At 34.7% G+C, this 230,686-nt stretch carries 190 protein-coding genes, 8 tRNA genes, 3 rRNA genes, 2 pseudogenes and 2 riboswitches (1 of these 205 running past the window's edge); of the genes and pseudogenes, 63 read left to right on the top strand and 140 right to left on the bottom strand.

Translation table 11 applies throughout. The features are described from left to right. Positions 1 to 130 precede the first annotated feature (130 nt). The 23 genes from OZP07_RS02575 to OZP07_RS02465 form a co-directional block, all read right to left on the bottom strand. Positions 131 to 1,132 carry a PDDEXK nuclease domain-containing protein gene (locus tag OZP07_RS02575; RefSeq protein ID WP_281637173.1) on the bottom strand — a complete coding sequence of 334 codons (1,002 nt, stop codon included), beginning with the start codon at positions 1,130 to 1,132 and terminating at the stop codon, positions 131 to 133. A 221-nt stretch (positions 1,133 to 1,353) separates the two neighbouring features. Further along, entirely contained in the window at positions 1,354 to 2,355 is a 1,002-nt protein-coding gene (locus OZP07_RS02570; protein ID WP_281637172.1) for a homocysteine S-methyltransferase family protein, read from the bottom strand. 354 nt (positions 2,356 to 2,709) lie between these two features. Continuing rightward, positions 2,710 to 2,817: riboswitch (SAM riboswitch) on the bottom strand. A gap of 201 nt (positions 2,818 to 3,018) precedes the next feature. Beyond that, positions 3,019 to 4,071 (bottom strand): NAD(P)/FAD-dependent oxidoreductase, encoded by a 1,053-nt coding sequence (locus tag OZP07_RS02565; RefSeq protein ID WP_281637171.1) that lies wholly within the window; start codon positions 4,069 to 4,071, stop codon positions 3,019 to 3,021. A gap of 162 nt (positions 4,072 to 4,233) precedes the next feature. Next, entirely contained in the window at positions 4,234 to 4,821 is a 588-nt protein-coding gene (locus OZP07_RS02560; protein WP_281637170.1) for a precorrin-2 dehydrogenase/sirohydrochlorin ferrochelatase family protein, read from the bottom strand. Further along, a complete protein-coding gene (gene cobA / locus OZP07_RS02555; RefSeq protein ID WP_281637169.1) occupies positions 4,821 to 5,597 on the bottom strand; it encodes a uroporphyrinogen-III C-methyltransferase in 777 nt (258 codons plus the stop codon). Before cobA ends, OZP07_RS02560 begins: the two co-directional genes overlap by 1 nt. Beyond that, the gene (locus OZP07_RS02550) at positions 5,590 to 7,680 is read right to left on the bottom strand and encodes a HEPN domain-containing protein (protein ID WP_281637168.1); all 2,091 of its coding nucleotides are present in this window, start codon (positions 7,678 to 7,680) and stop codon (positions 5,590 to 5,592) included. The genes cobA and OZP07_RS02550 overlap by 8 nt, the downstream gene beginning before the upstream one ends. Before the next feature lie 77 nt (positions 7,681 to 7,757). Continuing rightward, positions 7,758 to 9,002 (bottom strand): sulfate adenylyltransferase subunit 1, encoded by a 1,245-nt coding sequence (locus tag OZP07_RS02545; RefSeq protein WP_281637167.1) that lies wholly within the window; start codon positions 9,000 to 9,002, stop codon positions 7,758 to 7,760. Positions 9,003 to 9,164: 162 nt separating this feature from the next. Continuing rightward, positions 9,165 to 10,064 (bottom strand): sulfate adenylyltransferase subunit CysD, encoded by a 900-nt coding sequence (cysD, locus tag OZP07_RS02540; RefSeq protein WP_281637166.1) that lies wholly within the window; start codon positions 10,062 to 10,064, stop codon positions 9,165 to 9,167. A 128-nt stretch (positions 10,065 to 10,192) separates the two neighbouring features. After that, positions 10,193 to 10,894 (bottom strand): phosphoadenylyl-sulfate reductase, encoded by a 702-nt coding sequence (locus OZP07_RS02535; RefSeq protein WP_281637165.1) that lies wholly within the window; start codon positions 10,892 to 10,894, stop codon positions 10,193 to 10,195. A gap of 160 nt (positions 10,895 to 11,054) precedes the next feature. Continuing rightward, entirely contained in the window at positions 11,055 to 11,465 is a 411-nt protein-coding gene (locus OZP07_RS02530; RefSeq protein WP_194641159.1) for an RrF2 family transcriptional regulator, read from the bottom strand. Positions 11,466 to 11,587: 122 nt separating this feature from the next. Continuing rightward, entirely contained in the window at positions 11,588 to 12,106 is a 519-nt protein-coding gene (locus OZP07_RS02525) for an alpha/beta hydrolase (RefSeq protein WP_281637164.1), read from the bottom strand. Positions 12,107 to 12,181: 75 nt separating this feature from the next. Continuing rightward, complete coding sequence (locus OZP07_RS02520) at positions 12,182 to 12,682, bottom strand: RDD family protein (protein WP_281637163.1); 501 nt, start codon at positions 12,680 to 12,682, stop codon at positions 12,182 to 12,184. Between the two features lie 98 nt (positions 12,683 to 12,780). Further along, positions 12,781 to 13,953 (bottom strand): trans-sulfuration enzyme family protein, encoded by a 1,173-nt coding sequence (locus tag OZP07_RS02515; RefSeq protein ID WP_281637162.1) that lies wholly within the window; start codon positions 13,951 to 13,953, stop codon positions 12,781 to 12,783. 38 nt (positions 13,954 to 13,991) lie between these two features. Continuing rightward, on the bottom strand, positions 13,992 to 14,426 hold the full coding sequence (locus OZP07_RS02510) for an OsmC family protein (RefSeq protein WP_281637161.1): 435 nt from the start codon (positions 14,424 to 14,426) through the stop codon (positions 13,992 to 13,994). A 72-nt stretch (positions 14,427 to 14,498) separates the two neighbouring features. Continuing rightward, positions 14,499 to 14,741 carry a putative signal transducing protein gene (locus OZP07_RS02505; RefSeq protein WP_281637160.1) on the bottom strand — a complete coding sequence of 81 codons (243 nt, stop codon included), beginning with the start codon at positions 14,739 to 14,741 and terminating at the stop codon, positions 14,499 to 14,501. Between the two features lie 105 nt (positions 14,742 to 14,846). Further along, the gene (gene thrA, locus OZP07_RS02500; RefSeq protein WP_281637159.1) at positions 14,847 to 17,261 is read right to left on the bottom strand and encodes a bifunctional aspartate kinase/homoserine dehydrogenase I; all 2,415 of its coding nucleotides are present in this window, start codon (positions 17,259 to 17,261) and stop codon (positions 14,847 to 14,849) included. 238 nt (positions 17,262 to 17,499) lie between these two features. Continuing rightward, entirely contained in the window at positions 17,500 to 18,462 is a 963-nt protein-coding gene (locus OZP07_RS02495; RefSeq protein WP_349293651.1) for an alpha/beta fold hydrolase, read from the bottom strand. A gap of 79 nt (positions 18,463 to 18,541) precedes the next feature. Beyond that, a riboswitch (SAM riboswitch) is annotated at positions 18,542 to 18,650 on the bottom strand. Positions 18,651 to 18,884: 234 nt separating this feature from the next. After that, on the bottom strand, positions 18,885 to 19,094 hold the full coding sequence (locus tag OZP07_RS02490) for a hypothetical protein (protein ID WP_194641166.1): 210 nt from the start codon (positions 19,092 to 19,094) through the stop codon (positions 18,885 to 18,887). A gap of 789 nt (positions 19,095 to 19,883) precedes the next feature. Beyond that, positions 19,884 to 21,098, bottom strand: coding sequence for a sterol desaturase family protein (locus OZP07_RS02485; RefSeq protein ID WP_281637158.1), 1,215 nt, complete (start codon positions 21,096 to 21,098; stop codon positions 19,884 to 19,886). Positions 21,099 to 21,246: 148 nt separating this feature from the next. Beyond that, positions 21,247 to 22,353: a homoserine dehydrogenase family protein gene (locus tag OZP07_RS02480; RefSeq protein ID WP_281637157.1), complete on the bottom strand. Its 1,107-nt coding sequence runs from the start codon at positions 22,351 to 22,353 to the stop codon at positions 21,247 to 21,249. Continuing rightward, entirely contained in the window at positions 22,340 to 23,341 is a 1,002-nt protein-coding gene (locus tag OZP07_RS02475; protein ID WP_281637156.1) for an alpha/beta fold hydrolase, read from the bottom strand. The genes OZP07_RS02480 and OZP07_RS02475 overlap by 14 nt, the downstream gene beginning before the upstream one ends. An 88-nt stretch (positions 23,342 to 23,429) precedes the next feature. Continuing rightward, positions 23,430 to 24,722, bottom strand: a complete 1,293-nt coding sequence (locus OZP07_RS02470; protein ID WP_281637155.1) for an O-acetylhomoserine aminocarboxypropyltransferase/cysteine synthase family protein — start codon at positions 24,720 to 24,722, stop codon at positions 23,430 to 23,432. Between the two features lie 58 nt (positions 24,723 to 24,780). Beyond that, positions 24,781 to 24,930, bottom strand: a complete 150-nt coding sequence (locus OZP07_RS02465; protein ID WP_281637154.1) for a hypothetical protein — start codon at positions 24,928 to 24,930, stop codon at positions 24,781 to 24,783. 992 nt (positions 24,931 to 25,922) lie between these two features. Between OZP07_RS02465 and metK the strand changes: the two genes are divergently transcribed. Next, a complete protein-coding gene (metK, locus tag OZP07_RS02460) occupies positions 25,923 to 27,173 on the top strand; it encodes a methionine adenosyltransferase (RefSeq protein WP_194641172.1) in 1,251 nt (416 codons plus the stop codon). A 178-nt stretch (positions 27,174 to 27,351) separates the two neighbouring features. Beyond that, a complete protein-coding gene (locus tag OZP07_RS02455) occupies positions 27,352 to 27,966 on the top strand; it encodes a deoxynucleoside kinase (RefSeq protein ID WP_194641173.1) in 615 nt (204 codons plus the stop codon). Between the two features lie 74 nt (positions 27,967 to 28,040). Here OZP07_RS02455 and OZP07_RS02450 read toward each other — a convergent pair whose 3' ends face one another. The 5 genes from OZP07_RS02450 to OZP07_RS02430 form a co-directional block, all read right to left on the bottom strand. Beyond that, positions 28,041 to 30,620 (bottom strand): sodium-translocating pyrophosphatase, encoded by a 2,580-nt coding sequence (locus tag OZP07_RS02450; protein WP_281637153.1) that lies wholly within the window; start codon positions 30,618 to 30,620, stop codon positions 28,041 to 28,043. 114 nt (positions 30,621 to 30,734) lie between these two features. Beyond that, a complete protein-coding gene (locus OZP07_RS02445) occupies positions 30,735 to 31,265 on the bottom strand; it encodes an inorganic diphosphatase (protein ID WP_194641175.1) in 531 nt (176 codons plus the stop codon). 111 nt (positions 31,266 to 31,376) lie between these two features. Then, positions 31,377 to 31,976, bottom strand: coding sequence for a DNA-3-methyladenine glycosylase family protein (locus tag OZP07_RS02440; RefSeq protein WP_194641176.1), 600 nt, complete (start codon positions 31,974 to 31,976; stop codon positions 31,377 to 31,379). Between the two features lie 190 nt (positions 31,977 to 32,166). Next, a complete protein-coding gene (locus OZP07_RS02435; protein ID WP_194641177.1) occupies positions 32,167 to 34,665 on the bottom strand; it encodes a DUF5686 and carboxypeptidase-like regulatory domain-containing protein in 2,499 nt (832 codons plus the stop codon). A 65-nt stretch (positions 34,666 to 34,730) separates the two neighbouring features. Beyond that, positions 34,731 to 35,708: a pyruvate dehydrogenase complex E1 component subunit beta gene (locus OZP07_RS02430; protein WP_281637152.1), complete on the bottom strand. Its 978-nt coding sequence runs from the start codon at positions 35,706 to 35,708 to the stop codon at positions 34,731 to 34,733. A 444-nt stretch (positions 35,709 to 36,152) separates the two neighbouring features. On the opposite strand from OZP07_RS02430, the gene OZP07_RS02425 reads away from it, so the two are divergent. The 4 genes from OZP07_RS02425 (at position 36,153) to OZP07_RS02410 (ending at position 39,791) form a co-directional block, all read left to right on the top strand. Next, positions 36,153 to 36,899: an electron transfer flavoprotein subunit beta/FixA family protein gene (locus tag OZP07_RS02425; protein ID WP_281637151.1), complete on the top strand. Its 747-nt coding sequence runs from the start codon at positions 36,153 to 36,155 to the stop codon at positions 36,897 to 36,899. Between the two features lie 122 nt (positions 36,900 to 37,021). Further along, complete coding sequence (locus OZP07_RS02420) at positions 37,022 to 37,990, top strand: electron transfer flavoprotein subunit alpha/FixB family protein (RefSeq protein ID WP_281637150.1); 969 nt, start codon at positions 37,022 to 37,024, stop codon at positions 37,988 to 37,990. Positions 37,991 to 38,247: 257 nt separating this feature from the next. After that, positions 38,248 to 38,865, top strand: a complete 618-nt coding sequence (locus OZP07_RS02415; protein ID WP_194641181.1) for a bifunctional nuclease family protein — start codon at positions 38,248 to 38,250, stop codon at positions 38,863 to 38,865. A 74-nt stretch (positions 38,866 to 38,939) separates the two neighbouring features. Further along, complete coding sequence (locus tag OZP07_RS02410) at positions 38,940 to 39,791, top strand: thymidylate synthase (RefSeq protein WP_194641182.1); 852 nt, start codon at positions 38,940 to 38,942, stop codon at positions 39,789 to 39,791. 35 nt (positions 39,792 to 39,826) lie between these two features. Here OZP07_RS02410 and OZP07_RS02405 read toward each other — a convergent pair whose 3' ends face one another. Continuing rightward, positions 39,827 to 40,123, bottom strand: coding sequence for an isoamylase early set domain-containing protein (locus OZP07_RS02405; protein WP_194641183.1), 297 nt, complete (start codon positions 40,121 to 40,123; stop codon positions 39,827 to 39,829). A 234-nt stretch (positions 40,124 to 40,357) separates the two neighbouring features. On the opposite strand from OZP07_RS02405, the gene OZP07_RS02400 reads away from it, so the two are divergent. Next, the gene (locus tag OZP07_RS02400; protein WP_194641184.1) at positions 40,358 to 40,690 is read left to right on the top strand and encodes a 2TM domain-containing protein; all 333 of its coding nucleotides are present in this window, start codon (positions 40,358 to 40,360) and stop codon (positions 40,688 to 40,690) included. Between the two features lie 11 nt (positions 40,691 to 40,701). Next, on the top strand, positions 40,702 to 41,184 hold the full coding sequence (locus tag OZP07_RS02395) for a dihydrofolate reductase (RefSeq protein ID WP_281637149.1): 483 nt from the start codon (positions 40,702 to 40,704) through the stop codon (positions 41,182 to 41,184). A gap of 89 nt (positions 41,185 to 41,273) precedes the next feature. On the opposite strand, the gene rodA is transcribed toward OZP07_RS02395, so the two are convergent. From rodA to purH, 6 genes are read right to left on the bottom strand one after another with little or no spacing between them, the layout of a single operon-like run. Further along, positions 41,274 to 42,509 (bottom strand): rod shape-determining protein RodA, encoded by a 1,236-nt coding sequence (gene rodA / locus OZP07_RS02390; protein WP_281637148.1) that lies wholly within the window; start codon positions 42,507 to 42,509, stop codon positions 41,274 to 41,276. Between the two features lie 14 nt (positions 42,510 to 42,523). Further along, entirely contained in the window at positions 42,524 to 44,461 is a 1,938-nt protein-coding gene (gene mrdA / locus OZP07_RS02385; RefSeq protein WP_281637147.1) for a penicillin-binding protein 2, read from the bottom strand. After that, complete coding sequence (locus OZP07_RS02380) at positions 44,458 to 44,964, bottom strand: rod shape-determining protein MreD (protein WP_281637146.1); 507 nt, start codon at positions 44,962 to 44,964, stop codon at positions 44,458 to 44,460. The genes mrdA and OZP07_RS02380 overlap by 4 nt, the downstream gene beginning before the upstream one ends. Further along, a complete protein-coding gene (gene mreC / locus OZP07_RS02375; protein WP_281637145.1) occupies positions 44,957 to 45,787 on the bottom strand; it encodes a rod shape-determining protein MreC in 831 nt (276 codons plus the stop codon). The genes OZP07_RS02380 and mreC overlap by 8 nt, the downstream gene beginning before the upstream one ends. 57 nt (positions 45,788 to 45,844) lie before the next feature. After that, entirely contained in the window at positions 45,845 to 46,873 is a 1,029-nt protein-coding gene (locus OZP07_RS02370) for a rod shape-determining protein (RefSeq protein ID WP_115814184.1), read from the bottom strand. A 54-nt stretch (positions 46,874 to 46,927) separates the two neighbouring features. Beyond that, the gene (purH, locus tag OZP07_RS02365; protein ID WP_281637144.1) at positions 46,928 to 48,454 is read right to left on the bottom strand and encodes a bifunctional phosphoribosylaminoimidazolecarboxamide formyltransferase/IMP cyclohydrolase; all 1,527 of its coding nucleotides are present in this window, start codon (positions 48,452 to 48,454) and stop codon (positions 46,928 to 46,930) included. 244 nt (positions 48,455 to 48,698) lie between these two features. Between purH and OZP07_RS02360 the strand changes: the two genes are divergently transcribed. Together OZP07_RS02360 and OZP07_RS02355 are read left to right on the top strand one after the other, a co-directional pair. Beyond that, on the top strand, positions 48,699 to 49,946 hold the full coding sequence (locus OZP07_RS02360) for an ABC transporter permease (protein ID WP_281637143.1): 1,248 nt from the start codon (positions 48,699 to 48,701) through the stop codon (positions 49,944 to 49,946). Between the two features lie 105 nt (positions 49,947 to 50,051). After that, positions 50,052 to 50,933 carry a cupin-like domain-containing protein gene (locus OZP07_RS02355; RefSeq protein ID WP_281637142.1) on the top strand — a complete coding sequence of 294 codons (882 nt, stop codon included), beginning with the start codon at positions 50,052 to 50,054 and terminating at the stop codon, positions 50,931 to 50,933. Between the two features lie 39 nt (positions 50,934 to 50,972). On the opposite strand, the gene OZP07_RS02350 is transcribed toward OZP07_RS02355, so the two are convergent. The 4 genes from OZP07_RS02350 to tamL form a co-directional block, all read right to left on the bottom strand. After that, complete coding sequence (locus tag OZP07_RS02350) at positions 50,973 to 51,557, bottom strand: hypothetical protein (protein ID WP_281637141.1); 585 nt, start codon at positions 51,555 to 51,557, stop codon at positions 50,973 to 50,975. A gap of 82 nt (positions 51,558 to 51,639) precedes the next feature. Beyond that, the gene (gene accD / locus OZP07_RS02345) at positions 51,640 to 52,494 is read right to left on the bottom strand and encodes an acetyl-CoA carboxylase, carboxyltransferase subunit beta (RefSeq protein WP_194641193.1); all 855 of its coding nucleotides are present in this window, start codon (positions 52,492 to 52,494) and stop codon (positions 51,640 to 51,642) included. An 80-nt stretch (positions 52,495 to 52,574) separates the two neighbouring features. Next, on the bottom strand, positions 52,575 to 53,642 hold the full coding sequence (gene fbaA / locus OZP07_RS02340) for a class II fructose-bisphosphate aldolase (protein ID WP_194641194.1): 1,068 nt from the start codon (positions 53,640 to 53,642) through the stop codon (positions 52,575 to 52,577). Between the two features lie 69 nt (positions 53,643 to 53,711). Then, positions 53,712 to 56,336, bottom strand: coding sequence for a translocation and assembly module lipoprotein TamL (tamL, locus tag OZP07_RS02335; protein WP_281637140.1), 2,625 nt, complete (start codon positions 56,334 to 56,336; stop codon positions 53,712 to 53,714). A 46-nt stretch (positions 56,337 to 56,382) separates the two neighbouring features. Between tamL and OZP07_RS02330 the strand changes: the two genes are divergently transcribed. Next, on the top strand, positions 56,383 to 57,117 hold the full coding sequence (locus OZP07_RS02330) for a TrmH family RNA methyltransferase (RefSeq protein ID WP_194641196.1): 735 nt from the start codon (positions 56,383 to 56,385) through the stop codon (positions 57,115 to 57,117). A 129-nt stretch (positions 57,118 to 57,246) separates the two neighbouring features. Here the strand turns inward: OZP07_RS02330 and porT are convergent, their stop codons facing one another. From porT to OZP07_RS02310, 4 genes are all read right to left on the bottom strand, one after another. Next, on the bottom strand, positions 57,247 to 57,960 hold the full coding sequence (gene porT, locus OZP07_RS02325) for a type IX secretion/gliding motility protein PorT/SprT (RefSeq protein WP_281637139.1): 714 nt from the start codon (positions 57,958 to 57,960) through the stop codon (positions 57,247 to 57,249). Between the two features lie 35 nt (positions 57,961 to 57,995). Next, complete coding sequence (gene ubiE, locus OZP07_RS02320; protein WP_194641198.1) at positions 57,996 to 58,727, bottom strand: bifunctional demethylmenaquinone methyltransferase/2-methoxy-6-polyprenyl-1,4-benzoquinol methylase UbiE; 732 nt, start codon at positions 58,725 to 58,727, stop codon at positions 57,996 to 57,998. Positions 58,728 to 59,377: 650 nt separating this feature from the next. After that, entirely contained in the window at positions 59,378 to 61,543 is a 2,166-nt protein-coding gene (locus OZP07_RS02315) for a carboxy terminal-processing peptidase (protein WP_281637138.1), read from the bottom strand. Between the two features lie 323 nt (positions 61,544 to 61,866). Continuing rightward, positions 61,867 to 64,041: a carboxy terminal-processing peptidase gene (locus OZP07_RS02310; protein ID WP_281637137.1), complete on the bottom strand. Its 2,175-nt coding sequence runs from the start codon at positions 64,039 to 64,041 to the stop codon at positions 61,867 to 61,869. 212 nt (positions 64,042 to 64,253) lie between these two features. On the opposite strand from OZP07_RS02310, the gene surE reads away from it, so the two are divergent. The 3 genes from surE to lpxB all read left to right on the top strand — a co-directional run bounded on the left by surE (position 64,254) and on the right by lpxB (position 66,528). Continuing rightward, positions 64,254 to 65,033 (top strand): 5'/3'-nucleotidase SurE, encoded by a 780-nt coding sequence (gene surE, locus OZP07_RS02305; RefSeq protein WP_281637136.1) that lies wholly within the window; start codon positions 64,254 to 64,256, stop codon positions 65,031 to 65,033. A gap of 11 nt (positions 65,034 to 65,044) precedes the next feature. Then, positions 65,045 to 65,317 carry a hypothetical protein gene (locus OZP07_RS02300; RefSeq protein WP_194641202.1) on the top strand — a complete coding sequence of 91 codons (273 nt, stop codon included), beginning with the start codon at positions 65,045 to 65,047 and terminating at the stop codon, positions 65,315 to 65,317. Positions 65,318 to 65,415: 98 nt separating this feature from the next. After that, positions 65,416 to 66,528, top strand: coding sequence for a lipid-A-disaccharide synthase (gene lpxB / locus OZP07_RS02295; protein WP_281637135.1), 1,113 nt, complete (start codon positions 65,416 to 65,418; stop codon positions 66,526 to 66,528). 114 nt (positions 66,529 to 66,642) lie between these two features. Here lpxB and OZP07_RS02290 read toward each other — a convergent pair whose 3' ends face one another. Together OZP07_RS02290 and OZP07_RS02285 are read right to left on the bottom strand one after the other, a co-directional pair. Then, entirely contained in the window at positions 66,643 to 67,095 is a 453-nt protein-coding gene (locus OZP07_RS02290; RefSeq protein ID WP_281637134.1) for a hypothetical protein, read from the bottom strand. A gap of 156 nt (positions 67,096 to 67,251) precedes the next feature. Then, positions 67,252 to 67,968 carry a hypothetical protein gene (locus OZP07_RS02285; RefSeq protein ID WP_281637133.1) on the bottom strand — a complete coding sequence of 239 codons (717 nt, stop codon included), beginning with the start codon at positions 67,966 to 67,968 and terminating at the stop codon, positions 67,252 to 67,254. 216 nt (positions 67,969 to 68,184) lie between these two features. On the opposite strand from OZP07_RS02285, the gene OZP07_RS02280 reads away from it, so the two are divergent. Then, a complete protein-coding gene (locus tag OZP07_RS02280) occupies positions 68,185 to 70,221 on the top strand; it encodes a ComEC/Rec2 family competence protein (RefSeq protein ID WP_281637132.1) in 2,037 nt (678 codons plus the stop codon). A gap of 10 nt (positions 70,222 to 70,231) precedes the next feature. Here the strand turns inward: OZP07_RS02280 and OZP07_RS02275 are convergent, their stop codons facing one another. The 4 genes from OZP07_RS02275 to OZP07_RS02260 form a co-directional block, all read right to left on the bottom strand. Beyond that, positions 70,232 to 70,747 carry a thioredoxin family protein gene (locus OZP07_RS02275; protein ID WP_194643310.1) on the bottom strand — a complete coding sequence of 172 codons (516 nt, stop codon included), beginning with the start codon at positions 70,745 to 70,747 and terminating at the stop codon, positions 70,232 to 70,234. A gap of 55 nt (positions 70,748 to 70,802) precedes the next feature. Further along, the gene (locus OZP07_RS02270; RefSeq protein ID WP_281637131.1) at positions 70,803 to 72,287 is read right to left on the bottom strand and encodes a peptide MFS transporter; all 1,485 of its coding nucleotides are present in this window, start codon (positions 72,285 to 72,287) and stop codon (positions 70,803 to 70,805) included. Between the two features lie 90 nt (positions 72,288 to 72,377). Beyond that, complete coding sequence (locus tag OZP07_RS02265; RefSeq protein WP_194643314.1) at positions 72,378 to 74,069, bottom strand: peptide MFS transporter; 1,692 nt, start codon at positions 74,067 to 74,069, stop codon at positions 72,378 to 72,380. 26 nt (positions 74,070 to 74,095) lie between these two features. After that, positions 74,096 to 76,273, bottom strand: a complete 2,178-nt coding sequence (locus OZP07_RS02260; RefSeq protein WP_194643316.1) for a S9 family peptidase — start codon at positions 76,271 to 76,273, stop codon at positions 74,096 to 74,098. Between the two features lie 426 nt (positions 76,274 to 76,699). Between OZP07_RS02260 and OZP07_RS02255 the strand changes: the two genes are divergently transcribed. Continuing rightward, positions 76,700 to 78,016: a hydroxymethylglutaryl-CoA reductase, degradative gene (locus OZP07_RS02255; RefSeq protein WP_194643318.1), complete on the top strand. Its 1,317-nt coding sequence runs from the start codon at positions 76,700 to 76,702 to the stop codon at positions 78,014 to 78,016. 13 nt (positions 78,017 to 78,029) lie between these two features. Continuing rightward, on the top strand, positions 78,030 to 78,956 hold the full coding sequence (locus tag OZP07_RS02250) for a GYDIA family GHMP kinase (protein WP_281637130.1): 927 nt from the start codon (positions 78,030 to 78,032) through the stop codon (positions 78,954 to 78,956). Positions 78,957 to 78,986: 30 nt separating this feature from the next. Here the strand turns inward: OZP07_RS02250 and OZP07_RS02245 are convergent, their stop codons facing one another. From OZP07_RS02245 to OZP07_RS02215, 7 genes are all read right to left on the bottom strand, one after another. Then, positions 78,987 to 79,421: a hypothetical protein gene (locus OZP07_RS02245; RefSeq protein WP_228520953.1), complete on the bottom strand. Its 435-nt coding sequence runs from the start codon at positions 79,419 to 79,421 to the stop codon at positions 78,987 to 78,989. Positions 79,422 to 79,771: 350 nt separating this feature from the next. Then, a complete protein-coding gene (locus OZP07_RS02240; RefSeq protein WP_194643323.1) occupies positions 79,772 to 81,871 on the bottom strand; it encodes a peptidylprolyl isomerase in 2,100 nt (699 codons plus the stop codon). 110 nt (positions 81,872 to 81,981) lie between these two features. Continuing rightward, entirely contained in the window at positions 81,982 to 83,241 is a 1,260-nt protein-coding gene (locus tag OZP07_RS02235) for a hemolysin family protein (protein ID WP_281637129.1), read from the bottom strand. Positions 83,242 to 83,247: 6 nt separating this feature from the next. Beyond that, on the bottom strand, positions 83,248 to 83,442 hold the full coding sequence (locus OZP07_RS02230; RefSeq protein WP_194643327.1) for a hypothetical protein: 195 nt from the start codon (positions 83,440 to 83,442) through the stop codon (positions 83,248 to 83,250). Between the two features lie 14 nt (positions 83,443 to 83,456). After that, entirely contained in the window at positions 83,457 to 84,011 is a 555-nt protein-coding gene (gene lptC, locus OZP07_RS02225; protein WP_194643329.1) for an LPS export ABC transporter periplasmic protein LptC, read from the bottom strand. Positions 84,012 to 84,057: 46 nt separating this feature from the next. Next, entirely contained in the window at positions 84,058 to 85,308 is a 1,251-nt protein-coding gene (bamG, locus tag OZP07_RS02220) for a BamG family beta-barrel-assembly machinery protein (RefSeq protein ID WP_194643331.1), read from the bottom strand. Further along, positions 85,301 to 86,035, bottom strand: coding sequence for a type III pantothenate kinase (locus OZP07_RS02215; RefSeq protein WP_194643333.1), 735 nt, complete (start codon positions 86,033 to 86,035; stop codon positions 85,301 to 85,303). The genes bamG and OZP07_RS02215 overlap by 8 nt, the downstream gene beginning before the upstream one ends. A 98-nt stretch (positions 86,036 to 86,133) precedes the next feature. On the opposite strand from OZP07_RS02215, the gene OZP07_RS02210 reads away from it, so the two are divergent. Then, positions 86,134 to 86,206 (top strand) — tRNA-Phe (locus tag OZP07_RS02210). Between the two features lie 392 nt (positions 86,207 to 86,598). Then, entirely contained in the window at positions 86,599 to 87,150 is a 552-nt protein-coding gene (locus OZP07_RS02205; protein WP_281637128.1) for a hypothetical protein, read from the top strand. Positions 87,151 to 87,221: 71 nt separating this feature from the next. On the opposite strand, the gene OZP07_RS02200 is transcribed toward OZP07_RS02205, so the two are convergent. The 8 genes from OZP07_RS02200 to OZP07_RS02165 form a co-directional block, all read right to left on the bottom strand. Continuing rightward, complete coding sequence (locus OZP07_RS02200; protein ID WP_281637127.1) at positions 87,222 to 88,982, bottom strand: DUF885 domain-containing protein; 1,761 nt, start codon at positions 88,980 to 88,982, stop codon at positions 87,222 to 87,224. A gap of 206 nt (positions 88,983 to 89,188) precedes the next feature. Next, a complete protein-coding gene (locus OZP07_RS02195; RefSeq protein WP_281637126.1) occupies positions 89,189 to 90,097 on the bottom strand; it encodes a pseudouridine synthase in 909 nt (302 codons plus the stop codon). A 256-nt stretch (positions 90,098 to 90,353) separates the two neighbouring features. Next, positions 90,354 to 91,310 (bottom strand): geranylgeranylglycerol-phosphate geranylgeranyltransferase, encoded by a 957-nt coding sequence (locus OZP07_RS02190; protein WP_281637125.1) that lies wholly within the window; start codon positions 91,308 to 91,310, stop codon positions 90,354 to 90,356. 53 nt (positions 91,311 to 91,363) lie between these two features. Further along, a complete protein-coding gene (locus tag OZP07_RS02185; protein WP_194643342.1) occupies positions 91,364 to 92,302 on the bottom strand; it encodes a mevalonate kinase family protein in 939 nt (312 codons plus the stop codon). 8 nt (positions 92,303 to 92,310) lie between these two features. Further along, the gene (locus OZP07_RS02180; RefSeq protein WP_194643344.1) at positions 92,311 to 92,610 is read right to left on the bottom strand and encodes a type II toxin-antitoxin system RelE/ParE family toxin; all 300 of its coding nucleotides are present in this window, start codon (positions 92,608 to 92,610) and stop codon (positions 92,311 to 92,313) included. A gap of 2 nt (positions 92,611 to 92,612) precedes the next feature. Further along, on the bottom strand, positions 92,613 to 92,834 hold the full coding sequence (locus OZP07_RS02175; protein ID WP_194643346.1) for a hypothetical protein: 222 nt from the start codon (positions 92,832 to 92,834) through the stop codon (positions 92,613 to 92,615). A gap of 34 nt (positions 92,835 to 92,868) precedes the next feature. Beyond that, entirely contained in the window at positions 92,869 to 93,063 is a 195-nt protein-coding gene (locus OZP07_RS02170; protein WP_194643348.1) for a hypothetical protein, read from the bottom strand. 38 nt (positions 93,064 to 93,101) lie between these two features. Then, the gene (locus tag OZP07_RS02165; RefSeq protein ID WP_281637124.1) at positions 93,102 to 94,184 is read right to left on the bottom strand and encodes a diphosphomevalonate decarboxylase; all 1,083 of its coding nucleotides are present in this window, start codon (positions 94,182 to 94,184) and stop codon (positions 93,102 to 93,104) included. 129 nt (positions 94,185 to 94,313) lie between these two features. Here OZP07_RS02165 and OZP07_RS02160 point away from each other — a divergent pair, with 129 nt between their 5' ends. Further along, on the top strand, positions 94,314 to 94,790 hold the full coding sequence (locus OZP07_RS02160) for a TspO/MBR family protein (protein WP_281637123.1): 477 nt from the start codon (positions 94,314 to 94,316) through the stop codon (positions 94,788 to 94,790). Positions 94,791 to 94,794: 4 nt separating this feature from the next. On the opposite strand, the gene OZP07_RS02155 is transcribed toward OZP07_RS02160, so the two are convergent. Next, positions 94,795 to 95,538 carry a hypothetical protein gene (locus OZP07_RS02155; RefSeq protein WP_281637122.1) on the bottom strand — a complete coding sequence of 248 codons (744 nt, stop codon included), beginning with the start codon at positions 95,536 to 95,538 and terminating at the stop codon, positions 94,795 to 94,797. Between the two features lie 141 nt (positions 95,539 to 95,679). Between OZP07_RS02155 and OZP07_RS02150 the strand changes: the two genes are divergently transcribed. After that, on the top strand, positions 95,680 to 96,987 hold the full coding sequence (locus tag OZP07_RS02150) for a TlpA family protein disulfide reductase (RefSeq protein WP_281637121.1): 1,308 nt from the start codon (positions 95,680 to 95,682) through the stop codon (positions 96,985 to 96,987). 20 nt (positions 96,988 to 97,007) lie between these two features. On the opposite strand, the gene OZP07_RS02145 is transcribed toward OZP07_RS02150, so the two are convergent. From OZP07_RS02145 to OZP07_RS02105, 9 genes are all read right to left on the bottom strand, one after another. Beyond that, positions 97,008 to 98,216, bottom strand: coding sequence for a BaiN/RdsA family NAD(P)/FAD-dependent oxidoreductase (locus OZP07_RS02145; protein WP_281637120.1), 1,209 nt, complete (start codon positions 98,214 to 98,216; stop codon positions 97,008 to 97,010). Between the two features lie 177 nt (positions 98,217 to 98,393). Beyond that, the gene (locus OZP07_RS02140) at positions 98,394 to 99,071 is read right to left on the bottom strand and encodes a glycerophosphodiester phosphodiesterase (RefSeq protein ID WP_281637119.1); all 678 of its coding nucleotides are present in this window, start codon (positions 99,069 to 99,071) and stop codon (positions 98,394 to 98,396) included. Between the two features lie 131 nt (positions 99,072 to 99,202). Next, on the bottom strand, positions 99,203 to 100,867 hold the full coding sequence (locus OZP07_RS02135) for an alpha-amylase family glycosyl hydrolase (protein WP_281637118.1): 1,665 nt from the start codon (positions 100,865 to 100,867) through the stop codon (positions 99,203 to 99,205). A gap of 1 nt (position 100,868) precedes the next feature. Beyond that, positions 100,869 to 103,256 carry a glycoside hydrolase family 31 protein gene (locus OZP07_RS02130; RefSeq protein WP_281637117.1) on the bottom strand — a complete coding sequence of 796 codons (2,388 nt, stop codon included), beginning with the start codon at positions 103,254 to 103,256 and terminating at the stop codon, positions 100,869 to 100,871. Between the two features lie 85 nt (positions 103,257 to 103,341). After that, complete coding sequence (locus OZP07_RS02125; protein ID WP_281637116.1) at positions 103,342 to 105,180, bottom strand: glycoside hydrolase family 13 protein; 1,839 nt, start codon at positions 105,178 to 105,180, stop codon at positions 103,342 to 103,344. A 64-nt stretch (positions 105,181 to 105,244) separates the two neighbouring features. Next, positions 105,245 to 107,539 (bottom strand): glycoside hydrolase family 65 protein, encoded by a 2,295-nt coding sequence (locus tag OZP07_RS02120; RefSeq protein ID WP_281637115.1) that lies wholly within the window; start codon positions 107,537 to 107,539, stop codon positions 105,245 to 105,247. A 75-nt stretch (positions 107,540 to 107,614) separates the two neighbouring features. Further along, positions 107,615 to 108,274 (bottom strand): beta-phosphoglucomutase, encoded by a 660-nt coding sequence (gene pgmB / locus OZP07_RS02115; protein ID WP_281637114.1) that lies wholly within the window; start codon positions 108,272 to 108,274, stop codon positions 107,615 to 107,617. Positions 108,275 to 108,295: 21 nt separating this feature from the next. After that, positions 108,296 to 109,621: an MFS transporter gene (locus tag OZP07_RS02110; RefSeq protein WP_281637113.1), complete on the bottom strand. Its 1,326-nt coding sequence runs from the start codon at positions 109,619 to 109,621 to the stop codon at positions 108,296 to 108,298. 696 nt (positions 109,622 to 110,317) lie between these two features. Next, positions 110,318 to 111,340 (bottom strand): LacI family DNA-binding transcriptional regulator, encoded by a 1,023-nt coding sequence (locus OZP07_RS02105; RefSeq protein WP_194643369.1) that lies wholly within the window; start codon positions 111,338 to 111,340, stop codon positions 110,318 to 110,320. A gap of 245 nt (positions 111,341 to 111,585) precedes the next feature. Here OZP07_RS02105 and OZP07_RS02100 point away from each other — a divergent pair, with 245 nt between their 5' ends. The 4 genes from OZP07_RS02100 to OZP07_RS02085 all read left to right on the top strand — a co-directional run bounded on the left by OZP07_RS02100 (position 111,586) and on the right by OZP07_RS02085 (position 120,428). Next, positions 111,586 to 114,648 carry a SusC/RagA family TonB-linked outer membrane protein gene (locus OZP07_RS02100; RefSeq protein ID WP_281637112.1) on the top strand — a complete coding sequence of 1,021 codons (3,063 nt, stop codon included), beginning with the start codon at positions 111,586 to 111,588 and terminating at the stop codon, positions 114,646 to 114,648. A 13-nt stretch (positions 114,649 to 114,661) separates the two neighbouring features. Further along, positions 114,662 to 116,218, top strand: a complete 1,557-nt coding sequence (locus OZP07_RS02095; protein ID WP_281637111.1) for a RagB/SusD family nutrient uptake outer membrane protein — start codon at positions 114,662 to 114,664, stop codon at positions 116,216 to 116,218. Positions 116,219 to 116,272: 54 nt separating this feature from the next. Then, positions 116,273 to 117,439 (top strand): SusE domain-containing protein, encoded by a 1,167-nt coding sequence (locus tag OZP07_RS02090; RefSeq protein WP_281637110.1) that lies wholly within the window; start codon positions 116,273 to 116,275, stop codon positions 117,437 to 117,439. Between the two features lie 97 nt (positions 117,440 to 117,536). Beyond that, positions 117,537 to 120,428: an alpha-amylase family glycosyl hydrolase gene (locus OZP07_RS02085; RefSeq protein ID WP_281637109.1), complete on the top strand. Its 2,892-nt coding sequence runs from the start codon at positions 117,537 to 117,539 to the stop codon at positions 120,426 to 120,428. A gap of 287 nt (positions 120,429 to 120,715) precedes the next feature. On the opposite strand, the gene OZP07_RS02080 is transcribed toward OZP07_RS02085, so the two are convergent. From OZP07_RS02080 to OZP07_RS02060, 5 genes are all read right to left on the bottom strand, one after another. Beyond that, the gene (locus OZP07_RS02080) at positions 120,716 to 121,120 is read right to left on the bottom strand and encodes a T9SS type A sorting domain-containing protein (protein WP_194643378.1); all 405 of its coding nucleotides are present in this window, start codon (positions 121,118 to 121,120) and stop codon (positions 120,716 to 120,718) included. Positions 121,121 to 121,356: 236 nt separating this feature from the next. After that, entirely contained in the window at positions 121,357 to 122,667 is a 1,311-nt protein-coding gene (locus tag OZP07_RS02075) for a TolC family protein (protein ID WP_281637108.1), read from the bottom strand. After that, positions 122,660 to 125,089 (bottom strand): ABC transporter permease, encoded by a 2,430-nt coding sequence (locus tag OZP07_RS02070; protein ID WP_281637107.1) that lies wholly within the window; start codon positions 125,087 to 125,089, stop codon positions 122,660 to 122,662. The genes OZP07_RS02075 and OZP07_RS02070 overlap by 8 nt, the downstream gene beginning before the upstream one ends. Before the next feature lie 103 nt (positions 125,090 to 125,192). After that, on the bottom strand, positions 125,193 to 125,894 hold the full coding sequence (locus OZP07_RS02065; protein ID WP_194643384.1) for an ABC transporter ATP-binding protein: 702 nt from the start codon (positions 125,892 to 125,894) through the stop codon (positions 125,193 to 125,195). 247 nt (positions 125,895 to 126,141) lie between these two features. Further along, entirely contained in the window at positions 126,142 to 127,380 is a 1,239-nt protein-coding gene (locus OZP07_RS02060; RefSeq protein ID WP_281637106.1) for an efflux RND transporter periplasmic adaptor subunit, read from the bottom strand. 141 nt (positions 127,381 to 127,521) lie between these two features. Between OZP07_RS02060 and OZP07_RS02055 the strand changes: the two genes are divergently transcribed. The 4 genes from OZP07_RS02055 to OZP07_RS02040 all read left to right on the top strand — a co-directional run bounded on the left by OZP07_RS02055 (position 127,522) and on the right by OZP07_RS02040 (position 131,606). Further along, the gene (locus OZP07_RS02055; RefSeq protein ID WP_281637105.1) at positions 127,522 to 128,871 is read left to right on the top strand and encodes a sigma-54-dependent transcriptional regulator; all 1,350 of its coding nucleotides are present in this window, start codon (positions 127,522 to 127,524) and stop codon (positions 128,869 to 128,871) included. Next, complete coding sequence (locus OZP07_RS02050) at positions 128,871 to 130,208, top strand: sensor histidine kinase (RefSeq protein WP_281637104.1); 1,338 nt, start codon at positions 128,871 to 128,873, stop codon at positions 130,206 to 130,208. Before OZP07_RS02055 ends, OZP07_RS02050 begins: the two co-directional genes overlap by 1 nt. Before the next feature lie 74 nt (positions 130,209 to 130,282). Further along, positions 130,283 to 130,630 (top strand): ISAon1 family transposase N-terminal region protein, encoded by a 348-nt coding sequence (locus OZP07_RS02045; RefSeq protein WP_281635552.1) that lies wholly within the window; start codon positions 130,283 to 130,285, stop codon positions 130,628 to 130,630. After that, positions 130,623 to 131,606: an ISAon1 family transposase gene (locus OZP07_RS02040; RefSeq protein ID WP_432419557.1), complete on the top strand. Its 984-nt coding sequence runs from the start codon at positions 130,623 to 130,625 to the stop codon at positions 131,604 to 131,606. Before OZP07_RS02045 ends, OZP07_RS02040 begins: the two co-directional genes overlap by 8 nt. Before the next feature lie 102 nt (positions 131,607 to 131,708). Here OZP07_RS02040 and OZP07_RS02035 read toward each other — a convergent pair. From OZP07_RS02035 to OZP07_RS02005, 7 genes are all read right to left on the bottom strand, one after another. After that, a tRNA-Leu gene (locus OZP07_RS02035) sits at positions 131,709 to 131,794 on the bottom strand. Positions 131,795 to 131,802: 8 nt separating this feature from the next. After that, a tRNA-Phe gene (locus OZP07_RS02030) sits at positions 131,803 to 131,875 on the bottom strand. 66 nt (positions 131,876 to 131,941) lie between these two features. Beyond that, positions 131,942 to 132,051 (bottom strand): 5S ribosomal RNA (gene rrf / locus OZP07_RS02025). A 168-nt stretch (positions 132,052 to 132,219) separates the two neighbouring features. Then, positions 132,220 to 135,101, bottom strand: a 23S ribosomal RNA gene (locus OZP07_RS02020). A 195-nt stretch (positions 135,102 to 135,296) separates the two neighbouring features. Next, a tRNA-Ala gene (locus tag OZP07_RS02015) sits at positions 135,297 to 135,370 on the bottom strand. An 89-nt stretch (positions 135,371 to 135,459) separates the two neighbouring features. Beyond that, positions 135,460 to 135,533: transfer RNA gene (locus OZP07_RS02010), tRNA-Ile, on the bottom strand. Positions 135,534 to 135,662: 129 nt separating this feature from the next. Continuing rightward, positions 135,663 to 137,176, bottom strand: a 16S ribosomal RNA gene (locus OZP07_RS02005). Together the 16S, 23S and 5S rRNA genes with 4 tRNA genes alongside form the textbook arrangement of a ribosomal RNA operon. 836 nt (positions 137,177 to 138,012) lie before the next feature. On the opposite strand from OZP07_RS02005, the pseudogene OZP07_RS22205 reads away from it, so the two are divergent. Together OZP07_RS22205 and OZP07_RS02000 are read left to right on the top strand one after the other, a co-directional pair. Then, positions 138,013 to 138,114: pseudogene (locus OZP07_RS22205) on the top strand (hypothetical protein); the annotation flags it as partial. Positions 138,115 to 138,198: 84 nt separating this feature from the next. Then, a complete protein-coding gene (locus tag OZP07_RS02000; protein WP_281636464.1) occupies positions 138,199 to 139,404 on the top strand; it encodes an IS4 family transposase in 1,206 nt (401 codons plus the stop codon). Here the strand turns inward: OZP07_RS02000 and OZP07_RS01995 are convergent. The 5 genes from OZP07_RS01995 to OZP07_RS01975 all read right to left on the bottom strand — a co-directional run bounded on the left by OZP07_RS01995 (position 139,384) and on the right by OZP07_RS01975 (position 141,639). Beyond that, positions 139,384 to 139,704: a glycoside hydrolase family 130 protein gene (locus OZP07_RS01995; RefSeq protein WP_281638501.1), complete on the bottom strand. Its 321-nt coding sequence runs from the start codon at positions 139,702 to 139,704 to the stop codon at positions 139,384 to 139,386. The genes OZP07_RS02000 and OZP07_RS01995 overlap by 21 nt on opposite strands. Further along, positions 139,640 to 140,113, bottom strand: coding sequence for a glycoside hydrolase family 130 protein (locus tag OZP07_RS01990; protein ID WP_281637103.1), 474 nt, complete (start codon positions 140,111 to 140,113; stop codon positions 139,640 to 139,642). The genes OZP07_RS01995 and OZP07_RS01990 overlap by 65 nt, the downstream gene beginning before the upstream one ends. A 55-nt stretch (positions 140,114 to 140,168) precedes the next feature. Further along, positions 140,169 to 140,927 carry an IS5 family transposase gene (locus OZP07_RS01985; RefSeq protein WP_281636298.1) on the bottom strand — a complete coding sequence of 253 codons (759 nt, stop codon included), beginning with the start codon at positions 140,925 to 140,927 and terminating at the stop codon, positions 140,169 to 140,171. A 243-nt stretch (positions 140,928 to 141,170) separates the two neighbouring features. Then, positions 141,171 to 141,392, bottom strand: a complete 222-nt coding sequence (locus OZP07_RS01980) for a hypothetical protein (protein ID WP_281637102.1) — start codon at positions 141,390 to 141,392, stop codon at positions 141,171 to 141,173. 165 nt (positions 141,393 to 141,557) lie between these two features. Further along, positions 141,558 to 141,639: transfer RNA gene (locus tag OZP07_RS01975), tRNA-Leu, on the bottom strand. Positions 141,640 to 141,748: 109 nt separating this feature from the next. Between OZP07_RS01975 and OZP07_RS01970 the strand changes: the two genes are divergently transcribed. Beyond that, a complete protein-coding gene (locus OZP07_RS01970; protein WP_281637101.1) occupies positions 141,749 to 143,137 on the top strand; it encodes a dipeptidase in 1,389 nt (462 codons plus the stop codon). Positions 143,138 to 143,154: 17 nt separating this feature from the next. Here OZP07_RS01970 and OZP07_RS01965 read toward each other — a convergent pair whose 3' ends face one another. The 4 genes from OZP07_RS01965 to OZP07_RS01950 form a co-directional block, all read right to left on the bottom strand. Next, positions 143,155 to 143,772, bottom strand: a complete 618-nt coding sequence (locus OZP07_RS01965; protein WP_281638500.1) for an IS630 family transposase — start codon at positions 143,770 to 143,772, stop codon at positions 143,155 to 143,157. Continuing rightward, a complete protein-coding gene (locus tag OZP07_RS01960) occupies positions 143,772 to 144,047 on the bottom strand; it encodes a hypothetical protein (protein WP_281637100.1) in 276 nt (91 codons plus the stop codon). Before OZP07_RS01960 ends, OZP07_RS01965 begins: the two co-directional genes overlap by 1 nt. Before the next feature lie 6 nt (positions 144,048 to 144,053). Further along, a complete protein-coding gene (locus tag OZP07_RS01955) occupies positions 144,054 to 144,272 on the bottom strand; it encodes a hypothetical protein (protein ID WP_281637099.1) in 219 nt (72 codons plus the stop codon). Between the two features lie 245 nt (positions 144,273 to 144,517). Further along, positions 144,518 to 145,018, bottom strand: a complete 501-nt coding sequence (locus OZP07_RS01950; RefSeq protein ID WP_281637098.1) for a DUF456 domain-containing protein — start codon at positions 145,016 to 145,018, stop codon at positions 144,518 to 144,520. 112 nt (positions 145,019 to 145,130) lie between these two features. On the opposite strand from OZP07_RS01950, the gene OZP07_RS01945 reads away from it, so the two are divergent. After that, entirely contained in the window at positions 145,131 to 145,607 is a 477-nt protein-coding gene (locus OZP07_RS01945) for a hypothetical protein (RefSeq protein WP_281637097.1), read from the top strand. A 197-nt stretch (positions 145,608 to 145,804) separates the two neighbouring features. Here the strand turns inward: OZP07_RS01945 and OZP07_RS01940 are convergent, their stop codons facing one another. Together OZP07_RS01940 and OZP07_RS01935 are read right to left on the bottom strand one after the other, a co-directional pair. Further along, on the bottom strand, positions 145,805 to 146,902 hold the full coding sequence (locus OZP07_RS01940; RefSeq protein WP_281637096.1) for a glycosyltransferase family 2 protein: 1,098 nt from the start codon (positions 146,900 to 146,902) through the stop codon (positions 145,805 to 145,807). Further along, the gene (locus tag OZP07_RS01935; protein WP_281637095.1) at positions 146,899 to 147,843 is read right to left on the bottom strand and encodes a lysylphosphatidylglycerol synthase transmembrane domain-containing protein; all 945 of its coding nucleotides are present in this window, start codon (positions 147,841 to 147,843) and stop codon (positions 146,899 to 146,901) included. The genes OZP07_RS01940 and OZP07_RS01935 overlap by 4 nt, the downstream gene beginning before the upstream one ends. Positions 147,844 to 147,922: 79 nt before the next feature. Here OZP07_RS01935 and OZP07_RS01930 point away from each other — a divergent pair, with 79 nt between their 5' ends. The 11 genes from OZP07_RS01930 to OZP07_RS01880 all read left to right on the top strand — a co-directional run bounded on the left by OZP07_RS01930 (position 147,923) and on the right by OZP07_RS01880 (position 155,463). Then, a complete protein-coding gene (locus OZP07_RS01930; RefSeq protein WP_281637094.1) occupies positions 147,923 to 148,345 on the top strand; it encodes a DUF1003 domain-containing protein in 423 nt (140 codons plus the stop codon). 8 nt (positions 148,346 to 148,353) lie between these two features. Then, on the top strand, positions 148,354 to 148,908 hold the full coding sequence (gene ruvC, locus OZP07_RS01925) for a crossover junction endodeoxyribonuclease RuvC (protein ID WP_281637093.1): 555 nt from the start codon (positions 148,354 to 148,356) through the stop codon (positions 148,906 to 148,908). A gap of 36 nt (positions 148,909 to 148,944) precedes the next feature. Continuing rightward, the gene (locus OZP07_RS01920; protein ID WP_281637092.1) at positions 148,945 to 149,835 is read left to right on the top strand and encodes a DUF6252 domain-containing protein; all 891 of its coding nucleotides are present in this window, start codon (positions 148,945 to 148,947) and stop codon (positions 149,833 to 149,835) included. A gap of 118 nt (positions 149,836 to 149,953) precedes the next feature. Next, the gene (gene hemW / locus OZP07_RS01915; protein ID WP_281637091.1) at positions 149,954 to 151,084 is read left to right on the top strand and encodes a radical SAM family heme chaperone HemW; all 1,131 of its coding nucleotides are present in this window, start codon (positions 149,954 to 149,956) and stop codon (positions 151,082 to 151,084) included. A 180-nt stretch (positions 151,085 to 151,264) separates the two neighbouring features. After that, positions 151,265 to 151,642, top strand: coding sequence for a GxxExxY protein (locus tag OZP07_RS01910; protein WP_281637090.1), 378 nt, complete (start codon positions 151,265 to 151,267; stop codon positions 151,640 to 151,642). A gap of 57 nt (positions 151,643 to 151,699) precedes the next feature. Next, the gene (locus tag OZP07_RS01905) at positions 151,700 to 152,467 is read left to right on the top strand and encodes a cyclase family protein (RefSeq protein WP_281637089.1); all 768 of its coding nucleotides are present in this window, start codon (positions 151,700 to 151,702) and stop codon (positions 152,465 to 152,467) included. A 10-nt stretch (positions 152,468 to 152,477) separates the two neighbouring features. After that, complete coding sequence (locus OZP07_RS01900; RefSeq protein WP_194640374.1) at positions 152,478 to 153,530, top strand: DUF4421 family protein; 1,053 nt, start codon at positions 152,478 to 152,480, stop codon at positions 153,528 to 153,530. A gap of 14 nt (positions 153,531 to 153,544) precedes the next feature. After that, the gene (locus tag OZP07_RS01895) at positions 153,545 to 153,955 is read left to right on the top strand and encodes a GNAT family N-acetyltransferase (protein WP_194640373.1); all 411 of its coding nucleotides are present in this window, start codon (positions 153,545 to 153,547) and stop codon (positions 153,953 to 153,955) included. After that, the gene (locus OZP07_RS01890; RefSeq protein WP_194640372.1) at positions 153,952 to 154,302 is read left to right on the top strand and encodes a DUF4260 domain-containing protein; all 351 of its coding nucleotides are present in this window, start codon (positions 153,952 to 153,954) and stop codon (positions 154,300 to 154,302) included. Before OZP07_RS01895 ends, OZP07_RS01890 begins: the two co-directional genes overlap by 4 nt. Continuing rightward, on the top strand, positions 154,303 to 154,671 hold the full coding sequence (locus OZP07_RS01885) for an MmcQ/YjbR family DNA-binding protein (protein WP_281637088.1): 369 nt from the start codon (positions 154,303 to 154,305) through the stop codon (positions 154,669 to 154,671). Positions 154,672 to 154,755: 84 nt separating this feature from the next. Further along, positions 154,756 to 155,463, top strand: a complete 708-nt coding sequence (locus OZP07_RS01880) for a PH domain-containing protein (RefSeq protein ID WP_281637087.1) — start codon at positions 154,756 to 154,758, stop codon at positions 155,461 to 155,463. An 82-nt stretch (positions 155,464 to 155,545) separates the two neighbouring features. Here the strand turns inward: OZP07_RS01880 and OZP07_RS01875 are convergent, their stop codons facing one another. From OZP07_RS01875 to OZP07_RS01850, 6 genes are all read right to left on the bottom strand, one after another. Further along, complete coding sequence (locus OZP07_RS01875) at positions 155,546 to 156,646, bottom strand: DUF4407 domain-containing protein (RefSeq protein WP_194640369.1); 1,101 nt, start codon at positions 156,644 to 156,646, stop codon at positions 155,546 to 155,548. 198 nt (positions 156,647 to 156,844) lie between these two features. Beyond that, positions 156,845 to 157,927 carry a phytase gene (locus OZP07_RS01870; protein WP_281637086.1) on the bottom strand — a complete coding sequence of 361 codons (1,083 nt, stop codon included), beginning with the start codon at positions 157,925 to 157,927 and terminating at the stop codon, positions 156,845 to 156,847. A gap of 31 nt (positions 157,928 to 157,958) precedes the next feature. Further along, positions 157,959 to 159,227 carry a right-handed parallel beta-helix repeat-containing protein gene (locus OZP07_RS01865; protein ID WP_281637085.1) on the bottom strand — a complete coding sequence of 423 codons (1,269 nt, stop codon included), beginning with the start codon at positions 159,225 to 159,227 and terminating at the stop codon, positions 157,959 to 157,961. A gap of 25 nt (positions 159,228 to 159,252) precedes the next feature. Further along, on the bottom strand, positions 159,253 to 162,021 hold the full coding sequence (locus OZP07_RS01860) for a TonB-dependent receptor (protein WP_281637084.1): 2,769 nt from the start codon (positions 162,019 to 162,021) through the stop codon (positions 159,253 to 159,255). 266 nt (positions 162,022 to 162,287) lie between these two features. After that, on the bottom strand, positions 162,288 to 163,892 hold the full coding sequence (pckA, locus tag OZP07_RS01855; RefSeq protein ID WP_281637083.1) for a phosphoenolpyruvate carboxykinase (ATP): 1,605 nt from the start codon (positions 163,890 to 163,892) through the stop codon (positions 162,288 to 162,290). Positions 163,893 to 163,957: 65 nt separating this feature from the next. Further along, the gene (locus tag OZP07_RS01850) at positions 163,958 to 164,359 is read right to left on the bottom strand and encodes a DUF423 domain-containing protein (protein WP_194640362.1); all 402 of its coding nucleotides are present in this window, start codon (positions 164,357 to 164,359) and stop codon (positions 163,958 to 163,960) included. A 288-nt stretch (positions 164,360 to 164,647) separates the two neighbouring features. Here OZP07_RS01850 and OZP07_RS01845 point away from each other — a divergent pair, with 288 nt between their 5' ends. Then, positions 164,648 to 166,018, top strand: a complete 1,371-nt coding sequence (locus OZP07_RS01845) for a saccharopine dehydrogenase family protein (protein ID WP_281637082.1) — start codon at positions 164,648 to 164,650, stop codon at positions 166,016 to 166,018. Positions 166,019 to 166,087: 69 nt separating this feature from the next. Here OZP07_RS01845 and OZP07_RS01840 read toward each other — a convergent pair whose 3' ends face one another. Genes OZP07_RS01840 through OZP07_RS01830 form a run of 3 tightly spaced genes read right to left on the bottom strand, consistent with a single transcriptional unit; the run spans position 166,088 to position 168,165 of the window. After that, positions 166,088 to 167,353, bottom strand: coding sequence for a M56 family metallopeptidase (locus OZP07_RS01840; RefSeq protein WP_281637081.1), 1,266 nt, complete (start codon positions 167,351 to 167,353; stop codon positions 166,088 to 166,090). After that, positions 167,350 to 167,721, bottom strand: coding sequence for a BlaI/MecI/CopY family transcriptional regulator (locus OZP07_RS01835; RefSeq protein ID WP_281637080.1), 372 nt, complete (start codon positions 167,719 to 167,721; stop codon positions 167,350 to 167,352). The genes OZP07_RS01840 and OZP07_RS01835 overlap by 4 nt, the downstream gene beginning before the upstream one ends. 3 nt (positions 167,722 to 167,724) lie before the next feature. Then, entirely contained in the window at positions 167,725 to 168,165 is a 441-nt protein-coding gene (locus OZP07_RS01830; protein WP_281637079.1) for a hypothetical protein, read from the bottom strand. A 224-nt stretch (positions 168,166 to 168,389) separates the two neighbouring features. On the opposite strand from OZP07_RS01830, the gene OZP07_RS22200 reads away from it, so the two are divergent. The 4 genes from OZP07_RS22200 (at position 168,390) to OZP07_RS01815 (ending at position 171,008) form a co-directional block, all read left to right on the top strand. After that, positions 168,390 to 168,743 (top strand): transposase DNA-binding-containing protein, encoded by a 354-nt coding sequence (locus tag OZP07_RS22200; RefSeq protein ID WP_432419543.1) that lies wholly within the window; start codon positions 168,390 to 168,392, stop codon positions 168,741 to 168,743. Next, positions 168,700 to 169,782, top strand: a complete 1,083-nt coding sequence (locus OZP07_RS01825; protein ID WP_281637078.1) for an IS4 family transposase — start codon at positions 168,700 to 168,702, stop codon at positions 169,780 to 169,782. Before OZP07_RS22200 ends, OZP07_RS01825 begins: the two co-directional genes overlap by 44 nt. 177 nt (positions 169,783 to 169,959) lie before the next feature. Beyond that, positions 169,960 to 170,460: a helix-turn-helix domain-containing protein gene (locus OZP07_RS01820; protein WP_281637077.1), complete on the top strand. Its 501-nt coding sequence runs from the start codon at positions 169,960 to 169,962 to the stop codon at positions 170,458 to 170,460. Positions 170,461 to 170,516: 56 nt separating this feature from the next. Then, positions 170,517 to 171,008, top strand: a complete 492-nt coding sequence (locus tag OZP07_RS01815) for an IS630 family transposase (RefSeq protein ID WP_281637076.1) — start codon at positions 170,517 to 170,519, stop codon at positions 171,006 to 171,008. A gap of 142 nt (positions 171,009 to 171,150) precedes the next feature. Here the strand turns inward: OZP07_RS01815 and OZP07_RS01810 are convergent. From OZP07_RS01810 to dnaE, 6 genes are all read right to left on the bottom strand, one after another. Further along, positions 171,151 to 171,224: transfer RNA gene (locus tag OZP07_RS01810), tRNA-Asp, on the bottom strand. Positions 171,225 to 171,472: 248 nt separating this feature from the next. After that, a tRNA-Asp gene (locus OZP07_RS01805) sits at positions 171,473 to 171,546 on the bottom strand. Positions 171,547 to 171,632: 86 nt separating this feature from the next. Beyond that, positions 171,633 to 172,559 carry a DUF58 domain-containing protein gene (locus tag OZP07_RS01800; RefSeq protein ID WP_281637075.1) on the bottom strand — a complete coding sequence of 309 codons (927 nt, stop codon included), beginning with the start codon at positions 172,557 to 172,559 and terminating at the stop codon, positions 171,633 to 171,635. Between the two features lie 173 nt (positions 172,560 to 172,732). Beyond that, entirely contained in the window at positions 172,733 to 173,050 is a 318-nt protein-coding gene (gene trxA, locus OZP07_RS01795) for a thioredoxin (RefSeq protein ID WP_007805142.1), read from the bottom strand. 310 nt (positions 173,051 to 173,360) lie between these two features. After that, entirely contained in the window at positions 173,361 to 174,302 is a 942-nt protein-coding gene (locus OZP07_RS01790) for an outer membrane beta-barrel protein (RefSeq protein ID WP_281637074.1), read from the bottom strand. 280 nt (positions 174,303 to 174,582) lie between these two features. After that, a complete protein-coding gene (dnaE, locus tag OZP07_RS01785; protein ID WP_281637073.1) occupies positions 174,583 to 179,106 on the bottom strand; it encodes a DNA polymerase III subunit alpha in 4,524 nt (1,507 codons plus the stop codon). Between the two features lie 698 nt (positions 179,107 to 179,804). On the opposite strand from dnaE, the gene leuC reads away from it, so the two are divergent. From leuC to OZP07_RS01735, 10 genes and pseudogenes are all read left to right on the top strand, one after another. Beyond that, positions 179,805 to 181,199 carry a 3-isopropylmalate dehydratase large subunit gene (leuC, locus tag OZP07_RS01780; RefSeq protein ID WP_281637072.1) on the top strand — a complete coding sequence of 465 codons (1,395 nt, stop codon included), beginning with the start codon at positions 179,805 to 179,807 and terminating at the stop codon, positions 181,197 to 181,199. Positions 181,200 to 181,352: 153 nt separating this feature from the next. Then, positions 181,353 to 181,949: a 3-isopropylmalate dehydratase small subunit gene (gene leuD / locus OZP07_RS01775; protein ID WP_281637071.1), complete on the top strand. Its 597-nt coding sequence runs from the start codon at positions 181,353 to 181,355 to the stop codon at positions 181,947 to 181,949. A 79-nt stretch (positions 181,950 to 182,028) separates the two neighbouring features. Continuing rightward, the gene (locus OZP07_RS01770; protein WP_281637070.1) at positions 182,029 to 182,328 is read left to right on the top strand and encodes an antibiotic biosynthesis monooxygenase family protein; all 300 of its coding nucleotides are present in this window, start codon (positions 182,029 to 182,031) and stop codon (positions 182,326 to 182,328) included. A 14-nt stretch (positions 182,329 to 182,342) separates the two neighbouring features. Beyond that, positions 182,343 to 183,131, top strand: a complete 789-nt coding sequence (locus OZP07_RS01765; RefSeq protein WP_194640433.1) for a methyltransferase domain-containing protein — start codon at positions 182,343 to 182,345, stop codon at positions 183,129 to 183,131. Positions 183,132 to 183,399: 268 nt separating this feature from the next. Continuing rightward, positions 183,400 to 184,920 carry an alpha-isopropylmalate synthase regulatory domain-containing protein gene (locus OZP07_RS01760; RefSeq protein ID WP_194640434.1) on the top strand — a complete coding sequence of 507 codons (1,521 nt, stop codon included), beginning with the start codon at positions 183,400 to 183,402 and terminating at the stop codon, positions 184,918 to 184,920. Positions 184,921 to 185,086: 166 nt separating this feature from the next. Continuing rightward, positions 185,087 to 186,148 (top strand): 3-isopropylmalate dehydrogenase, encoded by a 1,062-nt coding sequence (gene leuB / locus OZP07_RS01755; protein WP_194640435.1) that lies wholly within the window; start codon positions 185,087 to 185,089, stop codon positions 186,146 to 186,148. Positions 186,149 to 186,255: 107 nt separating this feature from the next. Continuing rightward, positions 186,256 to 186,789 carry a helix-turn-helix domain-containing protein gene (locus OZP07_RS01750; RefSeq protein WP_281637069.1) on the top strand — a complete coding sequence of 178 codons (534 nt, stop codon included), beginning with the start codon at positions 186,256 to 186,258 and terminating at the stop codon, positions 186,787 to 186,789. Between the two features lie 110 nt (positions 186,790 to 186,899). Then, positions 186,900 to 187,223, top strand: a pseudogene (locus OZP07_RS01745) (IS3 family transposase); the annotation flags it as partial. 60 nt (positions 187,224 to 187,283) lie between these two features. Continuing rightward, the gene (gene tnpA, locus OZP07_RS01740; protein WP_194644296.1) at positions 187,284 to 187,739 is read left to right on the top strand and encodes an IS200/IS605 family transposase; all 456 of its coding nucleotides are present in this window, start codon (positions 187,284 to 187,286) and stop codon (positions 187,737 to 187,739) included. Positions 187,740 to 187,773: 34 nt separating this feature from the next. Then, on the top strand, positions 187,774 to 188,175 hold the full coding sequence (locus tag OZP07_RS01735) for an IS3 family transposase (RefSeq protein ID WP_432419572.1): 402 nt from the start codon (positions 187,774 to 187,776) through the stop codon (positions 188,173 to 188,175). Positions 188,176 to 188,484: 309 nt separating this feature from the next. On the opposite strand, the gene OZP07_RS01730 is transcribed toward OZP07_RS01735, so the two are convergent. From OZP07_RS01730 to OZP07_RS01660, 15 genes are all read right to left on the bottom strand, one after another. Continuing rightward, positions 188,485 to 190,188 (bottom strand): RagB/SusD family nutrient uptake outer membrane protein, encoded by a 1,704-nt coding sequence (locus OZP07_RS01730; RefSeq protein WP_228520808.1) that lies wholly within the window; start codon positions 190,186 to 190,188, stop codon positions 188,485 to 188,487. A gap of 87 nt (positions 190,189 to 190,275) precedes the next feature. After that, on the bottom strand, positions 190,276 to 193,455 hold the full coding sequence (locus OZP07_RS01725) for a SusC/RagA family TonB-linked outer membrane protein (RefSeq protein ID WP_281637067.1): 3,180 nt from the start codon (positions 193,453 to 193,455) through the stop codon (positions 190,276 to 190,278). Between the two features lie 20 nt (positions 193,456 to 193,475). Next, positions 193,476 to 194,945 carry a fasciclin domain-containing protein gene (locus OZP07_RS01720; RefSeq protein WP_281637066.1) on the bottom strand — a complete coding sequence of 490 codons (1,470 nt, stop codon included), beginning with the start codon at positions 194,943 to 194,945 and terminating at the stop codon, positions 193,476 to 193,478. A 40-nt stretch (positions 194,946 to 194,985) separates the two neighbouring features. After that, a complete protein-coding gene (locus OZP07_RS01715) occupies positions 194,986 to 196,737 on the bottom strand; it encodes a fasciclin domain-containing protein (RefSeq protein ID WP_281637065.1) in 1,752 nt (583 codons plus the stop codon). 14 nt (positions 196,738 to 196,751) lie between these two features. Then, positions 196,752 to 198,251, bottom strand: coding sequence for a RagB/SusD family nutrient uptake outer membrane protein (locus OZP07_RS01710; protein ID WP_281637064.1), 1,500 nt, complete (start codon positions 198,249 to 198,251; stop codon positions 196,752 to 196,754). Positions 198,252 to 198,267: 16 nt separating this feature from the next. Next, positions 198,268 to 201,555, bottom strand: coding sequence for a SusC/RagA family TonB-linked outer membrane protein (locus OZP07_RS01705; RefSeq protein WP_281637063.1), 3,288 nt, complete (start codon positions 201,553 to 201,555; stop codon positions 198,268 to 198,270). After that, entirely contained in the window at positions 201,552 to 203,774 is a 2,223-nt protein-coding gene (locus OZP07_RS01700; RefSeq protein ID WP_281637062.1) for a fasciclin domain-containing protein, read from the bottom strand. The genes OZP07_RS01705 and OZP07_RS01700 overlap by 4 nt, the downstream gene beginning before the upstream one ends. A gap of 722 nt (positions 203,775 to 204,496) precedes the next feature. Further along, entirely contained in the window at positions 204,497 to 204,814 is a 318-nt protein-coding gene (locus OZP07_RS01695; RefSeq protein WP_194640442.1) for a 2Fe-2S iron-sulfur cluster-binding family protein, read from the bottom strand. Between the two features lie 51 nt (positions 204,815 to 204,865). Continuing rightward, positions 204,866 to 205,336: a hypothetical protein gene (locus OZP07_RS01690; RefSeq protein ID WP_194640443.1), complete on the bottom strand. Its 471-nt coding sequence runs from the start codon at positions 205,334 to 205,336 to the stop codon at positions 204,866 to 204,868. 291 nt (positions 205,337 to 205,627) lie between these two features. After that, complete coding sequence (locus tag OZP07_RS01685; protein ID WP_194640444.1) at positions 205,628 to 205,867, bottom strand: NifU family protein; 240 nt, start codon at positions 205,865 to 205,867, stop codon at positions 205,628 to 205,630. Positions 205,868 to 205,971: 104 nt separating this feature from the next. Beyond that, entirely contained in the window at positions 205,972 to 207,099 is a 1,128-nt protein-coding gene (locus tag OZP07_RS01680) for an Mrp/NBP35 family ATP-binding protein (RefSeq protein ID WP_281637061.1), read from the bottom strand. Positions 207,100 to 207,283: 184 nt separating this feature from the next. Further along, on the bottom strand, positions 207,284 to 207,616 hold the full coding sequence (locus OZP07_RS01675) for an MGMT family protein (protein ID WP_281637060.1): 333 nt from the start codon (positions 207,614 to 207,616) through the stop codon (positions 207,284 to 207,286). A gap of 9 nt (positions 207,617 to 207,625) precedes the next feature. Then, positions 207,626 to 208,258 (bottom strand): LysE family transporter, encoded by a 633-nt coding sequence (locus OZP07_RS01670; RefSeq protein ID WP_194640447.1) that lies wholly within the window; start codon positions 208,256 to 208,258, stop codon positions 207,626 to 207,628. Positions 208,259 to 208,318: 60 nt separating this feature from the next. Further along, entirely contained in the window at positions 208,319 to 208,993 is a 675-nt protein-coding gene (gene trmB / locus OZP07_RS01665; RefSeq protein WP_281637059.1) for a tRNA (guanosine(46)-N7)-methyltransferase TrmB, read from the bottom strand. Positions 208,994 to 209,069: 76 nt separating this feature from the next. Continuing rightward, positions 209,070 to 209,576, bottom strand: coding sequence for a nuclear transport factor 2 family protein (locus OZP07_RS01660; protein ID WP_281637058.1), 507 nt, complete (start codon positions 209,574 to 209,576; stop codon positions 209,070 to 209,072). 413 nt (positions 209,577 to 209,989) lie between these two features. Between OZP07_RS01660 and OZP07_RS01655 the strand changes: the two genes are divergently transcribed. The 4 genes from OZP07_RS01655 (at position 209,990) to OZP07_RS01640 (ending at position 213,730) form a co-directional block, all read left to right on the top strand. Further along, the gene (locus tag OZP07_RS01655; RefSeq protein WP_281637057.1) at positions 209,990 to 210,514 is read left to right on the top strand and encodes a porin family protein; all 525 of its coding nucleotides are present in this window, start codon (positions 209,990 to 209,992) and stop codon (positions 210,512 to 210,514) included. A gap of 526 nt (positions 210,515 to 211,040) precedes the next feature. Next, positions 211,041 to 212,432 carry an RtcB family protein gene (locus tag OZP07_RS01650; protein ID WP_281637056.1) on the top strand — a complete coding sequence of 464 codons (1,392 nt, stop codon included), beginning with the start codon at positions 211,041 to 211,043 and terminating at the stop codon, positions 212,430 to 212,432. 10 nt (positions 212,433 to 212,442) lie between these two features. Further along, positions 212,443 to 213,144 (top strand): peptide chain release factor H, encoded by a 702-nt coding sequence (prfH, locus tag OZP07_RS01645; RefSeq protein ID WP_281637055.1) that lies wholly within the window; start codon positions 212,443 to 212,445, stop codon positions 213,142 to 213,144. A 19-nt stretch (positions 213,145 to 213,163) separates the two neighbouring features. Continuing rightward, positions 213,164 to 213,730 (top strand): tetratricopeptide repeat protein, encoded by a 567-nt coding sequence (locus OZP07_RS01640; protein ID WP_281637054.1) that lies wholly within the window; start codon positions 213,164 to 213,166, stop codon positions 213,728 to 213,730. 53 nt (positions 213,731 to 213,783) lie between these two features. On the opposite strand, the gene OZP07_RS01635 is transcribed toward OZP07_RS01640, so the two are convergent. From OZP07_RS01635 to OZP07_RS01575, 13 genes are all read right to left on the bottom strand, one after another. After that, positions 213,784 to 214,098, bottom strand: a complete 315-nt coding sequence (locus tag OZP07_RS01635) for an HPF/RaiA family ribosome-associated protein (protein ID WP_115814697.1) — start codon at positions 214,096 to 214,098, stop codon at positions 213,784 to 213,786. 104 nt (positions 214,099 to 214,202) lie between these two features. Beyond that, positions 214,203 to 214,649 carry a very short patch repair endonuclease gene (locus tag OZP07_RS01630; RefSeq protein WP_281637053.1) on the bottom strand — a complete coding sequence of 149 codons (447 nt, stop codon included), beginning with the start codon at positions 214,647 to 214,649 and terminating at the stop codon, positions 214,203 to 214,205. Between the two features lie 14 nt (positions 214,650 to 214,663). Continuing rightward, positions 214,664 to 215,884: a type II restriction endonuclease gene (locus OZP07_RS01625; protein ID WP_281637052.1), complete on the bottom strand. Its 1,221-nt coding sequence runs from the start codon at positions 215,882 to 215,884 to the stop codon at positions 214,664 to 214,666. Positions 215,885 to 215,932: 48 nt separating this feature from the next. Further along, complete coding sequence (gene dcm, locus OZP07_RS01620; RefSeq protein ID WP_281637051.1) at positions 215,933 to 217,162, bottom strand: DNA (cytosine-5-)-methyltransferase; 1,230 nt, start codon at positions 217,160 to 217,162, stop codon at positions 215,933 to 215,935. Next, positions 217,159 to 217,380 carry a helix-turn-helix domain-containing protein gene (locus OZP07_RS01615; protein WP_281637050.1) on the bottom strand — a complete coding sequence of 74 codons (222 nt, stop codon included), beginning with the start codon at positions 217,378 to 217,380 and terminating at the stop codon, positions 217,159 to 217,161. Before OZP07_RS01615 ends, dcm begins: the two co-directional genes overlap by 4 nt. A 137-nt stretch (positions 217,381 to 217,517) precedes the next feature. Continuing rightward, entirely contained in the window at positions 217,518 to 218,039 is a 522-nt protein-coding gene (locus tag OZP07_RS01610; protein ID WP_194640459.1) for a threonine/serine exporter family protein, read from the bottom strand. A gap of 1 nt (position 218,040) precedes the next feature. Further along, positions 218,041 to 218,811, bottom strand: coding sequence for a threonine/serine exporter family protein (locus OZP07_RS01605; protein WP_281637049.1), 771 nt, complete (start codon positions 218,809 to 218,811; stop codon positions 218,041 to 218,043). Positions 218,812 to 219,702: 891 nt separating this feature from the next. Then, entirely contained in the window at positions 219,703 to 221,799 is a 2,097-nt protein-coding gene (locus tag OZP07_RS01600; protein ID WP_432419571.1) for a prolyl oligopeptidase family serine peptidase, read from the bottom strand. Between the two features lie 422 nt (positions 221,800 to 222,221). After that, the gene (gene hsdR / locus OZP07_RS01595) at positions 222,222 to 224,591 is read right to left on the bottom strand and encodes an EcoAI/FtnUII family type I restriction enzme subunit R (RefSeq protein WP_281637047.1); all 2,370 of its coding nucleotides are present in this window, start codon (positions 224,589 to 224,591) and stop codon (positions 222,222 to 222,224) included. Further along, positions 224,588 to 226,681 (bottom strand): hypothetical protein, encoded by a 2,094-nt coding sequence (locus tag OZP07_RS01590; RefSeq protein ID WP_281637046.1) that lies wholly within the window; start codon positions 226,679 to 226,681, stop codon positions 224,588 to 224,590. Before OZP07_RS01590 ends, hsdR begins: the two co-directional genes overlap by 4 nt. Next, on the bottom strand, positions 226,671 to 227,903 hold the full coding sequence (locus OZP07_RS01585; protein WP_281637045.1) for a restriction endonuclease subunit S: 1,233 nt from the start codon (positions 227,901 to 227,903) through the stop codon (positions 226,671 to 226,673). Before OZP07_RS01585 ends, OZP07_RS01590 begins: the two co-directional genes overlap by 11 nt. Further along, positions 227,900 to 229,354, bottom strand: a complete 1,455-nt coding sequence (locus tag OZP07_RS01580) for a class I SAM-dependent DNA methyltransferase (protein ID WP_281637044.1) — start codon at positions 229,352 to 229,354, stop codon at positions 227,900 to 227,902. Before OZP07_RS01580 ends, OZP07_RS01585 begins: the two co-directional genes overlap by 4 nt. A 567-nt stretch (positions 229,355 to 229,921) precedes the next feature. Next, positions 229,922 to 230,686: the 3' end of a hypothetical protein gene (locus OZP07_RS01575; RefSeq protein ID WP_281637043.1), read on the bottom strand. It continues 1,053 nt past the right edge of the window; 765 of the gene's 1,818 nt are visible here — the last part of the coding sequence; the start codon falls outside the window, past its right edge; the stop codon is at positions 229,922 to 229,924.

Genomic DNA, 230,686 nt, shown 5'->3' with positions numbered 1-230,686 from the left:
CCTTGAAAGTATTTCTATTTTGGGCGTGACCACAAGGGTCGGGCTATCCGTTTCAAGTCCTCGTCTCGTCAAAAAGGACGAGACTGTGGGCTTTTCACTGCTATCCCTCACGCGGTATTCTCCAATACATTTAATTTTCCAATAATTTATCCAATTGATTTTGAAGTGTTTTTTTGTCAGGCAAATACGATTGATACTTGCTCAACAAGACTTTATTGGTAATACTATCTGTAGCATATTCAACTAAAATATGGTTTTTATGCGCACCCAAAACAATTCCTATTGGCTCATTGTCTCCTTCTGTTGCTTCTTCCTTTTTGAAATAATTCAAATACAGATTCATTTGACCAATATCTTGGTGATCTATTTCTCCTCGCTTCAAATCTACCAAAACAAAACATTTTAGTATTCTATGATAAAAAAGTAAATCCAAATAGAAATGTTTTCCTCCAATACTCATTCGATATTGTCTGCCAATAAAAGCAAATCCCTTACCCATTTCCATAATAAACTGCTGCAGATTGGAAATGATTTTTTCTTCTAGTTCATTTTCTAAATATTGATATTGCTCTGGGATATTCAGAAAATCCAATACAAAAGGATCCTTTATCAGGTCTTCAGGATTTTCTACAATGTGTCCTTCTTTTGCCAATTTCAAAACTCCTTCCTTGTCTTTGCTTAAAGCCAATCTTTCAAACAACGAACTTTTTATTTGGCGTTTTAGTTCCCTCACACTCCATCTTTCATGTTCGCATTGTTTGCTGTAAAAACTAATTTCCAACTCTGAATCGGCTTTCAAAATTTCAAAATAATGACTCCAAGTCAATAAGTGAGACAGTGTCTCACTTATTGGAAAAGACAAGTATAACTTACGCATATACAAAAGGTTTGATCTGCTAAAACCTTTGCCATGTGCAAACGTTAAATCATTCGAAAGGCGTTCAAACAATTGACTGCCATATTCCGCCTTTTGATTTCCGTTTTGTTCAAACTCTACAATATGTTGTCCAATAAACCAATAAGTCTGCACCAAAATAGTATTGACCGATTGCAAAGCCTGTTGTCTTCCTTGCTGTAACAAACCGCCAATTTTACCAATTAATTCACTATATGGTTGCTTTTCTAGGCTCATTGTTTATTTCAATTAATTACAAATTGTAACCTATTATTTTTTTCAAGAAAATCCTCAAACCTTTTGAAGATTTCTTTTTTTCAATTCAATCAAAATTTATTTCTCTTCCTATGAATAATTTATCTCTAGGAAATTTCCAATTCGTCAGTCGGCAACTGACGATAAGCTATCGTTATGAATTACTTCTGTGTTAGACGCAATAAATTGCGTCTCTGCCGGAATTACATCACCGCAGTAGAAACCCTCGGCTTATATTCACTTGCAGCTTCGGCAATTAAACGAATATGATCTGGCGTTGTTCCGCAACAGCCTCCTATGATGTTTACTAAATTATCATCTAAATATTCTTTGATAAAAGCCTGCATCTGCTCTGGCGTTTCGTCGTATTCTCCAAAGGCGTTTGGCAATCCTGCGTTTGGATGTGCTGAAACGTTGAATGAAGTATGCTGCGACAATGTCTGCAGATAGGGTTTTAATAAATCGGCACCAAGGGCGCAATTGAAACCTACGCTCAACAACGGAACATGCGAAACCGAAATCAAGAATGCTTCTACCGTTTGTCCTGAAAGTGTTCTTCCTGATGCATCGGTAATTGTTCCCGAAACCATGATTGGAATATCTAGATTGCGTTCTTCCTTTACTTCTTCGATGGCGAAAAGCGCAGCTTTGGCATTTAATGTATCGAAAATAGTTTCTACCAAAAGTAAATCACTGCCGCCATCCATTAAGGCTTCGACTTGCTGTTTGTAAGCAATACGCAAATCATCAAAAGTTACGGCTCTGTATCCTGGGTCATTTACATCGGGAGACATACTTGCCGTACGGTTTGTTGGTCCTATTGAACCAGCAACAAAACGAGGTTTATCTGGATTTTTGGCGGTGAATTCGTCGGCTACTTCACGGGCCAATCTTGCCGATTCGTAGTTTAACTCATATACCAAATCTTCCAAATGATAATCGGCCATACCTATGGTAGTTCCTGAAAAAGTATTCGTCTCTACAATATCGGCTCCTGCTTCAAAATAAGCAGCGTGAACGGCTTTGATTGCCTGAGGCTGCGTCAGGGATAATAAATCATTGTTCCCTTTCAGCGGATGTGGGAAGTCTTTGAATCGTTCGCCTCGAAAATCTTCTTCGGAGAAATTATATCGTTGCAGCATGGTTCCCATTGCTCCGTCTAGCACGAGAATTCTCTTTTTTATTTCTTCTTGAATTTTTGACATTTTATGTTTTATTTCTCGCAAAGACGCAAAGGCGCAAAGCTTTTTATTATTGTTTTATACTTCTCAATTTGTTTTCCTGCAAGGTTTTTAGAACCTTGTAGGTATATAAATTCTCAGAATACCTACAAGGTTCTAAAAACCTTGCAGGATGACCCAATAAAATTAGGTTCCCAAAAAATCACAATTCTTAGCCTTTTAGCTCCGATGGAAACGGCATCCTTTTATGCTGGGGTTCAGCATAAAAGATATAGTGTACAGCGGGAACTTTGATGGCAAAAATGCAACCATCATTCGCTCTAAAAAATTATCAAAATGTTATCTGGAAAAGGTTTGAAAAATACGGGGATGTATCTTGTGTTATCTATCCGAGCTATGCTTGGTAGAATGTAGCACCTTTCTCGTAAGGACGGGAGGTTGCTAAGGTTTCATTGGGTCTTTTCCCTCCGCCTTTCGTGATAACGTTCAATAAAATTAGGAACGGCGCAAAGTTATGAAATAGCCTTGCGACTTACAAGTTTTTTTTTTAAGTTTCTAAGTTGCTGAGTTCCTAAGATTCTAAGTTAAAAAAAAGTTGCTGAGTTTCTGAATTTCAAAGTCTAAGCTAAAATCTTAGAACCTAAAAAACTCAGTAACTTAGCAACTTAGTAACTCAGTAACTCTTTTTTAAACTATCGCTTTTACAACAGCTTTTGGAGCTTCTTTACGAGTTCCGTCGAATCCATCAACTCCGGAAACGGTGGTGTATTTCATCACATATTTTTTACCTGGATTGATAATTTGGTAAGCAGCTTGGCACATTAAAGTGGCCTCGTGGAATCCACAAAGAATCAATTTTAGTTTTCCTGGGTACGTGTTTACGTCGCCGATGGCGAAAATTCCAGGGATATTTGTTTGATAATCTAAAGCGTTGTTTACTTTGATTGCATTTTTTTCGATTTCCAATCCCCAGTCAGCGATTGGACCTAATTTTGGAGTAAGACCAAAAAGTGGAATGAAATAATCCGTTGGAATGTTCATGTGGGCACCATCGATATCTACATCTACAGATTCTAAATGCTCAGCTCCGTTTAAACCAACTACTTCTCCTGGAGTAATCATTCTGATTTTTCCAGCATTTTTTAATTCCTGAACTTTTTCAACTGAATCTAAAGCACCACGGAATTCGTTTCTTCTGTGAATCAAAGTTACCTCAGAAGCTACATTGGCCAAGAAAATACTCCAGTCCAAAGCTGAATCTCCACCTCCTGAAATCACCACTCTTTTGTCTCTGAATTTTTCTGGATTCTTGATGAAGTATTTAATTCCTTTGTCTTCGTAAAACTCGATATCTTCGATAAGCGGTTTTCTTGGTTCGAAACTTCCTAACCCACCTGCAATGGCAATAACAGGTGCGTGGAATTTCTTTCCTTTATTGGAAGTAACGATAAAACTTCCGTCTTCTTGTTTTTCAATGGTTTCGGCACGTTCACCAAGGGTAAATCCTGGTTCGAACTGCTTAATTTGCTCCATTAAACCATCAACTAAATCTCCAGCCAATACTTCTGGAAACCCAGGAATATCGTAGATAGGTTTCTTTGGATATAATTCTGAAAGCTGTCCGCCTGGTTGTGGCAAAGCGTCAAGAATATGACATTTTAATTTTAATAATCCTGCTTCAAAAACTGCGAATAGACCTGTTGGTCCGGCTCCTATTATAAGTATGTCTGTTTTAACCATTATATTTAAATTTTACCTTTATTATTATTTAATGAACTGCAAATGAACTGATGATTTTAATTTCTGTAGGTGATTTTTATCACCGAATTTCATTTAGTTATTTCTTTGATTCCATGATGGGTTAAAACCTGATGCATGAAAATAAACCTTTCTTATTATTTTTTATCCTTTTTTATTTTTTAACGCTTCGGTAATTTCGTTCATTCTATTCACTTTTTCTTCGAAATTTCCTTTTAGCGTTTTTCTGTATTCGTTTAGGTTCTCGACCATTTTATTAACATCCTCAGGAATTACTTCTTCGAAAAACTCCCGTAGCCTTTTGGCTGTTGTTGGCGATTTTCCATTGGTCGAAATGGCGATTTTTACGTTTCCTTTGGTCACAATTCCGCCTAAATAATAGTCGCATAATGGCGGTGTATCGGCAATATTACAAATCAAATAACGCTTTCGAGACAAATCATAAACTCGCTTGTTTACTTTCAAATCATCGGTACAAGCAATAACCATGTGGCGTTTCTTGAGCATTTTTTTCTTGAACTTCGCTTGAGTCAATTTAACTGAAGGATGTTTTTCTGCTAATGCTTCCAATTCGGGTAAGAACTTTGTCGCTACTACCTCAACATTGGCATTCGGACTTGATTTCAACATAAAAGACAACTTTTCTAACCCAACATTTCCTCCACCAACAATCAACACATTCATGTTGTGTAATTTTAAAAACACTGGATATAATTCATTTCTTTCTTCCATTATAATTTAATTTCAGCGGATACAAATTCTTCGTAAAAACCTTTTATTTTATTGCTTTCTTTCACCACTTCTCCAATAACGATAATCGCTGGTGAACTTAATTTGTTTTGAGCTACTATTTCTTCAATCGTGTTAATTGTTCCAATTCCTATTTTTTCATCTGGAGTAGTTCCGTTTTGAATAATAGCAATCGGAGTTTCTCCTTTGGATTCCTTTTGAAATAATGAAACAATTTGTGATAGTTTACTCATTCCCATCAAAATTACAACAGTCGCTGATGATTTTGAAGCAAGAGCAACATCATCAGACAAACTTCTATCGGAAGTTGTGCCCGTGATTACCCAAAAACTTTCTGAAATACCTCTTTTCGTAATGGAAATTCCCTGACTCGCAGGAACTGCAATTACAGATGAAATTCCGGGTACTACAAATGTAGGAATTCCAAAGCTTTCTACGTATTCTATTTCTTCACTTCCGCGTCCAAAAATAAATGGATCACCACCTTTTAATCTCACCACATGACCATACGTAAGCGCATTATCAACAATCAATTGATTGATTTGGTCTTGCGTATAGGCGTGATTTCCTATTCTTTTTCCAACAAAAATCTTAATCGATTCTTTCGGAGCATACGCTAATATTTCGTCATTTGCCAAAGCATCATACAACACCACATTCGCTTTAGCAAGTGCTTTTACAGCTTTTAGCGTAAGCAAATCTGGGTCACCAGGTCCTGCGCCTACTAAAGTTACTTTGGGTTGAATGGTATTAAGCATCAGCTAAATCTTTGGCTCTATATTTTTCAATTGTATCAAAAAAGGTAATTCCTTCTTGAATGTATTTTTTAGCGAAAGCTTCTGAAGGCTCAACGGCATTGATTTGATACACCAATTCTCTGAAAGAAGTAGCCAATTCAATTTTATTAGTTGCTACAAAAACAGTATCAAATAAATCAACGATTCCTGCGTGGTTATTTGTTTTTTCGTTTTCAGAAAGTAATAATGCTTTTGCACCATTTACAAATCCAGCGTAAGTGTGGTAGATTGCATCTGAATATTTTCCTTCTTCGAAAGATTCTTGTGCAAAAGTCAATTTATCTTTCGCTTCTAATAATAAAGTCGCTACTAAATCAATTACAACACCAGCACATTCTCCAACTCCAACCGCTTTTACGTAGTTATCAGCATTACCCCAATCTACGAAATCAGCTTCGGTAAGATTAGTTACATCTGCAAAAGGTTTTAAAATTTCATAGAAATATTTCTCTCCTTTGGCATCATAATAATCAAGGAATTTTTGCCCGTTTCCGTTTGCATCAAAATCATTCAAAATTGCACGCAAAGCATCTGGGCCTCTACGGCTTGGCACTTTGATTACTTTATCAGCAAAACGTCCTTCTCCGTTCCCTAAACGTCCACCACCTAATAAAACCTGCAACGCTGGCGCTACCAATTTCCCTGAGTTGATTGACATTCCCTGGAAACCAATAGCCGACATATTGTGCTGTCCACAAGCGTTCATACAACCACTGATTTTGATTTCAATTTCGCTGTTGTTGCTGTATTGTGGATATTCGGCTTTGATTACTTTTTCTAATTCTTCTGCAATTCCTGTACTGCTTGCAATTCCTAAGTTACAAGTATCTGTACCTGGACAAGCCGTTATGTCACCAATCGTATTGTAACCTAAAGAAACCATTTCTAATTTGGCTAATTCCTGATAAAAGAAAGGCAAATTCTCTTCTTTTATATTACGAATTACAATGTTTTGTCTTAATGAAAAACGCAATTCATTAGCTCCGTAATTTTTGATTAAATCCGCTAATAATCTTGCTTTATCAATATAAAAATCTCCTAACAAAACTTTTACACCAATAGCGAAATAACCCTCTTGTTTTTGAGCAATTACATTTGATTTTTTCCAAGCTTCATACGCTTGTGTATCTTCAATTGTAACTTGAGGAACTTCTAATAATGGTTCTGGAATAGCACCTTCAAAAGCAGTAGTGTCAATTTCGTATGTTTCAAAAGCGATTGCTTTTTTCTCTTTTGCAACCAAATCAAGGAAAACATCTCTTCCCATTTCTTTGATTAAGAATTTCATACGCGCTTTCATTCTTTTGGCACGTTCACCGTATCTGTCAAAAATACGGATGATTCCCTCTGCTGTTGGAATGATTTGGTTAACCGGAATAAATTCTGAAAGCAATTCGGCATGAGCTGGCTGTGAACCTAAACCTCCACCAAAAACTACTTTAAAACCTTTTTGTCCATCTTTAAGTTTTGGAATAAATCCCAAATCGTGCAGATAGCTCAAAGCCGTATCTTCGTCAGAAGAAGAGAACGAAATTTTGAATTTACGTCCCATTTCCTGACAGATAGGATTTCTCAACAAATATTGAAACATGGCATGTGCATAAGGTGTAACATCAAACGGTTCGTTTACATCTACACCTGCCAATTCACTTGCTGTAATATTACGAACAGTGTTCCCGCAAGCTTCGCGCAAAGTGATATCGTCTTTGGCCAAATCAGCCCAAAGTTCAGGCGTTCTGTCTAAACTTACGTAGTGAATTTGAATATCCTGACGCGTTGTAATGTGCAAACGTCCAGTAGAATATTCCTCAGATACATCGGTAATACGTCTTAATTGTTCGCTGGTCACTTTACCATAAGGCAATTTGATACGAATCATTTGCACGCCTTCCTGACGCTGTCCATAAATTCCACGTGCTAAACGAAGAGAACGAAAACGCTCATCATCAATTTGTCCGCCACGGAATAAATGAATCTTTTTCTCTAAATCGATAATCTCTTTTTGAACTATCGGGTTTTCTATTTCTGTTCTAAAACTTTCCATTTCTTTTAGTTTATGGTTGGTTGTTTTTGGTTTGGTTGTTGGCAGATAACTATCAACTAAAAACCATCAACTATCAACTATTTAATAAAACCTACTCCTGCTGTAGTATTTGTAGTTGCATCAATTAAGATAAAAGCTCCATTTGATTTGTTATCTGTATAAGCATCAAAATAAATAGCTTTACTCAATTTAATACTCACTTCTCCAATTTCGTTAATCGACAATTGAGAAGCTTCTTTTGAACCAGAATAATCCGTTGCGATTACATTTTTCACGCTGTCAATTTTCGCCAAAACTCTATTCGTATTATGCTGTACATAATATTTAGCGCCAGCTACTAATTTTTTGCTGTCCATCCAGCAGACAGTAGTTTCGATATCTTTCTCCACTTTTGGAAGCTCGTTAGATTTTACAATCATATCGCCTCTGGTCACATTAATATCATTTTCTAATTCGATAGTAATCGAAGAACCTGCCTTTGCTTCATCAAATTGTTTGTCGAAAAAGTGAATTTTTGTCACTACAGATTCTGTCAAAGAAGGAAGAACCGTTACCGCATCTCCAACCTTAATAGAATTTCCATATAATTTACCAGCGTATCCTCTAAAATCGTGGTATTCTTCCGTTTTTGGGCGAATTACGGTTTGTACAGGAAAACGTGTTTTTCCATTATCATAAATATCTTTTGATTCTAAACCTTCTAAATGCTGAAGGATAGTCTGCCCAGTGTACCAAGGCATTTTTCCTAAAGTTTCTACCACATTATCTCCTGTTAAAGCACTCAATGGAATGTAACTTACGTTTTGTTCTTTGTAAGCACTTTTTGCATTTAATGCTTGAAAATCGGTTTTGATTTTATTGAAAACTTCTTCCGAATAATCAACCAAATCCATTTTGTTTACAGCCACAATCACGTCTTTTACTCTCAATAAATTATTGATAAAAAAGTGACGGTACGTTTGCTCAATTACTCCTTTACGGGCATCAATCAAAATGATAGACACTTGCGAAGTCGAAGCTCCTGTAACCATATTACGAGTATATTCTACGTGACCTGGAGTATCGGCAATGATGTAACTTTTTTTCGCAGTCGAAAAATAAATATGAGCAACATCAATCGTAATTCCTTGTTCTCTCTCGGCAACCAAACCATCAGTTGCTAACGAAAAATCCAAATAATCGTATCCTTTTTGTTTACTGCTTTTTTCTATTGCTTCTAATTTATCTGTAGTCAATGATTGCGTATCATACAATAATCTCCCGATTAAAGTACTTTTTCCGTCATCTACACTTCCTGCTGTTGCTATTTTTAAAACTTCCATTCTTTTTATTTAGTTGATGGTTGTTAGTTGATGGTTGTTGGAGTTAAACTGCTCCAGTTAGTTCATCACCTAACAACAATTAATTATTAGATTTAGTTGTTGAATTTTAAAGATGGTTATTGACGAAATTGAAACTATCAACCAAAAACCATCAACTATCAACTAAAAGTAACCTTGCTGTTTTCTTTTTTCCATCGCTGCCTCAGAACGTTTATCGTCGATTCTGGCTCCTCTTTCAGAAATGGTAGAAGAACGAATCTCTCCAACAACTTCAGAGATTGTTGCTGCATACGATTCAACAGCAGCTGTACAGCTCATATCTCCAACGGTTCTGAAGCGAACAATTCTTTCTTCGACTTGCTCGTCTTCTTCCTGGTACACAAAAGGAGAGTGTGACCAAATTAAACCGTCTCTCAAAAAAACTTTACGTTTATGTGAAAAGTAAATCGAAGGAATTTCGATCTGCTCTTGTTCAATATAACTCCAAACATCTAATTCTGTCCAGTTTGAAATAGGGAAAACACGAACGTTTTGTCCGTTTTCAATTTTTCCGTTCAAAAGGTCAAACAATTCTGGACGCTGGTTTTTTTCATCCCATTGACCAAAATCATCACGAACAGAAAATATACGCTCTTTAGCTCTTGCTTTTTCTTCATCACGACGCGCTCCACCAATACAAGCATCGAATTTGAATTCTTCGATAGCATCCAAAAGTGTAGTCGTCTGCAAACTGTTTCTGCTTGAGTATTTTCCAGACTCTTCAACAACTTTCCCTGAATCGATAGCGTCCTGTACGTTACGAACGATTAATTCCAATCCTAATTCGGCTACCAATTTATCTCTAAATTCAATAGTTTCAGGGAAATTATGACCTGTATCCACGTGTAATAACGGGAAAGGAATTTTTGCAGGAAAAAAAGCTTTTTGTGCCAAACGCACCAATGTAATCGAATCTTTACCGCCTGAAAAAAGCAAAACCGGTTTATCAAATTGAGAAATTACTTCTCTGAATATGTAAATTGCTTCGCTTTCTAAAGCATTTGTTTTTAAAACTGAACTCATTATTTTATTTGTTGATTGTTGATTCGTTAAATCGTTAAATCGCTGATTTGTTATATCGTTGAATATTCAACAATTAAACTTTTCCGATTAAACCTTTAAACAAATAACCGATTAAACTTTTTAAACTTTTATTTCTGGTGCAATCCGCATTCTTTATGGCTTGATTCCCATGACCATCTTCCAGCTCTAATGTCCTCTCCTTCGGCAATCGCTCTGGTACAAGGCGCACAGCCAATGCTTACGAAGCCTTTTTTGTGCAAAGCATTCTGTGGCACATTATTTTCATCAATATATTTTTGAACATCTTCCAAACTCCATTTCAGCAATGGATTGAATTTTATGATATTGAAATGGGCATCGTATTCAAAGGCTTTCAAATCATTTCTGTTTTCTGATTGTTCAGCACGTAAACCGGTAATCCAAATTTCATTTCCTTTCAAGGCTTTCGTCAATGGAGCTACTTTTCGAATAAAACAGCATTCTTTTCTATTCTCCACCGATTCGTAGAAGCTGTTTGGCCCTTTTGTATTCAACAGATTTTCCACAGCACTGGCCTCAGGAAAATAGGTTTGAATAGCTACTTTGTATTTTTTTACCGTTCTATGAAAAACATCATAGGTTTCCTGAAACAATCTTCCAGTATCCAGTGTAAAAATGCTGATTGGCAATTCATTCTTGGCAATCATTGCAGTTATAACTTGGTCTTCCTGTCCAAATGAAGTCGAAAAAATCACTTTCCCTTTGTACTCATCAGCCAAAAAAGCCAAAGTTTCCTCAATCGAGAAACCAGCCGTTTTTTCCAATAAAGCATTTGCTATTTCTGTGCTCATTTTTATTTTCGTTTTCCTCACCTCAACCCTCTCGAAAGAAGAAGGAAAAAGCGGATTTAATTTTTATTTTAAATCCATTACCCTATCGGGTTACTAGATTACTTTGCAAAAGTACTACTTTTTTTTAAATTGAAAATAAATTTTAAATAAATTTTATAATTTAGAATGCAATGTCTGCCAGAGTGTTATTCTCAAGAACCTTGAGTGTATTGTCCCTAACCTGAGTCATTAAGCGGCGAGCGCCACAGGTTATTTCGTCATCACAATCATCACATCTTTCATAAAAATTGTGACTTGCACAAGGAAGCAAGGCAATGGGACCTTCAAGGATGCGGTATACTTTGGCCATACTAATGTCTTTTGGGTCTTTTATCAGGTAGTAGCCGCCTCCTTTTCCTTTTTTGGCACCAAGGAAACCGGAGTTTCTAAGCAATAACAAAATACTTTCCAGAAATTTTATCGAAATGTGCTCGCTTTGAGCAATATCAGCAATGGCAACAGGCTCTTTATTCTCGCGTCTAGCCAGAAAAGTCAGTGCTTTTATTCCGTATTTTGTTTTCTTTGAAAGCATGTTGATCTAAGATTGCAGATTTTAGAATTTAGATTTCAGATTTTTTTGAATATAAAAAATCATTTTTAAAATATATTTGCGAAACTACAAACTTTATCCTTTTGTAAGTCAGTTGTATGAAATTATTTTAAAAAATCATTACAGATTTCAATCGCGAAATCTTTATCTGTATAAAAATCATGTTCTTTATTTTTTATGATTTCAAAAGCTATGGATTTTTTTTGAAACCAATCACTCTTTGGCTTATTGCTGTCATTTTCTCCGTAATAGAGTTTTATTCTTCCTTTCGGAGTTTCATTCTCATAACGCAGGCGTGTTGATGAAACAGCAAAAAAACTTCTAATATTCAGTCCTTTTAAAACCGCTTTCCATGCAATTGTACCGCCAATACTAAAGGCCAGAATATCAATTTCATTATTTCCTGCTTTCAAAAGATTCGCAACTGCTTTTTCTATCCCGCCATTAATAAACTGATTATGGAGATTTTCTTCGAAATATTCGGTTTTGTCAATTTCTGCCAATTCACAGCAGTCATAATATTGAATTTCGAACTTGTCCTTTAATAATTCAGTATAAAATGAAACCCAATTAGATTTTTCCTTTCCCCATAAATCCGATAAAATGATTAATCTTGGTTTCATTATTGAATAAATGAATAGTATAAAATCAATAAACCCACGGCTGAAACCGTGGGCTATTGCTATAATTATATTTACTTATGAAACTTCACCTATTTGATCCATTTCATTAAATATTCTTAGACTTTTTTCTAATTCTTTTTTATCAACAACATATGTATCTGAGATAGAATCATGCCAGCCTCTTCCTGAATTACCTAAAAAAGAAAAAGCTTCAAATGGAATTAAACGACATAGTGTTCTTTGAAAAAAAATTCCAAATGATGGTTTCTCACCATTTTCATCTACTACTATAGTCCCCGTTATAAATTTTGCAAGTGACCTGCCTAGTATTCCTTCTGTAAGTACATAATAGATTATCATTACAATAACGGCTATTATATTCGATTGTAAATCAGAAATATTCTGCATCCAAAGAAGTACATTTGTTAAACCTAATAACGTAGCAATGACAGCCGTTATAAATGCCAAAAAAACAATAAATATTACATAAAAAGATAAATCTAAAATATAATTCAAGAATCTTTTCCCGCCGGATACTAATAATTTTTCATCAAGAATATATGTAGTGTTTTTCATGTTTAAAATCAAATATAATCGATTATACTATTTTTATTACGTACGAATATACTCTTTTTAAATCAAAAAAATAGAACTTAAAAAAAGAATGGCTTCATTTAAGAAAGCGCCTGCTCCAAATCGGCGATTACATCTTCTACGGTTTCCAATCCTACGGACACACGAACCAAACCATCTGTTATGCTCACGGCAAGACGCTCTTCAACGGTTAATTTACTGTGAGTTGTAGAGGCCGGATGCGTTACAATTGTTCTGGTATCACCTAAATTTGGCGACAATGAACATAATTTTATTTTGTTTAAAAATGCTCTTCCCGCTTCAATGCCACCTTTCACTTCGAACGCAACAATATTACCTCCTAATTTCATTTGTTTTTGAGCGATTTCATACTGTGGATGCGATTTCAGGAACGGATATTTCACGCTGTTTACGTTTGGATGTTTTTCCAGAAACTCAGCCACTTTCAATGCATTTTCGCAATGTCTTTCGACACGGACTGCCAAAGTCTCCAAACTTTTTGACAATACCCACGCATTAAAAGGTGATAATGCAGGACCTGTAAGTCGTGAAAACAGGTAAATATCTTTAATCAGATCGGCGTTACCTACTGTGATTCCGCCCAAAACTCTTCCTTGACCGTCAATTAATTTAGTTGCCGAATGGATAACCAAATGCGCACCCCATTTTATAGGCTGCTGAATGTATGGCGTAGCGAAACAGTTATCGATAATCAAAATCAAGTTGTGCTTTTTGGCAATATTTCCCAAAAGCTCTAAATCAATAATATCAACAGCTGGATTAGTCGGTGATTCAGCAAAAAGTATCTTTGTATTTGACTGTATCAAACCTTCAATGGTTTCTGGTTTAGTAAGGTCAAAATAAGATGTTTCAATACCCCATTTTGGATAATAATTCATAAACAAAGAATGAGTTGTCCCAAAAACACTGCTAGAAGACACAATATGATCTCCTGATTTCAGCAGAGCCATAAAAGTAGAATACACCGCAGCCATACCCGATGCAAATGCGAAACCTGCCTCAGCACCTTCCATTCTGCAGATTTTATCTATAAATTCGTTCGTATTCGGATTGCTGTATCGGCTGTAAATATTACGATCTTTTTCATCTGCAAAAGAAGCACGCATGTCTTCGGCATCTTCAAATACAAAACTGGATGTTAAATATAAGGGAACTGAATGCTCTAAATATTGAGTTCTTTCTATTTGACCGCGGATGGCTTCGGTTTCAAAACCAAATTCTTGTTCGTTCATGTTTTTTTGTTTGTATGTTTTTTAGTTTATGAATGTCTTTAGATTTTGGCTAATTCCACTCCGTTCAAAACTACTTTATAGTGTATTGTTGCTGTTGGTTCTACAGTTTTAGAAACTGAACAGTATTTATCGAATGATAATTGTGCCGCTTTGGCCGCTTTGTCTTCTTTAATATTTCCTTCCAAAGAAAAAACCACATAAATATCTTTAAATGGTTTTGCTTCACCTACCTGTACACGTTCCCCTTCAACCTCAGCTTTGAAAGAAGTGATTTCCTGGCGCTGTTTTTTTAGAATCGAAATCATATCGATACCGCTGCATCCTGCAACGCCCATCAATACTAATTCCATTGGGCTTGGTCCCATATCATTTCCTCCAAATTCTGGTCTTGCATCAATATTTACGATGTGACCGCGTTCGTTTTTTAACTCAAAATGGAAGTTATCGTTTACTCTGTTAAGTGTTATTTTCATTTTTATTGTTGTTATTTCCTCACCCCCAACTCTCCAAAGGAGAGGAAAGCCAAAGCAGGAGTTTTGTTATTTTTATTTATCCTCAGTCTCTAAATTATTATTACCCTTTAAATAATCTTCAATTATTGTCCTTGATGCTTCCTTATCAGATTCATTAACCTGAAGCTTTACAGGATTCAACCCTCCCGAAGTAACAGCCCAAGGCTCAATATTTGACATGTATTCATTTTGAGCAAAAACTGAAATTTCATTTCCTTCCAATAAATTTCTAACGTTCATTGCCTCAAAATACGAACCACTAAAAACTTCAACCATAGCTATTTTTTAATGTGAATAATACGTTTTTCAAACGCAGATTCAACGGTTATCATTATCCTGCAATCTGAAATCTAAAATCAAAAACCTGCAATCTAAAATCCTTTACCCTTTATCCGATAATCTCAAAATATCTCCAAAAACACCTCTCGCAGTTACAGCAGATCCTGCTCCAGCTCCTTGAATCACGATTGGTCTGTCACCATACGATTCTGTGTAAATTTCGAAGAACGAATCCGAACCTTTCAATCCGCCTAGTGCAGTGTCTTTTGGTACTGAAACTAATTTTACTTCTAAATTTCCTTTGTCATTTTGCAAATCACCCGATAATTCACCAATGTATCTTAACACGTGGTTTGGCTGTTGGTCGGCTTTAATTTTATCATAAATCGGATCAAACTCTTTCAGTTTATTTAAGAAATCCGAAACTTCTCCTTCACGTAAATGCTCTGGAATTAAATTCTGAATTGAAATCTCTTCAAACTCATTCTGTAAGTCTAATTCTCTAGCCAAAATCAATAATTTTCTTCCCACGTCGTTTCCACAAAGGTCTTCTCTTGGGTCTGGTTCTGTGTAACCATTATCGATAGCTTCTTTCAATATTTCGCTGAACGGAGCGTCTTTGGCAGAAAAATTATTAAACAGATAACTCAAAGTCCCTGAGAAAACCCCTTTTATCTTCGTGATGTTTTCACCCGAAAGATGTAATAATTTTATCGTATCAATCAATGGCAAACCTGCACCTACATTTGTTTCATACAAATATGTTTTTTGGTTGTCTTCCAATACCTGACGCAATTGTTTGTAAAATGAATAACTCAACGTATTCGCCACTTTATTGGATGAAATTAGGTCAAAACTATTTTCTGCCAGTTTAATATAATTCTCAACAAAAGATTTACTTGCTGAATTGTCAATGGCAATCAAATTCTCCAAATGATTATCATTAGCGAAAGCGATAACATCATCAATCGTATAAGCAACTCCATTGTTTTGAATTTCATTTCTCCAGTTTGGCGAAACTCCGTCTTTATTCAAAAGCAGGCTTTTGGAATTAGCAATCGCAAAAACATTCAGTTTAATTCCCTTACGCTTTTCGATAGCTCCAGCCGATTCCAATATTTGGTTAATCAGCGTTCCGCCTACCAATCCATGACCAAAAACTGCAATGTTTATTTTCTTGGAAACTCCAAAAATCTCTCCGTGAATTACGTTCAATGCCTTGTTCAGCTCGGATTTTCTCACCACCAAACTCACGTTTTTCCCCGTAACCGTATTGTTGAAAAGGATAGGAACAATTTTGTTTTTAATCAAAGCTGTATAAGGTTTGTGAAACGTGCTCAAATCCTGGCCAATAATCGAAATCACCGAAACATTATCGGTAACCGTAATTTTATTGACGTCTTTGGAATAAAAATCGTTTTCAAATTCTTTTTCCAGTTCAATCATCGCTCGGGTCGCTTTATCGGCATCGACCACAATTCCGATTCCCCTTTCGGATGAACCCTGCGAAATGATACTCACACTGATTTCGTTGTCGCCCATCACTTTAAAAATTCGGGCATCGACACCAGTTTTACCAAGCAGTCCTCTTCCTTCCAGATTCACCAAAGCCACGTTCTCAAGAACCGAAAGTGTTTTAATTCCTTCCTTATTAGCATTTGACGTAATTAAAGTTCCTTGATTTTCATGATTGAACGTATTTAAAATACGAAGCGGAATATTTTTTTCCAGCAACGGAATAATCGTCTTTGCATGCAAAATGGTTGCTCCAAAATTGGCCAGCTCATTCGCTTCATTAAACGTCAAATGATCAATTTTTTTAGCATCAAAAACCAAATCAGGGTTTGCAGTATAGATTCCATCAACGTGCGTGTAATTCTGAAGCTCTTTTGCATCCAGATAATTTGCAAGCAGTGAAGCCGTGTAATTACTGCCGTTCCTGCCCAGAGTCGTTGCTTCGTTTTTACTATTGGAACCTATAAAGCCCGTAACAACATTCACCGTCTCGCCATTGTGTTCCTTAAAATAAGCCACCACATTCTTCTTTGACAATTGCTCCACAGGCTGTGCATCACCATAATTCGAATCGGTTTTTATCAATTCTCTAGTGTCGGCAAAATTGGCTTTTATACCTTTTTTTACCAAAATCGCGGTCAATAATTTAGCCGAAATCAGTTCGCCTTTAGACAAAACCTCATCCTTAATTTTCACGCTGTAATCCCCAATGAGGCTCACGCCTTCAAATAATTTTTCCAGCTTGCTGAACTCTTCAGACAAATCTACGTCTGCATAAACATCCTGCTGATATTTTTTAAAATCCTCAAAAAGCGGTTTGTAATCCCCATTTTTTGAAGCAAGCGCCAATATTGCTTCCAATTCATCTGTGGCATTCCCGCGTGCCGAAACTACTATCGCAATCTGCTCGCCTGCTTTCACCTTACTCTCAATAATTGCAACCACTTTATTGATTCCGTCTCCGTTTGACAAAGACTTTCCTCCAAATTTTAATATTTTCATTGTTCTACTCTTTTAAGTCAAAATCTTATTTCGACCAATTCTTTTATATCTTTTTCTCCTTTTATAATCATTAATTGGGCGTGCCACCATCCCGATAAAAAGGGCAACTTCACTTTGTCTTTACTCGCCCTTTTATCGGGATGCTGTCGGGCTATCCGCGCTACGTTGGTAGCTTGCTTCTATCCCTCACGCGAGCAGTTATCCACAGCTTTTCTGCAAAACCACAATCATTTTGCTTCTAAAAAACACCTTTAAGCAAGCTGTCCAATTGTTTATATTCAATCAGGAAAGCATCATGCCCATGAATGGAATCAATCTCCTGAAACGTGACGTTTTTCTTGTGTTCTTTCAATGTTTCGTAGGTCGCTTTATTTTCATTTACCGTAAAAAATAAATCCGAATTAATCCCGATAATATGTATATCTGCTTCTATCTGTGATGCCACCGCCACAAAAGATTCCCTTCCCCGGGCAACATCTATCGTTTTCAGCAGCTGATTCATCAATTTGTAAGCCGAAAGCTGAAAACGTTTCTGCAATTTTTCACCGTGGTGCTGTAACCAGCTTTCGATATTAAAAATCAATAACTCCTGATTCGTCGTTCGGTCAAATTTTGCCTTAAAAGACTCCGGCGTTCTATAACATAACATGGCATGAATTCGGGCATCTTCAATCGGCTTTGCCGAATTACTCAGAATCTGTTCCTGTAAAAAACAGTTTGCAATCAGCCAGTCAGTCGATTTCCAGTCGGTCGCAATCGGAATTAAATGTTTTGTTATTTTAGGTTCCAATCCAGCAATTTCCCAAGCAATTCCACCACCTACAGAACCGCCGATGATGGCATATAATTGATTAATTTCAAGTATTTTCAGCCCTTCTATAAAAAGTTTTGCCACATCTCTCGCCGTAAAATCCAAATGGTTTTCAATAACTGTTCCATCAAAACCATTTCCAGGCACATTAAAAGCAAGTATGGTATATTTACTAGTATCAATTGTTCTGTTTTCACCTATCAGTACATTCCACCATCCTTTAGACCCCACAACATGTGAGTTTCCGGTAAGTGCATGATTGACCAAAACAATAGGCGCAGTATGCAGATCACGTCCGAAAATTTCATAACTCAAATTGATCGAAGCATAAAAAGCACCACTTTCAGTAGTAAAATTTTGTATGGTAATTATAGTTGGTTTATTTTCCAATTTCAAATCTTTATTATTTTTTTTGATTTGTACCGGAAATATTATGAAGAAAGCTGAAAAAAACTAGATGATTTTCTTTGTGTTATCTTTCCACGTTTGGGCGTGGTAGAATGCAGCACCTTCTTCGATAAATCGAAGGGTTGCTAAGGCTTCATCGGGTCTAATCCCTCTGCCTTTCTTTATAACATTTCAATACGTTTCTGAACTTAACGGTGCAAATTAACCACAATTTTATGAAACCACCAAATAATTATTCAACTGATATTTAAAACAGCCTTTCTTCAACATTAAAAAAATTGCCAAAGATTGCACTTATTCTCACGTATTTCTTTTTATACAAAAAGATATTCCGTGTTTTTATCTGTGCAATTTTTGGCAGATAATTTTAACCTGTCAATTTCTAGTGTTACGCCTGTTTTGTGTCAGATAAAAAGAGTTTCATTTTCTTTAGAATACATATGAAACAATAAAGAATTATTCCCTCTTCTCTCTTTCAAATCAAAATTTTCATCTACGTCAAATCTTGGGTGATCCAACTCTTTTTTTGGATTGAATGGTTCGATATTTATAGTTTTTGTAATTGTCCTTTTGAAGAACTCTACTGTATTTCTGATGTATGTTATCGTTTTCATGATATTGTAATTTTGTAATTATTTTTATGGCTTATACTTATTTTATACTTTCTGTTTTTTGGCATTATGAGTCTGCTCTTTAAAAAACAACCGGACGCTTTCTCTTTTAATACAACAAAAAAAGATCGACAGACTTGCTGTGTGAGATACTTTTGATTTTATTTTTTTAGAACTCATAATTTTATTTTTTTTATATTTTCACTTAAACAAAAAACCCTTTTAGATACATATCCAAAAGGGTTTTAAGTTATACTATAAAACTTATTCTTTTGGAATCAACAAATACGGGCAGCCATCATGGCATTGACACGCATCATCGTCTTCTTCATCTTCTTTGCCTTGCAAACGGTAATCTTATTAGTGTAAAGTTGCTGCATGCTTAATTATTGTTTTACTTAATCTTATTATTGTTTTAATCTTTAAAAAAAATGACTTAGGAAATGACTAAAAAAAAACCTCCCAATAAGTTGGGAGGTTTTTGCTATATATTTTTTAATTTAAAATAAAGCTATATACACCTCCCCTTGCAGGTTTTCACCTGAATGGCTTTTTTAGACATATTGCAAAGATTAAATCTCATTTTTCTGTTTTTATTTTGTTGTACAAATATCTAAACTTTTTTTCAATTTTCCAAATGCTAAACGTAAATTTAATAATAAAAATATATTAAGTTAAAATACTAACTATTTACCAATCAATAATTTAAACAAATACCGTCTAAATATTTTAATATTTCTTTCTCTTTTTTAACAAAATTTTCTCTTTTTTTTCCGACTAAACAGCTGAAAATTAAGCAGAAAACAGGAAATCCTGATACTTTGAATGGATGGTTTGATAAAATAAAACCCCTACTGCGCCAAACAATGCGATAATAAAATGCAAAAATGGATTTGGAAAAAACGAAAAACTCAAAAAACTAATAATCACCAGCCTTAAAAAATCCAAATGAAAAATCCATTTTTTTTGATCCAGCATTGCGCCAGTTGCTATTACGCTCAAAATAATAAAAACCGTTATTAAAAAAATATTGAACGCAGTTATAAACTCTGCAAAAAGTATCGTCAAGAATAATACGATCATCGTCACAGCAGTTTTGGCTATAATTGAATTAGTCAGCTTCTTTGAATACTTAACATCAGCTTCAACTGTTTTTTTAGAAAACTTTCTTTCAAGAAGCAATCGGATTCTGGCATCAATATCATTTGGACCTCCAAAAATTACTTTGAATTTCTGTTTCGCAGTTTTAGCCATTCTAAAAGCAACCGCCAATTCGAGAACATAATGAAAATGCTGCCATAAAAAACTATAACTGCCTAATGATTTGGTTAATCCAAATTTAGGTTCCGTGGTTTCTTCAATAAAAGTTCCAAAGATTTTATCCCATATAATCAGCATGTCACCATAATTTTTATCCAAATACTCTGGATTACTGCTATGATGAACCCTATGGTGTGATGGCGTTACAATAATATACTCCAGCCAGCCCAGTTTACCAACCAGTTGTGTATGTGTAAAAAAAGGATAAGTCCCGTGAATGAGCAATAACACCGTAATCATTTGCGCATTGAAACCAATAATGGGCAAAACACACCAAAACAAACCTCTGGCAACGGCCTGAAAAACGGTAATTCTGGCAGCAGCCGTATAATTAAAATCGTCACTTTGATGATGTACTATATGTGATGCCCAAAAAAGATTAACAGTATGCCCAAATCGATGGTACCAATACCAAAGCAGATCGGTAGCCAAAAAAAGTAAAACCCAAGTTGTTGCGGTTGATTCAATTGAAAAAATAGAGAAATTTGCATTTAGCCATGAAAAAATAAAGAAAAATGTTCCCGTAGTCAAAAGATCGGCGATACGTTCTGCGATTCCGACGTTTAGATTGGCAACACTTTCGTTAAAATGATGAAGTTTTTTATTTTTCCTTACACTAATATAGTATTCCAAAAGCATGAATATTGCAAAAAATGGAACTGCAAGTGCTATATAATTTAAATTCATATGTAAATTTTATTGCTTTTTATTGGTCATATGTAATTGATGACTGTTTATATTTTATTAGAATCATCGAACTACGTTTCGCATATAATCATTGGTGCTTGCGACCAATTTGTAGTAATACTCATTTCATTTGGTATTTATTATTGCTTTATAGCCAAATTGCTTCTTTTATTTTTATTTTTTCGCTTACTTTTAAAATGTCCAAGAGAATTCCTCTGGCAATTGTTTCCGTCTTTTTTCCTGAAGTATCTCCACGCACAATAATTGGATTATTTCCTCGGGATTGTGTATAAATTTCATAGACTGTTTCGGTTCCTTTTAATTGGCCAATAGCGGAAGAAACGGGTTCAGAAACCAGCTTGACTTCAAATTTATTTTCTGGAATCGAAATTTCTCCAACATATCTTAACACTTCATTTTCTGGCTGTGTAATTTTGGCCACTTCAAAATCTTTGTCCAATACACTCGCATTAGATAAAAATTTTGACTTGAGATTTGAATCCTCCAGGCCGTGTGACAAAAGTGAAGTTATTTTTATATCCAAAAACTCTATCTCTTTGCCCAATTCTCTTGCTAAAACTAATACTTTCTTTGCCACTCCAATCCCAGAAAGCTCTTCTTTATAATCGGTTTTTAGCAAACCTTTTTTATCTGAATCGTTTAATATAGAAGAGAAAGACACCGCTTCTGATGAAAACCTATTAAAAATATAGCTTAATGAATCTGAAAAAACACCTCTGATTTTTGTTATTTTTTCTCCTGAATAATACAGATCACTGATGATTTGCAAAACCGGAATTCCTGCTCCAATATTAGTTTCATACAAAAATGACTTATCAAACCTTTTTAGATTTCTTCGGATTTCTTTATAAAAATCAATGTGCAATATGTTTGCTTTTTGATTCGCAGCCACAATATCAAATCCGTTTTGAATTAAGGGAATATAATGTTTTACTAATTCTGAACTTTCTGTAGCATCTACAATTATTACGTTCTCCAGTTCTTTGATTTTGACAAACTCAACAATATCAGCTATTGTAAAAGGAAACGCTAACTTATCGAAATTGGCTTCCCAACTATTTTTGACTCCCTCTTTTTCAAAAAAAGCTAAAGTTGAGTTGGTAATAACAGGGAAGCGCAAATCGATATCTTTCTTTTCCTGATAGAACTGCTGGCTTTCAATAATCTGATTTATCAATGCGCTCCCCACGCTTCCAATTCCAAAAAGGATTACATTTATCTTAAGCGCTGGCATAAAGGTGCTGTTTATTAAAATTAAAAATTGGTTTCAAAATATCGGACAGCTGATTGAATTCTATCAGATAAGCATCGTGACCGTGAATGGATTGAATCTGGTGATAAAAAACATTCAGCTTTTTATTGGTCAATTCTCTGTAGGTTTTACGGGTTTCCTCGGCAATAAACAAATAATCTGTATCAACAGTTACAAGATGAATATTGCTCTCAATTGAATTGGCAACAGTCAAAAAATCGGGTCTGTTTCTAGTAATATCAATTGTTTTGAGCAAATGATTCATCAATTTATAAGCAGCCAGCCGGTATCTGTTTTTTAATTTAAAACCATGATCGAGCAGCCAATTCTCAATTTTCAGCGCTGATAATTCATCCAATTTGCTTCTTCTGAATCTTTGATTGACATATTCGGGAGTTCTATACAGCAATGTTGCATGCAGACGAGCATCCACAATTGGATCATCCGAATGGTTTAAGATTTGATCCTGAATCAATACATTGGCAATAACCCAATCGGTAGCTTTCCAATCAGTAGCAATTGGAATGAGATTATCAATCTTGTCTGGCTGTAAAGCTGCCATTTCCCAAGCTATGGCTCCGCCTAAACTGCCACCGATTACGGCATAAACATTTTTTACTTTCAAGTAAAACAAACCTTCCCAAAAGATTCTGGCAATATCCCGAACACTAAAATCGCGATAATTATCAATCAGATTCTCAATATTATCATCATAGCCATTGCCTGGAATATTAAACGCAATAACCGTAAAATAATCGGTATCAATTGCTCTGTTTTCGCCAACAATACCATTCCACCATCCTTTTTCACCAGTAACTTTAGAGTTTCCTGTCAAGGAATGGTTTATTACCACAACAGGAGCACTGCCCAGCGGTCTCCCGAAGACATTATAAAACAAAGGCAGATATGCTTTTTGCTTTCCTATTTCTAAATCAAAATTAAAGAGATCTATTTTTTCTAAATTTTCCATATCATTTAAAATTATTTTTTGTAAAAACTACCTTAGGCTAACAATCCAAAGTAGCTAAGGCAGTTTTACTAACAAAAAAAACACATTATTAAGCTAATTGTGGCGTTTTTATGGTTTCAAAAACAGCTTTTAAATCTGCTTTTAAATCCTCTATATCTTCAAGCCCAACGGACAGTCTGATTAAATCTTTGGTAACACCTGTTGAGATCTGCTCCTCATCTGTCAATTGCTGATGTGTGGTGCTGGCAGGGTGAATAATCAGTGATTTTGTATCACCGATGTTTGCCAATATGGAAAACAGTTTTGTGTTATCGGCTACTTTTTTGGCTGCATCAAAACCTGCTTTTAAACCAAAAGTTACAACACCGCTTTGGCCTTTTGGCAGATATTTTTGAACTAAAACATAGTATTTACTAGATTTCAATCCTGGATAATTTACCCAAGCAACCTCATCCTGAACCTCTAGCCATTGTGCCAGTGCCAAAGCGTTTTCGCTATGTCTTTTGATGCGGACTTCTAAAGTTTCTAAGCCTTGTATAATCTGGAAAGCATTAAAAGGACTCAAGGCAGCTCCATGATCCCGTAATCCTTCGATACGTGCTTTTGCAATAAATGCCGCATTTCCTAAAGCTTCGTGATATACTAAACCATGATATCCTGCAGATGGCTCGGTGAATTCTGGGAATTTTCCATTTGCCCAGTCAAATTTTCCAGCATCGATGATTACTCCTCCCAAAGACGTTCCGTTTCCTGAAATATATTTAGTCAAAGAATGGATAACAATATCTGCTCCATGTTCAATTGGGTTCAATAAATATGGTGAAGCGACTGTATTATCAACTATAAACGGAACTTTGAAAGCCTTTGCTTCCTGTGAAATTGCTTTTAAATTCAGCACATCCAATTTTGGGTTTCCTAAACTTTCTACAAAGAATGCTTTTGTATTCTGTTTGGCAGCACGCGTAAAATTTTCTGGATCTGCAGCATCTACAAATGTGGTTGTAATCCCTAATCTTGGCAATGTTACTTTCAATAAATTATAAGTTCCGCCGTATAAACTGCTGGATGCTACAATGTGATCACCAGCTTTCAGCAGCACTAACAAAGCTGTCGAAATAGCTGATGCTCCAGAGGCTGTCACTACAGCGCCAATACCTCCTTCCAGAACTGCCAATCGTTTTTCGAGAATGTCATTTGTAGGATTATTTAATCTCGTATAAATATATCCTTCTTCGGCAAGGCCAAATAAATTGGCAGCATGATCGGAATTATTAAATACATAAGAAGAGGTCTGATAAATTGGAACTGCTCTAGATCCGCCATTTTTAGTTACGTCGTGTCCTGCGTGTAATGCATTTGTTGCAAAGTTTTGAGTGCTCATGATTTCGTGTTTTTTTAATATTATTAAATAGTATTTTGAATTAGTAATGCTTTATTTTTTAAACAAAAAGGTCTTCTTCTTCTAAATCATACATTTTAAATAGTAATGATTCGTGACCTGTTAAATACAACTCTTCATTTTGCTGAGATGCTTCTGTTTGAACATCCTCTATTAAGTTGCTGTTTTGTTGATTATTTAATGTTTTCATGATTATAATTTTTAAAAGCGTGGAATAAAAAAACCTTTCGACAGACTGGCCAAAAGGTTTATAGTTTTTTACTATAATAAAGATTCATCTTTCACTTTTGACAACAGCAGCTTGAAACACATTTTCGCATCATACAGCACATTCTCTTTTTATCTGATATTGTTTTCATATTATAATTTGTTTTTAATTGAAAAATTCTTTGAATTATTTTAATTCGACTAATTTGATAGAGTAAATGTAGTAAGTATTTTCAAACCACCAAAAAAAAATACATTTTTTAACATTTAAAAAAAGATTCAGTTTACCAATTTTATCAAAAAAACCTTTAAAAACTTCTTTAAATTCAAGGCTTAAGGAGTTTTATGTGTGAAAAATATTTTTTACTAAAAATTTATAATACCGCTGCTTAAAACAAATCTTTATACTTTTTTATAATTAATTATATCTAAAATGAATTCTAAAATTTCTGCAACAGTTTACCTAATTAATTATTATCAAAAAGATCAATAAGTCACAATCTTTTATATGACTGTCCACAAATAATACCATGTGTTTTTTTCGCCACTGATTACAGAGATTTTCACAGATTTCATTACTATTTTTTTTAAAAATCTATTTGGTATTAGTTACGGAGAGTCATAATCTTTTAATTGTCTTAATTTTTAAGATTTAAAATCTGTCCTTCTTTTGATTACATTTTTGGTAAGTGAAAATCAATATATTTATAAATTCTATAGAATTACTATACATTGTTAAATTCCTCTTAATTAATCAAAAAAAGTAAAAGAATAATTTGCAATTCAAAATGGTTTCATACCTTTGCACCCGAATACAAGAGGAAAAATTTGAACTGATTGCAACCTCTTCATAATGAAACGACTTCATTATGAGTACTGAAAAATTTTCAGTATAAAAAATGCTAAAGCAGAAACTCTCCTTTAGCATTCCCGCAATTGTTTTTCCTCGATTAATTTTAAAAATTTATATTTATTATGGCTTATTTATTTACGTCAGAATCTGTAAGTGAGGGACACCCAGACAAAGTTGCAGATCAGATTTCGGATGCATTAATTGATAACTTTTTGGCATTTGATGCTGACTCAAAAGTAGCTTGTGAGACGTTAGTGACTACTGGCCAGGTAATCTTGGCAGGTGAAGTAAAATCGAATACCTACTTAGATGTACAGCAAATTGCCCGTGAAGTAATCCGCAAAATTGGTTATACCAAAAGCGAATACATGTTTGAAGCCAATTCCTGCGGTATTCTTTCTGCAATTCACGAACAATCTGCAGATATTAATCAAGGGGTTGACAGAGCTAGTAAAGAAGAGCAAGGAGCTGGTGACCAGGGAATGATGTTTGGCTACGCAACAAATGAAACTGAAAATTATATGCCTTTGGCACTTGATTTATCTCATAAATTGTTACAGGAATTAGCCATCTTGAGACGTGAAAACAACGAAATCACTTATTTGCGTCCTGATGCAAAATCACAGGTTACTTTAGAATACAGCGATGACAACAAACCAACACGTATTGATGCTATCGTAATTTCTACACAGCATGACGATTTTGATGAAGAAGCTGCAATGCTTGCGAAAATCAAAAAAGACATTATCGAAATATTGATTCCAAGAATCATTGCAAAAAATCCAGAACACGCACATTTATTCAATGACAAAATTCAATACCATATTAATCCAACAGGAAAATTCGTAATTGGAGGACCTCACGGAGATACTGGCTTGACAGGAAGAAAAATTATTGTTGACACTTACGGAGGTAAAGGAGCTCACGGTGGTGGTGCTTTTTCTGGAAAAGATCCAAGTAAAGTAGACAGAAGTGCTGCTTATGCTACACGTCATATCGCTAAAAACCTTGTTGCAGCTGGTGTTGCTGATGAAATTTTGGTTCAGGTTTCGTATGCAATTGGAGTGGCTAAACCAATGGGTATTTTCATCGAAACTTACGGAACATCAAAAGTGAATTTAACTAATGGCGAAATTGCTAAAAAAGTAGAAGCTATTTTTGATATGCGTCCTTATTTCATCGAACAAAGATTAAAATTAAGAAATCCAATTTACAGCGAAACTGCTGCTTACGGACACATGGGACGTACTCCTGAGACTGTAACCAAAACTTTCTCTGCTCCGGGCGGATTAACTAAAACAGTTACTGTTGACTTATTTACCTGGGAGAAATTAGATTTTGTAGATCAAGTAAAAACTGCTTTTGGATTGTAAAATCTAAAATATTTTATACAAAAAAAACCATTCGGCAATCGGATGGTTTTTTTTTGTCAATTGGCGGATTTGCAAAAATTAATATTTCAAAATCGTTGTATAATTCCCTTTGCCAAAACTAATTTTTATCTATTTTTACAATCTTATAAAGTATGAATTATAAAATCGTAACATCGTAATGCACATAGCTATAGCTGGAAATATAGGCTCAGGAAAAACAACATTAACCCGTCTGTTAGCCAAACATTTTAAATGGGAACCTCATTTTGAAGAAGTAGTAGACAACCCCTATCTTGATGACTTTTACCATCAGATGGAACGCTGGTCTTTTAATTTACAAATCTACTTTTTGAACAGCCGTTTTCGTCAGATAATGCAGATTCGTGAGAGTGGAAAAAAAATCATTCAAGACAGAACCATTTATGAAGATGCTCATATTTTTGCTCCCAACCTTTATGCTATGGGGCTGATGACAAGCCGTGATTTTGAAAACTATTCTTCTCTGTTTGAATTAATGGAAACACTTGTCAAAGCTCCCGATTTATTAATTTACTTAAGAAGTTCCATCCCTAACTTAGTAGGCCAGATTCATAAAAGAGGACGTGAGTACGAAAACACCATTTCCATTGACTATTTAAGCCGACTCAATGAGCGTTATGAAGCATGGATTCAAACCTACAATAAGGGAAAAATTATGATTATTGATGTAGACAATATCAATTTTGTAGACAATCCAGAAGATTTAGGAAATATCATCAATAGGATTGATGCTGAGCTAAACGGATTATTTTAATATTGTACTTTCATCTCTTTTGAAAATAAAAAATGCCCCGAATCTTCGGGGCATTTTCATTTAAACAACTATTTTTATTTCAAAGCTTCTACTTTAGCTTTTACTTCTTCCAATGAGCCTTCAAAAACCTGTACGTTTTCATTGCCATTTATTGAAGTAGTTACTGTAGCTGCTACTTTTCCGTCTTTATTTATCAGCTGTACTTTCACTTCTTTTTCTGCCTGTCCTTTTTTAGCACAGCATGATTTTCCTTTTGGTTCAACAAATTTGCCGTCTTTATCATAATGAGACAAACACATTTCTTTCTGTTCCGGAGTACATTTTAGGCTGTCACACATTTTTGCACATTCCTCTTTAGTCATTTTTGCACATTTAGACATGTCGCATTTTTCCATCATCATAGCTCCTTCATCTGTATGGCATTCTTTCATTTTGATTTCTTTCTTTGCACAACAGCTGTCAGTCCCAACTGTACTGCTTCCGTTTCCTAAAATCGGAGCCATAACTAACCCAATCAAACAGGTCAATTTGATTAAAATATTCATTGACGGCCCTGAAGTATCTTTAAATGGATCTCCAACAGTATCTCCGGTAACCGCCGCTTTATGCGCGTCTGAACCTTTATATGTCATTTCACCATTAATCATAACCCCAGCTTCAAATGATTTTTTAGCATTATCCCAAGCACCGCCGGCATTGTTTTGAAAAACTGCCCAAAGCACTCCCGAAACAGTAACTCCAGCCATATAACCACCCAGCATTTCGGCGATTAACTGATTATTATCTCCGTACACTAATTTCCCTATAAGAACAATTGCAATTGGAAAGCCAATAGTTAAAATACCCGGTAACATCATTTCGCGCAAAGCTGCCTTTGTAGAAATATCAACACATTTTGCATATTCCGGTTTTCCGGTTCCTTCCATAATTCCAGAGATTTCTTTGAACTGACGACGTACTTCGTAAACCATGTCCATTGCCGCTTTTCCAACTGAATTCATCGCCAAAGCCGAGAAAACAACTGGTATCATTCCGCCGACAAATAACATTGCTAATACAGGCGCTTTGAATATATTGATTCCGTCAATTCCTGTAAAGGTCACATAAGCTGCAAATAAAGCCAAAGAAGTCAAAGCAGCCGAAGCAATTGCAAAACCTTTTCCTGTTGCAGCAGTTGTATTTCCTACTGAATCCAAAATATCGGTTCTAGTACGTACTTCTTTTGGCAGTTCACTCATCTCGGCAATTCCTCCGGCATTGTCTGATATAGGTCCAAAAGCATCTATTGCTAACTGCATCGCCGTAGTTGCCATCATCGCTGAAGCTGCTAATGCAACACCGTAAAATCCAGCCAAAGCATAAGAAGCCCAAATAGCAACTGCAAACAATAAAACTGTTGGAAAAGTAGAAATCATTCCTGTAGCCAATCCTGCAATTACGTTTGTTCCTGCTCCTGTGCTTGATTTTTGAACAATAGCTAATACTGGTTTTGTTCCCAATCCTGTATAATATTCAGTTACCGATGAAATAGCACCGCCTACAACTAAACCTATCAGTGTTGCATAAAACACATGCATGGACGAAATTTCTTTAGAACCTTCACCAAAGAAAGTCATACTCATTGTTTCAGGAAGCATGTGATGTACTAAGAAATAACAAGCAATTGCTGTTAAAACAATAGAAATCCAGTTACCAATATTCAATGCTTTTTGAACCTGAGCTTCTTTGGCGTTTTCGTCTGTAATTTTAACGAGCATAGTGCCAATTATAGAAAACAAAATTCCAAAACCTGCAATTGCCATTGGTAATAAAATTGGCCCGATACCACCGAAAGCATCCTGAATGTTCCCGCCCATATCTTTTATCACATAATTCCCAAGAACCATTGCTGCCAAAACAGTTGCTACATACGACCCAAATAAGTCAGCTCCCATTCCCGCAACGTCTCCTACATTGTCTCCTACGTTATCTGCAATAGTAGCTGGATTACGAGGATCATCTTCTGGGATTCCTGCTTCGACTTTACCAACTAAATCAGCTCCAACATCGGCAGCCTTGGTGTAAATTCCTCCGCCAACACGTGCAAACAATGCAATAGATTCAGCTCCAAGAGAGAAACCTGCCAAGGTTTCCAGAACAACGGTCATGTCTTCTGTTGATGTCCATTCACCGTTCATAAATATTCTAAAAAAAAGAATAAAAAAACCGGTTAAACCTAAAACAGCTAAACCGGCTACGCCTAATCCCATTACAGTTCCTCCGCCAAAAGATACTTTCAAAGCTTGTGGCAAGCTGGTACGCGCGGCCTGAGTAGTTCTAACATTGGTTTTTGTTGCGATTTTCATTCCCATATTTCCTGCCAATGCTGAGAAAAATGCTCCGAAGACAAAGGCAACTACTATTAATATATTGGTTTTAACTCCAGGGATAAAAGTGATTCCTGCTAATACAACACTTGCGATCAATACAAAGACAGCCAATAATCGGTATTCTGCCTTTAAGAAAGCCAAAGCCCCTTCATATATATAATCTGATATCTCCTTCATTTTGCCATCTCCAGGATCTTGTTTTAACACCCAAGATTTTTTAACAGTCATAAAAATAAGTCCTATTATTGCCATGACAATTGGCACATAAATCATAATTGAATCCATAAATATTTTTTTTGATTCGGTTAATAATAAAAAAAGTAATGGATAGCAATTTAACAAAAAAAAGCAACACTCTTTGCAGAGTATTGCTTTTTTTACAAATTCAAAGTGTAAAAATTATTTAATGCTAAATAATCCTTCTGCTTTATTTGGAATATCATTAAAACGCTGTGTACATTCTTTGATGATATCAAATGCTTCATTTACATCTCCCCATCCTTCTACATCTACTTTTTTGTGTTCAAGATCTTTGTAAACCTGGAAAAAATGTTCAATTTCTTTCAATAAGTGAGGATTGATATCTGATAAGTTTTCTAATGAATTCCAGATTGGATCAGAAACTGGTACGCAGATAATTTTTTCGTCTGGTCCTTTATCATCAGCCATATGGAAAACTCCAATAGGTTTTACTTCAATTACACAGCCGGGAAAAGTAGGTTCGTTTATCAAAACTAAAACATCTAACGGGTCACCGTCTAATGCTAAAGTTTCAGGAATGAATCCATAATCAGCTGGGTACATCATTGAAGAGAATAACATCCTGTCAAAACGCATTCTTTTTATCTCAAAATCGTACTCGTATTTATTTCTACTTCCTCTTGGTATTTCAATTAATACGTCAAAAGTTTTTAATTTGTCTGCAGTCATTATTTTTTTGTCTTTTCTTAATTTTATTAACGACTGCAAAAGTAATCAAACAATACTTTTTTGCAATAAAAAAAGACAATAATGACTATAAAGTTTTTGTTAATTAACAATTTAATACACAATTGTCCTTTTTCGTTTTCTTAAATAATAATGCCAAAGCAAAAATGTTGCATAAGAGCGGTATGGACTCCATTTCTCTGTGTGAATTTCCATTTCTTTTCTGTCATGAATGTCAAGCAGTTCTTTGATTGTATTAATAACTGCTATATCGCCCAGCGGAATTAAATCGGGTTCCTGCAGGCAAAACATGAGGTAAATATCGATAGTCCAGTTCCCGATTCCTTTTAATCTGATTAATTCTTCCCGGACCTGCTGTGCAGATTTGGCTGCTAGACCTTCAATATCAAGTTCTTTATTAAGGACGGCCTGGGCTAATACTTTTATATAATTAGTCTTCTGCCTGCTGACTCCCAAAGCTCTAAACTCTTCGTCAGGCAAAACAGACATCGCTTCAGGACTGCAGTCCGTATGTGCTTTTATTTTTAAAAAAGTGGCTTTTGCCGAATCTATGGAAACCTGTTGCTCTAAAATTAACAGCACCAGCGTTTCAAATCCCTGAGGTCTTCTTGGAATTACCGGCAATCCGTAGGTATCAATTATATGCTGAAATATAGGGTCTTTTTGAAATAGATAGTCAATTGCTGCCTGCATGGTTTGATTTTTTTTAGCCCGGATTACTTCGCAAGTTCGCTACGCTCGGATTAAATGAAAAGCCTTATGAAAAAAACTGCTGATTTTTGTTGAAGTAAAAAAACGGTTAAAGGACTCCCTTTTTATTTTTACAAAAATAGCAGTTTTTTAGTCAGCTTGTAACGGATTTGTCCAGTTCGCAGTACAACCCCTAAAAATAGAACCCAAACGATCCCTTAACAGCAAATCGGTTAATGTTTGGGGTATTTAAGTAACTGCCTCTCCAAGAAAAATCCAATCGAAAGACCTTGAAAATATTTCCTATTCCTGCATTATATTCCCAGTATATATTTTCGGGTGCAGTGTATTCTAATCCAGAAGCGTTTATACTTTTATTAGCATCACTAATGGTTCCGTAAGCCCCTTTAACTCCTACAATTTCTCTCCAATTTAGTTTTCGTAAAAATGGAACTCTGGCAAACAATCTTCCGTTAAAATCGTGATTCCACTGTAAAGTTGCATATTTATCTGTAACAAATTCATAATAGTTAAGATTACTGAAAGCGTTTTCCATAGTGAAAAAAGTCTGGTTTCCAGGCACAATACTTAATAATCCCAAAGGTACAGTTCCAAAGGTTTTTCCCGCTTCCAAAATTAAATTGGTGCGTCCCAATGGGCCAATAATAATAGGCTGTTTGTAGTAAATCTCAAGTTTTTTATAATTGAAATCGCTGTTTAAAACTCCTTTATATCCTTGACTATAATTTACAAATAAGGTGGTGTATGGACTATTAGCTATACTTCTTTCGACACCATATGCAATGGTTCTTCGATTTGGAGTGTACTCTGCCTGAATATTAAACTCGGATTGAGTAGTCGTACTTTTTACAACACCTGCAGGGTTTGCAGCAGATGGTAATGCAGTATAGTAGTCTAAACTAAAGACTGGCGATGCTGACTCCAGTGTTTTATATGTTACTCCTGTTTGAAATGTTAGGTTTTTTATTGGCTCAACAGCAACATAAAGGTTTGTTAAACCAATATTTGTTAATTTTCCATTTGATCCGGTGGTGAAAAAAGAAGATGAACCATAATTCCTTGCCAATATATCATTAGTCGTTGTCAATTGAGCCCCTAACTGCTCTATATCGCGTCTGTTTCCTCCCGATATGATGATTCGGTTTTTCTTGTCGATCATCCATTTTCCAGCTAAACCATATTTAAATTTATCGTCTCTGGCACCATAGGCAATAAATGCCTGTACGCGCCAAGGGTCATTTGGACCAAAATAGGTTCGCGCACCTAATCTAGTTTTAAACCCTTCAACTTCATTATAGCCAAAAGTGGAAAAAATAGGCCCAAAATCATAATTGCCATAATTTACGTAACCACTCGCCAGCGTCGTTACTAAATTGGTAATCTGTTTAAAGGCTTGTACATTTTTCAAAGTGTCGAGCATTTTGTAAACGCCCTGCTCGTCTTTGGTTAATTTTTCAAAGCGATTCTCTTCCCAGTATTCATCACTCTTCTTGTATATTTCGTTGTCTATAAAATTAACTTCTTCTTTATAGAATTTTTCCGGTTTTTGGATGTTGAATTTATGATTCTGATAATAAGTGGTACGCTTACCATAAACTCCTTTTGATTTGTCTTTTTTATTAAAGGCAAAATCAGACATCAAATAATCTTTGGTCAAAAGAAAAACAGAATCGTTTAAAACTTCAAATTCCTGTTCTACATAAACATCTTTTACCCAGTTAATATTGGCACTTTTGGTAACTGCCATATTGATTCTTTTTATGGCAAATGTCGTATCATTTACCCAAAAATCTCCTTTGAAAGTCAATTCGTTTTTCCTCCTTGGATAAAAAACAATATTATAGCACCATTTTTTATCAATATAAGCACTGTCTTTTAATACATAATTATAGACATCAATTCCTGTTCTGGATAGCGGGCTGGTAAAACTTTTATCAAATAATGCTATGTAATTATTATATATGTTGTAATCAGAATATAAATCTTTTATGAATGATAAAATTTGCTGATTCCCATCAAAACCAGAAGTTTTACTGGCTTTGGTGATTTCTTTTACTTTTGGTATTTTGTTGTCTCCATAAACATCTACCAGCGCTTCATTTACAAAAATAGGCAAATAGGTTTTCCCGGTTACTTTTGAAGTGTCAACATGGTCAAATATGAATTCCATGCCTTTGAAAATCTTTTGCTTTCTATATGCACTGTCAATAGAATTGATATCAAATTCCACTTTTTCATATTTCTCCATCTGGTATTGTGCAAACTGATACAGTCCATTTTTTTTCTTTTTCTCCCAAATTTTTCGGAGGATATCAAGCGCCGGATTATTTTTCTTGGAGGTTTTTCCAGCAAAAATTACGACTTCTTTCAATTCCTGCTGCTCACTTAATTCAATTGTGAAATTATAATTAACCGTTTTGCTAAGCGTAATTTCTTTGTCAGCAAAACCTATCGAAGTAATTAATAATGTTGTGTAGGTGTTTGGAGATTCCATATAAAACCTTCCATCTTCGTTGGTCACAGTACCTGTACTTGAATTTTTGAAAACAACATTCGCGTAAGGAACTGGCTGTTTGAGTTTATCCACAACAATACCGCTCACTTTTGTCTGACCAAAAATGGAGTTAGCTGCAATAAAAATTAATACGATAACGGATACTATTTTCTTCATGATATATAAAAAAAAGCTTCATCAAAATTACAATTGATGAAGCTTTTTAAATAGTTATATGCAAATTATTTGTATAATACTTTCTTCACTGCTTTTACAACATCAACAGCATTTGGCAGCCATTCTTTCAATAATACTGGAGAATATGGTGCTGGAGTATCAGCTGTAGTAATACGCTGGATTGGCGCATCAAGGAAATCGAAAGCCTGTTCCTGAACCAAGTAAGCAATCTCTGAAGATACACTTGCAAAAGGCCAAGCCTCTTCAAGAATTACCAATCTGTTTGTTTTTTTAACGGAAGTTAAAATCGCATCCTTATCCATTGGACGAACTGTTCTTAAGTCGATAATTTCACAGGAGATTCCTTCTTTTGCTAATTCATCAGCAGCGATATAAGCTTCTTTGATAATTTTTCCGAAAGAAACGATAGTTACATCAGTTCCTTCTCTTTTAATATCTGCAACTCCAATTGGAATAGTATATTCACCATCTGGCACTTCACCTTTATCACCATACATCTGCTCTGATTCCATGAAAATAACTGGGTCATTATCACGAATAGCCGATTTCAATAAACCTTTGGCATCATAAACATTTGATGGAACTATTACTTTAAGTCCTGGAGTATTTGCAAACCAGTTCTCGATAGCCTGCGAGTGAGTTGCTCCCAATTGTCCTGCCGAAGCAGTCGGTCCGCGGAAAACGATTGGTACATTAAACTGCCCGCCGGTCATCTGACGCATTTTGGCAGCGTTGTTTATAATTTGGTCGATTCCAACTAAACAAAAGTTGAAAGTCATATACTCAACAATCGGGCGGCATCCGTTCATTGCTGATCCTACAGCAATTCCAGTAAAACCAAGTTCAGCAATTGGTGTATCGATTACTCTTTTTTCACCAAATTCAGCAAGCATTCCTTTAGAAGCTTTGTAAGCTCCATTGTATTCTGCAACCTCTTCACCCATTAAGTATATGGACTCATCGCGGCGCATTTCTTCACTCATCGCTTCACAAATGGCCTCTCTAAATTGTATCGTTCTCATATTTATATAGTCGTGTGTAATTTTTAGAAATGCAAAAATAATTATTTTAAATTACTTAAAAGCATAAAACACTTTAAAATAACAAGGTTTTATACTATTGTTTTTTTTAGAGCCATTTAGCACTGGTTCTTTTCATTCCTATTTATCTGCTGAAATAATTAGTGTTTATTTTGATCTAAAAAGTATCCGTAAAAAAAACCGCTGTCTAAATCTTTTCTTTTTATTCACTTAATGAACTTTTGATAAATTGTGACAGCTGATGTAAATTGCTGAAATTCACAAAATATTGTTCATTTTTTATAAAAATTATCATTATAAACATTCTTATCACATTATAATTAACGAAATCGTAATAGTTGTAAAAAATGTTATGCATGCATAGTAAATTATTCGATTTATTATTTTAAATTTGTCTGAGAAAAAAAAGAATTTAATATATAGATTATGAAAATATTAGTTTGCATCAGTCATGTCCCTGATACTACATCAAAAATCAACTTCACTAACGGTGATGCTGAATTTGACACCAATGGAGTTCAATATGTAATTAATCCAAATGACGAATTTGGCCTTACCCGTGCTATCTGGTTTCAAGAACAGCAGGGAGCCACAGTTACCATAGTGAATGTAGGCGGACCAGATACCGAACCAACCTTAAGAAAAGCATTGGCAATTGGCGCCAACGAAGCGATTCGTGTAAATGCAAATCCAACTGACGGCTTTTTTGTAGCAAAACAATTAGCCGAGGTAATTAAAAACGGCGGATATGATATTGTAATAGCAGGAAAAGAATCACTTGATTATAACGGAGGAATGGTTCCTGGTATGATTGCCGGTATTTTGGGGTATAACTTTTTAAATTCCTGTACAGCAATAACTGTAGACGGAACTAATGTAACTGCTGTCCGCGAAATAGACGGCGGAAAAGAAACCGTAAACACTTCATTACCAATTATTATAGGAACTCAGAAAGGAATTGTAGAGGAAAAAGATCTGCGCATTCCAAATATGAGAGGAATCATGACTGCCAGAACTAAAGTTTTAACAATTCTAGAACCAGTTGACGCCCCTGTAAACACAAAGGCTGTGAAGTTTGAAAAACCAGCTCCAAAATCGGCGGTTAAATTGGTCTCTGCAGACAATCTGGACGAATTAATAAATTTACTGCACAACGAAGCGAAAGTAATTTAAGACTTTAGATTGCTGATTGAAGATCAACGATTTTTTATTGCTGATGGCAAAAAAATCTAAATTTTTAATCGGAGTTCTAAAATCTAAATTCATAAGTCTAAAATCTAAAATCACAAATCATCATGTCAATATTAATATATGCAGAATCTGCAGAAGGAAAATTTAAAAAAGCAGCATTAGAATTAGCTTCTTATGCAAAAAAAATAGCCGAATCATTAGGAACAACCGTGACAGCAGTGACTATAAATGCTGGAGATGTTTCTGAATTATCAAAATACGGAGTTGATAAAGTCTTAAAAGTAAACAATGATAAATTAACTGGTTTCACTGCCAAAGCCTATGCTGATGTTATTAAACAAGCAGCGCAGAAAGAAGCTTCTAAAATAGTTTTACTCTCTTCAACAACAGACAGTATTTACTTAGCACCATTAACAGCAGTAGCATTAGAAGCCGGTTATGCTTCAAATGTTGTTGGATTGCCAGTAAGCACTTCACCGTTTCAGGTAAAAAGAACTGCTTTTTCAAATAAAGCTTTCAATATCACAGAAATCAATACCGATGTAAAAGTATTATCCATAGGCAAAAATTCTTATGGCATTTTTGAAAATGCCTCTTCATTAACCGAAGAAGATTTTAATCCTGCTATCGGAGATGCAGATTTTGGAGTAAAAGTTGCTTCTGTAGAAAAAGTATCAGGAAAAGTTTCAATTGCTGATGCAGATATTGTTGTTTCTGCAGGACGCGGTCTTAAAGGACCTGAAAACTGGGGAATGATTGAAGAACTAGCAGGTGTTCTTGGAGCCGCTACAGCTTGTTCAAAACCAGTATCAGATTTAGGATGGAGACCTCACGGAGAGCACGTAGGCCAAACAGGAAAACCAGTATCGACCAATTTATATATTGCTATTGGAATCTCTGGAGCCATACAGCATATTGCCGGAATCAACTCTTCTAAAGTAAAAGTAGTTATCAACAGTGATCCAGAAGCTCCTTTCTTTAAAGTAGCAGATTATGGAGTTGTAGGTGATGCATTCGAAATTGTACCGCAATTAATCGCCAAATTCAAAACTTTCAAAGAACAGCAATCTTAAGTAATTAGTGAATAGTCATTAGTAATTGGCCTGGAAGTGCTGATTTTGATAAAAAACAAATCACATTTCACAATTACTAAGACTTAAATAACTGCAGATTTAATTTCTCTTATAATTAGCTGCCTAAAAATAAGATAATCGTATCTTTGTTTTAGGCAGTTTTTTTGTTCCATAAATTTTGATTAAAATTGCACTTTATTTAAAACAAAAAATAAAACACAATTAATAGAGTACTTCGTACTTTTCACTACACCAACATGAGCTTAGTTAAATTATCTATAAAAGGGATTTCATACAGTCAAACTCAAAATGGCGCTTATGCGTTAATTTTAAACGAGGTTGACGGAGAAAGAAAATTACCTATCGTCATCGGAGCTTTTGAAGCTCAATCTATAGCGATTGCTTTAGAAAAAGAAATTAAGCCGCCTCGTCCTTTGACACACGATTTGTTCAAGAATTTTGCTGAACGTTTTGATATAGTTGTAAAACAGGTAATTATTCACAAATTAGTTGACGGTGTTTTTTATTCAAGTATCATTTGCGAAAGAGATAAAATCGAAGAAATAATTGATGCCCGCACTTCAGATGCAATTGCCTTAGCTATTCGGTTCAGCGCTCCTATTTTTACTTATAAAAACATATTGGACAAAGCTGGAATTTATCTAAAAGCCAATCCTCTTGAAAGTGATACGTCTAGCGAAATAGAAGATATTCTTTCAAATCCTGAAACTTTCGGCTCTGCTGAAAGTAACGAATCGGGCAGCACCTATTCTAATCACAGCCTGCAGGAATTAAATGAGCTATTGACACAGGCCGTCGAACAGGAAGATTATGAAAAAGCGGCTAAAATCCGGGACGAAATTTCTAAAAGATAATATTAAAGGCATTAGGCTATAAGCATTAGGCTATACGCTTAAAGCATAGAGCGTAGAGCATAAAGCCCTAAAAAATGAAACAATACCTAGACTTAGTAAAACACGTTTTAGAAAACGGAAATCAAAAAGGAGACCGTACAGGAACTGGTACAAAAAGTGTATTTGGCTACCAGATGCGGTTTGATCTGAGCGAAGGTTTCCCAATGGTAACTACTAAAAAACTGCACCTTAAATCGATCATTTATGAATTGCTTTGGTTCTTAAAAGGTGATACTAATATTAAATACCTTCAAGAAAACGGGGTGAAAATTTGGGATGCCTGGGCTGACAGCAACGGCGATTTAGGTCCTGTTTACGGTCATCAATGGCGTAATTGGAACAGCGAAGAAATTGATCAGATTTCAGAGCTTATTACAGAATTAAAAACGAATCCAAACAGCCGCAGAATGCTTGTATCGGCTTGGAATCCATCAGTATTGCCGGATACCAGTAAGTCTTTTGAAGAAAATGTTGCTAATAACAAAGCAGCCTTGCCTCCGTGTCATGCCTTTTTTCAATTTTATGTTGCTTCCCCAGATACATCTAAAGGAGAAACCAAAGGAAAACTTTCCTGTCAATTGTATCAGCGCAGTGCAGATATATTCCTAGGAGTACCTTTTAATATTGCATCCTATGCTTTGCTGACAATGATGATTGCACAAGTCTGTGATCTCGAAGCAGGTGAATTTATCCACACTTTTGGAGACGCACATATTTACAATAACCATTTTGAACAATTGGAATTACAGCTTACCCGCGAGCCTAAACCATTGCCAAAAATGATTTTAAATCCCAATATAAAAAACATCTTCGATTTTGATTTCGATGACTTTACACTAGAAGGATATGAACCTCATGCCCTTATTAAAGGAAATGTTGCTGTATAAAACACAAAAATCCGCTTCGAGCGGATTTTTTTATGTTATATTACTAATACACTATTTTCAGCGCCTGCAAAATCATTCCATTTAAACGAATCTGCTTCCGGCTCATTTACATAAGTACCGTCAACTACATATTTAAATTCATATTCTGCATCTTTACCTAATTCAAAGGTCCCTTTAAATGTGCCGTTTTTTAATTTACTTAAAATGCCATCTTCAATTTTCCAATCATTAAAATCACCAATTACAGATACTTGATCAGCCTCTTTTGCTTCTAAAGAAAAAGTAACTTTAACAACAGGCTTTGTTTTTATAAATTGTTTTTTTACTGACATAACTGTTTAATTTTTAAGGTTATAACAAAGTAAGCAAAATAATCTCAAAAAAACACAAACCACCTCATTTTTAGCATAATAGCAAAAAAAGCATTCCTTTTTTATCATTAAAAAAATTTTAAATCTCTTAAATTTTATTTTCAATTCAAGAAAACGTTTTCCCATTAAATATTAAACATCCAAAATAGTTACATTTAAAAATAAATTTTACCTTTATAAGCAAAATTCTACATTATGGAAAAGGAATTACATGAACAATATGAGTATGCAAGAAATCGCATAAAGCAAAAAAAAAGACTGTATTACCATTTTGTTTTCTTTACATTGAGCAGTATTTTTTTATTCACTGCAGTATATTTTTTTGAAACAGCCATAGAATTAAATTGGTGTATCTGGATTATTACTATATGGCTATTTATTTTTGTACTGCATTTTATAAAAGTCTTTATTACTGATAGATTTATGAATAAATATTGGGAAAGAGATCAAATTGATCGGCTTGTGGCTTTACAGCAAAAAAAAATAACCCAATTACAATCCAAAATCGAAGACAATAATTCAAAATAAATCTCAACATTATGATTATTATGATTGCTGCTGTTGCAGAAAACAATGCTCTAGGAAAGAATAATGAATTGGTTTGGCATCTGCCTAATGATTTTAAAAGATTCAAATCCTTAACTACCGGCCATCATATAATAATGGGACGAAAAACATTTGAAAGTTTCCCAAAACCGCTCCCAAACAGAACACATGTTATAATAACCAGACAAAAAGATTATAATCCAAAAGACTGTATTGTGGTTGACAGCATTGAAAAAGCTCTTGCTGTATGTCCGGAAAATGAAACTTCATTTATAATTGGCGGAGGAGAGATTTATAATTTAGGAATTCCGTATGCTGATAAGCTGGAAATCACAAGAGTCCACCATAATTTTGAAGCAGATGCTTTTTTTCCTGAAATCAATTCTAATGACTGGAAAGAAGTTCAAACTGAATTTAATCCGATAGATGAGAAACATCAGTTTGCATATACTTATCAGACATTTGTCAAAATATAATATTCAAGCAACTAAAATATTTTAAAAAGGCTTATTATGTAATATGGGGCTAAAAAAAATTTAAACCGCAGAAGAAAACGGTTCTATTTTTACCATTCATTCACTTTATTAGCATCCATTTTAATAAAAATAAACAGTAAAATAGTGAATCCCCAAAGTCCTGATCCTCCATACGAAAAGAAAGGCAACGGTACTCCAATGGTTGGAAAAATACCAATAACCATTGCAATATTCACAAAGAAATGAATAAATAAAATACCTGCGACACAATATCCATAAACTCTGCTGAACTTAGTTTTTTGTCTTTCGGCCAAGTAAATTACTCTAAGAAACAAGCCCGTAAAAAGTGCTATTACAACCAAAGAACCAACAAAACCCCATTCTTCACCAACTGTAGTAAAAATATAATCGGTATGCTGTTCCGGAACAAACCCCCCTTTGGTTTGAGTCCCTTCAAGGAAACCTTTTCCTAACCAGCCTCCAGAGCCAACAGCAATTTCAGATTGGTTAGTATTATACCCAATACCTTTCATATCAACTTCTTTCCCTAACAATATATTAAATCTATCTCGGTGGTGCTGCTTGAAAACATTTGTAAAAACATAGTTTACAGATAAAACAAAGCCAGATATAATTGTAAACAGGATACCGCTCATCACTATATTTCTATCAGCCAGTCTTGACTTATAATGAATTAGAACAATGACTAAAAGAGATATCAAAATAACATATTGAGGCTCTAACACCAATGTCATCATGAACAGCAGAACAGTTATAAAACCAGTCCAGACATACCAGGCAGGTAATCCTTCTCTAAATAAAACAATAATAAAAATACTGTAAATCAAGGCACTTCCGGGGTCAGGCTGAGGCAAAATAAGCATAACAGGCAAAAAAACAATAGCCAGCGCCTGTACCTGTCTGTTAACTTCCTTTAGATTTATCTGGGTATCACTGAGGTATTTTGCAATAGCTAACGAGGTAGCCGCTTTTGCAAATTCAGAAGGCTGTATTGTAAAACTTCCAAATCCATACCAGCAGCGCTGACCCGCAATTGTTTTACCAAACACAAACAGACCAGCAAGCGATACTAAAGAAATAACAAAAATGATACTGGCATACTTTTCATAAAACTTGCCATCAATATACAATAAGATAAAAATCATTGGAACTGTCAAAGCAATAAATATGGCTTGTTTTTCATAGGTGCCATCGGTAGACGACAATGAAGAAGAATAAATATTTAACCAACCCATAAACACAAGTGCGATGTAGATAATGATACATATCCAATCAATATTACTCGATAAACTTTGATTTTTCATCTGATATGAATGTATTATTTTTTGGTTTTGGTTGTGTCAATTTTTTGAGCAGCTGCTTTTAATTTGCTTTGGGTAATAGAATCTTTAATTCTTAATTCCTTTTTTACTTCTTCCGAAAGTCCTCCCAATATTGCATATCGGCTTTGTAAACTCGTATTTAATACGCGTGTTTCCAAATCAGTTCTAGTGATTTTTTTCTTAAGATATTTTTCAATCATCAAACTGGCAATAGGACCTGCTATCGTTGCTCCAAAACCTCCATTTTCAACCAAAACAGCTATAGCTATTTTTGGATTATCTTTTGGCGCAAAAGCCACAAAAATAGAATGGTCTTTTAACTGTACTCTTTTGCCGTCAATTTTAGCAAAATTTTCGGCAGTTCCTGTTTTTCCGCATATATCAATACCCTCAACGCGTAATGCATAAGCTGTTCCTCTGTTATAAACATCAAAAAGTCCGCTTATCATAGGAGGAAAATATTTTTGATCAATGGTCGTAACGTGTTTTGTTGTAAACTTGGAATCAATTTTTTCTCCTTTTATTTTTTTAATGATATGAGGAGTGTAATAATACCCTTGATTAGCTACAGTAGCCATCATATTGGCCAATTGAATAGGAGTTGCCAAAACTTCTCCCTGACCAATTGCATTGGAAATAATTGTTTTCCCGCTATAGCCCCATCCTGGATACATTCTTTTATAGGTTTTTGAAGTCGGAATCTTTCCTCTTCTTCCTATCGGCAAATCATATCCCATAAATTCTCCTAATCCAAAACTTTTAATATGATTACTCCAAACATCAACAGCATAAGGAGTACTTTTATATTTCCCGATAGTTCTCAGATACACATTAGAGAAATAAGCATTACACGACTTATAAATTCCAACATGCAGATTTAGCACTCCACCACCGCAATGACATCTTTGAAATCGTCCAGGAGCATAATAGAAACCATGGCTACATACAAATTTGGTTTCTTCATCGACAACTTGTTCCTGCAGCCCAACAAGACCAGTCATAATTTTAAAAGGCGATCCAGGAGGATATTCAGCCAATAAACCTCTGTCATAAAGTGGTTTTGCTATAGAATCACGATACAATTTGGTAAAATTTTTGGAACGCTGTCTTCCTACCAAAATCCCAGGATCATAAGAAGGAGCAGTAACAAGAGCTAAAATTTCCCCGGTTTTTGGCTCAATAGCAACAATTCCGCCTCTTTTGTTAACCATTAATTGCTCTCCGTATTTTTGAATCTCTGAATCAATAGTCAGATTTATATCCTCACCCTGAACAGCAATAGTATCGAATTTTCCTTCTTTGTAGGAACCTATTTCCCGGTTAAATTTATCTTTCTGAAAATATTTTACTCCTTTTATTCCACGAAGAACTTCTTCGTAGCTTTCCTCAACCCCTTGGACACCAATCAAATCTCCGCTCTTGTAATAATGATTTTTTTCAACTTGCTTATCATTAACCTGATTGATAGAACCAAAAATATTGGCTCCATAATTTACCTCATAATCACGCAAAGAACGCTTTTGAAAATAAAAACCTTCAAATTTTCTGATTTTTTCCTGAAAAGCTGCAAACTCAGTCTTATTTAATTGTGCCAAAAATACAGAGGGCAATCTTGGACTGTATACTTTGGCTTTTTCTATTCTTTTTATAAAATCATCTTTGGTGATATTCAATAGCTTACAAAACTCAATAGTATCTGTTTTATTTAATTCCCTTGGAATAACCATGATATCATAAGAAGGCTGATTGGCAACTAATAAAACACCATTTCTATCATAAATATAACCTCTCTCTGGATAATCATATTTGATTTTTATGGCATTATTTTCTGATTTCAACTTAAACGAATCATCAATAATCTGCAAATAAAAGACACGTATGATTAACAAAGATGCACCAATAATAATTAAAGCTGGCAACAAGACTTTTCTCATCGTTTATTTGGCTTTATTAAATAAATAAGAATAATACAGGTTAATATAGTAAATAGCGTGCTTAAAAGAGTTCGAAGTAAAACGTCTAATATGAAAGAGAATTGAAATGATTCTAATAGAAATAATATAATATGATGTGTGATAACTGACAATAAAATAAAGGTAAACCGCTCTGGTGTAAGTACATCATTTAGTTTGACGGTTTGATATTCATAACTAAGTCCAAATGAAAATTTAAAAAACGAAGGTCTTAAGTGTGCCAAAACAACACATGCAGTGGCATGAACACCTCCTGAATTACAAAATAAATCCATCATCAGACCAAGAAAAAAACTAGCGAGAAGAAGATTAGCTTTATTTCCGTTTACTGGATAAAGAATAATAAAAAGGATATAAGGAAACGCTCTTACATAACCTTCAAAATTCATATTATTAAAAACTAGAATTTGTAAAGCTAATAAAAGCACAAAACGAAAAATATTCACTAGTAACGTGCTATTCATCTTTTTTATGTTGGTTTTCTAAGTTTCTAATTTCTTCGCTATTACCCGATTTTATTATATATACATGACCTAAGCTGGTCATATCATTAAATAATTTTACGTTTATTCTATAATAATGTGTTTTATCATCAGGAATGTATATCTTATCAATTGTACCAATTCCTATATTTTCTGGAAATATCACTGATTGCCCTCCTGTAACAATAGTGTCACCTCTTTTTATGGTAGCCAATCTTGGCACATCAATCAATTGTACAAAACCAGCATTTTTTCCATCCCAATTCAATGTCCCAAAATGATCAGAGTTTTTAATCTTTGCGTTTATCTGTGATTTAGTATTAAGAATACTTATTACTGTTGAATAATTAGCAGAAACATCATCTATAATACCTACAATTCCTAAACTGTTAATTACCCCCATGTCTGGTCTTACTCCAGACTTAGCACCAGCATTCAATGTTAAAAAGTTCTCATATACATTGTAGGAGTTACGAATAACTTTACATACAACAATGTCTTTCGGCAGAACTCCTTTTAAACTGTCTAAATTTGGAATTTCAGCAGAATCTTTAGTTTTAAACAGCAGACTTTTTAAATTGGCATTTTCTCTAGCCAATTCATCATTCTGTTCTCTTAGATTAAGATATTCTTCAACAGAATTTATCCTTTCATAAACACCTCCGCTCAGGAAATTGGCCGAACTGATTACTTTACTTCGGTGAAAAGAATGAGACTGTATAGTAAGCGACAACGAAATACCTAAAAGCAGCAAAAACAGTATTCTATTACTGTTTTTTATAATAAATGAAAATATTTGCTGCATTTTTTGACGGTATATTGAATGTTAGATATAAAGTAACTTCAGTAAAAAGAGGTTATATTACTTAATCAAAATGTTTTTAAACTTTGTAATGTTTTTAAGAGCCATTCCAGTGCCTCTTACAACCGCTCTCAATGGATCTTCTGCAATATAAACCGGTAAATCAGTTTTTTGAGAAATTCTTTTATCAAGACCTCTTAACATAGACCCACCGCCTGCAAGATAGATACCTGTATTGTAAATATCAGCAGCTAATTCTGGAGGTGTCTGAGATAATGTTTCCATTACAGCATCTTCAATACGCTGAATTGATTTATCCAATGCTTTTGCGATTTCTCTATAAGATACTTCTACTTGTTTCGGCTTACCTGTCAATAAATCTCTTCCTTGAACAGACATATCCTCTGGAGGAGTTTCTAAGTTCTCGATAGCGGCACCAATTTGAATTTTTATTTTTTCAGCGGTACTTTCTCCAACAAATAAGTTATGCTGCGTACGCATGTAGTAAACAATATCATTAGTAAATACGTCCCCTGCAATTTTTACTGATTTATCACAAACGATTCCGCCTAATGCAATTACGGCAATTTCTGTTGTTCCTCCACCTATATCCACAATCATGTTTCCTTTTGGCTGCATGATATCGATTCCGATACCAATAGCTGCCGCCATAGGCTCATGAATCAAGTATACTTCTTTTCCATTTACTCTTTCACAGGACTCTTTTACCGCTCTCATCTCCACCTCTGTAATCCCTGAAGGAATACAGACCACCATCCTTAAAGCAGGAGTAAACATTCTTTTTTTCAATGCCGGAATGCTTTTGATAAACATATTTATCATTTTCTCCGAAGCATCAAAATCAGCAATTACACCATCTTTCAAAGGCCTGATAGTTTTAATGTTTTCATGCGTCTTCCCCTGCATCATATTGGCTTCCTTACCAACTGCAATAATTTTGCCTGATATTCTATCACGCGCAACTATAGACGGACTGTCAATTACGACTTTGTCATTGTGAATGATTAAAGTGTTTGCTGTACCAAGGTCTATCGCAATATCCTCGGTCATGAAATCAAAAAATCCCATATGCCTTTTAAGGGTTAAAAAGTTATAAATAAATTACGCACAAAGTTAAACAAATTAATGTTTAAAATGACGTGTTCCTGTAAATACCATCGCAAGATCATTTTCATTGCAATAGTTAATACTCAATTCGTCTTTGATTGATCCTCCCGGCTGAATTACTGCTGTTACTCCAGCTTCTTTTGCAAGCTGAACACAATCCGGGAAAGGGAAGAATGCATCACTGGCCATAGAAGCACCTTCTAGGCTAAACCCAAAAGATTTTGCTTTTTCAACAGCCTGCATCAAAGCATCAACTCTTGATGTCTGTCCGGTTCCTGAAGAAATTAAAGTTCCATTTTTGGCAAAAACAATTGTGTTTGATTTAGTATTCTTACACACTTTAGAAGCAAAAATTAAGTCTTCAATTTCCTGTTCTGTCGGTGCTTTTACAGTAACGGTTTTTAAGTCCGCTTTAGTATCTGTGATATTATTTCTTTCTTGAATTAACAATCCATTCAAGCAGGTTCTCACCTGTTTTTGAGGCAGTTCCACTTCATTCTGAATCAATATAATTCTGTTTTTCTTTTCCTGTAAAACAGCAATAGCTTCTGCCTCATAAGACGGAGCAATTACAACTTCACAAAATAACTTATTGATTTCATTGGCGGCGGCCAAATCAATTGTTGCATTAGCAATCAAAACTCCTCCAAAAGCAGAAGTCGGATCACAGGCCAAAGCAACATTATAAGCTTCGCTAATAGTTTCTCTTGTCGCCAATCCGCAGGCATTATTATGCTTCAAAATAGCAAATGTTGGTCCGTCATTCTTGAATTCGTTAATTAAATTCACTGCAGCATCAACATCAAGTAAGTTATTATATGACAATTCTTTTCCGTGAACTTTAGTAAACATTGCATCAAAATCGCCAAAGAAGAATCCTTTTTGGTGCGGATTTTCACCATATCTCAATACTTGTCCGTTTTCTATGCTTGCTTTATAGATTGTTTCATCAGTATTGAAATAGTTAAAAATTGCTCCATCGTAATGTGAAGAAACATGAAATGCTTTAGTAGCTAATAATTTTCTGTCTGCCAATGTTGTAGCACCGTTTTGAGCAGAAATCATATCCAAAAACAAACCGTATTGATCCATAGAAGGAACAATTACAGTATCTTTAAAGTTTTTTGCAGCAGCACGAATTAATGAAATACCGCCAATATCTATTTTTTCGATTATATCTTCTTCACTTGCTCCAGAAGCAACTGTTTTTTCAAATGGGTACAAATCAACAATTACCAAATCAATCTGAGGAATATCATATTCCTTCATTTGCTGCACATCGCTTTCATTGTCCTGACGATTTAGAATACCTCCAAAAACTTTTGGGTGCAAAGTTTTCACACGTCCGCCAAGAATAGATGGGTAAGATGTAACATCTTCAACAGGTATTACAGGAATGCCTAAATTTTTAATAAATTCTTCCGTGCCTCCTGTAGAATAAAAAGTCACATTTTGTTCGTGTAATTTTCTAACAATTGGCTCAAGACCATCTTTTGAAAAGACTGAAATTAATGCAGATTGGATTGTTTTTGCTGTGCTCATTTAGTAGTTATAATTTTAAAGTGCAAAAATAGTTTTTTTTGATAATATAATTCAATAAAAAAGATGTAACAATCTCTTAAAATATCATACCTATTGTTAAATGTATTTTTTTAGGTTTTTGAAACCGCCGGAGTGAAATTTCTTCTTGTTAAAATACAAAAAACAGTTCCTGGCGATGTAATTTTAAATACTTTTCAAAAGAAATAAAAAGATAGAACTTTACAGTAATACAAATTTTAAAAATATGCTAGTTTACTTACGGTTATTAAAAGAAAGTTTCGGTTTTGCCATGAATGCACTGCGGAGCAATAAATTAAGAACATTTCTTTCTTTATTAGGGGTAACCATTGGAATATTTTCAATAATAGCAGTACTTGCTGCAGTTGATTCTTTGGATAAAAAAATCTCAAAAGATCTGAGCAGCATGGATAAAAACACAATTTATTTATTAAAATTCCCTTTTGGCCCATCTGACATCCCGCAGTGGAAAAGAGAGCAGTTTCCTAATGTAAAATATTCCGAATACATTTATCTAAAAGATGCAATGACGCATACTGATGAATTGGGATACCGCATATTTACCAGAAGCGAATCAATAAAATACGGCTCAAACATTGTAAGTGCTGTACAGATACTGCCAGTTTCACATGAATTTATTGACATAGAAGGACTAAAATTTGAAGAAGGAAGATTTTATAATGAGTCCGAAGCAAATTCTGGAGCTGCAGTCATTGTTTTAGGAGACGATATTGCAAAATCTCTTTTTGAAGATACTGAAGCAATTGGAAAAAACGTAAGATTATACGGCCAGCGGTTTACCGTTATTGGAGTGTTAAAAAAAGAAGGATCTACATTTGGAGGAAGTAATGACTCCGCAGCTTACATCCCTGTTAATTTTGTCCGAAAACTGTATGGCGACAACAATCCTAATTTAACGAATGTGATCATATTCAAACCAGAAAAAGGAGTGGACATAGAAGAATACAAAGGTGAAATTTCTCAAAAACTTCGAAATTTCAGAGGATTGAAAGCGGGAGAAATTGATAATTTTTTCATTAATGTTTTTGCTGGTTTTTTAGATTTTATAGATGAGATTTTAGGCTCACTCCGTATAGGAGGAATTTTTATAAGTTTCTTTTCTTTCTTAGTAGGCGGTTTTGGCGTTGCCAATATTATGTTTGTTTCTGTAAAAGAACGCACCAATTTAATAGGAATCCAGAAATCATTAGGCGCTAAGAACCGATTTATTTTATTCCAGTTTTTATTCGAAGCTATCATTCTTTGCGTAATTGGCGGATTAATAGGTCTTTTCATGGTCTGGATTGTATCTATAGTTCTTACCAAGGCATTAGATTTTGAATTCATCCTAAGCTTCTGGAACATACTGATAGGTTCGGGACTATCAATTATTGTAGGAGTTGTGTCCGGGATTATCCCAGCGATTACAGCTTCTAAGCTAGATCCAGTAGAAGCTATCAGGACTGGAATGTAAAATTATTCTCATTCATTATATTATTGTTATTTAAGTGTAATTTGGAGAGCGATGAATATTTAGTTAGTTTTGGATATAGAATCCAATTAATTAAATTTTTTATAAATGAGCTTTATTTTAAAAAATGTAGATATAGTTGACTCTATTAGTAGAGAGGATTTTAAAAAAAACTATTTAAACAAAAAGAAACCTCTAATCATAAAAGGTCTGACAAAAGATTGGCCAGCCCGAGATAAATGGTCAATCGATTATTTCAAAGAAATAGCTGGAGATATTGAAGTAAAACTTGTGGACAATTCCAAGGCTGATCCTGCCAAAATAATCAATGCATCGATTGCCAGCATGAAATTTGGCGAATATTTGGATTTAATTAAAAGAGAGCCTACAGATCTGCGTATATTTTTCTTTAATCTTTTCAAGCACATACCAGAATTAGTCAATGATGTAAAAGTTCCCAAGGATTTAATGGGAGGTTTTATAGAAAGTATGCCGGCCATGTTTTTTGGAGGATCCAAAGCCATTACTTTTTTACATTACGATATTGATCTGCCTCATCTTTTTCACACACATTTTGGAGGCCGAAAACATATTATACTATTCGATTATAAGTGGAAAAAACGACTTTATTGTATCCCCAATACTACTTATGCCTTAGAAGATTATGATGTTGCCAATCCGGATTTTGAAAAATTCCCAGCCCTAAAAGGAGTTGAAGGTTATGAGGTTTTTCTGGAACATGGCGATACTTTATTTATGCCGACTGGAATGTGGCACTGGATGCGCTATATTGACGGCTCTTTCTCCTTGACGCTTCGTGCTTGGGACCAATCAATTACCAGAAAAGCCGCCAGTGTCTGGAGCTTATTCATGCATGGTGCTGTTGATAGTGCTATAAAAGTAGTTTTCAGTGAACGATATGCCAAATGGCGTGAAAAATTAGCTTTTAAAATTGCCGAAAAAGAATTAAACAAGAACAGACCGAAATAAGCTTCAAAGTCTTTGAATTTCTAAGTTTCTGAGATTTTATTATTTTGGAAATTTGATTTTTGTCTTGTCCCATTGAATGCTTCCTGAATAATAAGTCTTATTGTTTCTCTTATAAAAAATAACAGTATCTTCTTCTTGTGTTGTCCGTCTAATAGCGATAAAATCACGATCTTTTTTGAAAATATTTAAAGCTTTATATAAATCAAAAAAGATTTCAGAATCTATTGTATCAGAATTTGATGCAATAAAAGTTGCATTTCTAAAGTCATCGTTATAATTCAACTTTATAAAATCAAAAATATTTTTATTTGAAATTTCAATTAAATCTCGAGGATTTAAATCCGCAAAATAAGGAATTGTATCTGCTGTCATTGTTCCGCAAACAAATCCTACCCCTTTGTTTTTCATATAATATGCTGTAGTATCAGAATTAATGATAAATGTATCTGTTCCATAAAATAACCAACCAGGAATAGGCGGAGGAGGAGGAATTATATAATTACCTTTAATTCTCTCTTTATTCTCTTTAGAGATTATATAAGAAATGTTTTTCTGTTCGCTTTCTTCCTTTTTACAATTAAAAAAAAGCAAACAAATCAGTAAAACAGTAAAAATTCTCGCCATAAACTAAATGATTTAAAATAAAGATGTAAAAAAAAACCAAGAAAAATTTTCTTGGTTTTTTATGTTTTAGAAAACTCGTAAATTATCTAATAGGATTGTTTTGAATCAAATCAAGATATAAATTAATCTTATCTTTCAATTCTTTTCTTGGTGTTATAAAATCTAAGAAACCATGTTCAAGAAGAAACTCAGCGGTTTGAAATCCTTCTGGTAAATCTTTACCAGTAGTATCTCTTACTACACGCGGACCCGCAAAACCAATTAAGGCTCCTGGTTCAGAAATATTGATATCTCCCAGCATTGCATATGAAGCTGTTGTCCCTCCAGTTGTTGGATCAGTACAAAGTGAAATATACGGTAATTTAGCTTCGGCCAGCTGTGCCAACTTTACAGATGTTTTTGCTAACTGCATCAAAGAATATGCCGCTTCCATCATTCTGGCTCCACCTGATTTAGAAATCATCACAAAAGGAAGTCTGTTTTTGATTGCATGATCAATTCCTCTTGCAATTTTTTCTCCAACAACTGCACCCATAGATCCGCCAATGAAGGCAAAATCCATACAGCAGATTACGACTTCTTTTCCTTTGGATTTTCCAACTCCTGTACGCACAGCGTCTTTTAGCTGGGTTTTGTCCATCACCTCTTTTAATCTTTCTGAATATTTTTTGGTGTCAACAAAATGCAATGGATCTTTGGAAGTCATATTTTTGTCTAATTCAACAAACTCATTGTTGTCAAATAAAATATCAAAATAGGCTTCACTCCCAATTCTAACATGAAAACCATCTTCGGGACTTACAAATAGATTACGTGCTAATTCTTCAGCATCAATAATTTTCCCTGTAGGTGATTTGTACCAAAGCCCTTTTGGGATATCCATTTTGTCTTCAGTCGCCGTAGTGATTCCTTTTTCTTTTCTTTTAAACCAAGCCATTTTTTTTGTAATTATGAATTATAAATTATGAATTATGAGTTAGACCCATAATTCATAATTGGTAATTTGAAATTTGAAATTTACAATGTATTCACATTGTTCAGGTCAGCGAAAGCCTGCTCAAGTCTTGCTGTGAAAGTTACTTCACCTTCACGAAGCCATTTTCTTGGATCGTAGAATTTTTTGTTTGGAGCATCTGCACCAGTTGGGTTTCCAATTTGAGTTTTTAAGTAATCAATATTGTTCACCATAAAATCACGGATACCTTCAGTAAATGCAAACTGCAAATCAGTATCGATATTCATTTTTATAACGCCATAGCTGATTCCTTCTCTGATTTCTTCTAGTGTAGAACCAGATCCTCCGTGGAAAACGAAATCAACTGGGTTTGAACCTGTTTTGAATTTATCCTGAACGTAATCTTGAGAATTTTTCAAGATTTTTGGAGTTAATTTTACGTTTCCTGGTTTGTAAACTCCGTGAACATTTCCAAAAGCAGCTGCAATTGTAAATCTTGGACTCACTTTTGATAATTCTTCGTAAGCATATGCTACTTCTTCTGGCTGTGTGTATAATTTTGAGCTGTCAACATCAGAATTGTCAACACCATCTTCTTCACCACCTGTAATTCCAAGTTCGATTTCAAGTGTCATTCCCATTTTGCTCATTCTCTCTAAATATCCTTTACAGATTTCGATGTTCTCTTCGATAGGCTCTTCAGATAAATCAATCATGTGTGAAGAGAATAAAGGCTTACCAGTTGCTGCAAAATGTGCTTCTGAAGCGTCTAATAACCCATCAATCCATGGTAATAATTTTTTTGCACAATGGTCAGTATGCAAAATAACAGTTGCACCGTAAGCTTCTGCCAATGTATGTATGTGTTTTGCTCCAGCAATACCACCTGCAATAGCTGCTTTTTCACCAGCATTAGAAAGTCCTTTTCCTGCATTGAATTGCGCTCCTCCATTTGAAAATTGAATAATAACTGGGGCATTTAGTTTTGCAGCAGTTTCCAGTACTCCATTAATTGTGTCAGATCCTATAACATTTACTGCAGGAAGGGCAAAGCCTTTTTCTTTTGCATATCTAAATATTTCCTGAACTTGGTCTCCTGTAGCTACTCCGGGTTTAATATTGTGTGCCATTGTAATTTTCTTTTAATTGTTTTTTTAGTTTTTAGATTATAATTTGCAAAAATAAGAATTAATTAGCACTTAAAAAGGGTAATTGATACCAAAATTAAATACAGAATTTGCAAAATTATATTGTGTAAACCATCTTTCCCCAGTTTCCTTGGCTGGATTGTAGGTTTTAAATCCTAAATCTATCCTAACAACGAAGAAACTCACATCATATCGGAGACCAAATCCTGTTCCTACAGCGATTTCGCTCAAGTCTTTTACACTGCTAAACTTTGCCGCTTCATATGTAACTGCATCCAAAACGTTCCAAATATTACCCGCATCTGCAAAAAAAGCTCCTCCCCATTTGCCAGCAATTGGAAAACGATATTCGCCGCTAAAAGCAATTTTCATGTTGGCTTCATTAAAATCATTAGAAAAGGAACTGCTCCCTGGCCCAAGATTGTAAGGCTGCCATGCTCTGTTGTCATTTGATCCTCCTGCAAAGTAACTTTTTGTAAACGGGATTGTATTTGAGTTCCCGTATGGGATAGCAATTCCAAAAAAACTGCGCATGGCAAAGATGCCAGTTTTACCAACACTCCAATGTTTTATGAAATCAAATTCCGTTTTTATATACTCAGAATATTCTAAATTAAAAAGCTCATAATTTCCGTTCTGGTTTTTAGGAATATTTCCAATTGCAGATATTGCTGACAATATAGTACCCGCAGATTCTATTTTTGTTCTGAAAGTATAAAAATCATTGTCCTGCAAATCCTTTCGGCTTGTTTTTGTAAAATTAAAATTAGTTGCCAGTATAAAATCATTATCAGTAAGTCTTATTCGCTGCTGTTCAATACTGTTTACATTTTGAAATTCAGCATCATTTGGCGTCAGCGCTGTCTTGAGTGTTAAAACATCATTTGTAAAACCTGTTGTTCCATTCTCTATAATTAAATTGCCGCTGGTGTCCACATTGAGCGGATTTACATTATAGGTTTTTCCAATACTATTTATAGCATCATAAGAACTGGTATAAACATGAAAATAATTACTAGGATTCAGATTGCGGACAAACTGAAAATTTAAAAGATCCAAACGCGTGGTTGTATTTTTTTTTGGAGTCCAATTGTATGAAAAAGATCCTGTAAAGTTTTCCTTGTCCAGTCCAATATTGGTTTGTTTGGAAAGCCCCAGACTAATCACTGTAGAAGGAATCATGCTTTTTGGGATTATTTTTTCGGTTTTGACTGGAAATAACACCCGAGGGAAATTCAATTTTGCATCTACACCATATTCAGACACATTAAAAAAACTATCATTAGAATTAGCAATGTCGTTTGATGCTCCAATATTACCTCTAGCCGAAAGTTCTAATGTTTCGGCGCCATTAAATACATTCCGCACTGTCTCTGTGATACTTCCTGTAATACCAAAATCTTCAATATTAGAATGTGTAAAATCTAAAGTATAGCCAAAGCTGAATTTTTTTCGGGGAGTTAAATAAACTTTAGCAATCAAAGACTGTGCAGTTATATCTTTTTTATCGATTTCATATTGGATAACTGGATAATTAAAGGTTTTTAAATTATTCAAATATCTGGTAGACAAAACAGTTTTGGTATCAGTAAACACATCTCCTTTGGTGATAAATATAGCATCTGTTATGGCGTGCGGCGTATACTTTATTTTTTCAAAACCGTATAAAGTCATATTATTATATGTCACACTATCCTTAACTGCTTTATTGTGATTTGCTGTCGAGTAGTCTGTGAAAATTTTAATCCCGCTGATTTTGTATATTTTAAAAGGCTCCGTTTTCGTCGAATCGTTTTCTTGGTACGAATAATTTTCAACATTTAAAACCACTGTTGCTTTGTTTTTTTTATTGATAGTATCTATATCGAAATTGATATAATTGGGCTGAAAACGATAAGCTCCATGATTTCTAAAATAAGTACTGATATAATTTTTTTCATTTTCAAAATCTTCAGTTTTGTATTGATTTCCAGGAATCAATGCCGATTTTACACCTTGATAAAGTGAATCTAAAGCAGGAGTTTTTATTTTGGTCTTTACAGAATCAATAAAATAAGGATTTCCAGTAGCCAAATAGTACTTTATCTGAGCTTTTTTAGGGGTCAGAGAATCTAGTTTGTATGACGCTTTAATATCAAAATAACCGTTGTTAAAATAATAACTTTTGAGCCTTGTAAGTGATTTTATTGCTTTTAAAGTATCTGCTATTACTGGTGCTTCTCCCGTTTCTTTTAAAAAATTGTGAATCCCAAGATACCAAAACGAATGTCGAAGTCCCTCAATCTGTTTTGCCGAAAGCCATTTAACCTCTCTGTCATATTTTTTTTTATTATTTAAATATTTCAGATTAAAAGTAGAATCAGGATTAGGATTTGCCAGATTGTAGATGTTCAGCAGCATTCGATATCCTAATATATCACTGTTAGGCTGCTGATATAACTGATCATAAATAGTCTGGTTTTTGAGTAATTTATCATTCTCAAAAATTTCGTTTTTTACAAGGAGCTGTTTTCTGGCAGGAACTCTTTTTTCTGAATTACAAGCATAGAAAAAAACACTAATTAGAATAAATACTGCTATTTTTGCCACATTCTTTTTCTCCTTAAAAAGTATAGACCGCCTTACATCTTTGGCAAAACTATTTTTTATTTTAAAGAAAAAAAAACATTTATTCATGTGGGAATTCGTGTTATAGTATATTTAATTCAAAAATACATCTTTTATGCTTAGTAAAAACCAAATAAAACTTATATCTAGTCTGCAGCAAAAAAAATATCGTTTTGCTAATCAGCTGTTTTTTGCTGAGGGTGTAAAAGTAATTCAAGAATTAGTAAAATCAAATTTTGAACTGGAACATCTTTACACGATCAAAGAAGATTTCAAAGAAATTTCTTCTCACAGCAAGACACTCATCTCTGAAAATGAACTGAACAAAATAAGCGCCTTAACTACTCCAAATACGTGTTTGGCAGTGTTCAAAATTCCTGTTGAAAACAAAATAACTGAATCCGGACTCGTGCTTGCTCTAGACTCTGTCCGTGACCCAGGCAACATGGGAACGATTCTTAGGCTGTGCGATTGGTTTGGAATTCAGCAGTTAGTGTGTTCAAAAGAAACTGTTGATATTTATAACCCAAAAGTAGTTCAGGCAACTATGGGTTCAATTACTAGAGTAAACGTTAATTATGTCGATTTAGTTTCTTTTCTTGAAAAAACTAAACTGCCTGTCTTTGGAACCTTTATGGACAGTGAAAATATTTACACAACAGCTTTACCTCAGGAAGGTATTATTGTTATGGGAAATGAAGCAAACGGCATCTCTGAAAGCATAGAAAAACTGATTGCAAAAAGAATCACCATTCCTCGTTTTGGAGAACTCCAAATCACCGAAAGTTTGAATGTAGCTACAGCAACTGCCATTATTTTAAGCGAATTCAGGAGACAGGGTTTGAATTAAAATTTCCAGTCTGGTTCGGTAATAATTATAAATAAATGCAGAAATACCCAATGCTTATCTTTAGCCCTGATTTCTCAATTACTAAAAAAGCTTTTTCTGTTACTCAAAAAAACAATAATTGAATTGATCCTAATGAAAGGTGAAATTAATTAAAATTGCTCTCGATTTCATAGATTCTATATTGCCGGTCCAAGGGCTGTTTGGATTTTTATCCCGAATTAATTCATCTGAAAGTCCAAATTGTCCTCTAAGGGAAGGCGAGAATATAAAATACTCTGAAAAAATATCAATTCCAATTCCCAATTCATAATTGGTTGTCCAGGTCTTTACTCTAAACCGCTCTTCGAGATTGTCATCTGGGGATTTTGCATTGCTCGACAAATTTAAATTTGCAGATACTCCCCCCAGTAAATAAGGTCTTATATTTCCAGTTCTAAGGGCTGAAAATTTTAGCAGTAACGGAAAATTAACATAGGTGCTGTTTACCTTTCTTATTGCATCATTCGGAGTGTCAAAAGCTGCGTTTGAAGGATAATGCAGAGTTCTGTCTGAATAATAGAGACCTGGTTCAAACCTTAAGTCTAAATATTCCTGAAGCCTGAAGTTTGTCACAAGTCCTACATTGAAACCTCCCGATTTATCCACCTGCACATCAGGACCTACAGTTTTATAATCAATTTTAAAATCATAAGAATTGAATCCTAAGAAAAAACCAAAATAGAGTCTCTTCTTTTGCCAATTTTCTAAATTAATTATCGGATCCTTACTAAAAATTCCTTTAGAATTTTGAGAGTTCCCTTTTACAGCAATACACAATAAAATTAAAACAATTATTTTTTTCATATTTGTGCTGAATATTTATGCTGAATGTTTCAGCATTATTTTTTGGAAGCAGAATAAATAGTTGCAACGCCAAATGTCTGAGGCAATGCGTTCACCATTATAAACCCAGTTTTTCTCAAAATATTGTTTAAAGCCTCACCATAAGGAAAAGCAGCCGCAGATTCAGATAAATATCCATAAGCTGCATTGTCTTTTGAGAAAACTTTTCCGATTAGAGGCAAAATGTTTTTACTGTAAAAATTGTATCCTTGTTTATATGGTGTCTTATCAGGCACGGATGTTTCCAGAATAACAAATATTCCGCCAGGCTTTAATACCCTGAGGATTTCTGTAAGACCTGTTTCAAGATGTTCAAAATTCCTAACACCAAACGCAACCGTTATTGCATCAAAATAATTGTCCTCAAAAGGCATATTCTCTGAGTCTCCCAATACCATTTCGATAGTTTGTGAGAGATTTTTTTCTTGAATTTTTTTAGTCCCTATCTCAAGCATTCCTGCAGAGATATCAAGACCAATAATTTTTTTTGCTTTGGTTTGTGACATTAAAATAGCAAGATCACCAGTTCCTGTAGCAATATCTAATATAGTCTGAGGGTTAGTTTCTGAAACTAATTTCAAAACTTTTTTTCTCCATTTAACGTCTATTCCAAACGAAATTACGCGGTTTAGACTGTCATAGTTGCCAGAAATTGTATCAAACATTTGGGCAACTTGTTCTTTTTTACTGAGAGAAGAATCTTTATATGGGGTAATTTCTTTTGGCATTTTTTTAATTTCTACAAATATAAACAAACTGTGTAAACTATAAATGTGTTTTTTTTACTGTACAGAATTTTATTCTATACGAAATTGCCTATGTAATTTTAAATCAGTTACAAATTATCAAAACAAAAATAATTGAAATATCACCAAAAGTGGGTATTGTGGATACTGATTTTATTACTGATGTTTGTACTTTAAATTTAAATGTTTTATAAATGATTAGACGGGAACTAATGGCCCAAACCAAATGGATTCTTCTTGCGCTGTTTATCTCATTTGTTCTTGTACTGTTTTTTGAAGGTACTGTCAGCAGTGGCTGTATTATTTTAAAAGCGCAAAATACGTTCTTAGGATTAAATTTGTTTTTGGAAATTTTAATTTTCTTCACCTTTAGTACCTTCGTGGTATTTGGTACTAAAGGTTTTTTTGAGTTGTACTCTCAAAAATTATCAAATTATATTGTCCTCGTCTCGGGGATAATATTGATATTTGTGATTTGTATATTATGTTATCAAATCGTAGTACAGGAATAGGTCATTCCGCTAATCATTTTAAAAAAAGCATTCTAGTCATAGGATGCTTTTTTATTTCAAAAAAAAACACCTGCAAAATAATTTACAAGTGTTTAATTAGTTTAATAATCTCTGTCGCATTTATCTTTTAACTAATTTCCCTTTTTTATCGATAGGAATATTGGTTTTGACAATTGATTTTGGCTGTAGATCATTCAAAATATTTAAAGCTTCTTCAACATAAATGTCTTTCGATAAATTTTCATGCCATTTTTCTCTTTTTTCTTTTAGAATAGGATCTTTACTTATTGCTTCTAATTCATATGGCAATGAATTAAAATTTAAATTATTTTTATAATCAGCGATTGGTTTAAATTTTTTGGCCGTTTCTTCAGTCAGATTTTGGGCAATTTTAAATTTATCGATATTCAGGCTGTACTCTTTTTCAGCGCTTCTGCTGTCAATCCATTTTGCGTTTTCTTCGATTAATTTAAATTGAACATTATTTTCAATTCTCTTTTTGCTATTGATAACAGCTTCATCAAATCTTGAAGTGCTGTCCCAAACTTTATAAACAGCTGAATCTATTTTATCCCAAGGCAAAGCATTCGCTTCATCACGTTCCCCCTTTTTTAAATAAGCATAACGATCCGGCATTACCACGTCACTGCTTACTCCCTCTAATTGAGTAGAACCGCCGTTGATTCTATAAAATTTTTGAATAGTTGTCTTTAAAGCTCCAAAATCTCCGTAAATATTATTCTTAATATATTGATTCAGGCCGATTACTCTTTGAACGGTTCCTTTACCAAAGGTTTGTTTACTGCCGACTATTATCCCGCGTTTATAATCCTGAACTGCTGCTGCCAATATCTCAGAAGCAGAAGCAGAGAATTCATTTACCATAATTACCAAGGGACCGTCCCATTCTATTTTTTTATCAGTATCATACAGAATTTCTTTTTTTAAAGCTGACCTAACCTGAACTATGGGTCCTTCCTCTATAAATAAACCTGCAATTTTTACAGCTGTTTCCAATGAACCTCCGCCATCGTCACGTACGTCAAGAACAATTCCTTTCACGCCAGCTGTTTTTAAACGATCTACTTCCTGAGCCATATCTTTAGCGGCGTCTCTTCCCTTTCCGTCTTTGTTTTCGAAATCGACATAAAATTTAGGCAGATAAATAACGCCGTATTTTAGACCGTTTTTCTCAATAACACTTGATTTTACATACGTTTCTTCAATTTCAACAATGTCTCTAATGATTGGAATAATTTGAATCGTACCATCTGCTTTTTTTACAGTAAGACGGACTTCGGAACCTTTTGGACCTTTAATTTTTTTTATAACATCTGGCAGACGCATACCTACAATATCTAAAGCAGCACCATTTGACTGAGCTACTTTAATAATTAAATCTCCTTTCTCCAATAGTTTCCCTCTCCATGCCGGACCTCCAGAAATAAGCTCTAAGACTTCAATGTAATCGTTCTTCTTTTGTAATTGAGCACCAATACCTTCAAATTTACCGCTTATGCTTACATCAAATTTTTCTTTTTCTTCTGGAGCAAAATAAGTAGTATGAGGATCGAATCCCGACATAATAGAATTAATATACAATGCAAACCAATCCTCTCTTTTTAATTCATTCATAGACCCAAAAGATTCATTCAATGACTTCATAGAACTTTCTCTTGTCTCTGCTTCCAGAACGGCATCCGTTTTTATTATATATTTTGAATCCTTTAACTTCTTTTCGTTTTCCAATTTTTTCTTGTCTGTAAAAGAGGAAAGCGTAGATAATTTAATTTGTTTTCTCCATTTTTCTTTTAATTCTATATTGTTTTTAGCATATGGTGCCTTATCATAATCGACATTAAAACTCTCCTCAATTTTATAATCGAAAGGAGTGTTTAATATTTCTTTATATATTTTATTTCCCTCGCCCATACGAAGCATCAAACGGTCATAAGTCAGATTAAAGAAAGTCAGATCTTTGTTCATTAACTGATCATCCAGCTCCAGTTCGTATTTAGAAAACTCAATTATATCCGACTGCAGGAAAAAACGTTTGGACGGATCCAAAGCTTTTATATACTCGCCATAAACTCCTTTTGAAAAATTATCATCAATAGCTGCAGGACTATAGTGCCCTTTGTTTATTACAAACATCAATACCTCCATCAGCAGTTTATCTTTATCGGGATCAATTGCTTTTTTGGAATTGTTTAAATCACTTGTAAATGCATATAGGCTGACCGAAAGGCATACTACAGCTATGAGTTTTTTGTAATTTTTCTTCATATAAAACCTTTTATTTTTGACTCCCAACAGCACTTGGAACTAGATAAATTCACTTATAAATACTAGCATCTATACTGTTTTATTAATATGTTTTTAGATAAAACTAAAATATTTCTTTTAAAAAAATCACATTATAATAACAGCTTCTTAATTTTTAAATCTCAAAAATATTTCGCTAAAGATATAAATTAGTTTTTCTAACTTAAAAAAATCAATCAAACGAAAGACCGTTTATTCTATTATTTAACATTTATCACTTCTATTAACAAAAAAAAACGCTCCAAAAATTGAAGCGCTTTCTATTATTATAAAATAATTTAAATTTATGATTTAACCAGCTTTCCTTTTTTATCACCAGGAATACTGGTTTTTACAATTGCTTTTGGCTGTAAATCTTCCAAAACATTTAAAGCTTCTTCAACATAAATGTCTTTTGACAGACTTTCGTGCCATCTATCTCTTTTTTCTTTCAGAACTGAATCTTTGCTAAATCCTTCTAATTCATATGGCAATGAAGTGAATTTTAAATTGTTTTGATAATCAATAATAGGTTTAAACTTTTTAGCAGCTTCCTCTATCTGATTTTGAGCTACTTTAAATTTATCTGCATTCAAGCTGTAAGTATTCTCATGGCTTCTGCTATCGATCCATTTTGCATTTTCTTCAATCAATTGAAATTGAATATTTTTCTCAATTCTTTGTTTACTATTAGCAACCGCTTGATCAAATTTTGAATTTTTATCCCATACCGTATATGGAGCTGGATCAATTTTGTCCCATTTCATTGCGTTCTCCTCATCACGTTCACCCATTTTTAAATATGCATAACGATCCGGCATAACTACATCGCTGCTTACTCCTTCTAATTGTGTTGAACCTCCATTAATTCTGTAAAATTTCTGAGTGGTTGTTTTCAGCGCACCTAAATCTCCTGTAGAATTATTACGTACAAATTGATTCAAATCTATCACATTTTGAACAGTTCCTTTACCATAAGTCTGTTTACTTCCAATGATAATTCCTCTTTTATAATCCTGAATAGCTGCAGCCAAAATCTCTGAAGCAGAAGCAGAAAATTCATTTACCATGATTACCAATGGACCATCCCACTCGATTTTTTTATCCGTATCATACAGAATCTCTTTTTTCTTTCCTGCTGATTTTATTTGAACAATTGGCCCCTGCTCAATAAACAAACCTGCAATATCAACAACAGTAGACAAAGATCCTCCGCCATCATCGCGAACATCAAGAGCAATACCTTTCACGCCTGCTTTTTTCAATCTGTCGACCTCAAGTGCAATGTCTTTACCAGCATCTCTGCCGTCTTTGTTTTCAAAATCGATATAAAATTTAGGAAGATAAATTACTCCGTATTTGTTACCATTCTTTTCAACCACACTTGATTTCGCATACGTTTCTTCAATCTCAACAATATCGCGTATTATAGATATAATCTGAATAGTTCCATCAACTTTTTTAACTGTCAGACGAACTTCAGAACCTTTTGGCCCTTTAATTTTTTTAACAACATCATCCAGACGCATTCCAACCACATCAACCGGCACACCATTACCCTGAGCGACTTTCATTACTAAATCTCCTGCTTCCAGCTGTTTTCCTCTCCAAGCCGGCCCGCCTGATATTAATTCTGAAATTTCAGTGTAATCATTTTTCTTTTGCAGTCTGGCACCAATTCCTTCAAGTTTACCGCTCATGCTCACGTCAAATCTTTCCTTTTCTTCTGGAGCAAAATAAGTAGTATGCGGGTCAAAACGAGACATAATTGAATTGATATATAATGTAAACCAATCGTCTCTTTTTAATTCATTCATAAACCCAAAAGAATCATTCAATGAAGTCAAAGAACTCTCTCTGGTTTCTGCCTCTAAAGCTGCATCACTTTTTTCTACATATTTTGGATCTTTCAATTTCTTATCCTCTTCCAGTTTTTTCTTATCTGTAAAAGACGAAAGAGTAGATAATTTAATTTGTTTTCTCCATTTTTCTTTTAGTTCAGTGCTGTTTTTAGCATATGGCGCTTTATCATAATCCACATTGAAATCTTCATCAACACTATAGTCAAAAGGTTTGCTTAAGATATCTTTAAATATTTTTTTGCTTTCATCCATACGAAGCATTAAACGATCATATGTAAGATTAAAAAAGGTTAAATCTTTATTATTCAATTGATCATCTAATTCCAATTCGAATTTGGAAAACTCATTAATATCCGACTGCAGGAAAAAACGTTTGGACGGATCCAATGCTGCAATATAATCTTTGTAGACTCCTTTTGAAAAATCATCATCAACAATAGCAGGATTATAATGTCCTTTCTCAATTACAAAAGTTAATAATTCCAAAAGCAGTTTGTCTCTATCCGGATCTATAGCTTTTCTAGAATTAATATTAAACGCAAATAAGGTAACCGATAGGCATACCACTGCTATAAGTATTTTATAATTTCTTTTCATAAAGCTTACAATAGAATTCATCAATTTTTTTAAACTAAGTTACGTTAAAAACCATGCCAACCCCTTACAACACTACATAATTTTTTGTTAAAGGTATAAAATAGATTTTTTCTCTTTCTTCAAATTTGGCACAAAAATATATTTTATTTGTTCGCAATATAAGATTTTGTGTTAGTACATTTGTTTTCAAATACAATTTTTATCAAAAAATTATTCTTTTTAACATCCCTCCAATGAAAAATGAAAGGCCTTTAATACTAATAACAAATGACGACGGAATCGCTGCTCCCGGAATAAGAACTTTAATCGAAGTAATGGCCGAAATAGGCGACATTATTGTTGTCGCTCCAGACAAACCTCAAAGCGCTATGGGCCATGCCATCACAATAAACAACACTTTACATCTCAATAAAATTTCCAAAGACACTGATCCAATTACTGAATACAGCTGCTCCGGCACACCTGTCGATTGTGTAAAAATTGCAGTACATGAAATTCTAAAACAAAAACCGGATTTATGCGTTTCGGGTATCAATCATGGCTCCAATTCGTCAATAAACGTTATCTATTCCGGAACGATGAGTGCCGCAGTGGAGGCAGGAATCGAAGGTATTCAGGCGATTGGCTTTTCTTTATTGGATTATGACTGGAATGCCGACTTTACACAAATCAAATCCTACATCAAAACAATTACACTGGAAGTTTTGAAGAATAAACTGCCAGAAGGTGTCATCTTGAATGTGAATTTTCCAAAATTAAAGGAAAAAGAAATCAAAGGAATCAAAATCTGCCGTCAGGCGAATGCCATCTGGACCGAAAAATTCGACAAACGCCAAACCCCGCAGGGCAAAGACTATTACTGGCTGACTGGAGAATTTGTCAATTTTGACAAAGGGGAAGACACTGATGAATGGGCACTGCAAAACGGATTTATTTCCATAGTTCCTGTACAATTTGACTTAACGGCACACTACGCCATACAAAACCTGACCAATAGAGACTGGATTAAATAAAAGAGACTAAAATGAATAAAAAAGATTTACTCATCGGATTTATAATAGGAATTGCAGCTTCCTTTCTGGGAATGTTTCTCTACATCACGCTTGTAACCCACTCGGATTTTACAGCCGGAATTCAATCCATGAAAAGAGAAGGCCACCTCGGAAAAATAGTAACTCTCGGTTCCATACTTGATTTAATTGCCTTTGGCATATTACTGAAAATGAATAAAGAACTTATGGCAAGAGGTGTCGTTTTGGCAGTTATTATCCTGACCATTGTTACTCTGTTTCTTTAACCATAAAACCGCTAAGACGCTAAGTTTCTGAGATGCTAATGAAAAATCTTAGAAACTTAGTATCTTCGTACTTTCTTTGTTTACCAAAAAAATAAAAAATGAAATACTACATTATTGCAGGAGAAGCTTCAGGAGACTTACACGGTTCCAATTTAATGAAAGCTCTTTACGAAGAAGACCCAAATGCCGATATCCGTTTTTGGGGCGGTGACTTGATGCAGAATGCAGGCGGAACATTGGTAAAACACTATCGCGATTTAGCTTTTATGGGTTTTGTTGAAGTGCTTTTCAACTTAAAAACCATTTTAAACAACATCACTATCTGCAAAAATGATATTACTCAGTTCAAACCGGACGTCATTATTTACATTGATTATCCTGGTTTCAACATGCGGATTGCCAAATGGGCCAAAGAAATTGGATATAAAAACCATTACTATATTTCTCCCCAAATCTGGGCTTGGAAAGAAAACCGAATCAAAGCGATTAAACACGACGTAGACAAAATGTACGTGATTTTACCTTTTGAAAAAGACTTTTACGAAGTTAAACACAAATTTCCGGTTGAGTTTGTCGGTCATCCCTTAATCGATGCCATCCACAATCAATCGAGTATTGATGCCAATGCTTTCAGAGCCGAAAATCATTTATCCGAAAAACCAATCATCGCCATTTTGCCGGGAAGCCGCAAGCAGGAAATCAGCAAAATGCTGTCGGTAATGCTGAGTATTGTCAAGGATTTTCCAGATTATCAATTTGTGATTGCAGGAGCGCCAAGTCAGGAATTATCATTTTACCAGCAATTTATATCAGGCGAAAATATAAAATTTGTTTCCAATAAAACCTATGCTTTATTGCGCAACGCTGCGGCCGCACTAGTAACATCAGGGACGGCTACGCTGGAAACGGCACTTTTTAAAGTTCCCGAAGTCGTTTGCTACAAAGGCAGCTGGGCTTCCTACCAAATCGCCAAACGCATCATCACGCTGAAATACATTTCGCTTGTCAACCTAATCATGGACCAAGAAGTGGTAACCGAATTAATTCAGGACGACTGCTCAAGCAAACGCATCCGCGAAGAATTAACCAAAATCCTCGAACCCAATTACCGCAAAACCCTGCTCGAAAACTACGATCTGCTCGAAGAAAAATTGGGCGGAATTGGTGCGAGCAAAAAAACGGCACATTTGATTGTGAATTCAATAAAATAACTCTCATTTTGGAGCGCAATCCGTAAAGAATGGAAGCTAAATAATTCCAAATACAAAATCAGCTTTCAATTAAGCCAAATGCACAAATCCGTTGCAGCTGTTAGCACCAATAATTTATCCGTCAATTAATATTCGTTTTTGCGGGGCTTGATCTATAAATTCAATTGTCACATAATGGCCAATTTTAGTAGAATATAATGTCAAAGACCAATGAACAGGCTTATCTGTAATCCTTGTTAAAGAAATTCCATCTATAATAAATTCTTTGTCAAAGTCAATAATTTGATTTTCTTCTTCCCAATCTTCCAATTCATCTTTTAAGTGCGGAATAATTATGTCAACTTTTATTGCTGAATAATTGTTTCGCAATTTAGTATAGAATTCTTTTTGTTTTTTTGTTGGGCCATTTTCATCAGCATCAATTGTTACTCCAATTTCTTTTAGGTCAAATTTCACAGTACCATCATAAAAATTTTTAGAGTTGTCACTAAATGTAGTGTAGTTTAATTCACCGAATATATCGTCTACAAATTTTGGCTTCTTTTTAAATATGTCGAATATTCCCATCTATATTGTATTATTGGTGCTAACGTTTTGCCTGTAACCGCAGTCGCGAATCAAAGCGAACTGAATTCTCTTTGCCGAAGATAATGTTTCTTCGTGAAACAACAACTTCCAGCTACGGAAATCTCCGCGATTGCGGTTACAGGCTGTTACTAGCAGTTAGATTTTGTATAAATCGCTAAAATCCTCAACTGAAATAGCTACATCCAAATTTTTTAAAAGAGAATCATTTGTCACGATTTTACATTCTTTTCCATTTCCGAGATAAATTAAATGTAATAAATCTAAAAAGTCATTTCCGCCAGGTAGTTTATTTTCTGAACTTTTAGTAGCCAAATAGTGTGAAAAATATTTTAGATATACATCGAAGCTACCATTATAACTTGCAAAAATTTTAGCTCTATTGATGTTTGCTAAATTTAATTGTTTTTCAAGTGCATCAATTATATCGTTGACAATTACGAAAAGTGTCATTCCTTCATTGAGTTCATTATTTAAACGTAAAGACTTAACAAACTGCTTTGCAAATGAAGTTGTATCACTATCAACTTGCGATTTTATTTTTTTGTTTGCGCTTATTGTTGCTTCAATGAAATTACAAGAATAAAGTTTGTCAAGATTATTAAAAAATTGATGGTTATATTTTGAACTTTCTGAACTCTGTAAAAAACTATCGCGGTCATTTGTTTTTATTAGTTGATTTACAAGCTCTTTTAATCCATGAGTTTCAGCATCATCAAAAGTTATTTGAGGAAATGCTTTTGCTTTAATTGTCTTTTGAGAATCCCAGTTGATATTTAAGTTGTTGCTGATAACATTATTTATTACACTCTTTCTAATATTGAATTCTTTATCACTTTTAATTAAATCTGACATTAATTCAAAGATTGACAATCCAGAAGTAAAACAATTCTTCGGTAGTAAATGCAGTTTTTTATTTAGAATTCGAAGTGAATTTGTTTCTAAGTAGTAATTCATACAAATTAGCGAAAGTTCGGTTACTTATATACTTTTTTCAAATATAGGAATTACCTAAATAAAACCGTCATAAAAAAAGACTTCATTTCTTACAAAATTTTGTATTTTGGCATAATGAAAATATTACAATTTCCGCTAGCAAGAATAACAGCAGCCTTCGTGGCAGGAATCCTTCTTGCCTATCTTTTAAAAACAATCCCAGTGATTGCATTTATTTTTCTTAGCGCAGCTATTGTCGCTTTTGTCGGGAGTTATTATTTAGGCAGAACAAATAAAAAATTTCAGCTTCTTTTTGGTATTGCTGTCTATTTTTTAGCTTTTGCAATCGGCGTAACCACACAAACTATCCACACCGATTCCAATCAGCAGGATAATTATATCCATTACAAAAACATCTTTGATAAAAACCACACTTTCACAGTGACTCTGAGAGAAAATTTAAAACAAAAGTCTTTTAATGAACGATATATTGCGCTTGTAAACAGCATTGACGGCGATAAAGCATCCGGCCGAATATTAATCAACATCCGAAAAGACAGCTTGACTCATTCTTTCAGCATTGGTGACCAATTAAAAATCAACTCATCATTAAACAAAAACACTTCTCAAAAAAATCCCAACCAATTTGACTACCAAAAGTATCTCGAGAACAAACAGATTTATGCCCAGCTCTACACAGATCCCTCCGAAATAAAAATCAATCCTGAACCTGTCAGGGATATTTGGTATTACACCGCACTATTAAGAACCCGGATTATCTGTAATTTAGAAAAAAGCAGCTTCAGCAGTAAAGAATTAAACGTTGCTGCAGCATTAATTATGGGGCAGCAACAGGACATTGATCCAGAAATTATTCAGGATTATCAATATGCAGGAGCAGTGCATATTCTGTCGGTTTCGGGACTGCATATTGGATTTATACTGCTGTTTGTTTATTCACTGCTGAAACCATTTCCGAATACCAAAAAAGGTGCTTTGATAAAACTGCTTATTTCGCTCGCTGTTTTATTTCTTTTTGGTGTCTTGGCGGGACTGGCACCATCGGTAGTACGGTCGATAGTGATGTTTTCATTTGTTGCTATTGGACAATATTTAAAAAGAAGTGTCAATATTTACCACACGCTGCTCGTTTCTGTTCTGCTTATTCTGCTATTCCAGCCCTCGTTCCTGTTTGACGCAGGCTTTCAGTTAAGCTACATTGCGCTGTTTTTTATTGTTTGGTTACAGCCGTTATTAGCAGATCTTTGGAGACCAAAAAACAAAATCAAAAACTACTTTTGGGACATATTGACCGTTTCATTCGCAGCACAAATTGGCACTTTAACCCTTAGCATTTATTATTTTCATCAATTTCCAGGATTATTCTTTGTCACAAACCTTATTGTAATTCCGTTTCTGAATATTATCATGGCGTTGGGATGTTTGGTTATGATTCTAGCAGCTTTTAATTGGATTCCTTTTTATCCGGCAAAAATATTGGAGATAAGCATTTACTGTCTGGATAAAACAATAAATATCATTGCTTCATTGGAACAATTCATTATCAAAGACATTCCATTAAACACTTCTTTACTAATCAGTGGTTATTTAGTCATTATCACAGTGATTATTTGGCTGCAGCAGAAACATTTTAAAAATTTAACTTTGGCATTAACCTCAATTATATTATTTCAATTAGCCACAATTACAACCAAATGGGAAGTACAAAACCAAACTGAATTTATTGTTTTGAATACTTCAAAAAACACCCAGCTCATAGAAAGAAAAGGATCAGAAGCAACACTGTATGCCAATGACAGTATTTTGAAAAACATTACACACAGCAAAATACTGGCTTCCTATCTTACCGCTAATTTTAGCTCTCTGAAAGAAAAACATCCTTTGAAAAACCTGATTTATTTTGAAGGAAACAAAATACTTTTAATTGACAGTTCAAAAGTTTATCCCAAAAACGCAAATCCAGATATTTTAATAATCACACAATCACCAAAAATTAATTTTGAACGATTACTGAAAAATATAAAACCCAAAATCGTTGTAGCCGATGCATCCAATTACAAATCACTGCTGATGAAATGGCAGATAACCTGCTCTCAACAAAAAATCCCTTTTCACGCAACACGCGAAAAGGGATTCTATAAAATTAATTGATTGTGAAAATCTATGCTTTTTTGGTTTTCGATTTTGATTTCGATTTTGGTTCAGGAGCCATAGCAGCATTTTTAACAAAAGGGTCTGCTGCCGCCAGCCAAGCTGTAGGACCGCCGGCTACATAACCTGTATTTCCCAAACCTTCAAAATTCATTTTTCCTTCTTTGCTGAGAGTTGCTTTAGCAAAAACTATAGTTGGAAATCCTTGTATGCCAAATACCTGCTGCATTTCATTATTCTGTTTTTTAACTTCGTCAGATTGTACCGTTCTTCTTGGATAATCCAACTCAACCAATACTACATTTTCTGAAGCCCATTTCCCAAACTCAGGAGTTTTCAGCACTTCATTCTGCAGACGGATACACCAGCCGCACCAATCACTTCCTGTAAAAAACAGCATCAATGGTTTTTTCTTATTATTTGAAACCTGCACAGCTTCTTTTACGTCCGTGTACCATTTTAATTCCTGAGCACCAACTTTGAATGCCCCGATTAAAAACAATGTTATTAAAAATACTTTTTTCATTTTGCGGTAATTATTTTTTTTCAAATGTAAACAAATATTGCATCAAAATTATGAGCTATTTTACATCTTGCATTAATTTTTTAATCAAAGGAGAAACTGCAATCAGGATAACCCCTGCCACTAACGAATAAACAGCCAGCTGATAGTAACCATCAGTATATGACTGCAGCTTAGACATTAAAGTTGTACCAGTATTTGATTTTGAAATTTCAGCTCCCAATTTCCCTGCAAATAACTGGCCAAAAGCACTTGCCAGAAACCACAATCCCATCATCATTCCAAAGAGTCTTTTTGGCGAAAGCTTAGTCAAAATCGACATTCCAATTGGTCCTAAACACAATTCGCCGATTGTTGTTACCAAATAAGCAAATGTAAACACGTTCAGCGAAGTGATTCCGTTAACATCTGCAAAAAATTTAGTGTAATAAAAAATATAAAAAGAAGCCGATAAAAATAAGAAGCCGATACCAAATTTAATCAAAGTATTAGGCTCAATTTTCTTTTTGGCCAGCCAAAGCCAAAGCAGTCCGACTAAAGGACTAAACACAACAACAAATAAAGTATTTGAACTGTTGTTTACCGCATTTGGATCTACAGTGAATCCTAGCAGATTATAACTTAGATTATCTTTGGCAAAAAGTGACAGCGAACCTCCGCTCTGCTCATAGATTGCATTAAACACTAAATAAAAGAAAACAAAAGTGAATGCTGCAATCATCTTTTTCTGCACTTTTATATCGCCTAATTTTATGACTTCGTACAGAAAATAAATAATCGCGATTATACCAATTGTGTACATGAAATAATCCGTATAATCAGTATTTTTTACCATTATAAAAATAAGAGGAATACTCAATAACGATCCAATATATACCGCTATTTCTCTAAATTTTCTTTTATTTGGTTCTAAATGCAGCAGTGGAGAATTACCAATTGGACCAAGATGTTTTTTGGTAAACAAAAAAGTAAGAAGCCCAAACATCATAACAATAGCCGCTGAAAGAAAACACAATTGCCAAGAATAATATTTCCCTAAATAAATACACAGAATACCTCCAAAAAAACCGCCTATGTTAATTCCTGCATAGAACATTCCATAACCTGCGTCTCTTCTATGATCATTTTCATGATAGAGTTCTCCAACCATTGAAGAAATATTAGGTTTAAAAAAACCAGTTCCAATTATAGAAAATGCTAAACCATAATAAAACAGCTGCTGCGGAGCAAAAGCAATAAGCAGATTTCCCAGAATCATAACGATACCTCCAAAAAACAGAGATTTTTTAAATCCTAAAACTTTATCCGCAAAAATACCTCCAACAAATGTAAAAGCATATACAAATGCCTGAATAGCGCCATACTGCAGATTCGCAGCATCATCTTTTAGAAAAAGCTGGTCAACCATAAAAAAGGTCAAAACACCCCGCATTCCATAAAAGCAAAACCGTTCCCACATTTCTACAGTAAACAAATACCATAATTGTTTAGGATATTTTCCTTTAAAATTTTGAATTTGTTCAATACTTAAATTCTGTTCCATTATAATTATTTTAAGTGTATAAACAAAAAACATCATCTTTCAGACTAAATCCAAAGATGATGTTTTTCTTGTATTTTTTATTTAGTTAAATTATCTGACACCATGCATCATTTTTTTCAAAAATGGAGTTAATGCAAATAACAATAGTGCTGCAAGCCCAGTTAAACTTACAAAGACCATAAAAAACTCAAATAAATTATGAATTTCAAAACCAGCAAAAACCGGGTTATGATCCATAATCTGATTTTTGTCTAATAATTGTAATTGTTCTGCTGTTAGAGTTATTTTTTTATCCAATACAGCCTGCAAATCAATTCCTAATTCTTTTGCTTTAGCAAATTTGTCTCCTGTAGCCGGCAATATTGCTCCTAAAGTTCCTGCAAGTGCATATCCTGATGCATTCGACAAGAAAAATACGCCATATAGTAACGAAGAAAAACGTTTAGGTGATAATTTACCGACCAATGACAAACCAATTGGAGATAAACAAAGCTCGGCACAGGTATTCAATAAATATAGCAAAATCAACCATTTTACAGCCAATAATCCAGAGTTCCCAAGGTCTTTTACCTGATTAGCAATCATAAAAAAGCTTATCGCAATTATCAATAGCCCCAAAGCTAATTTAACAGGAGAAATAGGTTCTTTATCTTTAGCTCTTAATTTATCCCAAAGCATACTAAATGGAACCGCTAATGCAACAACAAATAATCCATTAAAAATCTGTACCATTGATGCTGGCATTGGCCAACCAAAAAAGTTTCTGTCCGTTTGGTTATCGGCAATAAAAGTTAATGAAGAACCAGCCTGCTCAAATGCTGCCCAAAAGAATATAATGAAAAATGAAATGATATAAATAACCCAGATCCTATCTTTTTCAACTTTCGTCAATGAACTATCCGATAAAATTAAACCTGCCAAAGTGATTCCGCAGGCATAAATAATTGGATAAATAATAGTTTTAACAACATTATCTCCGTCTACTGAAAAATGAAACAAAAAGAACATTCCAACGAAAGCTAACGCAGAAACTATTAATGATTTAGCAGAAAAAACTGCGCTTTGAGCCTCTCCTTCTTCATAATCAGATGATTCATTTTTAGACGGAAGTCCTCCTAATGGCTTACCTTCCGGTGTTACCACATATTTGTTTTTCAAGAAATAAAACACCAGCGTTCCTATAAGCATTGCAATCGCTGCTGCAAGAAATCCCCATTTGAAAGCATAAATATCCCTTATACCACCTTCGCTTTTAACATCACCAACTAATGGACATATAAATTGACCTAAAAAAGCACCTATGTTTATTCCCATATAAAAAATGGTAAAAGCTGTATCCAATTTAGTCTTTTCCTGTTTTGGATATAAACTTCCAACCATACTGGAAATATTTGGCTTAAAAAAACCATTCCCAAAAATGATTACCCCTAATCCAGAATACATTATAGCAGTAGCCAAACCGATATTATCAACAAAAACACTTGCACTTGTAAATAACAACAACTGTCCTATAGCCATTAATAATCCGCCCAGCATGATACAGTTTCTATTCCCAAAAAAACGGTCTGCAATAAAACCTCCTAACATTGGAGTTAAATAACAAAGCCCAAGGAAACCTCCATAAATTAAAGAAGCATCTTCTTCTTTCATTAATAAAGAATTTACTAAAAACAGAGTTAGCAGGGTCCGCATTCCATAGAAGTTAAAACGTTCCCACATTTCGGTTCCAAATAGCACCCAAAGACCTTTTGGATGTGCTGTTTTCGTTTGATTTTCGGTCATTTTTGTTTTGGTATTTGTGATTTGGGTTATAAATTTTCTTTGATAAAGTTAGTCATTTTATTGTACAGCTGAATTCTTGTTTTACCGCCATATATACCATGGGTTTTATCCGGATATATCTGCGAATCAAATTGCTTATTTGCTTGAATTAAAGCTTCCATCATCTGCATGGTATTCTGTACATGTACGTTATCATCACCCGAACCGTGAATCAAAAGAAATTTCCCTTTCAATTTACTTACATGATTAATTGGTGAGTTATTATCATATCCGCTTGCATTCTCCTGCGGTGTCTGCATGTATCTTTCAGTGTAAATACTGTCATAAAAACGCCAGTTGGTTACCGGAGCTACCGCTATTGCCATTTTGAAAACATCGGCTCCCTGAAAAATACAGTTGGAAGCCATAAAACCACCATAAGACCACCCAAAAATTCCAATTCTTGAGGCATCTGCATAAGGATAAGCTCCGATTACTTTTGCAGCATCAATCTGATCTTCAACTTCGTATTTCCCTAATTCTTTTTGAGTAACTTTTTTAAAATCGGCACCTTTAAAACCGGTTCCCCTTCCGTCCACACAAACCACAATGTAACCCTGCTGGGTAAGCGACAGAAACCAATAATCGTCAGCAGAATTCCAGTCGTTATTTACCTGCTGTGATCCTGGTCCAGAATATTGGTACATAAAAACTGGATACTTTTTAGAAGCATCAAAATCTTTTGGCTTCAAAATCCAGGCGTTCAATTCATTTCCTTTTGCAGTTTTTAAAACAAAAAACTCTTTTAACGGCAGATTATAACCCGCTAATTTTGAAGCAAGGGCCTGATTGTTTTCGATAACCTGAATTTCTTTCCCTGTTTTTGAATCGTTTAGAGTATAAGTTATAGGCTGAGAAGCGCTTGAGAAAGTATTGATAAAGAACTGGAAGTTAGGGCTGAAAGTCGCAGCATTTGTTCCAGTGTTTTTAGATAAACGTACTTTGTTTTTTCCGTCTAATCCTATGCGGTAAATATCTCGGTTGATTGAACCATTTTCTGTAGACTGATAAAAAATGGTTTTTGTTTTTTCGTCAAAACCGTAGTATGAAGTAACCTCCCAGTTTCCTTTCGTAATTTGAGTTTTCAGTTTTCCGGTTTTATCATAAAGGTAAATGTGGTTAAAACCATCTTTTTCACTTGTCCAGATAAAACTGTTATCATTCAGAAAAGTCAAATTATCTGTGTCAATAAAATCAATATATCCTTTCTCTGTCTCGTTAAAAACAACTTTGGCAGCTCCTGTAGTTCCGTCAACAAATAATAAATCTAAATTATCCTGGTGACGATTAACAACTTTTGCAGATAGAATATTGGCATCATTTGTCCATTCAATTCTAGGAATGTAAAAATCATTATATTTTCCTAAATCAACATTTAGCAAAGCTTTAGAATCAACATTATATAAATGCAGTGAAACTAAAGAGTTTTTTTCACCTGCTTTAGGATATTTAAATGTTTCTATTGTAGGGTACAGGCTTTTTTGAAAAATCGACATTGAAAATTCAGGAACCTGACTTTCATCAAAACGGATATAAGCTAATTTTTTACTGTCTTTGCTCCAATCGAAAGCGCGGACAAAAGCAAATTCTTCTTCATAAACCCAATCCGTAATTCCATTAATCACGGCATTCTTTTTTCCATCGGTGGTAACTGCTGTATTTGTTTTCGAAGCTATATCGTAAACATATAAATTATTTTCTTTGGCATAAGCAATTTTAGTTCCATCAGGCGAAAAAGTCGGCTCCTGTACCTGAAAATCAAAAAGCTTAGTCAGGGTTTTACCAGCGATATCATATAAAAAATAATCTGCTGTAAAAGAGTGGCGGAAAATTTGGTTTGAATTACAGGCAATTAAAATCTTTTTTTCTGAATCATCAAACGTATAGCTGTCAATTCCGTCAGCCAATTCCTTGAAATTTTTAGTATCAATCAGGTTAGACACTTTTTTTAATGTTGCAAAATCATAAAGATCGATCTGCATGCTTCTGGTTGTTCTGTCCGAATTCAATACCGTGTATTGATTCGTATTTTTCATCGATTGCAGTTCATCCATTCCTTTGGTACGAAAAGCACCTGTATAAATTTCTTCGACGGTTATTTTTTGCTGTCCAAAAACCGAAACACACAAAAATAAAAGCAACACAGTAATTTTATTCGAAATCATATATAGTTAAATTTGTTTCATTTGCAACATTACAATTCGTTTAGGTAAGAAAATCAGTATTTATCCAAATTAAATATTATGCAGATCTTACAATACCTTTTAAGTTATAAAAGTGACAATTTTAGTGAAAATTTTATAAATAAAACACTTTTCCCCTGTTAAATGTTATAAAAAATTATTTTTAACAATTTCTATGAATAATCCCAAAACAACTAAACAAACTGCAATCATTCTTCCCATTTATTTTGCAGTATTTAAAATTTCACAACAAAACAAAACTTATTATTACAAAATATATACACTGTTTTGAATTTCAAAAAATCATTTTTCTAAATAAATTTACTGAATATAAAATAGAGAATCATTTTAAAAAAAGCAATAAAACGGAATGTGTATCTTTGTGGTCATTAAGCCATAATTTATACTATGAACAACGCTGTTGCCGGATTTTCTAAATTATCCAAAGAAGAAAAAATAAACTGGATTGCCAATAACTATTTTTCAACTCCTGGTGAAGCCATCACATTATTGAAAAACTACTGGAATTCGGACGAAAAAATTCAAAAACTGCATGATGAATTCATAGAAAATACGATTTCAAATTTCTACATTCCTTTGGGAGTCGCTCCAAACTTTCTGATTAATGGAAAGTACAGCACTATCCCAATGGCAATTGAAGAAAGTTCTGTTGTTGCAGCTGCTTCCAAAGCGGCAAAATTCTGGTCTTCACGAGGCGGGTTCAAAGCAACGGTTGTCAGCACCGAGAAAATTGGCCAGGTTCATTTTATTTATGAAGGCGACAAAACCAAACTGATTCCATTTTTTGCTCAATTAAAATCCAAATTATTTGAAGCCACCGAGCATTTAACCAAAAACATGCAGAAAAGAGGCGGCGGTATTTTGGATATAATTCTAAAAGACAAAACCGATCTCCTCCCAAATTATCATCAGCTTCATATTACTTTTGAAACGGCTGACAGTATGGGCGCTAATTTCATCAACTCCTGTCTGGAACAATCTGCCCAGACATTACGGGAAGAAGCACACAATTATGACTTATTTTCGGAGGAAGAAAAAAACATCAAAGTAGTAATGAGTATTCTTTCCAATTATGTTCCAAACTGCATTGTACGAGCCGAAGTTTCCTGCCCGATTGAAGATCTCGCCGAAAAACATATTGAAAACCCACATGATTTTGCAGCAAAATTTATACAGGCAGTCCAAATTGCCGAAGTAGAACCTTTTCGTGCTGTAACACACAATAAAGGTATAATGAATGGAATCGACGCTGTTGTACTGGCCACAGGAAATGATTTCAGAGCAGTTGAAGCCGGTGTACATGCCTATGCTTCAAAACACGGTCAATACTCCAGCCTATCTCATGCCAAAATCGAAAACGGAATCTTCAGTTTCTGGCTTGAAATCCCATTGGCTCTAGGAACTGTCGGAGGACTGACTTCACTTCACCCTTTGGTTAAATTATCTCTGGAAATGCTTGAAAAACCTTCTGCCAAAGAATTGATGCAGATCGTTGCAGTTGCTGGACTGGCTCAAAACTTTGCCGCATTACGTTCCTTAACTACAACCGGAATTCAGGAAGGACACATGAAAATGCATTTGAACAATATTCTCAACCAGTTTGAAGCCAGTGATGAAGAGCGTCATCTGATTAAAAAACATTTCAAACACCACGTTGTATCACATAGTGCAGTAGTTGATTTTATTGAAAATTTAAGGAAATAATTATTGTTTTAAAATGAAAAAAACATTTTACAGCAACGGAAAACTTTTGATAACTGGAGAATATCTCGTTCTTGACGGTGCAAAAGCATTGGCTCTGCCAACAAAATTCGGACAAAACCTTATTATAGAAAAAGGCGAAAATCAGGAAATCAAATGGAAAAGTTATGATTCAGACGGAAGTATCTGGTTTGATGATATAATCCCAATTTCTGTCATTCTAACAAAAACTCCTTTTGAAAATGAATCAATAAAAAATACATTAATTACTATTTTAAGAACAGCAGACCAACTCAATCCTGAACTGTTGCTAAATTCTCAGGGCTTCAACATAACAACCCAATTGAATTTTCCAAAAAAATGGGGACTCGGCACTTCTTCCACATTAATAAACAACATAGCCCAGTGGTTCAGCATCGATGCCTTTACACTTCTTAAAAACAGCTTTGGGGGCAGCGGCTACGATATTGCCTGTGCTCAAAATAATTCTCCAATAATATACCATCTTGAAGAAAAAAAACCAATTGTTGAAACTGTAAAATTCCATCCTGCTTTTTCAAAAAATCTATACTTTGTTTATCTCAATCAAAAGCAAAGCAGTAAAAGTGCAATAGCTTCGTATAAAGAGAAAAAGAACAATTTAAAGGAAGCAAAAAAAATCATCGATCAGATTACTGAAACAGTTTTGAATTCAAAAAACGAAGACACTTTTGTACAGGCTCTAGAAAGCCATGAAAAAGTACTAAGCTCTATTCTTGAAACAAAAACAGTAAAAGAATCTTTATTTCCGGATTTTACCGGAACCGTTAAAAGTCTTGGGGCTTGGGGAGGAGATTTTGCATTGATAGTCTCGAAAGAAAATCCTAAACCTTACTTTTTGGATAAAGGATATGAGACAATAATTCAATACAGCGATATGATTTTGCAGCTTCATGGCAGATAACCAACATAATCATTAGATAAAAACATTGACCTAATTCACTTTTTTGCTTTTATTATATTTTCCAGATTGTATAAGCTGGATTGTATGATCTGCTTTTTCGTTCGATTCAATAAGTGTATTGTGCAGACGCTCAGCCATTTTTTCGATGCTGTTAGTTATAGAATCACACACTAATTCCATTCTGCGGTGCTTTTCTTCTTTTACAGCTCTTAAAACATCATCAACAAAGATTTTGTCATATTTCTCAGCTACTGAATCACGGGTGTTTGTTAATCTAATAACTGCATCATTACTAAATATCGTAACTCTAAAATGCTGTTCTTCATTGCTTAAGTAATATTTACCTCCTAATTCGTCACAATTAATATCTGTAACGCTAAGTTTCAATAACTCAGTAATTATTCCAAAAATGTGATTTTCAATTTTGGAGTACACTTTAGTTTTTTTTCTAAAAAATTTAAACATACAAAACATTATTAGTTAAATTATTTCTCATTTTATAAAAACCATTCTTTATAGATATAAATTCTTTCAAAATAACAGAGCAAATTAATAGTATTTTTTCTAATAACACAAATAGTTTAGATTATATATCAAAATAAACTTTAAACAGTGTTTTTTATGCAATTCTGAAACACAAAAAAATATCATTTTATAAAAGGAAAGAAAGGTAACAGCTATCAAATAAAAAACTGCATTACATTTTGCCACAATTTTATATGGGAAAATATCTGCAGGGAATAATAGGGTTAAAACAAAAAATCCGATACTCGCAGTTATAAGTATCGGATTTTTTATTTTAAGATTAACTACTTTTAGTAATTAAAATCTTTTCTATTATCTTTTATATCAGCGCCTTCTTTTAGTGCAGGCAGTACTCTATTTGCATCTGATGCACTTTGTGCTTTTAATTTAGTAACATTTTCAGCATAGCTTTTAAGAGCTGGAGCTTTAACAGTACTTATATTTTTCACAACATAAACACCAGTAACACCTTCGATTGGAGCAGATAATTTATTAGCAGCCAAAGCAAATGCATTTCCAACTACTTTAGCTTCTTGACCAACACCTCCAGGTAAAACTGGATTTTCTAAAGTAACATCAGTTGCTTTCTGAACAGCACTACCTGTTGCTTTTGCAATTGCCTCCAATGAACTTCCAGACATTTTAGCTTTTAGAATTTCAGCTTTTTTCTTGTTTTTAAGAATTGATTCCACATAAGGTCTTGCTTGTGCAACCGGAACTAATCCTGAATTATCGATAGCTTTAAGTTTCGCAATTACGTGCCCTAAATTTGCCACTTCAAATCTTTTAACAGCTCCTTCTTTAGAGTCTTTCTCGAAAGCCCATCTTACAATATTTCTTTGAGCTCCTAAAGGACCAAAGCTTTCATCCATTGCTTTTACTGAAACTGCTGGAGATACAGTAAGAGCCATTTCTTTTGCAACTTTATTAAAATCTTTGTCAGCAACTTCCATTTCAAATTTAGTTGCCTGCTGGAATACTTTATCAGAAGTAGCTTCTGAGGCTTCAATTTTTTGAGCAACAGTTGCTAAACGAACACCATCTTGTTTATCTGTAATTTTAATGATATGAAAACCAAATGGAGTTTCTACTAATCCAACTTTACCAATACCGTTGTTGAATACGAAATCATTGAATGGTTTTACCATTTGACCTTGTCCAAAATATCCTAAATCGCCTCCCTGCTGTGCTGAAGAATCATCTGAAGCAGTAAATGCCAGCATCATGAAACTATCAGGGTTTGCAGTAACTTGGGCTAAAATAGCTTCTGCTTTAGCTTTAGCTTCTTCTTTAGTTCTTTTTTCTTTTTTATTTGGAACTTGAGTTCCTTCATAACTTATAAGAATGTGGCTTGCTTTAGCATTTACACCAGATTTTTTTCCTAATGATTTAGAAATGCAGTAGTATTTTCCAAAAACATATGGTCCATAAACCTCCCCTGGAGCTAAGTTGTATAATTTATCGGCATCAACAGCAGGTAAATCTTTTTTGGCAACATAAGAAGAATCATAAGGAACATCAGAATTTGAATTTACAAATTCTGCAGCATTTTTAGCATTTTTGAAACCAGCCAAAGTATCATTTTTAGCAGTAGCCTGATTGTAAACCACACTTCCTGATAATAAAGAAGTAAGTTTAGCCTTAACTTCACTAATATCTGCTGGAGAAGCTTTATCTTCAATTAAAACATATTCTATATCACGTGTTTCATCAGACTTGAATTTTTTTGGACTTGCTTTCATATAATCCAAAATATCAGCATCTGTTACTTTTACTTCACTATCTTTTATAGTAGAGAACAAACCGGCAACATAGTCAAAATTTACTTTGTTAGAAGCCAATTCATAGTTGAATTTACCTTCACTTTCAGTTGTATAAATACCGCCTTTAATTAAAGTATTATAAATTTGAAATTTAGCATTCAATTCAGCATCTTTCTCTCTCTCTTTTAAGTATTGAGCCTGCTCTGGATTTGACTTAAAAAATTCTTTAAATTTAGCAACATCAAACATACCTGCAGCATTCAAAAACATTGGATTTTTTCCAATATTCTGATCTGCTTTAAGAATATCCAAAATATGTTTTTCACCTACTCTTAATCCTAATTTATCAAATTCAGCAGTAAGCAAAGCGATTGTCACTTCTTGATCCCATACTCTTGCAGATGCTTGTGTTGCAGAAATTCCCTGCCCGCTTTTTTCGACATTGCTGACTTTCAGCCTAAAGTCTTCAAATGCGATATCTTTTCCATTGATGCTTCCAACATCCTTTGAGCTTTTACCAAAATTCCCTTTTGTAAAAAGATCTTGTATGATAAATGAGAATAATGCTAGAGCAATAACTCCAATCATTATCGCGGAATGTTGTCTGATTTTTGATAAAACTGCCATTGTATATTATTGTTTATTTTAAAATTTTGTTTGCGAAAATACAATTATCTGATTAATAATTATAGAACTAGTGTTTTTTTTTTGCTTTTTTTTAAATTAAAAAAGAAATCTTAGTCCAGTATAGTCATTTTAACTAATTCTATCTTCTTATTTGTTGCTTCTTCAATAAGAAATTGATAATTTTCTATAGTAATTTTATCTCCTTTTTGAGGAATTTCCTTAGTGAAATTCACGATGAATCCCCCGAGGGTCCCATAAGAATCGCTCTCAGGAATTGCCAGTTTATATGTCTGATTTAAATACTCCACATCAAAACGGGCTGAAAATAAAAATGAATTGCTGTCCAGCTCTTTTTCGACCAATTCCTCATCCAGATCATGTTCGTCTTCTATTTCGCCAAAAAGCTCTTCGACAATATCTTCAATAGTAAGAATTCCCGATGTTCCTCCATACTCATCCAAAACAACTGCAACACTTTTCCTTTTCTTAGTTAATAAATTCATTGCATCTTTTACATAAATCGTTTCTGGAATAAATTCTACAGGGATTATGATTTCTTTAATACTAGAAGGTTTTTTAAACAAATCAAATGAATGCACATAACCAATAATATCGTCTAATGAATTTTGATAAATAACCATCTTAGAATAACCTGTTTCTATAAATAATTCTTTCAGCCCGTCTATTGATTCCATTACATCAATGGCTGCAATCTCAGTACGCGGTGTCATTACATCCCTCGCTTTTATCCCCGAAAAATCCAGAGCATTTCTAAAAATCTGTATTTCCGAATCTACTTCTTCATCATCCTCAACCGTGCTCATTTGTTCGGTAATATAATTTCCCAATTCTATTTTACTGAAATAAAGCTGTACCTGATCTCCATCTGTTTTGAAAAATTTTTTCAGAATAAAATCTGAAATCCAAATTAAAAATGCAGAAACTAAATAGAATAATTTATAAAAGAAGTAAGAAGGTATGGCAAAAAACTTAATAAGTGAATTGGCATAAATCTGAAAAAAAACCTTCGGAAGAAATTCTGCCGTTATTAAGACTATTAAAGTTGAAATTACCGTTTGAATTAAAAGGCTTATAACTTCAGAAAAATGCAAGTCAAAATACAGCAGCCATCTCATCAATAAATCGCCCATAAAAAAACCATAAACTACCAATGCTATATTGTTGCCTATAAGCATCGCAGCAATAAATTTTGAAGGCTTTTCTGTTAATTTGGCAAGTATTCTGGAAAGAAAATTATCTTGTTTTTTCTCTAACTCCAGATAAATTTTATTCGAAGATATAAAAGCTATCTCCATTCCTGAAAAAAAAGCACATAGTATTAAGCACAATATTATGATACTTATTTCCATTTCATTTTAAGATTGTTTATTATTTCTGTCTTCAAATTTCTTAGCAAACTTCCTTCTAAAGAAAAACATAAAAACTGCAAGCCCTGCAATAACAAAACTCAGTACAGGATTTTCGTTTGCACTCCATTTAGTATATCCTTCATATAAAAAATAGATTCCAAAAGCCAAGTATAAGTAAGATGTGTATTTTAAAAAATTCATGTGTTTGTTTTTTATTATTCTTTCGATTCAATTTCCCCCTGTATCCTTTGCGAATTAATCGTTTTAAAGTCTTTGCTGAAATCAATTCCCTGACCAGTAGAACTATTTGCTGCATCAGTCAGTTTAAATTTTTTCTCTGTATAGAACCATTGATTTTTTTGGTCAAAAAACAATTGTTCTGTTTCTAGTATCTGCCCTGCCTCTGAAGTAATTTTTACTTTTCCCTGCAAATCAATAATATTAGTCTCCTTATATGACACCGCATAATTAGATCTGATAAATGTCTTTTTGCCTTTATTGTCATAAATTGTCACATCAACACCCTTAGGGAATTCTGTAAAAGCAAAATCAACATTGGAATAATCAAACATTTTCGGACTTATGAGTATGGATTTTATCTTTCCAGAATCAGTATATTTTAAATTCACATTATCTGCATCACCGCTTGGAACAAACTCAGAATAATCATTATTATGCACCTCTTTAAAATTACTTTCACAACCAAAAAGAACACTTACAATAATGAAAAGTGATAAAACAAAAGAAATATCTTTATTTAAAAAACTCATAGCAATTATTTAAGCAACATCGAAAAACGAATTCCTTAGATTAAAATTAATCAATTTTTCTATGTCCAAACCATTTGTCATTAAGAGAAAAACTAATTGAAAGAGTGAAGTAATTTTCCTGAACCAGTCCTTGAGAAGTTGTCCCTCTTTGTCCATATTCTAAACCTACATTAACATTGGAAAGACTTCCAATGATAGGCAGTCCCATTCCAAAACTAACTGCTTTTTCATCAATTTCTTCAGACTTGATTATTGTACCTGTTTTGGTATATCTCAAACCTCCTCTATATACAACTTTTTGAAAATATTTTGAATAAATACTACTTTTAGGAACATAAAAACCTCCTAAACTATAACTAGAATATTTACTATAAGACACATTGTCTACTGTATTAAAATCATCTGTTAATTTTCCAGCATTCTGAAAAACCAATTGCGCACCTAAAAGCCACTTTCTAGTTGCTCCAACTCCAAAACCAAAAGATGTTTTTTCAGGAATTTTTAAATCTGTTCTAATCTCTTTTGGATCTAATGCATCATAAACAGCAACATCATAATTAGAATTATAAGTTACAGTCGAAATTGTTCTAGTATTTGTTGACGATAAAGTTGCCTGAGGAGTATATGTAAAACTGGTATATAAGTTTGTTTTTTTATGGATTTTGTACTTATACATGGCACCAAAATTAGCCGCAAATCCTTTTAAATCTGCTTTGTTTTTTTCTTCAGTCCCAACCAGTACTCCTGTTAAAAATTCTAAATTTGAGTTGTTAATTCTTCCAAAATTATACTGTATATCACCACCTACCACTAAATTAGGAATAATGGTATATCCCAATGAAAAAAAAGCTTTATTCAAACCGCCAGTTCCTTTCAGCACATTATTTACACCATCTGGATCAGAATTAATGGATTCAATATTATAACCAACTGAAGTGTAAGGCATTAATCCGAATCCAACACCAATTTTACCTAAAGGCAAAGCAACAGCCAAAAAATCAAGAGTTGTTCTTTTTGCATTATCACTTTTGGAATCTGTTTTCAGTTTGGTTGATGTATAATTTCCTCCAATTGTAAAAGCTGTGAACCTTATAGCTGCAAAACTCGCAGGATTCAAAATATTTATATGAAGACTGTCTTGCTCTATACTAAGTCCTCCCATAGAACGATTTTCAAGATTCCCTTTAAACCTGGATTCACCTAATCCGAAAAAAGAATAAGGAGACGCAGATCCACTTTGAGCATTAGCCAGCAGCGAAAAAAAGAAGCATGCAATAACAATAATTTTTTTAATCATTTTCTATTTTATATTGAAAAATTTGATTCAAACTCTCTAATAGGAAATTTGAATTGGCAAATATGGTATTTTTTAATCGTTTAGCCAAAAAAACTGCATCTCCACCCGTTAAAATTATTATAAAGTTTGAATGTAATGTCTTATATTCATCTATAAAACCATCTATTTCATAGACCAATCCGTTTACAACTCCCGAATGTATCGATTCTGAAGTAGATTTCCCAACGAAATGATCTGGGTTTTCCAATTCTAACAAAGGAAGCTTTGCCGTAAAATTATGCAATGCAGCGTAACGAAGCTGTAATCCAGGCGAAATTGCTCCTCCAAGATAATTATTCGATTCATCTACAAAATCATACGTCACGCAGGTCCCGGCATCAATTACCAATCTATTCTGATTTGGAAACTGAAGCGTTGCACCTGCAGCAAGCACCATTCTGTCTACTCCTAATGTCCGAGGCGTTTTATAATGATTTACAAATGGAAATAGATCATCATGAGAGACAAAATGAATATCAGCAAGATTTTCAAATTGAAAAAAAGACTTTTTTTCTATATCCGAAACCGAAGAAACGACCAAATGGGTTATTTTTTCATATTCTTTTAAAATTTTTTTAATGTTTTCATCAAGCTCAGTTTTCAAAAAAACAAAGCCCTCTAAAACGATAGAATCCTCAAATACAGCAGCTTTAATTCTGGTATTCCCTACATCAATTGCTAGAATCATAATATGGATTTAATAATGCGAAGATACGAATTGATTTTTTTTTAAAATTTCTTTTGGATAAATTAAAAATGGTTCTATATTTGCACCCGCAACAGCACGGTACCTTAGCTCAGATGGTAGAGCAATGGACTGAAAATCCATGTGTCCCTGGTTCGATCCCTGGAGGTACCACAAGAGACTATCTTTTTAAGATGGTCTCTTTTTTTTTACCTCCTTCTGTAAACAATTCATTTTGAAAATGCCACATTATTTTTCAGAATACACGAGCTGAATTACTAACTTAAAATTTCTGAAACTAAATCCAGCAGTACAACAAAAACAGCCTTTCTATAGTAAAATACTAGAAACTATTCTGTTAATTTATTATCTTTTTTAAAAAAAAATAATCTTTTTGTTATTTGTTATAATTTTTTATATACATTTATCAGATAATCGACGAAAAAACGCACTTAATCGATTATTTAAAATTAATGCAAATAGAAAATTAGCTTGATAACAAATAAAATATGACCCCCATTTTACTTAATCAACTACGAAGCGTAATAACTTCACCATTAATTTCAATGTTTTGTAAAAAATATGAAGAGAATGAAATTTTATTAAAAAAATCAATTGACACCAGTATCTGTACTGTACTTATTGGTATTGATAAAATAATAGAAAATCCTTCCTTATATGATAACCTCATTGAATGTATAACCCTTACTGAATTCTATAAAACCTTAGAATACGACAACGGGAAGTTATCAACACTGAACTACTCATTCGAAAAAGAAGGTTTTACCCCTCTAAATTTGATTTTTTCCACTAAAAAAGGGAGAATATCAGAAATGATATCTAATGAAGTAGGCATTAAAAGTGCAACTGCAGGAGCAGTTTTAAATTTTGCCGTAATGCTGATTCTGTCACATTTTAAAAATGAAAAGCAGAAAACAGAAAACATTCAGGGTAATTTAAATATTGAGAAAAAACTAATCTTAAATACTGTACCAGAAGGCATTAGAATTTTACTTGGCTATGCTAATTTTCAATATGAAGATAACAGTAATAATTTTGATACTTTAATCAAAACTGATGCAAAACCTCATTTTCTAAGTAAAATTTTTAAATTATAATTCAAAATTTTACTCAAAAAAAGGCAGCAATTTTAGAATTGCTGCCTTTTTTTTGAAACTACTATTTACTGTTATTCATTAATCCAAGAATCTATTTTCTTTTCCAATAAAGCTAAAGGTATTACACCGGATTCCAATGTTTTTTCATGGAACTTTTTAATATCAAATTTAGCTCCCATTTTGTCTTGTGCTCTTTTACGCAGTTCCAAGATTTTAAGCTGACCTATTTTGTAGGACAAAGCCTGTCCAGGAATAGCCATATAACGTTCGATTTCGACGGTAATTCCTGCTTCACTTTCAGCCTCATTCTGAAGAGAATATTTAATTGCCTGTTCTCTTGTCCATCCTTTGCTATGCAGTCCTGTATCGACTACTAAACGCACTGCTCTGTGCATTTCATTACCCAGCATTCCAAAATATTGATAAGGATCTTGATACAAACCTAATTCCTTGCCCAAGCTCTCAGTATATAATGCCCAGCCTTCACCGTAAGCACCAAACCAATTGAATTTTCTAAAATCTGGGAGAGCAGTATTCTCCTGCTGTAATGAAATTTGAAAATGGTGGCCCGGAATAGCTTCATGCAGAAATAGATCTTCATCACCATATACATTATATTCTTTTACATCTGGAATTGGAACATAAAAAATACCAGGGCGAGAACCATCTGCTGTTCCCTGCATATACTCAGCACTGGCAGTTTTTTCTCGGAAAGCTTCAGTTCTTCTGATTTCAAATTTTGTCTTAGGCTGTAATGAAAATAATTTGTCAACATTTGGTTTTATGACACTATAAATCCTTTCAAAATTAGCTATTACTTCCTTCGGTTTTTTAAATGGTTTCAACTCAGGTTTGTTTCGTACGTATTCAAAAAATTCAAGAAGCGTTCCTTTAAATCCAACTTGATTTTTTATCTTTTCCATTTCAGCATTTATGCGGGCTACCTCTTTTAACCCTAATTCATGAATCTCTTCCGGACTCATTTCAGTAGTCGTCCATTGTTTTACATAAACTGCATATAAATCTTTCCCAAAAGACAGACTTCCAATTCCGCTGGTAGTTCTTGATGCAGGCAAGTATTCGTTTTTAAGAAAATCTGTCATTTTTTTATACCTCGGTATCAGTTTTTCATTGATTACAGCAGTGTATTTAGCAGTTAAATCTTTTTTTACCTCCTCAGAAAATGTGGCAGGCATCAGCTTAATAGAAGAATAAAACAAGTTGTCTTCAATCTTTGGAGTTGGCATATCAGCAAACTGCGGAATTACTTTTACTGTCAATGCTTTTGGCAGAACTATTCCTTTTTCAATTCCTTTCTTCATATATACCAGCGCAGAATCAATCCAAGTACTGTATTTATCCATTCTTTTTAAGAAATCAGTATAATCCTTTTCTGTTTTAAAAGGCTGTCCGCTTGTGCCTCCGGCAAATTGTCCCATAGTTAAATGAGTACCCCAAAACTGATGAATCGGCATTAGGTTTGTGGGCTGTTCCAGTAGTTTTTTCCCAACTTCAACTTCCCATTTTATGATTTCATAACTGGTTTTCTCTTCTTCAGAAAGCTGTTTTTCATCAAAATTTTTCAAACCAGACTCATATTTATTAAAAAACTCAAGTTGTTTTTTTCTAAAACTTTCTGTCATTTCAAACTGCAGCTGGTCATTATATTCATTTTGACCGTTTTGTGTTGCTCCCAAGGGATCTAATGCATTCTTGTCATCAAAGTATTTTTTGGTAAATAATGAAAAATCTTGTTTTTTCTCATTATTCTTACAGTTCACTAATACTATTGAGACAAACAGCATGGTTATAAAAAACGTAATTTTTTTCATATTTGTTATATTTAAGAATATATAAAACTAATTATTATTACGAACATAATTGTTAATTTCTTCTTAAAAACATTATCGTAATTGAAGTCAAGAAACTATAACTTACTTTCAAACACATAAAAAAACCTCAGCATTCGATACTATCATAAACAAAAAAATCCCTTCCACATAAAATGAAAGGGATTTGAAAATATATTTTTTGAAAATTACATGTTTTTCAAATTGATAACTTCTTGGTCTGTAAGTAATCTCCAATTTCCTCTTGGTAAATTTTTCTTAGTTAAACCAGCAAAAGCTACACGATCAACCCTGAGAACATTATATTCAAAATGTTCAAATATAGCGCGAACTACTTTTATGTTGGACGATTTTAACTGAATACCGATTTCATTTTTGGATTCTCCTTCAATATAACTTACTTCGTCTACAGTAACTCTGTGTCCGTCTAATACCAGTCCTTTATTTATTTTCTCTAAATCTTCAAATTTTAAATTCTTATCTAAAGAAACCTGATATATTTTAGATGATTTTTGGTTTGGCAATGTGAATTTACGGATCATGTCGGTATCGTTAGTAAAAACTAACAAACCTGTTGTATTCTTGTCCATTCTTCCTATAGGACCAACTTTTGAAGTTGTTGAACCTTTTATCAGCTCCAAAACATTTCGGTATTCCTGACCTTCATCCAGTGCTGTCGTGAAATTTTTAGGCTTGTTCAATAGAATATATACTTTTTTCTCCGGAGTTAAAACTACACCGTCAAAATTTACTACATCGCCCGATTTTACCATATATCCCATTTCGGTAACGGGAACTCCGTTTACTTTTACATTTCCTGATTGTATATAAATATCAGCATCGCGTCTTGAGCAGGTTCCTGAGTTTGAGATGTATTTATTCAAACGAATTTCATCTTTTACTTTGGGTCTCTTTGGCGCTTGATTTGGCTTTTTTTGTACTTTGTCAGCCTCAGCTTCGGCTGCTTTGGTATTTATTTTTACTTTTTTTGGCCCCTGAGCCCTTTTTGGCAGTGCAGGTTTTGGCTTATTGGAACTTGGTCTGGAACTGCTTGATCTTGCACTACCGCCTCTACTATTGCCTCCCTTATTATTCATAATATTCTATAATTTAGTGCAAAGATAGCATTTATATCATTGAGAAACGATTTTTGATAATTAGAAAACGTTAACTGCTTAATTTAATGATTTTTAAAAATTTGACTAGAATGTAATGCTAACAAAAATGCCTTATATTCACCTTTACTTTCTAAAGACGGGTTTGAAACCCGTCTCTACAAAAAATTGTAACGGATAACGGAAACCCATGTTTCCTGAAAATGCCTATTCTTTCTGTTTCAAAAAATTATTATCCCTAAATCGTCATCAATACTTTTTTTCCGTGCCAAAGAACGCTGGGATTTATGAGTACAATGCAAAAAACTCCAGCAACAATAAGGAACTTTAAAACGTTGTGAAGCATTATATACTGCGCTTTTGTCTGCCATTTCCACAAGTACAACAGGAAAAAAATCAAAACAATAAAGCCGAAATAAAAGTAAATGTCCATATAACCCACATCATAGATATTGATTAAAAAATAAACGGGAATTACCGTTAATAATGTCAATATGGTTATGGTTTTTTTGGCAGTTTCTTCTCCGTAAATTATTGGAATGGTTTTATAGTTATTGGCAAAATCACCTTGTAAATTTTCTAAATCTTTTATCATTTCTCTGATTAAAATTAATAAAAACAAGAATGCGCCGTGCGAAAAAATAACAGCGAGTTTGCTTGTATTGCTTTCGATTTCATACAATGGCATTTGTAAATAGTAGTACAATAAAATTCCGAAAAAAGGCAGAACGGCGAGAAACGCAGCCATTAAATTGCCAATTAGGGCATACCTTTTGATTTTATGAGAATAAAACCAGATTAAAAATATGTAAACCGAGTAAAACAAAACAGCTCTAAAAGAAACGAAAAAAGCGATTAAAGCAACAAAAAGGTTAAGACTGAAATAAACCTGCAGTTTTGTTTTTTGGCTCACCAAACGATCTAATTGCGATTTATTCGGGCGGTTAATTAAATCCTTTTTGCTGTCATAAAAACTATTGATTATGTAGCCGGAAGCAATCGCTAAACTGGAACAAAGTACTATAATAAAAAGCCGGAAATCCAATAATATGAACAAAGCTCTCTGCTCTGGTGCCAATATAAAAATAGCCGATAAATATTGAGCTAAAGCTATAATGGGAATATTATAACCTCTAACGACAGAGAATAAACTGATGATTTTCCATATAAAAAGTTTATGCTTTCTGCTTAACATGAAGTTTGTTTAGAATTATAACGGCGCTTATTGTTTTTTCTTACCCTAAAATATTAAAACTGATAAACAACTTCCAATTTAAAATCTTTCAATGATACTTTTGCTTTCTCTAAATCTTCGGTAAATCCTAAAATGTAACCGCCTCCTCCAGATCCGCACAATTTTAAGTAATAATCATTTGAGTCGATTCCTTCCTGCCAGATTCCATGAAACTGCTCTGGAATCATTGGTTTAAAATTATTAAGCACGACTTTGGACAATTGCTTTGTGTTTTCAAATAATGATTTGATATCACCGCCAAGAAAGTTTTCTACACAAGCGTCTGTGTATTTTACAAACTGATTTTTCAGCATTGTACGGAAACCTTGGTCTTTCAGGTTTTCCATGAAGATATTTACCATTGGAGCGGTTTCGCCAACAATTCCTGAGTCTAATAAAAATACAGCTCTTTTTCCGTCAAGGCTTTGAGTTGGAATTCCTGTTGCTTCGATATTATCTTTTGAATTAATCAAAATTGGAATACTCAAATAACTGTTCAATGGATCAAGTCCGGAACTTTTTCCGTGAAAGAAACTCTCCATCTGGGAAAAAATCGTTTTTAAGGTCAATAATTTTTCACGCGTTAAATTCTCTAAAACGGTGATTTTATTTTGTGCATATTTATCATAAATAGCGGCAACTAATGCACCACTGCTCCCTACACCATATCCCTGAGGAATACTGGAATCAAAATACATTCCGGTCTGAACGTCATTATTTAAAGTCTCTAAATCGAACGTAACCAAATCAGGCTGTTCTTTTTGCAATTGCTCTAAATATACAGCATAGCGTTTTAAATGACCATTTGACTGTATCGCTTCAGCAGAAGGATTAGCATCTTTCTTTAAGGCTCCGTTGTAAAAATTATACGGAATTGACAGCCCCTTGGAATCACGAATAATTCCGTATTCTCCAAAGAGTAATATTTTTGAGTAAAATAAAGGTCCTTTCATAGGGATATTTATTGAATTTTCTTAATTTTTGCCGGGTTTTGTCTTGTGTCAAAAAGCGCAACTATATATATTCGTTTACTAGTAAAAGTATAAAACAACGTAGTCTGTCTGCTAACAACGCATTTATGATACTTTTCATTTGTTTCTGATTTAGGAAAGATCTCAGGATTAGCTCTAATTATTTGTAAAGAATCATACAGTTTCTTTGCAAATTTAATTCTAACTCTTTCTGACCATTTTGCCTCAAGATATTCTAAAAGTATTTTTGTCTTTTTTTGAGCATTAATTGAAATTTTAATTTCTCTCATTTTTAATGCATATACTTCTTAATAAATTCTTCAAAATCTACAAACTCACCTCTTTCGATCTGTCTTTCTCCTTCTTCAATTTCATCCTTTTGTTCTTGAGTCAGTTCCTCCCAAAAGTCTTTCTTTTCCGATTTGAAAATTTTCTTTATTGCTTTAATTATTGAGATATCATTGGTCTCTTCCAACTTTTTCATCAATTCTGATTTTTCAAATTGTATGTCCATGATTCTAAAATTTTATAACTTGGAAATCATTCTTTCAAAAATCGACTACATCTCCACGATTTTCATTTTGGATTCCTATGTTTATTTCTTCCTGCTGTTCGGGAGTTAACTCCTCCCAGACTTTTTTTTCTTTGTCTTCAAAAACTGCCTTTATTTTTTTCAGAATGGCAACATCATCAGTTTCTAAAACTTTCCTGATCAATTCTAATTTTTCGGCATTCAAGTCCATAATTACAATCATTAAGAACTAAAGATACAAAAAAAGTATTAGCCTAGCAAAGCTCCATTACCAATTTGGTCGCAAAGATACTGACCATTTTGGCAATAGCCAACTAATTCTCCTGTAATAAATTGCAACACTTTTTCTTTCACATCATTTGGATACAAAACATGCACATTGGCGCCTGCATCAAGAGTAAAGCAAACTGGGATTTTGGTTTCATTTCTGAATTTCCAGATTGCATTAATTATCTGCAGTGTATTTGGTTTCATTAAAATAAAATAAGGCAGGGAAGTCATCATCATCCCGTGTAAAGTCAAGGCTTCGCTTTCTACAATTTTGATGAATTCCTCCAAATCACCATTTTTGAAAACCGGAATCAGTTTATCTAGATTTTCATGTGCCTGTGCAAAACGCCTTTCGGCAAATGGATGGCCGTGCATTAAATCGTGGCCAACAGTGCTCGAAACTTGTTTTTCTCCTTTATCAACGAGCAGAATCGTATCTTGAAAATCTTTAAAAACAGGATGAATTTCATACGGATATTCCACTCCGTATAAATCGGTGCTTCCTTTTATATTCGCCTGATTTCCCCAAACTACTACTTGTCCTTTTACACTTCGGCAGGCACTTCCCGAACCTAATCGTGCCAAAAATGAAGCTTTATTAAGAAAATATTCTTCGGTAATTGCTGGATTTAAAGCTTTTTCCAAACTCATAAAATTCATCGCCAAAGCAGCCATTCCTGATGCAGATGAAGCAATTCCGGAACTGTGCGGAAACGTATTTTGGGTGTCAATTGTAAAATGATAGTCTTTCAGAAACGGCAGATATACCTCAACTCTTTCTAGAAATTTTTGAATTTTTGGTTTAAAGTCTTCTTTTGGTTTTCCTTCAAATAATAAATCAAAAGAGAAATTGTCGTCGTTCTGTTTTTTGGCGAAAGCCAAAGCTGTAATCGTTTTGCAGTTATTCAATGTAAAACTAACGGATGGATTTGCAGGAATCTGTTTGTCTTTTTTTCCCCAATATTTTACCAATGCAATATTACTGGGAGCACTCCAAGAGAAACTTCCTTGGTCAATAGAATTCGTATATCCTGATGGAATAAAATCGTCAGCTTTAAACATAAATAATAATTTTCGGCAAAGATACTTTTTTTTGATAAAGTTGCTAAGTTTCTGAGTTCCTAAGTAGCTAAGAAACTTAAATAAATTAAAAAAGATTTAAGTATTTTTGAACTCAAAAATTAGAAGAAAATGAATAAGCTTACCCGAATATTATCTATTGTTGTTACTTGTCTCGTTATTGGCTATTTTTCTGGAATTGTTACCCGATCAGCCATTACGACTTGGTATCCCACATTGATTAAACCGAGTTTCAACCCGCCCAATTGGGTGTTTGCTCCCGTGTGGAGCATGCTTTACATTATGATGGGAATTGCGGCAGGATTAGTTTGGGACAGAATTGATTTCGAAAAAGAAGCCGTTAAAAAAGCACTGCAGTTCTTCGCCATTCAACTGGCTTTAAATGCTTTATGGTCGTATTTGTTTTTTGGACTTAAAAACCCGATGCTGGCTGGACTGGAAATAATTGTCCTTTGGTTAATGATCTATGAAACCTATATTCAGTTTGCCAAAATCAATAAAATTTCGGGTTATTTGTTTATTCCATGTTTACTTTGGGTAAGTTTTGCGACTATTTTGAATGGAAGTATTTGGTGGCTGAATAGATAAATATTTAGTTTTTTAACTTCTGAAATTCAACGTTTTTAACCGAAAGAAAATCCATCATGCTTAGCACATTGTTATGCTCCATTATTTTTTTTGATTTAGGATCTAAATCGCAAAATTGAAGAAAAAGATTAATCTCTTCCGGTTTTAATTTTAAAGTTTCCAGATAAAATTTTTGATCACATGTGTTTTTTGCCAATACAGCAAATTCAATTTCTGGTGGAGTTTCTTTTTCTGGTTCTTTTTCTTTTGAGAATAGTTGTAAAAGCTTTTTGCCAATAGTAATAAAATTTAATCCGTTAACAAAAGTTCCATCTCTCATAGCCTGATGTCCCTCTCTATTATCAAACTTTTCTGTAGCATATCCATCTAGTTTACTTTGCTCGTATGCCTTGTCCGTGCTTAATTTTATACTTTGTTTTTTGGCAACTACCACTTCCTCTAATTGTTCGGCTTTTTTAAGCATTTCAACTTCAAGATTGTTTAGCTCAATCTGTTTTTGAGAGACTTTCAGCCTTTTTAAATGAAAATCTTTAATATAGAAAAGCAGGCTGTCATTAGCTTTAACGGCAATTATAAATTCACCATTTTCATTGGTTTTAACACTTTTCTGAGAAGTTTTATTAATGACATCTACGTTTGATAATAAAAAATTCTCTGATGACACTACTCCTTTTAGATTTTTTTCAGTTTGTGAAAAGCTGAATTGGCTTACAATCAAGGATAACGCAATAAGTAATTTTACTTTCATTTATAAGAGTTTATCGAAAGTAAATATATCTCATAGTATTTAAGAAAAACTTATAATTGATGTAATTTTTTGTTAATTAAACACTAAAATAATCGATAATTTTATGTGTGATTTTATATATTTGAAAAATAAACTACTGATATGTTACAATTTAAAACTATATTTCTTTTTTTGTGGGTGGCTACAGTGTCTTACTCTCAAGAAATTGTTTTAAGATACAAAGGGGAAAAACAAGAAAACATTCCAATTGTCTGTCGGCAATTAAAATTTTTAAATGAACCCACAGTTATAAATGAAAAAAATAGAATTTTCACACTAAAGACAGAAACTCCAATAATAATCAAATGTATTGACTTTAAAAAAGAAACTCCAATTTTTGCTCTGCCGAATGAAATCATTGAATTTACAATAAACGAAAAAGGATTAATTGATTATTTCTGTAAAACTAACCAATACCGCCAACTAGAGTCCCAATTTATAAATACTTGTTTTGAAAAATTTGGAAAAGCTGAAAACATTTCGGATTATAATGAATTAAAGCAGATTCGTTTATTGAACAAAATGATAAAATATTTTGACCCAATTTACTTAAAAGAGCAAGAATTATTAGAAGATTATTACAAAAACAATAAGGTTTCAAAAGAATTTTATCAATATTTCAAAACGATGTACTGGTCATTAATAAAAAACAATGATCTTGAAAGTAAAGAAATTAACCCACTAACTTTTTCATCAATTGAAAAAAGTTTTCAAGATGCGGATGAATTAATTATTGTTGATGAATACCGTGATTTAATACAAAATTATGTTCGTAAGTCTTTAAAAAAAGAAGGTAAAACAATCAATCTTTACAATCAAGTTAACTTTACAGCCACAGCTATCGAAAATCAAAAAATCAAGGATTATTTGTTGTATACCTTTATCAATTTCACTCTAAATAGTAGGGAATCCAAAGAAAAAGCAGATCAGGCTTCGATTGACGTATTTATAAAAAACTGTAAAGACCAAGAATATCTAAATGCTATAAATCTAGATTTGCAGCCTAAAAAGGCACCATTTATCTTGCAAAATAAGATCGGTAAATATCGAGGTCAATTAGTTTTAGTCGATTTTTGGGCTTCTTGGTGCAAACCTTGCCGTGAAGAATTCCCAAGTGAAAAAAAACTGATGGAGAAATATCCTGATATCGTTTTTCTTTTTTTATCGGTTGATAGAAGTGCCTCAGCATGGGAAAAATCAATGGCTCAATATCCTGACATTCTGAACAATGACAACAGTTTTTTGCTTTCAAAATCAGATAATGATCAGCTATTGAAAGATATAAATTTAGGTCCAATCCCTCGTTATGTCTTGTTTGGAAAAAACGGCTTAATCATACACAAAGATGCTCCTAGGCCATCGAGCACAGAAATTGAGACATTAATAGAAGAACATCGACAACAGCACTAATTGGGAAAAGAAGGAATTGTTTATACTGCATTTGCCAAAATAAACCCACTTGTCCAGGCATTTTGGAAATTGAATCCGCCGGTAATGGCGTCGATATTCATGATTTCCCCTGCAAAATAAAGATTCTCGTGAAGTTTACTTTCCATCGTTTTAAAATTGATTTCCTTTAAATCGATTCCGCCGGCGGTTACGAATTCTTCTTTGAAAGTACTTTTACCATTTACCTGAAAAGTGCCATTCGTTAATTGATTTACCAAGTTTTGCAATTGGGTTTTAGACAAATCAGCCCATTTTGTATCGGCAGGAATTCCTGAAGCTAATACTAGACTTTCCCAAAGACGATTGGTTAAATCAACCGCCGATTTCTTGGAAACCGATTTTTTGGCGTGTTCCTGTTTGGTGGTTTTTAAGATTTTCTCTGCATCTTCGGCATCAAGATCGTTGAGCCAATTCACGTAAATGGTAAACTGATAGTTCTTGTCGTGTAAAATCCTCGCTCCCCAAGCCGATAATTTCAAGATAGCCGGACCGCTCATTCCCCAATGTGTGATCAACAATGGACCGGTTGAAGTCAGCTTTGTGTCTTTTACTTTTACGGTAACTTGAGCTGATACTCCTGGCAATTCTTTAATTCGGGGATCTTTTATGTTGAAGGTAAATAAAGAAGGAACCGGATTCACAATTGCATGCCCTTGTTTTTGAAGCATTTCCCAAACTTTAGGATTACTGCCTGTGGCAAGAACCAATTTTTCAGCAATGTAATTTTCATTTTGTGTTTCTACTTTCCAAAAATTGTCTTTTTTGAAAATGGACTGCACACTTTGACCCGTGAAAACTTTGATTCCAAGCTTTTGTGTCGCTTTTACAAAACAATCAATTATCGTTTGCGAGGAATTCGAAACTGGAAACATACGGCCGTCTTCTTCGATTTTCAATTCCACGCCGTGTTTTTCGAACCATTCAATAGTGTCACCCGAACAAAACTGATGAAATGGCCCACGTAACTCTTTTTCTCCACGGGGATAAAACTTGACCAACTCATTAGGCTCAAAACAGGCATGCGTCACATTACAACGGCCACCTCCTGAAACACGGACTTTTGCCAATACTTCAGCTCCTCTTTCTAAAATGGCAACTTTCATTTTCGGGTTTTTCTCCACGATATTAATTGCCGTGAAAAAACCGGAAGCGCCACCGCCAACAACGAGTATGTCAAAATTTTGAATCATTATTTTGTAAAAGAATTGAAATGCAAATGTAAACATTAAAAAAAACAAACACGAATTACACAAATTGGCACGAATTAAAACCTCTTTTAAAATTACACGAATTCTAAAAACAACTAGAATTTGTGTAATTATATTTCAACTTTGCATATAATTAGTGATAATTCGTGTTTAACATTTTTAAACCCTATCCAAAAAATCGGTGATGATGCCATCCACTTTTAACGATTTCATTTTTTGAATATCATCAATTTCATTTACCGTCCACGGAAAAACAAGGATTCCTTTCTCCTGAATTTTGGTGGTATAATCCTTTGTCAATAATTGAAAATCGGGGTGCAAGGCTTCGGCTTTCATAAATCGGGCGAAAGAAATGGCCAAATCCATATCGGTTTCGGTTAAAACTCCAATTCGGATGTCGTTGTTTAAAAAACGGACTTGTTGTAAGGCATTCCAATCGAAACTGGAGACTATAAAATGGCTGTGATCCCATTTTTTTTCTGAAATATAATGTTCTATCAATTGAACCACTTTCTCCGCTGTATCCTGATTTTTTAATTCAATATTTACAAAACATCTTTGGTTAACCAAATCCAAAACCTCATCCAATGTTGGAATTGTATATTCGCCATTGATTGTAAAAGACTTTAATTCCTCCAATGTTAATTGGTTTACAACTCCTTTGCCGTTTGTGGTTCGGTCTATGGTTTCGTCGTGGATGACAATCAAATGTCCGTCTATACTAAGATGCACATCCAATTCGATTCCGTCTGCACCCATTGTAATTGCTTTTTCGAATGAAATTAAAGTGTTTTCGGGTTCGTATCCTTTGGCTCCTCGGTGCCCTATTTTTAGCATTTTTTTCATCTTACTAAAATAAAAAAAAACCTCGAGCTAAAGCCCGAGGCAATTTAAAACTAATAAATTATGATAATGCTATTTTTAAGTTAGACCCAACAGGTTTTAAAAACCCGTTAGATCTGTAAAATTTACTTCATCGATTCCAACAAAACAATATCAAACTCACTGTCAACAGTCACTTTTCCATTCAAAACGGTTGCTGTTTTTCCGGAATAAGCATCCCTAACTTTGGCTCCTTCCTTGAAGGCTGAGCCCACAGGGATTTCCTTTTTCCCCTTGGCTAAATCCAATCCGATTACGACTGTGTCTTTATATTTCCCTTTGGTAAAAGTTCGTGAACAAACATACGGTTTTGTCGAAATCTCTATATTCACGCCGGCTCCAACCGATGGATGATTCTTTCTGAACTGACCTAGTTTTTGCCAATGCAACAACACTTTTTGGGTTTCGGGATTTGTTTTTATGGCTTCCCAATTCATATTAGAACGCAATATAGCATCGCCCTGAGTTCCTTCGACCACAAGCGATCGAGCAGATTCATCGCCATAATACATTTGCGAAATACCGGGAGTCAAAAGTAATTTTGTTCCGCTTTCGATGCTTTTGGTACGTTTGGCATCAAAAGGGCCACCATCGTCGTGAGAAGACAAATAATTCAGAACACTATTGCCTTTCAATTGATTGTTCAGTAAGCCTGAATATTTTGAAAACAGGGTAGAATAGTCTTTTTGAGCATCGCTTTTGAACTCAAAATTGATCATCGCCGTAAAACCATTCTCGTAATAATTTACTTTTTTGTCCCCAAAATCGAATAGTTTTCCGTTGCTGATATTGTAATTATAGACTTCGGCAATGGTGTAAAATGGGTTGTTGTCCAAAACTTTCGTAGGATTATTTTTTTTCCATTGTGCGAAAGCGTAATCACATTGGGTTTTGAAATCGGCCCAAACGCTTTCGTCTGTATGTTTCACCGTATCGGCGCGGTAACCATCAATTCCGAACTCAGTGATGTAGTCAGTTAACCACTTTATGATGTAATATTTTGGAGTTCTTGGGTAACCCGTTCTTTTGAAAAAAGCGTCCAATGAAGCTACTTCCTTTTCATATCTCCCTTCGGCTTTCCATTTTTCAACCAAAAAAGGAGGGAGTGAAACTTCAACTTTACTTTCGGTTTTTACATCCGGTAAATTGGCCACCAATGTACAAGCAGTAGTATTTTCAAAATTGCTGTATTTGCAATTTGGTCCTGTGCGAACCCAATCTTCAGGCCAAACAGTATCGACAGGCGTAACCGGTCCCGTATGATTGATTACCCCATCAAGCATGATTCGGATTCCTTTAGCGTGCGCTTTTTTGACCAATTCGGCCAAGTCTTTTTTTGTTCCGAAGTTAGGATCCAAAGCCGTCCAATCCCTTGTCCAATAACCGTGAAATCCATAACTAAAACCTGTTCCTTCATCGACTCCGTCATGAATTTGTTCGACAATAGGTGTGAACCAAATCACGTTGATTCCTAATTTTGTAAAGTAACCTTCGTCTATTTTTTGAATAATCCCTTTAAGGTCTCCACCTTCAAAACCTCGAAGTTTTCCGGCAGTTTTAGTTCTGTTATAATTTACATCATTCGATTTATCTCCATTGTTAAAACGGTCGGTCATCAAAAAATATAAATTGGCCCCTTCCCAAACGAAAGGTGTTTTTTCTGTTTTTGCGACAGCGTTTTTTTTCGCTTGTGCAAATACTAAAGTCGTTGCCAACAAAAACGACAGTGATAGTATTGTTTTTCTAATCATTTTATAGCTGTATTTTGATTTCGTTATCTAATCCTTTTTTCAATACTACCGGAATTTCAAGCGTGGAAGCATTGGTTTTAAAATCCACATTCGCTCCGTTAACGGTAACTTTCGTTGGTTTTGAACTGATGTTGTGAACCAATAAAGTAACATTTTTGTCGACGCTTACAAACTCTTTTCCAACCGTGGTGGTTATTTTCAATGTAATAACTTTTGCGGAAGCGTTGCTTGAAAAATTCAAAATTTCATACGCTCCTTTTTCGAAAGCATTTGGAGTCAATCCATCATCATTGTATAATTTCCCTGAACTTGACATTGTTTTTTCATCAAAATAAAAATGCAAATCAAAGTTAGCCAACGAATATTTTGTCGTGTTCTGAATTGTTTTAATCATCGGGACAAATGCACCTCCGCGAACAAACACCGGAATATTATCTGCCAAAACAGCAATGTTCTCCATATTTCCTCCTTCGTGTTTTTGTCCTGTATAAAAATCAAACCAATTGTTGTTTTTTGGGAAATAAACAGTTGCATTGGTAACTCCTGCTTTGGTAATTGGTGTCACCAAAAAATCATTTCCCCACAAATAGGAATCGCAAGAATTCAGTAACTTGTCATTGGTTGGTTCCTCAAAAAACAAAGGACGCATCAATGGCAAGCCTTTGTTGTTATTTTCGAAAGCCAAAGTGTAATTGTACGGCAACATTTGGTAACGCAACTCGATTTGTTTTTTGACTTTGGCTTTGGTCAGAATGTCTTTGTTAACAGGTTCCGAAGCCACATCTTCCTGCGCGTGCGGACGATAAACCGGCTGAAATACGCCGTACTGCAACCAACGAACATACAGCTCATTGTCGAAATAATCTCCGGCAAATCCTCCCAAATCCGAATGCATATATGCCATTCCCTGCATTCCCATCTGCAATGCTATTTCGGGTTGCGATTGTAATCCTTCCCAACTACGACTTACATCGCCCGACCACGGAATCATTCCGTAATGCTGTGATCCCGAATATCCGGCGCGCATCAAAATAAACGGACGCACATTTGGAAAATCCTTAACGTAGCCATCATTAATCATTTTGGCCCAAGTATGGCCGTAAATATTATGCACTTCATCAGCTTTTCCCTGTGCGGTAAAGGACGCTGACGGAAACACTTCGGGTTCTCCCAAATCGCCCCACCAACCGCCAACTCCTTGATTGATTAGATTTTTATATATGTTCCAAAACCAAGTTTTCCCTTCGGGTTTAAACACATCTACAAGTCCGGTATTCCCGAAAAAGAAATCATATTTAAACGGATTTCCGGCATCGTCTGTTGCCAAAACTTTCTTATCGACTGCATCTTGCCATCTACTTGAAGTTGTCAATATGAAAGGCTCGGTAATCAAAACGGTTTTAACTCCTTTACCGTTCAAATCGCTTATCATTTTCTTTGGATCAGAGAAATTGTCTTTGTCCCAATCCAAATTCCCCATCGTTCCCGTAACCGTTTTCCCGAACCAATACAAATCAAGAATAATGGCATCGACAGGGATTTCATCTTTCAAATATTTGTCAATGGTTTTCATCACTTCTTCCTGTGAATGGTACCCAAATCTACTAGAGAAATTCCCCAAAACCCAACGAGGAACAAGAGGCTGTCTTCCTGTCAAAGCTGTGTAATTTGAAGTCAAATCAACCCACGAATCACCTGCAATCACCTGATAGGTTTTTCTGCCAGAGATGGTTTCATAAACCAAAGTATTATCTTTTTTACTGTCCAAATCCAACCACCCGATAGCACCATTATCAAAATGAACCGCATAAATTCTGGAAGACATTACTAGCGGAATAGAGAAATTCATTTTCTTAGAACGTGTTCCATATCCATAATCAGCTTGGTTGTACAATTCCAAACGGTTTCCGCGACGGTTCATACCCAATGCTCTCGCTCCAGCACCATAAAGCGCTTCGGAGGCATCCAAATTAAACTCAAGAGTTTCTTGTGGTTGTTCCTTACTGTTTGTATTTCTTTTTACATATCCGTTTTTCTCCGAAATCAACTCTTTGTTTTTGTACAAATAGGCAATTTGAAAAGGGCTTTTTGTGATAGTAACCGAAATTCCGTTTGAAGAATACACCAATTCGTTTTGAGTTTGCTTTACTTTAAAAACCGTTTTTTCTGGAGTTAAAACAACGGCATGCGAATTGGAATTTGATTTTTCGCCCTTAGGCAAAAAAGTGGTTTCAATTATTTTATCCGAATAGGGTTTTATGAAATACTGCCCGTCAGATGTTTTTATTTCCAAAGAGTTTTGGACTACTTTATAACTTTCAAATTTTCTGTTTGCGTTTTGGGCAAAGGAAAAATTGGAAATTAAAAGCAATAAAATTATTTTTTTCATAGCTAATCTAAAATTTTGAACCATTAAGATATTAAGGTTATTAAGCTTTCTTAATGACTCTTAATATCTTAATGGTTTAAAAAAATCACTTCAATTCCAAAAGCAGAACCGATTTTCCTTCGATGGTGATGTCATTTTTCAAATCAATTGATTTTCCTGAAATCACATCATTTCCAGTTGAATAATTCACCAAACTCTCCTGAAAACGGTTAGTTGCAAAAGTTTTAGATTCCTTATTGTTATTGATGACCACCATAACCGCTTTGGAATCAGTATATCTGAAATACACATAGACATTATTCTCCGGAATGTAATGTTTCATCTTCCCGAAATGCACGGCATCATTGGTTTTTCTCCAATTGAACAATTTTGATGAGAAATCAAAAAACTGCTGCTGCTCGGTCGTTCTTCCTTCTTTTGCGAAAGCGTTATTGGCATCACCTGCCCAGCCTCCAGGGAAATCCTGACGAATGGCAGCATCGCCGTCTTTGTCTTTACTTCCTGCCATTCCAATCTCGGAACCGTAATAAATCTGTGGAATTCCTCGAACGGTTGCCAGCAAAGTCATTGCCATTTTATATTTCGATAAATCTTTTTGATAAATTTCGTTGAAACGGTTTGTATCGTGATTTTCGGCAAAAATCATGATGCTGTTGATGTTTGGATACAGAAAATCATTGGTGAAATTTTCATAAATATTGACCATTCCTTCGTTCCATTTTCCATTGTCTTGATTGAAAACATTGGCCATCGTTTCCATCAGTGTGAAATCCATTACAGACGGCAGGTACGAATTATAATCCTGTATTGCTGCAATTTTACTGTCTTTCTGCCAATACGCCATCTGCGCCTGATCGTGCATCCAGACTTCCCCAACGATGTTGAAATTTGGGTATTCATCGGTAACGGCTTTGGTCCATTCGGCGATTCCTTTTTTATCACAATACGAATAGGTATCTACACGAAAACCATCTAAATTGGCATACTCAATCCACCAGATTGCGTTTTGTTTCAAATAAGTATTCACCAATGGATTCGACTGATTCAAATCAGGCATTGATTTTACAAACCAGCCGTCCATACACATTTTAGCATCAATCTGCGATGCGTTCGGGTCAAACTGAGTGGTCATTCTGTAATTGGTTTGGGCATAACCCGGAAACTGATGAATCCATTCATAAGTAGGCAAATCTTTCATCATCCAATGTTCGGCTCCCCAATGATTGGTCACGTAATCCATAATGAGTTTCATGTCGCGCTTGTGCAGTTCGGCCGAAAGCTGTACATACTCTTCATTAGTTCCAAAACGGGGATCAATTTTGTAAACATCCGATTGTCCGTAAGTATGGTATGAATAGGCTTTGTCATTATCTTCGCAAAGTGGTGTCGGCCAAAGTGCCGTTGCTCCCAATTCTTTTATGTAATCCAAATGCTGAATCATACCGGCAATATCTCCACCGTGTCTTCCGCCAGGAAGCGCTCGGTTTCCTTTTTCAGTAACTGATTTATCGCTGTCATTTTTTGGATTTCCATTCGCAAAACGATCGGACATTATCAGATAAATCAAATCGGAGGCATCGTAGCTTTTTCTGGAAGCGGAATTTTCCCTTCTTTGTTTTAAACTGTATTTTTTTGTGAAAGCGACTTTTTTGTTTTTCGAAAATGAAAAAACTAAATCCTGAGCCGTCACATTTTTAGTATCGATGGTAACAAAAAGATAATTGGGGTTTTCGGTCTTTTTTACTTCTTTGATTACAATATTATTGGAAACAGTCACTTCATTCTCGGCAATATTTTTACCATAAAACATAATCTGCAGTTCTGGATTATGCATTCCTGCATACCAAAACGGGGGCTCAACTCTGTCAATTTGAGCAAAAACGGATGCTGATATAAGACACATGAGAATAATTGCTTTTTTCATTACTGCTATAATTTTAAAACCCTTTCGAAGTAATACTAAGAAAGGGTTTGTTTACTAATTTATTTTAATGATTTGGCTGAACCAAAACTGCTGTGCCGTTCACATAAACAGTTAATTCATTTGTCCCTTCCAAAGTGAATTTAGTTTCCTTATGATCCACTGCAATTTTCAGAATCTGGTTTCTAAAATTGATTTTAAAGGAATAACCTTCCCATTCTTTAGGAATTTTTGGAGAAAAATGAAGTGCGTCATTTTTCACTCTCATTCCGCCGAATCCTTCCACAATGCTCATCCAGGTTCCTGCCATTGATGTGATGTGACAGCCTTCTTCCACCTCTTTGTTGTAATCATCAAGATCCAAACGGGAAGTTCTTAAATAGAAAGCGTAGGCCATATCCATTTTATCTAATAAAGCAGCCTGAATCGAGTGTACGCAAGGCGAAAGCGAACTTTCATGTACTGTAAATGATTCGTAGAAATCAAAATTACGCTCCAATTCTTCTTTCGAAAAATGATCTTCGAAGAAGTAAAAACACTGCAATACGTCAGCCTGTTTGATGTAAGGCGAACGCAAAACTCTGTCCCAAGACCATTTTTGGTTAATTGGTCTTTGTGAACGGTCTAAGTCTTTTACACGGACTAAATCTTTGTCTAAGAAACCGTCCTGCTGCAGGTAAATCCCCATTTCCTCCGATCTTGGGAAATACATATTGCTCGAAACTTTATTCCATTCCGCTAATTCTGCTTCCGAGAGTTTTACTTTTTCGATAATGCGTTTGTGGTCTGCAGGATATTCTGCTGTAACTTTTTGAATTTGTTCAGTAGCATAATCGATACACCATTTAGCAATATAATTGGTATAGAAATTATTGTTGATGTTATTTTCGTATTCGTTTGGACCAGTTACACCCAAAATCATGTATTGATTTTTGTTTTTGGAAAAAGAAGCTCTTTGATGCCAAAAACGGGCAATACCAATTAATACTTCCAATCCTTTCTCTGGAATATAGGAGTAGTCGCCTGTAAAACGGTGGTAATTGTAAATTGCAAAAGCAATCGCTCCATTTCTATGGATTTCCTCATGGGTGATTTCCCATTCGTTATGGCATTCTTCACCATTCATGGTAACCATCGGATACAAAGCTGCACCATTAGTAAAACCTAAATTATCTTTAGCATTTTCAATTGCTTTATCCAATTGATTGTAACGATACGTCAATAAATTACGGGCGACCTGCTGGTCTTTGGTAGCCATATAAAATGGAATACAATATGCCTCAGTGTCCCAATAAGTAGAACCTCCGTATTTTTCGCCTGTAAATCCTTTTGGCCCAATATTTAAACGGGAATCTTTACCTAAGTAAGTTTGATTCAATTGGAAAATATTAAATCGGATTCCCTGCTGTGCTTTTACATCGCCATCGATAGTGATATCCGACATTTCCCAGATTTTTGCCCAAGCATCAATCTGATCCTGTAATAATTGATCGTATCCTTTTGCTAAAGCTTTTTGAATAACATTTTCTGCTGCCGAAACGGTATCGGTATGATTTAGCGAAACAGTGTAACCTCCAATTTTCTGGATTCCGGATTTTTCTCCTTTTGCAGCAATAACATCGTAATAAAATAAAATTTTATCAGCAGTCGTATCAACAGAAGTAGGAGATAAATTTTGTTTTTCGCCTTTTGCAAAAATGGTATTCTGCATAAAGGTTGTTACTTTAAAATGCGTTTTGAAAGTCTGTGCTGTAACAAAAGCTTCGTTTCCAGATTTTTTAACGTCTAATGGTTCCCAGAATTTCTCTTCCCAGTTAGCATCTTCATTGGTTACACCAGCATCGATGTAAGGTTTATAGATAATTTTGGCGTCTTTGTTCAAAGGAGTGATTTCATAATTGATTACTCCAGCTTCGTCTAAATCCAGAGATAGAAAACGACGGACATTCACCGATACTTCAGTACCATTTTTAAGTGTCGCCTGAAAGGAACGGTTGTACCAGCCCTCTTTCATATTCAATTCACGACGGTAATTTGAAACTTCGGTACAGGTATTCAAATCAAAGTCTTCTCCATTAATTTCAATATTGATTCCAATCCAGTTTGGAGCATTCAATACTTTAGCAAAATATTTTGGATAACCGTTTTTCCACCAGCCTACTTTAGTTTTGTCTGGGTAATAAATTCCAGCAATGTAACTTCCCTGAAAAGTTTCCCCTGAATAATTTTCTTCAAAATTCGCTCTCTGTCCCATAGCACCGTTACCGATACTGAATAAACTTTCGGAAGATTTAACTTGTTCCTTATCAAATCCTTCTTCGATGATAGACCAATTATCTGGTTTTATATAATCTTGATTCATTTTTTTTTTAATGTGTTAATGTGAAAATTAAACTCTTTGTGAATTATCCAATTTTCACATTTTCTGATTGACTAATTATTTATTAATTAATAATTCCAAAAAAGTGGAATTCATTTCGGTAAAATCTTTAAAATTGTATTGTGCTTCATACAGTGTTTCTTCGTGACCAATGCCAATACTAATCATTTTGGCAATGTTTGCAGCTTGAATTCCTGCTACAGAATCTTCAAAAACTATAGAGTCTTCATTGGTTACATTCAATAATCGTGCAGCGTGAAGGAAAACTTCGGGATCTGGTTTTGCATTCACCACATCATTTCCATCAACTATAACGTCAAAAAATGGCAGAACTCCAGTTTTTTCAAGAATTGGTCTTGCATTTTTACTAGCAGATCCCAAAGCAATTGGCTGATTGTTCGCTTTTAAAAACTTTAAGACCTTCATCACTCCCGGCAGAATTTCAGTCTCATTCATATCGACCAGATACGAAAGATAATCTTCGTTCTTTTGGATCAGCCATTTGTCTTTTTCTTCCTGAGAAGCCTGAATGTTTCCCAATTCTAAAATGATATCTAAGGAACGAACGCGGCTCACTCCTTTTAATAATTCATTATGTTCTAATGTGAAATCAATTCCTAATCCGCTTGCGATTTTTTTCCACGCTAAGAAATGATATTTGGCAGTGTCAACAATTACACCGTCTAAATCAAAAATAAATCCTTTTCTCTTTTCCATTATTCTGCTTATTATTTTATTTTATTCCTGCACTTTTTCTTTAACGAAAAACACAGCCAAACCAGCAATCAGCAGAGATATTCCTGCTATTACAATTATCGCCATTGGTTCTCCTCCGAAAAGCACAATTATAGTACTTCCTAATAATCCTGCTGTTATTTGTGGCAGCGTTATCGTGGCATTAAATAATCCCATATATACCCCCATTTTTTCGGCAGGCAATGACCCTGAAAGCATTGCATATGGCATGGCCAAGATAGCCGCCCAAGCCAATCCTACTCCCGAAATAGAAAGCAGTAACATGTTTTTGTCTTCGACTACAAACATAGAAATCAGCCCTAATCCTCCCATAAATAAAGAGAAACTGTAGGTTTTTTTTCTTCCGATTGATTTAGCAATCGATGGAATTAAAAGTGAGAACAATGCTGCAACACCACTATAAAATGCAAACATTACCCCTGTCCAGTCCCCTGCTTCATTAAATCCGACTGATTTAGCATCGAGAGCGGCGGGTCCCCAAACTTGATTAGCGATAGCTCTTGTGGTATAAACCCACATTAAAAACAAGGCAAACCATGAAAAAAACTGAACAATGCCAAGCTGCCAAAATATTTTAGGAGCATTGCCTATCAGGTTAAAAATATTTTCTTTTGGCTTATCTTCAGCAGCATTCAAATCAATATTATTATATTCGGCATGTTCTTTTGGCGCATATTCTTTAGTTCTTAACACTGTCCAAAGTACTGTTGCTAATAATATGGCTCCTCCAATGTAGAAAGACCAGATTACGGATTCTGCTACTTTTTCGCCAGCAGCAGGGACGTTTGACAATCCTATTTTTACTAAAATCCAAGGCAATAATGATCCAAAAACAGCACCAAAATTAATTAATGCACTTTGCAGTGAATAGCCTAAATTACGCTGTTCATCATTTACCATATCACCCACAAGCGCTCTAAATGGCTGCATGGTAACATTAAATGATGTATCCATAAGCAATAGCATCACAGCTCCAAAAGCCAGAGGTGTCAACAGATAAGTGAAATATTCAGCATTGGGCATAAAAAACATTGCCAGTGCCGATACAATTGCGCCAAATAATATAAAAGGGATACGGCGGCCTAATCTGGTCCAGGTTTTATCGCTTGAAAGACCAATAATAGGCTGTACAATTAAACCAGCCAACGGCGCCGCTAACCAAAAGTACCCAATGCTGTGAACATCGGCACCTAGTGCTTCTAATATTCTACTTGTGTTTCCATTTTGCAAAGAATATCCGATTTGAACTCCCAAGAATCCAAAACTTAAATTCCAAATCTGCCAAAAACTTAAATTTGGTTTTCCCATTATTAAAAATTTTATTTATTTACTAAACAAACAGTTATACAATGTTTATCATTAAAAATTAACTATAATTTCTAATAAAAAACACCCATAATAACAAAATGAAATTGAGTTCAAATCAAATGCCTTCAAATCAATTCTTATATCACACTTTAAATTTCCTTTCAAAAAAACCAGCCTTTGGTTTCTTCTAAAAAAGCAAAATTAAATTCATTTGCTTAGAATTATTAAGTGCATTTTATAAAAATTGTAATGGACAACAGCATCGTACAGCTAAAAAATATCCTCAAAAGGATTCACTCATATAGTTAACTATACTTTTGTAAAAATTCATTAAATCATTATAATTTATTGAATCTTTTTTTTTAAAAGATTATATCAAATGCAAAAAAAATAGCATCCGAAATTTATCGTTATAAAAAACTCATCTCATTTTCGAAGTAAAAGAAAAGTTATAAACGTGGAGTAAATGTATAAAAATCTTTTTAGTAATTATTTAATAAAATTCAAAAATCATCATTTTTTTTTACTACAAGGTTGTAGTAATTAATAATTTACGTATTTTCTTTGCAAATCTTTTCAGAATTGACATATTGCAAAAAAAAATCAAACGGATTCAATCCATTCGATTTTGGTTTTATTAGTTTTTTCAGCAGCAGAATTTTATGGATTCATTCTCATAGCAATGCTGCATGTTTTTTAATTGGTAGATTCTCTTTCGACCAGATAGGTTTCAATAACTTCGGTAATGTAATTTTCTTCCTCCGATTCATCTTCCGATTCCAGCCGGTCAATAATTATTTTAGCAGCACGGTTACCCATTTTTACGCCGCTTTGACTTACAGTAGTAATCGTTGGAGTTGAATATTTGGAAATCATTCCATCGGTAAAAGCAATTACTGCAAGATCATTGGGGACATTCAATCCAATTTTATGAGCCGTTTTGATACAGGTAACGGCAAAAATTTCATTGACAGCAAAAACGGCATCGATAGCTTCATCTTCCAGTAACTTGCCAATAATAATTTCGCAGGTATCGATATCTTCAATTTTTATAATCAAATGCTCATCAAAAGGCAGATTATTGTCCAGCAGTGCTTTTACATATCCATCAGTCCTTAATTTACCAACACTTACATAATCGACGGTTGTTACAAGAGCAATCTTTTTCCGGCCTTTATCGATCAGGCTCTGAACGGCCTCATAGGCGGCCTGTTTGTCATCAATAATTACTTTGTCACACAGAACTTCATTCGTCACACGGTCAAACATGACTACTGGCATTCCCTGATTAATCACTTCGGTAATATGATGAAAATCCCCTTTAAACTGGGTCTCTTTAGATAAGGACATGATAAAGCCATCAATACTGCCATTGGCCAAAAGTTCCATATTGAGCACTTCTTTATCAAAGGAATCATCCGATAGGCAGATAACTACACTGTATCCATTTTCGTTAGCTATCTGTTCAATACCATTAATTACTGTTGAGAAAAAATGATGTACAATTTCAGGGATGATAATTCCAATAGTTTTGGTTTTCCGGTTTTTCAGGCTCAGCGCAATATTGTTGGGTTTATAGTGATAAAACTTAGCAAAAGCCTGAACTTTTAATCGTGTTTCTTCGCCAATTTCAGGGCTGTTTCTAAGTGATTTTGAAACAGTTGAAATAGAAACATCCAATTCTTTGGCAATTTGCTTTAACGTTATTTTTTTCTTCATATTAAAGTGTCATTACTTGATTGTACTATTCGATTCGTAATAAAGGTAACATAAATTTTTATTTATTGTAAATATTCGCATAAAAATTGAGATAATTTACAAAGTTTTCAACACTATCACGTTTTCGTAAGCTGATATAATTTTCGCCACGTTGAGCGTGTTAATAAATTCATAATTTTGGAATTCGAAGTAAAGAAAACTTAAACAAAACTTAACCAAAAAAACAATTAATTTAAACAAAAAGTATGAAAACAATTTACAAAAAGTTGTTATTTTTATTACTCCTGCTTCCTTTTTGTGCTATGGCTCAGAACAAAGTTGAAGGAACGGTACTTGATAATGTATCAGGTCAGCCAATCTCAGGAGTAAACATAAAAGTAAAAGGGAGTACTACAAGTGCTTCAACTGATTTTGATGGTAAATTTCAATTAGCAAATGTGAAGCCAACGGATGTGTTGACCATTACGTATATGGGATACCAAACTAAATCAGTTACAGTTGGCTCTCAAAATTCATTAGCTATCAAACTTGAAGAAGATGCTAATCAATTGAAAGAAGTTGTGGTTCAAGTAGGATACGGAGCTATTAAGAAAAAAGATGCTACAGGAGCTGTAGCTGTATTATCTTCAAAAGATTTTAATAAAGGTGCTGTGATCTCAGCCGATCAATTGATTTCTGGAAAAGTTTCGGGAGTTGTTGTAACAAGCGCAGGAGGTTCGCCAGATTCTACTTCAAATATCAGAATTAGAGGAGGTTCATCTTTGAGCGCAAGTAATAGTCCATTAATAATTATTGATGGTGTTGCTCTTGATAATATTACGCCAGCAGGTTCTGCAAATCCTATGTCACTTGTAAACCCAAATGACATTGAAACTTTTTCGGTCTTGAAAGATGCTTCGGCAACTGCTATTTATGGATCTAGAGCTTCCAATGGTGTAATCCTTATTACTACCAAAAAAGGGACTTCTGGTACACCGCAGTTTTCTTTTACAAATATTACATCGATGGGTTATATTAACAAAAAGATCGATATGATGGATGGTGATGCTTTTTCAAAATTCATCCAAACCAATTTTCCTGCTCAAACCAATTTATTAGGAATAGACGATCCGACTACTACAGCAGTTGATAATCTTGCTACACCACAAATTGAAGGCAGAATTTTATCTAATACTGATTGGCAAAAAGTAATTTATAGAAATGCAGTTTCTTCGGATAATAACTTTAGTGCAAAAGCGAATCTTTTCAAGAAAATACCTTTTAGAGCTTCAATTGGCTACTTAAACTATAATGGTTTAGTAAAAACCAATGATTATAAAAGATATTCTGGAGCCTTAAAATTAAGCCCTTCGCTATTAGAAGACCATTTAAAAATTGATCTAAACGCAAAAGTACTGCGTTCGGAAAAAAATGCCGTTGACGAAGCAGGTGCCATCGGAAGTGCCCTTAACATGGATCCGACAAAACCTGTTTATGATACAAATGCTAATAATATTTTTGGAGGATACTATCAAAACTTGAATCCAGCCACTAAAAATATTGCTGGGCAGACAAACCCTTTGAACATTTTAGAGCAAAGGAGAAGACCAGAAGAAATTAATAAATTTTTAGGGAATGCACAGTTTGACTACAAACTTCATTTCATGCCATCTATAAGAGCAGTTGTTAACTTAGGTCTTGAAGCTTCCAATTCGCATATTGAAGAAGTATATGGAGATTATGCAATTCAAACTTATGGTTTAAATCAAACTACAAACACTAACATTTTAAACCCTGGAGTTAATTACAAAGAAGATCAAACAATTACCAACAAAACTCTTAATTCTTACTTTGTATATACATTGCCATCTACAAGTGATTTAATTTCTAAATTTGATGTTCAGGCTGGATATGATTATCAAAATTTTGTTGTAGACGGCAATAAATCTATTTTTAGATATAACCCAACAACTCATATCAGAGAGCCATTTATTGAAAACTTAAACAATACAAATAACAGATATTATAATTCATATAATATTCAATCGTTCTTTGGAAGATCAAATGTTGATTTGTTGAATAAATATCTTTTTACTTTTACAGTAAGAGCAGATGGTTCTTCTTTGTTTAAATCAAATAACCGATGGGGCATTTTTCCAGCAGCTGGTTTTGCCTGGAGAATAAAAGATGAATCTTTTTTGAAAGATGTTGAAACTATTGAAGACTTGAAATTGAGATTAGGTTATGGTATTACTGGGCAACAAGATATTATCAGTGTTGCAGGCTACTACCCTACTACTCCTTTGTTTTCTCCAGGAACAATAACTAGTCAGTATTTACCAGGAATTAATACCTATTCTGCAAAACCATTTGATGACTCATTAACTTGGGAAAAAACAACTACATTCAATGTTGGAATTGATTTTGGATTATTTAAAAATGATTTATTAACAGGTACAGTAGATTTGTATGCTAAAAAAACTAACGATTTGTTAGCAAAAGTACCAGGAAAACCAGGTCAATCATTGACTAATGAGTTTGTAGCCAATGTTGGATCCTTGACAAACAAAGGTGTTGAAGTTAGTTTAAATTTAAAACCTATTGCAACAAAGGATATTACCTGGATTATAAATGGTAATGCCGCTTATAACGAAAGTAAAATTACTGATTTAAAAGGTGTTACAGCAAATCCAGTTGCCGATTCCAAATTACCAACCGGTACTGGGATTGCATTTGCCTACAATGCAGTAGGTCAGGCTCCTTTTTCTGCTTGGGTATTAGAGCAAGTATATGATGCTTCTGGAAAACCTATTCAAGGAGCTTATGTAGATAGAAATAAAGATGGCATTATCAATAATGACGATAAATATTATGTAGCCTTAAGACCTAAATTCACTTTTGGTTTTGGAACTAGTTTGACCTATAAAAATGCTGATTTCTCAGCTAGTTTTAGAGGACAATCAGGAGGAAAAACATATAATTCCAGAAACTTAGTTGCTGGAAATGTAGCTAGAGCATTTGATACTCAATCTAATACTTTAAACAATGTACTAGACATGGAAATTCCATTTCAAAATACATTAAACGGAGTAGAATCTTCTGATTATTTCCTAGAAAATGCAAGTTTTTTACGCTGCGAAAACATTACTCTTGGTTATAAATTTAAAGAATTATTAAAAGGATTAGACTTAAGAGTTTATACTGCGGCAAATAATTTGTTTATTATCACCAAGTATTCAGGACAAGACCCTGAAAATTTTAATGGAATAGACAATAATTTTTATCCAAGACCTACAATGTACAGTTTAGGTGTTAATGTTGATTTTTAAATAAAGTTAGAATATGAAAAATTTTAAAAATAATATAGTAGGTTTAGGGTTATTATCTCTATTACTATTTAGTTCTTGTGTAGATGATTTAAATACAGAACCAAAAGTAGAACTTACTTTCGATAAATTACTCCAGCAGGATCCTAATGCAGCTTTGGGATTAGTATCAAAAATGTACGGTACTTTTGCCTTAACAAGTTCTGATGGGCCAACTACTTCTGATATAACAGCCACGGATGCAGGAGAAACTGGTTTCTTAAGAAACATGGTTAATCTTGAAGATTTTACTGCTGATGACATTAAAAATCGTTGGGGTGATAATGGGCTAGATCAGTTGACTACAACTTCAAAATGGGATGAAAACAATAAGTTTTTCAGATACCTTTTTGATAGAGTGTATTATACAATTCCGAACTGTAACAATATCATCAATGCATTAGGAACTGCAAATGTAGAAAACAAAGACCTTTATGTTAACGAATTACGTTTCTTGAGATCTTTAGCATACTACTACATGATAGACTGTTTTGGTAAAGGAATATTAGTAACTGAAGCAGACTTAGGTACTATTGAAGCCAAACCAGAAGCATCCAGAAAAGAATTATTTAATTTTGTGGAATCAGAGTTGAAAGCTATTGAACCTTTAATGCCTGCTAAAAACACTTATGGAAGAGCAAATAAATCTGTAGTAAGAATGCTTTTAGCAAAATTATATTTGAATGCGGAAGTATATACAGGTACTGCTCGCTATGATGATGCTGCTATATATATCAAAAAAGTAATTGATGAAGGAGGATACACATTAGCTCCAAATTTCAGAAGTATTTTCTCTGGAGACAATAATACTTCTACTGAAATTATCTTCCCTTTAATTGCAGATGCTCAAGTAAGTCAGAGTTATGGAAACACTACTTATTTAGTTCAAGGAAATGTTGATGCTTCTACAATGACACCTTCTGCTTATGGAATAACAGGAAATGGCTGGGGCGGACACAGAGCAACTAAAGCATGGTATGGTTTATACGGTACCGATTTAGCTGCTTCAACTGATGATAGAGCAAAATTATTTTGGACAACAGGACATACTTATGAAATGACCGATTATAAAACATGGACAAATGGATATCCTGCTATTAAATTTACAAATAATAATTTTACAGGATCGTCTATTTTAACAGAGTTTTCAAATACTGATTTTCCATTATTCCGTTTAGCTGATGCTTATTTAATCTATGCTGAATGTAATTTGAGAGGGGCTGCAAGCACAAATGCTGCTACAGCTTTACAATACGTAAATGACGTAAGAAAAAGATCCCATGCATCTGTAATTACTGCTTCAGAACTAAATCTTAATTTCATTCTTGATGAAAGAGGAAGAGAATTAAATCTTGAAGGACACCGTAGAACTGATTTAATTCGTTTTGGCAAATTCACAGGCGGAAGTTATTTGTGGCCTTGGAAAGGCGGTGCCAAAGATGGAACTTCTATACCAGATACCTATAAATTATTTCCATTACCATTAACTGCGCTTAATGCTAATCCAAACTTGAAACAAAATCCAGGGTATTAATAGTATTAATTTCTTCCTGGAAGAAATATCTGGGAAGATTTAAAAAATTAAATTATGAAAAAAATAATTATAAGTCTAATTTTATTAACAGGAACACTAGCCTCTCTTGTTGCTTGTAGTGACGAAACACTAGATCCAGTAGGTTCTGTTGTTAAAAACACAGCTGTAAGTTCGCCTGCCGCTGGTACAGATTACATATTGGAAGCAAAAACAGCATCCAATGATGCCTTTACTGTAAAATGGTCATCAGTAGATTTTGGGTATATTGCTGCTGTTAGTTACCAGTTACAGATAGTAAAATCTACATCTGCTAATTTTGATGCAGATGCTAAAACCTTTGATTTAGGAAGCTTCAATGAAGGTCTAGAAGGAAGTACTCATCAAAAAACACTTACTCAGCGTGAATTAAATAGTATCCTTTTGTCTGCAGGAGGTTCTCCAGCAGAGAAAGCAAGCTATAAATTTAGAGTTGTAGGAAGTCCATCTGGCCAAGAAGTTAAAGCTACAAATAAATTGATTTCCAAATCTGGAGAAGTGGCTTTTACAGCAACTCCATATGACACATTTGATGAATTTGCTAAATTATATGTACCTGGAAGTTTTGGAGGAGCTAGTACTTATGCTGATTGGAATCCTGCTAATGCACCTAAAATATACTCACCAAACAATGACGGAAAATATGAAGGTTTTGTTTGGATGAACGTTGCCAGTCCAGCCTTTAAATTTACAGATGACCAAACTTGGACAAACGATAAAGGAGATATTGCTGAAGCGCCTAATACATTTACAACATTAGTTCATACCAATGGAAAAGATATCAAACCAACTAATGGTGCCGGTACTTATTTTATTACTGTGGATTGGACAAAAAACACCTATTCAATCGCTCCTAGACAAGTTGCGGTAATTGGTGATGCAACTCCAAATGGATGGGGTGCTGCAACTTATTTAAACTTTGAGACTAATGCTGCTTCACCTTATTTTAGAATGTATACTATAAACTTAACCCTCAAAGCAGATGCTTTCTTAGTGCGCTTAGCAGATGATTGGTCTGTAAAAATGGGTACAGTATCAGGCAGTAAAGAAACATTAGTTGCTACTTCTGCTAATAAAATAAGATTGAATGGAGGTGACATGGTTGTACCTGCTGCAGGAAATTATAAAATCGTTCTTGATTTAAGAAATGCTGCAAACTATAACTTAAGACTTATTCCTAATTAATCTTAAATTAAAATTTTTAAAGAGGCTGTCTCAAAAGGATAGCCTCTTTTATTTTAAAATATCCCTTTTTAATAAAACTAACTAAACAACTAGTATTATGAAAAAAACTCTACTTATGTTCAGCCTTTTGCTGTCAGCAATTTCATTTGCCCAACAGCAGACTGTTACATATTTAATAAACCCCTCCACATTCGATGAAACAGCTTCTATCACAATCACTATTAATGGGAACAGCATCAATGAGAGCACTTGGGGAGTAACTGGAAATGCACTTTACATGTGGGCCTGGGCTTTTGATATTGACGATACAACTCAAAAAGGCACTCCTCTTAATGGCTCTTGGGATTCTTCAAATGAGGCAAGTAAATTCACCTATAATGCAGGTAATGATACTTATACAAAAACTTTTGTCCCAACTACCTATTATAACACAACTAATATTGGTAAAATTGGTTTTCTAATAAAAGCTAAAGACGGAACGGGAGACAAAAAATCGCAGGATATCCTTGCCGAAGTAGGCTCTTTCCAAGTTACCCTAACTTCACCATCACAAAACAGTACTACTATTTTGGCATCGGGCGGAAGTCTATCAATTACTGCAAGTAATACTAATGGTGCTGCAAATTACAACCTAAAATCTAACGGAACCAGTATCAATACAGCTTCAGCTGCTTCAAATTATTCATATACCCACAGCAGTATTACTCAAAATCAAAACTATGAACTGGAAGTAACACAAGGTACCACAACAATTACCAAAAAATTCAGTGTAATCATAAATCCAAATACAGTTTCAGAAACAATCCCTGTTGGTTTGTCCGAAGGAATAAACTACAACCCAACTGATGCTACAAAAGCTACTTTAGTTTTAGAAGCGCCGCTAAAAGATTTTGTATATGTTGCTGGAAGTTTTAATAATTGGCAGCCTGGTAATTCATATGCCATGAAAAAAGACGCAACAGCCGGCTCCACAAAATTTTGGCTGGAATTAACAGGTTTGGTATCTGGAACAAATTACACTTACCAGTATTGGGTGGGAGAATCAACCCCTATTGCTAATTCGCCGGCTCTTGTAAAAACTGCCGATCCTTATTCTACGTTAGTATTATCTCCTTATGATGATTCAGGAATTCCTGCTGTAAACTATCCCAATATGCCTGCATATCCTGCTGGACAGGATAAAGAGGTAACTGTTTTACAAACTGGACAAACACCTTACGCATGGAGTAGTTTCACAACTAATTTTGTAAAACCAGAAAAAGATAAACTGGTAGTATCCGAAGTGTTAGTAAGAGATTTTGATGCCAATAGAAATTATCAGAATATAATTGACCGTATTGATTATTTCAAAAATTTAAAAATAAATGCCATCGAATTAATGCCCGTCATGGAATTTGAAGGCAATGAAAGCTGGGGTTACAATACCTCATTTCATATGGCACTGGATAAATTTTACGGTACTTCTGCAAAACTGAAAGAACTAATAGACCTATGCCATAAAAACGGCATTGCAGTTATTCTAGATGTGGCTTTAAACCATGCCTTTGGCAGAAATCCAATGGTAAGAATGTGGATGAATGATCCTGATGGTGACGGTTATGGCTCCCCAACGGCTGAAAATCCTTATTTCAATACCGTTGCAAAACACAGTTATAGTGTAGGTGAAGACTTTAATCATTCATCGGCATTAACAAAAAACTATGTAAAAAGAGTCATCAAGCAATGGATACAAGAATACAAAATTGATGGTTTCCGCTGGGATTTAACCAAAGGTTTTACACAAAACTGCACGGCTTCTGATGAAAGCTGCACCAACAGTTACCAACAAGACAGGGTAGATATCTTAAAAGAATATGCCGACTATTCATGGTCATTGGATCCAACTCATTATACAATTTTTGAACATTTAGGCTCTGATACCGAAGAAAAAGAATGGGCTAATTACCGTTTTACCGAAACTCCAAGTAAAGGTGTAATGATGTGGGGAAAAATGACTGATAATTACAATCAATTATCAATGGGATACAATTCAAGTAATGATATTTCAAGAATGTATGGACCAAACCACAGCGGTTTTCTAGGAAACAGAGTTATGGGCTATGCCGAAAGTCATGACGAAGAACGTTTAATGTATAAAAATATTCAATACGGAAATACAGCCAATGCTGCTCACAATGTAAAAACACTTAGTGTCGCTTTATCAAGAATGTCGGCCATAGGAGCCGTCACTTTATTAATACCTGGTCCGAAAATGATATGGCATTTTGGTGAATTGGGCTGGGACACGTCAATTTATACCTGTACCGACGGAACCTTAAATGACAATTCATCAACAATTGCAGGAGATTGTAAATTATCTACCAAACCACAGCCTCAATGGACTAACAATTGGCTGAGTGATAATTCCAGAAATAAAATCTATTATGATTGGGCAAGAATGATTGCATTAAAAACAACCGAGCCGGTTTTTTCAGGTACAGCTACAGTTCCATCAGCTACAACATTAACGCCAAACATTAAAATAACAAACAGTTCATTAGCAAGCTCGACCCTTAAAGATGTTCTTATAATTGCGAACTTTGATGTAACTGCCAAAAATGTAGCAACAGGATTTCAATATACTGGATCATGGTTCAATTTAATGGACAATTCCCCATACACTGTCACTGACGTTAATGCCACTATTAGCCTCCAGCCTGGTGAGTTTAGGATTTACGGAAATAAATCAACTGTCTTAGCAACAACTGATTTTGAAATCATGAAAGATATTTTCATTTCACCAAATCCAGCTTCAAATTACTTTTCATTAAATACTGATACTGCCAAAATCCAAATCTTTTCAATAACTGGACAATTAATAAAAACGTTCAGCAAACCACACACTAAAGAATACCTATACAATATAAACGAATTAAATAATGGTTTATATTTTATTAAAGTTTACAACGAAGCCAATCAAATAAAAGTAATTAAACTTATAAAGCAATAATTAATTTAACATAAAATCGGCCGTCAAATTAAGTTTTGATGGCTTTTTTTATAAAAATCAGGCAAATAATCTGCATACTCTAAGGTTGGGCTGTCCATTATATTCCCTATTATCAAAAACTAAGATAGAAAGCGTTGTTTTTCTAAAACGGGGCATGTCATTTTCATTTCTCCTGTAAATCATCCAATACAGCATTTCATGTTTAAACCAGAAATATTCAAACAAAAAAAACAGCCCAAAAAGAGCTGCTTTTCTCAAAATCCTAACTATCCTTAACCACAATCTAATTAATTAGCCTCAGCCACATTTTGATTTTTGATCTTCAAATCACCTTTATACACTTCAGTAAGTGATTTTCTAGACAATGTAGTAGTCTTATCCGCAACCACAATCTCGTGCACCACTTTCTTTAGATTAGTTTCTACTTCCAAGAAGTAAACTCCTTCAGGAAATTCCTCAAGATTATACGCCCTTGCAATTCCTTCTTTTCCCGTTACCAGTTCATTATAAATTATGTTATGAGACTGATCATAGATTGTCACATTGGCTTTTTTAATCTCATTTACCGAAAAACTAATTTCTTTTCCCTCACCCTTTTTCACATTAAGCAAAAAATCATCGTTGATTGCGTATGTATTAATACCAGTCATTGTCACTAATACTACCAGACTTAATTTTAAAATCGTTTTCATAATACTGCGTTTTAAATTAGTAATTATTTTATACTGCTAAAGTAGCATCATAATTCCATCCAAAACACAACTGTATTTTCTGATACTTATGCTATTTTAACATTACGAAAACGATATATGGAAGCCTATGATAATACAGCAAAGGTTTGAGTTAAAATACCATAGGCTTTAATAATTATAAAGCAGATAATTTGCTGACAATTACCACAACGAATCCAGTACAAAAATCATCAGTTTTAATTCTGCAGACTATTGTATTTCAGCAGATTTATTTTTAATCCAATATACTCCAGCTGAAGCCCATTTTTGAGTACATCGTATTCAGCGGACAATAATTGATTTTTAACCGAAGAATACAAAATTGCTTCCACTTTTCCATTAGTAAATTTGGCCTGAGTCGTAGTTAGAGATGCTCTGGCATATTTTTGTTTTTCATTCAGTTTCTTCTGCAACTCAAGATAATTGCTTCTGTTTTGTTCTTCAATAGCAACTTGTTTTTCTAACTCCTGTTTTTCCTGTTCTATGAGCTGTTTTGATTTTTCGCTTTCAATTTTTGAAGCATCTATTTTTTTGTTGTTCCTAAATCCGTTAAAAATGGGAACATTCATCTGGATTCCCACTTGCTGGTTTTTATTGTCATCTAATTGATTTCTGAAACTATCGGTATTTCCAGCGGGCTGATTTAAAACAGTATAATAAAAAGTCGAATATCCGTAGTAAGCAGACACTATCGGCAAATTATTAGCTCTTTCTGCATTTATCAATTTTAAACTGTTTTGATACTTAAGTTCGGCTCGTTTTATTTTAGGGCTGTATTGTATATTTTCAGTTTTGCCGGATATGTTTTCATTCAAAACATTTTCTAATACAACATCTTTAGTTACTATGCTTGTAGCATTCATCAATTGGAACAATTGCAGTTTTTTGATTCCATACAGTTGTTCCGATTCAAGATTTCTATTTTCCTCTTCTGAAAAGCTCAGCTGCATATCATACAGATCACTTTGTGGTTTGCTCCCAATAGCAACTTCTTTTGTTACTCTTTCAAGGTTAAAAACCGCCTGCTTGAACTGTTCTTTCTGAATTTTTAATAATTCCTGAGCATAAAGTGTTTGATAAAAACTTTCTAAAATCTGCAGTTTATATTCGTTTTCAATCACTTCTTTATCAGCTTTGGCGAGTTCAATATTGATTTTATCTTTTTTGGCATTGGCGAAAGCGCTAAAATCAATCAAATTTGTTCGTGCATTCAGATAAAAATTATCATTCTGAATATTGGAACTTACTCTCCCATTTGATGCAGGATCTATAGTTGAACCGAAATTATAACTTTGTTCTCCAGATAAACTAACAAAGGGCAGCATTCGATTCAAAACAGAATTCTGAGATTTCTGAGTTCTTTTTATTTCAAGCTGTCTGATTTTGATTTCGATATTATTCTGCAAAGCGGCCTCCATGCATTTAGTAAGCGACCAGGAATTTTCCTGGCCATTTACTAAAGCAAAAAATAAAAAAAAGATAATCGTTACAATTAGGCTCTTATTCATATTTTAGGTATTTCAAAACATCCATTCTAGTTGCCTGATATGCTCTTGAAAGCACTACCAAAAGTGTTAAAAACAATAAAACAATAAAACCAATTATAAACGGATAAATAGTGATGTCAATTCTATTTGCAAAATTTTCCAGCCATTTATTAAGTAAGTAATACGCCGGAAACAGAGCTGTTAAAAATCCGATTACACTGAAAATAATATATTGTTTGGAGAGTTCTTTAAGCAAAACATCCGTTTCGGCACCCAATGTTTTTCGAATAGCAATTTCTTTCATACGTCTTTCGATAGAATAGGAAGCTAGAGCGAATAATCCGAAAAGGGCAATAAGGATTACAATTCCATTTAGCAGTGAAAAAAGATTTTTCTGTTTTACATACGCTTTATAAGTTCTCATATAGCTTTTATCAATAAAATCATATTGAAAAGGATAATCGGAATCGACATTTTTGATCCAGAACTTTTCAATAGCAGCAATAGTCTGCTCCATGTTTTCTGCTTTGATTTTCACATAGATGTGCTGAAGATTACCAATAGTCCACGGCACAGTTTTGAAATGGAAAAAAACCATTGGAGGCACTTTTCCCTGAGGACTGAAAAGATTAAAATCTTTGACAACTCCAATAATTTTCAGCTTTTGATCATTCCAGTCGACAATTTTACCAATTGGATTCTTCTCATTCATTATTTTCAAAGCAGTTTCATTGACCATCATAGAATTTATGGTATCGGAAGCTATTTTGAGATTCAGATATCGCCCTTGAGCCATTTCGATTTTCATCATTTCGAGCATACCAAAATCAAGAGCCAGATTCTGGCCTTGAATACTGGTACCTTTATAACTAAAGCCTGAAGAAGAATCATTGCCTCCGCCAAATTTAAATGCTCCGGTAGTTACCTGTTCTACTCCTTTTATTTTTGAGAGTTCATTTTTGACAATAGTGTACCGGTTAAATATCAGCTTATCCGAATTTTCGGCAAGAAGAAGAGATTCTGGCTTAAAATAAAAAATTTCTAAAACCTGCTCTCCAGAAAAACCAAGATTTTTGTTTGCCAGATAGCGCACCTGCTCATACACAATGTAAGAACCAACAATAAAGAAAGAGGCAATGGCAAACTGCAGAATCAGCATTCCGTTTCGAAGCCACACTCCGCTTTTATTTCTTCCAAAATTTCCTTTCAGCACTTTTAAAGTTTCAAAATTGGATACATAGATGGCCGGAAATACACCAGCAAAAATTACTGTAATTATAAAAATCAATATAATTTGTCCGTAAAACTGGTTTCCATAAATGATCAACTCTTTGTCCAAAAACTCATTATAATACGGCAAAGACAACTCAACAATAGTTAATGCTAATAAAATAGAAATTAGAACCGTAATAATTGTTTCAAATAAAAACTGCCTGATTATATCCGATTTTGAAGCTCCAACTATTTTTCGGACACCTACTTCTTTAGCTCGGCGGATAGCATTTGCTGTTGCCAGATTGATATAATTTACAATTGATAAGATCAAAATCAAAACGGACAATCCTGACATTATCAATAAAAATTGATAATTGCCCTTTCCCTCGGGTGAACCTTGTCCCTGGCTATGCAATCTTGAAACAGAAAGCGGTTCTAAAATAAAAGTAAACTTCCCGTATTTTGACACAAATTCTTTTGGGCTGATTCCTTCGGATTTTGCATCTTTAATTGTTTTATTCTGATAATAAATAGCATTTAGTTTTTTAGAAAGCTCGGCAGTCTTAGAGGGATCTTTTAATTTTATATACCAGCCGTTATTAAAGTTTCCCCAAGAGTCTTTACCGCGATCTAATCTTTCTTTCATGTTACTTACGACCGCATCTGGAGCAATAGATGAATTTCCAGTAATTTTATATATTGCTGTAACCGTTAGAATTTTATCTTCATATTGAATTTGTTTTCCTATAGGATTTTCAGTTCCAAAAAATAATGCAGCCGTTTCCTGTTTCATCGCAATACTATTTTCGTTCTGCAATGCCGTTTTTGGATTTCCCTGCACAAATTCAAAAGGAAAAAAATCAAAGAAATTATTTTGAGCATTAAATAATTTTTTAATAATTATTTTTTTGCCATTGTATTTATAGAGAGGTGATTCGTACCAGTTTTCGCAGTACATCATTTTCTCAATATTGGGATCATCTTTTAGAAATGGATTGAACGTAACTGGCGCATTTGACCAGATCCTATCCTCTCCTATGTCTATCAAAACCTGAAAGACATTATTCTTCTCAGGGTTCCAATCGTTGTAACTCTGTTCGTCATTCCAATAAAGAGTAGCGAAAATCAATCCAGCAATTCCGATTGATAATCCCAAAACATTCAAAGCTGTAAAAAGCTTATTATTTTTAAGATGATAGATAAATATGTTTGTCCAGTTTTTTAACATGTGATTTTGATTTTTTGATTTGATTGATGCTTTAACAAACTATCTCATTCAATAGTTCAATTAAGGCGGTAAGGATTGTGACAATGATTTTTAGTATCATTTTTTATACTTTAAAAACATCAACGTTTCTATGATTCAGTTTTTCCGAAAGTACTATTCCGTCTTTCATCAAAATTGTTTTCTGCGAAAATGATGCATCATAATCCGAGTGGGTTACCATTAGGATTGTTGCACCATTGGCATGCAGATCTGTTAATAACTCCATTACTTCGTTTCCGTTTTTACTATCCAGATTTCCCGTAGGCTCATCGGCAAGAATAATTTTCGGATCATTGATTAAAGCCCTTGCAACCGCCACACGCTGTTGCTGTCCTCCAGAAAGCTGCTGCGGATAATGTTTCAATCGATGCGAAATATTCAGTTTTTCGGCAATTGCTTCTACTTTTTGTTTTCTTTCGGATGAAGGAACTTTGTTGTAAATCAGAGGCAATTCGATATTGTCATACACTGATAATTCATCTATTAGATTGAAATTCTGGAAAATAAAACCAATATTTTCCTTTCTGACTTTCGATTTAGCTTTCTCTTTCAGCCCGATCATTTCCTGATTCAGCAATTGGTAACTGTCTCCCGAAGCACTGTCCAGTAACCCGATAATATTTAATAATGTGGATTTTCCACTTCCCGAAGGTCCCATAATAGAAACAAAATCACCTTGATTAATGGTTAATGAAACTTCGCTTAATGCTTTTGTTTCAATTTCTTCTGTTCTAAAAATTTTCGAAAGGTTTTTGATTTTAATCATGATTATTGTTCGTTTTTTGATTGATGTTCTTTTATATATTATTTATAGCAGTTTTATTCTTTTAAACACATAGAGACATAGATTAAAATAGAAAATAAAAGATGCTTTGCTTAAGATAGTTTTCATAGTGCTATGTGTAAAAATGTATTTTCTTAAACAACCTAATTCACTTTATTCAATTCTATCTTTCTATGTGGTTCACCTTTTCATCTTTGCTCTTGATTCTTTACTCTATTTTCTAGGTTCTTTATTCTAAATTCAAAACTTCTGCTAATTTATAGTCTTTATAAGAGGAGGTTATTACTTTTTCGCCTGCTTTCAATCCGCCTAAGACTTCGTAATATAATGGATTTTCACGGCCCAATTTGATTTCTCTTCTTTCGGCTTTATTTCCGTTTACGACAAATATCCATTTCCCACTTGTTTCTTCATTAAAACTGCCTTTTGAAAGCACTGTAGTTTTTGTTTTTTCGGATAAATTTAATTTTACGCCAAAACTCAAACCTTGTTTCAAATCCATTTTATCTTTAGAAACAAAATCCAATTCCACCTGAAATCTTCCGTTTTTCACCTCAGGAATCACTTTTGTTATTTGAACTTCTATGGCTTTATTTTCAAAATCAACAGTCCCTTTTTGTTTTTCCGAAATTCGATCCAAATAAAACTCATCGATATCAGCCACTAATTTATATCCTTTTTGGTCGTCAATAAAACCAATGCTTGTGTTTTGTGCATAGGTTTTTCCCAGTATCGGTTCAAATGACGAAAGCCTGCCGGAAATTGGCGCTGTTACCAAAAAATTCTTTTTATTGGTTCTCAGAATTCCGAGGCTTTTATTCATGATGCCAATCGATTGATTAAGCTGTCCAATCTGAATTTGATTTGCCTGCTTTTCTTTGTTCACACTTTGTTTGATGATATACATCCGTTCTTTCTGAAAGCGATAATTTTCTTTTGTCTTTTCCCATTCGCTTTTAGCGAGAATCTCCTGTTCAAAAAGGTTTTTATTAGTGTCCAATAAATTTTTCGCATCCAGATAATCATGTTCTATCGCGATCAGATCCTTGCCTAAATTCAACTCCTGATTTCTTAAATCCAATTTGGCTTTCTCCAGATTATTTATCTGTTCAATAATAGCCGTTTCCTGCTGCATGTATGCCAATTCCGCATTCGGATTGTATAATCTAGCCAGCGATTGCCCTTTGGTAACCATATCGCCATTCTCGACAAATATTTCCTGTACCGCACCGCCTTCAATAATATTAACGAGCATGGAATTTACAGGAACCGCTTTGGCCTGAAAAGACATAAAATCTTCAAAGAAATTATCTTCAACCATTTTAATCGTAATTTCTTCCTTTTTTACATTCAAGCTTCTTTTTTTGGTAGCCGATGCAAAAGCGATATAACCCAGAATCAAGATAATGGGTAATGCGGTTATTAGATACTTTTTTTTGTTATTTTTACTTTTAATTATGGTGTCCATCTTTGCTTATTTATTGTATATAAGGTGATTATCGTGCCAAAAAAATAAAAATTTACAAAAGCCTTATTTTTAAGGTTTTATTTTTAATAGAAATTTCGAGCTGTCCATTATTGGACAACTTTTGTCCGCAACCGAACAATAATGAAAAAAACAAATGCATCCATTTTAATCATAGACGACCAGGAAGACATTCTTTTTGCCTCCAAAATGTTTCTGAAAAAGCATTTTGAAAACATTTTTACACTGAATAATCCAAAATTGGTGGTCGAATTATTGGCAAAAAACACTATAGATGTCGTTTTATTAGACATGAATTACCGGATAGGTTTTGAAGATGGAAAGGAAGGATTGTATTTGCTGAAGGAAATAAAAACGCTTTCGCCAAAAACAGTTGTTATTTTGATGACTGCTTTTGGTAAAGTGGAAACGGCTGTTGAAGGTCTAAAAGCGGGCGCTTTTGATTATATTTTAAAGCCTTGGGAGAATGAAAAATTACTCAGTGTTGTAAAACAGGCAGTCGATATAAGCCGAAAAGAACAGAAAAAATCAAATCCTGCTGAGCCTCTACATACTTTTTTCATTGGCAATTCTGATGCGATAAAGAAAGCCTATTCATTAGCTGATAAAGTAGCCAAAACGGATGCGAATGTTCTCATTCTGGGCGAAAATGGCACAGGAAAATTTGTTTTGGCTTATCATATTTTCAATCAATCCGAGCGGAAAAATGCACCTTTTATCCATGTCGATTTAGGTTCTTTAAATTCCAATATCTTCGAAAGCGAATTATTTGGCTATGCTAAAGGTGCTTTCACTGATGCTAAAGCAGATACTCCAGGACGTTTTGAAATGGCTCAGAACGGAACCATTTTTTTAGACGAAATAGGAAATGTTCCGTTGCATCTGCAATCCAAACTTTTACAGATAATACAAACCAAAACCGTTACCAGATTAGGGGAATCGAAACCCAGACCTCTGAATGTCCGTATTATTACAGCGACAAATCTGAATTTAAAACAGGAGGTAGCTGATAAAAACTTTAGAGAAGATTTGTATTATCGCATCAATACAATGGAAATCACATTGCCTCCTTTGCGGGAACGAAACGAAGATAAAGTGCCATTAGCCGAATATCTTTTGCAAAAAATGATTACTAAATACGAGCGTGACAAAATTATCTTTGATAAAAAAGTGATTGAACAAATAGAAAAACACGCGTGGAATGGTAATATCCGCGAAATGGAAAACCGAATTGAGCGTGCTGTGATTCTCTGTGAGAACAAGCATATTACAGTTTCCGATTTAGATTTGGAACAGATAACGGTTTACGAAGAGAATCCAGAAGACATCCAGCTTTCTGCAATCGAAAAAGCAACTGTCGAAAGAGCACTTCTTAAAAACAATAACAATATCAGCAAAACAGCTGATGAATTGGGACTTTCCAGAGGTGCGTTATATAGACGTTTAGAAAAATATAATATCAGCACTAACTGATGCATCAGTCTTTCAAAATATACAACCAGATTTTTATTCGATTGATTATTATTCTTTTGGGGACAGGTTTTGCAATTTTTATTTTTCTAAACCGCTTGATTTTTACTTCATTATTCATATTTTTTATCGATATCATGCTTATTGTAGAAATGCATTTTTATGTCAAAAATGTATTTTCCATTTATGACAAAACAATTAGCTCAATCCTGCAGAATGATTTTACAGCCGATTATTCGAAACACAGGTCATATAACATCTATCCCGATTTATTTCATTTGTATGAAAATTTAAAAAACAAGGAAAAAGAACGAGTTTCAAAAGATATTGTTTATCGTTCGATTCTAAACAATATTGAAAGCGGAATTATTATTCTTCAAAAAAAAGAAAATGATTGGGATATCTTTTTAATGAATAATTATTTCTCCAGGCATTTTAATGTGCCGAAAGTTTCAAAATGGAAATACCTGAAAAACCTGTTGCCTACATTATGTGCAATAATTGAAGAACAGAATTTCCAAGAAATAAAAACAGCATTAGAAATCCGTGTGAATCAGCAGGATAATCAGACTTTTGCATTGCAGACCTCCAGAAGCGAGATTTACAATCAGGATTATTTTATTGTTTTACTGGATTCAATTCAGAATGTAATTGAGAAAAAAGAAAAAGAAGCATGGATAAATTTGATGAAAGTGATTTCTCATGAACTTCTGAATTCAATCACTCCGATTCGATCACTTTCGCAAAATCTGCAGGATCTGGTACAGCAGGAAACAATTTCGGAAGATGATTTGGATGATATAAAGAATAGTGTTGCCACAATGCTGAGACGAAGCGATCACTTACAGCAATTTGTAGAAAACTATCGAAAACTGGCTATGCTGCCTTCACCAAGAAAGAAAAAGATAAGCCTGCAGCAATTGATTGAAAACAGTTTCCAGATTATGAATCCTTTATTCAAAAAGGAACAAATTGAAGTTATAAATACAGTTTCTTTTAATCATTGGCTCCAGATAGATGCACAGCAGATAGAACAGGTTTTAATTAATCTTTTTACAAATTGCATTTTTGCGCTGAAAGAAATTTCAAAAAAAGAGATTACAATTTCGGCAGAAGTCAAAGAAAAAAGAACCTTCATTCAAATTTCAGATAATGGAAAAGGAATCGAAAAAGAAATTGAGAGCAAAATATTCCTGCCATTCTTTACAACACGCAAAGAGGGAGCTGGAATTGGCTTAACTTTATCCAAAAATATTACCGAATCACATGGCGGTTATCTTGCTTATCGAAAAAATGAAGATGGCAAAACTACTTTTGTAATTTGTTTGGTTGATCAGTAATTCGGATCAAGAACAAAGTCTGGGGAGGAAATGTCGAAAAAAAAATTAGAAATTTGTCACTCTAACAATTTGTAATGACTTCTATAGATCTTTTGAAATTTATGCTGCCTGATTTTTTAGTTGACCACTTTGAGGTGGTTTCTGCTAATGAAACTCAGGAGATATTGCACCTATACTTTGAAGAAAAAGCTAAAGCTCCTAAAGAGTTTGATACACTTGAATTAGTATCAAAGGGATTTGTGGATGAAATTACCATTCAGGATTTCCCTCTACGAGGTAAGTTTGTGTATTTACATATCAAAAGACGTCGTTGGACTAATAAAACCAATGGAGAAATCCTTAAAAGAGATTGGACTTTAGTTGCTAAAGGAACCCGCATGACTCAAGAGTTTGCGGCTTTTTTAAAAGAAATCAATAGATAACAGCGCCACCGACTGCCATACCATCGGAAGGTTTTTCGGGGTCAACGGAAAAAAACTTCAAAGACAGTATAAAAAACACCTGAGCTCCTTTAATACCTGGGCTCCACGAGAACATGCCCATCAATGGATTCTTTACCCTGAAAACATAGGTACACACTTATCGATTGATGAAGTAGCTTTGTCTCAAGGAGAGCTTTACACCATTGTAACCAACAAGAAGTTCAAAGGCAAACAAGGTTGCTTAGTGGCTATTATTGCTGGAACAAAGGCAGATAAAGTCATAGAACACATTAGTAAGATTGATTATAAAAAAAGAAGTGGTGTTCAAGAGATAACACTGGACATGGCTAATTCTATGAAACTGATCTCCAAAAAATGCTTCCCAAAAGCAATACAGGTCACTGACAGATTCCATGTTCAAAAATTAGCATTAGAAGCCATGCAAGAAATCAGAATCAAACATCGCTGGGAAGCTATGGATCTTGAGAATCAATTGATAATGCAAGCCAAAAAAGAGAATAAAACATTTATACAGGAGCTCTTGCCTAATGGAGATTCCTTAAAACAGCTTTTGGCAAGAAGCAGATATGTACTTTATAAATCTCGCGAAAAATGGACTGAGCACCAAAATGAGAGAGCGCAATTGTTATTTGAATTATATCCAGATATAAAGAAAGCTTACGGTTTGAGTCAACAACTTCGAGGTATTTACAATAACAACAACGACAAGCACGTTGCGATGACAAAACTAGCACATTGGTACAGGAATGTAGAAGAATCAGGGTTTAAAAACTTTAATATATTACTCAATACGGTAACTATTAACTATCAGACAATTTTAAACTACTTTGATAACAGGAGTACCAATGCTTCTGCAGAATCTTTTAATGCCAAAATAAAAGCATTTAGAAGTCAGTTTAGAGGTGTAAGAAAGATAGATTTCTTTCTATTCAGATTATCTAATATTTTTGCCTAATCCCCAACTTTTGCACCTGATCCGGTAAAAAACGGATTGATCCGATAAAATTCTAACAAAAAAAAGCTTCATTTAGCTAATGCTGCATGAAGCTTTTTTTTGTACTCAGAGCGGGACTTGAACCCGCACGAACATTGCTGTTCACTGGATTTTAAGTCCAGCGTGTCTACCAATTTCACCATCCGAGCATTTATTGTGGTACCTCCAGGGATCGAACCAGGGACACATGGATTTTCAGTCCATTGCTCTACCATCTGAGCTAAGGTACCTAAGAATGAAAATATTCAAATCTTAATAAAAAACCCCGTTTCGTTATGAAACAGGGTTTTTATAAAGAAAGGCAGCGACATACTCTCCCACATAACTGCAGTACCATCTGCGCAGGCGGGCTTAACTACTCTGTTCGGGATGGGAAGAGGTGAGCCCCGCCGCAATAACCACCTTAAGGCTGTTAGTTGTTGGTTTTTGGTTGTCAGTTGATGGATTTCTCCAGCAACTATCAACTATTAACCATCAACTGCTCTGCGTCGAGCAAATATCTTAACATACTGAGATAAATAATATAAAAAGTTTTAGAAAGTTTCTTCTCCCGATTTTCATCGGGAGAGGAGGCGTACATAAGCTTACGGGTTATTAGTACTACTCGACTATGACATTACTGCCTTTACATCTATAGCCTATCAACGTGGTCATCTTCCACGACCCTTAAAAGAAATCTCATCTTGTGGTGGGTTTCGCGCTTATATGCTTTCAGCGCTTATCCCTTCCCAACGTAGCTACTCTGCGGTGCCCCTGGCGGGACAACAGATACACTAGAGGTTAGTCCAATTCGGTCCTCTCGTACTAGAATCAGATCCACTCAAATTTCTAACGCCCACAGTAGATAGAGACCGAACTGTCTCACGACGTTCTGAACCCAGCTCGCGTGCCACTTTAATGGGCGAACAGCCCAACCCTTGGGACCTTCTCCAGCCCCAGGATGTGACGAGCCGACATCGAGGTGCCAAACCCCCCCGTCGATATGAGCTCTTGGGGGAGATCAGCCTGTTATCCCCGGCGTACCTTTTATCCTTTGAGCGATGGCCCTTCCATGCGGAACCACCGGATCACTATGCTCTACTTTCGTACCTGATCGACCTGTATGTCTCTCAGTCAAGCTCCCTTATGCCATTGCACTCTACGCACGGTTACCAAGCGTACTGAGGGAACCTTTAGAAGCCTCCGTTACTCTTTTGGAGGCGACCACCCCAGTCAAACTACCCACCAAGCAATGTCCCCCCGGTTGGGGGTTAGGCCTCAGATAAACAAAGGGTTGTATTTCAACAATGACTCCACAACGCCTGGCGACGCCACTTCACAGTCTCCAACCTATCCTACACATCATTTATCCAAGGTCAATACTAAGCTATAGTAAAGGTGCACAGGGTCTTTTCGTCCCACTGCGGGTAAACGGCATCTTCACCGTTACTACAATTTCACCGAGCTCATGGCTGAGACAGTGTCCAGATCGTTACACCATTCGTGCAGGTCGGAACTTACCCGACAAGGAATTTCGCTACCTTAGGACCGTTATAGTTACGGCCGCCGTTTACTGGGGCTTCAATTCAATGCTTCTCCGAAGATAACATCTCCTCTTAACCTTCCAGCACCGGGCAGGTGTCAGGCCCTATACTTCATCTTACGATTTTGCAGAGCCCTGTGTTTTTGATAAACAGTCGCCTGGACCTCTTCACTGCGGCCCCGATTACTCGGGGCGACCCTTCTCCCGAAGTTACGGGTCTATTTTGCCTAATTCCTTAGCCATGAATCTCTCGAGCACCTTAGGATTCTCTCCTCGACTACCTGTGTCGGTTTACGGTACGGGTACTGATTACCTGAAGTTTAGAGGTTTTTCTTGGAAGCCCTTAGGCGCACTATCTCTTTGTCCGAAGACTCCGAGTACTATCGTATTTCCCCAAAAGATGTGGATTTGCCTGCATCTCTTATAGGTAGGTACTTCAACGAACTATTCCGTCAGTTCGCGGCGCTTTCATCACTCCGTCACCCCATCACAGTAATCACTAGTACGGGAATATTAACCCGTTGGCCATCGACTGTCCCTTTCGGGTTCGCCTTAGGTCCCGACTAACCCACAGCTGATTAGCATAGCTGTGGAAACCTTAGTCTTTCGGTGTGCGGGTTTCTCGCCCGCATTATCGTTACTTATGCCTACATTTTCTTTTCTAACCAGTCCAGCATACCTTACGATACACCTTCAGCCCTGTTAGAATGCTCCCCTACCACTTTACATTGCTGTAAAATCCATAGCTTCGGTAATATGTTTATGCCCGATTATTATCCATGCTCGTCCGCTCGACTAGTGAGCTGTTACGCACTCTTTAAATGAATGGCTGCTTCCAAGCCAACATCCTAGCTGTCTGGGCAGACAAACCTCGTTCTTTCAACTTAACATATATTTGGGGACCTTAGCTGATGGTCTGGGTTCTTTCCCTCTCGGACTTGGACCTTAGCACCCAAGCCCTCACTGCAAGGAAACATTATATAGCATTCGGAGTTTGTCAGGAATTGGTAGGCGGTGAAGCCCCCGCATCCAATCAGTAGCTCTACCTCTATATAACTTATGCCTTGCGCTGCACCTAAATGCATTTCGGGGAGTACGAGCTATTTCCGAGTTTGATTGGCCTTTCACCCCTACCCACAGGTCATCCGAAGACTTTTCAACGTCAACCGGTTCGGACCTCCACACTGTGTTACCAGCGCTTCATCCTGCCCATGGGTAGATCACACGGTTTCGCGTCTAACACTACTGACTAAAGCGCCCTATTCAGACTCGCTTTCGCTACGGATCCGTGGCTTAACCACTTATCCTTGCCAGCAACGTTAACTCGTAGGCTCATTATGCAAAAGGCACGCCGTCACCCCACGAAAGGGCTCCGACCGCTTGTAAGCGTATGGTTTCAGGATCTATTTCACTCCGTTATTCACGGTTCTTTTCACCTTTCCCTCACGGTACTGGTTCACTATCGGTCTCTCAGGAGTATTTAGCCTTAGCGGATGGTCCCGCCAAATTCAGACAGGGTTTCACGTGCCCCGCCCTACTCAGGATACCACTATCCTTTACACTTGTTACCTATACAAGACTATCACTCTCTTTGGTTCTGCTTTCCAGCAGATTCTAGTTCCTTGTGCAAGAAATGTCGTGGTCCTACAACCCCAGAACTGCCGTAACAGCACTGGTTTGGGCTAATCCGCGTTCGCTCGCCACTACTTACGGAATCACTTTTGTTTTCTTCTCCTCCGCCTACTTAGATGTTTCAGTTCAGCGGGTTTGCCCACCTATCGGTGTGCTATGTCTTCAACATAGCGGGTTGCCCCATTCAGGTATTTACGGATCTATCGATGTGTGCTCGTCCCCGTAACTTTTCGCAGCTTATCACGCCTTTCTTCGCCTCTGAGAGCCTAGGCATCCCCCATACGCCCTTATTTTGCTTATTGTACTTACGGTTTATTGCTTTTTTTGTTAATTCTTTATAGTTTTGCAACTATAAAATAAAAACTATTAACAACAAACGCATTTGTTCTTTCTACTTTTTATTATTTCTTATCTCAATATGTCAATGAACTTTCTAAAGCTTTAGGCTTTAAGCAATACGCTTTAAGCTTTTTTAGCTTATGGCCTACAGCCATTTGTGGAGAATAACGGAGTCGAACCGTTGACCTCCTGCGTGCAAGGCAGGCGCTCTAGCCAGCTGAGCTAATCCCCCATTTTTTTAGCTTTCAGTTATCAGCCGTCAGCTTTCAGCGGATTGTTGATAACTCAACTTCTAAAATTTCCTTCTTTTAAGTTAAATAGTAGTCCCGGGCAGACTCGAACTGCCGACCCCTACATTATCAGTGTAGTACTCTAACCAGCTGAGCTACGAGACTCTGTTTTTACTTAATTTTTATTCTTTTTTTTTAAATTAACAGCAAGAGTAATATAATCTTCATATTTGAAACCAAAAGTCTCTTCGTCTTCTTTCTTTGGCGTGCACTTGGCTAACACCAAAGCTCTAGAAAGGAGGTGTTCCAGCCGCACCTTCCGGTACGGCTACCTTGTTACGACTTAGCCCTAGTTACCAGTTTTACCCTAGGCAGCTCCTTGCGGTCACCGACTTCAGGCACCCCCAGCTTCCATGGCTTGACGGGCGGTGTGTACAAGGCCCGGGAACGTATTCACCGGATCATGGCTGATATCCGATTACTAGCGATTCCAGCTTCACGGAGTCGAGTTGCAGACTCCGATCCGAACTGTGACCGGTTTTATAGATTCGCTCCTCCTCACGAAGTGGCTGCTCTCTGTACCGGCCATTGTAGCACGTGTGTAGCCCAAGGCGTAAGGGCCGTGATGATTTGACGTCATCCCCACCTTCCTCACAGTTTGCACTGGCAGTCTCGTTAGAGTTCCCGACATGACTCGATGGCAACTAACAACAGGGGTTGCGCTCGTTATAGGACTTAACCTGACACCTCACGGCACGAGCTGACGACAACCATGCAGCACCTTGTAAACTGTCTTACGAAAGGTCTGTTTCCAAACCGGTCAGTCTACATTTAAGCCTTGGTAAGGTTCCTCGCGTATCATCGAATTAAACCACATGCTCCACCGCTTGTGCGGGCCCCCGTCAATTCCTTTGAGTTTCAGGCTTGCGCCCGTACTCCCCAGGTGGGATACTTATCACTTTCGCTTAGCCACTGAAGTTGCCCCCAACAGCTAGTATCCATCGTTTACGGCGTGGACTACCAGGGTATCTAATCCTGTTCGCTACCCACGCTTTCGTCCATCAGCGTCAATCCACTGGTAGTAACCTGCCTTCGCAATTGGTATTCCATGTAATCTCTAAGCATTTCACCGCTACACTACATATTCTAGTTACTTCCCAGTAATTCAAGTCTGGCAGTATCAATGGCCGTTCCACCGTTGAGCGATGGGCTTTCACCACTGACTTACCAAACCGCCTACGGACCCTTTAAACCCAATGATTCCGGATAACGCTTGGATCCTCCGTATTACCGCGGCTGCTGGCACGGAGTTAGCCGATCCTTATTCTTACGATACCGTCAAGCTCCTACACGTAGGAGTGTTTCTTCTCGTACAAAAGCAGTTTACAATCCATAGGACCGTCATCCTGCACGCGGCATGGCTGGATCAGGCTTGCGCCCATTGTCCAATATTCCTCACTGCTGCCTCCCGTAGGAGTCTGGTCCGTGTCTCAGTACCAGTGTGGGGGATCTCCCTCTCAGGACCCCTACCCATCGTAGCCTTGGTAAGCCGTTACCTTACCAACAAGCTAATGGGACGCATGCTCATCTTTCACCGTTGGAACTTTAATAATGGGCTGATGCCAGCTCATTATACTATGAGGTATTAATCCAAATTTCTCTGGGCTATCCCTCTGTGAAAGGCAGATTGCATACGCGTTACGCACCCGTGCGCCGGTCTCTATCTCCGAAGAAATATACCCCTCGACTTGCATGTGTTAAGCCTGCCGCTAGCGTTCATCCTGAGCCAGGATCAAACTCTTCATCGTATATTATTTAGTCTTGCGACTTATTTATTATTCGACTCAGTCTCTATTGGTCTTTATTCAAATCTTAACGATTCTATTACTCTTATTTTATTTGTTCTGATCTAGTCGTTGCAGTGCAACGCCTCTACCAAAACGGCTGTCAATTCAATATGTCTAGGAACGTGTTCTTCTTTATTTTCTCACTTATCGTTATTGCGATTAGCGGGTGCAAAAGTAACAATTCTTTTTTAACCAGCAAGATTATTTTGAAGTTTTTTTGAAAAATTTTATCTCTCTTTCTTCTCATCTCTTACTCAGTCTATCAAGGAACGTTACGCGTTTTGCGGGGTGCAAAAGTAACTCACTTTTTTAAATCCTGCAAGCTTTTTAAATCTTTTTTTCGAAAATGTTTTCCGTTTTGATCTCTTTAACCTGTCAGTACTTTAAGGAACGCTGTCGCTGTTGCGGGTGCAAAAGTAGACAGTTTTTCCGTTTAAACAATGCCTTTTCGTGATTATTTTTTGTTTATTTTTTAATACACTGGTAACCTTAGGGTTAGAACTGCTCGCTTTGAGGTTTTTTGAATTACAGAACGCAATCTGGGCGGGGTTTGCCAGTTTTAAAGGGATTCAAGGGGTTTCTTTAGCGATTATTCAATACCAAGGAATAGTCCTGTCCTGCGGGCATACTCCCTTTGGAGGGGGATCTAAGCGGACTTTACTTGTTTTCCTTTTCAAAATAACATATACATATATATAGATACCGACTATCTTCTCTAACACAAAAGCCCTCATAGAAACCTACCGTGTGGACACAAATACAATTTCGTTATTTTTATCACTAAATAAAGATATAATATGCGAAGATATTTTACAGACATTGATGATTCTCGACTATTAAAAAGGAGTAATTTAATATTAGATAGTTTATTTCATAATTGTGTTCATTCGATACGTCAGCTTACACAAAGCGATTCAGAATGTAAAGCAGTTTATCGTTTCTTGCAGAACAAAAGAGTTTCAGAATCGAAATTAATTAAAAACATGTCAGCAAACTGCTGTTTTTCAGCTCAAGACAAAACAGTTTTATGTATACAGGACACAAGTGAGGTCAATTTATATAATCATAAAAACAGAGTTAAAAAAGACGAATTTATAGGATTGACTAATGCTGCAACAAAAGGAGGAATTGGATTTTTACTGCATCCTAGTTTCGTTATAGATGCTTATAGTTTTGTTCCGTATGGCTTTTCAGATGTAAAAATATGGAACAGGCCTTTAGAGAAACTTACAAAAAAGGAAAGGAATTATAATTTGCTTCCAATTGAAGAAAAGGAATCTTATAAATGGATAGAATCTTCCCAAAAATCCAAGGAAGTTTTAGAGAAATCAAAAAAAGTCATCATCATTCAGGATCGAGAAGGTGATATTTATGAGCAATTTGCAATGATTCCAGATCAAAAGACGGAATTATTGGTAAGAGCAAGAGCAAACAGAACGCTACTAAACAAGGTTAAATTGTTTAGTTTTATAGCCAATGAACCTCTTAAAGGGAAATATACGATAGAATTAGAAGGTGATAAAAGAAGAAATATAAACAAACGGGAAGCTACCTTAGAAGTTAGATTTTCTGAAGTAACTATCCAAAAAAATGATTTAGTTTCAAAGAATGCGCCCAAAAGCCTTGATTTATATATCATCGAAGCAAAAGAAATTGGCGATAACATTGATAATCCAATATGCTGGAGATTACTAACAACCATTAAAGTCTTAGACCTAGACACAGCCTTAAAATGTATCGAATGGTATACTTGTAGATGGATTATAGAAGAGGTTTTTAGAATTCTAAAAAAGGAAGGATTTAATATAGAAGCAAGCGAATTAGGTTCTGCAAAATCTATTCGAAAATTGTCTTTAATGATGATGGAGACAATTGTCAAACTATTTTTAATGCAAATAGCATATAGTATTCCAGAGGAAGAAATAGAAGCGAGAAGTTGTTTTTCAGATCAAGAACTTGAATGTTTAGAATATCAAATGATAAAATTAGAAGGAAAAACAGAAAAATTAAAAAATCCTCATATCCAAAAGGATTTAAAAAGATATGTTTGGGTTATTGCAAGGCTTGGTGGATGGAAAGGATATGCAAGTGGGAGAAAACCAGGAATAACCACTTTCTCTATCGGAATACAGAAATTTGCTTCAATAATGGAGGGATGGCAATTGTTTTTAGATGTGTCCACACGGTAGCATAGAAACGGAAATCATGAAAAACCATGATTCGGTAATCAACATGGAAGTCAATAGCAGGATGAAGCTATTGATCATACTGCAGAAAGGAAAGATTTCTTTAATAGAGAATTCGGCACCACAAACAAATTCATCAGAAGCACCATAATATATAGTCACAGTATCACCATCTGGATTTAGAATATGTCCATTGGTAAAAACTACATTACCAAAGAAACCGGCAAGTTCATAATTTTCAGTTGGCGACACAATAGGATCTTCGGTTCTCGCTATTACTCTTGAAGGATCCTCCAAATCCATTAAAAAAAGCACCCAAACAATATTGATGCTTTTCATTCGCACCATGATATATAGCAAGCCACCCTTTTTCGGTTTTTATTGGAGAAGCACCTGCACCGATACGGGCGATGTCCCAAAAACGACTTCTTGTACGCAGAATACACTGATGATTCCCCCAATGAATTCCATCAGGAGAAGAAGCTAGCCATATATAATTCCCGCCAATTTCCAAACTGCTTGGACGGTGGAGAGCATAAAAAAGATTATTGATTTTTTCTTCAAAAATAGTACAGTCTTTATTGTGCGGAGGCAGTATCATTCCGTAGGACTGAAAATTTAACCAATCGGAAGTTGTGCGCAAACCCACTCCAACTCCATTGGGAGATACAGCTGTATAGGTCAGATAATAAACACCACCTATATATGACAACCGGCAATCCTCAATTCCAAATGACTCAAAAAAACCTTCACCTATTAGAGCCTGTTTAAATTTTATTTAATAATAATTTTATAGTTGCAATTTTGACCATATTCTCGGATGTTTCAAAAAGTAGTTCATAATTTCTACATAATCTTCGGTCGTTGTCAAACCAAGAGAATGTTCTCTCTACAATCCATCTTTTATGTATAGGTTTAAACCCCATTTTTCTATCATCTGAACGCATTACCACTTGAATAATATAGCCAAATTTATTTTTTATGTTTTCAATCACTTCGCCTCTGTAACCACCATCGGCAAGGATTACTTTTATAGGACATAAAAAATAGTGAAGCGTCCTCATTAGTAAATCTGCCGCTTTACTATCATGGACATTGGCAACTGTTACCATTATTGCCAAAAGAAACCCATTTTTATCAACCACAATATGCCGTTTAATTCCTTTTACTTTTTTATTGCCATCAAAACTATTTAAGGAACGATTATTTCCCCATCGTACACTTTGACTATCCATTATTCCTAGACTTGGCATTGTATTTTGACCTCTATTAAACCTGACTTTTTCTCGCAATTTTGACAGTAATAAATCAAAACATTCCAAATTTGACCATTTCCAATAGTAATAATACACTAATTGCCATTTTGGAAAATCTTTAGGTAACATTCGCCACTGACAACCTGTTTTTACGAGATAATTAATCGCATTCCAAATGATTTTCAAATTATATTTCCGCTTTCTATCATCGAATTCTAAAGTCTTTTTTATAAATTGCCACTGGGTTTCTGTCAAATCGGTTGGATACATCTTTTTATGGTTTGGTCACTACAAAAAGACAAATTTCAATCGGTTTCTTTAACCCATAACAATTATTTATTTTAAATTTTTAAACAGGCTCTTAATGAAAAACATCCTTCGGGCTCATAGAATTTTCGCCCATCATCACTGCACACCAACCGCAAATGCGATAATGTAGTTAAATAATAAGCTTCTTTATATTTGACAACCCTCGCATCTTTGGCAATCATTTCGGGATCATTCTCAGGAATTTCAATAATTTGAATTCCTACTTTCAGTAAGAACTTGAAACGACACAACATTATCTTTTTGTTCTGGTCTTTCAGCAACGCGGATAATAATCCATATTTTACCATCAAACTGGAACACACCAGGATTTAGAAGACAAACTACCTGAAGACCTTCGCGACTTGGGACTACTTCAGAAGGAAACAATATAGGATTTTCAGGAAACCGCTTAGCAATATCTTTCATAACTCTGAATTTCATCAATTAAAAAAAATCAGAAGTAAGAAAATCTAAAAACAGCAGATTGGTTTTGCTGTTACTTTATTATTTAGATTTTTACACTAAGGCAAGAGGAATTGAGACACGAAAGGGCTGAAAACAAAAAAACTTCTCAAGAAGAGAAGTTTTTAGTGCGGATAATAGGACTCGAACCTACACGCCTTGCGGCACCAGATCCTAAGTCTGGCATGTCTACCAATTTCACCATATCCGCTCAATTGTGGGTGCAAAGATAATCATAACTTCGAATATTCAAAGAATTTTTTAAAAAAAATTATTAATTCTGTTTTTTGTATTTTTGATTCTTAAAAAAATCTGATTCAATGGAAGATATAAAATCATATGTTACAAAACACAAAGAACGGTTTATCAACGAGTTAATTGAATTATTGAAAATTCCATCTGTAAGTGCTGACACTGCTTTTTCTCAAGATGTCCTTGACACTGCCGAGGCCGTAAAAACAAGTTTAGAGGCCGCAGGATGCGATTTTGTCGAAATTTGCGACACTACAGGCTATCCAATTGTATATGGAGAGAAAATAATTGACCCAAATCTCCCTACAGTATTAGTTTACGGCCATTATGATGTTCAGCCTGCCGATCCATTAGAATTATGGACTTCTCCCCCATTTGAACCTATTATCAAAAAAACAGACATCCATCCCGAAGGCGCTATTTTTGCCAGAGGTGCCTGTGATGACAAAGGTCAGATGTACATGCATGTAAAAGCTTTTGAATATATGATACAAAGCAACACTTTACCTTGCAACGTAAAATTCATGATCGAAGGTGAAGAGGAAGTTGGAAGCGTCAGCCTAAAAACATTTGTAGAAAACAATACCAAGAAACTAAGAAACGATGTCATTCTAATTTCGGACACAGGAATGATTTCCAATCAGCAGCCTTCCATTACAACTGGACTTCGCGGTTTGAGCTATGTGGAAGTTGAAGTTACTGGTCCTAACCGCGACTTGCATTCCGGACTATACGGTGGCGCAGTAGCTAATCCTATTAATGTTTTGGCTAAAATGATTGCCCAGCTTCACGACGAAAACAATCATATTACAATTCCTCGCTTTTATGACAATGTCGAAGAGCTTTCTCTTGAGGAAAGAGCCGAAATGGCCAAGGCTCCTTTTGATCTTGATAAATACAAAAAAGCATTAGACCTAAATGATATTTACGGCGAAAGCGGCTATGTAACCAATGAGCGAAATTCGATCCGACCAACGCTGGATGTAAACGGAATTTGGGGCGGTTACACTGGCGAAGGTGCAAAAACCGTTATTGCCAGCAAAGCTTTTGCCAAAATCTCCATGCGTCTGGTTCCAAACCAAGACTGGGAAGAAATCACAGAACTTTTTACCAAACACTTTATCAGCATTGCTCCTGCGGGCGTTACTGTAAAAGTTACACCTCATCACGGCGGTCAGGGTTATGTAACCCCAATTGACAGTATTGGGTATCTGGCAGCCAACAAAGCATACACCGAAACTTTTGGAATTCCAGCAATTCCTGTACGTTCCGGAGGAAGTATTCCAATAGTTGCTTTATTCGAAAAAGAATTAAAAAGCAAAACAATCCTTATGGGATTTGGCCTTGACAGTGATGCCATTCACTCACCCAACGAACATTTTGGCGTTTTTAATTTCCTGAAAGGAATCGAAACCATTCCGTTGTTCTATAAATATTTTGTGGAGCTTTCGAAATAAATCGCATCTAACATAATTCAAAATCCGTTCAGTAATGAGCGGATTTTTTTGTGTCTTATACCATTTAGACATATTAAACAGTCTGATTTAAATAAAGAAATAATCAAAACTGCATAGATTTTAACAAACTTTTCAGTTATCAATTCTTTGACTATCTCATCTAATTTAATTTTAAGTTCTTCCATTGTTTTGTAGATTTTGTTAGTAGTTTTCCTTTTCATATTAAGCCAAACAAGTTCTGCTGGATTGAGTTCTGGAGAATAAGGGGGAAGAAAAAGCAATGCAATATTATCGGGTATTGCCAAAGATTTACTTTTATGAAAAGCCCCATTGTCTAAAACAACCACTTTAAATTCTTGGGGATTATTTTTTGACAATTCATTTAAAAATATCTGAAAATTATCACCATTACAATAAGGCAATTCCATCACTAAGCTATCGCCATTATAGGGCGAAAAAGCTCCAAAAATATAAGTTGATCTGAATACGTTTTGATAAGTACAAATTGGCTTAACTCCTTTTGCTGTTAGCGATTTTCCGTTTCTAGTGAATAAGCCGAACCGGCTTTCATCTTGGACATAAAGATTAAAAGATGAAAAATTAAATGAAGCATTTTTTAAAACTGTTTCAAGAATTAAAGGGAAGTTTTTTTAAAAGTATCCGAAGCGTCTTGATTTTTATTGACATGACTTTTTCGAGCCACTTTTATTTTAGCTCCAAAGTGTCTTTTTACATAACTATTTAGGGTCTGATAATTAATACCTTCCGACATATAATTATCAGTTATCCATTGAATTAAATCAATATATGAGGTAAAAGTATCTTTAGGCGAATGCAGTCGTTTTTCAATTGCCTGATGCAAATCAGCACTGATTAGTGAAGGTTTAAAACCAATTCTGCCATCACGCAACAAACCTTAAATTCCGTTTTTGGAATAAGCAGTTCTCCATTTTTGAGCAGTGTTATAGTTGATTTTTAATATTTTAGAGAGCGCTTCTTTGCTTAATAATACCTCACTCTTTTTTAAAACCAGTAACATCTGTATTCGGTTTTTTAAATGGACAGGTTGTTTTCTCATTAACGACTTGAGTTCCTGCTCGCTTTCTTTTACTAGTATAAATTTTGCTAATGCCATAAGCAAATATATAATTATACTTATAAATTAGTCTGTTTTTTTTGATAAAAAAACAACCTGAATAAATCAGGCTATTCTATAATTATAATTGGTATTAGCCATTGCTCGTTTTTTGTGCAATTCTAAGATACTATTTTAGATTAAAAACAGCAAAAAAAAGGCTGTCCTTACTTTTTGGACAGCCTCTTGTTTTATAGGTTTAACCATAGGTGGTGAATCTCTACGTAATGAAATTATAAACAATCCTAAAACAAACCGCCTCTATTCTGCCACACAATCCAAAGAAACAGTCCTAGATACATCATACAGACAACAAACTTCATAAAAGACGAAGCCAGAAAGCCTATCAATGAACCTGTAGCCGCTTTCAAAGCACGCTGATGGTCTTTGTAATCATAAATAAGTTCTCCAGCAAAAGCCCCAACAAATGGTCCGATAATAAATCCCAGCGGAATAGGCGCAAAAATCCCGACAATCAATCCGATATTGGTTCCCCAAATACCATAAGAACTTCCGCCAAATTTTTTGGTTCCTTTAGCGGGGATAACATAATCCAAAATGGTCAGAACAACCGTAATCAATAAGGAAATCCCCAAAATCCAGTAATTGGCAGGAACAGCTTTTGTAAAATAAAGCAGTACAATTCCGATCCAGCTGACGCTTGGCCCCGGTAAAACTGGTAAAAAACTTCCAAAAACACCCACAATAACACAAACTAAACCCAAAATCAAAAGCAGGATATCCATAAAAATATTTTTAGTAATTTTGAGACCGAAAATACAATGTGTATTCCATATACGAATATGAGAAAAATAATTGTATTTTTATATAATAGTATTCCCATTCAAAAAACAAGCCTTGAAGCAGTATTTCCTTTTTTTAGTTTTTATATTTTTTAATTCCTGTCAGTATTTTGACAAGCAGATTCCTTCAGAAAAAGAATTACTGCAAAAGGAATTGAAAGCTATTAATTGGAAAGAAGTTGACGAATATCCCTCAATGGTAGACTGTGATAAAATTGAAGATAAAAAGCAGCGTCAGCAATGCTTTTTTGAGGTTTTGACTCAGTTAATTCAGGAAAAACTATGCAGTGACACACTTGCAATGCTGTATCCAGAGCTGGACACTATCGAAGTAAAAGTGACCGTTTTTCCAAACGCAACTATGAAATTTGAACCGCAGTTCCCGAAAGATTCTGTGGCTTATGATAAAGTCAAAATTGACAGTATCCTCAAAGTCCGCCTAGTGGATTTTCCAAAAATCAATCCGGCAATAAAGAGGGGAATTCCAGTAAAAACTCAGTTTATTCTTCCAGTAATTTTAAAAGTGGAGTAGAATAGATTTAAGAATTCAGATTTCATCATAAATTTTCAACTTGAGTATTGTTTAGATAAGGAGCTATTTCCAGCTGTCCACTATATCTGTTGTCCCGAACCCCGGGACAACAGGATGCCGTTTCCATCTGGGCTAGAGCATTCATTTTCATGACAAGATTTGTTTAAGATTAAGAATATTGAGAAACAATCTAAAATCTAAAATCTTCTCCCTTTCCATTCGTATTTTCCAAACAAGGAATACAAAGCCACAGCAGTACTGAAAAACGGATACCACAAACTGCTTAAAAGTAAATAGCGAATTTTATGTTTCGTTAAAAATTTATTTGTTTGTTTTATTAGCACAGTATCAATTCCAAATTTAATTAGGAAATACATTCCGATAAAAAAATAAGGAAACATTCCCAAGAAAGTCATCACAAAACAATATACAAATCCGAAATTCATCAAAAAGACAATTAATCCTAACCTTTTCCCAAAAAGACTTTGATACGAAGTGGTTTTGGAAGCCCAGCGCACGCGTTGGTAGAACAACGATTTCCAATCATTGGCGGGTTTTGTGGTAACGATGGTATTTTTCGATTTTAAATAAGCGACTTTTTCAGGGTATTCGGCTACGGCCTTCTGTAATAAAAAAACATCATCACCACTCGCAATTGAATTATTGCCTTCAAAGCCGTTTAACTTTTTAAAAAATGATTTGGTATAGGCAAAATTGGCTCCATTGCACATAAACCCTTTGTCGATCCCAAAACTGCCAATAGTTGCGCCTTGCAGACTAGCCAAATCCAATTGCTGAAAATGGTGTAAAAAAGAATTTTGACAATCGTAAGTAACCGCCCCCGCAATCATTGAAACATGATGCAGCTGAATGAAATTGTCCAATGCCAATAACCAATTTTTGTTAACCACACAATCCGCATCTGTGGTGATAACCCAATCGGTTTTTACGATTTCCATAGCCGTTGCAATGGCATCTTTCTTGGGAGAATTTGAGACACGAATGTTATCAATTAAGGAAATCTTAAATCTTAAATCTAAATTCTTAAATCTAAAATCAGAAGCATCATCGACCAAAATCACTTCAAACAAATCCGTCGGATAATTCAATTTTGAAATACTTTCCAATAGAATCGGCAAATTCTCTTCTTCATTTCTGAAAGGAACAATAATACTAAAGCTGGTTTTTGGAGCCAAGCCAATATATTCAAATTGATTTATTTTGGTAAAACCATAAATGAGCAAGCTAATGGTCAGCATATAAAGGATTGCTATGCCAAATAAAAACAAAATCATTGCTCTGTTTTTGTTTTAAAATTCAACACATAATAGCTTCCCCAAATAACGGGTAAAACCACGTTCAGAAACCACATCAGCGTGGAGACAAAGACAACCACCCATTCGTTTACACCCAATATTCCGAAGAAATACACGGCTACGCTTCCTTTTACGGCAAAATCCAAAAACTGGAAAGTAGGCAATGCCGAAGCCAGAAAGTAAACGCTCGTTATAACCGACATCAAAATGAGGTATGGCAAATCCACATCAAAAGCGAGAAACAAAAAATAGTATTGATGGGAGAAAACCAAATAGCGTAAAATAGCCAAAAGCATATTCTTTTGATGAATCGATTTTGGGATTTCATTAATTTTATGGATCAGTTTTTCAATGGAATAGCCTTTGATATTTACTTTTTTCGAAAAAAATAAAGCGACAGAAAGTAAAAAGCAAATTCCAAAAAGGATAGCAATAGATTTTTGAGTGATCACATTGTATTGCGCATTGAAATAAAGCAGTCCAAAAACTCCAAAAATAATAGTTAGTATCATCTGTATTCCGTTACAGATCAGGTTTAGAAACACTATTTTTTTGGTTTCCTTTTTGTCAAAATACAATGCCTTTCCTGCGTATTCACCCACACCGTTTGGCGTAAACAGACCCGCTGTGAGTCCTGCGAGAACTTGTTTGGTCGCTTCGCCCAAAGAAATAGGACGGAGATAAGAAACTAAATATTTCCATTTTAAAATTTCAAATAAGCGGTTCAAAACACTCAGAAGCAAAATAAAACTGATTCCGGAAACTGACTGATTCTTATGAAACAGCACTAAGAATTTTTGCCAGTTCAGTTTGTCATTGTTCGCCAGCTGATTGTAAATAAAATAAAAGGCACCGCCTACAATCAAAAGTTTGACTAGAAGTACGAGGAATTGTTTAGCTTTGTGTGGTATTGAAATCATACCGCAAAGTAAAGGAAAAACTATTATACAAGATAGCATAAAGTCAAACAGAGATTCGTAAATCTAATACTAAAAAGAAATGAGGAACAACAAAACGTGGCACGAAAAACACCATGAAGCATTAGGCTTTGGGAGCCGTTTGGCCGATTGGGTGGCCAAGGGAATGGGATCTTGGAAGTTTATTATTCTTCAGACCATTTTTGTGATGATTTGGATGGGATTGAACCTCGTTGGTTATGTGTATCATTGGGATGCATATCCTTTTATATTACTGAATCTTCTTTTCTCGACTCAGGCTGCTTATGCTGCACCGATTATCATGATGTCGCAAAACAGACAGAGCGAAAGAGACAGGATTCAGGCGCAATCGGATTATCAGACTAATGTTGATGCAAAACTCGAAATTGAAGCACTGGCAATTCGATTGGATAAAATCGAAGTCGAAAAATTGGATAAAATAATTAAGATGCTCGAAGAAATGGAAAGCAATTCGGCTAAATAAAACAAACTTTGACAAAAGAACGCATTATATTAGGAATAGACCCCGGAACCACGATTATGGGTTTCGGATTGATAAAAGTTGTCAATAAGAAAATGGAGTTCTTGCAGCTCAACGAACTGCAGTTGTCCAAATACGACAATCATTACCAAAAACTTCGAATCATTTTTGAGCGCACCATCGAGTTAATCGAAACCCACAATCCAGACGAAATAGCGATTGAAGCTCCTTTCTTTGGCAAGAACGTACAATCCATGTTAAAATTAGGAAGAGCGCAGGGCGTAGCAATGGCTGCAGGACTTTCCAGAGATATTCCAATTACCGAATACGAACCTAAAAAAATAAAAATGGCAATTACCGGAAACGGAAATGCTACCAAAGAACAAGTTGCCAAAATGCTTCAGCAGTTATTAGGTTTGAAAGAACTGCCTAAAAATCTGGATTCTACAGATGGCTTGGCGGCTGCGGTTTGTCATTTTTTCAATTCGGGTAAAATTGTTGCAAGAAAAAGTTATTCTGGCTGGGATGCTTTTGTGAAACTGAATGAAGATAGAGTAAAAAAATAAGTATATTTGTAAAAAATAACTTAACCTTTTTAAATAATGATTAAAATTAAATTTATTGCTTTTATTCTATTTACAGTTCTTATCACATCATGTTCTTCGGGAGATGATAGTAATGACAATAATAATCAATCAACAGGCGGATCTTTTGACTTAGTTTATAATAACGAAACAAAAAAAGTAAGTTCATGGGAAGCGAAAAAAATAGATGATTATATACAAGTTGAAGGTGTAACATCTGACGGAATTGGAGTTAATTTTGTATTTAATGTTTATGGGAACTTGTACGAAGGATTTACTGATGGTATTTCAGTAACAAGTTCTGTAGTTAAGCATGAAGTTTCAGATGTTTTTACCTCAAATACTTTTACTTTTACTTTAGAGGAACTTAATACAGCCAATAAAACGGTAAAAGTAAAATTTTCGGGTAAATTATATGAACATGGATACGATTACGAGGCAAATTATATTACAGATCCAACAAAATTCATTCCAGTAAGCGGTGCGTTTACCGTTTCTTATAAAGATTTGACTGCTGATATTCCCGGATTGGGAACTTTTGCAAAGTTGGATGGCAAAGACTGGCATGGTATGTCACTTGACAGTTCTACTGAATTGATAGGTTTTGACAAAATTACAACACTTAATGTGGAGAATGATGGAGAATATAGTTTAGGAATTGTTTTTCCAAAAGCTGATGTTAAAACGGGTACATTCCCTTTTACAAGCAATGCTTCTTACAACAGAATTTCTTTTATGAAATTTGATTTAGCAACACATGAATATGTAGTTTATAATGTTTCAGGCACTATAACTTACACTACTGTAAATGATGTTTATGTGGAGGGGACTTTTAGTTTGACAGCAACTAATCCTGTTAATAATTCAAAAATTGTCATTACAAATGGAAAGTTTAAAGAAGGGAGATAAATAACAATATACCTAAATATAAAATTAATCTCTGAAGAGAAATTAAAGATATTTTTAATTTTATCGGAGATTAATGCTAATTATTAAAGAGCAAGATTTAACTTGCTCTTTTTTTATTATGTCAGGAATCTATATACACATACCATTCTGCAAGCAGGCTTGTCATTACTGCGATTTTCATTTTTCGACTTCGATGAAGAAAAAAGATGAAATGGTTTTGGCTATTGCCAAAGAAATCCGAATGCGTAAAAATGAGTTTGAGAACGAAGTGGTAGAAACTATTTATTTCGGCGGAGGAACACCTTCAGTATTGCAGATTTCAGATATTAGATTTTTGATTTCAGAAGTATCTGCTCACTACAGAGTTTCTGAGAATCCCGAAATCACTCTAGAAGCCAATCCCGATGATTTATCAAGAGATCGAATAATCGAATTATCCAAGACTTCAATTAATCGGCTAAGCATCGGAATCCAGTCTTTCTTCGAAGATGATTTGAAAATGATGAATCGCGCTCATAATTCGGCGGAAGCCAAAGAATGTTTAGAATTTGCAACTCAATATTTCGATAATATCTCATTGGATTTGATTTATGGAATTCCGGGGATGAGTAACGAAAGATGGAAACAAAATATCGAAACCGCTTTGAGTTTTGGAATACCGCACATATCAAGTTATGCTCTAACGGTCGAACCCAAAACAGCTTTGAACAAACTCATTCAAACTGGAAAAATAGCAAAACCTAACGATGAATCGGCTCAGGAACATTTTGCAATTTTAGTCGAGACATTGGAAGCAAATGATTTTATTCATTATGAGCTGTCTAATTTCGGAAAAGAAAATTATTTTTCGAAGAACAATTCGGCTTATTGGCTGGGGAAAAAGTATATTGGAATTGGTCCGTCTGCTCATAGTTATGACGGAGTTTCCCGCAGCTGGAATGTTTCCAATAATCCTCTTTATTTAAAATCTATTCAAGAAGATAAATTACCGAATGAAATAGAAGTTTTATCCATCGCCGACCGTTACAATGAATATATTATGACGGGTCTTCGAACAATTTGGGGTGTTTCTTTGGAAAGAATTGAAGCGGAATTTGGAATTGATTATTTAAACTATTTGCGTAAACAAGCTCAGAAATATCTAAACGACGGCTTGCTTTCGATTGACAACGCTATTTTGAAACCAACTTCAAAAGGAAAATTCCTGACAGATGGAATTGCGAGTGATTTGTTTTATTTAAATTCGTAATAAGGGCTTAACCGCAAAGTGCGCGAAGGTTTACGCAAGGAGCGCAAGTTTTTTGATTAAGGCGCTAGGGACTTTATTTTGTAATTTAATATTTTTCTTATATTTGGTTAAAGTAAAAATATAAAATTAAGTTTCGCATTCTTTGTGTAAACCTTTGCGAACCTTACGGTAAAATAAATTATGACTGAAAATGAATTATCTAAAATTGTTTTTAATTGCGCTTTAAAAGTTCATCAAGCTTTGGGTCCAGGGCTATTAGAAAGTGCTTATCAAGAATGTTTGTTTTATGAATTAAAAAAATCAGGTTTAGAAATTCAAAAACAGCAAGCACTACCTTTATTCTATGAAGAAGTTAAACTAGATGTTGGTTATCGTTTAGATATAATTGTCGAAAATAAATTAATTTTAGAGATAAAATCTGTGGACGCGTTAAATGATATTCATTTTGCGCAACTTTTAACTTATTTGAAACTAACAAATTGCAAATTAGGGTTACTTATAAACTTTAATGTTCTATTGATAAAAAATGGAGTTAAAAGAGTCGTCAATAATCTTTAACTTTTAGAGTTTAGCGTCCTTTGCGTAAATCTTTGCGACCCTTGCGGTTAAATAACTATGAAAGCATCAATCCAACATAACAATAATACGTTTGAAGTCGATTTATCAAAACCCATTGATATTTCAATTCCATTGACAAATACTGATGAAAATCCGATTGCTTGGTATTTAGAAAAACCCATAATTGAGCCTGTTGTTTTTGGCGATTGGATAGGTAAGGTTTCCGAAGGGAAATCATCGACCAATTTTAATAATATCTTTTTTAACCCCCATGGACACGGAACTCATACTGAATGTCTCGGTCATATTACACGGGATTTTTACAGCATTAATCAATGGCTGAAGCAGTTTTTCTTTTTGGCTGAATTGGTTTCGGTTGTGCCGGAAATGCAGGGAGAAGATTTGGTAATAACGAGAAATCAGATAAAGAAAGCATTAGGCGTTAAAACTCCCGAAGCAATAATTATCCGAACATTACCCAATTTCAAAATAAAAAAATCACTGAAATATTCGAATACCAATCCGCCTTATCTGGCAGAAGATGCAGCACATTTCATTCGCGAAAGCGGCATCAAACATTTGCTGATCGATTTGCCGAGTGTGGACAAAGAACATGACGAAGGGAAATTATTGGCACATAAAGCTTTTTGGAAAGTAAAAGATGTTAATGATTTAAATCCTGATGCGCGATTAGATTGTACGATAACTGAAATGATTTTTGTTCCTGATGAAATCGAAGACGGTAGTTATCTGTTGAATCTTCAAATCGCTTCTTTTGAAAATGATGCGAGTCCAAGCAAGCCTGTTTTATATTCTATTTTGTAAAATCTAAGGATTGAAAACACGGAAATATAGAAGTTGCCATAACCAATATTTGCTTAAAATAGCATTGTTTTTTGCTATTTTGCTTTTAGGAAACGGGACTGTTTTTGGTCAAAAAAAAGAACGAGACAGTTCTAAATTTGTGTTTTATCCCGATGAGATTTTGATTAGAACTAATCTTAGTACGCAAACTGACTCACAAATTTTGGAAGACAAAAATGGTGGCAATCTGGATTTGGAAACCAATAATAATTACAAAGTGTTTTTATCTGCAGATTATAAATTTATAGGTTTTAGTTACGGATTTTATCCTCAGTTTATAGGAGGAAATAAAGATGAAGATGTAAAAGGAAAATCTAAATTTTCAGAATATAATTTTCGTTTTTTTCTTGGAAAATGGCTTCAGACGGTTGATTACAGCAGGATCAAAGGATATTATATCGCAAACACTCAGGATTTTTTACCAGATTGGAAACCTGATATTGCCCCTTATATTCAATTTCCAGATTTAAAAATAACCAAATACGGAATGTCAACATCGTATATTTTCAATCCCAATTTTTCATTAAAAAGCATCACATCGTTTACTGAGTGGCAAAAAGAAAGTGCAGGAAGTTTTATCCCAACACTAATATATGATTATAAAAAGATTTCTTTGGAAACTGATATTTTAAAGACGTATCAAAATGAATATGATGTAAGTGTGGGGATTGGTTATTTTTATAATTTTATTATTCATAAAAAGTTTTATGTGGCGCCTAATTTAACAACAGCTCTTGGAGTAAAATTCCTGAATTCTACAACAGATGAATTAGGAATTCAAAAAAAAGAAAAGCATGATTATTTTTTGACCACTCTTACTGGCGGGCTAAGACTTGGATATAATTCGGATCGAATTCTATTTGGAGTCAACTTTAATTTCAATTCCAGTTTTTATAATGAAAGTAAAAACCAGGTTGTTTCAAATGGTGGTTCGTTTGGATTGTTGTATTTTGGTTACCGATTTGATGCGCCAAAATTTATCAGCAAGCCAGTGAATAAAATCGGTTATAAATTAAGACTTTAATTTTTATTTAAAATATGGACAGTAAGATTTACGTTTCTACAGATAAACAACAATTAAATGTTCCTTTTATCCAGGATTTTTTGAAAGATATTTATTGGGCTGCGGGAAGAACCATTGATGAAGTTCAAAAAACAATTGATAGTTCGATTTGTTTTGGGATTTATAAGGACGATGTCCAATTTGGTTTTGCGAGGGTTATCACTGATTATGTCGTTTTTGCTTATGTAATGGATGTTTTTATAGCCGAAGAACACAGAGGAAAAGGATATTCTTCGATTTTAATTGACGCTATGATGAAAGAACCGCAATTGCAGGAAGTAAAAATATGGCGTCTGGCTACATCTGATGCTCATTTTTTATATGAGAAATTTGGTTTTAAGGCCTTGGCGCACCCAGAAAAAATGATGGAAAAAATAGTATCATGAAAACAGTTATCAAACTCGAAGAATTAGGATTGTTTGTACTCGGTATTTACTTTTTTAACCAATTGAACTATGCTTGGTGGTGGTTCTTGGTTTTAATTTTAGTACCTGATTTTTCTATGATAGGTTATCTCTTTGGAGATAGAATTGGCGCATTTTGTTATAATTTAGCCCATCACAGAGGCATAGCGATTGTTTTTTATCTTGTCGGTATTTTTTGTTCCAATGAAACGGTTGAGCTTATTGGTGTTATTTTATTTGCGCATTCGTCTATGGACAGGATGTTTGGTTATGGATTAAAATATGAAACAGGTTTTAAATATACCCACTTGGGTGAAATTGGAAAATAAATGAACTTAGAAACGTATTACGAATATTGTCTTTCCAAGAAAGGAGTTACGGAACATTTCCCTTTTGATGAAGATACTTTGGTATTTAAAGTAGGCGGAAAGATGTTTGCTCTATCATCTTTATTGCAGTGGGAAAAAGGAAATCCGCATATGAATCTGAAATGTGATCCTGAGCGTGCACAAGAACTGCGTGCCGAATATGATGCCATACAGCCCGGTTTTCATATGAGCAAAGTGCATTGGAACACGATTAGCGTAAATCAAGATGTTCCGAATACACTGCTGAAAGAATTAATTGATCATTCCTATGAATTGGTTTTTAAAAGTTTAACGAAGAAAATTCAAACTGAAATTATTGACCTAGAGTAAAATATTTTACCGAATAGCAGAAGCAATTAGAAAAATAGACATTACTTTTGTTCAAAAACATCAGACACTTTCAAATAAAATACTATGATTGATAATCTTAAAAAGTTCCTTAACGAAGAACAAGATCCAAAAGCCATCGAAAAAATTACTTCAAAACTGAATGATTTATTGATGAAAAATGAAGAAGTAGGGTATATCGCCGTTCAGAAAAAACCAGCTATTACTGTTTTTCCGGATAGTATTGTGGTGACCAATAAAAGAATTATTATTTGTCAGCCTAAAAATATGGGGCTTTCAATGAATTTTACCGATTTTACATGGGACGAAATTGAAGGCACGTTTATGAAGGAAAATATTTTAGGTTCTGAATTTTCATTTTCGACCAAAACACAGGTTCAGGTTTCTATCGATTATATTCCTAAAATTCAAGCTAGAAAAATTGCTACGTTTGCCAAAGAACAATTGGATATTTTGAAAAACAGAACAGCAGCTCCTGCAGCGGCATCAGTAATTAACGAAGAAAATGTTCCAGAATTGATTCAGGAATCGGAGCTGATTGAAGAAATGGAAACGGAAGAAGTAACTGATTTTGCCGAAATTATGCCGGTTGTTTCTAATCAAGCCGAACCTTTTGCTGAAAGTTCAGCTGCTTCTAGAGAGAAAATTAACAGTGGATTATCGCAGGACGAACTTTTTGCAAAACTGCAGAATTATAAAAAACTCCTTGATAACGGATTGATTATGCAGGGTGAATATGATGCTTTCAAAAAAGAGATTTTGAGCCAGATGTAATTTATAGCCGAAAGTCATAATGTTGAAAGTCTTAAAGTCAGAAGTTAATTTCTTTTGACTTTAAGACTTTTGTCTTTAGAATCTATAAAGTTTTTATTTGCTTTTCAACAAAATTATTGGATTGCTGTTCCAGTAATTCCGTTGCGTTTTTTCGCTGCAGATCGTATAGTTTCTTATCCTCAGCGATATCTGCATATACTTTATCGTGCATCGAGGCACTGGTTTTTATCAGCAATTCACGTTGGTATTTGTCCTGTTCGATTGTAGCTTTGAGCGCAGTTTCTAAATCTTCCAGTTTATAATCGTATTCCCCTTTTGGAGATAATAACTTTGCAATAATTGGTGAAGTTTCAATAGCAAGGAACAACAGCATTATAAAAAATGAAGGCAGCCAAGGCAGTTTATTCAAAGCGTTAATCCGCGCCATCAAACCGTCAAATCCGTCAATAACTGGCTGTGTCTCGGTGACTTTTTTGTCTAAATCTGTCTGCAGTGTTTTGGTGCTTTTTTCCAGAACAGCGATTTTGGCTAAATTGTTTTTTTGAATGGTATCTAATTCTTTTTTTGCTAAATCGTGTTTCGCTATTTTTTCTTTAAACACGGGACCTTTGCCCATTAATTTTGTTCCTGCAGTTCCTTCGGCTTCTTGAATATAAGTCTGATAAAGCGTATTTACCTCTTTTTCTTTATTGGCTATTTCGGTTTTTAGGTTTTTGATTTCGTTTTTGTTTTTGTCCAAATCCGATTTGAAATAACTGCTGACTTCTTTTTTATTATTCAAAGCCATTGCGTTTTTTTCTTTCAGTAAAACCGTATTGATTTCTTTTTCGAAAATTTTAATTTCCAAAGGTTTTGAAATTACGATTGCAATGATAATGGCCAAAAGAATTCGAGGAGTCGCTTGTAGAAATTCACTAGAAAAATTGTTTCTTTTTCGAATGGTGGAAACAATAAAACGATCCAGATTAAAAATAAGTAAGGCCCAAACGAATCCAAAAAGAAGTGCAGGAATAACATTATCGAAGACAGTAAAAAGGGCATAAGCACTGGCTATGAAAGCCATAACTGCAGTAAAAAAAACGGTAGCACCAATACCAACATATTTGGTTTGTTCGCCTTCGGAGCACCCTTCCAGCAGCGGTTTGTCTGCGCCTGAACACAGGATAAAAAATTGTTTTAACATGATTGATTGATTTTTGATTGATAAATTTGATTGGTACAAATTTAAGGTCAAAAATCCATATGTTTTTCAATTCGCTAATTTCTTTTGTGTTAAAAGTATTTAAATCAGCAAATTATTACTGCCAATAAGGTAAAAAAGAACTAATGTCAATTTTTATTGGCAGTAATATATTGAATAGAAAAATTCGGCTGCAATAAATTACTTTATTTTTAAATTTTTACCAGCGATATCTTCCCAACGGTAAAAATGAAATGTTTTATCGGTACTCATTGCTACAAACAAACCATGTTTAAAGTTCGAATTTAAAGGGATGCTGGTTATTTCGGAACCATCGCTTTCTGTGGCTGAAACATTTATCGTCTTTAAATATTTGTGCTCAAATGGATTGTTTTTTGTGCCTTCACGGCTAAAAATCTGGAAACGGTTAGCCCCTTGGTCTGATACTAAAATATAGCCTGTGGTATCAGTAAGTTTATAAATAGAAATACCTTCGTGGTCTTCGGCAAAACCTGTTGTGCCAAATAAGGATAATTGTTCGTCTCCTTTGGCTGGATCTGCATAATACTGGCGTACACCAAATTGCTCATCAGAATAGTAAACATATCCTAACTCATTATCAACAGCAATTGACTCTATTTCTTTTTTACCGCTGTATTCTCCAAATTTACGAACTAAAGTGGCTTTTACTTTTCCATTACCGTTGTCCTCTAATAAATATTGATAAAGATAACCGCCCGTTTTAGGTCCGGTTTTGCGGCCGACAATAGCATATATTTTTGCATCTTTTGAAGTATAAACAGCTATACCCATTGGAGCATTGTAATCTGCTTCGGTTTCGTTTTCAAATACTTTGATTCCTCCGTTGTCAACAGGTTTCATGTCCGGAATTGAAAAAAATCTAAGATCCTGACCTAATCTTTCTGTCGTAATGGCAACATCTGTTGGTTTTCCGTTAAGCACCAATCCGTAAGCAATATCTACATTATTGGGTCTTTTTAGATTTTTCACAGTCTTGTCTTTTAGTATTTTCCCTTGCAGGTCAAATACATAAAGTCCTCCATCTTTTTCTTTATCAGTTCCAATAACCAGACTTTTTGAAACATCAGCTTTATTAATCCAGATTGCAGGATCGTCACTGTCAAATTGTACGGGTTCAGAAATAAAAACTGGTTTTACTACAGTTTTGGATGCGGTTTTGGTATTTTTTTTATCGTTTTGACAGCTGAAAGACAGCACTGCAAGCGTAAATAAACTTATAGAAAGTATTATTTTTTTGACCATTTTGTAAGGTGTTGATTTAATTGTTTTTGATTTATTTAGCCACGCCATAAGCACCAATAAAGGCAGCTGGCGCCGGAGAAGCATATGCCAATCCGTTGCTAAAAGTGATAGGATTATTAAAATGTCTAACAAAATTAGTAGTTCCTTTGCCAAGAGCAATAGAATTTGATTTTAAATGAAAATCCCAAGAAGTATTAAAATCAGGACTGCTTACAGGGTTGTTTAAAGGATAATTTACAAAACCTGGGTCGTTTTGGCCTGCAGTTGTTCCTCTCACTTCGTTTGTGCCGCCAATAACATCTTTAGAGGGCTGAAATTGATTAACGGTTGTCTGATCATAGCCATAATAAAGATTATTGCTAATTGTAGAGCGGGAATCTTCCAAGCTTTTAGTATCTCTTTTAATACCAAAACGGGTATTGGCAAATAAATTATTATAGATGTGGGCTACTACAGCATTTTCGACCCAAATTGATCCTCCTTTTGCTGTTGGTCTGCGCCAGCCGGTATTAACAAAAGTGTTGTTATAAGCAACAATATCGGCTTGTGGATTTCTAAGTCCTGCATTAGATAATTTAAAAGCATTTGTATTGGCACTATAAATTAAATTGTAAGCGGCATCGACTAAACAGCCTGATTTGAAATTCATCGCCTCACCGCCAGATACGCCTGTAGTGTAGAAAATATTATTCGAAAAAATAATATTTCCGCCTTCGATATAAGTACAGTCTTCTTGAAAATTTCTAATGATGGAATTAGTCACCACCAATTTTCCGTTTACGTTAGAAAACCATAAAGCGGGTAAGTTTTCGCCGGCAACTGCTTTGTATAAACCTAATTTTACTGATGTTGAAGCATCTGAAGTTGTGCTTCCTCCATATTCTAAAATAGTGTGATCCAGAATGAGTTCGGCGCAGGTTTTAGCTGCCAAAATTCCGCCCCATTTTTTACCAAATTTATTCTCTTCGGTTCTGTCTTTTTCCGCTATGGTAAATTTCACAGGATTATCTGCGGTTCCTAATGAGTATAAATTACCTTTTACAATAAATTCGGTCTTTGCCACAGGATCCATAATTACGGTAACACCTTCTTCTATGGTCAGTGATTTTCCTTCGGGAATAATTACGTCACCTGTAATGTTGTGTGTAGTTCCTTTTTGCCAGATTCCTGAGATTTCACCCGAAGAAACTCCTCCATCTACATCAGTATATACGTCGCTATTCGCTTTTTCGCAGCCAGCAACAGTTATTATAATGAGTAATAAAAGAGCAGCGTTAAGATTTTTAAAGATTGTTTTCATCTGTATGTATTTTCTTTGGGATTAACTAATATTTGTAACGTACGCCAATGAGGTAACTCTGACCATAATAATCGTCTCTTATCAGTGTTCTGCCATTGTATTCTAAATTACTTTCAGCAATGTTTGTGTTTGCTGCGTTCGTGCCTTTTAAGAATAACTTGTGCGGCGTGTTTAGGATATTATTTGCTTTTAGGTAAATGCTAAACTTTGATTTAAATCGTTTTTCGACCGAAGCATCCATTTGCACAAATCCTTCCTGCCATAAATCATTATTAACAAATTGAGAAACAGTATTGATGCGAGGACCTGTATATGAAACAGAAAGCTGTGCATCCCAGCCTTTTTTGCTGTCATTATAAAGTATAGCGGCGTTGGCAATGTGTGCCGATTGACCATAAAGAGGTCTAGTCTGCATTACCGATATTTTTTGTAAGTTTCCGTTAGCGTCTAAAACTTTTTGGTCTTTTGGAGTGGTAATTTTAGAGTCGGTATAGGTATAGTTTACTTTGAATCCTATTTTGTTGAAATAGGTGATATAATCTAATTCGATTCCGAAGTTTTTTGCGGTACCAAAGTTGCCTGGGCTGTAATACGTGTCCTGCCCGCGGGTGGCATCGGCCAAAAAGGTATATTCGATAGGATCTTTAATGTTTTTATAAAAAGTGCCTAAAAATAATTGCGATCCGGCTTTTGGGAAAAACTCATATCTAAAATCATAATTATCAGCAACAGCAGGTTTTAAATCGGGATTGCCTCTTTCCTGATATTCTTCGTTAACGACTTTGCTAGGTACAATTTCATAAAATCCAGGTCGGTTAAGCGAACGGAAATAAGAAGCATGCAATTGTTGTTTATTGCTTAGGAAATATTTTAAAGTTAAGCTGGGCAGGGTGTAGGTGTAAACTTGGTTTCCTGTTGGTCGAGGCTCTCCGGCAGGAAAAAGCAGATTATAACCTTGGTCGGTATTCTCAATACGAACACCTCCTATTGCCTGCCATTTGTCTGTTTTATAATTAAACATTCCGTAACCGGCAGCTGTTTTTTCACTTGCATCGTAAGTCAAAGAGTTACTTACTGCTCCGGTTGGATTGCTTACTACTAAATCCAATTGCGTATAATCCGTAAAATCTACTCCATAAGCCGCATTTGGATTTGTTGGAGCCAAAGTATAATTATTGTAAAAACTGCTTCGCTGTTTATCTCTGTAAAGACCTCCAGCCGAAAAATCGATATTGCCGTCAAATAAAGGCAGCGTATATGTTAAATCTAAATATCCCGCTAAATCCTCGTCCGTATTGCGCTCCCAGCGATGCGTGATTGGGTTAATAGCCAGTTTTGTACGGGTACTAACATAATTTTTCTCTTCGCCGTTAACATTAATATTGGTATTGTCTGGAACTTGATTACTGGCAAAAGAGTAAGCTGCCGACCAATGAATTTTAAATTTATCGTTCAATAAGGTATTATTTCCCTGTAAAGTGTTGTTGTAAATCTGCTGCTTGGTAAAACGTGTACGTGTGGAGTAAAGCAATTTTGCATTACCTGTTTCTGGGTGATACTCGGAGGTATAATCGGTAGTAAGCGTATTTCTAGTCTGAATATTATCTAGATTCAAGAACACACTGTACAAACTAATTTTGTTAGACGAATTGAACTGGTAATCTGCCTTTCCCTGTACCCCGTATCTTTTTTGCTGTTCCGAATATTCACGGTAATTTTTACTGACAATGCTGGCAAATTCATCTGTACCAATAAGCTGGGTATTGTAAAGCGTAGAGTTACTGCCTCTATAAGAATTTTGAAAACTGCCCGCAATCAGCACGCCAAATTTGTTGTCAAAAAATCGTTTCCCTAATGAGATATTAGATAAAAAATTGGGTGCAGGATTGGAGTATTTGTAAGCTAATGTTCCTTTTGGAAAATCTTGTGAAGCAGCTTCGTAGCTCTTAGGATTTAATTCATACGGAGATTTTTTGTTAATCTCATCATATCCGTAACTCATAAATTTCCTGTCAAAAAACATCTGGCTGTAACCTCCAGAAATAGTAGCACTGAAAAGCGGTTTAGAAGCCGGCGCATCTTTCATTACCATATTTACGGCACCGCCTATCGCATCACCTTCCATATTTGGCGTTAATGTTTTATAAATTTCTAATCGGTCCAGTAAGTCAGAAGGAAAAATGTCTAAAGGAACATAACGGTATTTATTATCAGGACTTGGAATTTTCACGCCATTAATCAGCGTGTAGTTGTATCGTTTGTCCATTCCTCTAATAATAGCATATTGTCCGTCTCCATTACTGTTCCTTTCTATAGACACACCCGAAACGCGCTGAATTACGTTGGCTACAGTAAGATCTGGGGATATCTCTATTGCTTTGCCAGATACAATATTGATAACTTGGCTGTATTCTTTTTCTAATCTTCGGGCTGTATGTTCTTCACTGGCACCACCTTTACTGTCTACGATGACTTCTCGCAATGATTTAGTTTCAGCTTGCAGGTAAAATTTTAAATCCTGAGAAGTTTCTTTATCAATTGTAATTTCTTTCGAAATACTTAGATAACTGGCATAACTGATTTTTATGGTATAAGTTCCAGATGATAATTCGTTAAGTTTAAATGAACCATCAAGTCCGGTAATGTCATTATGTTTGCTGTTTGTCAGCGAAATCGAAACGCCGGCCAAAGGCTCTCCTGTTTCCGAATCGTAAACATTACCTTTAATAGTCGATGCTTTTGCGGTTATAGTAAGAAAAAAAGAAAATGTAAAAAGAAGTATAAATTTTTTCATGTAATTAATTTTTTGCAAATGTAAAAGCGCGATGTTAAGCCAATGCAACCTAATAGTTAAACATAGTCTATTGTTAAATTGAATTTATTTGAAGGAATATCACTCTAAAAATCACTATCTCAGAACTTAAATTATAGGTCTGGATACTATGTTTTATATTATTTTTTGATGAATTTTGGTAGTGCTTATATTTTTCTTTTTCATCAGGGCATAAAAAAAGCTGTTCGTTATGAACAGCTCTTTCAGTTTTGAATTAATAATTTTCTTTATGTTATTATCGGTGCGCCTGCTAATATTTCAGCATTGGCAAATGTTGCAAATGTTGCAAAATTAGCTTCGAATTTATGAGCCAATGCAACAGCTTTTGTATCGTATAAATCTGTATTCTCCCAAGTATTTCTTGGATTTAGGATTTCGTTTGGAACATTTGGGCAAGACTGAGGAACTGCGATTCCAAATACGTCATGGTTCATAAATTCTACAGAATCTAATTCCCCTTTCAAAGCGGCCGTAATCATGGCACGGGTATATTTCAGTTTCATTCGGCTTCCGGTTCCATAAGGTCCGCCAGTCCAGCCTGTGTTGATCAGCCACACTTTTACATTTGCGTCTTTCATTTTTTGACTCAGCATTTCAGCATATTTTGTTGGATGCAAAGGCATAAAAGGTGCTCCAAAACAGGCTGAAAAATTAGGCTGAGGTTCCGTTACTCCTGCTTCTGTTCCAGCTACTTTGGCGGTGTAGCCTGATATAAAATGATAAGCGGCCTGTCCAGCAGTTAGTTTTGAAATTGGAGGCAGAATACCGTAAGCATCAGCAGTTAAGAAGAAAATGTTTTTTGGATTTTTGCCAATAGATCCCGGCTGAATATTTTCGATATGCTCAATAGGATAGCTGACTCTAGTATTTTGTGTAATCGAAATATCCTCAAAATCAACTTCATTGGTGCCTGATTTGAAAACTACATTTTCTAGAATCGCTCCTTTTTTGATGGCTCTGAAAATATCCGGCTCATTTTCTTCGGTAAGATTGATTACTTTGGCATAACAGCCGCCTTCAAAATTGAAAACAGTATTTTCATTGGTCCATCCGTGTTCATCATCACCAATAAGTTTTCTGTCCGGATCTGCTGATAAAGTTGTTTTCCCTGTTCCTGATAATCCAAAGAATATTGCGGTATCACCATCTTCGCCAACATTAGCGCTGCAGTGCATTGGAAGCGTGTTTTTGAACACAGGCAGGATGAAATTTAATGCCGAAAAGATTCCTTTTTTCATTTCGCCGGTATAGCCTGTTCCTCCAATCAGAGCAATCTTTTTTGTAAAATTTAGTATTGCAAAATTACCTTGTCGTGTTCCGTCAACTGCAGGATCAGCATGAAATCCGGGAGCACAGATTACTGTCCATTCGGGAGTAAAGTTTTCTAATTCGTCATTAGCCGGTCTCAAAAACATGTTGTGACAGAATAAATTTGCCCAAGCTGTTTCGGTAACTGCACGTACATTTAATCTGTAATTGGTGTCGGCGCAGACATAAGAATCTCTAACGTAGATTTCTTTTCCGGATAAATAAGCTGTTACTTTTTTATAAAGTGCATCAAAAGCGCTTGGTTCAAAAGGAATGTTTATGTTTCCCCACCATACTTTATCCTCCGTAATGCTGTCTTTAACGATAAAACGATCTTGTGGAGAACGCCCGGTAAACTCCCCAGTATTAATTGCCAATGCTCCCGTATTGTTTTCGAGCCCCTGTCCTGATTTAATCGTAATATCATGTAACTCATTCGGGCTTAGCTGATACTGAACTGCAGCATTTTCAATTCCTAGTTCTTTTAACGAAATCGATTTCGTAAACAAAGCGTAGTTGTCCATAAAAATAAATTTTTTTGAGTGTGTTTTATTTCACTGCAAAAGTATAATTTATTTTTATAACTGCATTATAATTTATTTTTCTTTTTTAAAGGCTTAATTAAGTCAAATAACAAAACGAACCATGCGGAAATAAGAAATAATCCACCGATAGGTGTTATGAAGCCAATTACCTTAAAGTCGATTGGCATCAATGAATTGGTGGCTAAAAGATAGATGGAACCTGAAAAAAATAAAACTCCCAGAATCGTCAGATTGAGGATGGTTTTTTTTAATTTTTGGTTAATTATAGAAGTTGTTCCAATAAATAATAAAAACAGAGCATGATACATTTGATACCTTACTCCAGTCTCAAATGTGGTAAGCTGTCCAACAGTGAGAACATTTTTTAGTCCGTGCGCACCAAAAGCACCCAATATTATCGCAATCATTCCAAAAACCGCTGCTGTAGAAATTATTTTCTTATCCATTTCTTTTTATTTAAAGTATGGCAAAAGTATTTCATATATTTTAAAATGACTGCATTTTTTATATGACTTTTGCAGTAGTTTTTAATATTTAAGCCCGATTGATTTTATTATCGTTTGATTTGAATGTTTTTAATTGAGATAAATAAAATGCTAAAATCATTTGTTATAAATACAACAATAATATATATTTGTGTTATATTTTTGCTAAATCAGATGTTTTAAATAAAGATAAAAATATCTTATTTATCAAAATTGTAATGTCCGCTTTGGATTTTGAATTAAACAGCTATGAGAACAATTCTAATTATAGGAGCAGGAAGATCTGCTTCATCTTTGATTCAATACCTTTTAAACAAATCGGAAGAGGAGAATCTGCATGTTATTATTGGGGATTTATCTTTGGCTTTAGCCCAAAAAAAGACTAATAATCATCCCAATGCAACTCCAATTGCTCTTGATATATTTGATGAAAACCAAAGGAGAAATGCTATTCAAAAAGCAGCTATTGTGATTTCGATGCTGCCGGCCCATCTGCATATAGAAGTAGCAAGGGATTGTATTGCGTATAAAAAGCACCTTGTTACTGCATCATATATTAGTGATGCCATGCAGGAATTAAATGAAGCGGCTAAAACTAATAATTTGATTTTCATGAATGAAATTGGACTCGATCCAGGAATTGATCACATGAGTGCGATGAAGACTATTGATGAGATAAGAGAAAAAGGAGGCAGAATACTTTTGTTTGAATCTTTCTGTGGCGGACTTGTAGCACCAGAATCTGATAATAATCTGTGGAATTATAAATTTACATGGGCACCAAGAAATGTGGTGTTGGCAGGACAGGGCGGAGCTGCAAAATTTATTCAGGAAGGGGCGTATAAATACATTCCGTATGTGAATCTGTTTCGCAGAACCGAATTTCTTGAAGTGGAAGGTTATGGGAAATTTGAAGCATATTCCAATAGAGATTCGCTTAAATACCGCAGTGTTTATGGTCTTGATGATGCGCTTACTTTGTATAGAGGAACTATTCGGAGAGTTGGTTTTTCCAAAGCCTGGAATATGTTTGTGCAGCTGGGCATGACAGATGATAGTTATATTATGGAAAACTCCGAAGATATGAGTTACCGACAATTTGTGAATTCTTTTCTGCCATATCATCCAACAGATTCGGTTGAAATAAAAATGCGGTTGATTCTGAAAATTGACCAGGACGATATTATGTGGGATAAACTGCTGGAACTGGATTTGTTTAACCCCAATAAAAAAGTGGGAATGAAAGATGCTACTCCTGCCCAGATTCTTGAAAAAATCCTCACCGACAGCTGGACTTTACAGCCTAAGGATAAAGATATGATTGTAATGTACCACAAATTCGGTTTTGTCCTCAACGGGGAAGAAAAGCAGATCGATTCCAAAATGGTCTGCATAGGCGAAGACCAGACTTATACAGCTATGTCCAAAACTGTTGGATTGCCGGTTGCAATGGCGACTCTGCTAATTTTGAATGGTAAAATCACTACTCCTGGAGTACAGCTTCCTATTAAGAAAGAAGTGTATCTTCCAATTTTGAAAGAACTGGAAGAATATGGTGTTGTGTTCCATGAACAGGCGAAGTCTTATGTGGGATATAATCCTGACAAGGTTTTTAATTAATTTTAATTTTAGATTTTATTTTTTTTCTTAATCCGCTTCTGTTTTTCAAGAAGCGGATTTTTTTTAATTTTAATCTGGGCTTTGAATTGTTATAGGTAAGCTATATAATGTTCTAACAGGCTTGTTGTTTATTGTTCCAGGTAACCAATTTGGCGATAATTTTAAAACTCTAACAGCTTCTTCTCCTGTTCCATAACCAATATCTCTAAGTACTTTAAAATCGGATAAGGAACCGTCTTTTTCTACTATAAATGTTATGTATACTTTTCCTTTAAGTCCTTCTTCTTCTGGAGCTTGATAGTTTTTACCTACAAATTTGTAAAACTCTTCAATACCACCTGGGAACTCAGGTTTTATTTCTAATCCAGCAAGAGATCTTACTGTGTCATCTTCATCAGGCAACGTTGATTTTTCTTCTATACCAACGCTGCTTTTTTCAATTTTATTTTGTTTTTTTGTATTACTTTCTTCAGGATTATCTTTACAGCTAAAAACAAATAATAATAGGCTGGTAATAATTCCGATGCTGCATACTTTCAGAAATATTCTTGCGGGCGATTCTTTTTTTGTCATCATAATAAAACGTTTTTTAGTTATTAAATAGTTAATGTTACTTGCTAAAATGATATTAGTTTTATTAGAAGCAATCTCAAGTAACAAAGATTGATATTTGGTAACTTCTCTAAATTGATTATTTACCACAGCATCTGCTAAGAATTCGTGATTGAGTTTAATCGCTCTTTTATAGAGAATTACTAATGGATTAAACCAAAAAATAATTTGTAGAAACTCAATAAATAGTATGTCTAAAGTATGTTTTTGATCTAAATGTGCTTTTTCATGCGCAATTAATTCGGATGGAATTCTATCATTTTTGAATTCTTGTTTATTGATAAAGATTGCATTCCAGAAAGAATGTGGTAAAATAGGTTCATTTATTAGAATGATTTTTTCACCTTTAACAAATTGAACTTCACTTCTTAATACTTTATTATATAATGAAAATAAATTCAGAAGGAAACGAATAATTAATACTAAAAAAACTGTAACATAAATGGCAAGAATAATATTGGTTAAATCTAGGCTTTCGGCTAACGATTTGAAGCTTTGACTATTTTTTTGAATTGCTAATTCGTCTAATTGGACGGATATTATTTTGCTTGTAGCAGAAGGTTCAAACGAAATAAGTTGCAACGGAATCAAAAGACTAAAAACTAAACTTGCTAGTAAATAGATCCGATTAAAAAGAAACATTTTTTCGTTTTCTAGCCACAACCTATATATTAAGTAAAAAATAAATAGCAGTATTCCTGATTTTAAAAGGTATGTTGTCATTTTTTCTTTTTTTGAATTTGTGAATCGATTATTTTCTTAAGTTCTTCCAATTCGGAGGTCGATAAATTGGTTTCGGTAGTAAAGAAAGAAGCAAACTGTGAAGCCGAATTATTAAAGAAATTACTAATCAATCCGTTGACGTGTTTGGAGAAATAATCTGTTTTTTTGACCAATGGATAATATTCGCGCAAATTACCAAATTCGTTGTATGCAACAAATTTTTTATCAATCATTCTTTTTAACAATGTGGCAACAGTTGTTGTGGCTGGTTTTGGATCTGGGTGTGCTTCGAGCAAATCTTTCATGAATGCTTTTTCAAGCTTCCAGAGATGCTGCATTAATTGTTCTTCTGAGTTGGATAGCTGCATGGTTTATTTTTTAAGAGTTATTTTTTTTACACTTTGTTCGGAGATTAATTCTCCTTTATTATACTTTTTGATTTCAGTTAATTTCCCTTTATCGGAATAGAATTGCCATTCTCCAAAATAAAACCAATGTGTTTCGACTGAATCAGTTTCAATTTTAGTTTTTCCTTTAGATTGAAGCTTTCCGTTTTCATGATAATATTTTACAATACAAATCCCGTTTTTATATTTCTCCGTTTTATAAATTTTATTATTGATATAAGATTTCCACTTTTTTACTGGTATATCATTTTTATAATATTCGTAAGATTTGTAATGAAGGTTATCTTCCGAATATTCTTGAATCCAAACGCCTTCTTTTCTCTTATTAATCTTTTGATTAATTAAAGTGTTTTTGCAGGCGGTAAATAAAACTCCGAATAAGAATATTACAAAAAGGTTTTTCATTTTTTTTAATTCTACATTTATAGATTTTACTCTACAAATGTAGAGTAAAATTTTTAATAAGCAAGTTTTTTTGAATATTTTTTTACAGAAAACACCTAATGCTGATGTAATTTAATATTAAGAATCAATGTTTTATAAAATTCAAAAGCCCTAGCCCAGATGCAAACCTACCGTGTGGACACAAATACAATTTCGTTATTTTTATCACTAAATAAAGATATAATATGCGAAGATATTTTACAGACATTGATGATTCTCGACTATTAAAAAGGAGTAATTTAATATTAGATAGTTTATTTCATAATTGTGTTCATTCGATACGTCAGCTTACACAAAGCGATTCAGAATGTAAAGCAGTTTATCGTTTCTTGCAGAACAAAAGAGTTTCAGAATCGAAATTAATTAAAAACATGTCAGCAAACTGCTGTTTTTCAGCTCAAGACAAAACAGTTTTATGTATACAGGACACAAGTGAGGTCAATTTATATAATCATAAAAACAGAGTTAAAAAAGACGAATTTATAGGATTGACTAATGCTGCATACAAAAGGAGGAATTGGATTTTTACTGCATCCTAGTTTCGTTATAGATGCTTATAGTTTTGTTCCGTATGGCTTTTCAGATGTAAAAATATGGAACAGGCCTTTAGAGAAACTTACAAAAAAGGAAAGGAATTATAATTTGCTTCCAATTGAAGAAAAGGAATCTTATAAATGGATAGAATCTTCCCAAAAATCCAAGGAAGTTTTAGAGAAATCAAAAAAAGTCATCATCATTCAGGATCGAGAAGGTGATATTTATGAGCAATTTGCAATGATTCCAGATCAAAAGACGGAATTATTGGTAAGAGCAAGAGCAAACAGAACGCTACTAAACAAGGTTAAATTGTTTAGTTTTATAGCCAATGAACCTCTTAAAGGGAAATATACGATAGAATTAGAAGGTGATAAAAGAAGAAATATAAACAAACGGGAAGCTACCTTAGAAGTTAGATTTTCTGAAGTAACTATCCAAAAAAATGATTTAGTTTCAAAGAATGCACCCAAAAGCCTTGATTTATATATCATCGAAGCAAAAGAAATTGGCGATAACATTGATAATCCAATATGCTGGAGATTACTAACAACCATTAAAGTCTTAGACCTAGACACAGCCTTAAAATGTATCGAATGGTATACTTGTAGATGGATTATAGAAGAGGTTTTTAGAATTCTAAAAAAGGAAGGATTTAATATAGAAGCAAGCGAATTAGGTTCTGCAAAATCTATTCGAAAATTGTCTTTAATGATGATGGAGACAATTGTCAAACTATTTTTAATGCAAATAGCATATAGTATTCCAGAGGAAGAAATAGAAGCGAGAAGTTGTTTTTCAGATCAAGAACTTGAATGTTTAGAATATCAAATGATAAAATTAGAAGGAAAAACAGAAAAATTAAAAAATCCTCATATCCAAAAGGATTTAAAAAGATATGTTTGGGTTATTGCAAGGCTTGGTGGATGGAAAGGATATGCAAGTGGGAGAAAACCAGGAATAACCACTTTCTCTATCGGAATACAGAAATTTGCTTCAATAATGGAGGGATGGCAATTGTTTTTAGATGTGTCCACACGGTAGGATGGAAGCGACATCCTGTTCTCCCGGGGTTCGGGACAACAGATATAGTGGACTGCTGGAAATAGCTTCAAATATTTAGAATAATACCATTTAGACTTATAAAATAGCCTGAGTTTTTCAGGCTATTTTTTTAGATAAATTAAACTACTATATAATTCTAATTATTTATATTTGTGTATGGCAAATTCAAAAAAAATAATCGTAACAGAAAGTGAATTGGAACTTAAGAGATTAATGCGACAACAACCAATTCACAAAAAAAACCGTATTCAAATGTTGTTAATTCTTAAGAAAACTAAACATTCATTGAGTAAAATAGAACTCGCCGCTATTTTGAAAGTCAACCACAATACGGCTCAAAAATGGCGAAAGGCTTATTTTGAAAAAGGAATTGATGGATTACTGTTTGATCGAAGAATTGGTTATAAAAAATCTATAATCACTAGTGAAATCCATCAAGCAATTCAACAAAGGCTAAACTCTCCAAAAGATGCCTTTACCTCTTATGTAGATTTAATTCATTGGATTGTTGAGAATTACATTCCTCAAGGCATAAATTACCACACAGTAAATAAATATGTGAAAAGGCATTTTGGTGCCAAATTAAAAGTATCTAGAAAAAGTCATGTAAAAAAAGACCTCAACGCTGTGGAATCTTTTAAAAAAACTTCTCAATAATTCTTGATTATACATTAAAAAATGTTTCAGAAAAATTCACTCATTTTAATCTTTACGTGCAAGACGAAAGCCGATTTGGATTATTTACCAGAAACGGCAGAGCCTTAACGGCAAAAGGGGTAAAGCCCATTTGCACTTACCAAAACATATTCAGATCAACCTATATTTTTGGAGCATTTTCCCCAATCAACGGGGATAGTTTAGTAATAGAATTGCCGTATTGTAATGGGGATAATTTTCAAATATTCTTAAACGAATTGTCAAAAAAGAAACCCGAAGAATTAAAAGTAGTTATTTTAGATAATGGTGCTTTTCACAAAGGAAAAGCGTTAATCATTCCAGAAAACATAATACTTATTTTTCTTCCACCATATTCTCCAGAACTCAATCCAGCAGAACTTGTTTGGCTTAATATGAAAAGGAAAATTACTAACAAAATCTACAAAACAATGGAAGAACTTAAAATTAAATTAGATCAGATAGTCAAAGAATTGATAACTGAAAAGTTTGTTAAAAATCTATGCAGTTTTGACTATTTCTTTATTTAAATCAGACTGTTTAATATGTCTAAATAGTATAAATACTGTAACAGAATGTTTTTTCATTAATCAACCAATCCAAAATCGATTCCTGAAATTTGCCGCATAAAAAAAGCTGTCTTTTTCGGACAGCCTCTTTAAACAATATTTGCGGTCTGGACGGGACTCGAACCCGCGACCCCATGCGTGACAGGCATGTATTCTAACCAACTGAACTACCAAACCCTGTTTTATTGCGAGTGCAAAAATACAATATTTTTTTGTTTACGCAACTATTTTATAACACAAGAATCAAAAAAAAATTATAACTCCCTTAAAATCAAAAAAGCTATCCACAAAGTGGAAAGCTTTTCATTGGTCTAACTACAAACCGATCCCGTCATTATTATTGGACGAGAAACAACACAACTAGCTTTAGATACCGTATTTGGGCAAAAAAGCCTTTCTGTTACGAAAGGCTTTTCCCAATATTGCGGTCTGGACGGGACTCGAACCCGCGACCCCATGCGTGACAGGCATGTATTCTAACCAACTGAACTACCAAACCTCTGCTTTATTGCGGTGGCAAAGATACAATAGATTTTCGTTTACGCAAGCCTTTTATTAGAGAATTTAAAAAAAAATTTATACCGTTTACCCAAACTTTTGTTTTTCAACAAGGTAGGCTGTCAAAATCTTTTCAAAACTTTCGTTAACCCCCACAGGAATGTACTTTATTTTATTCTGAGCACAGGTTAACGCCAGCTTTTTAAAGTATGCATCAACTTTTTTTTCATATTCCTCTTTCACATTATCTGCAAAAATCACTACCTCATCTCCTGTTTCGACATCAATAAACTTTCTCGGGGCATTGTCAAAATCAAATTTAAGTTCCGTTTCGTTATCAACAACATGAAACAAAACCACTTTGTGCTTGTCGTGTTTCAAATGCTGCAACGCATTAAAAAGCTTTTCTTCATTTTCACCCTGAAACATATCGGTAAAGAGAATTATCATCGAACGGCGATGAATTTTCTCAGCAATCTGATGCAAATAGGTGATCGTATCTGTCTGTTTTTTTTCTTTGGTGACTTCCAAAAGACCTTCCAGCTTATTCAATATCATTCTGTGATGGCGGTCGCTTCCTTTCTCTGGTGCATAATATTCATAACTGTCTGAAAAAATGCTTAATCCCACAGCATCACGCTGTTTTTTCAGCAGGTTCATTAAAACTGCCGATGCCAATACCGAAAAACCTATTTTGCTTTCATAAAACGGCTGATTGTCCTTCAATTTAGGATAATGCATCGACGAGGAATTGTCAATGATAATATGGCATCTCAAATTGGTCTCTTCCTCAAAACATTTGGTATACAAACGGTCTGTTTTGGCAAATAACTTCCAGTCAATATGCTTGGTGCTTTCCCCTGTATTATACACTTTATGCTCAGCAAATTCAGCTGAAAATCCATGGAAAGGACTTTTGTGCATTCCCGAAATAAAGCCTTCCACCACTTGATTGGCCAGCAGTTCCAAATGCTGAAAACTGGATATTTTTTCTATCTGCGATTCGATCTTCATATTCCAAATGTATAAAAAAGTTTGAACACACTACATCGTGCTAATAACAATTTAAAAGCAATCCATTAATTAAGTATCATTATGCTTAACTATAAAAATCCTAACACAACAAAATATTTAAAAACAAAAAGGCCCGACTTTCGTCAGACCTTTTCAGCTTATTTCAATTTAGATTACAATAAAGCATCTAAACTATCAGCATATGTTTGTTTTGGAGCTACTCCAACTTGTTTTCCAACTACTTCTCCGTTATGAAAAACTAATACTGTCGGGATATTTCTAACACCATATTTTGCAGCAAATTCCTGGTTTGCGTCAACATCAACTTTCCCTACAACAACTTTCCCTTCATACTCGCTGCTTAGTTCGTCAATGATTGGCCCTACCATTCTACAAGGCCCGCACCATGCTGCCCAAAAATCTACCATTACCGGTTTATCTGACTTCAAAACTACTTCATCAAAAGTAGCATCTGTTATTGCTAATGCCATACTATTTTTATTTTATGTTTAAAATATTAATTATTTTAACTAGACTACAAATTTAGAAATTAAAAACCAACCAAACGCCATTCCTAAATTAGTTTTCATTATAAATGTATTGCTAATTGCTATTTTCAAAAATGATAAGGAACTATTTCCTGCTGTCCCCTGTATCTTTCCTGTCGAACCCCTGCAGGAAAGGTAATTGCGAGAGCAATTCGACCATCAAGGCTAGGGCATTTATGCATTCAAGATGTTTTTTTCAAAAAAAAAGACCCTCTTTTCAGAAAGTCTTTCAATATATTTTAACAGTATTTGATTACAGACTGTATTTCAAGCCAAAAGTAAAACCTAAACCGGAAATTCCAACGTATGAACTAATATCATCGGTAGCCTTTGTATTATCAAAACCAGCAGCATTCGTTACTTTACTATTTGAAGTTGTATTGATTTGGTCAACATAATTCATATGACTTGCAGAATAGGATGCGTCAGGACGAAATGTAGTAGGAGTATTTAATTTATCTACACCATTTTCTGTATATTCCTTTGTTTCTTTTGATTTTCCATGAACAGTAAAATTACGGTATTCTAGCTCTGCAAAAAGAGAAATATTTTTACCTACTTTGTACGATGTTCCTAAAGCTGCCATAAAACCAACAGTCGGATTTGGCAATACTACATCTTTTGCATAAGTATTTAGAGCACCAGCAGGTGTAGTATATGTTCTTTTTGTTTCAATAGTTAAATCTCCATGAACAGGAACAATCACTCCTACTTTAGTATATGGTTCAAAGCCGTTAGTTTCACCTAAAAACAAAACAACCGCAGGCGCTAAATCGAAAGCTGTAATTTTACCTTCGGCAGTTCCTGATACAAAAACTGGTCCAGCAAAAACTAATCTGTTAACTGTTTCAACCATAGTTTTGTTTTTTCCTGAGAAATAATTAAATCCCATTTCGACACCCAAACGCGGTGAAAAACGGTATCCTACATTTAAACCTGTACGAAATCCTTCTCCAAAAGAACCATGATTTGTTTCTCTAGAAACCAAAGTAGTCCCATTTGCAGCATATACATCTGTGTTTGGAGCTGAACCGTTAACAGTTGGAAATTCAGTTGCTGCAGTTTGTATAAAATAAGAACCTCCTAATTTGAAATACCAAGTTTCTTTTTTACTATCTGTAGTGTTGTTAGTTGTTTGCCCTGCCACAGTCATAGCAGAAGCCAATAATCCCAATAAAAATATTTTTGTCTTCATTTTTAAAATTTAATTTCAGACAAAAATATACTTAATTTACAGACACTTCGTGAATCGATGAAAAAATAACAAAAATAAACACTAATCAGTTAATTTTTTTAATAAAAATTTATATTTATTACTAAAATTCAAATAATTATTTATTTATATTACAAAAATAATTATTTAAACAAATTAAAAAAGAAATACTAATACTATAATTTAATTAAAAAAATGCTTTTAATCTATGTTTTTAACAGTTTTTTACAACAGGACTTCACAAAAATCACATTCAAGAAATCTAATTTAATTTAAAATTAATCTGCATTTTCTCTAGTTCAAATAAAAGCTCATTCGAAATCTGAATTTTTAGTTTTCGGCTAGGCATCGCTAATTTAGTAACTACTTTTATTTCTTCGACTTCAGTGACTTGTTTGGCTTCGATTATTTCACCTGCTTCTTCATTTTCATCCACGAATGCTTCTTCATCTGCTTCAAACTCGGGAGTGGTTTCAACTACTCGTTTTATTTTTTCGAGTTCCATGATTTCAAAAGCTACAGTATTGTCGCCTTTATACTCTTGGAAAAGATGATTCAGCTTATGAACAAATTCAGCTTCAATATCTTTAATATTCAACAAAAGAATCAATTTTTTAGCAAAAGTGCTCAGTACATCCTGCAGATACTGCACCAAAACAAACTGCATTCTAGGTTCTGCTTTTTTACCGGTTTCCTGATTCACCCAGCCTTCCTTAATCAGCACTTTCATGAAAGTGAAATTGTTCTGAATAAAGAAATGCCTAAACTTTAAATACTCTTCTCCAAAAATTTTAAATTCATAACTTTCGTCATATCCTTCAAGAACAAAAGTCCCCCATCCTTTTCCGTTCTTTGCAACCCGGTGCTGAACGTTTGTAATAATTCCGCCAAAAGTCAGGTTCTTGCCTACATACTGTTCCATATTTTTCAAAGCCTCAAGCTTGGCATTACAGAAATATTTCATCTCAAATTTATAGTCGTCCAATGGATGCCCCGAAATATAAATCCCTACCACATCTTTTTCCTTGGCCAATTTTTCCATCGTGCTCCAGTCTTCACACGGAGGCACAACCGGTTCGGCAATCTGTACATCACTGCTTTCGCCAAACAGACTTACCTGTGAGGAATTTTCGTTTTCCTGATACTTGGAACCATAGCGCATGGCTTTTTCGTAAAAGGTAATTCCGTCGCCATCATCGTGAAAATACTGTGCTCTTGTAGTTCCTTCAAACGAGTCAAAACCTCCAGCCAATGCCAGGTTTTCAATCGCTTTTTTATTAGCGGCACGCAGATCGATACGTTTCGCCAAATCAAAAATTGACTTGTATTTTCCGTCTTTTCTGTTTTCGACAATCGTGGCAACAGCACCGGATCCAACACCTTTTATAGCACCCATTCCGAAACGAACCGCATAATCATCATTTACCGTAAATTTATAATACGACTCGTTCACGCAAGGCCCCAAAACCTGAAGTCCCATACGTTTACATTCTTCCATAAAAAACGATACCTGCTTGATATCATTCATGTTATTCGAAAGTACCGCCGCCATATATTCGGCTGGATAATGCGCTTTCAGGAAAGCGGTTTGGTACGCAATCCATGCATAACAGGTCGAGTGCGATTTATTAAAGGCGTAACTAGCAAAAGCTTCCCAGTCTTTCCAGATTTTCTCCAAAACCTTTGCGTCATGGCCTTTGGCAGAAGCCTGCTCGACAAATTTAGGTTTCATTTTATCCAGAACGTCCTTTTGTTTTTTTCCCATCGCTTTACGCAAAACGTCGGCTTCACCTTTGGTAAATCCTGCCAGCGACTGGGACAAAAGCATTACCTGCTCCTGATAAACAGTAATTCCATAAGTCTCTGACAAATATTCCGCACAGGCATCGAGATCGTATTGGATTTCCTCATCACCATTTTTTCTTCGAACGAAAGACGGAATGTACTCCAAAGGTCCCGGACGATACAAGGCGTTCATTGCAATTAAATCCCCAAAAACTGTTGGCTTCAGATCCTTCATGTATTTCTGCATCCCAGGTGACTCATATTGGAAGATTCCGACGGTTTCACCTCTTTGGAACAGCTCATAGGTTTTGACATCGTCAATCGGGAAAGTGTCGGGATCGAGTTCAATTCCGGTTCGGTATTTTACCAGTTTTACCGTGTCCTTAATCAGGGTCAGGGTCTTCAGACCCAAGAAGTCCATCTTCAGCAGTCCCGCACTCTCTGCAACCGAGTTATCAAACTGCGTTACATATAAATCAGAATCTTTGGCAGTGGTAACAGGCACATAATTGGTAATATCCGATGGCGTGATAATCACACCGCACGCATGAATACCGGTATTTCGCATAGAACCTTCCAGAATTTTTGCCTGCTGAATGGTTTCTCCAGCCAGATCATCTTCGTTGGCAATAGCGATTAATTCTTTTACCAATTCAAATTCATCAGCCCCTTTTAATGCTTTTTTAACCTCATCTTCTGATTCAGAAAGGAAACGCGCCAAATTCCATTTGGAAGGCATCATTCCGGGAATCAGTTTTGCAATTCTATCGGCTTCAAACAACGGCAGATCCAATACACGAGCCGTATCACGAATAGCCGATTTGGTTGCCATTTTACCATATGTGATAATCTGTGCCACCTGATTGGCACCGTATTTATTGATTACATAATCCATTACACGGCCACGCCCCTCGTCATCAAAATCGATATCAATATCGGGCATCGATACACGATCCGGGTTTAGGAAACGCTCAAAAAGTAAGTCATATTTAATTGGGTCTATATTGGTAATTCCCAAACAATACGCCACTGCTGACCCCGCTGCAGATCCACGTCCCGGTCCAACCGAAACATCCATTTTTCGGGCTTCGGCAATGAAATCCTGTACAATCAAAAAGTAACCCGGATATCCGGAATTCGAAATCGTCAATAACTCAAAATCCAGACGTTCCTGAATCGATTCGGTAATCTCACCGTATCTTTTTCTAGCACCTATCATCGTCAATTCTCTCAAATAGGCATTTTCACCGCGAACACCATTGTCTTTTTCGTCTTCGGGATCAACAAATTCTTCGGGAATGTCGTATTTTGGAAGTAATACATCGCGATAGAGCGAGTATGTTTCAACCTTGTCTACAATTTCCTGAATGTTGATAATAGCTTCGGGCAAATCCGAAAAGAGTTTTTTCATCTCCTCTTCCGACTTATAATAATACTCCTGATTCGGCAGTCCGTAACGATATCCTCGACCACGGCCAATTGGTGTGGCTTGTTTTTCTCCGTCTTTTACACACAATAAAATATCGTGCGCATTGGCATCTTCCTTGTTTAAATAAAAAGTATTATTGGTCGCAATTAATTTAACATTGTGCTTTTGTGAGAACTCAATCAAGGTTTTATTGACACGGTTTTCATCCTCCTGATTGTGGCGCATTATTTCGAGATAAAAATCATCTCCAAATTGTTCTTTCCACCAAATCAAAGCTTCTTCGGCTTGGTTTTCACCAATATTCAGAATTTTACTCGGAATCTCTCCGTATAAATTTCCAGACAGCACCATGATGTCTTCCTTGTATTTTTCGACAACGGTTCTGTCAATTCTTGGCACATAATAAAAACCATTCACATAAGCGATAGAAGCCATTTTGGCCAGATTATGATACCCATTTTTATTTTTGGCCAATAAAACAACTTGGTAACCATTGTCTTTTTTGGACTTATCCAAATGATTGTCACAAATATTGAATTCACAGCCTACAATAGGTTTGATTTCGGTTTCGGTTGGTTCTTCGCCAGCCTCGGTCAAAGCTTTATTTTTGGCAGAAGCCCCTTTGTTGTGATTCATCACTGCACTCACAAAATGGAAAGCCCCCATCATGTTTCCAGTATCGGTCATCGAAACTGCGGGAAATTTGTTTTTAGCTGTAGCCGATACCAAATTCCCAATTCCGATAGTCGACTGCAAAACCGAAAACTGTGTATGATTGTGCAAATGCGCAAACTTGGCTTCTTTTAATCCTTGCTTGTCCGAATCAGAAACTACGGTCTGTTTATCATCCGAAGCTAATGCTTTCAGCTGTTCTCTAACAGCATCCGAAGCTTTTTTTAAATTGATATGTTTTAATCCGATTAACGGAATTTCCTTCGGGTTTTTATTTTGAAAGGCTTCGAAATAATCCTTTGGAACATCGAGCTCTTCTTTGGTAAAAACTTCACGACGGATTAACTCTAAGAAACAGCGTGTAGTTGCCTCAACATCGGCAGTTGCGTTGTGCGCTTCCGCAAAAGGAACGCTGAATAAATATTCGTGTAATTCTGTTAATGTTGGCAATTTGAATTTTCCTCCACGACCACCAGGCAGTTTCAACAACGAAGCTGTCACTTCGGTACAGGTGTCCAGAACCGGCATCGAACTCATTGGAGAATCCACTCCCATTCGGTGCAGTTCGGCTCCCATAATATTAACGTCGAAACCTAAATTCTGCCCTACAATAAATTTTGCTTTTCCTAATGCAACATTGAATTTATCCAAAACTTCGGCCAAAGAAATTCCTTCGGCCAGCGCCAATTCGGTCGAAATTCCGTGAATACGCTCGGCATCATAGGGAATATTAAACCCCTCCGGCTTTACCAAATAATCCTGATGTTCGATAAGTGTTCCCATCTCGTCGTGCAACTGCCAGGCGATTTGTATACAGCGGGGCCAGTTATCAGAATCTGTGATGGGCGCATCCCAACGCTTAGGTAATCCAGTAGTTTCGGTATCGAATATTAAGTACATAATTGCAAATGAAGTGATTGTAATTTTCTAAAATTACAAAAAGTGAATTTCAAAATTAGGGATTTTTTTGGGGTATTCCAGCTTAATTTATCAACAAACAATTTATAAAATGCATAACTCAATATGTGAAAATTAGCACGCAAAAAACACTTACAGATTAGCTTATTTTTTGTATCTTAAATAAATCTACATCCCTTTCAAAAAACAATAAAACTTCTTATAAATTTTCTTAAAAAACCAAAATATCTCCTTTTTGGATGTCGTAGTATTTTTTCAAAAAAAATCATTTTTATTAATAATATTTCCTTTAAAAAAGACAAAATTACTTTGTCAAAAATAGAACATAAACCAAAATTCACAACCGGCATTTGTTACTATTTTATTTTAAAATGTTATATTTTTTAAACCAAAAACCGCTATTTTATAACACAATAGCGATAAATTTGCCAATTATTAAAAACAACAGTAAACCTAGTGTTAGTTATTCGATTTAAAAAAAAGTATCGGCTATAGTAAATAGTACACTTTCTAAAATAAAGCAGTAAAAGTTTGCTGTCCAAAATACAGAAATGTTTGGGTATCGTATAAAACCAAATATGGCAATTGACGGCAATATAACTTTTTTTTACTTTTGAACTTCTATTATAATTACACCAAAGTTTCTGTGGTTATACCAATTACAATTAAAAAAAAACAAAATGAGTAAGACATTATTTGACAAAGTATGGGATTCACATGTAGTGCGTAAAATTGAAGATGGGCCAGATGTGTTTTTTATTGACCGCCATTTCATTCATGAAGTTACGAGCCCTGTTGCATTTTTAGGATTAAAATCCAGAAACGTAAAGGTTTTATACCCAGAACGTACTTTTGCTACTGCCGATCACAATACACCAACTATAAACCAGCATTTACCTGTTGCTGATGCACTTTCTGCCAATCAATTACAGGCATTGGAAGATAATTCAGCTGAATACGGAATTTCTCACTGGGGATTGGGTCATCAAAAAAATGGAATTGTACACGTAGTAGGTCCAGAAAACGGAATTACTTTGCCAGGTGCAACTATTGTTTGTGGGGATTCACACACTTCTACTCACGGTGCTTTTGGAGCGATTGCTTTTGGTATTGGAACTTCTGAGGTTGAAATGGTACTTTCTACTCAATGTATTATGCAGCCTAAGCCAAAGAAAATGCGTATCAACGTAAATGGTAAATTAAGCAAAGGTGTGGGACCAAAAGACGTTGCTCTTTATATTATTGCTCAATTGACTACTTCTGGAGGTACAGGATATTTCGCTGAATATGCAGGAAATGTATTCGAAGAAATGACAATGGAAGGCCGTATGACGGTTTGTAATCTAAGTATCGAAATGGGTGCCCGTGGAGGTATGATTGCTCCTGACCAGACTACTTTTGATTTCCTTGAAGGAAGATTATATGCTCCTAAAGGTGAAGCTTGGACTAAAGCAGTTGAATACTGGAAAACGTTGAAAACCGATGCTGATGCTATTTTTGATGCTGAATTAAACATCAAAGCGGAAGATATCGAACCAATGATTACTTATGGTACAAATCCTGGAATGGGAATTGGCATCACTAAACATATTCCAAACGCTAACCAAGTAGAAGGCGGTGAGGAAACTTATAAAAAATCGTTAGCTTATATGGGCTTTCAGGAGGATGATGTAATGATCGGTAAACAAATCGATTATGTTTTCTTGGGAAGCTGTACAAACGGACGTATTGAAGATTTTAGAGCTTTCGCTGAAATTGTAAAAGGCCGTAAAAAAGCAGACAACGTTACTGCTTGGTTAGTTCCAGGTTCTCACGTAGTTGAAGCACAAATTAAAGAAGAAGGTATTTTGGATATTTTAACTGATGCAGGATTTGTATTGCGTCAGCCAGGATGTTCTGCTTGTTTGGCAATGAATGATGATAAAGTTCCTGCTGGGAAATATGCAGTAAGTACTTCCAACAGAAACTTCGAAGGCCGTCAGGGTCCTGGTTCAAGAACGCTTCTTGCGAGTCCAATTATGGCCGCTGCCGCTGCTGTTACTGGAAAATTAACAGATCCTAGAGAGCTTTTTTAAAGGATTTATGAATGCAGATCAACGATTTTTGATTTCAGATTTCGTTAACCGCATCAAAATATTTTAAAATTCAATTTACATTTTACAAAAAACATTAACGATTTTTATTTTAAATCTAAAATCAGAAATCGTTAATCAAAAATCAAAAATCAAATGGCATACGATAAATTTAATATCCTTACCAGTAGTGCAGTGCCACTACCGATAGAAAACGTAGATACAGATCAAATCATCCCAGCCCGTTTCCTGAAAGCTACAAAGCGTGAAGGTTTTGGAGACAACCTTTTCCGTGACTGGAGATACAATGGAGACGATACTCCGAAAGCAGATTTCGTTTTAAACGATTCAACTTACTCAGGAAAAATCTTGGTTGGAGGAAAAAATTTTGGTTCAGGTTCCTCTCGTGAGCACGCTGCATGGGCAGTTTACGATTACGGATTCCGTGCTGTTGTTTCTTCATTCTTTGCAGATATTTTCAAAGGAAACTGTCTGAACATTGGTGTTTTGCCAGTACAGGTAAGCCCTGAATTTGCTGAGACAATTTTCAAAGCAATCGAAGCTGATCCAAAAACAGAATTGGAAATTAACTTACCAGCACAGACTATTACTTTATTAAGTACTGGCGAAAAAGAATCTTTCAATATCAACGGATACAAAAAGAACAATATGATCAACGGATTTGATGATATTGATTATTTACAGAATATTAAAGAAGATATTGTAGCTTTTGCTGACAAACTTCCTTACTAAGATTATAAAAATTACAGGTTAATTTTAATAACACCCGACAGGTTTTAAAAAATCTGTCGGGTTTATAAATAAAATACATATGGTTTTAGAAGTGGCTGTTCTACAGGTAATCAAAGGAGAAGAAGTTCATTTTGAAAAAGATTTTACCATTGCCAGTCAATATATACAGTCCATTCCAGGTTATTTAAATCATAGTTTAAGAAAATCTATCGAGGAAGAAAACAAATATTTATTGTTGGTTGATTGGGAAAAATTAGAAGATCATACCATTGGATTTAGAGAATCCGAAGCGTATTTAGAATGGAAAAAATTGTTGCATCCTTATTATAATCCGTTTCCGGTTGTAGAACATTATGAAATGGTTTTGGAGAATAAATAGCATTTTTAAGACAAATGAAAGCTAACAAACATATCCAAAGAGACGGACAGGAATCTACTAAGGTATTTGATAGAAGCCTTGCCAATGATTACAGGCATTTGTCTTCTATTCTGAAACCAGGGATGAAAGTTCTGGATATTGGATGTGCTACTGGTTTTATTTCAAAAGATATTGCAAACATAGTTGGCGAAAACGGAAAAGTCACTGGAATTGATAACACCGAAAGTTTGATTTTAAATGGACGTGAATTACATAAAGAAGTAACTAATCTGGAATTAATTCATATTGATTTATTCGATTTTAATCCTGAAGAAAAATTTGATTTAATCGTTTCAGCAAGAACGCTGCAATGGCTGAATAATCCGAAAGAGGCTTTAGTAAAAATGAAATCGTTGCTGAAACCAAATGGTCAGATTTCGATTTTGGACTATGATCATACAAACTTAAACTGGAATCCTTTGCCTCCGGAAAGCATGCAGGAATTTTATAATATATTCTTGAAATGGAGACAGGACGCCGGAATGAACAATAGAATTGCAGAAGATTTGCCAGCTTTATTAGAAGAAGTAGGCTTTCATTCGGTTGAAAAAATCAATTCGGATGAGTTTTATACCAAAGTAAGAGAAGATTACAAATCGAAAATAGGTATTTGGTCTAAAGTTGCCGGTTCACCTCAAATGGTGGAAGAAGGTTATTTAGACAATGATTTGCGATTAAAAGCAATTGAAGAATATAATCATTGGGTAGAAACGGAAGCGATTTCGATGACAATGAAATTAAATGAAGTGCGAGGCAGAATATAATATTTAATCAATAAATTCTCTTCGGACGACCGCGTGAGGGATTGAAGCGGAAATCCTTTTTTATAAAATGGAGCTTGGAATTTTATAAAAAAGATTGCAGCGTAAAGCCCGACAGCAATAAAAAACGGCTATGTACAAAGTAGCTTTTGCCGTTTTTGTATTGGTGGCACGCCTAAAGAATTATAAAAAACAAATCTGTTAAAGCTCGACATAAGGCTTTTGACAACCAAAATTGACACAAAAAATATAAGTCAATAATTAAACAATAATGGAAAAAAGAAAAATTGAAATAATGGATACGACGCTTCGAGATGGTGAACAAACCTCGGGAGTATCCTTTTCGGCAGCAGAAAAATTAACCATTGCGCAATTATTGCTTGAAGAATTACATATTGACCGTATTGAAATTGCATCGGCTCGTGTGAGCGAAGGTGAATTTCAAGGGGTAAGCGGCATCATGTCATGGGCCGCAGAAAAAGGCTATACGAATCGTATCGAAGTATTGGCTTTTGTAGATGGCGGCATTTCTATCGAATGGATGAAAAAAGCGGGAGCGAAAGTACAGAATCTTTTGACGAAAGGTTCTTTGAACCATTTGACTCATCAGTTAAAAAAAACACCTGAACAGCATTTTTCCGAAATTGCACAGTCTATTGCATTGGCAAATGAAAACGGAATTGCTACTAATGTATATCTTGAAGACTGGAGTAATGGCATGCGTAATTCTCCAGAATATGTTTTTCAATATTTAGATTTTTTAACGACTCAGCCTATCAAAAGAATATTGCTGCCTGATACTTTGGGAGTTTTGATTCCATCAGACACTTTCGAATTTATTTCAAAAATTACCTCAAAATACCCTAACATACATTTTGATTTTCACGCACACAACGATTATGATCTGAGTGTTGCTAATGTGATGGAAGCCATAAAAGCAGGTATCAGCGGACTGCATGTTACTGTAAACGGAATGGGAGAACGTGCTGGAAATGCACCGCTGGAAAGTACGGTTGCGGTGATTAATGATTTTATTCCAGAGGTGAAAATCAATATTAAAGAATCGTCCTTATACTCGGTAAGCAAACTGGTTGAGACTTTTACAGGTTATAGAATCCCTGCCAACAAACCTATCGTTGGCGACAATGTTTTTACACAAACTGCAGGAATTCATGCAGATGGAGACAATAAAAACAATTTATATTTTAATGATCTGCTTCCAGAACGTTTTGGGAGAAAACGAAAATATGCTTTAGGAAAAACATCAGGCAAAGCCAATATCGAAAAAAATCTGCAGGAATTAGGATTAAAACTAAACCCTGAAGATTTGAAATTAGTTACTCAGAGAATAATTGAACTGGGCGACAAAAAAGAAACAGTTACCAAAGAAGATCTGCCATACATCATTTCAGATGTTTTGGACAGCCAGACGTATAAGGAAAAAGTTGTAGTGGAATCGTATTTATTATCTCATGCCAAAGGACTGCGCCCTTCGACAACACTCTGCCTAAAAATTGACGGTGAAGTTTTTGAAGAAAGTGCACAGGGTGATGGTCAGTTTGATGCTTTTATGAATGCACTTTCAAAAATATATAAAGGCAGAAAAATGACTCTGCCAAAACTGATCGATTATGTAGTTCGCATACCTCCTGGAAGCAGCTCGGATGCTTTGTGCGAAACGATTATCACTTGGACAGACAACGAAAAGAAATTTAAAACAAGAGGATTAGATTCAGACCAGACTGTGGCTGCAATCATTGCAACACAAAAAATGCTGAATGTGATTCATTAAAAAAGTTGCTAAGTTACCAAGATTGTAAGTTGCTAAGATTTTCTAAACTTTCTTAAAATATTGGTAATTAAGTAACGTATACAACTATAAAACTAAAAAATATTTAAAAAAGACTAAGCAAAAAACTTAGAATCTTTGTAACTCAGAAACTTAAAACTTAAAAAAAATGAAATTCAACATTGCCCTTTTAGCCGGAGACGGAATCGGACCAGAAGTAGTTAACGAAGCAGTTAAAGTATCTGATGCTATTGCTAAAAAATTCAACCATGAAATCACTTGGACTCCAGCACTTACTGGAGCTTGTGCTATTGATGCTGTTGGAGTGCCTTACCCAGATGAGACTCACGAAGTTTGTATGGCTGCCGATGCTGTTCTTTTTGGAGCTATCGGACACCCAAAATATGATAATGATCCAAGCGCGCCGGTAAGACCAGAGCAAGGTTTGTTATTGATGCGTAAAAAATTAGGTTTGTTTGCTAATGTACGTCCGACTTTTACTTTCCCTTCTTTGATTGACAATTCTCCATTAAAAAGAGAAAGAATCGAAGGAACGGATTTAGTTTTCCTAAGAGAATTAACCGGCGGAATCTATTTTGGTGAAAAAGGAAGAAAAGACGGCGGAGACACTGCTTTTGACAACTGTGTATACACTAGAGCTGAAGTACAGCGTTTGGCTAAAAAAGGATTTGAACTGGCTATGACGCGTTCAAAAAAATTATGCTGTGTGGACAAAGCAAACGTACTAGAAACTTCCCGTTTGTGGAGAGAAACAGTACAAGCTATGGAAAAAGATTACCCAGAAGTTACCGTTTCTTACGAGTTTGTTGATGCTGTTGCAATGCGTTTGGTACAATGGCCAAACTCTTATGATGTATTGATTACTGAAAACTTGTTCGGAGATATTTTAACTGATGAAGCGTCTGTGATTTCAGGCTCTATGGGATTAATGCCGTCTGCATCTGTTGGAGAGCATACTTCTCTTTATGAGCCAATTCATGGTTCTTACCCGCAAGCAACTGGATTGAATATTGCTAATCCATTGGCAACTGTTTTATCTGCTGCCATGATGTTTGAAGACGCTTTCGGATTAAAAGACGAAGCTGAAGCCATCAGAGCTGTTGTAAACAAGTCATTAGAACAGGGAATTGTTACTGAAGATTTGGCTGGAAAAGGTGCAAAAGCATATTCAACCAGCGAAGTTGGTGACTGGTTAGTTGCTAATCTATAATAATATATTGTGCGTAGAAATGCACTGCCATATATTTCTAGATAACAAAGAGGCTGTTCCTAAATGCACTGCCCCCAAAAAGTTAGACACTATTTGGGGGCATTTTTATGGAAAGAAAAGTCAAGTATGGTTATGAATTTAAACTTCGATGTGTAAATGAGGTTTTAAAAAAGCATCAAGCAATAACTGTTGTCGCAAAAGAAAATGGTATTGGGAAAACTGGTCTTAAAGATTGGATTAGTCGCTATCTTGAATTTGGCAACAAAGGTCTTTTGCCAATACAAAAAAATAAAAATTATAGCGCAGAGTTTAAATTAAAAGTTCTAAAAACTATTAAAAACAAGTCATTATCTTTGAGTAAAGCTTGTTTGTTGTTCAATATTCCGTCAAGTGCAATGATAAGACGTTGGCAAATTCGTTATACTGAAGAAGGTTTAACAGGCTTAAAACCTAAAGCCAAAGGCAGACCAATTGTTATGAATTTTAAAAGAAAACAAAGAAAAACAGACAAACCTTTAACAAGAGAAGAAGAACTATTAAAGGAATTAGAGTATCTGCGAGCAGAAAACGAAATTCTAAAAAAGTTCAATGCCTTAGTTCAAGCCGAACAAGCCAATCAAAACAAAAAGCTAAAACCATAACGGAATTAAGGCATAAATATGATTTAGATCTTTTACTAAATTGTATAAATATGGTTAGAAGTACATATTATTACTATGAAAAGAAATGTCAGTCAATAGATAAATATCAAGAGATAAAGCAATTAATTAAACAGATTTTCAACCATCATAAAGGCAGATTAGGTTACAGGCGAATTACTTTATTGATCAAACAAAAAGGCATAGTAATTAATCACAAAACTGTACTGCGTCTAATGAAAGTTTTAGGATTAAAGAGTTTAATACGAATCAAGAAATATAAATCATATAAAGGAGAACAAGGGAAGATTGCCCCAAATATATTACAGCGTAATTTTAAGGCTGTTAAACCTAATGAAAAATGGGCAACAGATATCACTGAATTTAGCGTCTCAGGAAGTAAATTGTATCTCTCTCCAATTATTGATTTATTTAATCAAAAGAATTCCTCGAGGCTCTGCCTCGGGGTGATGCGCAAAGATTAGTATATTTGTTTGATGAGTGAACATATTTTCAAACGGCATAATAAAAGCTTGTTGCTTTATCATTTGGTTTGTCCGATAAAATATCGAAGAAATGTTTTATCGGAGGATGTAGAACTGAGTTTGGTAGAAGTTTGTAGAAATATTTCGGAACGATATGAAATTCATTTTGTTGAGATAGGAGCAGATGAAAATCATGTACATTTTTTGATACAAAGCGTGCCAAAGATTTCTGTTGAAATTATTGTCAGGACAGTAAAAAGTATTACAGCAAAAGAGCTCTTTCGTTTACATCCAGAAGTTAAAAGTAAGTTATGGGGAGGTAATTTTTGGACGAGTGGATATTATGTAAATACGGTTGGTCAGTATGGTAATGAGAATGTGATTCAGAAATACATTCAAAATCAAGGAGAAGAAAAGACTGTTTACAAATCGTTTAACAAAAATCAGCTACGGTTGTCTTTTGAGTAATGCGATACCTCGAGGCTCTGCCTCGGGGTAATTCATTGGAGAAATAATAAGTTATGAATTATCTGAGAAACCCCATTTTAATCAAATAGTCAATATGCTTAAAAAATCATTTAGGAAAATATCAAATAACACAAATTTGATCTTGCACTCAGATCAAGGATGGCAATACCAAATGAAACAATATCAGTATTTATTAAAGCAAAAAGGAATTAAACAAAGCATGTCTAGAAAAGGAAATTGTCTTGACAATGCTATTATTGAAAACTTCTTTGGAATCCTGAAATCTGAACTTTTTTATCTTAAAAAATACAGCTCTATTAATCAATTGAAACAAGAAATAATCGAATATATAGATTACTATAATAATGAGAGAATAAAACTTAATCTAAAAGGAATGAGCCCGATACAATATCGAGCTCATTATTATCAAAATTAATTATAAATTCGTCTAAACTTTTGGGTGCAGTCTATAAAAGAACAGCCTTTTGTTTTGTCATAAAGCCATACAATCGAACATACAGAATTTTAAATCACTAAAATTTTATTGTTTGTTATTCCAAAAAATCATTGACCTAAATGAAATATATGCCGTCAAAAAAGACAAGAATATTATACCACCACACTAAACTACATTAAAATTATTATCACATGTTTTTAAATACAAAACCTTAGCTGTAATATTAAATCACAACTAAGGTTTTTCGGTACAGAAAATTTAAAAATATGGACAGGTTAAATCATGAAATTATTTCCAAGTAAATGGCAGGTACCAGTTATTAATATTCATTAATTTAGCTCGAACTTCTGCGGCATGAGTATTTCCTTCTTTATCTAATTTATCATACACTTTATCTGCTAAAAAGGCTGGATTATTTCTGCGTAATGAAATACGAACTAAATCTTCCCAACGGTTACCTTCATAAGCAAGTGAAAGTGCGGCTTCATCGATGATATTATTTTCAATAGATGTTAAACTATCTGTCAAAACAACAGCAGCGTTTGGTAAATTTGCGCGGCCTCTAACACCTGTCCCACGATACCAGTTACCTCTATAATAAGGATGTTCTCCTTGACGGGCATCAAAATCATAAGGAAAAGATCTTTGGTTTTTTCCTGGTACGACCGTATTCATAGCATTAGTTACATCATCCGCACTAACGGAAAGATTTCCACGATTAAAAGCACGCAGTATCCCATTATTTAAAATTGCATCAGCAATTCTATACTGATTATCTCTATTAGCTGCTTCTGCATAACGCAGATGCAATTTTTCGGCGCGGTATAAGAACCAATCTCCATCTGTTTTAAAAACATCGGCTGCAGCTTCATACTTGTAAAGGTATTTCATGATAACAGGATCATTACCTACCATTTTATAAGTCATTTTTGAACCGCGTGCATCATATGGAATACCATTACTTTGTGTATTACTTTTCCAAAGATTTATTGCTCTTTGAGATGGTTTTGCTAAATATTGACCTCCAGTTTTTGAAAAAATAGCTATAAATGGGTTTTTTGGTGCAAATCTACTGTCAAAAGGCAGTGACCAAATCCATTCTGAATTCCATGTTGCATCTCTAGTTCTAGAAAACATAGATCTCCATCCCTGCGTATCTGAATTAATCAATGCTGAAGCATCTTGTGCTTGCCCGGTTGGATATGCAACTGTAAAATCAGAGTATGTAACGCGATATATTTGATAAAGATCATTACTGCTTGGTCTCCATGAAGCTGTTTCCATTACGGTTTTGTAATGCTCAGCAGCTTGACGATAGTTGCCTTTCCAAAGTTGTAAATCACCTAACAAACATTGCTTGTTAATAAAGAGTCTATCTGTATAAAAACCATCAACAGTTGTTAATAAGCTGCTGGTAGAATCATATAAATCTTTATACTGCAATGCTTCTGTAAACTTAACAAGTTCTTCAAGAAGTTTATTAAAAGAAAGTCTTGGGTGTTTATTGATATCCTTAACATCCTCTAATGATGTTATAGGCTCAGTAATATAAGGAACAGTACCATATTGAATTCCTAACTGTAAATAAATCCAGGAACGGATACAGGCGATATCGGCATAACGCTGATCGTATTGTGATTGTGTAAATTTCTTTTCAGCAACCATAATATCAAAATTTTTAAGGGCATCATTACAGCTTTGAATAACCTCGTAAAAATCTTTTGGATTTACATAAGGGTTCTCTGCTGAAATATTTTGCTCTGAAAGTTCTTTTAAATAGGGATCTGAATTACCGGTTGTGGTCATTAGGTCTGCGCGCATTTCATTAAGCATAACGTATTTGCCTGCAAGTCCCATAAACTTACCATATATCCCAATAACTGCAGCATCGGCATCATATACATTGCGGTACATCTGCTCGTCAACAAGTTTATCCTGAGGCTGTACATCCAGATATTCTTCGCAAGAGCTTAGGCTAAGAAGTAGTGCCATCCCCAATAAGAAAGTTTTGGCAACCTTTTTTGTTTTTTTTCTGATTATTGTCATCATCGATCTGTTCTCTATGTTGTAAAAATAATTTTAAAGTCCTAAACGTAATCCAAGCTGGTAACTTGTAAACTGAGGAACCAAACCTACATCTGCTCCTTGACCAAAAATGGATGAAGTAGCGCTAAATTCAGGATCGAATCCTAGATATTTAGTAAAAGTCAGCAAGTTATTTGCAGTAGCATACAGCTGAATATACTTAACGTGCTTACTGTCATTCACAGGCACATCATAGCCTATCACTAAGTTTTTTAGCCTTAAGTAAGAACCGTCTTCAATCCATCTGTCTGAAAATACTGCATTACCCATTGGATCTCCCCAAACTGCTTTTGGAATATCTGTCTGCTGACCTTCAGCTCTCCAGCGGTTTGCAACAGCAGCGCTTTGATTTTCATAACCGCTCATTTTTTCAAGATTGTAACGCACTCCATTATAAAGGTCATTACCAGCTGAAAAATTAAATAAAGCTTTTAGACTAAATCTTTTATAGGTAAAATCAGTATTGAAACTTCCTGTTACCGCTGCATTTGGATTACCAATAACCACACGGTCTTTATCATCAATAATTTTGTCTCCATTAACATCAGTAAAACGCATATCACCTCCGCCAAAAGGAACTAAATCACCATTTGTTAAACGCTTTGACAATCCAGTTGCAACAGCTTCTGCAGTAGTACTATAAACTCCATTACTTCTTAATCCATAAAATAAGTTCGCATCTTTACCTTCTGATGTTAAATAAGCAGCACCGCCAAATTCTGTTAGAATATCGCCGCTTGGTAAACTCTGCACCTCATTATTATAGTGGCTTACTTTAAATCCAAAGTCAAAAGTAAAATCTGGAGTATTAACTACACGGGCATTCATGCCTAATTCAACCCCATAGGTGCGCATTGCACCGCTATTAGACTCTACGGAATCAAATCCATTTTCAGCAGCAGTTTTTTCATAAACAATCATATTAGATGTTTTGTTTGAAAACACATCAAAACTACCATTAATACGTTCTTTATACACTCCGAAATCTACTCCTAAATTCGTTTTTAAAACTGTCTCCCATTGTAAGTTAGTGTTTCCTATATTACCTCGAACCAAACCTTGCATTCCTAATAAATTTTGAGAAACATAATAAGTTTGTGCTGTATAATTCCCAATATCGTCATTTCCGCTTGTTCCGAATCCAACTCTTAATTTAAGATAATCTATATCATTTATACCTTTCATAAAATCTTCTGATGAAATCAGCCAAGCTCCAGAAATGGAAGTCATTAATGCATATTTACTTTTTCCAGTTTCCGGATCATCTCCAAAACGGCTTGAACCATCTACAGCATAATTGGCAGTAAGAAAATATTTATTACGGAAATTATAGTTCCCGCTGGCATACATATTTAACCAGTGCCATTCTCCTAATTCTCCTCCTACAACACGCAGCAAACTTGAGCTTGCGGTTACACTAGTAAAATCATCGGTTGAAGAATTGAATCCTAAGCCTAAATCAGTTTCAGTTTTATTGCTTTGAGCCCTAAATCCAAAACGAACATCTAAATTATGATCATTATAAAACTTTTTCATGTAGCTGGCAAAAGTATCTGTATAAAGACCATTATAAGTTTGAACTTCACTTCCAGAGCTGTTTTTACCAACTGCAGTTGGTAAAATAAAATCAGCAACTCCTTTATCAGGTATAAAAAATAATTCTCTTTCTTTATTGAAGCTCAAACCAACTATTGAAGTAATATTCCAAGCTTTGCTTAACTCATAATTGAATTTTAAATTACCAAAAAAGCGGTAGTTATTATTTGTACCAAATCCGTTTGTCAAAATAGCTTTGGGATTACTTACATTAAAATAATCAACATCAGCTAAGTTAGGAGAAAATTCACCTGCGTCACTAACAATGTTTTCTGATAATAAAGGAGATTTAGTTAGTGCTAAATAGAGCGGGCTAGTGTTTGAAAATGCTTGATTCCATTGGTTTTGTTGGTTGTTAATAAACGACAGGTTAGCATCAACGCTCAATTTTTCGGTTAATCGTAAAGCGGCATTCAAGCGAACACTGTAACGTTTTGAATCTGTTTTATCGATTATTCCTTTACTGTCAAGATAACCTACAGATAAACCAAACTTTGCAATATCATCGCCTCCGCGAACTTTAAGGAAGTAATTTTGATTAATACTGGATTTAAAAACTTTATCCTGCCAATTGGTCAGATTATGGTATTTGTAATACCCTGGAGAACCAACATTATCATTCATATACGGCAAACTGGCAATTTGCTGTTGTGATAAACCACGTGTAGCTTCTAACTGAGAAAGGTGAGTACGGTAGCCATCAGCATCTAATAAAGGCATTTCATCCGGAGTTTGATTAACTCCTCCATACATCGTGAAATCAATTTTAGTTGATAACTCGGCAGCACGGGTAGTTGTAATATTTATTACTCCATTGGCTCCTTTGGTTCCATATAATGAAGTACCATCTTTCATAATTGTTATGTCTTCGATATCTTTAACATCAATATTCGTTAAAGGAGAAGAATCGTTATTTGCTATGATTCCAGATCCATAATCTTCATCATCATAAATCATTCCATCTACAATAATTAAGGGTCTATTACTTCCATATAATGAATTAAAACCTCTTAAAGCCAAATAACTGCCTGCATTAGGAGCACCTGAATTTTTAATACTGGTTAAACCAGTAGTTCTGCTCTGAAGAAATCCTGCCACAGATTCTGTTACAGGAGCTGACCATTGCTCTTTCTTAAAATTAACTACACTTGCTGCGCTGGTATTATTATACTGCATAAGGTCGCCAGACGGCAAACTCGCATTAAGATAAGTAGGAGAATAATAGGCTTCACTTAATACTATATTCAAACCTGATTTTCTGTTTTTAACAGGGTAAACTTTAGTTTGAAAATCCTGCCCGCTAATAGTAAGCAGTGCCTGTAAATTTGGAACCCGAATTTCAAAACTACCGTCATTATTGGAAATGGCTGCTGAAAATCCTTCGACAGCAATATTGATTCCTGATAAAGCTGTATTGGTTTTTGCACTTTTAACAACACCTTGTACTAAAATTCCCTGTACTTTTTTCTGGGGAACTATTGCAGTTGAATCCTTTGTTGTCTGCGCATACAATTGCGCTTCAAGACCACCAGCAAAAAATAGGCTTACAAGGCAAGTTAGTTTTATAATTTTTAGCATAACTAATTTTTTATAATATATTATTTTTTAACGTCTGGAACAAATTTCAAATAATCAATAGTGAGCGGGTTTTTGGCCACAGTACCAGCCCATAATGTAATCAAATCAATATTTCCAGATTGAGTGATATCAAAACTGCCTAACAAGAATGGGTTATAATCTTTGACCAAAACATCTTTATATCCAAAATCTTTTAAAGGATTTAACACCGAAATTACAATACCCGTTATCTGCAATTTTCCGCCTACTTGCAATCTCTGAGAAATAGGAACAGTTAACTGATCGTTTATTGCGCGCCAATACACCTTATAAGTAGTACTGAACATGTCCTTTGCAGCATAAGTCATATAAAACTGAGCCGCACCGGGAGCTGGCGCCATAATATCGTTATAAGGCAGTCCAGTTGTTGGATCTATCAGTTCGCGAGACGAAAAACTACTGCGGGATCCATTACCATAACCTGTATAAGCTTCTCCTTGGATTACTGTAGGAACTAAACGGTCTGAAAGTTTAACATCAACTTTTTTCATGATGTAAATAATTCCGTTACTTAACTGTATTGGCTCACCTACAATCTGCGTTTGATCTACATCAAACTGAACTCCAAATCTTGATGTTAATGTTTTAGGTAGTTCACTTTTTTTGTAAGCTTTAGGAAAAGCCAAATCTCTAGTCGTGAAATAGCTACTGTAAATTGCCGTTGAATCCTTTTTAGGATCATTTGATGTTTTAGTCAAATACGGTTTCATTTTAGTTACTTCGGCATTGTAACCGGCATCTTCCATTAAGAAAAGGGTATATGAATTTTTCTCATTGTTAAGATTATACACATTTCTTAAATAGGAATTAGATAAAGAATCTGCAAGAAATCCAGTGGCAGCTTTGGCTTTTGCATCAGCATCCTCTTTGTAAATACTGAATTCTTTTAAGTACACTAAATACGCACTCATTGCCGAAGTACCTTTATTAGCATTAATATATTCCCAAATATTTAATTTTGGAGTAAGCGCTTTATTAATAATATGAAACACTCCATTAGCAGCATAATGATCAGCAGTAACAATAGCAGCATCGCCAATAGCTGTACTTCCTTTGAATATTAAATATTTATCATCTAACATTAAGATTTTGTCCTCAGTATTTTTTCTTACCGATGAAAAAGAAGTTAATGCAATGTGATTGGCCACAAATTTTTTAAGCGACTCAGCATCATTGAGTATCGCTGCGTCTACCTTAGCCAGTGCTTCATTAGTAGGTGCGAAAACAGTATAAGTTTTTGAAGCGGCCAAAACTTTATCATAACCTGTTTGGATCAATAATTTCCCAAACTGTGATACTTCAGCTGTATTTGTAATGGCTTCATTAAGCGTAACATCCAGATTGGAATCTCCATTGCTTTCCCTATCATCCCAAGGGTTAGAACAAGAAACTAAAGCTACAGTTAACAAACTAACCAATAGTCTTTTATAATTTAAATTTAATATGATCATTTTTACTTAATTAAGTTTGAACTTATATTCATTTATAATATTAATATCCGCTGTTACCATTATCCCCTTTCGTTGCATCGGTTCTTTGAACAAAACCGCCGCCATAACCAGGTTTAAATTTTGGCCATATCTGATCCATATCTACCGGACGGAATTCAACCATATCAAACCTGTCTGCATCTCCTGCACTACAGCCTGTACATGCATCTGTAACAAACTTAATTTTATGTTTTCCAGTTGTTAATACTTCTACAATACCTACAAATCTAGAATTGAGAGCATCACCCTTAACAAATGGAAATATATGACGTTTGTAACCTTGTGATTCTAATACCCTGTCATTTATACCTGTTGTGGCAACACTAGGGTCATTTGGAAATTCAGTCTGATTGATAATTCTAGAAGTTTGTACCCCATTAAAAAATACCTTTGTATTAGGAGAAGCTTTAGCATGTGCACGATAGGAAACCCAAATTTTATATTTTCCTTTGATAATTACCGGAGTATCGAACTCAATCTCATTCAAACCTCCAGTACCAGTACGGAAACGGAAAATATTCCAAAGATCCCCATTAGCTGCTCCTGAATAAGGCTGCCATGACATAGTATATGTCTTATTTCCTGTCCAAGTAACATTAGCAAGACCTCCAAATACAAAACTGAAAGTTACTCCTGCCGTTTTTCTATAATTAGCAACATTCGCAACCATTTCCGGCTGATTACATAAATCAAAATAAACTGGTGCAGCCACACGTTTTTTAATAGTGAAATGTCCGTCTACATAATGCAGTACCCCATTAGAACAAGTTGTATTACTTGGATCTCTTACTATTGCAACACCCTGCTCTTGTAATCCATTAAAAATATCGTGATTTAATAAAATAGATTGTTTGTCTAATTGAGAGCTAATAACTTCCAGCGGAGCTTTAGTTTCAAACACAGGTGTTATTGCCATGTCACTTAAATAATTTAAATTAGGCAATACATGATACTGTACATATAAATTCAAACTATCAGCTGCTTTAGTTGGATCTTTTAAATGACTGTATCTTTTCTTTAAATCGTCTAAGGTGTTAAAGCCGGCTTTACTTAAAACTTCATTACTTTCTCCTAAAACCGTTAAAAAACTACCAACTTTATTTGCATCATAAACAATAGGCTGATTTAATTTATCATACCATCCTGTAGCTTTTAAAACTTCGGTAAATAATGAAAGATTTTTATCGGCTTCAATGCTTTGTGCTATTGTTTTGTCTGCAACACGCAGTACTTTATCAATAGCATGAATAATTCCATTACCCGCGATTATGTTTGAAACTACAATATTTGATGTCTTATTAACAGTTTCACTAGAAACGCCATTGACAACAATATTTCCAGTTATTAAAAATTGCCCCTGTAAACTCGGTGTTGGGATTTTTCCATCTGTAAATGAAGTAGTTGCTATGGTTTTGTCTAAAATATGCAGTTTAGCTATTTTTTTCAAATCTTCTACAGGAACTTCTTTTAATGAACTAACTCCCAAATCCTTTAAATACTGTTTTACGGCATCATTAGTCGGAAGAAATAATGTAAAAGTCCCATACGTATTCATGTAGGAAGCATAATTCGTTATATCCAGAATTTCTAAAAACATAGAGTAGTCTGGATTCTGTCTTAAATATTCGGTGATATTAGGAGTTTTATCAGTGCCTTCTTTTATTTTTTGCTCAGTACAGTTTTGAAATATCAGAACAATCAAAAACACTAAAGTAAGTCTCAAGAAGCTAGGTAATCTTAATAATCTTTTCATGTCTTATTTATTTATTATTTATAAAATGGGTTTTGTACTAGTGCTTTATTAGTATATAGTTCGCCAATATTAACTGGTAAATAATGACTATTAGGATCTTGCAATTTGGCTATAATTGATTGCTGCTGATCGGCTGGAGCATTCTCAACAGCGGCATTAATAAGAATGTCTTTTCGAGCATAGTTGTTTCTTCTGGCAACTCTAAGCATATCGAACCAGCGTTTACCTTCAAAAGCCAATTCACGGGAGCGCTCTGCCAATATATAATCTATAACACCATTTTTACTTGAAGCACCAGGAGACTGAGCTGTCTGAGATATTGCACGGCGTTTTAGCCTAATATCATCAACAATTGCAAGTGCCTCTGCCCCTTGATTTAATTCAGCAAGAGCTTCTGCCTTCAATAGCAGCACATCACCATAACGATAGAGAAACCAGTGGGTATCTGAATCTTGCAAGGCTTTGAAACCTTCACTGTTACCAACGAATTTCCAAATCTGATTTGTTGAAGCTATTATAGAACAATTTTCACCACGAATATCTCTCTTACTTAGATCATCAAAGTCAACTCCAAAAACTTTTTCAGCGACTGTCCCAGAAATCATAAACTGCGGTCTTTGTAAAAAAATACTATAAAAAGGACCTAAGTTTGCTGTTGTATATTGGAATTCAAAAATACTTTCAACAGAATTTCCATTAGCAAAAACCGTATTATACCAAGTACCGTAACTTGTAGATTGGTACAAACTGAATTTTTTAGAATCTACTACCTTATTTGCGGCAACCAGTGCTTCTTGAAAATTATCTGTCCACAAATAAACATCTGCCTGCATCGCATTAATAGCATAAACTGTGATACGTCCTTTATTATATAGATTGGTTCCATAATCTTCTACCGCATAGCTTTCAGCTAATTTAAGATCTTTGATTACCTGAGCAAATATTTCGGCTTGAGGTGAAGCTGCTATCTGAAAATTATCTTGATCGGTTAATGTAGCAGTTAATTTTAAAGGGACATCTCTAAAAGTACGAGCCAGTGTAAAATATAAATAGGCTCTTACTGCTAAAGCTTCAGAAAGAAAATTATTTAATTGACCCTGAGTTAAAGTTGGATCTTTTTGTAAAACAGCTGGTGCCAAATCTATTACAGTATTACAGTAATTAATGGTCCTGTAAAAGGCATCCCAATTTGTTAGGCCATTAGAAGGTGTAATATTTGAGTTCATAATACCTCTTTGGTCATCGCTTGCAAAACTCCCTGGAGCTACCATGTCACCTCTTAAATCTCCATACACGAACAAATACTGGCTTATTGGCAAATCACTTACTCCAGGAGGTGATTGTAATAAGGAAGAATAAATTCCGGCAACTGCGGCTTGAATATCTTCTTTGGTTTGCCAAAATTCAGCACGAATAATTCCGTCCTGCGGTTTTAAATCTAAATAAGAATCACACGAAATTGTGGAGACTAATAAGATGAATATTGATAAAATTGTTTTTATTTTAGTTTGCATAATTCAAATTTTATTATTAGAAACGAACAGAAAGTCCAAGAGTAACACGTTTTGTTGGCGGTGTACTAGAATTATCAATTGCTAAACCAAACGCTCCTTTACTCATATTCACCTCAGGATCTTGTCCTTTATAGTTCGTAAAAGTAAATAGGTTATCTGCAGTTGCATAACAGCTCAATTCAGTAAGTCTTATCTTTTTTATGAAGTTTGCGTTAAATGCGTAGCGGAATGTTACAGAGCGAAGACGAGCAAAAGAAGCGTCTTCAACATAACGATCTGAACCTAACCAATTATACCCCGCTCCAAAAACAGCTCTTGGCATATCTGTTACATCACCAGGATTACGCCATCTCGATAATACAGCTGTGCTTTGATTGCTATATCCATACATATTGGTAGCATACATATCGGCACCATTGATAACATCATAACCCAATCTATAAGTAAAATAAAACAATAAAAAGTATTGGTTTTTATAAGCTAAATTTGGTCCAAAACCTCCAGTAAATTTAGGATTACTATTCCCTAAATAAACTACGTCACGGCTATCAATGTTACCATCATGATTAATGTCTTCATATTTAGAATCTCCAGGCTGAAACACATAATCTGTAAGCGGATAATTAAAACGCATCAAAACTTCTTCACCATTAGGTCCTGTAATTTTATTTCCGCTGGCATCTGTAGCTTTTGTAGCTTCCAAATCTGAATACACTCCTTTAAAACGGTAGCCATAAAATGAACCAAACGGGTTATCAATTTGAAGGAAACGCTTATATTCACCATTTTTATCGGTATTTCCACTTTCACTTGCGTAGTATTCTGAAATTTCTTTAATAGTGTTTTGGTTACTTGAAACATTGAAATTAAAATCAATTTTCCAGTCTTTAGATTTAAAAGGAGTTGTAATAAGATTTACTTCATATCCTGTATTCTGCATTGTCCCTGCGTTTTGGTCAAGAGAGGAATAACCCGAAATACTAGTTACCGCCATATCTTCAAAAATCAAGTCGGTAGTCAAGTTTCTATACAAATCTACATCTAACGACACGCGGTTTTTAAACATTTGAAGGGTAAAACCTAAGTTGGTTCCTTTTAATGTTTCCCAGCGTAAATTACTCAATTCAATATTAGAAGGAATAACCCCATTGAGATCTAGATACTGAGTAGAATAGTTCTTATAAGTATTAAAGTAGCGATAATCCTTTTTAGGAGCCCTGCCAGATTCTCCGTAACTGGCTCTAATACTCAAATCATTAATTGCTGTAACATTTTTCATGAAGGGTTCACCAGAAACTCTCCAACGGCCAGATATAGAAGGAAAATAACCATATCTGTTTTCGGGTCCAAATTTAGAATTTCCATCCACACGCAGACCAGCACTAATAAGATAACGATCTAGTAAGCCGTAGTTCACACTTGCTAAAGCACCAACGCTTCTAGCTTGACTACTACCGCTTGCCAGCTTTAATTCAGAATTTTGAGTTCTTGACGGAACTGATGGATCTGTTAATAAAGACGAAGCAGTATTTGATGTTAATGCTTCATGAGAGCTATACTTATAATCATTGGTCTGCAATGACACTAAAGCTTGCAAAGTCTGATTTTTTCCAATATTTGGCTGATAAACAAGGTTAGTTTTAGTTACAATATTAGAACCGTCAATATCAGCATCTGAAGCTCTATTTACAACAGTTTCTGTAAAAGGCCTTCCGGTGGCATTCTGTGGTAAAAAAGATTTATTTTTTGTACTGCTATAATCAAACTGCAGATCAAATGAAGCATATAACTCTTTAGGAATAATATCAACATTCACGTTAAAATGGGGTGTTATACGATCTACCACTTGATCATTTGTTGCAAATTCTGCCATTGCAACTGGATTATAAGTGCCAGGATAAAGACCTTGAATATTTGAAGCTGGCGTAAAATAATTTGGCGTAAGATTACCCTGCGCATCATATTCATAAATACTCATATTCGGCATTTTAATGTAAGCAACTCCACGCAAAAGATCCTTATCATCACTATTGTTAAAACTATTCACATAATTACGCTGTGTATTAGTATGCGTATAAGAAATATCAGTTCTAAATCGAATACGATCAGAAACAACATAATCTAAATTCAATCTGGTATTTAATCTCTCTAAACCAGTTCCTTTAGTTACACCTTTAGAATTGTAATATCCAACCGAGCTAAAATATCTTGCTTTTTCACCGCCTCCTGATAAAGAAAGAGTATGCTCACCAGTTTTACCGGTTTGCGTAATAGCTCCTATCCAATCTGTATTTTGGCTGTAATTCTTATAATTGTAAACATCCTGAGGATCATATTGAAACTCTTTAATGAACAGCGTATTCAATGGTACACCATTCCTATTCATATATTCTTCTGGGATCAGCTGAGAATATTGATCTCCATTTAACATAGGAACTGTAGGAGGCGTTTTGGCATAAGTTGCTTTATAAGTGTATGAAATTTTTGGAGCACTTACACCTCCGCGTTTAGTAGTAATCAATAAAACCCCGCTGGCGGCACGCGAACCCCACATTGCTGTAGCAGCTGCATCTTTTAAAACAGTTATAGTTTCAATATCTGTAGGGGAAATATTCAATAAAGCAGAATAGCTTTGTTCATCGGCAGTACCAAAGTTGAAATCTGGCGGCACAGCAGTTTCATAAGGCATTCCGTCAACTACAATTAAAGGATCTGAAGATCCAGAAATTGAAGAAGTTCCTCTAATTCTAATCTGCATACCTGCTCCGGGATCACCACTATCTGAGGTAATATCTACACCAGCAAGACGCCCTTGTAATGCCTCATCAATACTTGGTGCCTGGGTGTAAGCTAAGTCCGCAGCGTTTATAGAAACAGAACTAGTAGTTCTATTACGTTCGTCAATTTTCAATAAACCATTATCTGATTTTTTTGAACTGTTTACAATTACTTCATTAAGAGATTCTGTAGTAGAAACTAGTGAAATTTTGATTGATTCTCTTCCTTTAATATCAATACGCTGCGATTTATATCCTATAGTAGAAATAAACAACTTGTTATTTGGATCTTTTACCTTTATAGCGAAATTCCCGTCAATATCCGATATCGCTCCAGAAACAGTACGGTTTTCAGCGTCTTGTTCTGCAATAGTTGCTCCTGGTATACTGAGTTTATCACTTGCGTCAATAACTTGGCCACGAACTAAAAAAGTTTTATTGCCTTGTTGTGCCAAAGCTGGTAAAGCTGCCAGAATAATGTAAGCAAATGTTAAACTGTAAAATATATTTGTAATTTGTTGTCTCATTTTGATTCTCTAAGTTTAAGATAGTTGTCTACTAAATGGATTAAAGACCTGTCTGCTAAATTATTACTGCTTGCTGATATAAAATTAGCAGCCACATTTTCATCTCCGGATTCATCCTTAAACGATAATGTTCTAGCTGTACCATCACTAATTACTGCAACATATGTCTTGTCTCCCTGTCCATTTTTTCTTAAGGTTTCCCATTGTCCAGTTGTCAATCCATCATTTGAAGCCGTTTTATTAGTAATAATATGGTATTGTATAAATTCGGCAACCAAGTCTCTTTCTCCTGTAGTCTGTAAAGCTGGATTAGGTGAAGCTGGAAGAAGTTTAGCCGCAACAGCTCTTGCAATAGCCGCTTTATTTGGGACTATGAAAGTATACGAAGTACCCAGATCTACCCCTTCAATTTTTCCTGTTGCAGCATTAAAAATTTTAGAATTTGCAAGATATTGATAGAAACTATTGTATTCAGTGTTGCTTGCCGCTAAACGTTTAATAACCAAACCTTGAAATTCAGTAGAAAATTGTGGAAAACTATCAACATAATAGGTGATTCCATTTTCCTGTAATTCTTTGCCAATTACTTTCGTTACAGTTCCATTTGCAACATCACCGGCTGCATAAACTTTGTTGTTAGACCATTTAATATACTCACCTGGCAATTCATTATCTCCAGTACGGATAATCCCAGAAGTAGTTGCAATGTTATTCAGTTCCCCATTAGGCGTAAGAACGATACAATTGTAAAAAAGTCTTACTAATCTATTTCTGGCTGCACTTCCGTTTTCAGTTTGTCCTGTTATAGGATTAATGTATACCCATTGCAGAAATCTTGAATCCCAGCTGAAACCAAGAGCTCCTAATACCGTATCAGATGGAAGGAAAATAGTATATTTAATATTTATGTTACTAATCATTTCTTTGATACCAGATCCGTCATTAAATATTTTAGTTGCAAAACTGTATTTAGGATCTAAATAAGCAGAAGTATAAACAGTATAAAATAAATTTGATTTCTGCACTTTGTTGGCACCATAAAAAAATCCGTTACTTAAAACTTTCTTCTCAATAATATCAGTTGCAAAATTAAATGTCAAATCTTCTTTCAAACCATTTGCTAAATCATTCTTTGAAGGCCATAAAGCGCCCTGCACCATGTGTGCATTTATTAAATCCTGAAAAACATACTTTGGTAATTTATCACGAGAAGGATAATTTTTAAGAAGAATTTTGTTTATAAACTCCTCTAAAACACTATTTTCCGGAGCAATAAGCGTATAGGCTTCTGCCTGACCATCATTGTCTTCTGTTTTTATAAAATTTTCATTATTAGGCGAAAATGCCAAAGTAGGATCATACAATTTGACATAAACCTTATCAGATTTACCAGTATAATTATAATATTCTGTAGTAGCCGGCTGATAATAAACATAGCTGGTAAGATTTTCTTCTAATATCTGATGAAACAAGCTGTATTTACTGTTTTGCTCTAGGTACTGATCGATATTCATTAATGGAAGACTTACTTTGTCTACTTCATGAATAACACCATTTTCAGCAACAACATCAGCTTCTAATACTTTTGACTCTAAAACATTAAATCCTGTATACTCTTTTCCTGGATAGAAATAATTAAAATCATAAGAACTTAAATTTTTAGTCTTAAAATATTCATCCGTAAAATAGGTAATATATTTATTGTTATAGTCTCCTGAAACATAACCGCCGTTACGATTAGATCCTACTATAACCATCGGCTGACCGTTAATAGTTTTAGTCACAAAACCATCATAAAAAGCAGTTCTTCTTCTGAATGCATTGTCTGCTACCCATCCTTTTGACGATTGGTAATCAGACAGCCTGTCTTTCATAAAAGCATTATAAACAAGCGCATATTTAACAATTTTAGCAGCAGTAGCATCATCTATTTTAGTTACATCTGAGATACCCTGTTCTTGGAAAAATTTAGCAAAAGCTTCATCATTGGGTGCAAACATGGTCCAATATCCTGCTTTTCCTAAAATATCTTTATAACCCGCCTTTTCAATTAAGGCTGTTAAATTTTTAAAATTCCCTCTTGCTTCCAATTGCTGATAAATAGGATCTTCAAGACCTGCAGGTCGTGCATAGTATTCATCATATACATCGGAACTACAGCCAAAAGATATGGCTAAAAGAGGTATGACAAGTAAATAGTAGTGTAATTTTTTCTTCATTTTTAGATAAAATTGCTGATAAATATTTATACTTTTTTTAACTTTTTTAATTATTTCTTAACGATCAAATATACATGTTCACCTACCTCAGACTATCCTGTCCCGTCCTGTAAATTTTAATTATTTTTTTATTATCAATAAAAAAATGCATAATAAAAAGATATTGCTTCAAGGAATTAACCATAATATTACACATTACGAAGCCTTGATTTTATTGGCTCAAAGTGATTTTCAATCCTAATAATTAACCCATACTAAACAATTAACTTTTCCTTATGAAAACAGAAGACACCAAACAAAAACAATGAAAAAATCACCTGTAAATTAAAAAGGGAGCAAATAAAAAATAAGATTTTACATACTGTTTAATTCGGAGAGGATTTCAAATACAGCCAAAATCTTAACGAAGTACTATAGAAAAAACGGAATTGCGCTTCAAAATAACAAAAGAGCTCAAAAAATACAAGTATCAATTTACAGCCAAAGACAGGTCTTTCTTTCAAATTTTTAATACTATAGGCTTTTTTAGCTCAATAACCAAATCCTTATTAGCGTTTGGAGAAACCTAATAAAAACAAAAAAAGCTGCCTCCGCAAAAATGGGAGACAGCTTTTCTGATATTAGACACAATAAATACTAAACTATAATAAAAACAGAATCTAATTTTTTAATAAAAATCAAACCCTGCTTTTTTACGTTTATTTTTCTTTAAGATGTTAAGATTAATTTTCTGGAGCTAGTTCTAATTCTAATCCGTCAAGACTTTCAGTTATAGGAATCTGACAGCCTAATCTGCTGTTTGATTTTACATAAAATGCTTCTGACAGCATAGCCTCTTCGTCATCTCCCATTTCTGGCAGCTCAACATCATTAAGAACATAACACTGACAAGATGCACACATTGCCATACCGCCACAAGTTCCTTCTACAGGAAGCTCATAAGCTTTGCAAAGTTCCATTATGTTCATCGCCATATCTGTAGGCGCCTGTAAATCATGAATTATTCCTTCTCTATCTTTAATCTTAATTAAAACATCCATTTATTATACTATCTTATTTATTTCTTTATAAAACGGCAGCCCTTGTTTTTTTTAACCTTTTACCTCAAGATCTACCGCCATTTCTTTTCTATTTTCTTTGTTTAATATTTTTAAACCAATAACATCTGCATTATGAATTACAAAAACCACTACTGCATTTGGGGCATATGTCCCGTCATGTGTTTTAAAAATGAGTTTTCCTTCATATGTCAAATTTACTAAACCATTTTTATCCGTTTTAGTTTTGGTCTGCACCTGAGAAGAAAATTCAGCAGTTACATAGGCGCTGTTCTCTAACATATTTGCCTTACCGCCACTAAGTTCCTTCAAAAATTCAGCATTAGATATTTTTAACTGTCCTGTTCTATTAGACCAAATATCTATAATCTTACTAAAATTTATTTCATTCCATTCATCATCAACATTCACATAAGTTTTAGTAACAAATGCCTCTTGAATTGGTTCCTGTCCATATGTTTTAAAAAGACATAATAAAACGGTCAATAAATAAAGCTTTTTCATAATTCAAAATTTGTAAGTTAGTGTTACAAATGTAAATTTTTATTCGAAAAACCAGTCGAAATAAATTTGAATTATTTACACTGTTTTTTACACATAGTGAAAAAAAACGCTGTTATATTAGTAATTCCTTAATGATAATCTTCTAAAAACCCTCTTTTTACTCTATTTTAACAAGTATAAGTTTCAAATCCAAGAAGTGTAAAAATGACATTTTTCGTTTTGTTAATGATTTTTTTCGTTAAAAAAAATCTAAATTTTATTCAAAATAAAATGTCCTTCTTTTTATACTGTTTACATGATATTTACCACTGTTTCAATTTGAGGTGCATACTTCTTTATAGTTGTTTCTACACCTGCTCTCAAAGTCATTTGGTTAACACTGCAGCTAGTACAGGCTCCTTCAAGCCTAACTTTGACATGCTTTCCCTCATCAATTGAAATGAGCTTAATGTCTCCGCCGTCTGAATTCAAAAAAGGTCTGATTTCATCCAGCGCTTTCAAAACATTATTTGTTAATTCTTCTGTTTTCATAATTGGTATCTATTGTTCACCATCTTTTAATTCAATCAAAATCACTGACAATAATTTTAATTTTATCTATTGACGGCATTTGAATTCATATTCAAGTTTCAGAATTATTTCTTAACTGCTGAACATCCTGCCATTGTCGTAATCTTGATCGCTTCCGTTGGTTCTAAATTTTCATTTCTGTCTACAACTTCGCTAACAACATTACGCGTTATCTCATCAAAAACATTTTCAATAACCGATCCTGTCTGCAATGCTGCAGGACGTCCATAATCCCCTGCTTCGCGGATAGACTGAACTATCGGCACTTCACCTAAGAAAGCTACTCCTAAATCCTGTGCAAGATCTTTGGCTCCTTCTTTTCCAAAAATGTAATATTTATTATTTGGTAATTCTTCTGGAGTAAAATAAGCCATGTTCTCTATAATTCCCAAAACCGGCACATTAATCGCTTCTGATATAAACATTGAGACTCCTTTTTTAGCATCGGCCAATGCTACTGCCTGAGGCGTACTTACCACAACTGCTCCCGTAACTGGTAACGACTGCATAATCGAAAGGTGGATATCTCCGGTTCCTGGAGGCAGATCGATTAACATAAAATCTAATTCTCCCCAGTTTGCATCAAAAATCATCTGGTTCAGTGCTTTAGAAGCCATTGGTCCTCTCCAGATAACAGCCTGGCTTGGAGAAGTAAAAAATCCAATAGAAAGCATTTTTACTCCATAACTTTCAACTGGCTTCATTTTTGATTTTCCATTAACTTCAACAGAAATAGGCTTCTCACTCTCTACATCAAACATAATCGGCATAGACGGCCCATAGATATCGGCATCAAGAACGCCAACTGCAAATCCCATCTTTGTTAATGTTACTGCTAAATTTGCTGTAACTGTAGATTTCCCCACTCCGCCTTTTCCAGAAGCTACTGCAATAATGTTTTTTATTCCCGGTATCGCTTTTCCTTTGATTTCATTCTTTTCAGGAACTTCAACTTTTATGTTTACCTTAATTTTGGCATCTGCTGAAACCAAATCCTGGATTGTTTTTTTAATATCGTCTTCAGCTCTTTTCTTTATATGCATTGCCGGAGTGTGCAATACCAAATCAACTACAACCTCATCGCCAAAAGTGACTACATTTGTAACTGCGCCGCTTTCTACCATATTTTTACCTTCACCAGCAATAGTAATTGTTTCTAATGCTTTCAGAATGTTATTTTTATCTAATTTCATTTTTTTAATCTCTATCTGTTTGCGTTTTTAAAAAACGTGTTTTTATTTAAACTAATTTCAGATTGCAAAGATAACGGATTAAGTTCTTATTCTAAAAGATTTGGATTGGTTTTATCGATGAGTACACTCAATAACAGCTATAACTGCCAATGCTTTTTTACTGCAGGACACAAGTATAAAGAATTTAAACGGCCATCTCCGGAATCCAGAAAACCGCCTCAAAATTCATGATTTGATTATCCACAACAACAATTCCTTCGCTTTCCAGCAATTGCTGCATAAGATTGGTTCCGTCAAAATGATGTTTTCCCGTTAGCAATCCTTTTCTGTTTACAACTCTATGAGCAGGGACATCTTCTAAGTTATGAGCGGCATTCATAGCCCAGCCAACCATTCTTGCAGAACGTGTAGCTCCTAAAGTTTTTGCAATAGCTCCATACGAAGTAACTTTTCCATACGGAATCTGCCGTACGACAGTGTAAACTCTTTCAAAAAAATTATCATTTGCTGGGTTCATAGCATTTAATCAAAAATATCCTTTAATAAGCTTAAAAAGTGTAACTATAGAAACAAGTCCTGTAAGAGTTCCAATAATATAATTCCCATTATTGAGTAAAAAAGAAGATTTGGCCTCTCTTTTTTTAAAATACACGATATAAAGATAAAAAACCAAAAAAGAACCTGCTACGACTCCCATCACAAATGCATAAATGAAAGACTCTACAAAATAAAAATAGCCATAAGCAGCGAGTGTAATGGAAACAAAAACATAGTATGGAATAGGAAATAAATTCAGTGCAGAAAGCAACATTCCCAGAAAGAACCTGTTTGTCTTACTGCGTATCTTTGTTTCGGCTTTAGTCAGTTTTGGTCTTTTGGCTTTCCAAAAAAAATAAACCGTAAGCCCTATGAAAATAAACAGCCCTATTTCCTGCAGTTTATTTATTACATCAGGATGGCTATTGATAAAATTGGCAAATAATAAAGCTGAAAATGTCTGAAAAAAAACTATTACCGTAGCACCAGCAGCAAAAAAAACAGCTTCAGTCCTGCCGTCTTTCAGACTTACTTTTGCAGCGGTCATATTGATCAGACCGGGAGGTGTTATCCCGATAGCTGCAACAATAAATCCGAGAAAAAAAGGTAATAGTAGCGTCATACTTAATTAGCTGTTCCAGTCTGCAGCTTCAGCTTACAAACTGAAAACCGGGGCTATGAACTATTTGATTTTAAAACGAATATACGTAATCGCCTTGTTAATTTCTAAATACTGCTTTTCATAAAATGTCTGAAAAGCGGTAACTTCTTCAGGACTTCCTTCGTTTACATACACATTATGATTAGCATACAAAACCTCATGCCCTTCACCATGAAGCAGTCCAAGTGTGTATCCGTGCATGAACTCGCTGTCCGTTTTAAGGTTTACAACACCATCCTTTTTGAGGATTTTTTTATATAATTTTAGAAATTCCGAATTGGTCATTCTATGTTTTGTTCTCTTGTATTTTATTTGAGGATCCGGAAAAGTAATCCAGATTTCATCCACTTCATTTTCGGCAAAAATATGATTGATTAATTCAATTTGCGTACGAATAAAAGCCACATTATGCAGTCCTGTTTCAACAGCAGTTTTTGCTCCGCGCCAAAAACGGGCACCTTTAATATCGATTCCTACGAAGTTTTTATTTGGATATCTCTCAGCCAGTCCAACAGAATATTCGCCTTTTCCACATCCTAATTCAAGCACCAAGGGATTTTCATTTTTAAAAAAATCTGAATTCCATTTTCCTCTCAGCGGAAATAAATCTCCGACCACTTCTTCCCTTGTTGGCTGAAAAACGTTATTGAATGTTTCGTTTTCTTTGAACCTTTTTAATTTATTTTTACTTCCCACGATATAATTACTGTTTCGGCAAAATTAAGGAATTATATAAGAATGAACGCCTCGGTACTGAAAAAATCAAAAATTATCATTTGGAACTTCCTTTCTGAATTAATACATCTTCTATCGGTGCAATGATTTTAACCACTTCATCAACATTGTCATTTGGAATAGTAATTGACAGAACATAATGCTTAATTTTCCATTCCTTACCTATTTTTACAACAACACCAGAACCTCTGCAGATTTTCATCTGAGTATTTAAAAGCTCATCAAACCACGCTGTTTTCCCTGAACTATCAAAATAAATATGACGTTCTATCATCTTAAAGTTCCATGCCTTTCCTTTGTCAAAATAGGGTTTGGCAAATGCCTTAAATGCTTTTATACCCCAATTCTCAGATGGATCTGTTCCAATAAAAATAGCATCTTCGGTCATCATTCCGAAATAATTATCAAAATTAGCTTCGGCTGCTGCTTTGTGCCAGCCATCGAGCATCCGGTTTATCTGCTGTTTTTCATCTGATTCTTTATAATTCAGAGAATCAAAACTAACTAATATCAATACCGCTAAACTTAAAAATAGTACTCTCATAAATTACTTTTTGTTTTTATCAGGAAGGCTTCCCAGTTTTATTTTCATTTTGCCGTCTTTCCCGTATACTATCAATAAATGCTTTTCCCTTTTTGAAGAAATTCACTCATACTGTATAATTTATTATAAAAATTAAACGGAGATCTATAACTTTAAAATAACTGAATCAAGAGGTAAAGAGATACCTCCATTTCAAAGTTAACATAATATATTTACAAAAACTGGCGTTATATATCAAATGTTTGATTCTTTTATTCTAATTATTACTTGGCAGTTACATAATAATTTTCATCAAAAAATGAGATATTGTTTTTGCTCTTTTGTAATTTTTATGAACAACAGAATTAAAATTTTGTAGTATTTTTAAAGTAATCAGCCCTGAAAGCAAGGGTTATAATCTAAAAACAAAAAATATGCGATCATTAAAAATTTTACTGATAGGTGCTTTCCTAATGTTAGTGTCTACAACAGTTTCAGCACAAAAATTTGGAATTAGAGCTGGTGCCAATTTTTCAGACATCAATGGAGATGGCTGGAACACTGATGCCAAAACAGGACTTTATGTGGGTGTTTACAAAGAAATCCCATTGGTAAAAAGCCTGTTGTTTATACAGCCTGAGGTTCAATACTCTCAAGAAGGTTTCTCCACAAATATTGATGATGTAAAAATAGATTATCTTACTGTGCCTATTTTAGCAAAAATATACGCTGCCAAGTTATTGAGCTTTGAAACTGGTCCTCAATTTGAATTTCTAGTTAATGATGATAATTTTGGCGATGCAAACAGTTTTGTGCCTTCATGGGCTTTTGGAACCTCTTTGAATCTGCCTCTAGGTTTATCTATAAATGCCCGATATATTACGGGTTTAGATGATACCTACGATGGTATTTCAGGAAAAAATCAGGTTTTTCAAGTAGGTGCCGCTTTTCAATTCTAAGAAAACCAACTAACTCAATTTTACTGAAAAATGCCTTAAAGCAGTATACTTTAAGGCATTTTTTTATACACTTTTATTTTTTACAAAAAAACAACAAACTATAAATCAATAATTTAAAAATAAATCTTGATTGACTTCAAAAATATTTTAACAAAAAATTAGGATATTTAAAAAATATATTTAAATCTTTGCACACGAAAAAATAATTAACCCTTTAAAAACGAAGAACAATGTTTGTATTCAAATCATCATTACAAGGCTTCACACCAGTTGGAATTGGTGCAGCACATCTTCGTGGCTTATTTCAATCTTAGAAATTCAATTTTATACTATATGAAAAAGCCCGAAGCAATTTAGATTTGGGCTTTTTTGATTTTATTCTAGACTCTTCTCAAAAAATTCCCGAATACAGCTCCTTACTTTATCCCAAACGGGATTAAGATACTTTGCCGTTACATCTCATTTTCTGTATTTCAGATTGGCGATTTGCAGCGCTGCAAACAAAACGAACAATAGTAAAAATTTCATGGGAAATAAATTATCGGGAAGAGATCTAATAAAATTAGGCTTCCCAAAAAACAATAGTATCAATATCGCCTTAGGGCAGATTAGCAGATACCGAAAAAAAGAAAAAAAAGAGCGTATCATCAATGAAGCCAAAGATGTATTACTGCATCCGGAGAATTATAAAAATGACGGTACTTGGGGAAAAGTGGCCGAAGGTCTTATTAATCCTGTCGTGGTTAGAATGCATCAGCTGCAGACCACGCGTGCACCATTCTCTATTTTTGGAGAAAATGAAATTGATGAACAGGCAAAATTTCAATTGTATGATTCTTTAAAACTGCCAATTTCTGTAGCAGGCGCTTTAATGCCTGATGCACATTCTGGTTATGGATTGCCGATTGGCGGTGTTTTGGCAACAGACAATGCGGTTATTCCGTATGGTGTAGGAGTCGATATTGGATGTAGAATGAGCTTATCGATATTTGACCTGCCAGCTTCTTTTATCAAAGGAAAAGATCATCAGTTACAAGCCATTTTAAAAGAGCACACCAAATTTGGAATGAACGAAAACCACGCTAACAAAGCCGATCATGAAGTTTTCAGCAGACCGGAGTTTCAGGACATTCCATTACTTAAAGGATTACTTTCTAAGGCATACAAACAATTAGGAACCTCGGGAGGCGGCAATCATTTTGTGGAATTTGGAACCGTACAGCTGGATACCGTTCTGCCGGAATGGAAACTGGAACCGGGCAGTTACTTTTGCGTTTTATCACACAGCGGTTCGCGCGGCATGGGAGCCAATATTGCAAAACATTACACCTATCTGGCGTCCAAACAATGTCCGCTGCCAAAGAATGTACAGCATTTGGCCTGGCTTGATCTAAACACGCACGACGGTCAGGAATATTGGCTGGCGATGAATTTGGCTGGAGATTATGCCAAAGCCTGCCACGATGATATTCACCGAAGAGTGGCCAAAGCAATTGGTAAAAGAGTAGTTGTAACGATCGAAAACCATCACAACTTTGCCTGGAAAGAAATGTTGAACGGAAAAGAATGCATTGTCCACAGAAAAGGAGCCACTCCTGCCCACGAAGGTCAGCTGGGCATTATTCCGGGATCTATGACTGCGCCGGGCTTTGTGGTTATGGGAAAAGGCAATCCTGATTCATTAAACTCGGCTTCACACGGAGCGGGAAGATTGTTTTCGAGAGCCAAATGCAAAAGCACTTTTACGCAAAGTGATATTAAAAAAACTTTGAAAGACCATGATGTACACCTCATCGGCGGGAATGTTGACGAAGCACCGATGGCGTACAAAGACATTCACAAAGTCATGGGACTGCAAAACGAACTAGTCAATGTATTAGGCACGTTTACGCCAAAAATTGTCCGCATGGACCGATAAAATTTAAAGTATGGAAAAAATAATTCAAATAACAGCAGGACGGGGTCCTGCGGAATGCACTTGGGTAGCTGCCCAAGTGCTTAAAAAAATCTTGGAAGAAGCACAGACCTGTCAAATTGAAGCCACAGTCCTGCAGCGGGAAGCCGGAAACGAGAACGGAACAGTTTTAACGGCTTTGATTCTGCTTAAAGGGAAAACGGTAACCGAATTTGTGAACTCTTGGAAAGGAACTATTCAATGGATTGGACAAAGCAGTTTCAGGAAAATGCACAAAAGAAAAAACTGGTTTATCGGTATTTTCGAAATGGATGCTTTAGCCATAAAATCGATTTCCGAAAAAGATATTCAGTATCAAGCCATGAGAAGTTCCGGTGCGGGCGGACAGCATGTAAACAAGGTAAGCTCGGCCATCCGCGCTACACATGTGCCCTCGGGATTGAGCACTGTGGCCATGGATTCGCGTTCGCAGCACCAAAACAAAAAACTGGCTACCGAAAGACTGCTTGAAAAATTCAAAGTTTTTGAACTGGAAATGATCAGGAAACAAGCCAGTGATCAATGGGAAAACCAATTGAATGTGGCCAGAGGAAATCCAACGAGAACGTTTACCGGATCTGATTTTAAAAATGAAAAAACAGTCAAGAGCTACAAATCCGAAAGGCAAAAATTAAAACAGCAACTGAATCATAGAACTGAATATATCGATTCATGATTCTAATCTTAAAAACAATATGAAAACAGCAGATAAATATATTTTTCAGGCATTAGACAATTATCCATACTGGCTCGAAGGAACCATAGAATCATTAGATTATGCTTTGTCATATAACGAAAAAGACACTACAGCATTATGCTTATACGGCAGAGTGCAATCCGAACAGCTGCAGGATTATGAGGAGGCCAAGCGTTACTTTCAGGAAGCGCTGGCCATCAATATTCACGCAGTTGCAGTTTATCCTTATTATTTGAATGCCCTGCTTTTGAATGAAGATTATGAGGAAGCTTCAAAATTAATTGATTTTGCCTTAACGGTAAAAGGGACAGATGAAACCGCTATTCAGCTCAAAAAAGTAATGCTGTTAGAAAAACAGCAGGAAATTATATCAGCTTTGAAACTGATAAAAGAAGTTAAACTTTTGATGACTGCCAATGATAATTTACAGGAAATAGAGGAAACCGAAAAACGGCTGAAAACCAAAAAGAAATTATTAGCTCCCAAGAAGAAACCAAAATCTGAAAAAGAGGTTCCTGAAAAAGAAAAGAAAAAGAAAAGCAGAAGAAAGTGGTTTTTTCTATAAATAAAAAGGCTGTCCCAAAAGACAGCCTAATTTATATATGCTTGATAATTTGCTTAATGCGCTTTCTGCTTATCGAATGTAGTATTTAGTACTTTTTTGATTTTGTCCAAAGCTCCGTTGAATGCTTTCTCAATCGAATCGGCGTGCTCTGTAACGGCTATCGGCTGCATATTGGCAGGGCGTGCTTCAATAACGCAGCGTTTATCTCCAAAACCTGATTTAGCACTATTTTCATCACCAAAATGCACTTCGATACGCGTTACTTTATCATCAAAACGGGATAATACTCTTGATACTTCACTAGAAAAGTAAGATTCTAATCTTTCGCTTCCTTCTATATTCTTGTCGGTGTTAATTTGTACTTTCATTATATTGAATTTATTGGTTTTTAATGCTTATTCTCAAAGTTAAAAATTATTCCCTAAAACAGCTCCCTTTTAGCAAAAGATTATGAAAGAAAAAAGTTGTTTTTTTATTCCCATGAAGGAGGAACATTCGTTAATTGCTGTGTCCTGTAATTAATAGTATTCAGAATTACAGCAATACAAGCACCTAGATTTTTTTTGATGTCATTGCTCCAAAAACGCAAAACTTTCCAATTCTGAGATTCTAAATAATGATTGACTTCAAGATCACGTTGTATATTTCGTTCAATCTTTTTTATCCAATATTCTGAATTGGTTTTTGGTTTTTTTATCGTTTCCCAGTCTTTACCGTGGAAGAATTCGCCATCAACAAAAATGGCAATTTTTAGATTTCGAAAAGTCAAATCTGGACAACCAAAAACTTTTTTATTGTTTTTTCGGTATCGTAATCCTATATGCCATAATGCTTTGGCCAAACGCACTTCGGATTTTGTTTCTGTGCTTTTTATAGCACGCATGTTTTTGGAACGCTGTTGTGGTGTGTGACGATCCATAACAATTAAGTTAACTATTTAATGAACTTAGTTTGCCGTTGGCGAACTACATATAAAAAGTCTTGAAGGCTTAATAAATTTAATTGTTGAGAAGCTGTAAAAGTTTCCTTCAAAGATTGTGGAATTACAAGTTGTAAATTTTGCGCAAACATTTCATCAGTCTGATTTAGGCTTATTGCTGGCTCTAAAGTAATTAAATGTTTCTGGGAAATCCTATCTGCTTCTGACAAAACTTGTCTCCATCTATCTTTTGCTGTAGTCTTTACACCAAGCATCGTCAATAATTCAACTGGAAAATCTGGCTTATGATAATTTATTATCGAAGGAAAAAGAAAATCTGGTTTGTTATTCCTTTCTGTTTTTGCCCCCTTAGAAAAACTTATTTTTTGAGATTTAAAAATAGATTCGAGATGATTTTCAAAAGCAAAACCAGCACGAGACTTTCTTCTATTTTGAACGCTTAATGAAAACGAAATAAAATCGTCTACGTCTACCTTATTTTCTCCAAATCCTTGTTCAAGTTTTTTTGATACAATATGTTTCTCAAGCGTTTTGAAAAGCATCTCTTCTCTTTCAAGCCAAGCAATTAAAGTTTTATCAGGTTCTTCAATTGGGGAAACATTATTAATTGTAGAGCGTGCAAAATCTGAAAAAACCGCTGTTGAGGGAAACTGATTTCCAAATGTTTTAAGTATCAAGTCTAAGAAATCTGGCTCAGCCTCATCAATTTCAAAACCAACTGAATTTAGAATATACTTTCCTGCAAAATTAAGTTTGGTGTCATTTGAAGAAATATCACGGAAAATAAATTTGTTTCCAATCTCTTTTATTTCAAAAAGCCAAAGCAATTGTTGTTCAGCTGTTGTCCCCCTTGGGGCTATCAGCACAGCTAATTTATTATCATGTGTAAGTCCAATCAATAAGAAATCCCCAGCATTAGCCTTTTCCATAATTTGTGTTGTGGAATAATAAAGTCGAAATTCATTTCTTGTGGGATGATTTTCCCGTGCGTTATACCAAGTCAGAGAACCTACTTCTTTCAGTGTATCTTCTTCATTATCGGTCAAATACACAAAAACACCTTCGTATATAGATTTTTCCGAACCTAAAATTGATTTAAATTCATTAATACCATTGAATTCGTGTTGGTTAGAAATTCGGGGATCAACTTCAACTTCACTAAGTTTTTTTGCGACTATGCCTTTAAAGTATTTTGATAGAAGACCTTTTTCCATTATTAATGAATTAAAATTAATTTATCACAATTTGTCCCGTTATTCTCTCTAAGGAATTAAATTTTTGACAGCCTTTCGCTTTGCAATTTCTGCGACTAAATTCTCACCAACTGCTTGCATTAGAGGAGATACAACTGAATTCCCAAACTGTTTATAGGCCTGATTATCCGAAACAGGAATAATAAACTCATCTGGAAATCCCTGAAGCCTTGCGCATTCTCTCGGTACTAATCTTCTTGGATTTTTACCTTTTTGAGGAATAAGTATTTCTGCTCCATCTTTATAATATCTAGCACTCATAGTTCGTGAAATTCCATTCAAGTCAGCTAAACCAAATCCAAAACCATTCCCTTTGGCTTTATGTTTTTTTGCATATTCTTGAAGATAATTCCATAGTTTATCTGATAATGTATATTTAGGATCTACTTGAGACAAAAGAATATCTTTTAATGCAAACTTTGCTTCAGTCATTTCTGGGAATTTAAAATTTTCTTTTCCTTCAAAATATTCGTTATCAAAACCAACAATAATAATTCTTTCTCTATGTTGAGGAACAAAGTATTTCCCATCTAAAACTTTATAGTAAATGGTGTAATTTAATTCCTGCAAGGTTTTTTGAATGACTTTGAATGTATTTCCTTTATCATGAGATACTAGATTTTTGACATTTTCTAACATAAAAGTTTTTGGTCTTTTGTGTTTTAATATTCTCGCAATGTCAAAAAACAATGTTCCTTGCGTTTCGTCTAAAAAGCCATGATTTCTGCCTAATGCATTCTTTTTTGAAACCCCTGCAATAGAAAATGGCTGACACGGGAATCCTGCAAGTAAAACATCATGATCTGGAATTTCAGTTTCTTTAATTTGCGTTATATCCCCAAATGGCACTTTTCCAAAATTAGCTTCATAAGTTTTTTTAGAATAAGTATCCCATTCACTAGTGAACACACATTTTCCTCCTAAATTCTGATAAGCTAGTCTTATACCTCCAATTCCAGCAAATAGGTCAATAAATTTAAATTTTGGATTTTCAGGTGAAGGAAATGGAATGTCCCATTTTATGGGCAAATAATATTGAAAATTTGGTTCCTCAACAATATTTAATTTCTCATGTAAATTTGTGAGGTATTCTGTAGCCTCATTTTTGTAATATTGTGAAACTCCATTCTTATGATTCTGAAAATAATGAGTAAGCTTTGCCAGCCCATTATCCGTCTTTTTATCAACATCAATTTGAAGTTTTTTTCTGATTTCTGAATATTTTTTTGCTTTTGTCATTTTTTAAAACTCATGTCGTTAAAAAAAGCTCCAAAATCAGTATCAAGAGCTGTAATAATTTTTTCCATAATTTCTATAGAGACATTTCTTTTCCCTTTTTCGATGTCGGAAATATAAGTTCTGTCTACATTTGAAATATTTGCCATAAACTCAATAGAGAAACCTTTTTGGCTTCTCAGTTCTTTGACTTTTGATCCGAATTTTTCTTTTATATTCATAGATTATAAAAATAGTTTCGTGAGGACAATTGACCTGCTTACAATTGTCCTCGTCAAGAATTAGTTTTCAACTTGTTTTCAAACAAAAAAAACGCCAATCTTTCGACTGGCGTTTCGTATTTATGAAAAGGTTTATTTTAATTTTCCTCTTCTAAGTTTTCGAGCTGCATTTCTAAAACTTTATCTGTTTTAATCCGCTTCACGGTTTCTTTACGGGCTATAAGCAGCGGAATAGCAACCCCAGCTGATAAAGCCAAAATGATAAAACAAGCCGAGAGTCCGTTGTTTGCTGTTTCAAAGAAAAGTTTGGAATACACATCCGGGTCTTTTTCGGCGGTTAATTTCATAACGCCTACCATCGCTTTATAGGCAAAAAAACCAGGAATCATAGGAATTAAAGCAGGAAGCGAAAAGGTCATTGGCGGTGCTTTGCGGTAATGAGCAGCCAAAACACTTAAAAAACCGATAAGACTCGATCCGCAGAAAGCAGCAAAAACCAATCCAAATTCGAGTGAAATCATATAAAACTTCAGCAATCCTCCAAGTGCCGACATAATGTAAATAGCTGCTAAAGTACGGCGGGGAACATTGAACAATGCTCCAAAACCAATTCCAGCACATCCTAACCAAATTCCTTTTTCTAATAATGCGAAATCCATTTTAATGTAATTTAAAAATTAATAATGAAACCATAAGCCCTAATGCAATGGCAAAAGCGATAACCAAAACGTTAACGCCTCGTGTGGTTCCGTTTAATATGTTTCCGTCAATAAAATCAGAGAAAGAATTAATCATTGGCACTCCGGGAATCAAAAACAGAACAGAGGTGGATAAGGCATGTATAAAATCTTGATCAGGATTAAAATGCCACCAGGCTCCAACTAAGAAAGAAGAGGTTAAAGCCGCAAAAAAGATACAGAGATAAAAATTAAATTTGAGCTTTACCGTTTCCTGTCTTACAAACAAGCCTAGGAAAGTTCCCAAAAAGCAAAGAATCATTTCGGCTAATCCCCCGCCAAAGAGTCTGCAGAAAGAGGCTCCTGCCAAGGCAACAAGAAATAAAACCAACGCTCTTGGATATAAGGGTTTTCGGTCAAGCAGTTTCAGTTCATTATTTATACGTTCCAGTGACCATTTCTCTTCGACTATTTTCCAGCTCATCGTACTGATATCGGAGATGAGATTGAAATTAAGATGCATATTGGGCACCCATTTTACGCTGGTGAATGTTTTAATCTGATCTTTATACTTTACGGTAATCATCAAAGCATGATTGGTAATCATTAAATCCGAATCGCAGCAAAAAGCACCGGCAATTCTGCTGATGGTTAATTTGACCCGTTCGGTATTGGCGCCCGAAACGATGAGTAGGGAACCTATTTCCAGGAGCATTTCTCCCAGTTCATATTTGTTTGGTTTTGCAATTTCCATATAAATGCGGTTGTTAATTTTACTCTCAAATTTAACGAATTGGCCTCTCAAAAAGGCTGATTTTTGTCTGAAATCAATAATTTATTTAGAGAATAAATAACAAGTGCTTTCTATCGATTTCGCTTGCCATAAATTGTAAAAATCGGGCTTGAATCTGCTTTTTTTGGAGTCAATTTTTCGATTTTGAACTTCATTTTAGTTTTTTAACGGCCCAAAAAACGTCAGCAAAACGACTTTCGTTTGCTGAAAATTCATTTTTCAGCACAACTTTTTAATGAATTATTCTTTTTTTGAAGTTAAAAAGAGGATAATTTAATCTTTTATGGATTTCATGCATTACACATGGGACAGATAAGTGGTACGCGGATAACACCGATTAAACGGATTTGCACAGCTAATTTGTTTAATCTAAAATAGTCTATAAAACCTAATTCTTAGGTTTTATATAAGAATCCGTTTAACCAGGCCCATCTATGGCTCATTTTGGCATATAGAAAATTTTGAAATGAATATGAAAGAGTGTCTTCTTATGAAAATGCATGCCCTGATGGAAGCTAAAAGCCTTTTGAAATAAAATACCATTTTTCCTAGACAAAAAGAGCGACCAGCGGAAGCTTCTTTTTGTCCAGGAAAAAATAGCAGTTTTATGAAAAAGCTTGCAGCGTACAGCAGGATTAAGCTCAATATCATTAAATTTAAAAGATTCAAACTTTAAAATGATTGCTGATTTTTGATTAACGATTTTTGATTTTTGATTTCAGATGTTACAGACTCTATAAAATCGACAATCTTAATATTAAGCAGCTCCAAATCCAAAATAATAAATCCGTTAATACTTAATCTAAAGTTGTTAGTTTATTGATATTACGAAATTTATAATTAATACTTGTTTTATTTTGGTAATGCTGTAAATCCCATATTATAAAGTGTAAAAGCCTGAATATCGCAGCTTTCCTGAATAGTTGCAGCCAATGATTTTCCTGCTCCGTGCCCTGCGTTAATATCAATTCGGATTAAAACGGGATTAATTCCCGACTGTTTTTCCTGTAACTCGGCAGCAAATTTGAAACTGTGTGCCGGAACTACCCTATCGTCGTGATCGCCCGTAGTGACCATTGTCGCGGGATACTGAACACCTGATTTAACGTTAGCAACAGGCGAATAATTTTTGATGTATTCGAACATTTCTTTACTGTCTGCCGATGTTCCATAATCGAAAGCCCAGCCAGCGCCTGAAGTAAAGGTGTGGTAGCGCAGCATGTCCATCACACCCACGGCCGGCAAAGCGACTTTCATCAGATCGGGACGCTGTGTCATGGTAGCTCCTACCAATAATCCCCCATTGGACCCGCCTCGAATGGCAAGGAATGCAGATGATGTATATTTTTTTGCAATAAGAAATTCGGCAGCTGCGATGAAATCATCAAAAACATTTTGTTTCTGCATTTTAGTTCCTGCATCGTGCCATTTTTTCCCGTATTCCCCGCCTCCGCGAAGGTTGGCAACGGCATAAATTCCGCCGTTTTCCATCCAAACCGCATTGGAGACACTGAAGGCTGGCGTCAAACTAATATTGAATCCGCCATAACCGTAAAGTATTGTTGGGTTCTTACCATCGAGTTTTAATCCTTTCTTGTGAGTGATTATCATTGGGATTTTTGTTCCATCCTTAGAAGTGTAAAATACCTGTGACGAAACGTAATTTTCGCTTTTAAAATCTACTTTTGGTTTTTCATAAACCGCCGATTTTCCTGATTTTGGTTCGAATGAATAAATCGTTCCCGCTGTTACGTAATTAGTAAACGAATAATAAAGTGTTTTTTCTTCTTTTTTACTGCCAAATCCAGAAGCTGTTCCTAAGCCCGGCAACTGAATTTCGCGTACTAATCTGCCTGAATAATCGTATTGCCTCACAATCGACACGGCATCTTTCATATAATTAGCAAAAATGTAACCAGCTCCCGTGGTTGGTGTCAAAACATTTTCGGTTTCGGGAATTACGTCTTTCCAGTTTTCGGGTTTTGGACTGCTGAAATCCACACTCACGATGCGTTTGTTGGGAGCGTTCCAATCGGTTTCTATGAACAATTTACTGCCTTCGGTTTCTATAATACTGCTGTCGCTATTGAAATTATCAACTACGGTTACAATAGGGCTGTTAGGCTTGGTCAGATCCTGAATGTAAAGCTCGTTTCCGTATGTGGCATTGGATGCTGTGATTACCAGATAATGACCATCCTCGGTAACATAACCGCCCACATAACGGCGTTTTTGGTCTGCGCCAAAAATAACCTGATCGTCTTTTTGCGATGTTCCTAATTTATGATAATATAATTTGTGCTGATCGGTTTTGGCTGACAGTTCACTTCCTTTTGGCTTGTCGTAACTGGAATAATAAAATCCTTCGTTCCCTTTCCAGGACACACCGCTAAATTTGATATCGACCAGTGTATCTTCCAGTTTTTTGAAACTAAAAACATCAATCAGAATTACTTTTCTCCAGTCACTTCCGCCCTCTGAAATGGAATAGGCTGCTTTGGATCCGTCTTCGGAGAAATTTACTCCGCCCAATGATGTGGTTCCTAATTTGGAAAATGTATTTGGATCCAGGAAGATTTCTTCTTTGCCTTTGGAATCTTTGCGATACAAAACTGATTGATTCTGCAGTCCATTATTTTTATAATAATAAATAAAATCCCCTTCTTTAAATGGTGCGCTTATTTTTTCGTAGTTCCAAAGTTTTTCGAGTCTTGATTTCAAAGCCTCTCTAAAAGGAATTTTGGACAGATAATCATAAGTAACTTTGTTCTGTTCCTTTACCCAAGTAGCAGTTTCTGCCGATCTGTCGTCTTCAAGCCAGCGGTACGGGTCGCTTACTTTGGTGTCAAAATACACATCGACTGTTTCGCCTTTTGCTGTTTTGGGATACGTTATTGGACTTGATTTTTGGGTCTGCCCCAAAGAAGCCATTGAAGTTGATACAGCCATCAGAAATAGGATTTTTTTCATTTTAAAGTTAGGTTAAGTGCCTAACAAAATAAGGAAAGTTTTTTGAGAAATTAAAGCTAAAAATTCATTTTAACTTAATTAAAACCAAAATTCACAAAGAACAATAATGTTTTACTGAAGATATTATAGGTTTTTACTCTTTTGAACTATTAAGAAAATCAAGGAAAAATCTAGTCTTTAAACATAAAAAAAGACCCAAACTATGTTTGAGTCTTTTGTGGAGAATATCGGATTCGAACCGACCACCTCTTGCCTGCCAGTAGCAAACATGCCGAAAATTAACACTGACAATCAGTATTTTACATTTTTGTATATTTGCAAAAAGTAGCATTTTTACTCATTTTACCACTTAATAAGTGTACTTAGATTCAGAAAAATTTATTCTTTAAAGTAATCTCTACCTATGAAACCTTCTGTATGTACAAATGTTTCTGAAATTCAATAAACAGAGAGCTTATCTTTGAGACATCTCCTAAAATACCTTTGGCATCTTCTAACGAATGATATTTATTAGTAAGCAGAATTGGCAACTTTTCTTGGTCAAGTTCTTCAACACCTGTTTCAACATATTTACCCAACACAAACTCAATGAATTCTTTTTGTTGGTCATTTAGAATTGCAAAAATAGTAGCTTCTGCTGCGGCAACACGCTGTTCTCTAGTCATTGGTTTTACATCGCTATTAAATACATATTCCAATACATCGAATAAATCGCTTTTCTCTGCATCTATTAATTTTTGAAGCGTTGCTAATTCTTCTCTTCCAAAACCAGCATCATCTAGTTTTTCTAATAAAACTTTTCTTGTAGTTGGGTTACTCCAAATAGTTCTTAACTCTTCTTCACTTGTAAATAATTTAGGCAATTCTCCGAAAAGATTATTCAAAAAATCTTCTGCTGAAATAGGTCTACCGTCTGCGCTCCAAAACGAAGTAGAAATCATTGACTGTATTTCTCTTTCTTTTCCGTCACGCAATTTTATTATAATTCTTTTTCGTTTTGTGCAAACACAAGGGCTTTCGCCACAAGTAAGACAGGCTGGTGGAGGTTCATTAAGACAAATACAAGGCTTCTGATAGCAAACTTTACAAGTCTTTTCTGTAGGCGGAACTATTGGTGATTCTGGTTCTAATGGTTCACCATCCCATTCAGGGTCCGCAAAATGATGATAGGCGTCTACAAAATCATAAATAGTAAAAAAATATTTTCCATCAAACAGTCTTGTTCCTCTACCTACAATTTGTTTGAACTCTATCATTGAATTTACTGGTCGCATTAAAACAATATTCCTAATATTTCGTGCATCTACTCCAGTTGATAGTTTTTGTGAAGTGGTCAGTATTGTTGGGATTGTTTTTTCGTTATCTTGAAACTCTCTTAGAAACTGTTCTCCAATTTCTCCATCGTGAGCAGTAACACGAACGCAATAGTTTGTGTCTTTGGTTTTTTTGTATTGGTTTACTAAATCACGAACGGCAGCTGCATGTTCTTGTGTAGCACAAAAAATGATTGCCTTTTCGTTTTGATTGGCTTCGTCCATATAAATCTGAACACGCTTAGCTTCTCTTTCTTTTATCTCAATGATTTTATTAAAATCTGGTTCAGTATATAATTTGCCCTCTTCGATTTCTCCTTCAACAATATGGTCATCGCTGGTGAAGATATAATCGTCAAGTGTGGTTTTTATTCGTTTTACTTTAAAAGGAGTTAAGAAGCCGTCATTTATACCTTCTTTAAGCGAATAGATATAAACAGGTTCCCCAAAATATTTGTACGTATCTGTATTGTCCTTTCGTTTAGGAGTTGCAGTCAAACCTAATTGTACGGCTGGTGCAAAATAATCTAAAATTCCTCTCCAATTGCCTTCGTCATTCGCTCCACCACGATGACACTCATCAATTATAATAAAATCAAAATAGTCAGCAGGATAAGCACCAAAATAAGGTGCGGGTTTACCTTCAGAATCCGTGCCACTCATAAAAGTTTGAAATATGGTAAAGAAAATGCTTCCGTTTGTGGGAACGCTTCCTTTTTTACTGATTTCTTTCGGACTGATTCTTACCAAAGCATCTTCTGGAAAGGAAGAAAATGAGTTGAAAGCTTGGTCGGCTAAAATATTTCTATCGGCTAAAAATAATATTCTTGGTCTTCGGCTACCATCTCGTTTTAAGTTCCAACGGGTTTGAAATAGTTTCCATGCAATTTGAAATGCTATTGCTGTTTTACCCGTTCCAGTGGCAAGTGTTAATAAAATACGCTGTTCGTTATTGGCTAATGCTTCTAAGGTTCTATTAACTGCCAATTCCTGATAATAACGCAATTGCCAACTACCACTTTTATCTTCAAAAGGAATGGAAGAAAATCTTTCTCTCCATTCATTTTGAACTGCAAAGGTCTTGTCCCATAATTCATCTGGAGATAAATAATCGTTAACTAAACCTTCAACACCTGTTTTCATACAGATGCTATATATTTCAGTTCCATTTGTAGAATAAGTGGTTTCTAAAAGAAGTTTTTCGGCATATTGTTTGGCTTGTGCCACCCCTTCGCCAACTCGTAAATCATTGCTTTTGGCTTCTACTACAGCCAGTTTGATTCCTTTGTAAACCAAGACATAATCAGCAATTGTTTTTTTGCCTCTTATGCCTCCTGTTTGGATTTTGCCTGCCGTAATATTGTATTCACGAAGGATTCTTGAACCCTCAATAATGCCCCATCCACAAGCTTTTAGCTTTGGGTCTATTAATTCTGCTCTAGTTTCTGCTTCGTTCATTTCAATTTATCGATAAATATTTTATTTCTCAGTTTTGCTCTTTCCAATAACGTAGAGTACTTTATTATTTCTGTATAAAGTGAGCCGTCAACTCTTCCAAACTTTCCAACAATCCGTTTATAAGGTCTAAAAATATAACCAAGGTTTGGAGCGTTCATAAAATCTGAATCATTGTCTATGATATCATCAGCATCAATACTTTCGCCTACTAAATATCCATAAAAAGTATTAAACTTTAATGTGTCAATTGAAAGATTGTTGATTAATGAGGCATATCTATTAATTTGGTTCAAATGGTCTGATACATTTGCATCTGGAGCTTTCAATTCAATAATTATACATTTTGCCTCTGCTGGAAATAACAATATATCTGTACGTCTTAATCGAGCATCACCACCTTGCTTTTTTCTATATTCGTTTTCTTCTACTGATAGATTTTCTTTTAGTATTTTTGAACCATCACATTCTATTTGTCCCAGAAGTCCTTCTGACACTCCTCTAAAATAAATGTATTCTTCGTTTACAAGCCATAAGTCACTATTCATTGGGTCATTAGAACTTTGCTGAAAAATTAGATTATGTAATACATCTTCATCAATTCTACCACCACTCTTTAATTTACTTGTCTCATTATTTAATATTTTTTGAAATAGCTCTAATACCAATTTTCTGCGAGCAACATAATGAGTTAAAGCTTTTTTATTTTGTAGAGGAATCGTTTTTACAAGTTTATCTACAGCTTTTACTAATTCATCTTGATACGTTGGTTTAGTCGTATCCAAATTTTCAAGTTTATCAACAGATTCTTTAATTGAAGCATCAAAAGACGCTGATTTCCTAGCCTCAGCCTCATAAAATTTTTCTAGAATTTTACTTTCACTATCATTTATCGATACACTAATATCTTTGGCTATTTCATCGTCTAACAAAAACATTTCTTTTAATTTAGCAAAATCATCTTGATGTTTCTGTTTGACTTCTTCAATCTCTGGATACATTGTGTTAATCGATTTATTTACTTCTTCCTGAATGTCTTCAATGAAAATCTCCTCTTGATTGGCAAACAAATCTTTTCCAAAAGAATCTTTGTTTGGGATATTTAAAATACCTCTCAAATTCGTGTCTCTTGAATCAATATAGTTACTTGATACCAAAAACAAATACTTATTTCCATTTACATTGTCGCTTCCTGCAAGGTTTTCAAGGCTAACAGGCGATTCTTCAATTACTTCTCCTTTTGAAACTAAATTTAGTTTATTTTCCTTTAATTGAGTTTTGGAAATCTTAAAAGCATCAATAGTAAAATCTTCTGTTTTTTCTATTTTTTCAATATCATTTTTAGCTTTTATTGAGTACTGGAGTTTTATAGGTAGCGTTTTATCTATGTTAGGAATATCAGATTTTGAAATAGTTGATTCTCCTTTCAATTCTGATTGCACATAAAATTCGATTTTGATTTTAGGTAATTTGTTTTTATTGTAACAGAAATAATGAATGTACTTTTCAAGAAGTTTGTCTTTTAAAGTCTGCTCATTAAGGTCATTATAAATTCCACTGTTTTCTAGCAATGTACTAAAACTTACTGTGGTTCCTGAAATAGATTCAGTTGTTTCCTTGGAAGAAATGTGTTTAACAATGGCATTATTCTTTAAGAAATCTTCTTTCTTTGAAACACTAAATACAATTTCAAAGAATTTTCCATCCTTTTCAAACATACTTTTTATTCTAGTAGTATCAAAATAATGTACATATTGTATTCGACCTGAACCAAGGTTTTTAAACCCTTTTGTTGTTAACTTAAATGTATTGAAACGTTTGAATTCATCTTCGTTAAAACCGATACCATTATCACTGATAGACAAACTATTAAACTCTGTACTTTGTATAGTTAATTCTGAAGCGTTGATTTTTAAAAGGATTTCACCTTTATGTTCGGCATCCAATGTTTGCTTAATTTTAATAGCTTCCAAAGCATTGGTAAAGCATTCAAATATTGGCTGCAATGCAGATTTTGACTTTTTAATGTCGTGCAATACTCCAACAAATGACAAATCCTGTGCTGTTATGAATTGATTGTCTTTATAATTCATACTCCAATTTCTTATTGGTTAATTCTCCCGCAAATGCCTTTTGCAAAATACTCTTTTTTAACTCCTCTAAATCATTTATTTTTTGTTGATAGATGGCTTCTAGTCTCTTTGTTTCAATTAATACAGTTTCGATTTCATTTACTATTTTGTTTTGTTCATCTAGTTTAGGAAATGGAATCTTAATATCTTTTAAAATTTTGGCAGAAGGCACGTTTGGAATTGCAGCTCCACCAGAATATCTAAAAATAATGTCTTGAAAAATTTTGCTCCTCAACCAATGTTTTAAAAAATGAGCCGAAACATCCTTATTAGGTGTTAATTTCAATAGTGCTTGATTTATTATTCCTCTCGGAATACCATCAGGAACAATGGCAACACGCCCCAAAGTCACACCTGAACAACTCATAATTATATCACCTGACTTTACTTCAAATCTTGCCATTTCATTGAATTTTTCTTCATCAATAAAATATCTCAATTGATTGAAATGGTCATGTATTGCGTGTTTTTGTTCATAAACAACATATCCACTTTCTTTGAAAATAGATTTTTTTAAACTGCCACCAAAAGGACCTCTAACAAAATGACATAAATCACCCCATTTTTTGATTTGCCAATTTTCCTTTGGATTTAAAAACAAATTTTGCAAATAACTCTCAAAAAGTTCCTTTGCGTTTTTAAGGTTTTGTTGAGCTTTTGCTTTTGCTTTATCTATAGCGGTAAAGGCTTCGTCTAAAATGGAAACTATGCTTTGTTGTTCTTGAAGTGACGATGGAAAGGGTATTTCAACTTCTCTAATCTCTTCTAAATGCAAGTTTGGTACTCCTGAGCCTTTTAATCTTTTGTTGAATTGTTTTTTTGCAATAGGAGAATTTATAAAATAAAGCATATAATGAGGAGAGACTTTATCTAAAACTCTTATATGAGCAAGACTAACATAAATATCAAAAACTACATCTTTATCAACCATAGCTGCAACGCCAGTTGTGCCATTTTTTGCTAATAAAATATCACCAACTCTTGGCGCAACTCGTTTATGCATTTCTAAATGTTGTTTTTCATCAATATATTTAATGTTATTCCAATCTATTTTACCACTGGTTACATTTTTTGACGAAAGAAATACAACACCGTCATCAAAATATTTCGGTGTTTGATGTGTGCCATCAGTAATTTTTGCACAAACTTCTTTTAATTTTTTTACTTCCCAACCTCGTTTCATATTAGTTCCAAAATTGAGTTCAAAATAGCTTCACTTTCTTCATCCAAGACTTTCATTTCTGTTAAAATTTCCATTGGTTTACGCAAGGCAGCTTCTTCTCTTTTGTTAGGATTTTTGGTGCTTAGGTCAAAAGTGGTTGTGTCAATGTCTTTTATAGCTATATTCCAAGAGTTTTCGCTTTCGGTAAAGTTTTTTTGTAGGGTTACAAAATCGGCTAAATCTTTTTCGTTTAGTGGGTTGGTTTTGCCTAAGTTTCTATCTAAATTCAGTTGGTAAAACCAAACATTTTGAGTTGGTTTTCCTTTTTCAAAAAACAAAACCACTGTTTTTACCCCTGCACCTGTAAAGGTTCCTCCTGGCAAATCTAATATAGTGTGCAGGTTACAGTTTTCTAATAACAATTTACGCAAAACAATACTGGCATTATCGGTATTACTTAAAAAAGTATTTTTAATTACCACACCAGCTTTACCACCAGCTTTTAATATTTTTACAAAATGTTGCATAAACAAGGAAGCAGTTTCACTTGTTTTTATAGGAAAGTTTTGTTGTACCTCAGCACGTTCTTTTCCACCAAATGGAGGGTTTGCCAATATTACGTCATAGCGGTCTTTTTCCTGTATATCAGCCAAATTTTCGGCAAGGGTATTGGTGTGTATAATATTAGGTGCTTCTACTCCGTGAAAAATCATATTCATAATCCCAATGATGTATGCTAATGATTTTTTCTCTTTACCGTAAAAGGTTTTCTTTTGGAGGATTTCAGTTTCTTTGGTTGTAAGTGATTTGCTGTTTTTAAGATAATCAAAGGCTTCACACAAGAATCCCGCAGAACCTACTGCACCATCATAAATAGTTTCGCCAATTTGTGGGTTCACTACTTTTATAATTGTAGTAATCAATGGGCGTGGCGTGTAGTATTCACCACCATTACGACCAGCATTTCCCATGTTTTTAATCTTACCTTCATAAAGATGGCTCATTTCGTGCTTCTCAGCGTGGGTTCTAAAACGCAGTTCGTCAATACGGTTTAACACTTCTCTTAAATTGTAACCCGATTGAATGCGGTTTTTCAGTTCACTGAAAATCTCACCAATTTTATACTCAATGGTATCAGCACTTTCAGCTTCTTTTTTAAACTTTTTAAGGTAAGGAAAAAGCTCTACATTCACAAAATCGGCAAGGTCATCGCCAGTCAATGCTTTGTGATAGTCTAATTTACCGTCCGCATCTTTCGGGCTTGCCCAAACATTCCATTGAAATTCGGGGGCAATAATTGGGTTATACACCTTTCCTGTTAGTTCGGCAGCGGTGGCTTTGTCTGCTTCTAAATCATCCAAATACTTAAGAAATAAGACCCAAGAGGTTTGCTCTACATAATCTAATTCACTTCCACAACCTGCGTCTTTATGCAGTATATCATCTATATTCTTAAAGGTTTGCTCGAACATTCTATACTAATTAATTTGTTTTTAAAGGTAATTATTTTTGAATGAAGACCAAGGTAAATGTAAAAAATGTAATTCTAAAGAATGTTATTGGTTTCGAAAAAAATCTTATTCAACACTGCTCCTGTAGTTGATATTATCTTCCCTTTTGGCACACCTACTTTGTCAAGTAGCATGAGCATTTGTTTGGCGGTTAGTTTTAGTTTCATATCCTTTGTTTAATGATAAATATCTCGTAATGGACCCAAACACCCATGAAAAAATAAATTATTATCCAAAATGAGGCTATGCGCTCACACTACATAATGAATTGATAGCTTTTATTAGTATTTATGAAATAATTCAATAGAGCAAATACAGGAGCGTCTAAGCCCAATAGGTACGGATAAACAACTGATTAAGGTAAAAATAGAACCAAAATTTCCCGTGATATTTTTTTTGAATATCGATAGGGGTATATATCGATATTCGAAAAATACCGTACTATTGAGGCGAGTAACGGTTATCTTGATATTGAAAAAAATGAATTAATAACGGGGGAAGGGGCCTGCCGGCCCCCTAATTATTAGTTTATGCTGAACCCAAAACATGGCTTTGAATAACATAGTTAGCTTTTGGATTTAACCTGTCTTGAATCATAAGAACTTTGTCTTTTATTGTATCATTTTTTCCAAATACAATGGTGGCATCCACGAAATTCAATTGCTCGCCATTAGTGATTTTTTCCTGTAGCATTGACTTGATTCTATCGCTAAAATTCAAAGCTTCTACATTCACTTCCAAAACAGAAACCGTTTCAACTGTAGGTACTTGTGTTTTTTTGATTGCGTTCAAAACAACTTTGGTTTTTGTAAGAGCTTCCATATCGAGATTCTGTTTTTCTTCATTAGACAATTTGGCTATTGTCTTAATTCCATATTGCTGAATTACGGCATCCATAACCTCTTTTACTCTCTTTGCATAATCTGGATGAAAAAACAAAGCATCATATACATATCCAACGAATATCCCTTCTTTATTTAGTTGCTGAATAACAGCTGTCATTACCTCAACTTCTTTGGCAAATAACCTTCGTGAAGTAATTTTGTGTTTGAATGGGCTATTGTATTTCTCCGCAATAACTTTCTGAAGCATTATCGGCTCATTTTGTTGGTAATATGGGTAAAGAGGAGATTGTTGCATTTGCCAAACCTGTTTATTGAAAAATGACAAATGTTCTACTTTTACCGTATTTATATCAATATTTAACTCTGAACCTAAATCATAATGTGTTAAATTGGATGTGGACCCGTCGTACAATGTAATGGCTATATTTGGATGCAGACAACTATAATC

Origin of the sequence: Flavobacterium marginilacus (genome assembly GCF_026870155.1) — a bacterium.
Taxonomy (GTDB): Bacteria; Bacteroidota; Bacteroidia; order Flavobacteriales; family Flavobacteriaceae; genus Flavobacterium; species Flavobacterium marginilacus.
Note: the sequence above shows the minus strand (reverse complement) of the source record. Positions and strands in the feature narration are given on the sequence as shown.

Bases quoted from the DNA above. Each gene is read 5' to 3' on its own strand.
- OZP07_RS02575 (WP_281637173.1), bottom strand. From the start codon at position 1,132: ATGAGCCTAGAAAAGCAACCATATAGTGAATTAATTGGTAAAATTGGC.
- OZP07_RS02570 (WP_281637172.1), bottom strand. From the start codon at position 2,355: ATGTCAAAAATTCAAGAAGAAATAAAAAAGAGAATTCTCGTGCTAGAC.
- OZP07_RS02565 (WP_281637171.1), bottom strand. From the start codon at position 4,071: ATGGTTAAAACAGACATACTTATAATAGGAGCCGGACCAACAGGTCTA.
- OZP07_RS02560 (WP_281637170.1), bottom strand. From the start codon at position 4,821: ATGGAAGAAAGAAATGAATTATATCCAGTGTTTTTAAAATTACACAAC.
- cobA (WP_281637169.1), bottom strand. From the start codon at position 5,597: ATGCTTAATACCATTCAACCCAAAGTAACTTTAGTAGGCGCAGGACCT.
- OZP07_RS02550 (WP_281637168.1), bottom strand. From the start codon at position 7,680: ATGGAAAGTTTTAGAACAGAAATAGAAAACCCGATAGTTCAAAAAGAG.
- OZP07_RS02545 (WP_281637167.1), bottom strand. From the start codon at position 9,002: ATGGAAGTTTTAAAAATAGCAACAGCAGGAAGTGTAGATGACGGAAAA.
- cysD (WP_281637166.1), bottom strand. From the start codon at position 10,064: ATGAGTTCAGTTTTAAAAACAAATGCTTTAGAAAGCGAAGCAATTTAC.
- OZP07_RS02535 (WP_281637165.1), bottom strand. From the start codon at position 10,894: ATGAGCACAGAAATAGCAAATGCTTTATTGGAAAAAACGGCTGGTTTC.
- OZP07_RS02530 (WP_194641159.1), bottom strand. From the start codon at position 11,465: ATGCTTTCAAAGAAAACAAAATACGGAATAAAAGCACTGACTTTTCTG.
- OZP07_RS02525 (WP_281637164.1), bottom strand. From the start codon at position 12,106: ATGAAACCAAGATTAATCATTTTATCGGATTTATGGGGAAAGGAAAAA.
- OZP07_RS02520 (WP_281637163.1), bottom strand. From the start codon at position 12,682: ATGAAAAACACTACATATATTCTTGATGAAAAATTATTAGTATCCGGC.
- OZP07_RS02515 (WP_281637162.1), bottom strand. From the start codon at position 13,953: ATGAACGAACAAGAATTTGGTTTTGAAACCGAAGCCATCCGCGGTCAA.
- OZP07_RS02510 (WP_281637161.1), bottom strand. From the start codon at position 14,426: ATGAAAATAACACTTAACAGAGTAAACGATAACTTCCATTTTGAGTTA.
- OZP07_RS02505 (WP_281637160.1), bottom strand. From the start codon at position 14,741: ATGGTTGAAGTTTTTAGTGGTTCGTATTTTGAGGCAATGAACGTTAGA.
- thrA (WP_281637159.1), bottom strand. From the start codon at position 17,261: ATGAAAATATTAAAATTTGGAGGAAAGTCTTTGTCAAACGGAGACGGA.
- OZP07_RS02490 (WP_194641166.1), bottom strand. From the start codon at position 19,094: ATGAAAACGATAACATACATCAGAAATACAGTAGAGTTCTTCAAAAGG.
- OZP07_RS02485 (WP_281637158.1), bottom strand. From the start codon at position 21,098: ATGAATTTAAATTATATAGCACTTGCAGTTCCATTTTTTGCAATATTC.
- OZP07_RS02480 (WP_281637157.1), bottom strand. From the start codon at position 22,353: ATGCCAGCGCTTAAGATAAATGTAATCCTTTTTGGAATTGGAAGCGTG.
- OZP07_RS02475 (WP_281637156.1), bottom strand. From the start codon at position 23,341: ATGGAAAATTTAGAAAAAATAGATCTCTTTAATTTTGATTTAGAAATA.
- OZP07_RS02470 (WP_281637155.1), bottom strand. From the start codon at position 24,722: ATGAGCACTCAAAACTTTGCAACAAATGCATTACACGCAGGACACGAC.
- OZP07_RS02465 (WP_281637154.1), bottom strand. From the start codon at position 24,930: ATGAAAACATTAAATAATCAACAAAACAGCAACTTAATAGAGGATGTT.
- metK (WP_194641172.1), top strand. From the start codon at position 25,923: ATGGCTTATTTATTTACGTCAGAATCTGTAAGTGAGGGACACCCAGAC.
- OZP07_RS02455 (WP_194641173.1), top strand. From the start codon at position 27,352: ATGCACATAGCTATAGCTGGAAATATAGGCTCAGGAAAAACAACATTA.
- OZP07_RS02450 (WP_281637153.1), bottom strand. From the start codon at position 30,620: ATGGATTCAATTATGATTTATGTGCCAATTGTCATGGCAATAATAGGA.
- OZP07_RS02445 (WP_194641175.1), bottom strand. From the start codon at position 31,265: ATGACTGCAGACAAATTAAAAACTTTTGACGTATTAATTGAAATACCA.
- OZP07_RS02440 (WP_194641176.1), bottom strand. From the start codon at position 31,976: ATGCAGGCAGCAATTGACTATCTATTTCAAAAAGACCCTATATTTCAG.
- OZP07_RS02435 (WP_194641177.1), bottom strand. From the start codon at position 34,665: ATGAAGAAAATAGTATCCGTTATCGTATTAATTTTTATTGCAGCTAAC.
- OZP07_RS02430 (WP_281637152.1), bottom strand. From the start codon at position 35,708: ATGAGAACGATACAATTTAGAGAGGCCATTTGTGAAGCGATGAGTGAA.
- OZP07_RS02425 (WP_281637151.1), top strand. From the start codon at position 36,153: ATGAAAATATTAGTTTGCATCAGTCATGTCCCTGATACTACATCAAAA.
- OZP07_RS02420 (WP_281637150.1), top strand. From the start codon at position 37,022: ATGTCAATATTAATATATGCAGAATCTGCAGAAGGAAAATTTAAAAAA.
- OZP07_RS02415 (WP_194641181.1), top strand. From the start codon at position 38,248: ATGAGCTTAGTTAAATTATCTATAAAAGGGATTTCATACAGTCAAACT.
- OZP07_RS02410 (WP_194641182.1), top strand. From the start codon at position 38,940: ATGAAACAATACCTAGACTTAGTAAAACACGTTTTAGAAAACGGAAAT.
- OZP07_RS02405 (WP_194641183.1), bottom strand. From the start codon at position 40,123: ATGTCAGTAAAAAAACAATTTATAAAAACAAAGCCTGTTGTTAAAGTT.
- OZP07_RS02400 (WP_194641184.1), top strand. From the start codon at position 40,358: ATGGAAAAGGAATTACATGAACAATATGAGTATGCAAGAAATCGCATA.
- OZP07_RS02395 (WP_281637149.1), top strand. From the start codon at position 40,702: ATGATTATTATGATTGCTGCTGTTGCAGAAAACAATGCTCTAGGAAAG.
- rodA (WP_281637148.1), bottom strand. From the start codon at position 42,509: ATGAAAAATCAAAGTTTATCGAGTAATATTGATTGGATATGTATCATT.
- mrdA (WP_281637147.1), bottom strand. From the start codon at position 44,461: ATGAGAAAAGTCTTGTTGCCAGCTTTAATTATTATTGGTGCATCTTTG.
- OZP07_RS02380 (WP_281637146.1), bottom strand. From the start codon at position 44,964: ATGAATAGCACGTTACTAGTGAATATTTTTCGTTTTGTGCTTTTATTA.
- mreC (WP_281637145.1), bottom strand. From the start codon at position 45,787: ATGCAGCAAATATTTTCATTTATTATAAAAAACAGTAATAGAATACTG.
- OZP07_RS02370 (WP_115814184.1), bottom strand. From the start codon at position 46,873: ATGGGATTTTTTGATTTCATGACCGAGGATATTGCGATAGACCTTGGT.
- purH (WP_281637144.1), bottom strand. From the start codon at position 48,454: ATGAGCACAGCAAAAACAATCCAATCTGCATTAATTTCAGTCTTTTCA.
- OZP07_RS02360 (WP_281637143.1), top strand. From the start codon at position 48,699: ATGCTAGTTTACTTACGGTTATTAAAAGAAAGTTTCGGTTTTGCCATG.
- OZP07_RS02355 (WP_281637142.1), top strand. From the start codon at position 50,052: ATGAGCTTTATTTTAAAAAATGTAGATATAGTTGACTCTATTAGTAGA.
- OZP07_RS02350 (WP_281637141.1), bottom strand. From the start codon at position 51,557: ATGGCGAGAATTTTTACTGTTTTACTGATTTGTTTGCTTTTTTTTAAT.
- accD (WP_194641193.1), bottom strand. From the start codon at position 52,494: ATGGCTTGGTTTAAAAGAAAAGAAAAAGGAATCACTACGGCGACTGAA.
- fbaA (WP_194641194.1), bottom strand. From the start codon at position 53,642: ATGGCACACAATATTAAACCCGGAGTAGCTACAGGAGACCAAGTTCAG.
- tamL (WP_281637140.1), bottom strand. From the start codon at position 56,336: ATGAATAAATGTTTTTTTTTCTTTAAAATAAAAAATAGTTTTGCCAAA.
- OZP07_RS02330 (WP_194641196.1), top strand. From the start codon at position 56,383: ATGCTTAGTAAAAACCAAATAAAACTTATATCTAGTCTGCAGCAAAAA.
- porT (WP_281637139.1), bottom strand. From the start codon at position 57,960: ATGAAAAAAATAATTGTTTTAATTTTATTGTGTATTGCTGTAAAAGGG.
- ubiE (WP_194641198.1), bottom strand. From the start codon at position 58,727: ATGCCAAAAGAAATTACCCCATATAAAGATTCTTCTCTCAGTAAAAAA.
- OZP07_RS02315 (WP_281637138.1), bottom strand. From the start codon at position 61,543: ATGAAGAAAAATTACAAAAAACTCATAGCTGTAGTATGCCTTTCGGTC.
- OZP07_RS02310 (WP_281637137.1), bottom strand. From the start codon at position 64,041: ATGAATTCTATTGTAAGCTTTATGAAAAGAAATTATAAAATACTTATA.
- surE (WP_281637136.1), top strand. From the start codon at position 64,254: ATGAAAAATGAAAGGCCTTTAATACTAATAACAAATGACGACGGAATC.
- OZP07_RS02300 (WP_194641202.1), top strand. From the start codon at position 65,045: ATGAATAAAAAAGATTTACTCATCGGATTTATAATAGGAATTGCAGCT.
- lpxB (WP_281637135.1), top strand. From the start codon at position 65,416: ATGAAATACTACATTATTGCAGGAGAAGCTTCAGGAGACTTACACGGT.
- OZP07_RS02290 (WP_281637134.1), bottom strand. From the start codon at position 67,095: ATGGGAATATTCGACATATTTAAAAAGAAGCCAAAATTTGTAGACGAT.
- OZP07_RS02285 (WP_281637133.1), bottom strand. From the start codon at position 67,968: ATGTCAGATTTAATTAAAAGTGATAAAGAATTCAATATTAGAAAGAGT.
- OZP07_RS02280 (WP_281637132.1), top strand. From the start codon at position 68,185: ATGAAAATATTACAATTTCCGCTAGCAAGAATAACAGCAGCCTTCGTG.
- OZP07_RS02275 (WP_194643310.1), bottom strand. From the start codon at position 70,747: ATGAAAAAAGTATTTTTAATAACATTGTTTTTAATCGGGGCATTCAAA.
- OZP07_RS02270 (WP_281637131.1), bottom strand. From the start codon at position 72,287: ATGGAACAGAATTTAAGTATTGAACAAATTCAAAATTTTAAAGGAAAA.
- OZP07_RS02265 (WP_194643314.1), bottom strand. From the start codon at position 74,069: ATGACCGAAAATCAAACGAAAACAGCACATCCAAAAGGTCTTTGGGTG.
- OZP07_RS02260 (WP_194643316.1), bottom strand. From the start codon at position 76,273: ATGATTTCGAATAAAATTACTGTGTTGCTTTTATTTTTGTGTGTTTCG.
- OZP07_RS02255 (WP_194643318.1), top strand. From the start codon at position 76,700: ATGAACAACGCTGTTGCCGGATTTTCTAAATTATCCAAAGAAGAAAAA.
- OZP07_RS02250 (WP_281637130.1), top strand. From the start codon at position 78,030: ATGAAAAAAACATTTTACAGCAACGGAAAACTTTTGATAACTGGAGAA.
- OZP07_RS02245 (WP_228520953.1), bottom strand. From the start codon at position 79,421: ATGTTTAAATTTTTTAGAAAAAAAACTAAAGTGTACTCCAAAATTGAA.
- OZP07_RS02240 (WP_194643323.1), bottom strand. From the start codon at position 81,871: ATGGCAGTTTTATCAAAAATCAGACAACATTCCGCGATAATGATTGGA.
- OZP07_RS02235 (WP_281637129.1), bottom strand. From the start codon at position 83,241: ATGGAAATAAGTATCATAATATTGTGCTTAATACTATGTGCTTTTTTT.
- OZP07_RS02230 (WP_194643327.1), bottom strand. From the start codon at position 83,442: ATGAATTTTTTAAAATACACATCTTACTTATACTTGGCTTTTGGAATC.
- lptC (WP_194643329.1), bottom strand. From the start codon at position 84,011: ATGAGTTTTTTAAATAAAGATATTTCTTTTGTTTTATCACTTTTCATT.
- bamG (WP_194643331.1), bottom strand. From the start codon at position 85,308: ATGATTAAAAAAATTATTGTTATTGCATGCTTCTTTTTTTCGCTGCTG.
- OZP07_RS02215 (WP_194643333.1), bottom strand. From the start codon at position 86,035: ATGATTCTAGCAATTGATGTAGGGAATACCAGAATTAAAGCTGCTGTA.
- OZP07_RS02205 (WP_281637128.1), top strand. From the start codon at position 86,599: ATGTTTTGTAAAAAATATGAAGAGAATGAAATTTTATTAAAAAAATCA.
- OZP07_RS02200 (WP_281637127.1), bottom strand. From the start codon at position 88,982: ATGAAAAAAATTACGTTTTTTATAACCATGCTGTTTGTCTCAATAGTA.
- OZP07_RS02195 (WP_281637126.1), bottom strand. From the start codon at position 90,097: ATGAATAATAAGGGAGGCAATAGTAGAGGCGGTAGTGCAAGATCAAGC.
- OZP07_RS02190 (WP_281637125.1), bottom strand. From the start codon at position 91,310: ATGTTAAGCAGAAAGCATAAACTTTTTATATGGAAAATCATCAGTTTA.
- OZP07_RS02185 (WP_194643342.1), bottom strand. From the start codon at position 92,302: ATGAAAGGACCTTTATTTTACTCAAAAATATTACTCTTTGGAGAATAC.
- OZP07_RS02180 (WP_194643344.1), bottom strand. From the start codon at position 92,610: ATGAGAGAAATTAAAATTTCAATTAATGCTCAAAAAAAGACAAAAATA.
- OZP07_RS02175 (WP_194643346.1), bottom strand. From the start codon at position 92,834: ATGGACATACAATTTGAAAAATCAGAATTGATGAAAAAGTTGGAAGAG.
- OZP07_RS02170 (WP_194643348.1), bottom strand. From the start codon at position 93,063: ATGGACTTGAATGCCGAAAAATTAGAATTGATCAGGAAAGTTTTAGAA.
- OZP07_RS02165 (WP_281637124.1), bottom strand. From the start codon at position 94,184: ATGTTTAAAGCTGACGATTTTATTCCATCAGGATATACGAATTCTATT.
- OZP07_RS02160 (WP_281637123.1), top strand. From the start codon at position 94,314: ATGAATAAGCTTACCCGAATATTATCTATTGTTGTTACTTGTCTCGTT.
- OZP07_RS02155 (WP_281637122.1), bottom strand. From the start codon at position 95,538: ATGAAAGTAAAATTACTTATTGCGTTATCCTTGATTGTAAGCCAATTC.
- OZP07_RS02150 (WP_281637121.1), top strand. From the start codon at position 95,680: ATGTTACAATTTAAAACTATATTTCTTTTTTTGTGGGTGGCTACAGTG.
- OZP07_RS02145 (WP_281637120.1), bottom strand. From the start codon at position 98,216: ATGATTCAAAATTTTGACATACTCGTTGTTGGCGGTGGCGCTTCCGGT.
- OZP07_RS02140 (WP_281637119.1), bottom strand. From the start codon at position 99,071: ATGCTAAAAATAGGGCACCGAGGAGCCAAAGGATACGAACCCGAAAAC.
- OZP07_RS02135 (WP_281637118.1), bottom strand. From the start codon at position 100,867: ATGATTAGAAAAACAATACTATCACTGTCGTTTTTGTTGGCAACGACT.
- OZP07_RS02130 (WP_281637117.1), bottom strand. From the start codon at position 103,256: ATGAAAAAAATAATTTTATTGCTTTTAATTTCCAATTTTTCCTTTGCC.
- OZP07_RS02125 (WP_281637116.1), bottom strand. From the start codon at position 105,180: ATGAAAAAAGCAATTATTCTCATGTGTCTTATATCAGCATCCGTTTTT.
- OZP07_RS02120 (WP_281637115.1), bottom strand. From the start codon at position 107,539: ATGAATCAAGATTATATAAAACCAGATAATTGGTCTATCATCGAAGAA.
- pgmB (WP_281637114.1), bottom strand. From the start codon at position 108,274: ATGGAAAAGAGAAAAGGATTTATTTTTGATTTAGACGGTGTAATTGTT.
- OZP07_RS02110 (WP_281637113.1), bottom strand. From the start codon at position 109,621: ATGGGAAAACCAAATTTAAGTTTTTGGCAGATTTGGAATTTAAGTTTT.
- OZP07_RS02105 (WP_194643369.1), bottom strand. From the start codon at position 111,340: ATGAAGAAAAAAATAACGTTAAAGCAAATTGCCAAAGAATTGGATGTT.
- OZP07_RS02100 (WP_281637112.1), top strand. From the start codon at position 111,586: ATGAAAACAATTTACAAAAAGTTGTTATTTTTATTACTCCTGCTTCCT.
- OZP07_RS02095 (WP_281637111.1), top strand. From the start codon at position 114,662: ATGAAAAATTTTAAAAATAATATAGTAGGTTTAGGGTTATTATCTCTA.
- OZP07_RS02090 (WP_281637110.1), top strand. From the start codon at position 116,273: ATGAAAAAAATAATTATAAGTCTAATTTTATTAACAGGAACACTAGCC.
- OZP07_RS02085 (WP_281637109.1), top strand. From the start codon at position 117,537: ATGAAAAAAACTCTACTTATGTTCAGCCTTTTGCTGTCAGCAATTTCA.
- OZP07_RS02080 (WP_194643378.1), bottom strand. From the start codon at position 121,120: ATGAAAACGATTTTAAAATTAAGTCTGGTAGTATTAGTGACAATGACT.
- OZP07_RS02075 (WP_281637108.1), bottom strand. From the start codon at position 122,667: ATGAATAAGAGCCTAATTGTAACGATTATCTTTTTTTTATTTTTTGCT.
- OZP07_RS02070 (WP_281637107.1), bottom strand. From the start codon at position 125,089: ATGTTAAAAAACTGGACAAACATATTTATCTATCATCTTAAAAATAAT.
- OZP07_RS02065 (WP_194643384.1), bottom strand. From the start codon at position 125,894: ATGATTAAAATCAAAAACCTTTCGAAAATTTTTAGAACAGAAGAAATT.
- OZP07_RS02060 (WP_281637106.1), bottom strand. From the start codon at position 127,380: ATGGACACCATAATTAAAAGTAAAAATAACAAAAAAAAGTATCTAATA.
- OZP07_RS02055 (WP_281637105.1), top strand. From the start codon at position 127,522: ATGAAAAAAACAAATGCATCCATTTTAATCATAGACGACCAGGAAGAC.
- OZP07_RS02050 (WP_281637104.1), top strand. From the start codon at position 128,871: ATGCATCAGTCTTTCAAAATATACAACCAGATTTTTATTCGATTGATT.
- OZP07_RS02045 (WP_281635552.1), top strand. From the start codon at position 130,283: ATGACTTCTATAGATCTTTTGAAATTTATGCTGCCTGATTTTTTAGTT.
- OZP07_RS02000 (WP_281636464.1), top strand. From the start codon at position 138,199: ATGTCAGCAAACTGCTGTTTTTCAGCTCAAGACAAAACAGTTTTATGT.
- OZP07_RS01995 (WP_281638501.1), bottom strand. From the start codon at position 139,704: ATGGATTTGGAGGATCCTTCAAGAGTAATAGCGAGAACCGAAGATCCT.
- OZP07_RS01985 (WP_281636298.1), bottom strand. From the start codon at position 140,927: ATGTATCCAACCGATTTGACAGAAACCCAGTGGCAATTTATAAAAAAG.
- OZP07_RS01980 (WP_281637102.1), bottom strand. From the start codon at position 141,392: ATGAAAGATATTGCTAAGCGGTTTCCTGAAAATCCTATATTGTTTCCT.
- OZP07_RS01970 (WP_281637101.1), top strand. From the start codon at position 141,749: ATGGAAGATATAAAATCATATGTTACAAAACACAAAGAACGGTTTATC.
- OZP07_RS01955 (WP_281637099.1), bottom strand. From the start codon at position 144,272: ATGGCATTAGCAAAATTTATACTAGTAAAAGAAAGCGAGCAGGAACTC.
- OZP07_RS01950 (WP_281637098.1), bottom strand. From the start codon at position 145,018: ATGGATATCCTGCTTTTGATTTTGGGTTTAGTTTGTGTTATTGTGGGT.
- OZP07_RS01940 (WP_281637096.1), bottom strand. From the start codon at position 146,902: ATGATTTTGTTTTTATTTGGCATAGCAATCCTTTATATGCTGACCATT.
- OZP07_RS01935 (WP_281637095.1), bottom strand. From the start codon at position 147,843: ATGATTTCAATACCACACAAAGCTAAACAATTCCTCGTACTTCTAGTC.
- OZP07_RS01930 (WP_281637094.1), top strand. From the start codon at position 147,923: ATGAGGAACAACAAAACGTGGCACGAAAAACACCATGAAGCATTAGGC.
- OZP07_RS01920 (WP_281637092.1), top strand. From the start codon at position 148,945: ATGATTAAAATTAAATTTATTGCTTTTATTCTATTTACAGTTCTTATC.
- hemW (WP_281637091.1), top strand. From the start codon at position 149,954: ATGTCAGGAATCTATATACACATACCATTCTGCAAGCAGGCTTGTCAT.
- OZP07_RS01910 (WP_281637090.1), top strand. From the start codon at position 151,265: ATGACTGAAAATGAATTATCTAAAATTGTTTTTAATTGCGCTTTAAAA.
- OZP07_RS01905 (WP_281637089.1), top strand. From the start codon at position 151,700: ATGAAAGCATCAATCCAACATAACAATAATACGTTTGAAGTCGATTTA.
- OZP07_RS01895 (WP_194640373.1), top strand. From the start codon at position 153,545: ATGGACAGTAAGATTTACGTTTCTACAGATAAACAACAATTAAATGTT.
- OZP07_RS01890 (WP_194640372.1), top strand. From the start codon at position 153,952: ATGAAAACAGTTATCAAACTCGAAGAATTAGGATTGTTTGTACTCGGT.
- OZP07_RS01885 (WP_281637088.1), top strand. From the start codon at position 154,303: ATGAACTTAGAAACGTATTACGAATATTGTCTTTCCAAGAAAGGAGTT.
- OZP07_RS01880 (WP_281637087.1), top strand. From the start codon at position 154,756: ATGATTGATAATCTTAAAAAGTTCCTTAACGAAGAACAAGATCCAAAA.
- OZP07_RS01875 (WP_194640369.1), bottom strand. From the start codon at position 156,646: ATGTTAAAACAATTTTTTATCCTGTGTTCAGGCGCAGACAAACCGCTG.
- OZP07_RS01870 (WP_281637086.1), bottom strand. From the start codon at position 157,927: ATGGTCAAAAAAATAATACTTTCTATAAGTTTATTTACGCTTGCAGTG.
- OZP07_RS01865 (WP_281637085.1), bottom strand. From the start codon at position 159,227: ATGAAAACAATCTTTAAAAATCTTAACGCTGCTCTTTTATTACTCATT.
- OZP07_RS01860 (WP_281637084.1), bottom strand. From the start codon at position 162,021: ATGAAAAAATTTATACTTCTTTTTACATTTTCTTTTTTTCTTACTATA.
- pckA (WP_281637083.1), bottom strand. From the start codon at position 163,892: ATGGACAACTACGCTTTGTTTACGAAATCGATTTCGTTAAAAGAACTA.
- OZP07_RS01850 (WP_194640362.1), bottom strand. From the start codon at position 164,359: ATGGATAAGAAAATAATTTCTACAGCAGCGGTTTTTGGAATGATTGCG.
- OZP07_RS01845 (WP_281637082.1), top strand. From the start codon at position 164,648: ATGAGAACAATTCTAATTATAGGAGCAGGAAGATCTGCTTCATCTTTG.
- OZP07_RS01840 (WP_281637081.1), bottom strand. From the start codon at position 167,353: ATGACAACATACCTTTTAAAATCAGGAATACTGCTATTTATTTTTTAC.
- OZP07_RS01835 (WP_281637080.1), bottom strand. From the start codon at position 167,721: ATGCAGCTATCCAACTCAGAAGAACAATTAATGCAGCATCTCTGGAAG.
- OZP07_RS01830 (WP_281637079.1), bottom strand. From the start codon at position 168,165: ATGAAAAACCTTTTTGTAATATTCTTATTCGGAGTTTTATTTACCGCC.
- OZP07_RS22200 (WP_432419543.1), top strand. From the start codon at position 168,390: ATGCGAAGATATTTTACAGACATTGATGATTCTCGACTATTAAAAAGG.
- OZP07_RS01825 (WP_281637078.1), top strand. From the start codon at position 168,700: ATGCTGCATACAAAAGGAGGAATTGGATTTTTACTGCATCCTAGTTTC.
- OZP07_RS01820 (WP_281637077.1), top strand. From the start codon at position 169,960: ATGGCAAATTCAAAAAAAATAATCGTAACAGAAAGTGAATTGGAACTT.
- OZP07_RS01800 (WP_281637075.1), bottom strand. From the start codon at position 172,559: ATGAAGATCGAATCGCAGATAGAAAAAATATCCAGTTTTCAGCATTTG.
- trxA (WP_007805142.1), bottom strand. From the start codon at position 173,050: ATGGCATTAGCAATAACAGATGCTACTTTTGATGAAGTAGTTTTGAAG.
- OZP07_RS01790 (WP_281637074.1), bottom strand. From the start codon at position 174,302: ATGAAGACAAAAATATTTTTATTGGGATTATTGGCTTCTGCTATGACT.
- dnaE (WP_281637073.1), bottom strand. From the start codon at position 179,106: ATGTACTTAATATTCGATACCGAAACTACTGGATTACCTAAGCGTTGG.
- leuC (WP_281637072.1), top strand. From the start codon at position 179,805: ATGAGTAAGACATTATTTGACAAAGTATGGGATTCACATGTAGTGCGT.
- leuD (WP_281637071.1), top strand. From the start codon at position 181,353: ATGGCATACGATAAATTTAATATCCTTACCAGTAGTGCAGTGCCACTA.
- OZP07_RS01770 (WP_281637070.1), top strand. From the start codon at position 182,029: ATGGTTTTAGAAGTGGCTGTTCTACAGGTAATCAAAGGAGAAGAAGTT.
- OZP07_RS01765 (WP_194640433.1), top strand. From the start codon at position 182,343: ATGAAAGCTAACAAACATATCCAAAGAGACGGACAGGAATCTACTAAG.
- OZP07_RS01760 (WP_194640434.1), top strand. From the start codon at position 183,400: ATGGAAAAAAGAAAAATTGAAATAATGGATACGACGCTTCGAGATGGT.
- leuB (WP_194640435.1), top strand. From the start codon at position 185,087: ATGAAATTCAACATTGCCCTTTTAGCCGGAGACGGAATCGGACCAGAA.
- OZP07_RS01750 (WP_281637069.1), top strand. From the start codon at position 186,256: ATGGAAAGAAAAGTCAAGTATGGTTATGAATTTAAACTTCGATGTGTA.
- tnpA (WP_194644296.1), top strand. From the start codon at position 187,284: ATGAGTGAACATATTTTCAAACGGCATAATAAAAGCTTGTTGCTTTAT.
- OZP07_RS01730 (WP_228520808.1), bottom strand. From the start codon at position 190,188: ATGGCACTACTTCTTAGCCTAAGCTCTTGCGAAGAATATCTGGATGTA.
- OZP07_RS01725 (WP_281637067.1), bottom strand. From the start codon at position 193,455: ATGCTAAAAATTATAAAACTAACTTGCCTTGTAAGCCTATTTTTTGCT.
- OZP07_RS01720 (WP_281637066.1), bottom strand. From the start codon at position 194,945: ATGATCATATTAAATTTAAATTATAAAAGACTATTGGTTAGTTTGTTA.
- OZP07_RS01715 (WP_281637065.1), bottom strand. From the start codon at position 196,737: ATGAAAAGATTATTAAGATTACCTAGCTTCTTGAGACTTACTTTAGTG.
- OZP07_RS01710 (WP_281637064.1), bottom strand. From the start codon at position 198,251: ATGCAAACTAAAATAAAAACAATTTTATCAATATTCATCTTATTAGTC.
- OZP07_RS01705 (WP_281637063.1), bottom strand. From the start codon at position 201,555: ATGAGACAACAAATTACAAATATATTTTACAGTTTAACATTTGCTTAC.
- OZP07_RS01700 (WP_281637062.1), bottom strand. From the start codon at position 203,774: ATGAAGAAAAAATTACACTACTATTTACTTGTCATACCTCTTTTAGCC.
- OZP07_RS01695 (WP_194640442.1), bottom strand. From the start codon at position 204,814: ATGGATGTTTTAATTAAGATTAAAGATAGAGAAGGAATAATTCATGAT.
- OZP07_RS01690 (WP_194640443.1), bottom strand. From the start codon at position 205,336: ATGAAAAAGCTTTATTTATTGACCGTTTTATTATGTCTTTTTAAAACA.
- OZP07_RS01685 (WP_194640444.1), bottom strand. From the start codon at position 205,867: ATGAAAACAGAAGAATTAACAAATAATGTTTTGAAAGCGCTGGATGAA.
- OZP07_RS01680 (WP_281637061.1), bottom strand. From the start codon at position 207,099: ATGAAATTAGATAAAAATAACATTCTGAAAGCATTAGAAACAATTACT.
- OZP07_RS01675 (WP_281637060.1), bottom strand. From the start codon at position 207,616: ATGAACCCAGCAAATGATAATTTTTTTGAAAGAGTTTACACTGTCGTA.
- OZP07_RS01670 (WP_194640447.1), bottom strand. From the start codon at position 208,258: ATGACGCTACTATTACCTTTTTTTCTCGGATTTATTGTTGCAGCTATC.
- OZP07_RS01660 (WP_281637058.1), bottom strand. From the start codon at position 209,576: ATGAGAGTACTATTTTTAAGTTTAGCGGTATTGATATTAGTTAGTTTT.
- OZP07_RS01655 (WP_281637057.1), top strand. From the start codon at position 209,990: ATGCGATCATTAAAAATTTTACTGATAGGTGCTTTCCTAATGTTAGTG.
- OZP07_RS01650 (WP_281637056.1), top strand. From the start codon at position 211,041: ATGGGAAATAAATTATCGGGAAGAGATCTAATAAAATTAGGCTTCCCA.
- prfH (WP_281637055.1), top strand. From the start codon at position 212,443: ATGGAAAAAATAATTCAAATAACAGCAGGACGGGGTCCTGCGGAATGC.
- OZP07_RS01640 (WP_281637054.1), top strand. From the start codon at position 213,164: ATGAAAACAGCAGATAAATATATTTTTCAGGCATTAGACAATTATCCA.
- OZP07_RS01635 (WP_115814697.1), bottom strand. From the start codon at position 214,098: ATGAAAGTACAAATTAACACCGACAAGAATATAGAAGGAAGCGAAAGA.
- OZP07_RS01630 (WP_281637053.1), bottom strand. From the start codon at position 214,649: ATGGATCGTCACACACCACAACAGCGTTCCAAAAACATGCGTGCTATA.
- OZP07_RS01625 (WP_281637052.1), bottom strand. From the start codon at position 215,884: ATGGAAAAAGGTCTTCTATCAAAATACTTTAAAGGCATAGTCGCAAAA.
- dcm (WP_281637051.1), bottom strand. From the start codon at position 217,162: ATGACAAAAGCAAAAAAATATTCAGAAATCAGAAAAAAACTTCAAATT.
- OZP07_RS01615 (WP_281637050.1), bottom strand. From the start codon at position 217,380: ATGAATATAAAAGAAAAATTCGGATCAAAAGTCAAAGAACTGAGAAGC.
- OZP07_RS01610 (WP_194640459.1), bottom strand. From the start codon at position 218,039: ATGGATTTCGCATTATTAGAAAAAGGAATTTGGTTAGGATGTGCTGGA.
- OZP07_RS01605 (WP_281637049.1), bottom strand. From the start codon at position 218,811: ATGGAAATTGCAAAACCAAACAAATATGAACTGGGAGAAATGCTCCTG.
- OZP07_RS01600 (WP_432419571.1), bottom strand. From the start codon at position 221,799: ATGGCTGTATCAACTTCAATGGCTTCTTTGGGGCAGACCCAAAAATCA.
- hsdR (WP_281637047.1), bottom strand. From the start codon at position 224,591: ATGAACGAAGCAGAAACTAGAGCAGAATTAATAGACCCAAAGCTAAAA.
- OZP07_RS01590 (WP_281637046.1), bottom strand. From the start codon at position 226,681: ATGAATTATAAAGACAATCAATTCATAACAGCACAGGATTTGTCATTT.
- OZP07_RS01585 (WP_281637045.1), bottom strand. From the start codon at position 227,903: ATGAAACGAGGTTGGGAAGTAAAAAAATTAAAAGAAGTTTGTGCAAAA.
- OZP07_RS01580 (WP_281637044.1), bottom strand. From the start codon at position 229,354: ATGTTCGAGCAAACCTTTAAGAATATAGATGATATACTGCATAAAGAC.